This window comes from Halomonas alkalicola (assembly GCF_030704205.1).
Classification (GTDB): Bacteria; Pseudomonadota; Gammaproteobacteria; order Pseudomonadales; family Halomonadaceae; genus Halomonas; species Halomonas alkalicola.
The window spans coordinates 1,747,487-1,974,241 of the sequence record NZ_CP131913.1 but is presented as its reverse complement, the minus strand read 5'-3'; the positions used below and the strand labels follow the sequence as shown (position 1 = coordinate 1,974,241).

General features: G+C 64.4%; 199 protein-coding genes, 7 tRNA genes, 3 rRNA genes, 1 other RNA gene and 15 pseudogenes (2 of these 225 only partly in view). 152 read left to right on the top strand and 73 right to left on the bottom strand.

The features are described 5' to 3' along the window. The 4 genes and pseudogenes from B6N23_RS09420 to B6N23_RS09405 form a co-directional block, all read right to left on the bottom strand. A pseudogene (locus B6N23_RS09420) lies at positions 1–574 on the bottom strand (TRAP transporter large permease); it reaches 712 nt to the left of the window's first position. Between the two features lie 30 nt (positions 575–604). Next, positions 605–1,192: a TRAP transporter small permease gene (locus B6N23_RS09415; RefSeq protein WP_169955995.1), complete on the bottom strand. Its 588-nt coding sequence runs from the start codon at positions 1,190–1,192 to the stop codon at positions 605–607. A 199-nt stretch (positions 1,193–1,391) separates the two neighbouring features. After that, positions 1,392–2,411, bottom strand: a complete 1,020-nt coding sequence (locus B6N23_RS09410) for a TRAP transporter substrate-binding protein (RefSeq protein WP_305498138.1) — start codon at positions 2,409–2,411, stop codon at positions 1,392–1,394. A 91-nt stretch (positions 2,412–2,502) separates the two neighbouring features. Further along, on the bottom strand, positions 2,503–3,075 hold the full coding sequence (locus B6N23_RS09405) for a TIGR02444 family protein (protein ID WP_305498135.1): 573 nt from the start codon (positions 3,073–3,075) through the stop codon (positions 2,503–2,505). Positions 3,076–3,095: 20 nt separating this feature from the next. Between B6N23_RS09405 and abc-f the strand changes: the two genes are divergently transcribed. After that, on the top strand, positions 3,096–5,024 hold the full coding sequence (gene abc-f, locus B6N23_RS09400) for a ribosomal protection-like ABC-F family protein (RefSeq protein ID WP_305498130.1): 1,929 nt from the start codon (positions 3,096–3,098) through the stop codon (positions 5,022–5,024). Here abc-f and dtd read toward each other — a convergent pair. The 4 genes from dtd to thiD all read right to left on the bottom strand — a co-directional run bounded on the left by dtd (position 5,021) and on the right by thiD (position 7,965). Beyond that, positions 5,021–5,458 (bottom strand): D-aminoacyl-tRNA deacylase, encoded by a 438-nt coding sequence (dtd, locus tag B6N23_RS09395; RefSeq protein ID WP_305498126.1) that lies wholly within the window; start codon positions 5,456–5,458, stop codon positions 5,021–5,023. The genes abc-f and dtd overlap by 4 nt on opposite strands. A 66-nt stretch (positions 5,459–5,524) precedes the next feature. Then, the gene (locus B6N23_RS09390) at positions 5,525–6,130 is read right to left on the bottom strand and encodes a chalcone isomerase family protein (protein ID WP_305498124.1); all 606 of its coding nucleotides are present in this window, start codon (positions 6,128–6,130) and stop codon (positions 5,525–5,527) included. 75 nt (positions 6,131–6,205) lie between these two features. Beyond that, positions 6,206–7,051, bottom strand: coding sequence for a universal stress protein (locus tag B6N23_RS09385; RefSeq protein WP_119022669.1), 846 nt, complete (start codon positions 7,049–7,051; stop codon positions 6,206–6,208). 86 nt (positions 7,052–7,137) lie between these two features. Beyond that, positions 7,138–7,965 (bottom strand): bifunctional hydroxymethylpyrimidine kinase/phosphomethylpyrimidine kinase, encoded by an 828-nt coding sequence (gene thiD, locus B6N23_RS09380; protein WP_305498121.1) that lies wholly within the window; start codon positions 7,963–7,965, stop codon positions 7,138–7,140. Positions 7,966–7,989: 24 nt separating this feature from the next. Between thiD and B6N23_RS09375 the strand changes: the two genes are divergently transcribed. Then, entirely contained in the window at positions 7,990–8,421 is a 432-nt protein-coding gene (locus B6N23_RS09375) for a YqaA family protein (protein WP_110069027.1), read from the top strand. Between the two features lie 25 nt (positions 8,422–8,446). Here B6N23_RS09375 and B6N23_RS09370 read toward each other — a convergent pair whose 3' ends face one another. The 5 genes from B6N23_RS09370 to B6N23_RS09350 form a co-directional block, all read right to left on the bottom strand. Further along, positions 8,447–9,862 (bottom strand): TRAP transporter large permease, encoded by a 1,416-nt coding sequence (locus tag B6N23_RS09370; protein ID WP_305498115.1) that lies wholly within the window; start codon positions 9,860–9,862, stop codon positions 8,447–8,449. Beyond that, the gene (locus B6N23_RS09365) at positions 9,862–10,410 is read right to left on the bottom strand and encodes a TRAP transporter small permease subunit (RefSeq protein WP_305498112.1); all 549 of its coding nucleotides are present in this window, start codon (positions 10,408–10,410) and stop codon (positions 9,862–9,864) included. The genes B6N23_RS09370 and B6N23_RS09365 overlap by 1 nt, the downstream gene beginning before the upstream one ends. An 82-nt stretch (positions 10,411–10,492) precedes the next feature. After that, complete coding sequence (locus B6N23_RS09360; RefSeq protein ID WP_305503766.1) at positions 10,493–11,317, bottom strand: endonuclease/exonuclease/phosphatase family protein; 825 nt, start codon at positions 11,315–11,317, stop codon at positions 10,493–10,495. A 1-nt stretch (position 11,318) separates the two neighbouring features. Continuing rightward, on the bottom strand, positions 11,319–11,954 hold the full coding sequence (locus B6N23_RS09355) for a thiol:disulfide interchange protein DsbA/DsbL (protein WP_119022663.1): 636 nt from the start codon (positions 11,952–11,954) through the stop codon (positions 11,319–11,321). Positions 11,955–12,126: 172 nt separating this feature from the next. Continuing rightward, on the bottom strand, positions 12,127–12,750 hold the full coding sequence (locus tag B6N23_RS09350; protein ID WP_169955974.1) for a c-type cytochrome: 624 nt from the start codon (positions 12,748–12,750) through the stop codon (positions 12,127–12,129). A gap of 238 nt (positions 12,751–12,988) precedes the next feature. Here B6N23_RS09350 and yihA point away from each other — a divergent pair, with 238 nt between their 5' ends. Next, complete coding sequence (gene yihA / locus B6N23_RS09345) at positions 12,989–13,594, top strand: ribosome biogenesis GTP-binding protein YihA/YsxC (RefSeq protein ID WP_119022661.1); 606 nt, start codon at positions 12,989–12,991, stop codon at positions 13,592–13,594. Positions 13,595–13,649: 55 nt separating this feature from the next. On the opposite strand, the gene B6N23_RS09340 is transcribed toward yihA, so the two are convergent. Genes B6N23_RS09340 through argH form a run of 7 tightly spaced genes read right to left on the bottom strand, consistent with a single transcriptional unit; the run spans position 13,650 to position 19,820 of the window. Beyond that, the gene (locus tag B6N23_RS09340) at positions 13,650–14,435 is read right to left on the bottom strand and encodes an HAD family hydrolase (protein ID WP_369424480.1); all 786 of its coding nucleotides are present in this window, start codon (positions 14,433–14,435) and stop codon (positions 13,650–13,652) included. Continuing rightward, positions 14,432–15,367 (bottom strand): tyrosine recombinase XerC, encoded by a 936-nt coding sequence (locus tag B6N23_RS09335; RefSeq protein WP_305498106.1) that lies wholly within the window; start codon positions 15,365–15,367, stop codon positions 14,432–14,434. Before B6N23_RS09335 ends, B6N23_RS09340 begins: the two co-directional genes overlap by 4 nt. Continuing rightward, positions 15,360–16,076: a DUF484 family protein gene (locus tag B6N23_RS09330; RefSeq protein WP_305498103.1), complete on the bottom strand. Its 717-nt coding sequence runs from the start codon at positions 16,074–16,076 to the stop codon at positions 15,360–15,362. Before B6N23_RS09330 ends, B6N23_RS09335 begins: the two co-directional genes overlap by 8 nt. Positions 16,077–16,106: 30 nt before the next feature. Continuing rightward, on the bottom strand, positions 16,107–16,940 hold the full coding sequence (dapF, locus tag B6N23_RS09325; protein WP_305498101.1) for a diaminopimelate epimerase: 834 nt from the start codon (positions 16,938–16,940) through the stop codon (positions 16,107–16,109). Then, entirely contained in the window at positions 16,940–18,220 is a 1,281-nt protein-coding gene (lysA, locus tag B6N23_RS09320) for a diaminopimelate decarboxylase (protein WP_305498099.1), read from the bottom strand. The genes dapF and lysA overlap by 1 nt, the downstream gene beginning before the upstream one ends. Positions 18,221–18,222: 2 nt before the next feature. Then, complete coding sequence (lptM, locus tag B6N23_RS09315) at positions 18,223–18,387, bottom strand: LPS translocon maturation chaperone LptM (protein ID WP_119022655.1); 165 nt, start codon at positions 18,385–18,387, stop codon at positions 18,223–18,225. Next, complete coding sequence (gene argH / locus B6N23_RS09310; RefSeq protein ID WP_305498096.1) at positions 18,387–19,820, bottom strand: argininosuccinate lyase; 1,434 nt, start codon at positions 19,818–19,820, stop codon at positions 18,387–18,389. The genes lptM and argH overlap by 1 nt, the downstream gene beginning before the upstream one ends. A gap of 256 nt (positions 19,821–20,076) precedes the next feature. On the opposite strand from argH, the gene hemC reads away from it, so the two are divergent. From hemC to B6N23_RS09290, 4 genes are read left to right on the top strand one after another with little or no spacing between them, the layout of a single operon-like run. Next, complete coding sequence (gene hemC, locus B6N23_RS09305) at positions 20,077–21,018, top strand: hydroxymethylbilane synthase (protein ID WP_305498094.1); 942 nt, start codon at positions 20,077–20,079, stop codon at positions 21,016–21,018. Next, on the top strand, positions 21,018–21,818 hold the full coding sequence (locus B6N23_RS09300) for a uroporphyrinogen-III synthase (RefSeq protein WP_305498092.1): 801 nt from the start codon (positions 21,018–21,020) through the stop codon (positions 21,816–21,818). The genes hemC and B6N23_RS09300 overlap by 1 nt, the downstream gene beginning before the upstream one ends. Before the next feature lie 7 nt (positions 21,819–21,825). Continuing rightward, a complete protein-coding gene (locus tag B6N23_RS09295) occupies positions 21,826–23,295 on the top strand; it encodes a uroporphyrinogen-III C-methyltransferase (protein WP_305498089.1) in 1,470 nt (489 codons plus the stop codon). Continuing rightward, a complete protein-coding gene (locus B6N23_RS09290) occupies positions 23,292–24,605 on the top strand; it encodes a heme biosynthesis HemY N-terminal domain-containing protein (RefSeq protein WP_439649845.1) in 1,314 nt (437 codons plus the stop codon). The genes B6N23_RS09295 and B6N23_RS09290 overlap by 4 nt, the downstream gene beginning before the upstream one ends. A 238-nt stretch (positions 24,606–24,843) precedes the next feature. Here the strand turns inward: B6N23_RS09290 and ybiO are convergent, their stop codons facing one another. The 7 genes from ybiO to smpB all read right to left on the bottom strand — a co-directional run bounded on the left by ybiO (position 24,844) and on the right by smpB (position 34,098). Continuing rightward, a complete protein-coding gene (ybiO, locus tag B6N23_RS09285) occupies positions 24,844–27,144 on the bottom strand; it encodes a mechanosensitive channel protein (protein ID WP_439649815.1) in 2,301 nt (766 codons plus the stop codon). Positions 27,145–27,325: 181 nt separating this feature from the next. Next, positions 27,326–28,633 (bottom strand): aspartate kinase, encoded by a 1,308-nt coding sequence (locus B6N23_RS09280; RefSeq protein WP_305498078.1) that lies wholly within the window; start codon positions 28,631–28,633, stop codon positions 27,326–27,328. Between the two features lie 153 nt (positions 28,634–28,786). Beyond that, the gene (nspC, locus tag B6N23_RS09275; RefSeq protein WP_305498076.1) at positions 28,787–29,965 is read right to left on the bottom strand and encodes a carboxynorspermidine decarboxylase; all 1,179 of its coding nucleotides are present in this window, start codon (positions 29,963–29,965) and stop codon (positions 28,787–28,789) included. Between the two features lie 3 nt (positions 29,966–29,968). Further along, entirely contained in the window at positions 29,969–31,168 is a 1,200-nt protein-coding gene (locus B6N23_RS09270) for a saccharopine dehydrogenase family protein (RefSeq protein ID WP_305498074.1), read from the bottom strand. Between the two features lie 289 nt (positions 31,169–31,457). Continuing rightward, positions 31,458–32,774: an ATP-binding protein gene (locus B6N23_RS09265; protein ID WP_305498072.1), complete on the bottom strand. Its 1,317-nt coding sequence runs from the start codon at positions 32,772–32,774 to the stop codon at positions 31,458–31,460. A gap of 410 nt (positions 32,775–33,184) precedes the next feature. Further along, positions 33,185–33,565, bottom strand: a transfer-messenger RNA (tmRNA) gene (gene ssrA, locus B6N23_RS09260). A gap of 41 nt (positions 33,566–33,606) precedes the next feature. Beyond that, positions 33,607–34,098 carry an SsrA-binding protein SmpB gene (smpB, locus tag B6N23_RS09255; protein WP_305498069.1) on the bottom strand — a complete coding sequence of 164 codons (492 nt, stop codon included), beginning with the start codon at positions 34,096–34,098 and terminating at the stop codon, positions 33,607–33,609. 128 nt (positions 34,099–34,226) lie between these two features. On the opposite strand from smpB, the gene B6N23_RS09250 reads away from it, so the two are divergent. Then, positions 34,227–34,661 carry a type II toxin-antitoxin system RatA family toxin gene (locus B6N23_RS09250; protein ID WP_305498067.1) on the top strand — a complete coding sequence of 145 codons (435 nt, stop codon included), beginning with the start codon at positions 34,227–34,229 and terminating at the stop codon, positions 34,659–34,661. A gap of 3 nt (positions 34,662–34,664) precedes the next feature. After that, on the top strand, positions 34,665–34,961 hold the full coding sequence (locus B6N23_RS09245) for an RnfH family protein (RefSeq protein WP_305498065.1): 297 nt from the start codon (positions 34,665–34,667) through the stop codon (positions 34,959–34,961). 52 nt (positions 34,962–35,013) lie between these two features. Here B6N23_RS09245 and B6N23_RS09240 read toward each other — a convergent pair whose 3' ends face one another. Beyond that, positions 35,014–35,475 carry an outer membrane protein assembly factor BamE gene (locus B6N23_RS09240; RefSeq protein ID WP_305498063.1) on the bottom strand — a complete coding sequence of 154 codons (462 nt, stop codon included), beginning with the start codon at positions 35,473–35,475 and terminating at the stop codon, positions 35,014–35,016. 72 nt (positions 35,476–35,547) lie between these two features. Between B6N23_RS09240 and fur the strand changes: the two genes are divergently transcribed. Then, positions 35,548–35,994, top strand: a complete 447-nt coding sequence (gene fur / locus B6N23_RS09235) for a ferric iron uptake transcriptional regulator (protein ID WP_119022776.1) — start codon at positions 35,548–35,550, stop codon at positions 35,992–35,994. A gap of 103 nt (positions 35,995–36,097) precedes the next feature. On the opposite strand, the gene recN is transcribed toward fur, so the two are convergent. Then, positions 36,098–37,771, bottom strand: a complete 1,674-nt coding sequence (gene recN / locus B6N23_RS09230) for a DNA repair protein RecN (RefSeq protein ID WP_305498062.1) — start codon at positions 37,769–37,771, stop codon at positions 36,098–36,100. A 235-nt stretch (positions 37,772–38,006) separates the two neighbouring features. Between recN and grpE the strand changes: the two genes are divergently transcribed. The 3 genes and pseudogenes from grpE to dnaJ all read left to right on the top strand — a co-directional run bounded on the left by grpE (position 38,007) and on the right by dnaJ (position 41,930). Then, a complete protein-coding gene (grpE, locus tag B6N23_RS09225) occupies positions 38,007–38,624 on the top strand; it encodes a nucleotide exchange factor GrpE (RefSeq protein ID WP_119022774.1) in 618 nt (205 codons plus the stop codon). Between the two features lie 123 nt (positions 38,625–38,747). Continuing rightward, positions 38,748–40,684 (top strand): annotated as a pseudogene (gene dnaK, locus B6N23_RS09220) (molecular chaperone DnaK). Between the two features lie 91 nt (positions 40,685–40,775). Beyond that, positions 40,776–41,930, top strand: a complete 1,155-nt coding sequence (dnaJ, locus tag B6N23_RS09215; protein ID WP_305498058.1) for a molecular chaperone DnaJ — start codon at positions 40,776–40,778, stop codon at positions 41,928–41,930. A gap of 75 nt (positions 41,931–42,005) precedes the next feature. On the opposite strand, the gene B6N23_RS09210 is transcribed toward dnaJ, so the two are convergent. Then, positions 42,006–42,950 (bottom strand): HNH endonuclease, encoded by a 945-nt coding sequence (locus B6N23_RS09210; RefSeq protein WP_305498057.1) that lies wholly within the window; start codon positions 42,948–42,950, stop codon positions 42,006–42,008. Between the two features lie 153 nt (positions 42,951–43,103). Between B6N23_RS09210 and B6N23_RS09205 the strand changes: the two genes are divergently transcribed. From B6N23_RS09205 to greA, 6 genes are all read left to right on the top strand, one after another. Beyond that, a complete protein-coding gene (locus B6N23_RS09205; RefSeq protein WP_169955895.1) occupies positions 43,104–43,382 on the top strand; it encodes a DUF2218 domain-containing protein in 279 nt (92 codons plus the stop codon). Then, complete coding sequence (locus tag B6N23_RS09200) at positions 43,379–44,287, top strand: DMT family transporter (protein ID WP_305498055.1); 909 nt, start codon at positions 43,379–43,381, stop codon at positions 44,285–44,287. Before B6N23_RS09205 ends, B6N23_RS09200 begins: the two co-directional genes overlap by 4 nt. 65 nt (positions 44,288–44,352) lie before the next feature. Beyond that, the gene (dapB, locus tag B6N23_RS09195; protein ID WP_305498053.1) at positions 44,353–45,159 is read left to right on the top strand and encodes a 4-hydroxy-tetrahydrodipicolinate reductase; all 807 of its coding nucleotides are present in this window, start codon (positions 44,353–44,355) and stop codon (positions 45,157–45,159) included. A gap of 323 nt (positions 45,160–45,482) precedes the next feature. Then, a complete protein-coding gene (gene carA / locus B6N23_RS09190; protein WP_305498051.1) occupies positions 45,483–46,631 on the top strand; it encodes a glutamine-hydrolyzing carbamoyl-phosphate synthase small subunit in 1,149 nt (382 codons plus the stop codon). A 59-nt stretch (positions 46,632–46,690) separates the two neighbouring features. Beyond that, positions 46,691–49,921, top strand: coding sequence for a carbamoyl-phosphate synthase large subunit (gene carB, locus B6N23_RS09185; protein ID WP_305498048.1), 3,231 nt, complete (start codon positions 46,691–46,693; stop codon positions 49,919–49,921). Further along, positions 49,918–50,394 carry a transcription elongation factor GreA gene (greA, locus tag B6N23_RS09180; protein WP_302140298.1) on the top strand — a complete coding sequence of 159 codons (477 nt, stop codon included), beginning with the start codon at positions 49,918–49,920 and terminating at the stop codon, positions 50,392–50,394. The genes carB and greA overlap by 4 nt, the downstream gene beginning before the upstream one ends. Positions 50,395–50,516: 122 nt before the next feature. Here the strand turns inward: greA and yhbY are convergent, their stop codons facing one another. Then, a complete protein-coding gene (yhbY, locus tag B6N23_RS09175; RefSeq protein ID WP_110070018.1) occupies positions 50,517–50,843 on the bottom strand; it encodes a ribosome assembly RNA-binding protein YhbY in 327 nt (108 codons plus the stop codon). A gap of 205 nt (positions 50,844–51,048) precedes the next feature. Here yhbY and rlmE point away from each other — a divergent pair, with 205 nt between their 5' ends. The 15 genes and pseudogenes from rlmE (at position 51,049) to pnp (ending at position 66,827) form a co-directional block, all read left to right on the top strand. Next, positions 51,049–51,738, top strand: coding sequence for a 23S rRNA (uridine(2552)-2'-O)-methyltransferase RlmE (gene rlmE / locus B6N23_RS09170; RefSeq protein ID WP_379686303.1), 690 nt, complete (start codon positions 51,049–51,051; stop codon positions 51,736–51,738). Between the two features lie 197 nt (positions 51,739–51,935). Continuing rightward, entirely contained in the window at positions 51,936–53,927 is a 1,992-nt protein-coding gene (gene ftsH / locus B6N23_RS09165) for an ATP-dependent zinc metalloprotease FtsH (protein WP_305498026.1), read from the top strand. 87 nt (positions 53,928–54,014) lie between these two features. Continuing rightward, positions 54,015–54,866, top strand: a complete 852-nt coding sequence (gene folP, locus B6N23_RS09160) for a dihydropteroate synthase (RefSeq protein WP_439649814.1) — start codon at positions 54,015–54,017, stop codon at positions 54,864–54,866. Beyond that, the gene (gene glmM, locus B6N23_RS09155) at positions 54,866–56,221 is read left to right on the top strand and encodes a phosphoglucosamine mutase (protein ID WP_119022761.1); all 1,356 of its coding nucleotides are present in this window, start codon (positions 54,866–54,868) and stop codon (positions 56,219–56,221) included. The genes folP and glmM overlap by 1 nt, the downstream gene beginning before the upstream one ends. Positions 56,222–56,288: 67 nt before the next feature. Continuing rightward, entirely contained in the window at positions 56,289–57,038 is a 750-nt protein-coding gene (tpiA, locus tag B6N23_RS09150) for a triose-phosphate isomerase (protein ID WP_119022760.1), read from the top strand. Positions 57,039–57,042: 4 nt separating this feature from the next. Then, entirely contained in the window at positions 57,043–57,402 is a 360-nt protein-coding gene (gene secG / locus B6N23_RS09145; RefSeq protein WP_305498017.1) for a preprotein translocase subunit SecG, read from the top strand. Between the two features lie 30 nt (positions 57,403–57,432). Beyond that, positions 57,433–57,519 (top strand) — tRNA-Leu (locus B6N23_RS09140). Between the two features lie 119 nt (positions 57,520–57,638). Continuing rightward, positions 57,639–57,715: transfer RNA gene (locus B6N23_RS09135), tRNA-Met, on the top strand. Positions 57,716–57,961: 246 nt separating this feature from the next. After that, positions 57,962–58,441, top strand: coding sequence for a ribosome maturation factor RimP (gene rimP, locus B6N23_RS09130; RefSeq protein ID WP_305498014.1), 480 nt, complete (start codon positions 57,962–57,964; stop codon positions 58,439–58,441). 72 nt (positions 58,442–58,513) lie between these two features. Then, positions 58,514–60,004, top strand: a complete 1,491-nt coding sequence (gene nusA / locus B6N23_RS09125) for a transcription termination factor NusA (protein ID WP_305498012.1) — start codon at positions 58,514–58,516, stop codon at positions 60,002–60,004. A gap of 101 nt (positions 60,005–60,105) precedes the next feature. Then, a pseudogene (gene infB, locus B6N23_RS09120) lies at positions 60,106–62,617 on the top strand (translation initiation factor IF-2). An 18-nt stretch (positions 62,618–62,635) separates the two neighbouring features. Continuing rightward, positions 62,636–63,076, top strand: a complete 441-nt coding sequence (rbfA, locus tag B6N23_RS09115) for a 30S ribosome-binding factor RbfA (protein ID WP_305498010.1) — start codon at positions 62,636–62,638, stop codon at positions 63,074–63,076. Then, positions 63,076–63,993 (top strand): tRNA pseudouridine(55) synthase TruB, encoded by a 918-nt coding sequence (gene truB, locus B6N23_RS09110; RefSeq protein ID WP_305498008.1) that lies wholly within the window; start codon positions 63,076–63,078, stop codon positions 63,991–63,993. The genes rbfA and truB overlap by 1 nt, the downstream gene beginning before the upstream one ends. A gap of 79 nt (positions 63,994–64,072) precedes the next feature. Further along, positions 64,073–64,342, top strand: coding sequence for a 30S ribosomal protein S15 (rpsO, locus tag B6N23_RS09105; RefSeq protein ID WP_110070029.1), 270 nt, complete (start codon positions 64,073–64,075; stop codon positions 64,340–64,342). A gap of 349 nt (positions 64,343–64,691) precedes the next feature. Further along, the gene (gene pnp, locus B6N23_RS09100; RefSeq protein ID WP_305498004.1) at positions 64,692–66,827 is read left to right on the top strand and encodes a polyribonucleotide nucleotidyltransferase; all 2,136 of its coding nucleotides are present in this window, start codon (positions 64,692–64,694) and stop codon (positions 66,825–66,827) included. Positions 66,828–67,024: 197 nt separating this feature from the next. Here the strand turns inward: pnp and B6N23_RS09095 are convergent, their stop codons facing one another. The 11 genes from B6N23_RS09095 to dksA all read right to left on the bottom strand — a co-directional run bounded on the left by B6N23_RS09095 (position 67,025) and on the right by dksA (position 79,463). Beyond that, entirely contained in the window at positions 67,025–68,200 is a 1,176-nt protein-coding gene (locus B6N23_RS09095; protein WP_305498002.1) for an acetyl-CoA C-acetyltransferase, read from the bottom strand. Positions 68,201–68,426: 226 nt separating this feature from the next. Then, entirely contained in the window at positions 68,427–68,807 is a 381-nt protein-coding gene (gene panD / locus B6N23_RS09090; RefSeq protein ID WP_110070032.1) for an aspartate 1-decarboxylase, read from the bottom strand. Between the two features lie 28 nt (positions 68,808–68,835). Then, complete coding sequence (gene panC / locus B6N23_RS09085; protein ID WP_305497999.1) at positions 68,836–69,684, bottom strand: pantoate--beta-alanine ligase; 849 nt, start codon at positions 69,682–69,684, stop codon at positions 68,836–68,838. A 12-nt stretch (positions 69,685–69,696) separates the two neighbouring features. Continuing rightward, complete coding sequence (panB, locus tag B6N23_RS09080) at positions 69,697–70,488, bottom strand: 3-methyl-2-oxobutanoate hydroxymethyltransferase (protein ID WP_305497997.1); 792 nt, start codon at positions 70,486–70,488, stop codon at positions 69,697–69,699. Positions 70,489–70,622: 134 nt separating this feature from the next. After that, complete coding sequence (folK, locus tag B6N23_RS09075) at positions 70,623–71,117, bottom strand: 2-amino-4-hydroxy-6-hydroxymethyldihydropteridine diphosphokinase (protein ID WP_302140318.1); 495 nt, start codon at positions 71,115–71,117, stop codon at positions 70,623–70,625. Then, positions 71,114–72,520, bottom strand: a complete 1,407-nt coding sequence (gene pcnB / locus B6N23_RS09070; protein ID WP_305497995.1) for a polynucleotide adenylyltransferase PcnB — start codon at positions 72,518–72,520, stop codon at positions 71,114–71,116. Before pcnB ends, folK begins: the two co-directional genes overlap by 4 nt. A gap of 897 nt (positions 72,521–73,417) precedes the next feature. Beyond that, positions 73,418–74,824, bottom strand: a complete 1,407-nt coding sequence (locus B6N23_RS09065; protein ID WP_169955863.1) for a sigma-54-dependent transcriptional regulator — start codon at positions 74,822–74,824, stop codon at positions 73,418–73,420. Continuing rightward, on the bottom strand, positions 74,821–77,760 hold the full coding sequence (locus B6N23_RS09060; RefSeq protein ID WP_305497992.1) for an ATP-binding protein: 2,940 nt from the start codon (positions 77,758–77,760) through the stop codon (positions 74,821–74,823). Before B6N23_RS09060 ends, B6N23_RS09065 begins: the two co-directional genes overlap by 4 nt. 98 nt (positions 77,761–77,858) lie before the next feature. Further along, positions 77,859–78,035 carry a hypothetical protein gene (locus B6N23_RS09055; RefSeq protein WP_162899978.1) on the bottom strand — a complete coding sequence of 59 codons (177 nt, stop codon included), beginning with the start codon at positions 78,033–78,035 and terminating at the stop codon, positions 77,859–77,861. Between the two features lie 9 nt (positions 78,036–78,044). After that, entirely contained in the window at positions 78,045–78,941 is an 897-nt protein-coding gene (gluQRS, locus tag B6N23_RS09050; protein ID WP_305497987.1) for a tRNA glutamyl-Q(34) synthetase GluQRS, read from the bottom strand. Between the two features lie 84 nt (positions 78,942–79,025). Beyond that, entirely contained in the window at positions 79,026–79,463 is a 438-nt protein-coding gene (gene dksA, locus B6N23_RS09045) for an RNA polymerase-binding protein DksA (protein WP_119022744.1), read from the bottom strand. A gap of 236 nt (positions 79,464–79,699) precedes the next feature. Here dksA and B6N23_RS09040 point away from each other — a divergent pair. Then, positions 79,700–80,854: pseudogene (locus B6N23_RS09040) on the top strand (pyridoxal phosphate-dependent aminotransferase); the annotation flags it as partial. Between the two features lie 15 nt (positions 80,855–80,869). Then, entirely contained in the window at positions 80,870–81,631 is a 762-nt protein-coding gene (gene sfsA / locus B6N23_RS09035) for a DNA/RNA nuclease SfsA (protein WP_305503760.1), read from the top strand. A 37-nt stretch (positions 81,632–81,668) separates the two neighbouring features. On the opposite strand, the gene B6N23_RS09030 is transcribed toward sfsA, so the two are convergent. From B6N23_RS09030 to B6N23_RS09005, 6 genes and pseudogenes are all read right to left on the bottom strand, one after another. Further along, entirely contained in the window at positions 81,669–82,124 is a 456-nt protein-coding gene (locus tag B6N23_RS09030) for a DUF4426 domain-containing protein (RefSeq protein ID WP_169955855.1), read from the bottom strand. Between the two features lie 26 nt (positions 82,125–82,150). Beyond that, entirely contained in the window at positions 82,151–82,750 is a 600-nt protein-coding gene (gene metW / locus B6N23_RS09025; protein WP_110070055.1) for a methionine biosynthesis protein MetW, read from the bottom strand. Beyond that, entirely contained in the window at positions 82,750–83,907 is a 1,158-nt protein-coding gene (gene metX, locus B6N23_RS09020) for a homoserine O-succinyltransferase MetX (protein ID WP_110070044.1), read from the bottom strand. The genes metW and metX overlap by 1 nt, the downstream gene beginning before the upstream one ends. Positions 83,908–83,953: 46 nt before the next feature. Next, positions 83,954–84,535 carry a YggT family protein gene (locus tag B6N23_RS09015; RefSeq protein WP_169955853.1) on the bottom strand — a complete coding sequence of 194 codons (582 nt, stop codon included), beginning with the start codon at positions 84,533–84,535 and terminating at the stop codon, positions 83,954–83,956. Positions 84,536–84,597: 62 nt separating this feature from the next. Further along, complete coding sequence (gene proC, locus B6N23_RS09010; RefSeq protein ID WP_305497978.1) at positions 84,598–85,422, bottom strand: pyrroline-5-carboxylate reductase; 825 nt, start codon at positions 85,420–85,422, stop codon at positions 84,598–84,600. Positions 85,423–85,492: 70 nt separating this feature from the next. Then, positions 85,493–86,214 (bottom strand): annotated as a pseudogene (locus tag B6N23_RS09005) (YggS family pyridoxal phosphate-dependent enzyme). Positions 86,215–86,280: 66 nt separating this feature from the next. Between B6N23_RS09005 and B6N23_RS09000 the strand changes: the two are divergent. Further along, positions 86,281–87,315, top strand: a complete 1,035-nt coding sequence (locus B6N23_RS09000) for a type IV pilus twitching motility protein PilT (RefSeq protein WP_119022735.1) — start codon at positions 86,281–86,283, stop codon at positions 87,313–87,315. A gap of 49 nt (positions 87,316–87,364) precedes the next feature. Further along, positions 87,365–88,507 carry a PilT/PilU family type 4a pilus ATPase gene (locus B6N23_RS08995; protein ID WP_305497973.1) on the top strand — a complete coding sequence of 381 codons (1,143 nt, stop codon included), beginning with the start codon at positions 87,365–87,367 and terminating at the stop codon, positions 88,505–88,507. 40 nt (positions 88,508–88,547) lie between these two features. Here the strand turns inward: B6N23_RS08995 and B6N23_RS08990 are convergent, their stop codons facing one another. After that, positions 88,548–89,687 (bottom strand): anhydro-N-acetylmuramic acid kinase, encoded by a 1,140-nt coding sequence (locus B6N23_RS08990; protein ID WP_305497971.1) that lies wholly within the window; start codon positions 89,685–89,687, stop codon positions 88,548–88,550. A gap of 115 nt (positions 89,688–89,802) precedes the next feature. Between B6N23_RS08990 and tyrS the strand changes: the two are divergent. The 3 genes and pseudogenes from tyrS (at position 89,803) to B6N23_RS08975 (ending at position 93,563) form a co-directional block, all read left to right on the top strand. Continuing rightward, a pseudogene (gene tyrS, locus B6N23_RS08985) lies at positions 89,803–91,001 on the top strand (tyrosine--tRNA ligase). 752 nt (positions 91,002–91,753) lie between these two features. Then, positions 91,754–93,295 (top strand): 16S ribosomal RNA (locus tag B6N23_RS08980). A gap of 191 nt (positions 93,296–93,486) precedes the next feature. Then, a tRNA-Ile gene (locus tag B6N23_RS08975) sits at positions 93,487–93,563 on the top strand. Positions 93,564–93,808: 245 nt separating this feature from the next. Here the strand turns inward: B6N23_RS08975 and B6N23_RS08970 are convergent. Further along, complete coding sequence (locus B6N23_RS08970) at positions 93,809–95,227, bottom strand: IS1380 family transposase (protein ID WP_305497969.1); 1,419 nt, start codon at positions 95,225–95,227, stop codon at positions 93,809–93,811. A 144-nt stretch (positions 95,228–95,371) separates the two neighbouring features. Here B6N23_RS08970 and B6N23_RS08965 point away from each other — a divergent pair. From B6N23_RS08965 to rrf, 3 genes are all read left to right on the top strand, one after another. Then, positions 95,372–95,447: transfer RNA gene (locus tag B6N23_RS08965), tRNA-Ala, on the top strand. Between the two features lie 228 nt (positions 95,448–95,675). After that, a 23S ribosomal RNA gene (locus tag B6N23_RS08960) occupies positions 95,676–98,565 on the top strand. 87 nt (positions 98,566–98,652) lie between these two features. Further along, a 5S ribosomal RNA gene (gene rrf / locus B6N23_RS08955) occupies positions 98,653–98,766 on the top strand. A gap of 318 nt (positions 98,767–99,084) precedes the next feature. On the opposite strand, the gene hisC is transcribed toward rrf, so the two are convergent. Continuing rightward, positions 99,085–100,140, bottom strand: coding sequence for a histidinol-phosphate transaminase (gene hisC, locus B6N23_RS08950; RefSeq protein ID WP_305497968.1), 1,056 nt, complete (start codon positions 100,138–100,140; stop codon positions 99,085–99,087). Between the two features lie 124 nt (positions 100,141–100,264). Between hisC and B6N23_RS08945 the strand changes: the two genes are divergently transcribed. The 5 genes from B6N23_RS08945 to mnmH all read left to right on the top strand — a co-directional run bounded on the left by B6N23_RS08945 (position 100,265) and on the right by mnmH (position 105,430). Further along, positions 100,265–101,167, top strand: a complete 903-nt coding sequence (locus B6N23_RS08945) for an AEC family transporter (RefSeq protein WP_305497967.1) — start codon at positions 100,265–100,267, stop codon at positions 101,165–101,167. A 109-nt stretch (positions 101,168–101,276) separates the two neighbouring features. Then, positions 101,277–101,726 (top strand): copper resistance protein NlpE N-terminal domain-containing protein, encoded by a 450-nt coding sequence (locus tag B6N23_RS08940; RefSeq protein WP_305497959.1) that lies wholly within the window; start codon positions 101,277–101,279, stop codon positions 101,724–101,726. A gap of 104 nt (positions 101,727–101,830) precedes the next feature. Then, positions 101,831–103,210: a DNA repair protein RadA gene (gene radA / locus B6N23_RS08935; RefSeq protein WP_299315365.1), complete on the top strand. Its 1,380-nt coding sequence runs from the start codon at positions 101,831–101,833 to the stop codon at positions 103,208–103,210. Positions 103,211–103,295: 85 nt separating this feature from the next. Further along, a complete protein-coding gene (gene selD / locus B6N23_RS08930; protein WP_302140346.1) occupies positions 103,296–104,333 on the top strand; it encodes a selenide, water dikinase SelD in 1,038 nt (345 codons plus the stop codon). Next, complete coding sequence (mnmH, locus tag B6N23_RS08925; RefSeq protein WP_305497955.1) at positions 104,330–105,430, top strand: tRNA 2-selenouridine(34) synthase MnmH; 1,101 nt, start codon at positions 104,330–104,332, stop codon at positions 105,428–105,430. The genes selD and mnmH overlap by 4 nt, the downstream gene beginning before the upstream one ends. A gap of 15 nt (positions 105,431–105,445) precedes the next feature. Here mnmH and B6N23_RS08920 read toward each other — a convergent pair whose 3' ends face one another. Then, positions 105,446–106,141, bottom strand: a complete 696-nt coding sequence (locus B6N23_RS08920) for a type 1 glutamine amidotransferase (RefSeq protein ID WP_305497953.1) — start codon at positions 106,139–106,141, stop codon at positions 105,446–105,448. A gap of 50 nt (positions 106,142–106,191) precedes the next feature. Here B6N23_RS08920 and B6N23_RS08915 point away from each other — a divergent pair, with 50 nt between their 5' ends. Both B6N23_RS08915 and B6N23_RS08910 read left to right on the top strand, forming a co-directional pair. Beyond that, a complete protein-coding gene (locus tag B6N23_RS08915; RefSeq protein WP_305497951.1) occupies positions 106,192–106,485 on the top strand; it encodes an MGMT family protein in 294 nt (97 codons plus the stop codon). A 25-nt stretch (positions 106,486–106,510) separates the two neighbouring features. Next, positions 106,511–107,104 carry a YjaG family protein gene (locus B6N23_RS08910; RefSeq protein WP_119023298.1) on the top strand — a complete coding sequence of 198 codons (594 nt, stop codon included), beginning with the start codon at positions 106,511–106,513 and terminating at the stop codon, positions 107,102–107,104. 16 nt (positions 107,105–107,120) lie between these two features. Here B6N23_RS08910 and B6N23_RS08905 read toward each other — a convergent pair whose 3' ends face one another. The 5 genes from B6N23_RS08905 to hisB all read right to left on the bottom strand — a co-directional run bounded on the left by B6N23_RS08905 (position 107,121) and on the right by hisB (position 110,586). Continuing rightward, on the bottom strand, positions 107,121–107,648 hold the full coding sequence (locus B6N23_RS08905; protein ID WP_305497944.1) for a hypothetical protein: 528 nt from the start codon (positions 107,646–107,648) through the stop codon (positions 107,121–107,123). Positions 107,649–107,668: 20 nt separating this feature from the next. After that, positions 107,669–108,442 (bottom strand): imidazole glycerol phosphate synthase subunit HisF, encoded by a 774-nt coding sequence (gene hisF, locus B6N23_RS08900; protein WP_305497942.1) that lies wholly within the window; start codon positions 108,440–108,442, stop codon positions 107,669–107,671. A 2-nt stretch (positions 108,443–108,444) separates the two neighbouring features. Next, a complete protein-coding gene (gene hisA, locus B6N23_RS08895; RefSeq protein ID WP_302140357.1) occupies positions 108,445–109,194 on the bottom strand; it encodes a 1-(5-phosphoribosyl)-5-[(5-phosphoribosylamino)methylideneamino]imidazole-4-carboxamide isomerase in 750 nt (249 codons plus the stop codon). A gap of 125 nt (positions 109,195–109,319) precedes the next feature. Next, complete coding sequence (gene hisH / locus B6N23_RS08890) at positions 109,320–109,961, bottom strand: imidazole glycerol phosphate synthase subunit HisH (RefSeq protein WP_305497939.1); 642 nt, start codon at positions 109,959–109,961, stop codon at positions 109,320–109,322. 31 nt (positions 109,962–109,992) lie between these two features. Beyond that, the gene (hisB, locus tag B6N23_RS08885) at positions 109,993–110,586 is read right to left on the bottom strand and encodes an imidazoleglycerol-phosphate dehydratase HisB (RefSeq protein ID WP_110070163.1); all 594 of its coding nucleotides are present in this window, start codon (positions 110,584–110,586) and stop codon (positions 109,993–109,995) included. A 193-nt stretch (positions 110,587–110,779) separates the two neighbouring features. On the opposite strand from hisB, the gene B6N23_RS08880 reads away from it, so the two are divergent. The 15 genes from B6N23_RS08880 to B6N23_RS08810 all read left to right on the top strand — a co-directional run bounded on the left by B6N23_RS08880 (position 110,780) and on the right by B6N23_RS08810 (position 123,197). Continuing rightward, the gene (locus tag B6N23_RS08880) at positions 110,780–111,226 is read left to right on the top strand and encodes an acetyl-CoA sensor PanZ family protein (RefSeq protein ID WP_305497935.1); all 447 of its coding nucleotides are present in this window, start codon (positions 110,780–110,782) and stop codon (positions 111,224–111,226) included. After that, the gene (locus B6N23_RS08875) at positions 111,226–113,577 is read left to right on the top strand and encodes an AsmA family protein (protein ID WP_305497933.1); all 2,352 of its coding nucleotides are present in this window, start codon (positions 111,226–111,228) and stop codon (positions 113,575–113,577) included. Before B6N23_RS08880 ends, B6N23_RS08875 begins: the two co-directional genes overlap by 1 nt. A gap of 54 nt (positions 113,578–113,631) precedes the next feature. Next, positions 113,632–114,744, top strand: a complete 1,113-nt coding sequence (mutY, locus tag B6N23_RS08870; RefSeq protein ID WP_302140366.1) for an A/G-specific adenine glycosylase — start codon at positions 113,632–113,634, stop codon at positions 114,742–114,744. Then, positions 114,741–115,016, top strand: a complete 276-nt coding sequence (locus tag B6N23_RS08865) for an oxidative damage protection protein (RefSeq protein WP_305497931.1) — start codon at positions 114,741–114,743, stop codon at positions 115,014–115,016. Before mutY ends, B6N23_RS08865 begins: the two co-directional genes overlap by 4 nt. A gap of 87 nt (positions 115,017–115,103) precedes the next feature. Beyond that, positions 115,104–115,179: transfer RNA gene (locus B6N23_RS08860), tRNA-Phe, on the top strand. A 6-nt stretch (positions 115,180–115,185) separates the two neighbouring features. Then, positions 115,186–115,260: transfer RNA gene (locus B6N23_RS08855), tRNA-Gln, on the top strand. Positions 115,261–115,349: 89 nt separating this feature from the next. Further along, a tRNA-Thr gene (locus tag B6N23_RS08850) sits at positions 115,350–115,425 on the top strand. Positions 115,426–115,565: 140 nt separating this feature from the next. After that, complete coding sequence (locus B6N23_RS08845) at positions 115,566–116,432, top strand: ParA family protein (RefSeq protein ID WP_110070726.1); 867 nt, start codon at positions 115,566–115,568, stop codon at positions 116,430–116,432. Further along, the gene (dnaB, locus tag B6N23_RS08840) at positions 116,419–117,822 is read left to right on the top strand and encodes a replicative DNA helicase (RefSeq protein ID WP_305497927.1); all 1,404 of its coding nucleotides are present in this window, start codon (positions 116,419–116,421) and stop codon (positions 117,820–117,822) included. Before B6N23_RS08845 ends, dnaB begins: the two co-directional genes overlap by 14 nt. Beyond that, positions 117,819–118,199 carry a DUF7673 family protein gene (locus tag B6N23_RS08835; protein ID WP_096654976.1) on the top strand — a complete coding sequence of 127 codons (381 nt, stop codon included), beginning with the start codon at positions 117,819–117,821 and terminating at the stop codon, positions 118,197–118,199. The genes dnaB and B6N23_RS08835 overlap by 4 nt, the downstream gene beginning before the upstream one ends. Next, positions 118,192–118,428: a type II toxin-antitoxin system HicA family toxin gene (locus B6N23_RS08830; RefSeq protein ID WP_305497925.1), complete on the top strand. Its 237-nt coding sequence runs from the start codon at positions 118,192–118,194 to the stop codon at positions 118,426–118,428. The genes B6N23_RS08835 and B6N23_RS08830 overlap by 8 nt, the downstream gene beginning before the upstream one ends. Before the next feature lie 75 nt (positions 118,429–118,503). Beyond that, positions 118,504–120,408, top strand: coding sequence for a ParB family protein (locus tag B6N23_RS08825; RefSeq protein WP_305497923.1), 1,905 nt, complete (start codon positions 118,504–118,506; stop codon positions 120,406–120,408). Beyond that, positions 120,405–121,007 carry a DUF2857 domain-containing protein gene (locus B6N23_RS08820; RefSeq protein WP_096654982.1) on the top strand — a complete coding sequence of 201 codons (603 nt, stop codon included), beginning with the start codon at positions 120,405–120,407 and terminating at the stop codon, positions 121,005–121,007. The genes B6N23_RS08825 and B6N23_RS08820 overlap by 4 nt, the downstream gene beginning before the upstream one ends. Next, positions 121,007–122,365: an STY4528 family pathogenicity island replication protein gene (locus B6N23_RS08815; RefSeq protein WP_305497914.1), complete on the top strand. Its 1,359-nt coding sequence runs from the start codon at positions 121,007–121,009 to the stop codon at positions 122,363–122,365. The genes B6N23_RS08820 and B6N23_RS08815 overlap by 1 nt, the downstream gene beginning before the upstream one ends. Before the next feature lie 82 nt (positions 122,366–122,447). Beyond that, entirely contained in the window at positions 122,448–123,197 is a 750-nt protein-coding gene (locus B6N23_RS08810) for a PFL_4669 family integrating conjugative element protein (protein WP_023004985.1), read from the top strand. Between the two features lie 1,456 nt (positions 123,198–124,653). Here the strand turns inward: B6N23_RS08810 and B6N23_RS08805 are convergent. Further along, complete coding sequence (locus B6N23_RS08805; RefSeq protein ID WP_305497910.1) at positions 124,654–125,907, bottom strand: IS256 family transposase; 1,254 nt, start codon at positions 125,905–125,907, stop codon at positions 124,654–124,656. A gap of 120 nt (positions 125,908–126,027) precedes the next feature. Here B6N23_RS08805 and B6N23_RS08800 point away from each other — a divergent pair, with 120 nt between their 5' ends. The 39 genes and pseudogenes from B6N23_RS08800 to B6N23_RS08615 all read left to right on the top strand — a co-directional run bounded on the left by B6N23_RS08800 (position 126,028) and on the right by B6N23_RS08615 (position 157,763). Continuing rightward, positions 126,028–126,216, top strand: coding sequence for a hypothetical protein (locus B6N23_RS08800; RefSeq protein WP_023004932.1), 189 nt, complete (start codon positions 126,028–126,030; stop codon positions 126,214–126,216). A gap of 18 nt (positions 126,217–126,234) precedes the next feature. Continuing rightward, the gene (locus B6N23_RS08795; protein WP_305497908.1) at positions 126,235–126,669 is read left to right on the top strand and encodes a single-stranded DNA-binding protein; all 435 of its coding nucleotides are present in this window, start codon (positions 126,235–126,237) and stop codon (positions 126,667–126,669) included. Positions 126,670–126,703: 34 nt separating this feature from the next. After that, positions 126,704–127,294 carry a hypothetical protein gene (locus B6N23_RS08790; protein WP_305497905.1) on the top strand — a complete coding sequence of 197 codons (591 nt, stop codon included), beginning with the start codon at positions 126,704–126,706 and terminating at the stop codon, positions 127,292–127,294. Positions 127,295–127,314: 20 nt separating this feature from the next. Next, the gene (locus B6N23_RS08785; RefSeq protein WP_305497903.1) at positions 127,315–127,539 is read left to right on the top strand and encodes a hypothetical protein; all 225 of its coding nucleotides are present in this window, start codon (positions 127,315–127,317) and stop codon (positions 127,537–127,539) included. Positions 127,540–127,637: 98 nt separating this feature from the next. Then, a complete protein-coding gene (locus tag B6N23_RS08780; protein ID WP_305497901.1) occupies positions 127,638–127,841 on the top strand; it encodes a putative motility protein in 204 nt (67 codons plus the stop codon). 148 nt (positions 127,842–127,989) lie between these two features. Then, on the top strand, positions 127,990–129,882 hold the full coding sequence (locus tag B6N23_RS08775) for a DNA topoisomerase III (protein ID WP_305497899.1): 1,893 nt from the start codon (positions 127,990–127,992) through the stop codon (positions 129,880–129,882). An 816-nt stretch (positions 129,883–130,698) separates the two neighbouring features. Continuing rightward, entirely contained in the window at positions 130,699–130,974 is a 276-nt protein-coding gene (locus B6N23_RS08770) for a hypothetical protein (protein WP_305497897.1), read from the top strand. 105 nt (positions 130,975–131,079) lie between these two features. Beyond that, positions 131,080–131,613, top strand: a complete 534-nt coding sequence (locus B6N23_RS08765; protein WP_305497895.1) for an STY4534 family ICE replication protein — start codon at positions 131,080–131,082, stop codon at positions 131,611–131,613. Positions 131,614–131,704: 91 nt separating this feature from the next. Then, positions 131,705–132,241, top strand: a complete 537-nt coding sequence (locus B6N23_RS08760) for a hypothetical protein (protein WP_305497893.1) — start codon at positions 131,705–131,707, stop codon at positions 132,239–132,241. A 140-nt stretch (positions 132,242–132,381) separates the two neighbouring features. Beyond that, positions 132,382–133,026 (top strand): PFGI-1 class ICE element type IV pilus protein PilL2, encoded by a 645-nt coding sequence (gene pilL2, locus B6N23_RS08755; protein WP_305497891.1) that lies wholly within the window; start codon positions 132,382–132,384, stop codon positions 133,024–133,026. Beyond that, on the top strand, positions 133,019–133,780 hold the full coding sequence (locus B6N23_RS08750; RefSeq protein WP_305497889.1) for a hypothetical protein: 762 nt from the start codon (positions 133,019–133,021) through the stop codon (positions 133,778–133,780). The genes pilL2 and B6N23_RS08750 overlap by 8 nt, the downstream gene beginning before the upstream one ends. Before the next feature lie 19 nt (positions 133,781–133,799). Continuing rightward, on the top strand, positions 133,800–134,555 hold the full coding sequence (locus B6N23_RS08745; protein WP_305497887.1) for a TIGR03759 family integrating conjugative element protein: 756 nt from the start codon (positions 133,800–133,802) through the stop codon (positions 134,553–134,555). 9 nt (positions 134,556–134,564) lie between these two features. Beyond that, positions 134,565–135,149, top strand: coding sequence for a transglycosylase SLT domain-containing protein (locus B6N23_RS08740; RefSeq protein WP_305497885.1), 585 nt, complete (start codon positions 134,565–134,567; stop codon positions 135,147–135,149). Positions 135,150–135,292: 143 nt separating this feature from the next. Next, positions 135,293–135,739, top strand: a complete 447-nt coding sequence (locus tag B6N23_RS08735) for an integrating conjugative element protein (RefSeq protein WP_305503758.1) — start codon at positions 135,293–135,295, stop codon at positions 135,737–135,739. 9 nt (positions 135,740–135,748) lie between these two features. Next, entirely contained in the window at positions 135,749–138,043 is a 2,295-nt protein-coding gene (traD, locus tag B6N23_RS08730) for a type IV conjugative transfer system coupling protein TraD (RefSeq protein WP_305497883.1), read from the top strand. Further along, complete coding sequence (locus tag B6N23_RS08725) at positions 138,012–138,302, top strand: hypothetical protein (RefSeq protein WP_299310630.1); 291 nt, start codon at positions 138,012–138,014, stop codon at positions 138,300–138,302. Before traD ends, B6N23_RS08725 begins: the two co-directional genes overlap by 32 nt. Position 138,303: 1 nt before the next feature. Beyond that, positions 138,304–138,996 (top strand): TIGR03747 family integrating conjugative element membrane protein, encoded by a 693-nt coding sequence (locus tag B6N23_RS08720; RefSeq protein WP_305497878.1) that lies wholly within the window; start codon positions 138,304–138,306, stop codon positions 138,994–138,996. 194 nt (positions 138,997–139,190) lie between these two features. Further along, entirely contained in the window at positions 139,191–139,544 is a 354-nt protein-coding gene (locus B6N23_RS08715; protein WP_253447972.1) for an integrative conjugative element protein, RAQPRD family, read from the top strand. Continuing rightward, entirely contained in the window at positions 139,544–139,765 is a 222-nt protein-coding gene (locus B6N23_RS08710) for a TIGR03758 family integrating conjugative element protein (protein WP_305497875.1), read from the top strand. Before B6N23_RS08715 ends, B6N23_RS08710 begins: the two co-directional genes overlap by 1 nt. A 73-nt stretch (positions 139,766–139,838) precedes the next feature. Next, a complete protein-coding gene (locus B6N23_RS08705) occupies positions 139,839–140,213 on the top strand; it encodes a TIGR03745 family integrating conjugative element membrane protein (RefSeq protein WP_305497873.1) in 375 nt (124 codons plus the stop codon). Beyond that, positions 140,213–140,596 (top strand): TIGR03750 family conjugal transfer protein, encoded by a 384-nt coding sequence (locus B6N23_RS08700; protein WP_163559715.1) that lies wholly within the window; start codon positions 140,213–140,215, stop codon positions 140,594–140,596. Before B6N23_RS08705 ends, B6N23_RS08700 begins: the two co-directional genes overlap by 1 nt. Further along, the gene (locus B6N23_RS08695) at positions 140,593–141,240 is read left to right on the top strand and encodes a PFL_4703 family integrating conjugative element protein (RefSeq protein WP_305497868.1); all 648 of its coding nucleotides are present in this window, start codon (positions 140,593–140,595) and stop codon (positions 141,238–141,240) included. The genes B6N23_RS08700 and B6N23_RS08695 overlap by 4 nt, the downstream gene beginning before the upstream one ends. Beyond that, complete coding sequence (locus tag B6N23_RS08690; RefSeq protein WP_305497866.1) at positions 141,237–142,136, top strand: TIGR03749 family integrating conjugative element protein; 900 nt, start codon at positions 141,237–141,239, stop codon at positions 142,134–142,136. The genes B6N23_RS08695 and B6N23_RS08690 overlap by 4 nt, the downstream gene beginning before the upstream one ends. Next, complete coding sequence (locus B6N23_RS08685; RefSeq protein ID WP_305497864.1) at positions 142,133–143,584, top strand: TIGR03752 family integrating conjugative element protein; 1,452 nt, start codon at positions 142,133–142,135, stop codon at positions 143,582–143,584. The genes B6N23_RS08690 and B6N23_RS08685 overlap by 4 nt, the downstream gene beginning before the upstream one ends. Positions 143,585–143,633: 49 nt before the next feature. After that, positions 143,634–144,050: a TIGR03751 family conjugal transfer lipoprotein gene (locus tag B6N23_RS08680; RefSeq protein ID WP_305497858.1), complete on the top strand. Its 417-nt coding sequence runs from the start codon at positions 143,634–143,636 to the stop codon at positions 144,048–144,050. After that, positions 144,050–145,753 carry a conjugative transfer ATPase gene (locus B6N23_RS08675; RefSeq protein ID WP_305497849.1) on the top strand — a complete coding sequence of 568 codons (1,704 nt, stop codon included), beginning with the start codon at positions 144,050–144,052 and terminating at the stop codon, positions 145,751–145,753. Before B6N23_RS08680 ends, B6N23_RS08675 begins: the two co-directional genes overlap by 1 nt. A gap of 20 nt (positions 145,754–145,773) precedes the next feature. Further along, positions 145,774–146,982 (top strand): conjugative transfer ATPase, encoded by a 1,209-nt coding sequence (locus B6N23_RS08670; protein ID WP_305497847.1) that lies wholly within the window; start codon positions 145,774–145,776, stop codon positions 146,980–146,982. Between the two features lie 109 nt (positions 146,983–147,091). Further along, a complete protein-coding gene (locus B6N23_RS08665) occupies positions 147,092–147,877 on the top strand; it encodes a type IV toxin-antitoxin system AbiEi family antitoxin domain-containing protein (RefSeq protein ID WP_439649812.1) in 786 nt (261 codons plus the stop codon). Further along, the gene (locus B6N23_RS17135) at positions 147,867–148,202 is read left to right on the top strand and encodes a nucleotidyl transferase AbiEii/AbiGii toxin family protein (protein ID WP_379686408.1); all 336 of its coding nucleotides are present in this window, start codon (positions 147,867–147,869) and stop codon (positions 148,200–148,202) included. The genes B6N23_RS08665 and B6N23_RS17135 overlap by 11 nt, the downstream gene beginning before the upstream one ends. A 505-nt stretch (positions 148,203–148,707) precedes the next feature. After that, positions 148,708–149,961, top strand: a complete 1,254-nt coding sequence (locus tag B6N23_RS08650; RefSeq protein ID WP_305503756.1) for an IS256 family transposase — start codon at positions 148,708–148,710, stop codon at positions 149,959–149,961. Positions 149,962–150,040: 79 nt separating this feature from the next. Further along, positions 150,041–151,066 carry a 3-hydroxyisobutyrate dehydrogenase gene (gene mmsB / locus B6N23_RS08645; protein ID WP_305497843.1) on the top strand — a complete coding sequence of 342 codons (1,026 nt, stop codon included), beginning with the start codon at positions 150,041–150,043 and terminating at the stop codon, positions 151,064–151,066. Positions 151,067–151,078: 12 nt separating this feature from the next. Further along, positions 151,079–152,578 carry a CoA-acylating methylmalonate-semialdehyde dehydrogenase gene (locus B6N23_RS08640; RefSeq protein ID WP_305497841.1) on the top strand — a complete coding sequence of 500 codons (1,500 nt, stop codon included), beginning with the start codon at positions 151,079–151,081 and terminating at the stop codon, positions 152,576–152,578. Positions 152,579–152,601: 23 nt separating this feature from the next. Further along, positions 152,602–153,696, top strand: coding sequence for a TRAP transporter substrate-binding protein (locus tag B6N23_RS08635; protein ID WP_305497839.1), 1,095 nt, complete (start codon positions 152,602–152,604; stop codon positions 153,694–153,696). A gap of 71 nt (positions 153,697–153,767) precedes the next feature. Continuing rightward, positions 153,768–154,355 carry a TRAP transporter small permease subunit gene (locus B6N23_RS08630; protein WP_305497837.1) on the top strand — a complete coding sequence of 196 codons (588 nt, stop codon included), beginning with the start codon at positions 153,768–153,770 and terminating at the stop codon, positions 154,353–154,355. 46 nt (positions 154,356–154,401) lie between these two features. Further along, positions 154,402–155,769, top strand: a complete 1,368-nt coding sequence (locus B6N23_RS08625; RefSeq protein WP_305497836.1) for a TRAP transporter large permease — start codon at positions 154,402–154,404, stop codon at positions 155,767–155,769. 370 nt (positions 155,770–156,139) lie between these two features. After that, a complete protein-coding gene (locus B6N23_RS17130; RefSeq protein WP_439649811.1) occupies positions 156,140–156,499 on the top strand; it encodes an IS5 family transposase in 360 nt (119 codons plus the stop codon). After that, positions 156,475–156,660, top strand: a pseudogene (locus B6N23_RS17125) (transposase); the annotation flags it as partial. The gene B6N23_RS17130 and the pseudogene B6N23_RS17125, both read left to right, overlap by 25 nt. A 58-nt stretch (positions 156,661–156,718) precedes the next feature. Next, a complete protein-coding gene (locus B6N23_RS17120; RefSeq protein WP_439649810.1) occupies positions 156,719–156,886 on the top strand; it encodes a transposase in 168 nt (55 codons plus the stop codon). Between the two features lie 19 nt (positions 156,887–156,905). Beyond that, positions 156,906–157,763, top strand: coding sequence for a zinc-binding dehydrogenase (locus tag B6N23_RS08615; protein ID WP_305497834.1), 858 nt, complete (start codon positions 156,906–156,908; stop codon positions 157,761–157,763). 735 nt (positions 157,764–158,498) lie between these two features. On the opposite strand, the pseudogene B6N23_RS08610 reads toward B6N23_RS08615, so the two are convergent. After that, a pseudogene (locus B6N23_RS08610) lies at positions 158,499–159,885 on the bottom strand (IS1380 family transposase). Positions 159,886–160,219: 334 nt separating this feature from the next. Here B6N23_RS08610 and B6N23_RS08605 point away from each other — a divergent pair. Next, positions 160,220–161,119: a helix-turn-helix transcriptional regulator gene (locus B6N23_RS08605; RefSeq protein ID WP_305497832.1), complete on the top strand. Its 900-nt coding sequence runs from the start codon at positions 160,220–160,222 to the stop codon at positions 161,117–161,119. 385 nt (positions 161,120–161,504) lie between these two features. On the opposite strand, the gene B6N23_RS08600 is transcribed toward B6N23_RS08605, so the two are convergent. Continuing rightward, on the bottom strand, positions 161,505–161,876 hold the full coding sequence (locus tag B6N23_RS08600) for a histone-like nucleoid-structuring protein, MvaT/MvaU family (protein ID WP_305497830.1): 372 nt from the start codon (positions 161,874–161,876) through the stop codon (positions 161,505–161,507). A gap of 238 nt (positions 161,877–162,114) precedes the next feature. On the opposite strand from B6N23_RS08600, the gene B6N23_RS08595 reads away from it, so the two are divergent. From B6N23_RS08595 to B6N23_RS08575, 5 genes are read left to right on the top strand one after another with little or no spacing between them, the layout of a single operon-like run. Continuing rightward, positions 162,115–162,549, top strand: coding sequence for a TIGR03757 family integrating conjugative element protein (locus tag B6N23_RS08595; protein ID WP_379687677.1), 435 nt, complete (start codon positions 162,115–162,117; stop codon positions 162,547–162,549). Continuing rightward, positions 162,546–163,496 carry a TIGR03756 family integrating conjugative element protein gene (locus B6N23_RS08590; RefSeq protein ID WP_305497826.1) on the top strand — a complete coding sequence of 317 codons (951 nt, stop codon included), beginning with the start codon at positions 162,546–162,548 and terminating at the stop codon, positions 163,494–163,496. The genes B6N23_RS08595 and B6N23_RS08590 overlap by 4 nt, the downstream gene beginning before the upstream one ends. A gap of 28 nt (positions 163,497–163,524) precedes the next feature. Beyond that, positions 163,525–164,994: an integrating conjugative element protein gene (locus B6N23_RS08585; RefSeq protein WP_305497824.1), complete on the top strand. Its 1,470-nt coding sequence runs from the start codon at positions 163,525–163,527 to the stop codon at positions 164,992–164,994. Then, positions 164,994–165,374: a hypothetical protein gene (locus tag B6N23_RS08580; protein WP_305497822.1), complete on the top strand. Its 381-nt coding sequence runs from the start codon at positions 164,994–164,996 to the stop codon at positions 165,372–165,374. The genes B6N23_RS08585 and B6N23_RS08580 overlap by 1 nt, the downstream gene beginning before the upstream one ends. Next, on the top strand, positions 165,374–166,918 hold the full coding sequence (locus B6N23_RS08575) for a conjugal transfer protein TraG N-terminal domain-containing protein (protein ID WP_305497820.1): 1,545 nt from the start codon (positions 165,374–165,376) through the stop codon (positions 166,916–166,918). The genes B6N23_RS08580 and B6N23_RS08575 overlap by 1 nt, the downstream gene beginning before the upstream one ends. Positions 166,919–167,024: 106 nt before the next feature. On the opposite strand, the gene B6N23_RS08570 is transcribed toward B6N23_RS08575, so the two are convergent. After that, a complete protein-coding gene (locus B6N23_RS08570; RefSeq protein WP_305497818.1) occupies positions 167,025–167,633 on the bottom strand; it encodes a LysR substrate-binding domain-containing protein in 609 nt (202 codons plus the stop codon). Positions 167,634–167,647: 14 nt separating this feature from the next. Here B6N23_RS08570 and B6N23_RS08565 point away from each other — a divergent pair. Continuing rightward, positions 167,648–168,903 (top strand): annotated as a pseudogene (locus B6N23_RS08565) (IS256 family transposase). On the opposite strand, the gene B6N23_RS08560 reads toward B6N23_RS08565, so the two are convergent. Continuing rightward, the gene (locus B6N23_RS08560; protein WP_305503694.1) at positions 168,854–169,339 is read right to left on the bottom strand and encodes a LysR family transcriptional regulator; all 486 of its coding nucleotides are present in this window, start codon (positions 169,337–169,339) and stop codon (positions 168,854–168,856) included. The pseudogene B6N23_RS08565 and the gene B6N23_RS08560 sit on opposite strands and share 50 nt — an antisense overlap. A 114-nt stretch (positions 169,340–169,453) precedes the next feature. On the opposite strand from B6N23_RS08560, the gene B6N23_RS08555 reads away from it, so the two are divergent. The 4 genes and pseudogenes from B6N23_RS08555 (at position 169,454) to hutC (ending at position 174,677) form a co-directional block, all read left to right on the top strand. Beyond that, on the top strand, positions 169,454–170,689 hold the full coding sequence (locus B6N23_RS08555) for a M20 aminoacylase family protein (protein WP_305503754.1): 1,236 nt from the start codon (positions 169,454–169,456) through the stop codon (positions 170,687–170,689). A 53-nt stretch (positions 170,690–170,742) separates the two neighbouring features. After that, the gene (locus tag B6N23_RS08550) at positions 170,743–172,155 is read left to right on the top strand and encodes a YfcC family protein (RefSeq protein ID WP_305503692.1); all 1,413 of its coding nucleotides are present in this window, start codon (positions 170,743–170,745) and stop codon (positions 172,153–172,155) included. Between the two features lie 4 nt (positions 172,156–172,159). Beyond that, positions 172,160–173,098 carry a glutaminase gene (locus B6N23_RS08545; RefSeq protein ID WP_305503691.1) on the top strand — a complete coding sequence of 313 codons (939 nt, stop codon included), beginning with the start codon at positions 172,160–172,162 and terminating at the stop codon, positions 173,096–173,098. 855 nt (positions 173,099–173,953) lie between these two features. Further along, positions 173,954–174,677, top strand: a pseudogene (hutC, locus tag B6N23_RS08540) (histidine utilization transcriptional repressor HutC). A gap of 69 nt (positions 174,678–174,746) precedes the next feature. On the opposite strand, the gene B6N23_RS08535 reads toward hutC, so the two are convergent. Beyond that, entirely contained in the window at positions 174,747–176,069 is a 1,323-nt protein-coding gene (locus B6N23_RS08535) for a YjiH family protein (RefSeq protein WP_305503689.1), read from the bottom strand. A gap of 313 nt (positions 176,070–176,382) precedes the next feature. On the opposite strand from B6N23_RS08535, the gene hutI reads away from it, so the two are divergent. The 16 genes from hutI (at position 176,383) to B6N23_RS08455 (ending at position 197,012) form a co-directional block, all read left to right on the top strand. After that, entirely contained in the window at positions 176,383–177,597 is a 1,215-nt protein-coding gene (gene hutI / locus B6N23_RS08530; RefSeq protein ID WP_305503688.1) for an imidazolonepropionase, read from the top strand. Next, the gene (hutG, locus tag B6N23_RS08525; protein WP_305503686.1) at positions 177,587–178,549 is read left to right on the top strand and encodes a formimidoylglutamase; all 963 of its coding nucleotides are present in this window, start codon (positions 177,587–177,589) and stop codon (positions 178,547–178,549) included. The genes hutI and hutG overlap by 11 nt, the downstream gene beginning before the upstream one ends. Positions 178,550–178,603: 54 nt before the next feature. Further along, the gene (gene hutU, locus B6N23_RS08520; RefSeq protein WP_305503685.1) at positions 178,604–180,280 is read left to right on the top strand and encodes a urocanate hydratase; all 1,677 of its coding nucleotides are present in this window, start codon (positions 178,604–178,606) and stop codon (positions 180,278–180,280) included. A 34-nt stretch (positions 180,281–180,314) separates the two neighbouring features. After that, entirely contained in the window at positions 180,315–180,968 is a 654-nt protein-coding gene (locus B6N23_RS08515; RefSeq protein WP_305503684.1) for a flavin reductase family protein, read from the top strand. Between the two features lie 69 nt (positions 180,969–181,037). After that, complete coding sequence (locus tag B6N23_RS08510) at positions 181,038–182,363, top strand: YjiH family protein (protein WP_305503683.1); 1,326 nt, start codon at positions 181,038–181,040, stop codon at positions 182,361–182,363. Between the two features lie 464 nt (positions 182,364–182,827). Further along, positions 182,828–183,505 carry a restriction endonuclease subunit S domain-containing protein gene (locus B6N23_RS08505; RefSeq protein ID WP_305503681.1) on the top strand — a complete coding sequence of 226 codons (678 nt, stop codon included), beginning with the start codon at positions 182,828–182,830 and terminating at the stop codon, positions 183,503–183,505. Positions 183,506–183,520: 15 nt separating this feature from the next. Then, entirely contained in the window at positions 183,521–185,053 is a 1,533-nt protein-coding gene (locus B6N23_RS08500; RefSeq protein ID WP_305503679.1) for a type I restriction-modification system subunit M, read from the top strand. Further along, on the top strand, positions 185,043–186,131 hold the full coding sequence (locus B6N23_RS08495; protein WP_169956732.1) for a PDDEXK nuclease domain-containing protein: 1,089 nt from the start codon (positions 185,043–185,045) through the stop codon (positions 186,129–186,131). Before B6N23_RS08500 ends, B6N23_RS08495 begins: the two co-directional genes overlap by 11 nt. Then, positions 186,124–186,933: a Fic family protein gene (locus B6N23_RS08490; RefSeq protein WP_305503677.1), complete on the top strand. Its 810-nt coding sequence runs from the start codon at positions 186,124–186,126 to the stop codon at positions 186,931–186,933. The genes B6N23_RS08495 and B6N23_RS08490 overlap by 8 nt, the downstream gene beginning before the upstream one ends. Continuing rightward, on the top strand, positions 186,923–188,098 hold the full coding sequence (locus B6N23_RS08485; protein ID WP_305503675.1) for a restriction endonuclease subunit S: 1,176 nt from the start codon (positions 186,923–186,925) through the stop codon (positions 188,096–188,098). Before B6N23_RS08490 ends, B6N23_RS08485 begins: the two co-directional genes overlap by 11 nt. Continuing rightward, positions 188,092–189,387: an AAA family ATPase gene (locus B6N23_RS08480; RefSeq protein WP_305503673.1), complete on the top strand. Its 1,296-nt coding sequence runs from the start codon at positions 188,092–188,094 to the stop codon at positions 189,385–189,387. The genes B6N23_RS08485 and B6N23_RS08480 overlap by 7 nt, the downstream gene beginning before the upstream one ends. 26 nt (positions 189,388–189,413) lie before the next feature. Further along, on the top strand, positions 189,414–189,869 hold the full coding sequence (locus B6N23_RS08475; protein WP_305503671.1) for a hypothetical protein: 456 nt from the start codon (positions 189,414–189,416) through the stop codon (positions 189,867–189,869). A gap of 8 nt (positions 189,870–189,877) precedes the next feature. Then, complete coding sequence (locus B6N23_RS08470; protein WP_305503669.1) at positions 189,878–193,171, top strand: type I restriction endonuclease subunit R; 3,294 nt, start codon at positions 189,878–189,880, stop codon at positions 193,169–193,171. Continuing rightward, positions 193,168–193,938: a M48 family metallopeptidase gene (locus B6N23_RS08465; RefSeq protein ID WP_299311681.1), complete on the top strand. Its 771-nt coding sequence runs from the start codon at positions 193,168–193,170 to the stop codon at positions 193,936–193,938. The genes B6N23_RS08470 and B6N23_RS08465 overlap by 4 nt, the downstream gene beginning before the upstream one ends. A 557-nt stretch (positions 193,939–194,495) precedes the next feature. Then, on the top strand, positions 194,496–194,930 hold the full coding sequence (locus B6N23_RS08460; RefSeq protein ID WP_305503665.1) for a hypothetical protein: 435 nt from the start codon (positions 194,496–194,498) through the stop codon (positions 194,928–194,930). A gap of 933 nt (positions 194,931–195,863) precedes the next feature. Beyond that, positions 195,864–197,012, top strand: coding sequence for a hypothetical protein (locus tag B6N23_RS08455; protein ID WP_305503663.1), 1,149 nt, complete (start codon positions 195,864–195,866; stop codon positions 197,010–197,012). A gap of 160 nt (positions 197,013–197,172) precedes the next feature. Here B6N23_RS08455 and B6N23_RS08450 read toward each other — a convergent pair whose 3' ends face one another. The 4 genes from B6N23_RS08450 to B6N23_RS08435 all read right to left on the bottom strand — a co-directional run bounded on the left by B6N23_RS08450 (position 197,173) and on the right by B6N23_RS08435 (position 201,380). Then, entirely contained in the window at positions 197,173–198,447 is a 1,275-nt protein-coding gene (locus B6N23_RS08450) for a Y-family DNA polymerase (RefSeq protein ID WP_305503661.1), read from the bottom strand. Positions 198,448–198,461: 14 nt separating this feature from the next. After that, positions 198,462–198,902, bottom strand: coding sequence for a LexA family protein (locus B6N23_RS08445; protein WP_305503659.1), 441 nt, complete (start codon positions 198,900–198,902; stop codon positions 198,462–198,464). A gap of 540 nt (positions 198,903–199,442) precedes the next feature. Next, positions 199,443–200,192, bottom strand: a complete 750-nt coding sequence (locus tag B6N23_RS08440) for a transporter substrate-binding domain-containing protein (RefSeq protein ID WP_305503657.1) — start codon at positions 200,190–200,192, stop codon at positions 199,443–199,445. A gap of 66 nt (positions 200,193–200,258) precedes the next feature. Further along, positions 200,259–201,380 (bottom strand): NAD(P)/FAD-dependent oxidoreductase, encoded by a 1,122-nt coding sequence (locus B6N23_RS08435; protein ID WP_305503655.1) that lies wholly within the window; start codon positions 201,378–201,380, stop codon positions 200,259–200,261. Between the two features lie 95 nt (positions 201,381–201,475). Here B6N23_RS08435 and B6N23_RS08430 point away from each other — a divergent pair, with 95 nt between their 5' ends. The 3 genes and pseudogenes from B6N23_RS08430 (at position 201,476) to B6N23_RS08420 (ending at position 205,142) form a co-directional block, all read left to right on the top strand. Beyond that, the gene (locus B6N23_RS08430) at positions 201,476–201,760 is read left to right on the top strand and encodes a LysR family transcriptional regulator (protein WP_305503654.1); all 285 of its coding nucleotides are present in this window, start codon (positions 201,476–201,478) and stop codon (positions 201,758–201,760) included. 38 nt (positions 201,761–201,798) lie between these two features. Beyond that, positions 201,799–203,123, top strand: a pseudogene (locus tag B6N23_RS08425) (IS1380 family transposase). Between the two features lie 1,158 nt (positions 203,124–204,281). Then, on the top strand, positions 204,282–205,142 hold the full coding sequence (locus B6N23_RS08420) for an NAD(P)/FAD-dependent oxidoreductase (protein WP_305503653.1): 861 nt from the start codon (positions 204,282–204,284) through the stop codon (positions 205,140–205,142). Here B6N23_RS08420 and tnpC read toward each other — a convergent pair. Further along, a complete protein-coding gene (tnpC, locus tag B6N23_RS08415; RefSeq protein WP_305503651.1) occupies positions 205,121–206,569 on the bottom strand; it encodes an IS66 family transposase in 1,449 nt (482 codons plus the stop codon). The two genes, B6N23_RS08420 and tnpC, sit on opposite strands and share 22 nt — an antisense overlap. A gap of 94 nt (positions 206,570–206,663) precedes the next feature. Between tnpC and B6N23_RS17045 the strand changes: the two genes are divergently transcribed. The 6 genes from B6N23_RS17045 (at position 206,664) to B6N23_RS08390 (ending at position 210,190) form a co-directional block, all read left to right on the top strand. Further along, on the top strand, positions 206,664–206,954 hold the full coding sequence (locus B6N23_RS17045; RefSeq protein WP_369425086.1) for an NAD(P)/FAD-dependent oxidoreductase: 291 nt from the start codon (positions 206,664–206,666) through the stop codon (positions 206,952–206,954). Further along, a complete protein-coding gene (locus B6N23_RS08410; RefSeq protein WP_305503649.1) occupies positions 206,929–207,231 on the top strand; it encodes a (2Fe-2S)-binding protein in 303 nt (100 codons plus the stop codon). Before B6N23_RS17045 ends, B6N23_RS08410 begins: the two co-directional genes overlap by 26 nt. Further along, complete coding sequence (locus B6N23_RS08405) at positions 207,231–208,067, top strand: FAD-dependent oxidoreductase (RefSeq protein ID WP_305503647.1); 837 nt, start codon at positions 207,231–207,233, stop codon at positions 208,065–208,067. Before B6N23_RS08410 ends, B6N23_RS08405 begins: the two co-directional genes overlap by 1 nt. Before the next feature lie 343 nt (positions 208,068–208,410). Beyond that, complete coding sequence (locus B6N23_RS08400) at positions 208,411–208,632, top strand: hypothetical protein (protein ID WP_305503752.1); 222 nt, start codon at positions 208,411–208,413, stop codon at positions 208,630–208,632. After that, a complete protein-coding gene (locus B6N23_RS08395; RefSeq protein WP_305503646.1) occupies positions 208,629–209,750 on the top strand; it encodes an NAD(P)/FAD-dependent oxidoreductase in 1,122 nt (373 codons plus the stop codon). Before B6N23_RS08400 ends, B6N23_RS08395 begins: the two co-directional genes overlap by 4 nt. A gap of 95 nt (positions 209,751–209,845) precedes the next feature. Beyond that, positions 209,846–210,190: a RidA family protein gene (locus B6N23_RS08390; protein ID WP_081137670.1), complete on the top strand. Its 345-nt coding sequence runs from the start codon at positions 209,846–209,848 to the stop codon at positions 210,188–210,190. Positions 210,191–210,384: 194 nt separating this feature from the next. On the opposite strand, the gene B6N23_RS08385 is transcribed toward B6N23_RS08390, so the two are convergent. Further along, entirely contained in the window at positions 210,385–210,738 is a 354-nt protein-coding gene (locus tag B6N23_RS08385; RefSeq protein ID WP_305503643.1) for a histone-like nucleoid-structuring protein, MvaT/MvaU family, read from the bottom strand. Further along, on the bottom strand, positions 210,687–211,271 hold the full coding sequence (locus tag B6N23_RS08380) for a DUF8808 domain-containing protein (RefSeq protein WP_081137668.1): 585 nt from the start codon (positions 211,269–211,271) through the stop codon (positions 210,687–210,689). Before B6N23_RS08380 ends, B6N23_RS08385 begins: the two co-directional genes overlap by 52 nt. A 2-nt stretch (positions 211,272–211,273) precedes the next feature. Between B6N23_RS08380 and B6N23_RS08375 the strand changes: the two genes are divergently transcribed. Beyond that, positions 211,274–212,841 (top strand): IS3 family transposase gene (locus B6N23_RS08375; protein ID WP_305503641.1). Its coding sequence is split into 2 segments (ribosomal slippage): positions 211,274–211,739 and positions 211,739–212,841, totalling 1,569 coding nucleotides; the frame shifts between segments, so codons are not numbered across the junction. Between the two features lie 466 nt (positions 212,842–213,307). Then, complete coding sequence (locus tag B6N23_RS08370; protein ID WP_305503639.1) at positions 213,308–214,201, top strand: LysR substrate-binding domain-containing protein; 894 nt, start codon at positions 213,308–213,310, stop codon at positions 214,199–214,201. Positions 214,202–214,664: 463 nt separating this feature from the next. Here B6N23_RS08370 and B6N23_RS08365 read toward each other — a convergent pair. Continuing rightward, positions 214,665–215,498 (bottom strand): annotated as a pseudogene (locus B6N23_RS08365) (IS1380 family transposase); the annotation flags it as partial. Positions 215,499–215,558: 60 nt separating this feature from the next. Here B6N23_RS08365 and B6N23_RS08360 point away from each other — a divergent pair. After that, positions 215,559–216,703: pseudogene (locus tag B6N23_RS08360) on the top strand (IS3-like element ISPa133 family transposase). A gap of 10 nt (positions 216,704–216,713) precedes the next feature. Here B6N23_RS08360 and B6N23_RS08355 read toward each other — a convergent pair. Further along, positions 216,714–217,325, bottom strand: a pseudogene (locus B6N23_RS08355) (transposase); the annotation flags it as partial. A 197-nt stretch (positions 217,326–217,522) separates the two neighbouring features. After that, the gene (locus tag B6N23_RS08350; protein WP_103679974.1) at positions 217,523–218,779 is read right to left on the bottom strand and encodes an ISL3 family transposase; all 1,257 of its coding nucleotides are present in this window, start codon (positions 218,777–218,779) and stop codon (positions 217,523–217,525) included. Positions 218,780–219,005: 226 nt separating this feature from the next. On the opposite strand from B6N23_RS08350, the gene B6N23_RS08345 reads away from it, so the two are divergent. The 8 genes and pseudogenes from B6N23_RS08345 to B6N23_RS08305 all read left to right on the top strand — a co-directional run. After that, a complete protein-coding gene (locus B6N23_RS08345; protein WP_081711937.1) occupies positions 219,006–219,488 on the top strand; it encodes a TRAP transporter small permease in 483 nt (160 codons plus the stop codon). A gap of 200 nt (positions 219,489–219,688) precedes the next feature. Continuing rightward, positions 219,689–221,107 carry an IS1380 family transposase gene (locus tag B6N23_RS08340; RefSeq protein WP_305501048.1) on the top strand — a complete coding sequence of 473 codons (1,419 nt, stop codon included), beginning with the start codon at positions 219,689–219,691 and terminating at the stop codon, positions 221,105–221,107. Between the two features lie 304 nt (positions 221,108–221,411). Beyond that, positions 221,412–222,502: pseudogene (locus B6N23_RS08335) on the top strand (TRAP transporter large permease). Between the two features lie 48 nt (positions 222,503–222,550). After that, a complete protein-coding gene (gene dctP / locus B6N23_RS08325) occupies positions 222,551–223,555 on the top strand; it encodes a TRAP transporter substrate-binding protein DctP (RefSeq protein ID WP_081137644.1) in 1,005 nt (334 codons plus the stop codon). A gap of 74 nt (positions 223,556–223,629) precedes the next feature. After that, positions 223,630–224,871, top strand: a complete 1,242-nt coding sequence (locus tag B6N23_RS08320) for an NAD(P)/FAD-dependent oxidoreductase (protein ID WP_305503630.1) — start codon at positions 223,630–223,632, stop codon at positions 224,869–224,871. Between the two features lie 398 nt (positions 224,872–225,269). Beyond that, positions 225,270–225,635: a hypothetical protein gene (locus tag B6N23_RS08315; protein ID WP_081137640.1), complete on the top strand. Its 366-nt coding sequence runs from the start codon at positions 225,270–225,272 to the stop codon at positions 225,633–225,635. A gap of 77 nt (positions 225,636–225,712) precedes the next feature. Beyond that, positions 225,713–226,252: a RadC family protein gene (radC, locus tag B6N23_RS08310; RefSeq protein WP_305503626.1), complete on the top strand. Its 540-nt coding sequence runs from the start codon at positions 225,713–225,715 to the stop codon at positions 226,250–226,252. Between the two features lie 93 nt (positions 226,253–226,345). Next, positions 226,346–226,755, top strand: partial view of a DUF3275 family protein gene (locus B6N23_RS08305; protein WP_305503619.1) — the 5' portion only. The gene runs 214 nt beyond the window's last position; 410 of the gene's 624 nt are visible here — the first part of the coding sequence; its start codon is at positions 226,346–226,348; the stop codon falls past the right edge of the window.

Sequence of the window (226,755 nt, the reverse complement as noted above, 5' to 3'; positions counted from 1 at the left end):
ACGCAGTAGGCCGAGAACATGGCCAGGATCAGCAGGCCCGGGCCGATGCCGGCGATGAACAGCTCGCCGATGGAGGTGCCGGAGATGACCCCGTAGATGATCATGCCGATGCTCGGCGGGATCAGGAAGGCGATGTCGCTGGAGTTGATGATCAGCGCCAGGGTGAAGGAGTCCTTGTAGCCCGCCTTGAGCATCCGCGGGCGCAGCGGCGACCCCACCGCCACCACGGTGGCCTGGGTGGAGCCGGAGACGGCGCCGAACAGCGTGCAGGAGGTGGCGGTAGAGACCGCCAGGCCCCCCCCCTGATGTGCCCCACGAAGGCCATGACCATGTTGATCAGGCGGTTGGCGGACTGGCCGCGGGTCATGATGTCGGCGGCCAGGATAAACATCGGCACGGCGATCAGCGCGGTGGGGCGGATGCCGCCCATCATCTGCTGGATCAGGGTTTCCATCTGGCCGAGGCCGCCGAAGGTCATGTAGAACCCGACGAACGCCGCCGTCGCCAGGGGGGTCATCATCGGGAAGCCGAGCAGCAGCAGCACGATCATGATGGAGAGGATGATGGCTGTCATGGTGAGGTGTCCTCGCTAGCCCGATCGGGATCAGACTTCCGTTTCCGTGTCCTTGTAGCCGTCCACCACATGGGTCGAGAGGTAGACGTCGCGGGAGGTCAGGTTCTTGATGGCGGTGAGCAGGTACTGGATGCCGGTGATGGCGAAGCCGATCGGCACCCAGACGTACATCATCCACACCGGGATGCTCAGCGAGGGGAGCACGCGACCACGGCCGTAGAGGGTGGAGATGTAGCCGATCGAGTAGTAGCAGAGCACGAACATCACCAGGGCGGTGAACAGGCTGATGACGATCATCATCCAGCGTCGCCCGCCGGTGGGCACGGCGTCATAGATGGCCGACATGCGGATATGGCGCCCGTGGCGGGCCGCATAGCCGATGCCGGCGAAGGTGATCATCACGATCAGGATGCGATTGATCTCCTCGGAGAAGTGCAGGCTCTCGCCGAGGAGGAAGCGGCTCAGCACGTTGGCGATGGTGTTGATGGCCATGAGGATCACCCCCACGGCCAGGATCACCGCCTCGGTGCGGCTGATCCAGGTGTCGATGGCCCCCAGCGGGCCGGGCAGGGTCGAGCGGTAGTTCTTCTCGGCAATGTCGTCTTCGTTCATTTCCATGTCGGCGGGCTCCTGTCGTTCCCCGTGCGCCGTGGCATCGCGAGCGCCTGTCGGGCGCTTCTCACCCTGAGGTTACCGCCTCCCTGGAGGCGCTGCTTTGCCGGCTTCAACGCTGCATGGCCGGATGTTCGGGCCGAAGACAAGGGGGGCAGCCTTTCGGCCACCCCCCGTGTCGATATCGCAGGCGCTGTGGGCCGGCTCAGTCGTCGGCCGTCACCGCCTCCAGGTCGGCGTGGAACTGCTCCAGCAGCGCCTGGCCACGCTCACCGGTCATCTCGATGAAGCGCTCCTCGACGCGCGGGGCGCGGTCGCGGAAGGCCTGGATCTGCTCCTCGGTCAGACGGGTGACGGTGACCTCGTCGGAGGCCGCCTGGATCTTGGCCAGGGACTCGTCGGCCAGGCCCGAGATATGCTCGATGATGATCTCGTAGGCATGCTCGCTGGCATCACGCACCAGCTGTTGCTCCTCCTCGGAGAGGCCGTCGAAAAAGTCCTGGTTGGCCATCATGGCGGTGGTGAACCAGCCGTGGCCGGTGTAGACCAGGTTCGGGGAGACCTCGTAGAGGCCGCCGGACTCGATCCAGAAGATCGGGTTCTCTTGACCCTGCAGGATACCGGTCTGCAGGCCGCCGTAGACCTCGCCCCAGGGCAGCGGCGTCGGGCTGGCGCCGAAGGCACGGTAGGTCTCGGAGAGCAGCGGGTTGGTCATGGTGCGGATGTTCTTGCCGCGCAGCTCTTCCGGGGTGGTGAAGGGCTCGTCCAGGGTGACGACCATCTCGCCTTCCGGATACATCTTGAGCAGCTCCAGGCCCTGTTCGGCGTAGAGCTCCGGGAACATCTCGTTGATGGCCACGCTGGTGTTGAAGAACTCGATGACCTGCGCTTCATCGGTGGGCAGCAGGTAGGGCACGAAGAAGATCTGCGCCTCGGGGATCAGCGCGCCGGTGAAGCCGGGTGACTGGTTGACGAACTGCAGGATGCCCGCCTGGGTCTGCTCCATGATGTCGTCGGACTCGCCCAGCTCGCCGAAGCGATAGACCTGGACGGTATTGTCGGAGTTCTCCTCGATATATTCCTTGAACGCCATGGCGAAGACGTCCTGGACATCGCCTTCGAACTCCTCGTGGGCATAGCGCCAGTTGGCGGAATGGGCCGCCGCGGACATCCCGAAAAGCAGGGCGCCGACGGTGGCCGTGGTCAACAGCTTGGTTGCCTTCATTCTTGTAGTCCCTTTACGGTTTGGATGGTCACGTTCTTGCGAAAATGACAGGCACGACACGGGCCTTTCGCTCGCACATGTGTTTTTCAGGCTAGCGTGGGGCCGGGGGAGGGTCAAGCGAGGCAATCAGCGTCTGAAGCGTTGAAAGATGGGTTTTTTTCTGCAGGAGAAGGGTACTTTCCAGGACTTTTTCGGTACTTATGCCGGTGGTCGGAGACAGCCGCTTTTCACCCGCGAGGACCAGTCGCTCGAGTCGCGTCAGGGCCTCGCGCTCGGCCTCGAGCTCGGCGCGCTTGAGGGTCTCGCGCAGCGCGGCGACCCCGGCATCGCTGGCCGCTTCGGGCTTGAGCCGGCGGCGCACGGTTCGCAGCGGGGCGGTGACCTCGGCCTGCCAGCGGCGCACCTCGGCCACTCCCGCCTCGGCTGCCGGGCCGGGCCGGGCGCCATGTTGCAGCAGCCAGCAGCGCCACAGCAGCTCGCAGACGTCGACGCCGGCCTCGTCCTGCAGTGCCAGGCAGGCCGCCTCGACCCCGGGGCGGGCGTAGAGGGCCAGGGCGAACGCCCACAGGGAGTGTTCGCTCAGACGGCGCCGCAGGACGGCCGTCATTTCGGTAGAATCATCGTTCATTTCATCGGTCGTCGCCGACAGGGCGGCGACCCCCATGCACAGCCCGTGGAGCCCGCATGATCGCACTGCGCCAAGTTTCCCTGCAACGCGGCACCCAGGCCCTGCTGGAGGGGGCCGACCTGACCCTGCACGCCGGTCACAAGGCGGGGATCGTCGGCCCCAACGGCGCCGGCAAGTCGAGCCTCTTCAAGCTGCTGCTCGGCGAGCTGGCCCCGGACCGCGGCGAGGTCGAGATGAGCGGCGGCCAGCGCATCGCCCACATGGCCCAGGAGGTGGAGGCCCTCGATCGCCCCATCGTCGAGTACGTGCTGGACGGCGATCGCGAGCTGCGCGCCACCCAGGCGGCGCTCGAGGCGGCCCGGGAGGCCCACGATGCCCACCGCGAGGCGGAGCTGCACGGCGCCATCGAGGCGCTGGACGGCTACAGCGCGCCGTCTCGCGCGGCCCAGTTGCTGGTGGGGCTGGGCTTCGCCCAGGCGGACCTGGCGCGCCCGCTGTCGGACTTCTCCGGCGGCTGGCGGATGCGGGTCAACCTGGCCCGCACCCTCTTCATGCCCTCCGATCTGCTGCTGCTGGACGAACCCACCAACCACCTGGACCTGGACGCCCTGCTGTGGCTGGAGCAGTGGCTTGCGCGCTATCCCGGCACCCTGCTGCTGATCTCCCACGACCGCGACTTCCTCGACGCAGTGTGCGATCACATCGTGCACTTCGACCGCCAGAGCCTGGTGCTCTACCGCGGCAACTACTCCACCTTCGAGCGTACCCGGGCCGAGAAGCTGGCGCTGCAGCAGGCCGAGGCGGCCAAGCAGCAGGCGCGACGCGAGGAGATCGAGCGCTTCGTGGCGCGCTTCCGGGCCAAGGCCACGAAGGCGCGCCAGGCCCAGAGCCGCCTCAAGATGCTGGAGCGCATGGGCGATATCGCCATGGCCCACGCCGACTCCCCCTTCCACTTCACCATTCCCGCCTCCGACAGGACCTCCCACCCGCTGCTGGTGCTGGACGAGGCGCGGCTCGGCTATCGCGACGAGGCGGGGGAGGCGAAGGTCCAGCTCGACCAGGTCAGGCTGACCCTGCTGCCCGGCCAGCGCATCGGCCTGCTGGGGCCCAACGGGGCCGGCAAGTCGACCCTGATCAAGTCGCTGACCGGCGAGCTGGCGCTGCTGGCCGGCAAGCGGGTACCCGGCGAGCACCTGGCCATCGGCTACTTCGCCCAGCACCAGCTCGAGGGTCTGGACCTCGCCTCGACCCCCTTCATGCACGTGCAGCGGCTCTCACCGAAGGCCAGCGAGCAGGAGATCCGCAACTTCCTGGGCGGCTTCGGCTTCCAGGGCGATGACGCCTTCGGCGAGGTGGGGCGCTTCTCCGGCGGCGAGAAGGCGCGCCTGGCGCTCTCGCTGGTGGCCTGGGAGAAGCCCAACCTGCTGCTGCTGGACGAGCCCACCAACCACCTGGACCTGGAGATGCGCGAGGCGCTCACCGAGGCGCTGGCGGCCTTCGAGGGCACGGTGATCATCGTCTCCCACGACCGCCACCTGCTGCGTGCCACCGTGGACGAGTTCTGGCGGGTGGCCGACCACCGGGTCGAGCCCTTCGACGGCGACCTGGAGGACTACCGGGCCTGGCTCAAGGCGCGCCTCGAGGGCGAGCGCCGCGAGGCGCGTGCCGACAGGGGCGAGGAGGCGCCCAGGGATGATCGCAAGGCGGCAAGACGTGCCGCCGCCGAGCTGCGCGAGAAGCTGCGCCCGCTCAAGAAGCAGCGCGACCGCGCCGAGCAGGCCATGGAGAAGGTCCAGGCGGAACTGGCCGAGGTGGAAGGGCTGCTGGGCGACGCCGCGCTCTACACCGACGCCGCCCGCAAGGCGGAGCTTACCGCCACCCTGGCGCGCCAGGGCGAGCTCAAGTCGCGCCTGGATGACCTGGAGGCCGAGTGGCTCGCCGCCGAGGAGGCGCTGGAGGCCATGGAGGCCGAGCTCAGCGGCTAGCTCTCCAGCAGGAAGGTCACCGGCCCGTCGTTGACCAGCGAGACCTCCATGTTGGCGGCGAACTCGCCGCTCTCCACCCGGGGCCAGGCCGCCTCGGCGCGTGCCAGCAGGTAGTGGAACAGCCGGTGGCCCTCGTCGGGCGGGGCGGCGCTGGAGAAGCTGGGCCTGAGCCCCTTGCGGGTGTCGGCCGCCAGGGTGAACTGGGAGACCAGCAGCAGCCCGCCGTCGACCTGCTGCAGGTTGAGGTTCACCTTGTCGTCGGCGTCTCCGAACACCCGGTAGTGCAACAGCTTGTGCAGCAGCCGGTCGGCGGCGGCCTCCTCGTCGCCCTTCTCCACGCCCACCAGGGCCAGCAGGCCCTGCCCGATGGCGCCCACGGTGCGCCCCTCCACGGCCACGCTGGCCCGGGTGACCCGCTGGATCAGTGCCTTCATCTCTGCTCTCCCCGATGATTCATGACCGTTGCCTGACTGGAAGCAGCGAGCGTAGCACGCGCCTGCTCAGCGGCGCCCCAGCAGGGCGTCGCGGAAGTCGTCCCGCAGCGGCCGGTCACCCAGCCAGATGCCGAAGAGCGCGTTGGCCAGCGCCGGGTCGTCACTGGTATGGAGCGTCTCGCCATTGAGGGCCAGCCGCAGGGCCTCGCCGTCCCAGGTCAGGGCGTAGCGGTCGCCGGGCTCGACGCTGCGATAGGCTCGGTTGAAGGCATTCAGGGCGGGCAGCAGCTCACCGTAGGCGGCGTCGCCCAGGCGCTCGCGCACGCTGTCGCGGGTGGCGGCGGCGAAGTCATCGGCGGCGATGGCGTGGAAGTACTCGAGCTCCAGCCGCCGCGGTACGGCCGATAGCGGGGCCGGCTCGAGGGCCTCGGGGGCCTGGTAGTAGGCCCCGACATAGGCGGTCCAGATCATGTAGCGGAACAGGCCGTGGCCGATCAGGTGGTAGGCCTGGCCGGACTCCTCCAGCGCGGTGGCGAACTGCACGCCCCGCACCTCCACCGTCTGGGTGGCGTCGGCGCGCAGCGGCAGCCAGGTCAGCAGCAGGGCGAGCAGCAGGGCCGCCAGGGGGGCGGGGATGCCCCGAGCCAGGGCGGGATGGGCAGGACGATGCATGGGGAACCTCCGGCGATAGGTCTGCGGTCATGTACAGACTTTATCATCGCGTAGAGGTTCTGTATCGAATATTGCCTACCAGGCGCGGCAGAGCATGATGTCGCAATGGGGCTCGGCCAGCAGCTGCTCGGTGATATGGCTCTGTCGGCCCAGCTGGCCGCGGCTGCCCAGGGCCAGCAGGTCCGGGGGCTGGCGGCGCAGGCGGGTCATCAGCACCTCCAGGGGGTCGCCCTGCTCGAGCACCAGCTCCAGCTCCGGCACCCTGTCGAGCTCGGCCATCAGCTGTTCGGTCTCGCGCTCCAGCTGGGTGCGCAGCCGCGCCACCTCGCGGTCTCGCCAGCGGGCGTAGTCGCCGTCGGAGCCGAGCTCCCGCTCGCCGGGAATGTCCCAGGCGTGGAGCAGGGTGAGTCGTGCCTCGGGAAAGCGCTTGAGGGTCTCGCGCAGGGTATGGCGGGAGGTCAGCGAGAAGTCCACCGGCACCAGGATGTCGCGCCACTCCTGGCTGGCCAGGTGGCTCACCGTGAGCACCGGACAGGGGGCGCTGCGCAGCACCCGGGCCAGGGTGGTGCCGGCGACGAGGTCGGGCTGGCCGCGCTTGCGGTGGGCGCCGAGGACGATCATGTCCACCTCGCGCTCGTGGGCCTCGCGGATGATCTCGGCGTAGGGAGAGCCGGCCACCGTCTGCAGCAGCATCTGGGGCTCCGGGAGGGCATAGTCCTCGCGGATATCGGTCAGCATCGCCTGCATGTCGGCCACCACCGCCTCCTCCAGGTCATGCAGCACCCGCCGCGGCAGGTAGGGGTCGAGCACGTGGATCACGTCGAGGCGGGCGCCCTGTTCGCTAGCCAGGCGCAGGGCCCGGGCGAAGGCGGCGCGGTTCTCGGCCGAGAGGTCGCAGGCGAACAGCAGCGTCTGGGTCATGGTGGCGGTCTCCGCTTCCCGAGGGTGGGACCTTCAGGATGGGAGGCCGGCGCCGCCCCTGCAAGGAGCAAAACGCCGGATTCGCCCTACCACCAGGCGTGGAAGTGGTGCACCGGGCCGCGCCCTTGACCCACATCAAGGCGCCGGCTCGCGGCCAGGGCCGCGCCCAGCCACTGCTTGGCGCCCGCCACCGCGGCCGGCAGGGCCTCGCCCAGGGCCAGGCGGGCGGCGATGGCCGAGGAGAGGGTACAGCCGGTGCCGTGCAGGTTGGCGGTGTCGACCCGGGCGCCCTCGATCCAGTGGGTCGCCTCGTCGGTGATCAAGAGGTCGGGGCACTCCTCGCCGGCGAGGTGGCCGCCCTTGAGCAGGGTGGCACCGGCGCCCAGCGCCCGCAGCGCCGGCGCCAGGGCCAGCATGCCGTCGCGGTCGCCCGGCACCGGGGCGTCGAGCAGCACAGCGCCCTCCGGCAGGTTGGGGGTGACCAGGTCGGCCAGAGGCACCAGCACCTCGCGCACCGCGCGGATGCCGGCATCGTCCACCAGGATGTCGCCGCTCTTGGCCACCATCACCGGGTCGAGCACCACCCAGCGGGGACGGCGGCGGGTCAGCGCCGCGCGGATCACCTCGGCCACCGCGCGGCTCGCCACCATGCCGATCTTCACCGCGTCGATGCGCACGTCGTCGAGCAGGGTCTCGAGCTGGGCGGCGATGAACTCGGCGGGCACCGGGTGCACGCCGCTGACGCCTTGGGTGTTCTGGGCGGTCAGGGCGGTGATCACGCTGGTACCATAGGCGCCCAGCGCCGAGAAGGTCTTGAGATCGGCCTGGATGCCGGCGCCGCCGCTGGGGTCGGAGCCGGCGATGGTCAGCACATTGGGAATCACGCGCGTGGACGGGGCGGATGCGTCGGTCATGCGGTCACCTGAGAAGGGAAGAGAATGCTGAGTCTGTTCGTGGTGGCCCTGGTCAGCGCCACCCTGCTGCCGGGGGGCTCCGAGGTCTGGCTGGCGCGGCTCTGGTGCCTGGGCGAGCCGGCCCTGATGCTGTGGGCGGTGGCCACCGCCGGCAACACCCTGGGCAGCCTGATCAACGTCTGGATGGGGCGCTATGCGCGCCGCTTCCAGGACCGGCGCTGGTTTCCCGCCTCGCCGGCGGGGCTGGCCCGGGCCGAGCGCTGGTACTTCCGCTTCGGCGAGTGGAGCCTGCTCTTCTCCTGGGCCCCGGTGGTGGGCGACCCGCTCACCGTGCTGGCCGGCGTCTTCCGGCTGCCCTGGTGGCGGGCCATCCTGCTGATCACCGTGGCCAAGGGCGGGCGCTACGCGGTGGTGCTGCTGCTCGCCCACCAGTGGCTGGCGCCGCTTTGCCAGTAAGCCGGCAGGAGGCGCCAGTCCTTGGCTAGAGCACCGAGGGCAGCCAGGTGGCGAGCCCCGGCATCAGCGCCAGCGCGAGCAGCATGGCCAGGTGCATGGCGATGAAGGGCGTCACCCCCCGATAGATCGCCGAGGTGGGCACGGAGTCCGGCGTCACCCCGCGCAGATAGAAGAGCGCGAAGCCGAAGGGCGGCGTCAGGAAGGAGGTCTGCAGGTTCACCGCGATCATGATGCCGAGCCAGATCGGGTCGACCCCCATGGCCAGCAGCACCGGCCCGACGATGGGCACCACCACGAAGGTGATCTCGATAAAGTCGAGGATGAAGCCCAGCAGGAAGATCACCAGCATCACCACCAGGGTGGCGCCCACCACGCCGCCGGGCAGCGCCTCGAACAGCTCGGTGACCAGCTCCTCGCCGCCGAAGGCGCGGAACACCAGCGAGAAGAGCGCGGCGCCGATCAGGATCAGGAACACCATGCTGGTGACCTGGGCGGTGGACTGCACCACGTCGCGCAGCACCGGCACGCTCAGGCGACGGTTCACCAGCGCCAGCAGGAAGGCGCCGAAGGCACCCACCGCCGAGGCCTCGGTGGGGGTGGCGAAGCCGCCCAGGATCGAGCCCAGCACCGCCACGATCAGCAGCACCGGCGGCACCAGCCCCTTGAGCAGCAGCGGCCAGAGGCTGCCGGTGTGGCCCAGCTCCTTCATCAGGGAGTCACGGTCGGCGGGTGGGGCGGCATCGGGCTTCACCCAGGCGGTGATCACCAGGTAGACGATATAGGCCACCACCAGCAGCAGGCCCGGCACCAGGGCGCCGATGAAGAGATCGCCCACCGAGAGGGTGCGAGGGCTCCACACCCCCATGGAGAGCTGGGCCTGCTGGTAGGCGTTGTTGAGCACGTCGCCCAGCAGCACCAGGGCGATGGAGGGCGGGATGATCTGCCCCAGGGTGCCGGTGGCGCAGATGCTGCCGGTGGCAAGCTGAGGCGAGTAGCCGCGCTTGAGCATGGTGGGCAGCGAGAGCAGCCCCATGGTCACCACGGTGGCGCCGACGATGCCGGTGGAGGCCGCCAGCAGCATGCCCACCAGCACCACGGCGATGCCCAGCCCACCGCGCAGGGCGCCGAAGGCTAGCGACATGGCGTCGAGCAGGGTCTCGGCGATGCGCGACTTCTCCAGCAGCACCCCCATCAGCACGAAGAGCGGCACCGCCAGCAGCGTCTGGTTGGTCATGATGCCGTAGAGGCGGTTGGGCATGGCGCCCAGGTAGCGGGTCTCGAAGGGCACCGGCACGCCCATCTGGATCAGCGCATAGCCGATGCCGGCGAAGATCAGGGCGGTGCCGGCCAGCGACAGCGCCACCGGGTAGCCCAGCATCAGCACGCCGCAGACCGCGGCGAACATGATCAGCGGCATGAACTCGAGGAGGGTGGCCAGCATCACAGGAGCTCCTCGTGCTGCGGGGTGTCGTTGGGCAGGCGGTGGCGGATGATCAGCACCTGGCGGATCAGCTGGGCGATGCCCTGGATCAGCAGCAGCGCCATCATCACGAGTATCAGGGTCTTGAGCAGGTAGACGCCGGGAATGCCGCCGTCCGGCGAGCGCTCCATGATCGCCCAGCTGCTGCGCACATAGGCGAAGCTGCCGATGGCGATGAAGAGCACCACCGGGATCAGCAGGAAGAGGGTGCCGCAGAGGTCGACCCAGGCGCGGCCCCGGGCGGAGAGTCGCCGATAGAAGATATCCACACGCACATGGCCGTCGCGGTGCAGGGTCCAGGCGGCCCCCAGCATGAAGACCGCGGCATGCATGTACATCACCGATTCCTGCATCACGGTACTGTGGATGCTGAAGGCGTAGCGCATCACCACGATGGCGAACTGCACCAGCATCATGATGATCACCAGCCAGGCAATGCTGGTGCCGATGCGGTCGGTAAAGGCGTCCAGGCCTCGAAGCAGGGCCGGTTCGCGGGTGGGGGAGGTCATGAGAACTCTCGTGCGAAGGCGGAAACGAGGGGCATCATCGCCGATTAGACGATGATCGTCATCCCCGTGGCCTCAACGGCGCCTAGGTGTTGTCATTTCTCAGCCTGGCGGTAATGACCTGCAGGCAGGCGGGGGGCAGGTTCAGCTCCACGGCGATCGGCAGGTGGTCCGAGAAGAGGTGGTCCAGCACCCGGACCTCGGCGGCCTCCAGGGAGTTGGAGAGCAGGATATGGTCCAGCGCTCGCCGCGGCTGCCAGGAGGGGTAGCTGAGCAGCGGGCGCACCGGATGCAGCGGCAGCGAGGCGCAGAAGCGCTGGTGGCCGTGGAGCTGCTCGGGGGTGCAGTTGAGGTCGCCCATCACCACCACGTGGCGCAGCGGCTGGATGATCTCGGAGAGATAGTCGAGCTGGCGCACTCGGGTGCGATGACCCAGCGCCAGATGGGCCACGAAGAGGTGCAGAGCGTTGGGGCCCTCGCCGAAGCGGGCGTGGATGGCACCCCGTCCCGGCAGGGTGCCGGGCAGGCGGTGCTCCTCGATCCGGCTGGGCGCCAGCCGCGACAGCAGCCCGTTGCTGTGCTGCGCGATGCGGCCCAGGTTGCGGTTGAGCTGCTTGAAATGGTGCGGGAAGCCCCCGCGGCCGGCGAGATACTCCACCTGGTTGACGTTGCTGGAGCGGAAGCTGCCGCCGTCGACCTCCTGGAGGCCGACGATATCGAAGCGCCCCAGCACCTCGCTGACCATGTCCAGCCGGCGCAGGCGCTTGGGGTGGGGCAGCAGGTGCTGCCAGCTGCGGGTCAGGTAGTGGTGATAGGCCGAGGTCTGAATGCCCACCTGCATGTTGAAGGTGAGCAGCTTCAGGTGGCTGCCCTCGAGGGGCGGCGTCCTTGCCTCGGCCAGATGCGACATCTCAGCTGTCACCACGCTCCTCGCGGACCTTCTCGATCAGCGCGTCGGCGATCTGGGGCATGTTGGAGAGGCTGCCGGCGCTGCTGGGTGTGACCAGGTAGCGGCCGTCGATCACCAGGGCGGGCACCCCCATCAGGCGCATGGCGCGCAGCCGCGAGTGGGCCTGGTTGACCTTGCTCTTCACCGCGAAGGAGCCGAGTGCCTGGCGAGCCTCCTCCTCGCTGACGCCATAGCCGCTGAAGAAGTCGGCCAGGTCATCGGTCTCGGTGAGGCGACGGTTCTGCTGGTGGATGGCGTCGAAGAAGTCGGCGTGGACCGCCTCGACGATGCCGAGCTCCTCGGCGGCGTAGAAGGCCGCGGCGTGCTTGTTCCAGTCGCCGCCCATGGTGCCGGGCAGGTGCACCACGCTGACGTCCTCATCGAGGGTCTCGTACCAGGCGGTGACGTGCTGCTGCAGGTTGTAGCAGTGCGGGCAGCCGTACCAGAACGCCTCGGTGACCTCGATCTGGCCCTCGGCGACACGGGTCTCGACGGGCTGGGGCAGCACCTCGTAGTGCTGGCCCTCGACCAGCGGGGAGGCGGTGGCCAGGCTCGACAGGCCGAGGCCGGCAAGGGCGAACATCAGGGGCTTGAACATCACGTACTCTCTCCTTGGATGATCCGGCGAGGCCGGGCGTCGCTGCTTTTGAGCGCGTTCGCCACCGAGGGTTCCCCGGTGGCGGCCGGGCCTTCGATGATACGACAAGGGCGGCCCGAGGGCCGCCCTGGCGAGAACTGAGCGTGGCGTCGCTGCCTGCGACGGGCCGGACTCAGTGCAGGCCGTACATGTAGTTGGCCACGGCTTCCATGTCGTCATCGCTCATCTTGGCGGCGATGTCGCGCATGATGTTGGCCGGGTCGTTGGCCCGCTCGCCGGAGGCGAAGGCCTGCAGGGTGGCGACGGTGTACTCGACGAACTGTCCGGAGAGCGCCGGGTAGACGGCGCTGCCGATGCCTTCCCCGGTGGGGGTGTGGCAGGCGGCGCAGGCCGGGATGCCCCTGGAGAGGTCGCCGGCACGGTAAAGCTCCTCGCCGCGAGCCAGCTGCTCGGTGTTGTCGGGATCGACCTGGCCCAGGTTCGCATCCTGCTCGGCGAAGTACTTGGCGACATCCCAGGCGTCCTGGTCCGAGAAGTCGTCCACCTGGCCCGCCATCTGGGGCACCGGGCGGTGGCCGTCGCGGATGTCCATGATCTGCTTGGCGGTGTAGGACATCTGCTGGCCGGCGAGATGCGGGAAGGCCGAGGAGGGGCTGATGCCGGACGGGCCGTGGCAGGCGGCGCAGCTCTGCGCCTTCTCGCGGCCTGCCGCCGCATCGGCGTCGGCCTCCAGGTCGGCGTGGGCGGCGCCGACGGCGCCCATGGTAAATGCCAGGCTTGCCAGTAACTTTCTCATCGCTAATCCACTTTGCCGTTACATTGTTGACCGGTACGTACCCTGGGAGCCGCCCGGATCGCGAGCCTGCCCGGGGCCTTGCGCAGGCGCCGGCGGTTCGCGGACGTCGAGGGCGCGGTGGTACACTAGCGTGCCCCGGGTCGCAGACAAAAGACACTGCATTATACCGAATCACCCCGGCGGCGGGAATGCAAGCCGCGCCCCGTCTCCCTTCGACCATCGTCAGGATGTCATCGCCATGGCGCGACTAAACTATCAGACCGCCCGTTTCCTCACCAGCGCCCCGACCCTGGCCCAGTGCCCGCCCGACAGCGGTGCCGAGGTGGCCTTCGCCGGACGCTCCAATGCCGGCAAGTCCAGCGCCATCAATACCCTGACCCGCCAGAAGGCCCTGGCGCGCACCTCCAAGACCCCGGGCCGGACCCAGCTGATCAACTTCTTCACCCTGGGCGAGGATGCCGACCGGCGCCTGGTGGACCTGCCCGGCTACGGCTTCGCCAAGGTGCCCGAGCAGGTCAAGCTGGAGTGGCAGCGCCACCTCTCGGACTACCTGCAGCGGCGCGCCTCGCTGCGCGGCCTGGTGCTGGTGATGGACGTGCGCCACCCGCTCTCGGAGTTCGACCAGACCCTGCTGGGCTGGGCGGATGACAAGGCGATGCCGGTGCATATCCTGCTCACCAAGGCCGACAAGCTGAAGCGCGGCGCGGCGGCCAGCGCCCTGCAGCAGGTGCGCTCGCGCCTGCGCGAGTGGGAGGACCTGGTCAGCATCCAGCTCTTCTCGTCGCTCAAGGGCCAGGGCGTCGAGGAGGCGCATGCGCGCCTGGACGCCTGGCTGCTGGACTAGTTCCCAGCGCTATCGCAGACGTATACATCGCTCAAAGATTTACCGGCGCCTTTCGCTATCGCTGCCTTTCCAGCCAGCGGATCAGCGTCGGCAGCTCGCGCACATGGTCCAGGCGGTGGATGCCGGCGGGCAGGTCGCGGTCGTCCGGGCCGATCCAGACCGCCTGCATGCCCAGGCGTCGCGCCGGCAGGGCATCCTCGGCCCAGGAGTCTCCCACGTGCAGCGCCCGTGATGGCGGGGTGCCGAGCCGGGCCAGGGCGGCCAGGAAGGGGCGCGGGTCGGGCTTGGGGGCGAGCAGCTCCCCGGCGGCGATGGCCACCGGGAAGTGGCGCCCCAGCGCCAGGCGGGCGATCTCCACGTTGCCGTTGGTAATGCTGGCCAGCCGGTAGCGCCTGCCCAGCTCGTCCAGCAGCTCGTCCACCTCCTCATGGGGCGTGACCTCGTGCCTCAGCACCATGAAGCGCTCCATGGCGCGGCTGGCCCAGTGGTCGGCGTGCTCCGCGGCCAGGCCATACTCGTTAAGCAGTTCGGTCAGCGCACGGTGGCGCAGCCAGGTGAAGTCGCCGCGGCGCAGCGGGTGGGCGCCGGCTAGGCGAAGGCGGCGCTCGATGAAGGCCGCCAGGGGGAAGCGTTCGGCGAAGCGGCCGCGGGCGCCTGACGGCTCTGCCCCGTCGGCGTGGCCGCCGAGGCGCTCTTCCAGCCGATCTTGCCTCCGCCCTTCCAGCCATGCGTGCAGCGCCGCGTCCAGCCAGGCGTAGTGGCCCTCCTCGGTGCGTCGCATCACCCCGCCGTTGTCCCACAGGGTGTCGTCCAGGTCGAAGGTGATCGCCTCGAGTCTCACGATGGTTCCTCGTCGGGTGCCGCGGCGGGCCGGCGCCGCGCCCGCGGGTGGGCAGCGTCGTAGCTGCCCGCCAGGTGCTGCCAGTCGAGGCGGGTATAGACCTGGGTGGTGGCCAGGTTGGCGTGGCCCAGCAGCTCCTGGACGGCGCGCAGGTCCTGGCTCGACTCCAGCAGATGGCTGGCGAAGGAGTGGCGCAGGCGGTGGGGGTGCAGGTGCTCGTCGAGGCCGCGGCGGCGAGCGATCAGCGCCAGGCGCTGCTGGATGGCGCGGTGGCCGAGGCGGGTGCCGCGCTTGCCCACGAAGAGCGCCGTCTCGCCGGGCGCCGCCAGGGTCTCGCGCAGGGCGAGCCAGGTGTCCAGCGCGCGGCGCGCATGGCGGCCCACCGGCACCTGGCGGGGCTTGCCGCCCTTGCCCAGCACCCGCACCCGCTCGGGCTGCAGGTCGGTCAGGTCGAGGCCCGCCAGCTCGGCCAGGCGCAGGCCGCTGGAGTAGAAGAGCTCCAGCATCGCCTGGTCGCGCACCGCCAGGGGCGAGCCGTCGTGAGGGGTCTCCAGGAAGCCCTTCAGGCGGTCGACGTCCACCGGCCGCGGCAGGTGGCGCGGCTGGCGCGGCGCCCGGGTCAGGGCCACCGGATTGTGGGTCAGCCGACCGGCGGCCACCAGGTGGTCGGCCAGCCGCGAGATCGCCGAGCGCCGCCGGGCCAGGCTGCGCGGGGCCAGGCCGCGGGCGCGTTCGCCGCCGAGGAAACGGCGCAGCAGGGCGGCGTCGAACCCGTTCCAGTCGTCGATGTCGCGCTCGGCGAGGAAGGCCAGCAGGGCGGCGAGGTCGCGGCGGTAGGCGTCCAGGGTGGCCGGGCTCGCGGTGCGGGCGAGCCCGGCCAGGAAGGCCTCGACCTCGCGGGCCAGGGGCGTGGCAGGGGGGCGCTCAGTCATGGCGCCCGGCGTGGCGCACCAGCAGCCGGGCCACCACGTCGCCCACGTATTCGGTGAACAGGGTATCCATGCTGGCGCGGAAGTGATCGGCGTCGGGGCTGGCCAGCACCAGGTAGCCCAGCGGCTCGCCCAGGGTCAGCCGGGTGATGGCACAGGAGCCGGAGCGCCGTGGCGCCGTGGTATGGGGCAGCAGCCGCTTCCAGTCGGTGGGGGTGAGCCGGGTGCAGCGGCTGGTGCGGCCGTCGAGCAGGGCCGCCAGGCGTGAGCCGGCGTGCTCGTCGAGCACTTGGCGTGGCGCCTGAGGCGGCTGGGGCTCGGCGTCGGTGAGGCTGGCCGGGCACCACAGCGCCACCGCCGGGGTGGAGAAACGCTCGCAGAACTGGGTGGCCAGGGCCTGGCCCAGGGCATCGCTGTCCTCGGCCTCCAGCAGGGCCAGTACCAGTTCCCGGGTGCGTCGGTACTGGGCCTCGTTGTGGCGGGCCGATTCCAGCAACTGCTCGAGGCGCCACTCGGCCTGTTCGGCACGGGTGCGCAGGTCGTGGACCAGCCGTTCCAGCAGGGAGGTGGCCCCGCGGGCCTCCGGGTGCGGCACGCGCAGCTGCTGCAGCAACCCCTCGCGGCCGACGAAGAAGTCCGGGTGGGTGGCCAGCCATTCGGCGACCCGGTCCGGGTCGAGGGTCTTGCGCGGTTCGGGGGCGGCTCGTGACATGCGGATTCCTCGGCGGTCGGCCCGGTGGGCTCAGTTCAGGATGATGCGGCCGTCATAGACGCGTTCGGCGGGGCCGCTCATGGCCAGGGAGGTGCCGGGGCCTCCCCATTCGATGCTCAGGTCGCCCCCGGGGAGGTGCACGGTGACCGGGCTTTCGAGCAGCCCCTGGCGGATGCCGCTGGCCACCGCGGCGCAGGCGCCGGTGCCGCAGGCCAGGGTCTCGCCGCTGCCCCGTTCAAAGACCCTCAGGCGGATCTCATGGGGGGAAACGACCTGCATGAAGCCCGCGTTGACCCGCTTCGGAAAGCGCGGGTGGGACTCGATGGCCGGGCCCAGGCGCGCCACCGGGGCGCGGTCGACGTCCTCGACCCGCAGCACCGCGTGGGGGTTGCCCATGGAGACGACGCCGATCTCGACGCGCTCGCCGTCCACCGCCAGGAGGTGCAGCGGGCGATCCTCGGCGGCGTCGAAGGGCAGGGCCTCGGGGGCGAAGCGCGGCTCGCCCATGTCGACCCGCACCCGGCCGTCGTCCTCCACCAGCAGCACCAGCGGGCCCCCGGCGGTCTCCACGTGGATCTCGTGCTTGTGGGTCAGGCGCTGGTCGCGCACGAAGCGCGCGAAGCAGCGCGCCCCGTTGCCGCAGTTCTCCACCTCGCTGCCGTCGGCGTTGAAGATCCGGTAGCGGAAGTCCATGTCCGGGTCCCGGGGCGGCTCGACGATCAGCAGCTGGTCGAAGCCGACGCCGAAACGGCGGTCGGCCAGGCGGCGGATCTGGTCGTCCTGCAGGCGCGCCCGCTGCGTGACCAGGTCGAGCACCATGAAGTCGTTGCCCAGCCCGTGCATCTTGGTGAAGTGCAGCAGCATCAGCGCGCGCCCTCCTCGTCGTCGGGCAGCAGCGCCTCGCCGGCCCACAGCTCCTCGAGGCGCTCGCGGCGGCGCACCAGGTGGGCGGACTCGCCGTCCACCATCACCTCGGCGGGGCGCGGGCGGCTGTTGTAGTTGGAGGCCATCACGAAGCCGTAGGCGCCGGCGGAGCGCACCGCCAGCAGGTCGCCCGGGGCGATGGCAAGCTCCCGCTCCTTGCCCAGGAAGTCGCCGGTCTCGCACACCGGGCCCACCACGTCGTAGGTGGCGCTCTCCCGGGCGCGGCGGGTATCCACCGGCAGGATCGCCTGCCAGGCCTGATAGAGGGCGGGGCGGATCAGGTCGTTCATGCCGGCATCGACGATGGCGAAGTTCCGGGTCTCGCCGGGCTTGAGGAACTCCACCCGGGTCAGCAGCACGCCGGCGTTGGCGGCGATCGAGCGGCCCGGCTCGAAGAGCAGGGTCAATCGCTCGCTGCCCGCCCAGCGGGAGAGGCGCTCCAGCAGGGCCGAGGCGTAGTCGAAGGGCGCCGGCGGGTGCTCGTCGCGATAGGGCACGCCGAGGCCGCCGCCGAGATCCAGGTGCTCCACCTCGATGCCCCGCTCGCGCAGGCGCTCGAGCAGCACCAGCAGGCGGTCCAGGGCGTCCAGGAAGGGCGCGAGCTCGGTGAGCTGGGAGCCGATATGGCAGTCCAGGCCGATCACCTTCACATGGGGCAGGCTCGCGGCCAGCTCGTAGACCGCCAGCGCCTCGTCCACCGGGATGCCGAACTTGTTGTCCTTGAGCCCGGTGGAGATGTAGGGGTGGGTGCCGGCATCCACGTCCGGGTTGACCCGCAGCGACACCGGGGCCACCTTGCCGAGCCGGCCGGCCACCTCATTGAGGCGCTCGAGTTCGGGGCGCGACTCCACGTTGAAGCACTTGATGCCCACCTCCAGCGCCCGGGCCATCTCGGCCTCCTGCTTGGCGACACCGGAGAAGACCACCTTGGCGGGGTCGCCGCCGGCGGCCAGTACCCGTTCCAGTTCGCCTACGGAGACGATGTCGAAGCCGGCGCCCAGGCGGGCCAGCAGGCCCAGCACGGCGAGGTTGGAGTTGGCCTTCACCGCATAGCAGATCAGGTGGGGATGGCCGCCCAGCGCCTCGGTATAGGCGCGGAAGTGCCGGGCCAGGGTGGCCTTGGAGTAGACGTAGCAGGGCGTGCCGAACTGCTCGGCGATGCGGGTCAGGGGGACCTCCTCGCCGTAGAGCACGCCGTCGCGGTACTCGAAATGATCCATGCCTAGGTCTCGCTGTCGTCGGGGGCGGTGGCGGCGTCGCGGGGGCCGTACTGCTCGGCCGCCTGCTCGTCATCGGGCAGGTAGAGGGGGCCCTTCTGGCCGCAGCCGGCCAGGCCCAGCGCCATGACCAGCGCCAGGGGCAGGGCGGCGAGTGCCAGGCGGCGCATCAGGCGCCGGCCTCCGGGGCGCTCTCCATCGCGGCCAGGGCGTCGCGGGCGCGCTGGGCGGCGGCGCGCACCTGATCCGGGGCGGTGCCGCCGATATGGTTGCGGGCGGCCACCGAGCCCTCCAGGGTCAGCACCTCGAAGACGTCGCCTTCGATGACGTCGGAGAACTGCTGGAGCTCCTCGAGGCTCATCTCGGAGAGATCCTTGCTCTCGCGGATGCCATAGGCCACCGAGAGGCCGACGATCTCGTGGGCGTCACGGAAGGCCACGCCACGGCGCACCAGATAGTCGGCCAGGTCGGTGGCGGTGGAGAAGCCGCGGCGGGCCGCCTCGGCCATCTGCGGTTTCTTCGGCTCGATGGCCGGCACCATGTCGGCGAACGCCTTTAGGCAGTCCTTGACGGTGTCCACGGCGTCGAACAGCGGCTCCTTGTCCTCCTGGTTGTCCTTGTTGTAGGCCAGCGGCTGGGACTTCATCAGGGTCAGCAGGCCCATCAGGTGGCCGTAGACTCGGCCGGTCTTGCCGCGCACCAGCTCCGGCACGTCGGGGTTCTTCTTCTGCGGCATGATCGAGGAGCCGGTGCAGAAGCGGTCGGGGAGGTCGATGAAGTCGAACTGGGCGCTGGTCCACAGCACCAGCTCCTCGCTCATCCGCGACAGGTGCATCAGCAGCAGGCTGGCGAAGGCGGTGAACTCGATGGCGAAGTCGCGATCGCTCACCGCGTCCAGGCTGTTCTCGGCGGGGCGCGCGAAGCCCAGCAGCTCGGCGGTGACGTGGCGGTCGATGGGGTAGGTGGTGCCGGCCAGGGCGGCGGCGCCCAGCGGCATCACGTTGAGCCGGCGGCGGCAGTCGAGCAGCCGCTCGTGGTCGCGGGCCAGCATCTCGTGCCAGGCCAGCAGGTGGTGGCCGAAGGTGACCGGCTGGGCCGTCTGCAGGTGGGTGAAGCCGGGCATGATGGTGTCGGCCTCGCGGTCGGCCAGCTCGATCAGGCCGCGGCGCAGGCGGGCGAGCTCGGCGGCCACCCGGTCGATCTCGTCGCGCAGGAAGAGGCGGATGTCGGTGGCCACCTGGTCGTTGCGGGAGCGGCGGTATGCATGCAGTTTCTTGCCGGTGATGCCGATCTTGTCGGTGAGGCGCGCCTCGATGTTCATGTGCACGTCTTCCAGCGCCACCGACCACTGGAACTCGCCGCGCTCGATCTCGCCGGCGATCTCGGTCAAGCCCTGAACGATGGCGTCGCGCTCGGCCTCGCTGAGCACCCCGACCCGTGCCAGCATGGTGGCATGGGCGATGGAGCCCTGGATGTCGTGGAAGGCCAGGCGCTGGTCGAAGTCGACCGAGGCGGTGAAGCGGGCCACGAAGGCGTCGGTGGGCTCGTTGAAGCGGCCGCCCCCGGACTGGTTGGTGCCGGCGGTGGTGGAATCTGCGCTCATCGGACTGGGCATCCTGCGTAACGGGTTGCGGTGAAGCGGGGCCACAGGGCCCCGGCGCCGCCGCGGCGGCGCTGGCTGGACATGCCGGGCAGTGTACCAGAGTCCGTCGGCGTGGCGAGGGGGCGCCCGGGGCGTCGATTTCTCCTGCCCTGCCGGGTGCTTTATGATGACAGCCGATATGCTCTAGAGAATGCCAATACCACCGGGCGCCGGCGACGCTGGACGCCGGCAGGGGAACCGGTACAGGGAGAACTTCGTGCAAGCCATCACCAAGCTGCGTATTGCCACCCGCAAGAGTCAACTGGCCCTGTGGCAGGCCGAACATGTCCGCGACCGCCTCATGGAGCTCCACCCTGGCCTCGAGGTGGAGCTGGTGGCCATGTCCACCCGCGGCGACAAGATCCTCGATACGCCGCTGGCCAAGGTGGGGGGCAAGGGGCTGTTCGTGAAGGAGCTGGAGGAGGCGATGCTCGACGGCCGCGCCGACATCGCCGTGCACTCCATGAAGGACGTGCCGATGCACTTCCCCGAGGGGCTCGGCCTCTCGGTGATCTTCGCCGGCGCCGAGGCCACCGACGCCTTCGTCTCCAACCACTACCGGAGCCTCGACGAGCTGCCCGAAGGGGCGCGCATCGGCACCTCCAGCCTGCGCCGCGGCCTGCAGATGCAGGAGGCGCGCCCGGACTTCGAGATCCTCTCCCTGCGCGGCAACGTCCAGACCCGCCTGGCCAAGCTCGACGCCGGCGAGTTCGACGCCATCATCCTGGCCACCTCCGGGCTGCGTCGCCTGGGCCTCGACGACCGCATCGCCATGGAGCTGCCCCCCGAGGTGTGCCTGCCGGCCTGCGGCCAGGGGGCGCTGGGCATCGAGTGCCGCCTCCACGACCCCGAGCTGATCGGTCTGCTGGCGCCTCTGGACGACCCCGACACCGCCACCCGGGTGCGCGCCGAGCGCGCCATGAACACCCGGCTGGAGGGCGGCTGCCAGGTCCCCATCGGCGGCCATGCGGTGTTCGAGAATGACGGCCAGACCCTGTGGCTGCGCGCCCTGGTGGGCACCCCGGACGGCAGCCGGGTGCTGCTCGCCGAGGGGCGTGGCTCCATCCACGAGCCGGAGGCGCTGGGCATCCGCGTCGCCGAGGAGCTGCTCGAGATGGGCGCCGGCGAGATCCTCGCCGAGGTCTACGGCGCCGGCTGATGGGGGCCCAGCCGGTCGTGATCACACGCCCCGGCGAGCGGGGCGACGTGCTGGCCGCGGCCATCGAGGCCCGCGGCCTGCCGGTGGCCCGCCTCGAAGCGCTGCGCTTGGAGGCGCTGCCCGAGACGCCGGAGCAGCGCGCCGCCTGGCTCGACTTCGACCAGTTCCGGCGGGTGGTGGTGGTGAGCCCCTTCGCCGCCGAGTGTCTGGCCGAGGCGCTGGACCGCTACTGGCCGCAGCTGCCCGTGGGCATCGACTACTACGCCGTGGGGGCGGCCACCGCCGCCGCCCTGCACCAGACGCTCGGCGTGCGGGTGCATGTGCCGCCTGCCGCGGCCGGCGAGGACACCAGCGAGGCGCTGCTGCAGCTGGGCTCCCTGCAGCGCCTCGACGGCGAGAAGATCCTGCTGGTGGCCGGCGAGGGCGGGCGCACCCTGCTGGCCGAGGCCGAGACCCTCGCCGCGCGCGGCGCCCGCCTGACCCGCCTGGCGGTCTATCGCCGCACCCCACTCTCCCCCTCTCCCGACATGCAGCGCCGCCTGGCCCGGGGCGACTTTCGCGCCCTGGTGGTCAGCAGCGGAGAAATCCTCGAACATCTGGCAAGATGGTGCACAGGTGCCGCCTTGAACCAACCGCTAATCGTTTCCAGCGCCCGGTTGGCTACACTGGCCGGCAAGCTGGGGTTTCGTGCCCCTGTCGTGGCGTCCGGCGCCACGCCGACCGCGCTGACGACGGCCTTGGCCGCCGCCTGTCACTCGCAGGAAGCCGATGTCGATCAAGACGATCTCGAAAAGGGCTAGCGACAAGATGAGCAAGCAACCACACGAGCAGGACGAACAGAAGGCGTCTGACGGCGCGCAATCGGCGACCTCGGGCGGCGACGCCGGGAAGGGCAATCACCAGAACCGGCGACGTTCGCGGCGCTACGACAAGGCCAGCCAGAGCGCGGCCTCCCAGGATTCGGCTCAGCCGGCTCCGGCGGAGAGCCCCGAGCCGAAGCCGGCGGCGGGCAACGCCGCCGGCAAGGGCGACACGCCGGCCCAGGCCTCAGGCAAGTCGGACGCCACGGCGGCCGGCAGCACGCCCCCGCCGGCCAAGCCGGCCGCCTCCCAGGCCGCCAGCGGCGAGAAGGCCGCCGGCGCTGCCGACAAGGGCAAGCCCGCCGAGCCCCGGCCGGTGTCTGGCGGCAGCGGTGCGGGTGCCGCGGCTCGCCCGGCTGGCGGCGGTGACGGCAAGGGCGGCAAGGCGGGCCTCGCCGCCATCGTGCTGGTGATCCTGCTGGCTATCGCCGTGGTGCTGTTCGGCTGGCAGGCGTGGCAGAAGCTCGAGGCCCAGCAGGCGCGCATCGCCGAGCTGGAGTCCGCCTCCGGTCAGTTCGCCAGCGCCGCCGACCTGGCGGGCCTGGAGAGCCGCCTGGACGAGGGCGAGCGCGAGCGCGACGCCGCCCTGGACGCCGCCATCGCCAGCCTGCAGGGCGAGTTCGCCGACTATCGCGGCGAGGTCAACCAGACCCTAGACCGGGTGCTCGACGAGCTCTCCAGCGAGCAGGAGGCCGACGAGCGCGACTGGCTGCACGCCGAGGCCGCCTACCTGCTGCGCCTGGCCAACCAGCGCCTGCAGCTCGAGCGCGACGTCGAGGGCTCAGCCGCCCTGCTGCGCACCGCCGACCAGCGCCTGCGCGAGGCGGATAACCCCGCCCTGGTGCCGGTACGCCGCGAGATCGCCAGCGAGCTGGCCGCCCTGGAGGCCGTGCCGCGGGTCGACCGCACCGGCCTGTGGCTGGCTCTCAACGCTCAGCAGCAGCAGATCGCCCGCCAGCCGCTCTCCCAGGAGATCGAGGAGGTCACCGTGCGCTCCGGCATCACGGAGGCGCCCAGCGGTACCTGGCAGCAGCAGCTCTCGCGCTTCGGCCAGGAGCTCAAGGAGCTGGTCACCATCCGCCACCATGACGCCGACCTGGAGGCGCTGATCACCCCCGAGCAGGAATCCTACCTGCGCCAGAGCGTGCGCCTGGTGATCGAGCAGTCCCAGCTGGCGCTGCTCAAGGAGGAGCAGGAGCTCTTCGAGGCGAGCCTCGACAAGGCCCTGACTCTGATCGAGGGCTACTACGACACCTCCGCCTCCGGCGTGCAGTCGGTCGTCGAGCGCCTGGGGGAGCTCAAGGCTGCTGCGATTCGCCCGGAGCTGCCGGACATCAGCGGCTCCCAGCAGGCCCTGGCCACCTTCATCGAGCGCCGCTTCGAGTCGCGCCGGGGAGATGACGCAGGAGAAAGCTGATCCTACTTGTCGTTCTGGGCCTGGCGCTCGGCGCGCTCTTCGGCCAGCTGATGATGGCGGTGCCCGGCTACTGGCTGGTGCGGGTCGGCGACACCTCCTTCCAGACCTCCTTCTGGTTCGGCCTGGTCATCCTGCTGGCCGGTTTCCTGGTGCTGCACTTCGTCCTGCGCCTGCTGGGGCATCTGCTCCATCCGGTCTCCAACTTCAAGACGTGGAACGGCCGCGCCCGCAACCGCAACGCCATGAAGCGTACCGTGCGCGGCCTGGTGGCCCTGGCCGAGGGGCGCTGGAAGAAAGCGGAGAAGTCGCTGGTCAAGGCGGCGGACGACTCCAGCACCCCGCTGGTCAACTACCTCTCCGCGGCGCTGGCGGCCCACTATCAGGGCCGCTTCGACCAGGCCGACACCCTGCTCAAGCGGGCGCACCTGAGCACCGAGGGGGCCGATACCGCGGTGGGCATGATGCAGGCCCAGCTGATGCTGGACCGCCAGCAGTACGAGGAGGCCCTGGCGATCCTCACCCGCCTGGACCGCCAGCTGCCCAACCATCCCCAGGTGCTCAAGCAGCTCAAGCAGGCCTACCTCAGCGTCAGCGACTGGGACGGCCTGCGCCGCCTGATGCCGCGCCTCGGCGCCCAGCAGTTGATCTCGAAGGAGGAGCGCGACCAGCTCGAGCAGCGCGCCTACCGTGAGCTGATCGTGCGCGAGGCCCGCGAGGGTAGCGATATCGAGAAGGTGCGCGGCCTGTGGGCCGACATGCCCGACCACCTGCGCGGCAACATCGACCTGATCGTGCTCTACGCCGAGGCGCTGGTGCGCGGTCGTCAGGAGCCCATCGCCGAGCGCCTGCTGCGCCACTCCCTCAAGGAGCACTGGGACAGCCGCCTGGTGCTGCGCTACGGCCTGCTCGACGTGGATGCCGCGCGCCAGCTGGTGACCGCCGAGAAGTGGCTGCAGGAGCGGCCCAACGACCCGGACCTGCTGCTGACGCTGGGTCGCCTGGCGCTGCGCAACGCTTACTGGGGCAAGGCCCAGGAGTACTTCGAGGCGAGCCAGCGCCAGCGCCCCAGCGGCGTGGTGTGTGCCGAGCTGGCGCGGCTCTACGCCAACCTGGGCGAGCACAACAAGAGCCAGCTCTACTATCGCCAGAGCGTGGAGCTGCTCGACAAGTCGCTGCCCTCGCTGCCCCAGCCCCGAGAGGACAAGGACGTGCTGGCCGAAAAGACGCCCTCGAAAGCCAAGCCCGAGGACGCCGCGGGCAAGGGCGGCAAGCCTGCGGGAGAGAAGGCCGACGAGAAGAAGCCGGCCTGAGGCCGGGCGGCCCCGGCCGCCCTGCCACCACCCGAGAAGGGGGCGCCATCCGGCGCCCCCTTCCTGCTTTCGGCTTCCTGTTTCTTCCTTGCTTCTGCTTCCTGCTTCTTCGTTGTTGCCGGCATGCGCCCGCGGGACACGGCCGCGGCGAGGCCCGGGGCGACGCCGTGCAGCAGAACAAAGGCGGGGCTGCCGATGGCAGCCCCGCCTTGCCTTGTGAGGGTGCTGAGCCGTCGGCTCAGTCCTCGTCGAAGTCCCCCTTGAACTCGGGGTTGGGCTTCGAGCGCGGGTCCTCCTCGCCCGCGCGGCTGCTCTCGCCGGAGCGGGGCTGGCCGCCGGGGCGCCCGTCGATGTCGTAGTTCTGCTGCATGATGCGCAGGTTGGCGGGAGGCGCCTCGCCCTCCTTGCCCACGCCGAAGTAGAGGGTGGTGTGGGGGAAGGGGGTCTCGATGCCCTTGCCGTCGAAGTGCAGCTTGACCAGGCGGTTGTAGGCGCGCCCCACGGCCCACTGGTTGCCCGGGGTGGTCTTGATGCGCACGCGGATGTTCACCGAGCTGTCCGCCAGGGCGGTGACGCCGGCCACCTCCAGCGGGGCGAGGATGTTCATCTTGTGGTCGTCGCCGGCCGCCAGCTCGTCGAAGGCCTCGCGCAGCGCCACGATGGCGTCGTCGATGCTCTCGCGGTAGGCGATGCCGTACTCGCCCACGTGGTAGCCGAACTCGCGCATGTAGTTGGAGACGGTGTCCACGCTGGAGAAGGGCACGATGTGGTAGGTGCCGTTGACGTCGCGGATGCCCACCGAGCGGATGCTCAGGCGCTCGGCGGTGCCGGTGATGCCGCCCACGGTCACCACGTCACCGGTGTTCATGGCGTTCTCCACCTGGATGAAGATGCCGGTGATGATGTCCTGGACCAGCTTCTGGGCGCCGAAGCCGATGGCCAGGCCCAGCACACCGGCACCGGCGATCAGCGGACCGATATTGATGCCGATCTCGGCCAGCACGATCATCGCCGTCATGGTGATCAGGGCGATGGCCAGGGCGTTGCGGAACAGTGTCAGCAGGGTCTTGGCGCGGGCATCGGGCTCGCCGGTGCCGGTCTCGGGGTTGAGCTTGTGCTCGATCAGGCTGGCCAGGCCAAGCCAGGCGCCAATGGCGATCACCAGGATCATCGCCACGCTGACCAGCTTGCCGACCAGGCCGCTGCCCGCCTCGGAGGCGTACCAGGCGGCCAGGTCGAAGGCGCCCCAGGCGTCCAGCACCAGCATGATCACCAGCACCACGATGACGGTGCGGATCAGCCGCAGGGCGTTGGGCACATAGCTGTTGAGGCGCGGCTCCAGCAGCGGCAGCTTGAGACGCAGGTCATCGGAGAGCCGGATGCGCCGGCCGATGGTCTGGGTCAGGAAGCTGGAGACCAGCAGGCCCACCACCACGGCGGCGATGGTCTTCAGGGTGGCGAAGAGCACGAAGGGCAGGGCGTCCACCGGGCGCGTCAGGGTCACCGTCAGCACCATGACGAAGTAGGCCAGGGCGAAGAGGTGCCAGGTGCGCGCAAAGAGCTGCAGCGAGATGCGGCTGGCGGTCATGGTGGTCTGCGCCGCCTTGGCGTTGATGGCATCGCGCAGGCGCCGGCGGTTCTTGAGCACCACGATCACCGCGTAGAGGAAGGCCCCCACCATGATCAGGGTGCCCAGGCCCTGGCCCACGGCCGGCGAGACATAGGCGTTGACCAGGGGCACCACCACCATCAGGCCGTAGCCCACCAGGCCGATCAGGCGGGCGATCCAGCGGTTCCAGTAGGAGGCCTCTTCCGCGGAGATCGGCAGCAGGCGAAGCCCCTCGTAGCGAGAGGCGAACAGCATGCGCACCGCCGCCTTGAGCAGTTCGATCACCAGGAAGGCGTTGAGGAAGAGCGAGGCGCGGGTGGAGAGCTCGCCGGTCTCGCCGATGGCGAAGGTGGCGATCAGGTTGCCGCCCAGGTAGGCGAAGGCGACGATCAGCACATCGACCACCGCGGCCAGCGCCACGCAGATCACCAGGCGTAGCACCGGCGTCAGCCCCTCGCCGCTCTGTGACCACTGGCTGACGCCGGTGAACAGGGGCCGGGCCAGGCGGCGGAAGGCCATGAACAGCACGAAGGTGGCAAGAATCACCAGGCCCAGGTTGATGGCGGCGCTGGTGAAGGCCTCCACGTCGAAGGTGCTCTCCAGGTCGCTGTCGAACATGCCGCCGATGGCACCGACGATGGCCGTGAACTGGCTGCCGATATCGCTGGCCACGTGGCTGGTGATCTCGGCCAGCTGGCGGGGGAGGGATAGCTGGGCCTGCTCCGGCGGCGGCTCGACGGCCGCGGCATCGGCGGCGCCGCGCAGCTGGTCGATCAGCTGCTGGCGGCTCTGCTCGTTCTCGAGCAGGTCGGCCAGGGCGGCATTGGCCGAGGGTTGGCCGTCCGGTGCGGCGGGCTGGGCCTGCGCCGGCCCGGCGAGCGCCAGCAGGGCGATCAGCAGCCAGCCGAGCATCAGGGGTAGGGCTCGCATGGGATTCACGCTGTGACCTCCGTCTCTTGCGTGTTGGCAGTGTGTCGTGTGGGGTGGATCCACGGGTATCGCTAGAAAGGCATGATACGGGCTTTGGGGCGAGACCTCGACCCGGCTTGTCCTGAGCGGGTGTCACTGTACAGGGCGTGTAGATCGCGTAAGGGTGCCTCGGCCTTCGCGCTCAGTCGGGAATCCGCCAGGTGGCGGGACACTCGGCGGCGGGGTAGAGCCGCTGGGCGGTGGTGGCGTTGCAGCGTATGACGAGCCGGCTCCTATGGGCGTCGAGGGCGGCCATCAGCGCCTCATCGGGGTGGCGCACCGTGAGCAGCACCAGGCCATCGTGGCGGGTCAGCGCGAAGCGTTCCGCCAGCGTATTCCCTAGGGGGTCGAGCCTTTCGGGCCGGTGGTCGACCACCAGGCGCAGGCGCAGCGCCTCGATGTCGAGCAGGTTGGCGTGCAGGTCGGCCTCGGCGAGCCGGGCCAGCACCTCGGCCACCAGCGCCTCGTCGAGGAAGCCGCCGTCCCGGGGGGCGATATCGAGCAGCACCTGGTCGTCGCGCAGCATGAAGGCGGGCTGGCGGTCGCCTTCGCCCGCCTCGGGGCCGATGGTGCTGGGCGGGGCCTCGGGGTCCAGGAAGGAGCGCACCGTCAGCGGGATGCCGGCCCGCTGCAGCGGGGCCAGGGTGCGCGGGTGGATCACCGTGGCGCCGTGCCAGGTCTGCTCCAGGGCCTCCGCGTAGCTCAGGCTGAGAATCTGGCGCGCATTGGCGAAGCGCCGCGGGTCGGCGTTGAAGAGCCCCGGCACGTCCTTCCAGATGGTCAGCTCGTCGGCACCCAGGGCCTCAGCGAGGATCGCCGCGCTGAAGTCGGAGCCCTCGCGGCCCAGGGTAGTCATGACGCCCCTGGCGGTGGCGCCGATGAAGCCCTGGGTCAGCAGCACCTCGTCGCACTCGGCGGCAAGCGAGGCGATGCGCTCTCGGGTGGTCGCCCAGTCGATCTCGGCCGCCTGATGATGCTCGTCGGTGACGATCAGCGCCCGGGCGTCGCACCAGCGGGTCGCCACGCCGACCGCGTTGAGCCAGGCGGCCACCAGGGTGGTGGAGAGCAGCTCGCCCATGCCCACGGTCTGGTCGTAGTGGAAGGGGTAGGGCGCCTCGCGGTGGGCGGCGTGGGCGGTGTCCAGTTCGGCCAGCCGCTGTTCCAGCGCGTCGGCCACGCTCGAGCCCGGGCCGAACAGCGCCTCGGCCACGCCGAGGTGGTCCTCGCAGATCGCCGTGAGCCGATGGCGATACCCCGCCTCGTCCTGCTCGCGGGCCGCCCGCAGCAGCGCCTCCAGGGCGTTGGTGGTCTTGCCCATGGCCGAGACCACCATGGCGCGGGGCCGCGGCGCCTTCTCGGCCAGCAGGCTGCCCAGCCGGCGAATGGCGTCGGCGTCCCGGATCGAGGCGCCGCCGAACTTGTAGACCCTGCACCTTGCGGCCTGCGTCATCACGAACTCCCTGTGGCAGTGGCTTTGCTCCACCATAGAGGCCCGGGAGGCGGGGGTGAAGCCCCGGGGGGCAGGAGTGCAAGTGCGCGGGGCAGAAATGAAAGAAGCCCCGCGAGGGGGCTTCTGGGTGGTGCGGGTCGAGCGGCAGGCGGCTCAGCTGAGCCGCTGCATGTAGTCCACGTAGCCGAAGGTGCGGACCGTGCTCACCTCGCGGCTCGCCTCGTCGATGCGGCAGATCGACGGCAGGCGGATGCCATTGAAGGTGGTGGTCTTGACCATGGTGTAGTGGGCCATGTCGGTGAACACCAGGCGGTCGCCGATCTCAAGCGGCGCATCGAACGAGTAGTCGCCGATCACGTCGCCGGCGAGGCAGGTCATGCCCCCCAGGCGGTAGGTGTGGGCCTTCTCGTTCGGCTCACCGCCGCCGATGATGTGCGGGCGGTAGGGCATCTCCAGCACGTCGGGCATGTGCGCCGTGGCGGAGGTGTCGAGGATGGCGATGGGGCCGTCATTCTCGACGATATCCAGCACCGAGCAGACCAGGTAGCCGGTGTTCAGCGCGATCGCCTCGCCCGGCTCCAGGTAGACCGTCAGGTGCGGATGCCGCTCCCGGAAGCCACAGATCACCCGCACCAGCCGCTCGACGTCGTAGTCGGCGCGGGTGATGTGGTGGCCGCCGCCGAAGTTGACCCACTTCAGGCCGGCGAGGTAGTGGCCGAAGCGCTCCTCGAAGGCCGCCAGGGTCGACTCCAGATCGTCGCTGTTCTGCTCGCACAGGGTGTGGAAGTGCAGCCCCTCGAGCCCCTCCACCACCTCGGGGGTGAGGTCGGCCGCCCGGGTGCCGAGCCGCGAACCCGGCGCGCAGGGGTCGTAGAGCGGCACCGCCCCGGTGGAGTGCTCGGGGTTGACCCGCATGCCACAGGAGACCCGGCGCGGCGCCGCCGCGATGGTCTCGCGGAAGCGCCGCCACTGGCCCGGGGAGTTGAAGCTCAGGTGGTCGGCGTAGCGCAGCACCACCGCCATCTCCTCCTCGGTGAAGGCCGGCGAGTAGCAGTGCACCTCGCCGCCGAAGGTCTCCGCCCCCAGGCGCGCCTCGTCCTGCCCGCTGGCCGTGGTGCCCACCAGATACTGGCGCACCAGCGGGAAGGTGTTCCACATGGCGAAGCCCTTCAGGGCCAGCAGGATGCGCGCACCGCTGCGCGCCTGGACCTGCCCGAGCAGCTCCAGGTTGCGGCGCAGGAGGGCGTCGTCCACCACATAGGCCGGTGAGGGGCAGGCCATAACGTCGAAATTGAGATCGAAGTCCAGGCCCTGCTCGCGTGCATTCGCCATGGCTCAGGCCAGGGGGTCGTGGTCGGGGTCGAGCTCGACCACCTGCCAGGGCAGCCCCATCTCGCCGATGCGCGCCATGAAGGGGTCGGGGTCGAGCTGCTCGACGTTGAACACGCCCGCGCCCTTCCAGATCCCTTCCAGCATCAGCATGGCGCCGGTCACTGCCGGCACGCCGGTGGTGTAGGAGATCGCCTGGGACTTGACCTCCTCGTAGCACTTCTCGTGGTCGCAGATGTTGTAGATGTGCACCTTGCGACGCTTACCGTCCTTGATGCCGTCGGCGATGATGCCGATGTTGGTCTTGCCCTTGGTGCGCGGGCCCAGCGAGGCCGGGTCGGGCAGCACCGCCTTGAGAAACTCCAGCGGGGCGATCTTGGCGCCACCTACCTCGATCGGCTCGATGCTGGTCATGCCGACGTTCTCGAGCACCTTGAGGTGGGTGATGTACTTCTCGGAGAAGGTCATCCAGAAGCGGATGCGCTCCAGGCCCTTGATGTTCTGGCACAGGGACTCGAGCTCCTCGTGGTAGAGGAGGTAGATGTCCTTCTCGCCGATGCCGTCGAAGTCGAAGGTGCGCTTCACCGCCAGCGGGTCGGTCTCCTTCCACTCGCCCTTCTCCCAGTAGCGACCCTTCGCGGTGATCTCGCGAATGTTGATCTCGGGGTTGAAGTTGGTGGCGAAGGGGTAGCCGTGGTCACCGCCGTTGGCGTCCAGGATGTCGATGCGGTGGATCTCGTCGAACAGGTTCTTCTGCGCGTAGGCGCAGTAGATGTTGGTCATGCCCGGGTCGAAGCCGCAGCCCAGGGTGGCCATGTTGCCGGCCTCCTTGTAGCGCTCCTGGAAGGCCCACTGCTCCTTGTACTCGAACTTCGCCTCGTCGGGATGCTCGTAGTTGGCGGTGTCGAGGTAGGGCACGCCGGTCTTCAGGCAGGCCTCCATGATGGTCAGGTCCTGATAGGGCAGGGCCACGTGGATCAGCACGTCGGGCTTGAACGACTCGATCAGCTTGACCAGGTCATCGACGCTGTCGGCGTCCACCTGGGCGGTCTGGATCGGGCGATCCAGCTGGGCGGCGATCGCCTGGCACTTCGCTTCGTTGCGGCTGGCCAGCATGATCTCGCTGAAGACCTCGGGGTGCTGGGCGCACTTGTGGGTCACCACGCCGCCGACGCCGCCGGCGCCAATAATCAGGACTTTGCTCATGGGGTTTCGAATCCAGATCGGGAAATGTCAACAGTGGTAGGGTCTTATCGGTAGTGAAGCGCCTCAGCGCCCCCGACCCGATGCCACCCCGGTCTTGGCCTCGCCCGGCTCCCCGCAGGGGGGGATGACGAGTGGGCGCAGATAATGGCTCCCCCTGAGGCTGGTATCAAGTGGTTTTCGAGTCAAGTCTGCGACCAAAGTCGCAGGCCTGGGCGCCCAGGGGAGGGCAGGTCATTCTGCCGCGCGCATCATGACGGGCCGATGGCGTCGTAGACGACTACGAAGCGTCTCAGTACCCCATATCTAGGTCTTGCCCCTGATCGGCCAAGGCTTGTAACGCTTCCTCGCTGGAGATGGTCTTCCCGGGCTCCTCGCCCCACAGCATGCCGATGGGAACGGCGAAGCATCCCGGCACCTGCAGCTTGAGGCAGTGGCGGCCGGTGTAGAGCAGCATGCCCCCGCGGAATCCCTTGCCGGCCTGGTCGGCAAGCCTGGCGAGCCCGGCGGCGTCCTTGGCTTGGACGCTGGCGGCGCGCTTGACTTCAACCCCCCAGAGCTCCTGACCCCGCTCGATAACAAGATCAACCTCTACCTGATCCTTGTCCCGGTAGTGTGAAAAGCGCAGCTCCTGATCGACCCAGGAGGCCTGGGCGATCAACTGCTCGACCACATGGCTTTCCAGCAGGGAACCGAAGCGCTCTGCCTCGGTGAGCCACTGCTCCGGACCCAGGCGCCCCAGTGCCGCGGCAAGGCCGGTATCGACCAGGTGCAGCTTGGGGCTCTTGATCAGTCGTTTGGCGTGATTGCGATGCCAGGCAGGTAGCTGCTGGATCAGGAAGAGGCGCTCCAGGATGCCAAGGTACTTGGCGACGGTGGCGCGCTCCATTCCCAGTTCCTTGCTCAGATTGCTGACGTTGAGCAGGCAGGCAGTGCGGTAGGCCAACAGCTCCATCAGCCGCAGCATCCCGTCTTCGTCCTGAATGGCGGCGATATCCCGCACGTCGCGCTGCACGATGGCTTGGAGATACTGGCGATACCACTGGCGTGCCCGATGGGGCGCCCGGCGGTTGGGTTCAGGGTAGCCGCCTTGGCAGAGCACCTCTGCCGTGGGGGCGAGGGGGGTGGTGTCTGCCACCATCCTGGGCGTTAACTGACCCTCCAGCAGCGCGCCGAGCAGGGTCGAAGCACTCACGCGCTTCTCCTGTTCGGTCAGCGGATGCAAGTAGATGACCTCCATGCGACCCGCCAGGGAATCCTGTGCCTTGGGAAGCAACAGCAGGTTGGCTGAGCCTGTCAGCAGGAACCGGCCTGGCTGGCGATCCCGATCCACCATCGACTTGATGGCCAGCAGCAGCTCAGGGGCGCGCTGCACCTCGTCCAGAGTGACGCGTTCAGGCAACCCCTCGACGAAGCCGAGCGGATCCTGCCGAGCCGCTTCCAGCAGCGTCGCATCATCCAGGTTCAGATAGGTGCGTTCGGGGTCGATGCGCTGGGCGAGCGTTGTCTTGCCCACCTGCCGTGGCCCCAACAGGCAGACCACCGGCGTATCGGCGAGAGACTCGAGCACTCGATCGCGAATCAGTCGTGGAAGATAGGGTGGTGTCATGTCGCGCCTCTGCTAGCGTCCAGTTGCTGGAAAGACTAGCGTCCAATTGATGGATAGTCCATCGTCCGATTGGTGCTTTATTTTTCGGCCAGTTGATTTCTTTCTTATCGTCCAACTGCGCTGCCCACCCAATAGGTCATCGGTCAAGCCCAGAAGATTTCTCTCCTGACGCTGGTTTCGCTACCGTCAAAGGCGCTCATCGCACCTTGGAGCTAAGGCATGGCAGACGGTCGTCATGGAGCCCCTGCTGCGCGAGCGGCTGCGCCGGATCAACCTGCGCAACGGCGAGCCCTGGCTCGCTCGGCACGGGGTCGAGATGGAGGGGGTGTGAAAGCGCCCTGGCCTGGATGGGGCTGTGGAGGGCTAGAAACGAAAAAAGCACCCGTAGGTGCTTGATTCGTCGACTTGTTTGGTGGAGGCGGCGGGAATTGAACCCGCGTCCGCCAGCACTCGCCCATTGGCTCTACATGCTTAGATTCCGTTATTTGATTTAACGCCTCTGGCTCCAACGGTCAGGATCCAGCGACGCGATTCCTCGTAGATTTAGCAACCGGCATGAGGACGCTACCGATCACGATCCCATCAGTCTTGGCTCATATCCCCTCCGTGATGAATGGGCACATCACTTCGGGGCCGGACTAGAAGCTAACAGCGTTTAAGCTGCCAGCGCGCCCTGAGCGTAGTTGTCGTCGTTTGCGACTATTTAGTCGTGATGTTGGATTTACGAGATACATCACGCTCTCGGCATGCACCGCAGGGGTTGTCACCGGCGTCGAAACCATGTCGCCCCCTTGATCGTGCATCCTATCAGGATGCGCGTCACTGTGACAGCCTACGCCTTGTTTTGTTCCCGCATGATGCGGCCCCTCTGGCGCTGCCAGTCGCGGTCCTTCTCGGTGGCCCGCTTGTCGTGGAGCTTCTTGCCCGTCACCAGCGCCAGCTCGCACTTCACCCGGTTGCCTTTCCAGTAGAGCTTGAGCGGCACGCAGGTGTGCCCCTTGTCCTGGGTCCGCGAGAAGATCCTGGCGATCTCCTTCCGGTGTAGCAGCAGCTTGCGGGTGCGGACGGGGTCGGCGATCTCGTGGGTGCTGGCGGTGTTGAGCGGCATGATATGGCTGCCCAGCAGCCAGGCCTCGCCGTTCTTGACCAGGATGTAGGTGTCGGTGAGCTGCGCCTTGCCGGCGCGCAGGCTCTTCACCTCCCAGCCGGCCAGTACCAGGCCCGCCTCGAAGACCTCGTCGATGTGGTACTCGAAGCGCGCCTTCTTGTTCTGGGCGATGACGTTGCTGGTGGGCCCATTGCCCTTGCCTTTCTTGTTGGCCATGAAACCTCGTGTCTGTCCGTGCCCTTGGCGGCCGCCCCTTCGATATGGGGGGAAGCGTGATACCATTCAAGGCCTGAAATAACGGCTCATGATACGCCCTGGGCACTGTGAAGTCAGCGGAGAGCTCAATGCCAACGGTCAACCGAACCGCCATGGTGCGACATACCCCCCAGCAGATGTTCGACCTGGTCAACGATTTCGAGCGCTATCCGGAGTTCCTGCCCGGCTGTCGTCGCGCCCGCCTGCTCGAGCGGGATGACTCCCACCTGATCGGCGAGATGACCCTGGGGCGCGCGGGCATCGAGCAGAGCATCGCCACGCGCAACGACCTGATCGAACCGGAGCGCATCGAGATGTCGCTGGTCAGCGGCCCCTTCAAGCGCCTGCGCGGGCGCTGGATGTTCATCCCCATGGGCGAGAACGCCTGTAAGGTGTGCCTGGAGATGGAGTTCGAGTTCGCCAACCGCCTGCTGGGCATGGCCTTCGGCAAGCTCTTCCAGCAGGTGGCGGGGCAGCTGGTGGAGGCCTTCACCCGCCGCGCCGATCAGCTCTACGGGCGCTGAGCCATGGCCGAGATCGCGGTGGAGGTGGCCTTCGCCCTGCCCGGGCATCAGGCCGTGGTGGCGCTGAGCGTGCCCCTGGGCACCACCGCCAGCGAGGCGGTGGTGCTGGCCGACCTGCCCGGGCGCTTCCCCGAGCTGCCCGCGGAGGCCTTCGAGCAGCCAGACCTCGGCATCTTCGGCAGGCGGCTGCGCGAGCCGGCGACCCATCGCCTGCGGGCCGGCGATCGCGTGGAGCTCTACCGCCCGCTGACCATCGATCCCAAGCAGGCCCGGCTGGCCCGGGCCGCCGAAAAACGCTGACGCCCCGCCGGGCAGGGCCACGGCGGGGCGTCCAGGGGCGTCGCCTGCGGGGTCAGAAGTCTCTGGCCGGCTCGCCGCCCATGGGCACGGTCGCGCCGCCTTCTGGCTGCAGCTCAGGGGTGGTCTCCAGCGGCTCGGCGCCTTCTACCTGGGGGCCGGCGCCCTCGCTGGCGCGCAGGTCGATGTCGCGCTCCAGGTTGCCCTCGCGCTGGATATCCACCAGGCGGTTGCCGTCGAAGGTCAGGGTCACGCGGCGCCGTTCCACACCGCCGTAGGCCTCGTCGAGACGGAACACATAGTCCCACTGGTTGGCGTCGAAGGGCGCCTCCAGCAGCGGGCGGCCCATGACGTAGACCACGTCGTCGCGGGTCATGCCGGGACGCAGCTGTTCCACCATGTCGGCGGTGACCAGGTTGCCCTGAGGGATGTCCCGCTTGTAGACCCCGAAGTAGCTGCAACCGCTGGCCAGCAGCAGCGCGGCAGAAAGGGTGACGATTCTTGTCAACTTTTGCATTTGCGCCTGTTCTTCACTATCGTGGTTTCGGTCGATCATACCCGACCCTACCCGATACTGCGAAGAGCAACCATGGCCGACCAGAACCATGAACTGCGCAAGGCCGGTCTGAAGGTGACCCTGCCCCGCGTCAAGATCCTGCAGATCCTCGAGAACGCCCAGGGCGAGCACCACATGAGCGCCGAGGACGTCTACAAGACCCTGCTGGAAGCCGGCGAGGACGTCGGCCTGGCCACCGTCTACCGCGTGCTGACCCAGTTCGAGTCCGCGGGCCTCGTGGTGCGCCACAACTTCGATGGCGGCCACGCCGTCTTCGAGATCTCCCAGGACGAGCACCATGATCACATGGTCTGCCTGGAGAGCGGCGAGATCATCGAGTTCTTCGACGAGACCATCGAGCGGCGCCAGCAGGAGATCGCCGAGGAGCATGGCTTCGACCTCGTCGACCACGCCCTGGTGCTCTATGTGCGCCCCAAGGGCTCGAGCGTGACCCGCCAGGACGCCACCCAGAAGAAGTAGCGGCCCGGCAGCCGGTCCCACGACCGGCGCCCACGGCTCAGCGCGGCCCCGATTCTCGATCGGGGCCGCGCGCGTTCGGGGGTCCGCCGCCGGGGGGTGGGGCTCAGTGGTGGGGGCGCTGGCTGGCGTCGAGCATCTCGCGGGCGTGGGCCAGGGTGCGTTCGGAGAGGTTGACCCCGCCCAGCATGCGCGCCAGCTCGCCCACCCGGCCGGCCTCGTCGAGCAGCGCCATGCGGGTGAGGGTGGTCTCCTGCTCCGCGCGCTTCTCGATGTGCAGGTGCCGGTGGGCCTGGGCCGCCACCTGGGGCAGGTGGGTCACGGTCATCACCTGGCCCTGCTCGCCCAGGCGGCGCAGCAGCTGGCCGACGATCTCGGCGGTGGCGCCGGAGACGCCCACGTCCACCTCGTCGAACACCAGGCTGGGAATGGTGGAGTGGCGGGCGGCGACCACCTGGATCGCCAGGCTGATGCGCGACAGCTCCCCCCCGGAGGCCACCTTGGCCAGCGGCCGGGCCGGCTGGCCGGGGTTGGCGCTGATCAGGAAGCGTACGCCCTCCAGGCCCTCGGCGGCGGGGGTGTCACGCTCCAGCACTTCGACTTCGAAGCGCGCCTTGCCCATGGCCAGGAAGGCGAGCTGCTCCTGGACCGCCTTGCCGAAGCGGGTGGCGGCCTGGCGGCGCGCGTCGCCCACCTGGCGGGCCTGCCCCCGCCACCGCTCGCGCAGGGCGTCCACCTCGGCCTCCAGGGTCTCGAGATCTTCCTCGCCGCCTTCCAGGCGAGCCAGCTCCTCCTGCAGCTGCTGGTGCAGCGCGGTGAGCTCCTCGGGCATCACATGATGCTTGCGGGCCAGGCGGTGCACCTCGCCGAGGCGCTGCTCGACCCAGGCCAGCCGCTCCGGGTCGAGCTCGGTGCCCTCGGCGAAGTGGTGGAGCTCCCGGGCGGCCTCCTCGACCTGGATGCGGGCATCGCCCAGCATGGCGAGCGCCTCGGCCAGGCGGCCGCGGTCGCTGCCCGGCAGCGCCGAGAGGTGGTTGATCGCCTGAGTCAGCAGGCTCATGGCGCCGCCTTCGTCGTTGTCGCAGCACTCGGCGGCGAACTGCGCCTCGCGCAGGCGCTCCTCGGCGTGGGCCAGCTCCTCCTGCTCCTCCTCCAGCGCCTTGAGCTCGCCCTCGGCCAGCGCCAGCTGGTCGAGCTCCTCCACCTGATAGCGCACCAGCTGGCGGCGGGCGGCCAGCTCGTCGCCGTCCTCGGCCAGCCGCCGCAGCCGGCGCCTGGCGGCCTGCCAGGTGCGGAAGGTCTCGGCCATCTCGCCCACCGCCTCGCGGTGGCCGGCGAAGTCGTCGAGCAGGCGCAGGTGGGTCTCCTCGTGCAGCAGCGCCTGGTGGGCGTGCTGGCCGTGGATCTCGATCAGCCGCTCGCCCAGCGCCTTGAGATCGGCCACGGTGGCCGGCTGGCCGTTGATCCACGCCTTGGAGCGGCCATTGGCGCTCACCACGCGCCGCAGCAGGCAATCATCCTCGGGCAGCTCCCGGGCCGCGAGCCAGGCGCGGGCCTCAGGCAGCGCGGCGATATCGAAGCGCGCGCTGAGGTCGGCGCGCTCGGCGCCGTGGCGCACGCTGCCGGCATCGGCGCGCTCGCCCAGGCAGAGCCCCAGGGCGCCGAGCAGGATCGACTTGCCGGCGCCGGTCTCGCCGGTGATGGCGGTCATGCCGCCGGCGAGCTCCAGCTCCAGGTGGTCGACGATGGCGAAGTCGCGAATGGCAAGCTCTGTCAGCATGAGGCCTCCCGGGAAGTCTGCGCGCCCTGATCTCAGGACTACTGGTCATACATCCAATATGTGTGCGTTTATACAGTAGTCCACGATGCCCCACAATGCACGGATCGGCCTCTCCCGGCTGTCTCGCCTTGAGATCCGCTCTGGCGTCCCCATATAGCTCGCAGAACCGTTCAACCCCCCTCATTCATGTTTCATCGGCGGCTAGACGCCGCCGCATCCCTGTCAGGAGAGACCCATGGCCAGAGATCCCCAGACCCCGCTGGACGAGGAACTTGCCCGTCGTGAGCAGGAGGCCGAGCCCCAGCCCATCGAAGGCGAGCTGGAGGAGGCCATCGAGGCGGCCGAGGAGACCGAGGCCGCCGCCGAGGCGAGCGACAACCCCGAGGCCGAGCTGCTGGCCGCCCGCGTCGAGGAGCTGGAGCAGAGCGTCGCCGAGGCCAAGGACCAGGCGCTGCGTGCCGCCGCCGAGGCCCAGAACGTGCGCCGCCGGGCCGAGCAGGAGGCCGAGAAGGCCCGCAAGTTCGCCCTGGAGAAGTTCGTCAAGGAGCTGCTGCCGGTAGTGGACAGCCTGGAGAAGGCCCTCGAGGCCATGGCGGACGAGGCCACCGAGGCCCATCGCGAGGGCGTCGCCATGACGCTGAAGATGCAGCGCGACGTGCTGGCCAAGTTCGGGGTGGAGATCCTGGAGCCGGCGGGCGAGCCCTTCGACCCGCAGTTCCACGAGGCCATGGCCATGGTGCCCAACCCCGAGCTCGACCCCAACACCGTCATGGACGTGTTTCAGAAGGGCTATCTGCTCAACGGCCGCCTGGTGCGGCCGGCCATGGTGGTGGTCAGCCAGGCCGCCGGCTGAGCAACAAATCCTGGCCGCGGGACTTGAAATGAGGCCTGCGGCCCCCAGATAGACGTCAACTCCGCGGCGCAGGCCGCAGAACACGACTCCGGATACACAGCAACGACTTTTCGAGGATTTCCTATGGGACGCATCATCGGTATTGACCTGGGGACCACCAACTCCTGCGTGGCCGTGCTCGACGGCGACAGTGCCAAGGTGATCGAGAACGCCGAAGGCGCACGCACCACGCCCTCCATCATCGCCTACACCGACGATGGCGAGACGCTGGTGGGCCAGTCGGCCAAGCGCCAGGCGCCAGGGTCACCAACCCGACCAACACCCTCTACGCCATCAAGCGCCTGATCGGCCGTCGCTTCAAGGACGACGTCGTCCAGAAGGACATCAAGATGGTGCCCTACACCATCACCGAGGCCGACAACGGCGACGCCTGGGTCGAGGTGAAGGGCAAGAAGCTGGCCCCGCCCCAGATCAGCGCCGAAGTGCTGAAGAAGATGAAGAAGACCGCCGAGGACTACCTGGGCGAGCCGGTCACCGAGGCGGTGATCACCGTGCCGGCCTACTTCAACGACAGCCAGCGTCAGGCCACCAAGGATGCCGGCCGCATCGCCGGCCTCGAGGTCAAGCGCATCATCAACGAGCCCACTGCGGCGGCGCTGGCCTACGGCATGGACAAGTCCCGCGGCGACAAGACCATCGCGGTCTATGACCTGGGCGGCGGCACCTTCGACATCTCCATCATCGAGGTGGCGGACGTCGACGGCGAGACCCAGTTCGAGGTGCTGGCCACCAACGGCGACACCTTCCTGGGTGGCGAAGACTTCGACATGCACCTGATCAACTACCTGGTCGATCAGTTCAAGGCCGACAGCGGCATCGATCTCTCCGGCGACAACCTGGCCATGCAGCGCCTCAAGGAAGCCGCCGAGAAGGCCAAGATCGAGCTCTCCAGCGCCCAGCAGACCGACGTCAACCTGCCCTACATCACCGCCGACCAGACCGGTCCCAAGCACCTCAACGTCAAGGTGACCCGGGCCAAGCTGGAGTCGCTGGTGGAGGACCTGGTGCAGCGCTCCCTGGCGCCCTGCAAGATCGCCCTGAAGGATGCCGGCCTCTCCGCCTCCGAGATCGACGACGTCATCCTGGTCGGCGGCCAGACCCGCATGCCCATGGTGCAGCAGAAGGTCGCCGAGTTCTTCGGCAAGGAAGCGCGCAAGGACGTCAACCCGGACGAGGCGGTGGCCGTGGGTGCTGCCATCCAGGGCGGCGTGCTGGGCGGCGACGTCAAGGACGTGCTGCTGCTGGACGTCACCCCGCTGACGCTCGGCATCGAGACCCTGGGCGGCGTGATGACTCCGCTGATCGAGAAGAACACCACCATCCCGACCAAGAAGACCCAGACCTTCTCGACCGCGGATGACAACCAGACCGCCGTGACCATCCACGTGCTGCAGGGCGAGCGCAAGCAGGCGGGCGGCAACAAGTCGCTGGGCCGCTTCGACCTGGCCGACATCCCGCCGGCGCCGCGCGGCGTGCCGCAGATCGAGGTTGCCTTCGACCTGGACGCCAACGGCATCCTGAACGTCTCCGCCAAGGACAAGGCCACCGGCAAGGAGCAGTCCATCGTCATCAAGGCCTCCAGCGGCCTCTCCGACGACGAGATCGAGCAGATGGTCCGCGACGCCGAGGCCCACGCCGACGAGGACAAGAAGTTCGAGGAGCTGGTGCAGCTGCGCAACCAGGCCGACGGCATGGTCCACGCCGCGCGCAAGACCGTGCAGGAAGCCGGCGAGCACGCCAGCGAGGACGAGAAGCAGGCCATCGAGAGCGCCGCCAAGGAGCTCGAGGAGGCGATCAAGGGTGACGACAAGGACGACATCCAGGCCAAGCTCGACAAGCTGACCGAGGTTTCCGGCAACCTGGCCCAGAAGATGTATGCCGCCCAGGCCGAAGCGGCCCAGCAGGGCGGTGGCGAAGGCCAGGAGGCCGGCGCCAAGCAGGAAGATGACGTGGTCGACGCCGAGTACGAAGAAGTCAACGACGACCAGAAGAAGCAGTAAACCACGCATCTGAACCACGGATGATGCCAGCGCGGGGGCCTGACTCCCGCGTTGGTGTTTCCGCGGTACCCCGACGGAGGCGGACCGATCCATGTCCAAACGTGACTATTACGAGGTGCTGGGCGTAGAGCGCGGTGCCGACCAGAAAGAGATCAAGAAGGCCTACCGACGACTGGCCCAGAAGCTGCACCCCGACCGCAACCCGGACGACGAGGCCTCGGCGGAGAAGTTCCGCGAGGTCTCCGAGGCCTACGAGGTGCTCTCCGACAGCGAGAAGCGCGCGGCCTACGACCAGTTCGGCCATGCCGGCGTGGACGGCCAGGCGGGCGGCTTCGGCGGTGGTGGCTTCGGCGGCGCGGGCGCCGGGGGCTTCAGCGATATCTTCGGGGATGTCTTCGGCGACATCTTCGGCGGCGGTGGCGGCGGGCGTCGTCACCCCAACGCCCGGGCCCGCGGAAGCGACCTGCGCTACAACCTCGAGCTCGACCTCGAGAGTGCGGTGGCCGGCACCAGCGTCGACATCCGCGTGCCGCGCCACGTGGAGTGCGAGCGCTGCGACGGTTCAGGCGCCGAGCCCGGCTCCAGCAAGGAGACCTGCCCGACCTGTGCCGGCCACGGCCAGGTGCGCATGCAGCAGGGCTTCTTCGCCGTGCAGCAGACCTGCCCGACCTGCCACGGCTCCGGCCAGCACATCAAGGTGCCCTGCCACAAGTGCAACGGCGAGGGCCGCGTGCGCGAGACCCGTACCCTGTCGGTGAAGATTCCTGCGGGGGTCGACACCGGCGACCGTATTCGCCTGAACGGCGAGGGCGAGGCCGGCATGAATGGCGGCCCGCCCGGGGATCTCTACGTTCAGGTGCACATCAAGCCGCACCATATCTTCCAGCGTGACGGCAAGCACCTGCACTGCGAGGTGCCGATCAACTTCGTCGACGCCGCGCTGGGTGGCGAGCTGGAGGTGCCGACCCTGGACGGCCGGGTGAAGCTTAAGATCCCGGCGGAGACCCAGACCGGCAAGCTGTTCCGCCTGCGCGGCAAGGGCGTCAAGCCGGTGCGCGGCGGCGCCCCGGGCGACCTGCTCTGCAAGGTGGTGATCGAGACCCCGGTGAAGCTCAACGAGGAGCAGAAGGAGCTGCTGCGCCAGTTCCAGGAGAGCCTCGGCGGCACCAACAGCGCCCACCACTCGCCCAAGAAGAGCGGCTTCTTCGACGGCGTGAAGAAGTTCTTCGAGGACATGAAGCCCTAGGCGGCATCACCCCTCGCAGCGACAGACGGGCCCCGGCATCGCCAGATGCCGGGGCCCATCGCGTTCATGGCTGCCTCAGCGCTGCAGGTGGTCCAGGCGCCAGGCCAGGGCGTCGCGATCCGGCTGCCTGCGCGGGTCACGTGGCAGCACCAGCGGCTTGCCATCTAGTTCGCAGAGCCAGCGGTTGTCGGGTACCAGGGCGTCCCCCCCTGGGCTCAGGTGCCAGCGGTGGTCGGGCCCCGGGGCGATCAGGTGGCTGTCCATGGCCCAGTGCAGATTGGGCGTCAGCGCCAGGCCGTTGGTGGGGCGATCGTCCTGGCTCTCGGCGAAGGGCACCAGATGAGCCGCCTCCACCAGATAGCGATAGTCCGGGGTGATATAGCGCAGCCGGCTGGCCGCGCAGCGGTAGTCGTAGGCTTCCAGCACCAGGGCGCGAAAGGCGGCGGAGCGGGCATATTTCTGGCTCTCCTCCTTCACGTTGCCCGTCAGGCGCTCTGGATGTCGCTCATAGTGGCCGCTTTCAAGCGCTGTGGTCAGGTAGGCATGCAGGCAGTCATGGGCCCGCGAATCGGCGGAGAAGTAGCGAGTCACCAGGAGCGCACAGGCCTCACGCGAGGTCTTCTCGTCCTGCAGCACCTGGAAGAGTGTTTCGTCCAGCCGAGCCGTGCTGAAGCGCTCCCGTAGCTGGCCGATGGACTTGGGCTGGCCAAGCTGCGCCTCCAGAGCGCCCAGCTCGGCGGTGAACTCTGGTGACCAGAGAGGCCCCGTTGGGCCCTGGTCATTTCTCAGGTGCCAGAGGGGGAGCTGTGGGTTGGCGGACTGTCGGGTTGCTGTGGCGGCCTCGTAAAGGTCGTGATAGCGGGCGATCAGGCGATCGTCGATGGCGATCCGGGGCGAGATGATATGCCCCGCCTGGATCTCGCAGATGATGGCCAGCAGCAGGCACGGCTTGTTGGGGGCCGGCCTCCCCCTGCTGTGTCCGTCCCTGAGTCGTGTCAGGCAGCCAAGCGCCTCGTCCATGTCATCTCTCTCGTCCTGTTGTCTTCCCGCTACCGTATCACGTCGCCATGGGCGCCTGCCGTGGCGGCATCCTCGGTTGAAAATGGCCGCTTGGCGCCGGCGGTGCGGGCGGCATAGTCTGGTAGCCCGACATTCCTTCAGGAGGTGGCCGCCATGCCGATTTCACGTGCCGAGATTCCCGCCGATGACGCCGAAGCCCTGATCGACCAGCTCTGCCAGCGCTGGTCCGGGGAGCACGCGGTGGCCAAGCGCGATGCGGGGGTCGAGGTGACCTTTGCTACCGGCAGCTGCTACCTGGTGGCGGAGCCGGACAAGCTGGTGGTGGTCGTGGAGGCCGTCGAGGACGAGGCCCACGACCAGCTGGAGGGAGAGGTGGACAACACCCTGGACGCCCTCCGGGGCGTCGAGCTCGATATCGTCTGGGAAGCGTGAGCCCGGCGGCATCCACCCGCGGCGCCCACCTCGGCATGCTGCTCTGGGCGGCGCTGGTGGGTTTCTCCTTTCCCGCCGTAGGGTTGATGAGTGAACTGCCGCCGCTCTCGCTCACCGCACTGCGCTTTGCCATCGCCTGTGCCGGGCTCTGGTGGCTGGCCAGGCGTGCGCAGGACTTTATGCCGGCGCCGAGGCTGCTGCCGCTCTATGCGCTAATGGGCCTCTGTCTGGCCGGCTTCTTCGGCGCCATGTTCTGGGCCGCCCACCGCGCCACGGCGCTCTCCATGGCCACGCTGTATGTCACGGTGCCGCTGCTGGCCTTTCTGATGGGGCGGGGGGTGGGGGTTGAGCGCCCCGGCTGGCGGCTGCCGGGGATCCTGGCGCTGGGCGCCCTGGGTGCGCTCGGCTTGGCGCTGGCAGAGGCCTGGCACCAGGGTGGTCGGCTGCGTTTCGGCATCGGCGAGGCGGTGTTCTTTCTGGGCTGCTGCTCCACCGCGCTCTATCCAGTACTCAGCAAGTGGGGCCTGGCGCGGGGGTGGCTGCCGGGGACGGCATCGGTGCGCACCTTCTGGAGCCTGGGGGCCGGCGGTGTGCTGATCGGCCTGGTGGGCCTCGCCGTGGAGCCGGTGGGGACGCTGCTGGACATGACCGTCCTCGACCTCGCCCTGCTGATCTATCTGGGGCTCTGCTCCAGCGCGCTCACTTTCTGGCTGATGCAGCGGGCCACCTCGTCCCTGACGCCCGGGGCGGTCACCGCCTATGGCTATCTGGTGCCCTTCGTCTCCATGCTTCTGCTCTTTGCCAGCGCGCCGAGCCAGGTCGGTTGGGTCTGGCTGCCGGGCAGCCTGGCAGTGCTCCTGGCCATGGGGCTCTTGATGCGCGACAGCGGCAGGGCGGGCGGCTGACGGCGCCTCGCCTCTGATATACTGCCGCCCATTCCCGAACCGCTACCGCTTTCACAGGAGTCCATATGACCCGTATCGCCATCGTCGGTGTCGCCGGCCGCATGGGCCGCACCCTGGTCAACGCCGTTCTGCAGGCTGACGGCGCCACCCTGGCCGGCGGCATCGTCGAGCCGGGCAGCACGCTTGCCGGTGCCGACATCGGCGAGCTGGCAGGCCTAGGTAAGCTCGGTGTGGCGGCAGTGGACTCCCTGTCAGCCATCGTCGACGACTTCGACGTGCTGATCGACTTCACCGCGCCCCGGGTGACGCTTTCCAACCTGGCCTTCTGCGCGGCGCACGGCAAGCGCATGGTGATCGGCACCACCGGCCTCTCCGACCAGGAGCTGGACGAGCTCGACGCCTACCGCGAGCGGCTGCCCTTCGTCTTCGCCCCCAACATGAGCGTCGGGGTGAACCTCACGCTGAAGCTGCTCGAGACGGCGGCGAAGGCGCTGGGCGACGAGGGCTACGACATCGAGGTGATCGAGGCCCACCACCGCCACAAGGTCGATGCCCCCTCCGGCACCGCGCTGAAGATGGGCGAGGTGGTGGCCGAGAGCCTGGGCCGCACCCTCAAGGAGCACGGCGTCTTCGAGCGGGTGGGGCAGTGCGGGCCGCGCACCGACAAGGAGATCGGCTTCGCCACGGTGCGCGCCGGCGACATCGTCGGCGAGCACACCGTGATGTTCGCCACCGAGGGCGAGCGCATCGAGATCACCCACAAGGCCTCGAGCCGCATGACCTTCGCCAAGGGGGCGGTGCGTGCCGCGCGCTGGGTGGCCGGCCAGGGCAACGGCCGCTACGCTATGCAGGACGTGCTCGGCCTCGACTGAGGAGGAGTTCGACCAAAGGGGTGGCCGGGGAGCGGTCGATCCTGTAAAATCCCGAAAATTTTGGCCGGGCGCCCGGGCGAGAGCCCCTGAACCAGCGCTTGTTGCTTCGGCCCCTAGTTCTGAGCGAATCAGTTCCGAGCGAATGACAACAAGCGGGATGAAACCGGTATCTATCGGGTTTCGTCCCGCTTTTTTGCGGAGTGGCCGCCCATCTTGCGGGGCGGCCATTCATGGGCAGGCCACCGGTAACCCGCATTTCTGGACGAGTTGTCTCTATATAGCTGTCTGTAAAGCTATTCGTATAAGCATGGGAGGACGTTGCATTGAACAGACCCGCGATACTGGCCCTGGAAGACGGCAGTGTGTTTCATGGCACGGCCATTGGTGCCGATGGACAGACCAGCGGTGAGGTGGTGTTCAATACGGCGATGACCGGCTACCAGGAGATCCTGACCGACCCCTCCTATACCCGTCAGATCGTCACCCTGACCTACCCCCATATCGGCAACACCGGCGTCAACGCCGAGGACGTCGAGTCCGGCGGCATCGCCGCGGCGGGCCTGGTGATCCGCGACCTGCCGCTGCTGGCCAGCAACTTCCGCTGCGAGCAGACCCTCTCCGACTACCTCAAGAGCCAGAACGTGCTGGGCATCGCCGACATCGATACCCGCCGGCTGACCCGCATCCTGCGCGACAAGGGCTCCCAGAACGGCGCCATCCTGGCCGGCGCCGAGGCCGAGGGGGATGACGCCGTCGAGAGCGCCCTGGCCGCCGCCCGCGCCTTCCCGGGCCTCAAGGGCATGGACCTGGCCAAGGTGGTCTCCTGCCAGGCCCCCTACGAGTGGAGCGAAGGCGAGTGGGCCCTCGGCGAGGGCTATGCCGATACGACCCAGGCCGAGCGCCCCTTCCACGTGGTGGCCTACGACTTCGGCGTCAAGCGCAACATCCTGCGCATGCTCGCCTCCCGCGGCTGCCGCCTCACCGTGGTGCCGGCCCAGACTCCGGCCGCCGAGGTGCTGGCGATGAATCCGGACGGCGTCTTCCTGGCCAACGGCCCCGGTGACCCCGCGCCCTGCGACTACGCCATCACGGCGATCCGCGAGATCCTCGAGACCGAGCTCCCGGTGTTCGGCATCTGCCTGGGCCACCAGCTGCTGGCGCTGGCCAGCGGGGCGACGACCGTGAAGATGGGCCATGGCCACCACGGCGCCAACCACCCGGTGCAGGACCTCGACACCGGCCACGTGATGATCACCAGCCAGAACCACGGCTTCGCCGTCGACGAGGCGAGCCTGCCGGCCAACGTGCGGGCCATCCACCGCTCGTTGTTCGATGGCACCCTGCAGGGGATCGAGCGTACCGACCGCCCGGCCTTCAGCTTCCAGGGCCACCCGGAAGCGAGCCCCGGCCCCCAGGACGTCGCGCCGCTGTTCGACCGTTTCGTCGAGATGATGAAGGCCCGCCAGGCCTGAGCCCTGGGACACAGCCCGAGACACGTCGCCCCTCGTCACCTTTTTCTGCGGGAAGCACCATGCCCAAGCGTACCGACATCCAGAGCATCCTGATCATTGGCGCCGGCCCCATCGTCATCGGCCAGGCGTGCGAATTCGACTACTCCGGCGCCCAGGCCTGCAAGGCGCTGCGCGAGGAGGGTTACCGGGTCATCCTGGTGAACTCCAACCCGGCCACCATCATGACCGACCCGGCCATGGCCGATGCCACCTACATCGAGCCGATCACCTGGCAGGCGGTGGAGAGGATCATCGAGGCCGAGCGCCCCGACGCCATCCTGCCCACCATGGGTGGCCAGACCGCGCTCAACTGCGCCCTCGACCTGGACAAGCACGGCGTGCTGGCCAAGTACGGTGTGGAGATGATCGGTGCCAATGCTGAGGCCATCAACAAGGCCGAGGACCGTGACCTCTTCGACCAGGCGATGAAGAACATCGGCCTGGAGTGCCCCCGTGCCAAGGTGGCCCACTCCATGGCAGAGGCCTGGGAGATCCAGGCGGAGCTCGGCTTCCCGGTGATCATCCGCCCCTCCTTCACCATGGGCGGCTCCGGCGGCGGCGTGGCCTACAACAAGGAGGAGTTCGAGGAGATCTGCGGTCGCGGCTTCGACCTCTCGCCCACCAAGGAGCTGCTCATCGACGAGTCGCTGCTGGGCTGGAAGGAATACGAGATGGAGGTCGTTCGCGATCGCAACGACAACTGCATCATCGTCTGCGCCATCGAGAACTTCGACCCCATGGGCGTGCACACCGGTGACTCCATCACCGTGGCGCCGGCCCAGACGCTGACCGACAAGGAATACCAGATCATGCGCGACGCATCGCTTGCGGTGCTGCGCGAGATCGGCGTCGAGACCGGCGGCTCCAACGTCCAGTTCGGCGTGGACCCGGACACCGGGCGCATGGTGGTGATCGAGATGAACCCGCGGGTGTCGCGTTCGTCTGCGCTGGCCTCCAAGGCCACCGGTTTCCCGATCGCCAAGATCGCCGCCAAGCTGGCGGTGGGCTACACCCTGGACGAGCTTTCGAACGACATCACCGGCGGGCGCACCCCGGCCTCCTTCGAGCCGGCCATCGACTACGTGGTCACCAAGATCCCGCGCTTCACCTTCGAGAAGTTCCCCCAGGCCAACGACCGCCTGACCACCCAGATGAAGTCGGTGGGCGAGGTGATGGCCATCGGGCGGACCTTCCAGGAGTCGCTGCAGAAGGCGCTGCGCGGCCTGGAGACCGGCAACGACGGCCTCGACCCCATCGTCACTGACTTCACCGAGGATGCCCTGGCGCACATCAAGGGCGAGCTGCAGGCCGCCGGCGCCGAGCGCATCTTCTACGTGGCCGACGCCATGCGCGCCGGCATGAGCCGCGACGAGATCTTCGCGCTGACCAAGATCGACCCCTGGTTCCTGGTCCAGCTCGAGGACCTGGTGACCACCGAGGCCGAGGTGGCCAGGCGCTCGCTCTCCGAACTCGACGCCCGGGAGCTCTTCCGCCTCAAGCGCAAGGGCTTCAGTGACGCCCGCCTGGCGAGCCTGCTCGGGGTCTCCGAGAAGGAGTTCCGCCGCACCCGCCAGAAGGCCGGCATCCGCCCGGTCTACAAGCGTGTCGACACCTGCGCCGCCGAGTTCGCCTCCGACACCGCCTACATGTACTCCACCTACGAGGAGGAGTGCGAGGCGGAGGTCTCCGATCGCCAGAAGATCATGGTGCTGGGCGGTGGTCCGAACCGTATCGGCCAGGGCATCGAGTTCGACTACTGCTGCGTCCACGCCGCCTTCGCCATGCGCGACGACGGTTACGAGACCATCATGGTCAACTGCAACCCCGAGACCGTCTCCACCGACTACGACACCTCCGACCGCCTCTACTTCGAGCCGGTGACCCTGGAGGACGTGCTGGAGATCGCCGACAAGGAGCAGCCGGTCGGCGTGATCGTGCAGTTCGGCGGCCAGACCCCGCTGAAGCTGGCCCGCGAGCTCGAGGCCGCCGGCGTGCCGATCATCGGCACCACCCCGGACGCCATCGACCGCGCCGAGGACCGCGAGCGCTTCCAGCAGATGATCGACAAGCTGGGCCTCAAGCAGCCGCCCAACGCCACCGCGCGCAGCTTCGAGGAGGCCTTCGCCAAGGCCGAGACCATCGGCTACCCGCTGGTGGTGCGCCCCAGCTACGTGCTGGGCGGCCGCGCCATGGAGATCGTCTACGACGCCTCCGAGCTTGAGAACTACATGACCCACGCGGTCAAGGTCTCCAACGACTCCCCGGTGCTGCTCGACCACTTCCTGAACGCCGCCATCGAGATCGACATCGATGCGGTCAGCGACGGCAAGCAGGTGGTGATCGGCGGCATCATGCAGCACATCGAGCAGGCCGGCGTGCACTCCGGCGACTCCGCCTGTTCGCTGCCGCCCTACTCGCTGCCGGCGGACGTCCAGGACGCCATGCGCGACCAGGTCAAGCAGATGGCCGTGGAGCTGGGCGTCAATGGCCTGATGAACGTGCAGTTGGCCTGGCAGGACGGCGAGATCTACGTCATCGAGGTCAACCCGCGCGCCTCGCGCACCGTGCCCTTCGTCTCCAAGTGCATCGGCACCTCCCTGGCCCAGATCGCCGCGCGTTGCATGGCCGGCAAGACCCTCGAGGAGCAGGGCTTCACCCGCGAGATCGTGCCGCACTTCTTCAGCGTCAAGGAGGCGGTCTTCCCGTTCAACAAGTTCCCGGGCGTCGACCCGATCCTGTCGCCGGAGATGAAGTCCACCGGCGAGGTGATGGGCTCCGGTGACACCTTCGCCGAGGCCTTCTACAAGGCCCAGCTGGGCGCCGGCGAGGCGATTCCGCCCGTCGATGGTGACCGCAAGGCATTCCTCTCGGTGCGCGAGCCTGACAAGGCGGGCGTTATCGAGGTGGCCCGTTCTCTGGTAACATTGGGCTTCACGCTGTGCGCGACCCGCGGTACCGCCGCTGCCCTGGAGGCCGCCGGTATCGAGGTGGAGGTCGTGAACAAGGTCTTCGAAGGCCGTCCGCATATCGTCGATCTGCTCAAGAACGACGACATCGCCTATATCGTCAATACCACCGAGGGTCGCCAGGCGATCCAGGACTCCTCGGTGATACGTCGCACCGCGCTTGCCCGCAAGGTTCCCTACGCCACGACGCTGGCGGGGGCCAGTGCCGTTTGCATGGCGCTGGAGTACGGCAACGAGATCACGGTGCGGCGGCTTCAGGAACTGCATGCAGGAGCTGCACAATGAACAAGGTCCCGATGACCGTTGCCGGAGAGGCACGTCTGCGCAAGGAGCTCGAGCAGCTCAAGGGCGAGGCGCGTCCGAGGGTGATCGCCGCCATCGCCGAGGCCCGTGAGCACGGCGATCTCAAGGAGAACGCCGAGTACCATGCCGCTCGCGAGCAGCAGGGCTTCATCGAGGGGCGCATCCAGGAGATCGAGGGCAAGCTCGGCAGCGCCCAGGTGATCGACGTCACCAAGCTGCCCCAGACCGGCAAGGTGATCTTTGGCGTCACCGTGGGGCTGGTCAACCTCGATACCGACGAGGAGGTCACCTACCGCATCGTTGGCGAGGACGAGGCCGACATCAAGCAGGGGCTGATCTCGGTCACCTCGCCCATCGCCCGCGCCCTGATCGGCAAGGAGGAGGGCGACGTGGTGGTGGTCAAGACCCCCGGCGGCACCGTCGAGTACGAGATCGGCAGCGTCGAGCACCTGTAAGCGCCAGGCCTTGAGCGCCAACCAAGCCGCTCGGTGACGGGCGGCGGGTACGCCAGGCAAGAAGAAGCCCCGCAGACTCGCGTCTGCGGGGCTTCTTTGCTGGGTCGCTTGGCGCTTGGGGGTCAGTGCCGCCCGTGGTGCCCCTCGAAGCGCTGGACGTTGGAGAGCTTCGGGTTGACCCGGGGGTTCTTGCGATAGAGCAGCGCCATCTTGCCGATCTTCTGCACCAGCTCGGCGCCGCTCGCGGCGACCAGCTCCTCGAGAATGATGCCGCGGTCGTCGCGCTCCGGCAGGGCCAGCTTCACCTTGATCAGCTCATGGTCGGAGAGCGCCCGGTCGAGCTCCGCCAGCACTCCTTCGGAAATGCCGTTCTCGGAGACCGTCACCACCGGGTTCAGGTGGTGGCCGATGCTGCGAAATGCTTTCTTTTGTGCCTGTGACAAGCTCATGGTATCTTGCATCTTCTTGGTTGCGCGCAGCCCCCCATAGTACGCGTAAAACGTGGCGCCGAAAATGGCTACGGCGAAATGCCGCGCCGTGCGCGCCCTGAGCCTGGTCCTCTCCGAAGGATCGGCCGGCGTCAGGCCTCCTGGCATGCCGCCTTCTGCATTTCGCTCCTGCGCCTGTCCGTTACCCTCCACTCCTGGTGATGCCGTGGCTCGTTCTCGCACAACATCTCCCGCCTCCGGCCCTGCGCCGGCCGGCAAGAGCGCCGCGAACAAGGGCTCTGCCAGCAAGACCAGCAAGGGCTGGCTGAAGGAGCACTTCGACGACCAGTACGTGCAGCGTTCCTGGCAGGATGGCTATCGCTCCCGGGCCAGCTACAAGCTGCTGGAGCTGGACGACAAGGATCGCCTCTTCAAGCCCGGCATGACGGTGATCGATCTCGGTGCGGCCCCCGGCGGCTGGAGCCAGGTGGCGGCCGAGAAGGTCGGCACCGAGGGGGTGGTGATCGCTTCCGACATCCTCGAGATGGACGCCCTGGCCGGCGTCGACTTCATCCAGGGCGACTTCACCGAGGAGGCGGTGCTCGAGGCGATCCTCGGGGTGCTGGGCGACCGGCCGGTGGACCTGGTGATGTCTGACATGGCCCCCAACATGAGCGGCATGGCCGCCATCGACCAGCCCCAGGCGATGTACCTGGTGGAGCTGGCGCTGGACCTGGCCGGCCAGACCCTGCGCCCCGGCGGCACCTTACTGGCCAAGGTGTTCCAGGGCGAGGGCTTCGACGAATACCTGAAGACCCTGCGTGAGCGCTTCACGCGGGTGGTGACCCGCAAGCCGGATGCCTCCCGGGCGCGCTCCCGCGAGGTCTACCTGCTGGCGCAGGGCTTCCGCGGCTGATGGCGGCCGATCGCCTCGATAGGCCTGGCCTACCGGGACGATTGCCGGACAGCGGCGCGCAACTGTGTCAGAGTGGCGCCTGAGGTGGACCGTCTGCGCCAGCGCGCCGGCGGTGGCCGAACGCAGCTGGCTCCTGTAGTGTCCAATGTGCCAGGCGCATATATGGCCGAAAGATTACTGATATTGAGGGTAGTCCCTTGAACGACATGGCGAAGAACCTGATTCTGTGGTTGGTCATCGCGGCGGTGCTGCTGACGGTGTTCAACAACTTCAGCGTCGACAGCTCACCCCAGTCGATGAACTACTCGCAGTTCGTCCAGCAGGTGCAGAACCAGCAGGTGCGCAGCGTGACCATCGATGGCTACCGGATCACCGGCGAGCGCACCGACGGCTCCTCGTTCCAGACCATCCGCCCCGCGGCGGAGGATCCCAAGCTGATCGACGACCTGCTCTCCAACAGCGTCACCGTGATCGGCAAGGAGCCCGAGCAGCAGAGCCTGTGGACCCGGCTGCTGATCGCCAGCTTCCCGATCCTGCTGATCCTGGCGATCTTCATGTTCTTCATGCGCCAGATGCAGGGGGGCGGGGCCGGCAAGGGCGGGCCGATGAGCTTCGGCAAGTCCAAGGCCAAGCTGCTCTCCCAGGACCAGATCAAGACCACCTTCGCCGACGTGGCCGGCTGTGACGAGGCCAAGGAGGAGGTCGAGGAGCTCGTCGACTTCCTGCGCGACCCCACCAAGTTCCAGCGCCTGGGCGGCAGCATTCCCCGCGGCGTGCTGATGGTGGGCCCGCCCGGCACCGGCAAGACGCTGCTCGCCAAGTCCATCGCAGGCGAGGCCAAGGTGCCCTTCTTCTCGATCTCTGGCTCCGACTTCGTCGAGATGTTCGTCGGCGTGGGTGCCTCCCGCGTGCGCGACATGTTCGAACAGGCCAAGAAGCAGGCCCCCTGCATCATCTTCATCGACGAGATCGACGCCGTGGGCCGCTCCCGCGGGGTCGGCATGGGCGGCGGCAACGACGAGCGCGAGCAGACCCTCAACCAGCTGCTGGTGGAGATGGACGGCTTCGAGGCCAACGAGGGCATCATCGTCATCGCCGCCACCAACCGCCCCGACGTGCTCGACCCGGCGCTGCTGCGTCCGGGCCGCTTCGACCGCCCGGTGGTGGTGGGCCTGCCCGACATCCGCGGCCGCGAGCACATCCTCAACGTGCACCTGCGCAAGGTGCCGCTGGCCGACGACGTCAAGCCGTCGCTGATCGCCCGCGGTACCCCGGGCTTCTCGGGCGCCGACCTGGCCAACCTGGTCAACGAGGCGGCGCTGTTCGCCGCGCGCCGCAACAAGCGCCTGGTGGGCATGGAGGAGCTGGAGCTGGCCAAGGACAAGATCATGATGGGCGCCGAGCGCCGCTCCATGGTCATGACCGAGAAGGAGAAGCTCAACACCGCCTACCACGAGTCGGGCCACGCCATCATCGGCCTGGTGGTACCAGAGCACGACCCGGTCTACAAGGTAACCATCATTCCCCGCGGCCGCGCCCTGGGCGTGACCATGTTCCTGCCCGAGCAGGATCGCTACAGCCTGTCGCGCCAGCAGATCCTCAGCCAGATCTGCTCGCTGTTCGGCGGCCGCATCGCCGAGGAGATGACTCTGGGCCCGAAAGGGGTCACCACCGGGGCCTCCAACGACATCAAGCGCGCCACCGAGCTGGCCCACAACATGGTCGCCAAGTGGGGCCTCTCCGACGAGATGGGCCCGATCATGTACGACGAGGACGAGTCCCACCAGTTCCTCGGCGGCCCGGGCCAGGGCGGCGGCAAGCTGAAGTCCGGCGAGACCATCTCGCGCCTCGACAAGGAGGTGCGCAAGGTGATCGACGAGTGCTACGAGCAGGCGCGCACCATCCTCGAGGAGAACCGCGACAAGCTCGACGCCATGGCCGAGGCGCTGATGAAGTACGAGACCATCGATGCCGACCAGCTCAAGGACATCATGGAGGGGCGCGATCCGCGTCCGCCCAAGGACTGGGAGGATGGCGACTCCTCCGGTCCCGGGGCACCGGTGACCGACGAGCCTGCCGCCGAGGCGACCCCCGAGGCCACCCCCGAGGATGAGACCGGCGGCGACGAGGAGGACGACGAGCCCCGCCGCCGTCCCTCCGACCCGCTGGGCGGCCCGGCCGGCTCCTGAAGCCGCAGCGTCCACCCCCTGACAGGCGCCCCCATCGTGGGGCGCCTGTGCGATTATGAGCCCTGATTCCCGCCACCACGAGCCATGATGACTTCGACCCTTGCCTCCCTCGCCTGCGGCCGCCACCGGCTGGACCTCAGCTTTCCCCGCGTGATGGGGATCCTCAACGTCACCCCCGACTCCTTCTCCGACGGCGGCCGCCATGTGGCCCTGGATGACGCCCTGCGCCACGCCGAGCGCATGCTGGCCGAGGGGGCGGCGATCATCGACGTGGGCGGCGAGTCCACCCGCCCCGGCGCCGATGAGGTCTCGTCCCAGCAGGAGCTCGACCGGGTCGCGCCGGTGGTGGAGGCCCTGGTGCGCGAGCTGGACGCCCTGGTCTCGGTGGATACCAGCTGCCCCGAGGTGATGCGCGAGAGCGCGGCCCTGGGGGCCGGCATGATCAACGACGTGCGCGCCCTGGAGCGCGAGGGCGCCCTGGCCGCGGCAATCGGCACGGGCCTGCCGGTTTGCCTGATGCATCGCCAGGGCGAGCCCCGCGACATGCAGCAGGCGCCCCGCTATGATGTGCCCATCGAGGAAGCGGTGGTCGACTACCTCGCCGAGCGGGTCGCCACCTGCGAGGCGGCCGGCCTGCGCCGCGAGCGCCTGCTGGTCGACTCCGGGTTCGGCTTCGGCAAGACCGTGGAGCACAACCTGCGCCTGCTAAATCGCCTGGAGCGCCTGGCGGTGCTCGAGCTGCCGCTGCTGGTGGGCATGTCCCGCAAGAGCATGATCGGCAAGGTGCTGGAGCGTCCGGTGGAGGAGCGCCTGCCCGGGGGGCTGGCGCTGACGGCCCTGGCGGTGGAGCGTGGCGCCCGCATCCTGCGTGTCCACGACGTGGCCCCCAGCGTGGATGCGGTGAACATGACCTGGGCCGTACTCAAGGAAGGATGCTGATGACACGACGCTATTTCGGCACCGACGGAATCCGCGGAACCGTCGGTGAGCCCCCCATCACGGCGGATTTCATGCTCAAGCTGGGCTGGGCCACCGGCCGCGTGCTGGCCGCGCGCGGCGGCAAGCGCCGCCCGCGGGTGCTGATCGGCAAGGACACCCGGATCTCCGGCTACATGTTCGAGTCGGCGCTGGAGGCGGGGCTCTCCGCCGCCGGCGTCGACGTGGCCCTGCTCGGCCCCATGCCGACGCCCGGCATCGCCTACCTGACCCGCACCTTCCGTGCCGATGCCGGGATCGTCATCTCGGCCTCCCACAACCCCTTCGCCGACAACGGCATCAAGTTTTTCTCCACCGCCGGGACCAAGCTGGACGATGCCCTCGAGGGGGAGATCGAGGCGATGCTCGACGAGCCGCTGACGACGGTGGCGGCCGACCAGCTGGGCAAGGTGGCTCGCATCGACGATGCCGCCGGCCGCTATATCGAGTTCTGCAAGTCCACGGTGCCGGATCGGGTGAGCCTGACGGGCCTGAAGGTGGTGCTGGACTGCGCCCACGGTGCGACCTACCACATCGCCCCCAGCGTGTTCCGCGAGCTGGGCGCTGAGGTGAGCCTGATCGGTGCAAGCCCTGATGGCCTCAATATCAACAAGGCGGTCGGCTCCACCCACCCGGCGGCACTGCGCGCGGCGGTGATCCAGCAGGGCGCCGACCTCGGCGTGGCCTTCGACGGCGACGGCGACCGCGTGCTGCTGGTGGATGCCGACGGTCGCGAGATCGACGGCGACGACATCCTCTACCTGATCGCCCGTGACCGCCACGCCCGCGGCGAGCTGGGCGGGGGCGTGGTGGGCACCCTGATGTCCAACTTCGGCCTGGCGGCGGCCTTCGAGGAGATGGGCGTGCCCTTCGAGCGCGCCAAGGTGGGCGACCGCTACGTGATGGAGCGGCTGGCCGCCAAGGGCTGGCAACTGGGCGGCGAATCCTCGGGCCATATCGTCTGTGGCCACGTGCAGACCACCGGCGACGGCATCGTCTCGGCGCTGCAGGTGCTGGCGATCATGGTGCGCGAGGAGAAGCCGCTGCAGCGCCTGCTGGCCGGCCTGGAGAAGGCGCCCCAGGCGCTGGTGAACGTGCGGCTCACGCCGGGCAGCAAGGCGGCGCTGCTCATGGAGCGGCCGGAACTCCAGGCGGTGGTGGCCGAGGTGGAGGCCGAGCTGGGCGACGAGGGGCGCGTGCTGCTGCGCCCCTCCGGCACCGAGCCGCTGATTCGCGTGATGGTGGAGGGGCGTCCCCATCTGGATGTGGACGGCCTGGCGCGACGCATCGCCGCCGAGGTCGAGTCGCTGCTGGGCTGAGCGGGGCCGGTTGTCTTGACAGGGCCGCTCCTATACCATTTCGCTCCACCTTGAAAGAGGACAGTCGATGCGTACCCCGCTGCTTGCCGGCAACTGGAAGATGAATGGCTCGGCCGATCTGGTCGAGGCGTTCGGTCGTGCCTTTGCCGAGGCCGAGCTGCCGGAGGGGATCGAGGTCGTGATCTTTCCTCCGTTCCCCTACCTGGATGCGGCGCGGCGCGCCTTCGCCGACACCCCGCTGCGGCTTGGCGCCCAGTCGCTCAATCCGCTGCATTCCGGGGCGCATACCGGCGAGGTCAGCGGACGCATGCTGTGCGAGTTCGGCGTGCGCTATGCCCTGGTCGGGCATTCGGAGCGCCGCCAGCTCTATCGCGAGGGCGATGCGCAGGTCTTCGATCGCCTGCTGGCCGCACTCAGCGTCGGCCTGACGCCGGTGCTCTGCGTGGGCGAGACCCTCGAGGAGCGCGATGCCGGCCGCACCATGGAGGTGGTGCTGCGCCAGGTGGGGTTCGTGATGTCGCGCCTGGAGCCGGAGCAGCGCCCGCGCGTGGTCATCGCCTACGAACCGGTGTGGGCCATCGGCACCGGTCGCACCGCCACGCCGGAGCAGGCCCAGGAGGTCATGGCCGGTATTCGCGACTACCAGGCCAGCTACGACCGGGAGCTGGCCGATGGACTGCGGTTGCTCTACGGGGGGAGCATGAATGCCGGCAACGCCGCCGAGCTGCTCGCCCAACCCGATATCGACGGCGGCCTGGTGGGCGGTGCCTCGCTCAAGGTCGACGATTTTCTAGCCATCTGTCAGTCAGCAGGTTGATTCCATGCAAGTTGCCATTCTCATGATCCATGTGGCGATCGCCATCGCCCTGGTCGTCCTTATCCTGCTGCAGCAGGGCAAGGGCGCCGAAGCCGGTGCCGCCTTCGGTGGCGGTGCCTCCCAGACCGTATTCGGCTCCCGCGGCAGCGGCGGTTTTCTCTCCAAGAGCACCGCGGTACTGGCGGCGGCATTCTTCGCCACCTCCCTGACCCTGGCCTGGTATGCCACCCAGGCGAGCCAGGCGCCGGAGGCCGGAATTCCCGACGCCCGTCTGATCGAGCAGCAGCGCGGCATTCCGACCCTTGACGACAGTGCCCAAGGTATGGATAATGCAGCGCCAGTGCTGGAGGGAAGCGACGGCTAGATCGCTTCGCAGTTTCCAGCCTCCCCTGATGCCGAAGTGGTGGAATTGGTAGACACGCTATCTTGAGGGGGTAGTGACCTTACGGTCGTGCGGGTTCAAGTCCCGCCTTCGGCACCATCTGATTCACCGCAGCGCCCTGGGCGCACAGGCGGTCCTTCAGACAGCAGGATTGGCATAGCGGTGAGCATCCCTTGACGTAAGTCGCGGTGATGCGTAGAATCACCGACCTAGATTGATGCGGGGTGGAGCAGTCTGGTAGCTCGTCGGGCTCATAACCCGAAGGTCGTCGGTTCAAATCCGGCCCCCGCTACCATCTTCCGGTTGACGCCTTTCGAATTGCGGTCCATGCGCTAAAGTTCGAAGAGAAGGGGCGGTCAGATTGCCGGAGTGGTATACAGGTTTCTTCTGAAAGCCCCTTCCTGTGAAGGGGCTTTTTGTTAGCAGCATGCAGGGCGTTGCGCGCCCGGCGGCTGTTCCGGGCAACGCCAATCAGCCACCTGACTTTCCTGATGACTCCCGGCCAGGTGCCTGATGCAACGGCTGTAGGAGCGATATTTTCGTGGCAATCAAGGATGCAGCCCTGCACGCAATGATCGAACCCGTGGTCACTGCCATGGGTTTCGAGCTGTGGGGCATCGACTTTCAATCCCAGGGCAGGCACTCCCGTCTGGTGATCTACATCGATCACGAGAATGGCGTCAGTGTGGACGACTGCGCCGACATCAGTCGCCAGGTAAGTGCGGTGTTCGACGTCGAGGACCCGATCCGCGGCGAGTATCGCCTCGAGGTCTCCTCCCCGGGCATGGACCGTCCGCTCTACACCCTCGATCAGTTCACCCCCTATCGCGGCCACGATGTGGCGCTGAAGCTGCGTGTGCCCTTCGAGGGACGACGCAAGTTCCAGGGCCTGCTGGCCGGTGTCGAGGGGGATGAGGTGCTGCTCCAGATGGACGGCGAGGAGTACTGCTTTCCGATCGAGAGCATCGACCAGGCGCACGTGGTGCCAAGGTTCGAGGACCCGGTCGATGGTCAGCCGTGACCATCAGGCTGCCGGTCGGCACGGGGCAATGAGCATGATGCTCGAGGACAGGTTTTCTGGCGAGGCAATGGCATGAGCAAAGAGATTCTGGCGGTCGTTGACGCGATCTCCAACGAGAAGGGAGTTCCCCGCGAGGTGATCTTCGAGGCCGTCGAGGCGGCCCTGGCCAGCGCATCCCGCAAGCGCTTCGAGGATGAAGAGGCCAGCGTGCGGGTGCATATCAATCGTCGTACCGGTGAGTACGAGACCTTCCGCCGCTGGACGGTGGTGGAAGACGACGACTTCGATGGCCCCGACCACGAGATCAAGCTCTCCTTCGCCGAGCGTCGCGACCCGCCCCTGGCGCTGGGCGATGTGGTCGAGGAGAAGATCGAGAACGCCGACTTCGGCCGCATCGCCGCCCAGACCGCCAAGCAGGTGATCGTGCAGAAGGTGCGCGAGGCCGAGCGGGCCGAAGTGGTGCGCCTCTACGCCGAGCGCGAGGGCGAGCTGGTCTCCGGCATCGTCAAGAAGACCACCCGCGACGGCCTGATCATCGACCTGGGCGAGAACGCCGAGGCGTTCCTGCCGCGCAGCGAGATGATCCCCGGCGAGCGCTATCGCATGAACGAGCGAGTGCGCGCCCTGCTGGTCAAGGTGGATCCCGAGGCGCGCGGCGCCCAGTTGATCCTGTCGCGCACCTGCCCGGAGCTGATCATCGAGCTGTTCAGCATCGAGGTGCCGGAGATCGCCGAGCAGCTCATCGAGATCAAGGGCGCCGCCCGTGATCCGGGCTCCCGGGCCAAGATCGCCGTGAAGACCAACGACCGGCGCATCGATCCGGTCGGCGCCTGCGTGGGCATGCGCGGCTCCCGCGTCCAGGCGGTCTCCTCGGAGCTGCAGAACGAGCGCGTCGACATCGTGCTGTGGGACGACAACCCCGCCCAGCTGGTGATCAACGCCATGGCGCCGGCGGACGTCGCCTCCATCCTGGTGGACGAGGATGCCCACGCCATGGACGTGGCGGTGGCCGAGGACAACCTGGCCCAGGCCATCGGCCGCAGCGGCCAGAACGTGCGCCTGGCCTCCGAGCTGACCGGCTGGCGGATCAACGTCATGACCGAGGCGGATGCCGAGGCCAAGCGCGACCAGGAGATCGACAGCCTGGTCGAGCACTTCATCCAGCACCTGGACATCGACGATGACGTCGCGCGCCTGCTGGTGGAGGAGGGCTTCACCTCCCTGGAGGAGATCGCCTACGTACCGGTCGAGGAGATGCTCGAGATCGAGGAATTCGACGAGGAGATCGTCGAGGAGCTGCGCGCCCGCGCCAAGGACGAGCTGCTCAACCTGGCCATCGCCTCCGAGGAGGAGCTCGACGGCGCACAGCCGGCCGAGGACCTGCTGGAGATGGACGGCATGGAGCGCCACCTGGCCTTCATCCTGGCCAGCCGCGGGATCGCCACCATGGGGGATCTTGCCGAGCAGTCCGTCGATGACCTGCTGGACATCGAGGGGATGGACGAGGAGCGCGCCGCGGCATTGATCATGACTGCCCGTGCGCCCTGGTTTGAAAACGAATAGCTCGAAGGCGATTGGCGTGACAGGCGCCATGCCCGGTAACCAGAGACCGGGCGAGAGGATTCGAAGCGAAGAATTGGGGTCACGGGCTCAGGAGGGTCGTAATGTCAGAGATGACCGTTAAGGATTTTGCAGCGAAGGTGGGGCGCGACGTGCCTCGTCTGCTGGAACAGATGAAAGAGGCCGGTCTCGGCCACAAGACCGAAGGCGATGCGGTGTCCGAAGAGGACAAGCGCCAGCTGCTGGACTACCTCACCAAGAGTCACGGTGGGGGCACCAGCGCCGCGGCGCCGAAGAACCGCATCACCCCGACGCGCAAGACGCGTACGCGCATCAACACCGGCGAGCGCGGCAAGACCATCGAGGTGCAGGTGCGCAAGAAGCGTACCTACGTCAAGCGGGCCGATGAAGAGGTCGCGCCGGAGCCGGTCGAGGAGACCGGGCCGCGCCAGCTGGTCGGTGACATGGCCGACTCCCAGCAGGCCCAGGCCGAGCAGGAGGCCCGCGAGGCCGAAGCCGCCAAGACCCGCGCCGCCGATGAGGCCGCCCGCGAGGCCGCGGCCAAGCTCGAGGCCGAGAAGGCCGAGGCCGAGCCGCAGATCCCGGTGCCCGAGCTGGTGGAGCAGCCGGCCGGCGACGAGCCGCCCGCGCCGCCCAAGGAAGGCCGTACCGACCGCCGCACCGCGCCGCCCAAGAAGGCCGCCGCCAAGAAGGGGCGCCATGAGCGCGACGACGATGATCGCGACGAGCGTCGGCGTGGCGGTGCCAAGAAGGCCAAGCGCGCCGAGCGCCGCGGCGGCCGTCGTGGTGGCACTCAGGGGGGCGGCAAGCACGGTTTCCAGAAGCCGACCCAGCCGATCGTCCGCGAGGTCTCCATCCCCGAGTCGATCAGCGTCGCCGACCTGGCCGACAAGATGTCGATCAAGGCGAACGAGGTCATCAAGGCCATGTTCACCATGGGCGCGGCGGTGACCATCAACCAGACCATCGATCAGGACACCGCGGCCATCGTGGTCGAGGAGATGGGCCACAAGCCCAAGCTGATCAAGGACGACGCCCTCGAGACCGAAATGCTCGAAGGCATCTCCTACGAGGGCGAGGAGATCACCCGCTCGCCGGTGGTCACCGTGATGGGCCACGTCGACCACGGCAAGACCTCGCTGCTCGACTATATCCGCAAGGCCAAGGTGGCCACCGGTGAAGCCGGCGGTATCACCCAGCACATCGGCGCCTACCACGTCGAGGACGAGCACGGTGGCGTGACCTTCCTGGATACCCCCGGCCACGCGGCGTTCACCGCCATGCGTGCCCGTGGCGCCAAGGCCACCGACGTGGTCATCCTGGTGGTGGCCGCCGACGACGGCGTGATGCCCCAGACCATCGAGGCGATCGAGCACTCCAAGGCGGCCGATGTGCCCATGGTGGTGGCGGTCAACAAGATCGACAAGCCGGCGGCCGATCCGGATCGGGTCAAGAACGAGCTTTCACAGCACGGCGTGATCTCCGAGGAGTGGGGCGGCGACACCCAGTTCGTCCACGTCTCGGCCAAGAGCGGTGAAGGCATCGAGGACCTGCTGGAGGCGATCCAGCTGGTCTCCGAGGTGCTCGAGCTCAAGGCCGTGCCGGCAGCGCCCGGCAAGGGCGTGGTGGTCGAGTCCCGCCTGGACAAGGGCCGCGGCCCGGTGGCTACCGTGCTGGTCCAGAACGGTACCCTGAAGAAGGGCGACATCGTGCTGGCCGGCCTGCACTATGGCCGCGTACGCGCGCTGACCAACGAGCTGGGCCAGCAGGTCGACACGGCCGGTCCCTCGATGCCCGTGGAGATCCAGGGCCTCGACGGCACCCCGGACGCCGGTGACGACTTCATGGTGGTGGCCGACGAGAAGAAGGCCCGCGAGGTCGCCAACTTCCGTCAGGGCAAGTACCGCGAGGTGCGCCTGGCTCGCCAGCAGAAGGCCAAGCTGGAGAATATGTTCAGCCAGATGGGCCAGGACGAAGTCGCCAAGGTCAATATCGTGCTCAAGGCCGACGTCCAGGGCTCCCTGGAAGCGATCAAGGGCGCGCTGGAAGAGCTCTCCACCGACGAGGTGCAGGTGGCCGTGGTCTCCTCCGGGGTGGGCGGCATCACCGGCACCGACGCCAACCTGGCGCTGGCCTCCGAGGCCATCGTGGTCGGCTTCAACGTGCGTGCCGACGCCGCAGCCCGCGAGATCATCGAGCGTGAAGGCCTGGATCTGCGCTACTACAGCGTCATCTACCAGCTGATCGACGAGGTCAAGCAGGCGATGAGCGGCATGCTGGCGCCGGAGTGGAAGGAAGAGATCGTCGGCGTGGCCGAGGTCCGTGACGTCTTCCGCGCGCCCAAGATCGGCGCCGTGGCCGGCCGGCTGCATGGTGGTCGAGGGCAGCGTCTTCCGTAACAAGAAGATCCGCGTGCTGCGCGACAACGTGGTGATCTACGAGGGCGAGCTCGAGTCGCTGCGCCGCTTCAAGGACGACGTCCAGGAAGTGCGCAACGGCATGGAGTGCGGCATCGGCGTGAAGAACTACAACGATGTCCAGGTCGGCGACAAGATCGAGGTCTTCGATCAGGTCAAGGTCGAGCGGACCCTCTAAGGGCTCGAGGAGTCGTTCATGCGCGAGTTCAAGCGAACCGACCGGGTGGCCGACCAGCTCCAGAAGGAGCTGGCGGTACTCATCCAGCGCGAGGTCAAGGACCCGCGCCTGGGCATGGTGACGGTCAGCGGCGTCGAGGTCAGCCGTGACCTCGGCTACGCCGACGTCCACGTGACCCTGCTGGGCGAGGACACCCCGGAGCGGATCAAGGAGAACCTCAAGGTTCTCAAGCAGGCCGCGGGTTTCCTGCGTGGCCAGGTCGCGCGGCGCATCAAGCTGCGCCACGTGCCGGAGCTGCGCTTCCACTACGACGAGAGCGTGGTGCGGGGCCAGCGGCTCTCCTCGCTGATCCAGGAGGCGGTCGCCAGCGACCGCTCCCGCAGCGGTGACGAGAGCGGTGACGAGGGCGCCGAGCCGCGCGGCGATGGTGAATCCGGCAGCGACAGCGGGCGCGACTGATGGCGCGTCGGCGTCGCGGCCTGCCGGTCAACGGGGTGCTGCTGCTGGACAAGCCCAAGGGCCTCTCCAGCAACCACGCCCTGCAGCGTGCCCGGCGGCTGTTCCAGGCCCAGAAGGCCGGTCATACCGGCACCCTGGACCCCATGGCCACCGGGCTGCTGCCGGTCTGCTTCGGTGAGGCGACCAAGTTTTCCGCCCACCTGCTGGCCGCCGACAAGGTCTACCGCACCCGGGTCGAACTGGGCGCGGTGACCGACACCGGCGACGCCGAGGGCGAGGTGGTCGAACGCTGTGCGGTGCCGCCGCTCACCGCGGCCGACGTGGAGGGCGTGCTCGAGCGCTTCCACGGCGAGATCGAGCAGGTGCCGCCGATGTACTCGGCGCTCAAGCATCAGGGGCGCAAGCTCTATGAGCTGGCCCGCGAGGGCAAGACGATCGAGCGTGCAGCGCGGCGCGTGGCGGTGTATGATGCCCGGCTTCTCGCCTTCGAGGGCGAGGCCTTCGAGCTCGAGGTGAAGGTCAGCAAGGGCACCTATGTGCGCACCCTGGCCGAGGACATCGGTCGGGCCCTGGGCACCGGCGCGCATATCAGCGCGCTGCGGCGCCTGGCGACCGGCCCCTTCACCGCGCAGGGCATGCTGACCCTCGAGGCCCTGGAGGCGCTGCCCGATCAGGCTGCCCGCGAGGCGACGCTGCTGCCCGTCGACGTGCTGGTCGCGCACCTGCCGCGACTCGAGCTGGACGCCTCGGCGGCCGCTCGCCTGACCCTGGGTCAGGCGGCTCGTGTCGATGCCTCGGGCATCGCCACCGGCGAGACGGCAAGACTCTACTGCGACGGGGCCTTCCTGGGCCTCGGCGCGGTAACGGCGCCACAGGAGGTGGCGCCGAAACGGCTGCTGAGCACTGCGGCCGATTGAAGGGAGAAACGCCCGAGACTGCAAATATGCGTGGTCTCACACACTCATCATTCAGGCATATTGCTTACTGGAGAGACAGATGGCACTGACAGCCGAGCAGAAGTCCGCAATCGTCAGCGAATTTGGTCGCGGCGAGAACGACACCGGTTCCCCCGAAGTGCAGGTAGCCCTGCTGAGCGCCAACATCGATGGCCTGCAGGACCACTTCAAGACCAACAAGCAGGATCACCACTCCCGTCGTGGCCTGATCCGCATGGTCAACCAGCGCCGCAAGCTGCTTGACTACCTGAAGCGCAAGGACTTCGAGCGCTATCAGGCACTGATCCAGCGTCTCGGCCTGCGCCGCTAAGAAAAGGGTATTTCGCTGCTGCGCTCGATATCCTGGCTGCCGGCGGTGCCGGTGCGCCGGCCCGATCGCCCTCCTCATGTAGCGAGCTACACTCCGGTTCCTGCGCTCCGGCGGCAACCAGCCTCTCATCGCTCGCAACGCGAAATCCTCCTTTTCTTCAAACGGGTAGCTTCCTTCGGGGGCTACCCGTTTTGTTTCTTTAGCGTTTGAGCAGGGGCGCCAGGGGTGGGTAGTTGGGAGGGGCCGAGGAAATGTCGCCATCCGGTGGCCGCGGGGCGCGTCAACCCCTAAAATGGTCGCCGAGTCAAAACGACCCCAACACAGAAAAGTAGATAGGAAGGAAGTCGCCGTGAATCCGGTCAAGAAGACATTTCAGTACGGTCGCAGCGCCGTCACCCTGGAAACCGGGCGCATCGCCCGCCAGGCCTCCGGTGCCGTCATGGTCACCATGGACGACACCGTGGTGCTCTGCACCGTGGTGGCCCGCAAGGAAGCCAACCCCAACCAGCCGTTCTTCCCGCTCTCCGTGCACTACCAGGAGAAGACCTATGCGGTCGGCAAGATTCCCGGCGGCTTCTTCAAGCGCGAGGGGCGTCCCACCGAGAAGGAGACCCTCACCTCGCGGCTGATCGATCGCCCGATCCGCCCGCTCTTCCCCAAGGGCTTCATGAACGAGGTGCAGGTAGTCTGCTCGGTGCTCTCCACCGACCGCAACCATGACCCGGACATCGCTGCCATGCTCGGCACCTCCGCGGCCCTGGCCATCTCCGGGGTGCCCTTCAACGGCCCCATCGCCGCGGCCCGCGTCGGCTTCGACGAGGAGAAGGGCTACTTCCTCAACCCCACCGTCGAGGAGCTCGCCGGCTCCGAGCTCAACATGGTGGTGGCCGGCACCGAGAAAGCGGTGCTGATGGTGGAGTCCGAGGCCGACGAGCTGCTCGAGGACGAGATGCTGGGCGCCGTGCTCTACGGTCACCAGGAGATGCAGGTGGCCATCCAGGCCATCAACGAGCTGACCGCCGAGGCGGGCAAGCCCAAGTGGGAGTGGCAGGCCCCGGCGGAGAACACCGAGCTCAAGGCCGCCGTGGCCGGCGCCTTCGAGGCCAGGGTGGGTGAGGCCTACCGCATCACCGACAAGATGGCCCGCCAGGATGCGCTCTCCGCCCTCAAGGCCGAGGCCGTCGAGCAGCTGGCCGGTGAGGAAGAGGGCAAATTCGACGCCGAGGAGGTCAAGGGCGCTTTTGCCGGCCTCGAGAAGCGCGTGGTGCGCTCCCGGGTGGTCAAGGGCGAGCCGCGCATCGACGGCCGCGACCACAAGACGGTGCGTCCCTTGGCCATCGAGGTGGGCAGCCTGCCCAAGACCCACGGTTCGGCGATCTTCACCCGGGGCGAGACCCAGGCCATCGTGGTGGCGACCCTCGGCACCCTGCGCGACTCCCAGCTGATCGAGTCTCTGGAAGGGGAGCGCAAGGACCGCTTCATGCTCCACTACAACTTCCCCCCCTACAGCGTGGGCGAGGCGGGCTTCATGGGCGGCCCCAAGCGTCGCGAGATCGGCCACGGCCGCCTGGCGCGCCGGGGCGTGCAGGCCATGCTGCCCGACGATGCCGAGTTCCCCTACACCATCCGCGTGGTCTCCGAGATCACCGAGTCCAACGGCTCCAGCTCCATGGCGTCCGTGTGCGGCGCCTCCCTGGCGCTGATGGACGCCGGCGTGCCGATGAAGGCGCCGGTGGCGGGCATCGCCATGGGCCTGGTGAAGGATGACGACGGCTTTGCCGTGCTCACCGACATCCTGGGCGACGAGGACCACCTCGGCGACATGGACTTCAAGGTGGCCGGCACCAGCGAGGGCGTCACCGCCCTGCAGATGGACATCAAGATCGAGGGCATCAACGAGGAGATCATGGAGCAGGCGCTCCAGCAGGCCCTGGAGGCCCGCCTGAGCATCCTCGAGCAGATGAACGCCGTGATCGGCCAGAGCCGCGCCGAGGTCTCCGAGAATGCGCCCTCCATGGCCACCATCAAGATCGACCCGGAGAAGATCCGCGACGTCATCGGCAAGGGCGGCTCCACCATCCGCAAGATCTGCGAGGATACCGGCGCCTCCATTGATCTGGACGACGACGGCACCGTGCGCATCTACGCCGAGGACAAGAAGGCGGCCAAGGCGGCCATCGACACCGTCCTGGCGATCACCGCCGAGGCGGAGATCGGCAAGCTCTACCGCGGCAAGGTGGTACGCATCGCCGACTTCGGCGCCTTCGTCAACATCATGCCGGGCACCGACGGCCTGGTGCACATCTCCCAGATCGTGCCGGAGCGGGTCAACGACGTGCGTGACTTCCTCAACGAGGGTGACGAGGTGGTGGTCAAGGTGCTCGACATCGACAACCGCAACCGGGTGAAGCTCACCATCAAGGAGATCACCCCGGAAGAGAAGGCGGCCTTCGAGGCCGAGGCAGCCGCCGAGCCCGTGCTCTAAGCGCCAAGCGCCCAGCCGCAACGAAAACCGCCCCCGCAGCCATGCTGCGGGGGCGGTTTCTTTTTGGTCCGCGGCTTGTCCGGCGACAGGTCTCGAGGGGGCGCTGTGAACCCGTCCTTGGGCGCTACCGACGCCATCCCTGGCGTAGGACCCCCTCTGCGACCTGCCTCCGGCGCCGCTCGTGCCGCAGTGTGCGCTTAGCGCTCGATGGCGAGCGCCACGCCTTGCCCACCGCCGATGCAGAGGGTGGCGAGGCCCTTCTTGGCGTCCCGAGCGATCATCTCGTGCAGCAGGGTGACCAGGATGCGGCAGCCGGAGGCACCGATGGGGTGGCCGATGGCGATGGCGCCGCCGTTGACGTTGACCTTGCTGACATCCCAGCCGAGCTCCTTGTTGACGGAGAGGGCCTGGGCGGCGAAGGCCTCGTTGGCCTCGACCAGGTCGAGGTCGTCCAGGCTCCAGCCGGCCTTCTCCAGGCAGCGACGGGTGGCCGGGGCCGGGCCGATGCCCATGATGGCCGGGTCGACGCCGGCGTTGGAGTAGGCGGCGATGCGCGCCAGGGGCGTAAGGCCCAGCGCCTTGGCCTTCTCGGCGGAGCAGAGCATCACCGCGGCGGCGCCGTCGTTGAGGGAGGAGGCGTTGCCGGCGGTGATGGTGCCGTCCTTCTTGAAGGCGGGACGCATGCCGCCGAGCTTCTCGGCGCTCACCTCGCGGGGGTTCTCGTCGGTGTCGAACACCACCGGGTCGCCCTTGCGCTGGGGGATCTCCACCGGGACGATCTGGCCCTTGAACTTGCCGTCGCGGATGGCCGCAGAGGCCTTCTGCTGGGAGGCGGCGGCGAACTCGTCCATCGCCTCGCGGGTGATGGCGTACTTCTCGGCCAGGTTCTCGGCGGTGATGCCCATGTGGTAGTTGTTGAAGGCGTCCCACAGGCCGTCATGGACCATGGTGTCCACGGCCTTCCAGTCACCCATGCGCTGGCCGTTGCGCGAGTTGGGCAGCACGTGGGGCGAGGCGGACATGTTCTCCTGGCCGCCGGCGATGATCAGCTCGGCGTCGCCGCAGCGGATCGCCTGGGCGGCGAGGTGCAGCGCCTTGAGGCCGGAGCCGCACACCTTGTTGATGGTCATGGCGGGGACGGCATCGGGCAGGCCGGCCTTGATGGCGGCCTGGCGGGCGGGGTTCTGGCCGACGCCTGCGGTGAGCACCTGGCCCATCAGCACCTCGTCCACCTGGTCGCCGGACACGCCGGTGGTGGCGAGCAGGTCCTTGATCACCAGGGCGCCCAGGTCGCTGGCGGGAATGCCGGCCAGGGAGCCGCCAAAGGCGCCGATGGCGGTACGACGTGCGGCAACGATCACCACTTCTTGCATGGGAGAGTTCTCCTGAATGGTAGACGACGGGCTTGCGGCCGTGCCGCTCAGCAACGGGGCAGGGCCGGGTCAGTCCAGCATAGGTGACTCTTGTGCGCCGCGGCAATGCTTCCATGGGCGCAGGGGGAGAAAGCGCGGAGCGAGGAGGGGGGGGGACGCCGGTGAATGGCGTCCGGGGACGGGCGGGGCGGCCGGCGTGGTTGCCGGCCGCGGCCCTGGGGCATGATCAGGCCATCTGTACCGGGATGGCGTGGCTGGTATGGCTGACCGTGTTGCCTTCCTGCAGGTAGACCAGCGCCGGCTGGTGGTTCTCGAGCTCCGCTTCGCTGTAGTGGGCGTAGCTGCAGATGATCACGCGATCACCGGGGCCGGCCAGGTGGGCGGCGGCGCCGTTGATGGAGATCACCCGGGAGCCCTCCTCGGCGCGAATGGCGTAAGTGGTGAAGCGCTGCCCGTTCTCGACGTTGTAGATCTGGATCTGCTCATTCTCGCGGATGCCGGACATGTCGAGGAGCTCGCCGTCGATGGCGCAGGAGCCCTCGTAGTTGAGCACGGCGTGGGTAACGCGGGCCATGTGCAGCTTGGCCTTGAGCATGATGGTGAACATGGACGTGGGGTCCTCCGGGTAGGCTGCCTCAGCGCGGCAGGGTCAGGGTCAGGTTGTCGATCAGGCGCGTGGCGCCAAGCCGGGCGGCCGCCAGCAGCACGGCCTCGCGGGTGGTGGGCGTGACGGGGCCCAGGTCGGCGGCGCGCAGCTCGAGATAGTCCGGCGCGAAGCCGGCCTGCTGCAGGCGGGCATACCCACGCGCCAGGGTCGGCCCGGTCGCCTCGCCGGCCTCCAGGGCCTCGCGCAGCTCGCCCAGGGTCTGATAGAGCCGTGGGGCCACCGCGCGCTGCTCGGCGCTCAGGTAGCCGTTGCGCGAAGAGAGCGCGAGGCCGTCCTCGGCGCGCACGATGGGCACGCCGACGATCTCGATGGGGAAGTGCAGGTCGGCCACCATGCGGCGGATCACCGCCAGCTGCTGGTAGTCCTTCTCGCCGAAGCAGGCGAAGTCGGGCTGCACCAGGTTGAAGAGCATGCCGACGATGGTGGTGACGCCGTCGAAATGGCCGGGGCGCGAGCCACCGCACAGCCCCTCGGTGACCTCGGGGACCGCGATGCGGGTCTGCGCCTCCAGGGGGCGCGGGTAGACCGTGCTCACCTCCGGGGCAAACAGCAGATCGCAGCCGGCCGCCTCGAGCCCCGCCTGATCCGCCTCGAGGGTGCGCGGGTAGGCGTCGAGGTCCTCGTTCGGGCCGAACTGCATGGGGTTGACGAAGATCGTGGCGATCACCACGTCGGCACGCTCGCGGGCTGCGGCGACCAGCGCCAGGTGGCCGTCGTGCAGATTGCCCATGGTGGGCACCAGGGCGATGCGCTCGCCGCGACGGCGAACGTCCGCCAGCGCCTCGCGCAGGGCGGGGATCTCTCTGAGGGTGCGCATTGCGGGCTCCAGCTAGAAGCAGTGTTCCTCGGCGGGGAAGCGCCGGGCCTTGACGTCCTCGTGGTAGCGCCGGAAGGCGCCCTGGACGTTGTCGGCCTCGGCCATGAAGTTCTTGACGAAGCGCGGCTTGCGGCCGGCGGTGACGTCGTGCATGTCGTGCATCACCAGTATCTGGCCGTCGGTGTCGGGGCCGGCACCGATGCCGATCACCGGAACGTCGAGTGCCTCGGTGATGGCGCGACCGAGGCTCGCCGGCACGCACTCCAGCAGGATGACCGAGGCGCCGGCCTCGACCAGGGTGCGGGCGTCCTCGAGGATCTGGGTGGCGCGCTCGGCCTCGCGGCCCTGCACCTTGTAGCCGCCCAGCTGGTAGACCGTCTGCGGGGTGAGGCCCAGGTGGGCGCACACCGGCACGCCGCGGCGGGTCAGCTCGCGGATGCCCTCGGCCATCCACGCCTCACCCTCGACCTTGACCAGCTCGGCGCCGGCGCGCATCAGCTCGCCGGCATTCTCCAGCAGGCGCTCGGTGCTGGCATTGCCCATGAAGGGCAGGTCGACCATCAGCAGGCTCGCGCCCTTGCCGCGGGCCACGCAGCGGGTGTGGTAGCAGATCTCCTCGAGCGTCACCGGCAGGGTGCTGGCGTGCCCCTGCAGGACCATCCCTAAGGAGTCGCCGACCAGCAGCACCTCGATGCCGGCGTCGCTGGCGGCCCGGGCAAAGGAGGCGTCATAGGCGGTCAGGCAGCTGAATGACTCACCGGCGCGCTTGAAGGCCTGCAGCGTGCTGAGGGTGACGGTTTTCATGGCGTGCTCTCATCGTTGTGGCAGCAGGGGGCGCAAGGTGAGGGCGTCTCCTGCCGGTAACTGTGCTGAAAGTAACCTGCGATTGTTACCCGAACCGCCAGGGCGTGTCGATAGGTAACACTTCCCCGGCGAGATCAGGTCGGCGGTAACAGCGGTGTCAGGCCTTCGGCCGTCAGGGCGTCGGCCGCTGCCGCCAGGCGCTCGCCATTCGGCAGCACGAGCTGAGGCGCGAGTTCCAGCAGCGGCATCACCACGAAGGCGCGCTGCCTCAGTTCGGGATGGGGCACGACGAGACGTGGCAGGGCCAGCATGCTGTCATCGAACAGTAGCAGATCCAGGTCCAGGGTGCGGGGGCCCCAGCGGCGCGCACGGACCCGGCGGTGGCGCTGCTCAAGCGCCTGCAGCTGGTCGAGCAGCGCCAGCGGCGAGAGATGGGTCTCCAGCAGTGCCACGGCGTTGATGAAGTCGGGCTGATCCTGGGGGCCGAGCGGCCGGCTGGCATAGAGGCGGGAGGCGGCCAGGCGGCGGGTCAGCGGCAGGCGGTCGAGCTCCACGAGGGCCTGCTCGACGTGCCGGCGCGGATCGTCCAGGTTGCTGCCCAGGCCGATCCAGGCGCGGTGTGGGTTCATGCGTTGCCGCTGTCGCCGCCGTTTCCGCCGCGCGGGCCGCGACGGCGACGCTTGCGCTTGCGCGGGGCGCCGCTGCCGGCGGGGTTGGCGCCCACCTTGTCGAGCAGGCGGCGCTGCTCATGCTCGTCGGCCTGCTGGAAGGCGGTCCACCAGTCGCCGAGGCCGGGCTCGAGCTCTCCGGCGGCCTCGCGCAGCAGCAGCAGGTCGTAGGCGGCTCGGAAGCGGGGGTGCTCACGGGTCTGGTAGACGCGACGTCCGCGACGCAGCGGCAGGCGCTGCTGCAGGTCCCAGATGTCACGCATCGGCAGGCTGAAGCGCTTGGGGATCGAGATGTGCTGCAACTGGTGGGAGACCACCTGCTGGGAGGCTGCCTGCAGCGCCGGGATGGGGGGCAGCCCATTGGCCTCCTGCTCGGCCTGGCGCAGCACCACCGGACCCCAGAGCAGCGCGGCGAACAGGAACGCCGGGGTGACCGGGCGCTCCTCGGCGATGCGCCGGTCGGTGCTGGCCAGGGCGGCCTCCACCAGGGGCTCGGCCCAGGGCAGGGCGTCCATGGCCTCGGCGGCCGCCGGGAAGAGCATCTCGAACAGGCCATAGTCGCGCAGCAGCCGGAAGGTCTCCACGCCATGCCCGGACATGAACAGCTTGAGGATCTCGTCGAACAGCCGGGCCGGCGGAATCTGCAGCAGCAGCGGGGCGAGCTCGCGGATCGGTGCCTCGGTGGCGGCATCCAGGTGGAAGTCGAGCTTGGCGGCGAAGCGCACCGCCCGCAGCATGCGTACGGGATCCTCGCGGTAGCGCGTGGCCGGGTCGCCGATCAGGCGCAGGGTGCGCGCCTCGATGTCACGCACGCCATTGGCGAAATCGTGGATCGAGAAGTCGGCGATGCTGTAGTAGAGCGCATTGATGGTGAAGTCGCGGCGCAGGGCATCTTCCTGGATATTGCCCCAGACGTTGTCGCGCAGCAGCAACCCCTCGTCGGACTGCTGGGCGATATGGTCGCCATGGTCATCGCCGGGCTTGCCGCGGAAGGTGGTCACCTCGATCACTTCGCGGCCGAAGCGCACGTGCACGATGCGGAAGCGCCGCCCGATGATACGCGAGTTGCGAAACAGCTCCTTGACCTCTTCCGGCGTGGCGTCGGTGGCCACGTCGAAGTCCTTGGGCATGCGCCCAAGCAGCGAGTCGCGAATGCAGCCGCCCACCAGGTAGGCCTGGTAGCCGGCGTTGTGCAGTCGGTAGAGCAGTTTTAGGGCGGCATCGCTGAAGTGCTGGCGCGACACCGGGTGCTCCTGGCGGGGAATGACGCGCGGCTCGGGTGGGCCGGCGCTGCTGTCGGGGCCGAAGAGGGACTTCAGGCGTTCGCCCGGGCTCTGCAGGAAGCGGGTAAATCCTTTGAACATGCGTCGATATCGACTCGCAGTGCGAAAAAAAGGGTGCTAAAGCGTCCGAGTGTAGCCGACCCCCGGGACCTTGCATAGCATGGTGGCGGTGTGGCCCGGTGCCTGGCGCCCCACCGCGTCCGGCCAAATAGAAGGGGGAGGCCGGCTGGCCTCCCCCTCAAGTGGTCTTGCAGCGTCCTGCTGCTGGTTCTTCTTCGTGATGGCACATCGCCTTGAATACGCACCGCAGTCACCAAGGAGAAGAACAGGCTAGCTGTGTTGTTGTCCTTGTTGGCGCTCCTGGTGGTAACCGCCTCGTATTCAAAACAATAATCCAACCACGACGGCAGCTGATCTGCCTCCCCCCGCCTTGTTGGTGTTGTTGCCGGGGGTGCATCTTCGACGGCGATTGTTCTTGTTGTTGGCCGTACTGATGCGTCGCGTCCTGAGCTTCCGGTGCCTCGCGGGGCTTGTTGTTGTTGGCAAGCGAGGGGCCGGGCACGTTACCTGTTGTTCTTGTTGGCTAATCGTGCCTTGCAGCACTGGCCCGCGAACATTGTTGTTGTTGGCGGTGCGGGCCTCGTCACCCTGGGCTGCAGCGTTGTTCTTGTTGGGGCAGCCGGTGACTCCGGAACTTGTTTTTCTTGCCAAGGTATATAGCAGGCCGCGTGCCACCTGAATTTTATGCCATATCTATCAGTGGCCTAGGAGATTGCGCCTGTTGGCCTCTGCGGCCGGGGCGGGAAAGTGTTACCCCTTGGGCCCCATCGTGGGGCATCGGCTGTGTGGGACGGTAACAAATGGCGCAGGATGGGGTGTCAGGCCCCCTGCGACAGCGCCCGCGGCCTTGGCCGCGGGCGCTGTGTCGTTGGTCGCATAGACGATGGTCGCAGGGTGGCGCCTAGGGTGCCCGGGCGCTCAGTCGGTCTTGCGTCGCGGGCTCTTCTTGCGCGGGATGCCCAGGCGCTGGCGCCGCTCCCACAGGGATTTGCGGCTGATGCCGAGCTTCTGGGCCAGCTCCGTCTCGCTCATCTGGTCCTGGTGCTCCAGCACGAAGTGCTGGAAGTAGTCCTCGAGGGAGAGGTCGTCCTCGCCGCTGCCCTCGTCGTCGAGGCCGGCGGAGGCCTTGGCGGGCTCGGGCTCGGGAGCCGGGGGCTTGCGCGGTGCGGGGGACGCGGCGCTGGGCGGGGAGAGCCCCAGATCGTCCGGGTGGATCAGGTGGCCCTCGGCGAGGATCACCCCGCGCTCCAGGGCGTTCTCCAGCTCGCGGACGTTGCCGGGCCAGGGGTAGTCGTGGATCTCGCGGCGTGCGGCGCGGGAGAGGCGCAGCCCCTCGCGATCATGGCGGCGACACGCCTTCTCCAGCAGGGCATCGGCGATCAGCAGCACATCCTCCTCGCGGTCGCGCAGCGGCGGCAGGTCGATCTGCATCACGTTGAGGCGGTAGTAGAGGTCGAGTCGGAACTCGCCGGTCTTCGACAGGGCGCGCAGGTCGCGGTGGGTGGCGGCGATCAGGCGCACATCCACGTGGCGGGTCTCCACCGAGCCGATCTTGCGGATCTCGCCCTCCTGCAGCACCCGCAGCAGCCGGGCCTGGGCGTCCAGCGGCAGCTCGCCGATCTCGTCGAGGAAGAGGGTGCCGCCATCGGCGGCCTCGACCAGGCCGGTGCGCGAGGCGCTGGCGCCGGTGAAGGCGCCCTTCTCGTGGCCGAACAGCTCCGACTCGATCAGCGTCTCGGGGATCGCGGCGCAGTTCACGCAGATCAGGGCGGCATGGGCGCGCTTGCTCTGCTGATGCAGGGCGCGGGCCACCAGCTCCTTGCCGGTGCCGGACTCGCCCTGGATCAGCACGGTGACGTCGGCGGGTGCGGTCTTGCGGATGCGCGAGTAGACCAGCTGCATGGCGGGGCAGTTGCCGATCATCGGCTGGGCCTGGCCGCTGGGCTCGGTGATGTCCGGCGGCTCGGCGCGCCGCGAGGCCTGCAGGTGCAGCACCCGGGCCACGGTCTCGAGCAGCTCGTCGTGGTCGAAGGGCTTGGCCACGTAGTCCACCGCCCCCTGCTTCAGGGCATCCACCGCCGAGCGCATGCTGGCGTAGCTGGTCATGATCAGCACCGGCACCGGGGCGGCGCGATGGATCAGCTCGGTGCCCGGCTCGCCGGGCAGGCGCAGGTCGCTGATCACCAGGTCGAAGCGCTGCGGGTCCAGGGCCGTGGCCTCGTCCACCGAGCCGGCCTCCTCGACCCGGTAGTCGTGGCGCTCCAGCAGGCGGCGCAGGGCGCTGCGGATGATGGCTTCGTCTTCTACGATCAGGATCCGGCTCATCGCGGTGTCTCACCCTCCTGTGGGTTCAGCGGCAGCCAGAGGCTGATGCGGGTGCCGCGCTCGCCCCCCGGCGGCGGGGACTCGATCTCGATCTGGCCGTGATGCTCGGCGACGATGCTGTAGACCAGCGGCAGGCCCAGCCCCGTGCCCTGGCCGGGCGGCTTGGTGGTGGTGAAGGGCTCGAAGAGGTGGTCGCGCATCCGTTCGTCGATGCCGTGGCCCTCGTCGGTCACGGTCACCCTCAGCCCGGCCCCCTCGGGGGCCGCCTCGATGACGACCCGGTCGCCGGGGCCGCTGGCATCGCGGGCGTTGCCGAGCAGGTTGACCATCACCTGCAGCAGCCGCTGGGCGTCGCCCTGAACGTGGGGCTCGGCGGGGCAGTGGTTCTCGAAGCGGACATCGTCGCCCGAGCGGGCGAGGTGGATCAAGTGGATGGCCTCGTCGACGACCTCGGCCAGGGAGACCGGGGCAAAGGTCTGTCCGCCCAGGTGGCGCCCCCCGTGGGCGAAGCCCACCAGCGAGGAGACGATCCGCGAGACGCGGTCGGTGAGCTGCTGGATCTGCCCGGCGGTCTCGAGGACCTCGGGGTCCTCGGTGTCGTAGCGCAGGTTCTGGGCCAGCGAGGAGATGCCGGTGATGGGGTTGCCGATCTCGTGGGCCACCCCGGCGGCCAGCTGCCCGATGGAGGCGAGGCGAGCGGCGTGGACCAGTTCGTCCTCCAGCCACTTCATCTCGCTGTGGTCCTCCACCAGCACCACCATGCCGCCGGGCTCGCTGTCGTCGCCGGCGAGCTCGGCCTTGTGCAGGCTGAGGTAGCGGACGCCGCCCTCGAGGGTGACCGGCTGCTTGTAGAGGTGGCTGTGCGACTCGGCCAGGATGCGGCCGAGCAGCTCGCCCCAGGGCGCCGGCAGGCTGTCGCGGCGGGCGCCGATCACGCTGGCGCCGTCGATGCCGCTGAGGGTGGCCAGGGCGTCGTTCCACATCAGCAGCTCGCCGTCCTCGCCGAAGGCGCAGAGCCCCACCGGCAGGCGGGTCAGGGTGCGGCGGTGGTAGCGGCGCAGGCCGTCGAGCTCCCTGGCAAGGCCGGTGAGTCGCGAGCGGTAGGCCTCCAGGCGGCTCTCCACATAGTGGATGTCCTCGGTGGCGCCGGTGCTGCCCTGGCGATAGGGCAGGTAGCGGTCGACGATGTCCTGGGCCACCGAGGGGCCCATCAGGCCGGATAGGTTGGCCTGCAGGCGGTCGCGCAGCCGGCGCAGGGCGTAGGGGCGGCCGTCCAGGGGGGAGAGCCCCAGGTCGTCGAGTGCTCGGTCGACCTCGCGGCGAGCGACCTCGTCGCCCAGGGCGCGGGCCAGGCAGGCCTTGAACTCCTCGCCGTTGGCGGCGTCCAGCGGCAGGCGCTTGGGGCGGATCACCGCGTCCACCGAGCAGGCCTCGGCCGCCGCCCGCTCACCCTCGGAGGTGGGGGTGGGCAGGGAGACGAGGATGAAGACCAGGGCGTTGCTGGCCAGGGAGACCAGGGTGATCACGTACCACTCCGGCTCTCCGGCCAGGGCCTCGAGGCCGGGAGGAATGACCACCAGCGCGGGCAGGCCGGTGAGCAGCGGCCCCCACAGGCCGAGCAGCCATACCAGCAGGCCCACCACCAGCCCCGAGACCATGCCCTTGCGGTTGGCGCCGGGCCAGTAGAGCAGGGCCAGCAGCCCAGGCAGGCACTGGGCCATGCCGACGAAGGCGGCCAGCGCCAGGGTGGTGAGGTCGTGATGCACGCCCACGGTGCGATAGAAGAGCCAGCCGCCCAGCACCACGGCGCCCACCAGGGCGCGGCGCAGCCACAGCAGCCAGCGGTAGAGGTTCAGCTGGGCCTCGGGGGGGTGGGCCACCAGCAGCACGTGGTTGAGGATCATGCCGGCCAGGGCCAGGGCGATCAGCACCATGGTGGCGCTGGTGGCGGCAAGCCCCGCGATGAAGGCCAGCGACTGTATCCACAGCGACTCCGACAGCCCGAAGGCCAGATAGGCGGAGGGCAGGAGATCGCCGGCGCCGAGGCGCTGGCCCGCCCACAGTATCAGCGGCACCGGCAGCGCCATCAGCAGCAGGAAGAGCGGCAGCGCCCAGCTGGCCTGAAGCAGGGTGTGGCGGGAGTGGGTCTCGGTGAAGGTGATGTGGAAGATGTGCGGCATCAGCAGGGCCGCGGCGAAGAAGAGCAGCAGCAGGGTGCGCCAGTGGGCGGGGTCGGGCTGTATCACGTCGGCCTGGAAGGCCTGGCCGGGGCCGTCGAGCCAGGTCTGCAGGTCGGCGGGGCCGTCGAAGACCACGAACAGCGAGAAGGCGCCGAGGCCCAGCATGGCGACCACCTTGACCAGCGAGGAGAGGGCGATCACCGCCAGCAGGCTGTCATGGTGGCCATCCACGCGGCCCTGGCGGGCGCCGAACAGCATGGCGAACAGGGCGATCATGGCGCAGAAGGCCAGCGCCAGCAGCGACGGCGAGGCGGCGCCGGTCATCAGGAAGATGGCATCGCCCATGGTCTGCACCTGCAGGGCCAGCAGCGGCAGCACCGCCAGCAGGCTGATCAGGGTGATCAGGGTGCCCACCCAGCGCGAGCGAAAGCGGAAGGCGAACAGGTCGGAGAGCGAGGCGAGCTGGTAGGTGCGGGTCATGCGCTGGATCGGCACCAGCAGCACCGGAGCGAGCAGGAAGGCCCCGGCCACCCCCAGGTAGTAGGCCAGGTAGCCGTAGCCGGAGGTGGAGGCGAGCTCCAGGCTGCCGTAGATGGCCCAGGCGCTGGCGTAGACCCCGAGTGCCAGGGTGTAGACCAGCGGGTGGCGGGTGATCCGCGTGCCGATCAGCCCGCGCTCCACCGCCAGGGCGCAGAGGAAGAGCACCAGCAGGAAGCCGGTGCCCAGGGCGAACATCCCGGCCAGGCTAGCGTTCATCGAGCTTCCTCTTCTGCTCCAGCCACAGGGTCAGCGCGATCAGCCCCCCCCAGATGATGCTCGGGGAGCCGGTACCAGGCGAGCAACGCCGCGTCAGGCTAGCGTTCATCGAGCTTCCTCTTCTGCTCCAGCCACAGGGTCAGCGCGATCAGCACCCCCCAAATAATAAAGGGGCGATACCAGGCCACGCCGGGGCTGGCCCAGCCGCTCATCATCAGCGGCGAGAGCAGGTAGCCACCGAGCACCAGGAACAGCAGGATGCGATAGACGTACATGGGCGCCTCTCAGTCGGACCGGAGCGCATCGCGCGTTCGGTGTGGCTCGGGGCGGATGCGGGAGACCTCCCAGTGGGCGATGGCCCAGGCGAGCTGCTCCGCCACTGGCGCCCCGCGGAGCCCGGCGGGCGGGGCCTGGTCCAGGGCCACGAGGGCGGCATGCAGCAGGGGGCGCACCGCGCCGTCATCGGTGGGCAGGGCCGGGGCCAGGTTCTGCTTGGAGAGCTTCTGGCCCCCTTCGCCGATGATCAGCGGCAGGTGCAGGTAGCGCGGCGCGGGGTAGCCCAGGGCGTGCTGCAGCTGGCGCTGCCAGGGAGTGTTGTCGAGCAGGTCGAAGCCACGCACGACGTCGCTGATCCCCTGCCCGGCGTCGTCCACCACCACGGCGAGCTGGTAGGCCCAGAGGCCATCCTTGCGCTTGAGCACCACGTCGCCGAGCTCGGCCGGATCGAAGCGCTGCTCGCCGAAGAGGCGGTCCTGCCAGACCACCGGGCGCAGGCCCAGGTCGCTGCGCAGCCGCCAGGCCACTGGCCTGCCGGGCTCGCGCACGCCCTCGCGGCACCAGCCGGGGTAGACCGCATGCTCGCGCCACTGCTTGCGCGAGCAGCTGCAGGGGTAGGCCAGGCCGAGTGCGACCAGGCGGTCGAGGGCCGCCTGGTAGGCGTCGTCGCGGTCGTGCTGCCAGAGCACCGGGCCGTCCCAGTGCAGGCCGAAGGCCGTGAGCTGGCGCTGGATCTCGTCGGCGGCACCCGGCGGGCAGCGCGGCGGGTCGATGTCCTCGATGCGCAGCCACCACTCGCCGCCGGCGCGGCGGGCGTCCAGGAAGCTGGCCAGGGCGGCCACCAGCGAACCGAAGTGCAGCGGGCCCGACGGGGTCGGGGCGAAGCGGCCGCGGTAGTGGCTCATGGGCGGCTCCCGCCATCAGACGCGCGAACGGGCACCCAGGGGTGCCCGTTGCGAGGGTTCATGCAGGCCATCGGCATGCCTGGATCAGCCGCCCAGCTGCTTTTCCTTGAGCTCGGCCAGCGTCTTGCAGTCGACGCACAGGGTGGCCGTGGGGCGCGCCTCGAGGCGGCGGATGCCTATCTCGACGCCGCAGGCCTCGCAGAAGCCGTAGTCATCCTCGTCGATCTTGTCGAGGGTCTCGTTGATCTTCTTGAGCAGCTTGCGCTCGCGATCCCGGGTGCGCAGCTCCAGGCTGAAGCCCTCCTCCTGGGTAGCGCGGTCGGCCGGGTCGGCGTAGTTGTTCGCCTCTTCCTGCAGGTGACGCACGGTGCGGTCCACCTCTTCCATGAGCTCCTGCTTCCAGCCCAGCAGGATCTGGCGGAAGTGCTCCAGCTGCTGCTCGTTCATGTACTCTTCACCCGCCGCCGGCTCGTAGGGGGTGAACTTCTTGGGAGCTTCCGCTTTCTTGTCGGCTACTGGCATGGGACTGCCTCGTTACTTGAGTGACTGCTGATCAATACCTGCCTGGGTGCAAGGTATCTCACGCCAAAGGGATGCTTGTTTAGCGGAAAAACCGGGGGTTTGCAACCTCGCCCTCCCCACCGGCTGCGGCCTTGCCACCAAAGTCGCTACACTATGGGCCCTCGATCATATGACACTGTGACCACGCCGCGGGAGCAAGGCTCCCTGGCGTCGGTCGTCGGCCACAGGAGCCCGCCATGGCGTGGAATGCACGCATCGATAAGGTTGCCCCCTTCCGGGTGATGAGCCTGCTGGAAACCGCCCAGGCCCGTGAGGCGGCCGGCCACGACGTCATCCACCTGGAGGTGGGCGAGCCCGACTTTCCTACCCCGGCCCCGGTAGTGGCCGCTGGCCAGGCGGCCCTGGCCGCGGGCCATACCCGCTATACGCCGGCGGCGGGACTGCCGGCGCTGCGCGAGGCGATCGCCGGCCACTATGCCGAGCACTTCGGCGCCGAGGTCGACCCCCAGCGCATCCTGGTGACCCCCGGCGCCTCCGGGGCGCTGCTGCTGGCCAGCCAGCTGCTCGCTGGCCCCGGCGACCGCGTGCTGATGGCCGATCCGAACTACCCCTGCAACCGCCACTTCATGGCCCTGGCCGGCGCCGAGGTGGACGCCGTGCCGGTGGGGCCGGCCAGCGGTTGGCAGCTGGATGCCGGCCTGGTCGAGGCCCACTGGCGCGACACCACCCGGCTGGCGATGCTGGCCACCCCCTCGAACCCCACCGGCCATATGCTCGACGAGGCGCAGCTGGCGGCCGTGGCCGCGACGGTGGCGGCCAGGGGCGGCCACCTGCTGGTGGACGAGATCTACCAGGGGCTCTGCTATGACCTCGAGCCACTCTCGGTGGCCGCGATCACCCCGGACGCCTTCGTGGTCAACAGCTTCTCCAAGTACTTCGGCATGACAGGTTGGCGCCTGGGCTGGCTGCTGGCGCCCGAGGCTGCGGTGGAGCCGCTCACCCGGCTGGCCCAGAACGTCTTCCTGGCCGCCCCCACCCCGGCCCAGCACGCCGCCCTGGCGGCCTTCACGCCCGAGTGCCGGGAGATTCTGGAGGCCCGTCGCCATGAGCTTTCGCGTCGCCGCGACGCCCTGCTGGCGGCCCTGGCACCCCTGGGGCTTGCGCCTTCGCTGCCGCCCCAGGGGGCCTTTTACCTGTGGCTCGATATCTCCCGCTACAGCAACGACAGCCAGGCCTTCTGCCGGCGCCTGCTGGAGGAGGAAAACGTGGCGATCACGCCGGGAATCGACTTCGCCCTCGCGGGCGGCGAGCATCACGTGCGCATCGCCTTCACCACCGGCATCGCGCGGCTGGAGGAGGCAGTGGCGCGTCTCGCACGCTTCCTGGCCCGGCAGCAGGGGGCGCGCATGGACTACCCCGAGCTGGTGCCGGGCACGCTGCTGCGGCGCTACAAGCGCTTCCTCGCCGACGTGCGCCTCGACGACGGCCGCGAGGTCACCGCCCACTGCCCCAATACCGGCTCCATGCGGGCCGTAAATGTGCCGGGCTGCCGGGTGTGGCTCTCGCCCAGCGACAATCCGGCGCGCAAGCTGGCCTGGACCTGGGAGCTGATCGAGCTGCCCCAGCCCGATGACACTCTGGCCGCCGCCTCGGTGCAGACCGGGCGGGCCAACCGCATCGTCGAGGAGGCCCTGCGCGAGGGCCGGGTGCCCGGGCTCGCCGGCTACGCCGACCTGAAGCGCGAGGCGAAGGTGGTACTGGAGGAGGAGGGGCTCTCGGCGCGGCTCGACTTCCGCCTGGACGACCCCGCGCGCGGCGGCGCCTTCGTGGAGGTCAAGCAGGTCACCCTGAAGGAGGCCGACGGCCACGGCTACTTCCCCGACGCGGTGAGCGAGCGGGGCCGCCGGCATCTGGAGGTGCTGGCGGCGCTGGCCGAGCGCGGCCAGCGCGCGGTGCTGCTGTTCTGCGTGGCCCACGAGGGCATCGAGGACGTGGCGCCGGCGGCCCACCTGGATCCCGCCTATGCGGCGACCCTGCGTGCGGTGGCGGTGCGCGGCGTGGAGGTGCTGGCGCAGCGCTGCGAGGTGGTGCGGCTAGGTGATTCGCCGGTGGCGATTCGCCTCGGGGCGCCGCTGCCGGTGGCTCTCGAGCGACGCTTCACCGGTTGAGCGCCGGCCGGGCAGGCCTTGCCCGGCCGGTGGGGGTTCAGCGGTCGATGTAGAAGCGCTGGATGAAGCTGACCCGGGCCGGCTCCGCATTGCGGTCGTGGAGGACCTCCAGGTCGAAGCGCATCGCCTCGTCGTCGTGGATGCGGAATACCGCTATCTGGGAGGGGGCGTCGCCGCTGCGCAGGGTGCGAAAGCTCAGCGGGGTGCGGGCGTCGCCGCTGGCGAGTCCCCCGACCGTCCCGTTCACCGAGACCGGCAGGGCGCGGGTGGTGCCGTCCTCGCGCTCCTCGAGCACGCTGACGTTGAGCAGCGCCATCACCTGGCTGCGCTGGATATTGTGCTCGCGGGCGACTTCCTCGGGCAGGAAGCTGGTGTTCACCGCGCTGTAGTGGACCTGATAATTGCCGACCTGCTCGTACTGCTGGGCGGCGGCGGTGCCGGCCAGCAGCATCAGGCCGGCGGCGAGCAGGCCCTTCAGGACGCCTTGCCTCATCGTGAACCCTCTTTGCCGTTGCCGGGTCAGGCGCGTCGGGTGACCCGGAAGATCGCGATTTCGCCGAACAGGTTGGGCCACAGCCGCGAGGTCCAGTGTCCCTCGTGGTCGCCGATGCCCACCGCCCGGTCGACGATGATCAGACCCTTGTCGCGGCAAAGTTGTTCAAAGTCGTTGAAGGTCGAGAGGTGGATGTTGGGGGTGTCGTACCAGGCGTGGGGCAGCGACTTGGAGACCGGCATGTAGCCGCGGATCCCCAGGTGCACGCGATGGCGCCAGTAGGCGAAGTTGGGGAAGGTGATGATCGCCTCGCTGGCCACCCGCAGCATCTCGTCGAGCATGCGGTCGGGGCGGCGCAGCGCCTGCAGGGCCTGGGTCATGATCACCAGGTCGCAGGCGTCGTCATCGAAGTTGGCGAGCCCCTCGTCGAGGTTCTGCTCGATGACGTTGACGCCGCGGGCGATGCAGGCGGTGATGCCGTCCGGGTCGATCTCCAGGCCGTAGCCGGTGACGTTCTTGTCGCGCGCCAGGGCCGCCAGCAGGCTGCCATCGCCGCAGGCCAGGTCGAGGATGCGGGCGTTCGGGGGCACCCAGTCGTGGATCAGCTTGAAGTCGGGGCGGTTCATCATGCGCGCGTCTCCAGGCCGAGGTCGCCGGCCACGCGGTCCATGAAGGCGGCGAACACCGCCTGATAGCGGGGTTCCGGCATCAGGAAGGCGTCGTGGCCGTGGGTCGAGTCGATGTTGGCGTAGCTGACCGGCTTGCCGGCGCGTACCAGGGCGTTGACCAGCTCCCTGGAGCGCGAGGGCGGGAAGCGCCAGTCGGTGGTGAAGCTGACCACCAGGAAGGGGCAGGTGGCGGGGGCCAGCGCCCGCGCCAGGTCGCCGCCGTGGGCCGCGGCCGGGTCGAAGTAGTCCAGCGCCTTGGTCATCAGCAGGTAGGTGTTGGCATCGAAGGAGGTGGAGAAGGTGTCGCCCTGGTAGCGCAGGTAGGACTCCACCTGGAACTCCACGTCGAAGCCGAAGTTGAGGTCGTCGGTGCGCAGGTCGCGCCCGAACTTGCTGCCCATGGCGTCCTCGGAGAGGTAGGTGATGTGCCCCACCATGCGGGCCAGCTTGAGGCCGCGGCGCGGCACGGTGCCGTGCTCGGTGTACCAGCCGTCGTGGAAGTCCGGATCCGAGCGGATCGCCTGGCGGGCGACCTCATTGAAGGCGATGTTCTGCGCCGATAGCTTGGGGGTGGCGGCGATCACTGCGGCACTGGCGACCCGCTCCGGGTAGGCCAGCGTCCACTGCAGCGCCTGCATGCCGCCCAGGCTGCCGCCGATCACCGCGGCGAAGCGCTCTATCTCCAGGCGATCGGCCAGCCGCGCCTGGCTGTTCACCCAGTCGCCCACCGTCATCATGGGAAACTCCGGCCCCCACAGCCGGCCGCTCTCGGGGTTCTCGCAGCTGGGGCCGGTGCTGCCGTGGCAGCCCCCCAGGTTGTTGAGCGAGACCACGAAGAAGCGGTTGGTGTCGATGGACTTGCCGGGGCCGATATGGGCGTCCCACCAGCCCGGCTTGCGTTCGTCGTCGCGGTGGTAGCCGGCCGCATGGTGGTGGCCGGAGAGCGCGTGGCAGATCAGCACCGCGTTGGAGCGTTCGGCGTTGAGGGTGCCATAGGTCTCGTAGACGAGGTCATAGGCCGGCAGCGTCCTGCCGCAGGCCAGGGCCAGGGGGTCGTCGAAGTGCGCCGTCTGGGGCGTCACCAGGCCGACCGAGTCACCAGGAAACTCGGGCATCAGTCGTTCCGTGTCCAGTCGTTGCGGTGGGCGCTGAGGGCGGGCCTCAGAGCCCGACCAGGGCGCCGGCCACGCCGGCAGCGCGGGTCAGTGAACCCACCACGATACCATCGATCAGGCTGATGGCGATGAACGCCACGATGGGCGACAGATCGATCATCCCGAGCGGCGGGATCACCTTGCGCAGCGGCGCCATGATCGGCTCCACCAGCTGCATCACCAGCAGCGCCCCCGGATGGCTGGCGTTGGGGGCGACCCAGCTGAGGATGATCATGGCGATCAGCGCGAAGAAGTAGATCTTCAGGATGGCGTTGGCCAACGCCGCCACCGCGCCGATGGCCACGGCGGCGACCGGCGCCATGCCGAAGCCGGCCATCTGCAGGATGACGATAATGCTCACCGCCTTGATCACGAAGCCGGCCGCCAGGGTGGCCATGTCGAAGCGACCCAGCACCGGGCCCAGGAAGCCCTGAAAGGGGCGCACCGCCGGCTGGGTGATCTTGACCACCGTCTGGCTGATGGGGTTGTAGTAATCGGCCTGAGACGCCTGCAGCAGGAAGCGCAGCATCAGCAGGAAGATGTACAGGTTGACCAGCGTGTTGATCAGCAGCAGGCCGGCATTTCCCATGAGGGTTCCTCCATGTCGTGGGCAGGCCGCCGCCCGGCGGCCCCGTGTAACTGATCCTGGAACTAGCGGCCGCCGCGCTCGGCGGCCATCTCACGGGCGCGTGCGGCGCAGGCGTCCATGGCCTCGGCGAGGATGCGGCGCAGCTCGGCCGCCTCGAGGTGCTCGATCGCGCGTTCGGTGGTGCCGCCCGGCGACATCACGTTGCGCTTGAGCTCCGCGGGGGACTTGTCGCTGGCCATGGCCATCTTCGCGGCGCCCAGCGCGGTCTGCATGGCCAGGCGGCGGGCCGTGTCGGCAGGCAGGCCCAGCTTGACGCCGGCCTCTTCCATGGCCTCGAACATCAGGAAGAAGTAGGCCGGTCCGCTGCCGGAGACGGCGGTGACGGCGTCGAGCAGGTGCTCCTCCTCGACCCACTCCACCAGGCCCACGGCCTCCATCAGTTCGGTGGCCAGGGCCCGCTGCTCGTCGCTGACGCGGGCGTTGGCACAGAGGCCGGAAGCGCCGGTGCCCACCAGGGCCGGGGTGTTGGGCATGCAGCGGACCAGCGGCAGGTCGCCGCCCAGCCAGGCCTCCAGGGTGGCGGCATCGAGGCCGGCGGCCACCGAGATGATCAGCGGGCGCTGGCGCTGCACCACGCCGGCCAGCCCCTCGCAGACCTCCTTCATGATCTGCGGCTTCACCGCCAGCACGACCACATCGGCCTGGGCGACCGCGGCAACGTTGTCGGTGTTGGTGTGAATGCCGTAGCGCTCGTGCACCGGGGCCAGGAAGGCGTCGCTCGGGGAGGTGGCGGTGATCGCGGAGGGCGAGAAGCCGCTGTCGATCATGCCGCCGATGATGGCGCTGGCCATGTTGCCGGCGCCGATGAAGGTGACTCTGGTGGCCATGGGGGTGTCCTGTATCGCTCGTCGAATGGAGCCGGTGGAGCATCCGGCGGCTACGTTGTTCGGTCGGTGCTCAGCGGGGTGGTTCGCGCTCCCCGAAGATGGCGGTGCCCACCCGCACCAGGGTGGCGCCCTCCCGCACGGCGGCCTCCAGGTCGCTGGTCATGCCCATGGAGAGGGTGTCCAGCGGCGCCCCGGGGAAGCGGCGGCGCAGCGCCTCCAGGGCCTCGCGCAGGTGGGGGAAGGGCTCTCGCTGGGCCTCGGGGGTCTCGGCCGGGGCCGGGATCGCCATCAGGCCGCGCAGGCGCAGGCGCGGCATCGCCAGCACGGCCTCGGCCAGCGCCGGCAGCTCGGCGAGGCTCACACCGGACTTGGTGGCCTCGTCGCTGATATTGACCTGCAGGCAGACCTCGAGCGGCGGCATTGCCTCCGGGCGTTGATCGTTCAGACGCCGGGCGATCTTCTCACGGTCTACGCTGTGTACCCAGGTGAAGTGTTCGGCCACCTCGCGGGTCTTGTTCGACTGCAGCGGGCCGATGAAATGCCAGACGATGCCGTCGAGGTCGGCCAGCTCGGCCTGCTTGGCCAGCGCCTCCTGGACATAGTTCTCGCCGAACTCGCGCTGGCCGAGATGCCAGGCCTCGCGGATCAGCGCCGCCGGCTTGGTCTTGCTGACCGCCAGCAGCTGCGCGCCCTCGGCCGGCCGCCGGCGGCATCCGCCAGGGCCGCGGATAGGCGCCGGCGCACCGCGGCCAGCGATTCGGCGAGGGGGGTGGAGGCAGAAGGGGCCGTCATGTGGCAAGCTCTGTCATACTGAACATTACAAGATGTCACCAGGGCTTCGGGAGCAAGGGAAAACGCATGGATATTACCGAACTGCTGGCGTTCTCGGCAAAACAGAAGGCCTCCGACCTGCATCTTTCGGCGGGCCTGCCGCCGATGATCCGGGTCGATGGCGACATTCGCCGCCTGAACGTGCCAGCCATGGAGGACCGCGAGGTCCGCAAGCTGATCTACGACATCATGGCCGACCGCCAGCGCCGTGACTACGAGGAGTTCTTCGAGACCGACTTCTCCTTCGAGGTGCCCGGCGTGTCGCGCTTCCGTGTCAACGTCTTCAACCAGGCGCGTGGCGCGGGCGCGGTGTTCCGTACCATTCCCTCCGAGGTGCTGACCCTGGAGGACCTCGGCCTCGGCACCGTCTTCCGTCAGCTCTCCATGCTGCCCCGCGGCCTGGTGCTGGTGACCGGCCCCACCGGCTCGGGCAAGAGCACCACGCTTGCGGCGATGATCGACTACATCAACGATAACCGCTACGAGCACATCCTCACCATCGAGGACCCGGTGGAATTCGTTCACCGCAGCAAGCGCTGCCTGATCAACCAGCGCGAGGTGCACCGCGACACCCACGGCTTCGCCCCGGCGCTGCGCAGCGCCCTGCGCGAGGACCCCGACGTGATCCTGGTGGGCGAGCTGCGCGACCTGGAGACCATCCGCCTGGCGCTGACCGCGGCGGAGACCGGCCACCTGGTGTTCGGCACCCTGCACACCACCTCGGCGGCCAAGACCATCGACCGGATCATCGACGTCTTCCCCGGTGATGAGAAATCCATGGTGCGCTCGATGCTCTCGGAGTCGCTGCAGGCGGTGGTCTCCCAGACCCTGCTCAAGCGCATGGGCGGCGGGCGCGTCGCGGCCCACGAGATCCTGATCGCCACCGCGGCGGTGCGCAACCTGATCCGCGAGGACAAGGTGGCGCAGATCTACTCGGCCATCCAGACCGGCGGCAACCTGGGCATGCAGACCCTCGATGCCTCGCTGGCCAAGCTGGTGGCGGACAACGTGGTGGCGCGCGACGAGGCGCAGGCCAAGGCCAAGGGCGTGCTGGCCAACTGACCGGGGGTCGGCCGCGCGGCAGGGAACAACGGGGAAGAGGAGCAGGGACATGACGGCGAAAGAGTGGCTCTACCAGCTGCTGGATATCATGGTGCAGAAGGAGGCGTCGGATCTGCTGATCTCGGTGAATGCACCGCCGACCCTCAAGATGGCCGGCAAGCTGACTCCCCTGGGCGACCAGGGGCTCTCCGTGGCCCAGGTCGACGAGCTGGTCAGCGCGTCGATCCCGGAGGCGGTGATGGCGCGCTTCCAGGTCGAGCGCGAGGCCAACTTCGCGCTCAGCCTCAGGGACAAGGGGCGCTTTCGCGTCAGCGCCTTCCAGCAGCGCAACCAGAAGGCGATGGTGATCCGGCGCATCGCCTTCGAGATCCCCCACCTGGAGGAGCTGTCGCTGCCGCCGGTGCTGGGCGAGCTGGCCAACAACAAGCGTGGCCTGGTGTTCGTGGTGGGCGGCACCGGTACCGGCAAGTCGACCACCCTGGCCTCGATGATCCAGCAGCGCAACGAGACCCTGGGGGGCCATATCATCAGCGTCGAGGATCCCATCGAGTACGTGCATCCGCACAAGAAGGTGATCATCAACCAGCGCGAGGTGGGCATCGACACCGACTCCTTCGAGGTCGCGCTGAAGAACACCCTGCGCCAGGCGCCCGACGTGATCCTGATCGGCGAGATCCGCACCCGGGAGACCATGGAGCATGCGCTGACCTTCGCCGAGACCGGCCACCTCTGCCTGGCGACCCTGCACGCCAACAACGCCAACCAGGCGCTGGATCGCATCATCCACTTCTTCCCCCACGAGCGGCACGAGCAGATCTGGCTCGACCTCTCGCTCAACCTGCGCGCCATCGTGGCCCAGCAGCTGCTGCCCACGGTGGATGGTGGCCGCTGCCCGGCCATCGAGATCATGCTCAAGTCACCGCTGATCGGCGATCTGGTACGCAAGGGCGAGGTCAACGAGATCAAGAACGTGATGTCGCGCTCCCGAGACCTGGGGATGCAGACCTTCGACCAGGCGCTCTACGACCTCTTCCGGGCGGGCAAGATCACCGAGGAGGTGGCGCTGGTGCACGCCGACTCGGCCAACGACCTGCGCATGATGATCAAGTACGGTGACGCCGGAAGCGAAGGGCTGGCCCAGGCACGCGAGGCGGCAAGCCAGCTCTCGCTCAAGCGCGACGAGGACTTCTGACCCGGCAGGGCGGCGGCCGGCCCGCCCCTGGCGCCGTGGCTCAGGGGGCGTAGACCCCGCCCAGCACCCGGGGGCCGGCGGCGCCGGTGACCGAGGGCAGGTTGCCGGGCATGCCGTGCAGCCTTCGCCAGGTCAGCCAGGCGAAGGCGCCGGCCTCCAGCCAGTCGACCGGCCAGCCCCACGCCTCGCTATCGGCAAGGCGCGAATCGGGCAGGTGCCGGTCGAGCCTGGCCAGCAGGTCGCGGTTGTGGGCGCCGCCGCCGCAGGGAATCAGCCGCGCAGCGGTGGGAGCCTCGAGTCGCTCGCGCGCCATGGCCACCGCCAGCGCCACGCTCTGTGCCGTCAGCTCCGCCAGGGTGGCCTGCACGTCCTCTGTGCGTTCCTTCCCCGTCAGGTGCCCCTCCAGCCAGTCGAGATGAAACAGCTCGCGCCCGGTGCTGCGGGGCGGCGGCAGGTGGAAGAAGGGCTCCGCCAGCAGCCGACCCAGGAGTGCCTCGTCTACCCGCCCCGAGGCCGCCCAGGCGCCGTCGGCATCGAAATCGCCGCCGCGATGGCGGGCGTGCCAGGCGTCGAGCAGGGCGTTGGCCGGCCCCGAGTCGAAGCCGAGCGGGGCCCTCGGGTCCTCGGCGGGTGGCAGCAGGGTCAGGTTGGCGAAGCCGCCGAGGTTGAGCACCAGCCGCCACTCGCCGGGGGCACGAAAAAGCGCCTCGTGGAAGGCGGGCGCCAGGGGAGCCGCCTGGCCGCCGGCCGCCAGGTCGCGGCGCCGGAAGTCGGCCACCACGCAGCGCCCGGTCAGCTCGGCCAGCAGGCTGGGGTTGTCGAGCTGCAGGGTATAGGCGGGCCCGCCGGCGTGCCCCTGTGGGGCGTGCTCGATGGTCTGGCCGTGGCTGCCGATGGCCTCCACCGCCTCGCGGGGCGTGCCGCTCGCCGCCAGCAGCGTGGCCACGGCCTGGGCCTGGAGCCGGCAGAAGGCGTCCTCCGCCGCCGCCAGCTCGGCAAAGCCTGCCCCCGCGGCGTGGCACAGCGCCCACAAAGATTCGCGCAGCGCCGCGGGCATCGGCTCGGCGTGGGAGGCCAGCAGGCGGGGGCAGCCGCTGGCTGAGGTGTCGTCTATCTCCACCAGGGCGGCGTCGATGCCGTCCAGGCTGGTGCCGGACATCAGGCCTATATAGAGGGACATGGCACTCTCTCGGGTCGTTGGGGCGTCACCGCAAGGCGTCGACTCATGCTACCATCCTGGCCCAATCGATGGCCCCCGCCGGGGCCCGGCAACCGTACACGTGGAGTAGGAGACAATGACCGACGTGGCTAGCGCACTGGCGCTGCTGAGCGAGGCACCCAGGAGATCCTGCTGGAAGAGGAGCTGATCAAGAAGCTGGAGTCCGGGCGCAAGCTGCGGATCAAGGCGGGCTTCGATCCCACCGCCCCCGATCTGCACCTGGGGCACAGCGTGCTGCTGACCAAGATGCGTCAGTTCCAGGATCTCGGCCACCAGATCATCTTCCTGATCGGCGACTTCACCGGTCGTATCGGCGACCCCACCGGCAAGAACGTCACCCGCAAGCCGCTCACCGAGGAGGAGGTCCGCGCCAACGCCCAGACCTACAAGGAGCAGGTGTTCAAGATCCTCGACCCGGAAAAGACCGAGGTGCGCTTCAACTCCGAGTGGTTCGGCGAGCTCACCGCCGCCAAGATGATCGAGCTGGCGGCCCAGAGCACTGTGGCACGCATGCTCGAGCGCGACGACTTCGATAAGCGCTACAAGGCGGGGCAGCCGATCTCCATCCACGAGTTCCTCTATCCGCTGGTGCAGGGCTACGACTCCGTGGCGCTGGAGGCCGACATCGAGATGGGCGGCACCGACCAGAAGTTCAACCTGCTGATGGGGCGCGAGGTGCAGAAGCACTTCGGCATGACGCCCCAGGTGGTGATCACCATGCCGCTGCTGGAAGGGCTGGACGGCGTGCAGAAGATGTCCAAGTCGCTGGGGAACTACGTCGGCGTGGACGAGGCGCCGGGCGCCATGTTCAACAAGCTGGTCTCCATGCCGGACAGCCTGATCTGGCGCTACTTCGAGCTGCTCTCGCTCAAGTCCAACGAGGAGATCGAGTCGCTCAAGCGTGACGTCGAGGGCGGTGCCAATCCCCGGGACATCAAGATGATCCTGGCCCGCGAGCTGATCGCGCGTTACCACGGCGAGGAGGCGGCGGCCAATGCGCACCGCTCCGCGGGTAACCAGCTGGCCGAGGGCGAGCTGCCGGAGGATCTGCCCGAGGTGGAGGTGGGCTTCGAGGGCAGCGAGCAGGCGCCCATCGCGGCGGTGCTCAACCGCTCCGGCCTGGCCAACAACAGCGCCCAGGCCAAGGACATGCTCGGCAACGGCCGGGTCAAGGTGGATGGCGAGGTGGTCGAGCGAGATCATATGTTGGCGACCGGCCAGAGCTATGTGATCCAGGCGGGCAAGAAGCGCTACGCCCGGGTGACGCTCAAGTAGTCGGACATGATCCGACTGGCCCAGGCCAGTGGACGCTGCGCCCGCCCAAGTGCGGGCGCTGTCGTCTCGGCGCCGCGGTTTGTCCACAGCCCCTTCCGCCGCGGCGCTGTGGATAGTTCGGGGCGATGTACTGACTCCCCGGATTCGCCGCTCTGCCATCATCCTGAAACTTTTTTACACAGAGGGCTTGCCCCGGGCCGGGGGAAGCCGTAAAGTACGCATCCGCTGCCGGTGACCAGCAAGGTTGCAGGCGGTGAAAGGTGGTAGAAGTGGTTGTTCTGCTTGAGGTTTTTGAAAGTTTCGAAAATCTTCTCGCTTGACACTCGCCGCGGATTCCGCTAGAATGCGCACCACTTGTTCTGCAGGGCTCGCTGAGGGCTCTATTCGCAGCGCCTCGGCAAGATGAGGCGGGCAGTCAGCGGAAATCGGACGGGGTGCCACGCACCGCCAACCGCCGCTTGACACGCTGAAGCGAATCGGTAGAATACGCCTTCCTCGCAGGGCGCTGGTGACAGAGAGTTCACTCTCACCGACAGCAAGCGAGATGCTCCACTCGGATGCCGAGACGGGAGCCGCTCTTTAACAATCGATCAGGTAATTCATGTGGGCGCTTGTCGATGTGTCGGTGACCAGTCACTGAAACATCAAGGCAAGCGACTCGTCAAAGATCTTCGGATCTTTTTGAGAACGTTTGAACCTTGAGCCAAGTTTGGTCCGCTTCCTTCTTCGAAGGGTAAGGACTATATGATCTTAAACTGAAGAGTTTGATCATGGCTCAGATTGAACGCTGGCGGCAGGCCTAACACATGCAAGTCGAGCGGCAGCACGGGAAGCTTGCTTCCTGGTGGCGAGCGGCGGACGGGTGAGTAATGCATAGAAATCTGCCCGGTAGTGGGGGATAACCTGGGGAAACCCAGGCTAATACCGCATACGTCCTACGGGAGAAAGCAGGGGGATCTTCGGACCTTGCGCTATCGGATGAGTCTATGTCGGATTAGCTTGTTGGTGAGGTAATGGCTCACCAAGGCGACGATCCGTAGCTGGTCTGAGAGGATGATCAGCCACATCGGGACTGAGACACGGCCCGAACTCCTACGGGAGGCAGCAGTGGGGAATATTGGACAATGGGCGAAAGCCTGATCCAGCCATGCCGCGTGTGTGAAGAAGGCCTTCGGGTTGTAAAGCACTTTCAGTGGGGAAGAAAGCCTTGGGGCTAATACCCTCGAGGAAGGACATCACCCACAGAAGAAGCACCGGCTAACTCCGTGCCAGCAGCCGCGGTAATACGGAGGGTGCGAGCGTTAATCGGAATTACTGGGCGTAAAGCGCGCGCGTAGGCGGTCTGATAAGCCGGTTGTGAAAGCCCCGGGCTCAACCTGGGAACGGCATCCGGAACTGTCAGGCTAGAGTGCAGGAGAGGAAGGTAGAATTCCCGGTGTAGCGGTGAAATGCGTAGAGATCGGGAGGAATACCAGTGGCGAAGGCGGCCTTCTGGACTGACACTGACGCTGAGGTGCGAAAGCGTGGGTAGCAAACAGGATTAGATACCCTGGTAGTCCACGCCGTAAACGATGTCGACTAGCCGTTGGGCTCCTTGAGAGCTTTGTGGCGCAGTTAACGCGATAAGTCGACCGCCTGGGGAGTACGGCCGCAAGGTTAAAACTCAAATGAATTGACGGGGGCCCGCACAAGCGGTGGAGCATGTGGTTTAATTCGATGCAACGCGAAGAACCTTACCTACCCTTGACATCGTGCGAACTTGGTAGAGATGCCTTGGTGCCTTCGGGAACGCACAGACAGGTGCTGCATGGCTGTCGTCAGCTCGTGTTGTGAAATGTTGGGTTAAGTCCCGTAACGAGCGCAACCCTTGTCCTTATTTGCCAGCGAGTCATGTCGGGAACTCTAAGGAGACTGCCGGTGACAAACCGGAGGAAGGTGGGGACGACGTCAAGTCATCATGGCCCTTACGGGTAGGGCTACACACGTGCTACAATGGCCGGTACAAAGGGTTGCGAAGCCGCGAGGTGGAGCTAATCCCGAAAAGCTGGTCTCAGTCCGGATCGGAGTCTGCAACTCGACTCCGTGAAGTCGGAATCGCTAGTAATCGTGAATCAGAATGTCACGGTGAATACGTTCCCGGGCCTTGTACACACCGCCCGTCACACCATGGGAGTGGACTGCACCAGAAGTGGTTAGCCTAACTTCGGAGGGCGATCACCACGGTGTGGTTCATGACTGGGGTGAAGTCGTAACAAGGTAGCCGTAGGGGAACCTGCGGCTGGATCACCTCCTTATCGACGACGTCCCGACACGCGGCAAGTGCTCACAATGAATTACCTGATCGACCAGAGCAAAAGACTGTTTGGGTCGATGGCCCAAAGGTTGGAGGATGTAGCTCAGTTGGTTAGAGCGCACCCCCTGACCTTAAATGGAAAGCAGGGTGAGGTCGGCACGCCGACTCGCTATCTGTGACCAGCACAGTGCCGGGTCTGTAGCTCAGTTGGTTAGAGCGCACCCCTGATAAGGGTGAGGTCGGCAGTTCAAATCTGCCCAGACCCACCAAATTTGCGTGATCCCGCCTTATTCACGAGGGCGCTGATTGAGCGGTCTGAAGGTACTGGCTGTTGGCATTGCTTATCAGGATTCGCCTCTTCAGCGCGAGTGGCTGTTGAGTAATGCCAGAACGCAGCCCTTTTCCTACTTACTTATAGCTCTTTGGAATCAATGGCGGCCGTCCAAGCAGCCGTGATCGCCGACCGCCGCTCCGGTCGCTCGCTTTCTGATGCTGTGGTGGTCTCGCAGGAGCGTCAGCTCAGTGCGGTCAGCTTCGGTAGCCCCTTCAGCAGCGTCGGCCACCACTTGTCGGCGGCGGCACCCAGATGAACGGTGATTCGCCGAGCGTGCAGCCTCAGCGTGGCGGCGACCTTGAGCACCTGCTCGCGCATCCGGCTCAGGCTCCAGCCTTGTCGGGTTTGCCGCTCCAGGAGGCAGCGCAGGCCATGCAGGACCTGGTAGGCGTAGAGACTGAGCAGCAAGCTCACCTCGTTGCGCGCCATCACGTCCTGAACGGTGGAGGCGCCGCGATCGGTCGACGAGAGGTGCACGTCGAGCGCCGACTTCACTTCGCCCATGTGCGCCTCGGCGCTGCCGCGCTTGCGATAGAGTGCTAGGACCTTCTCTGGCGGCCAGTCGAACTTGCTGAGGTTGGTGACCAGGAAGAAGGCATGCAGCAGCAGGTCATCGGGGCGCTCCTGCACGACCAGCACGACGCGCCGTGGTGCCGGCCAGGAACCGGCTTGGTACTCAAGGTCATGGCACCATTCTCGAGGCTGTTCAGGCGGTCGGCCGCGGGGCCGCTTCAGGTAGGGCGCCGCCAATTTTTGCAGGCCCTTGTGGCTGCGTAACCGGCCCAGATACTCGATGTCGCGCTCTTCCAGCGCCTCCAGCGTGTCGTTGTCGGTGAATCCGGCATCGATGCGCACCCGAACCTGGGCGCCAGTGCTCTCGTTGAGCCGCGTCACCAGATGGGGGATCCATGTATCGGCATTCTCAGCCGGGCCGGCGTTGCCCTCGCGTAGCAGGCCACCGACCATGTCGCCTGTTTCGGCCAGCGAGGCGACCAGCGGCGAGTAGATGCGGGTACCGTAAAGGCCATGGTAGGCCGAGCCACCTTGGTGACCGTGGACCTCGATCGGCAGGCCGTCGATGTCCAGCGTCAGCTGCTTGGGGCGCTCGCCGTTCTTCAGCGAGGTCAGGCGCCAGAGCACCAGCCGCAGCAGGCCTTCGTGCACGGCATCGATGTTGTCGTTGCGGCCGAGGCAGGTCAGCAGCCGCGACAGCGTGGCTTGAGACGGCCGGTCCTGCGCCAATGGCGTCGTCCCGCGCGCGTCGCTACAGGCCAACTGCCAGAGCGGGTCACGGCGCAGCGTGTCGGTATCGCTGAGATCGATCCAGCCCATCGCGCGCTGCAGCACCAGGGTGCGTAGCTGACTGGCCAGGGAGTGGCGGATACGCAGCGGGTGACGCGGATCGACCAGGTTGTCTTCGAGCGCCTCAATCACGCCGCTGTTGTCGAGGGCTTCACGCAGCAACAAAGCGCCGCTGTCGCTGGTGGTGCGGTGGCCGCTCAGCTCGACACGGACAGAGCCGTTGCACGAGGGCGTCCAGGTGGATAGGCTTTCACCCATAGCGGATGGCTCCCTTGGATCAGGTTCTTGGGGGAACACACTGAATTTTCAAGAGGATACCATCCGCTATCTTCGTTTTCAGGCCGGTCTCATGAATAAGGCGGGGTGATACCGCGTTGCTCCGATACTCGCATAGCAGGCTATGCGTCGCATCGAAGCGCCTTGTCTCACACAAATTGCCTCGGGGCCATAGCTCAGCTGGGAGAGCGCCTGCCTTGCACGCAGGAGGTCAGCGGTTCGATCCCGCTTGGCTCCACCATCCTCCCCCACAACAGTCATTACCTGATCGGATCCGCAGTCATAAGCCAACCTTGCACTTTGCAATGACCGGTTTATGACTGTCGATTGACAGTCTGCTCTTTAACAATGTGAATCATGCTGACAAACGTTCCTTCCTGGAGAGATTCAGGAAGAACATGAGATACGTCTCAAGCGTATCCGGCAATTGTCAAACTGTCATCGCAGATCAGACCCCTTGGGGTTATATGGTCAAGCGATGAAGCGCACACGGTGGATGCCTAGGCAGCCAGAGGCGATGAAAGACGTGGTAGCCTGCGATAAGGCTCGGCGAGGTGGCAAACGACCTGTGACCCGGGCATTTCTGAATGGGGAAACCCACCCTGCATAAGCAGGGGTATTCCACACTGAATCCATAGGTGTTGGGAGGCGAACCGGGGGAACTGAAACATCTAAGTACCCCGAGGAAAAGAAATCAACCGAGATTCCCCCAGTAGCGGCGAGCGAACGGGGACCAGCCCTTAAGCATGTGACTGATTAGACGAACGCGCTGGGAAGCGCGGCCATAGTGGGTGATAGCCCCGTAGTCGAAAATCTGATCATGTGAAATCGAGTAGGTCGGGGCACGTGAAACCTTGACTGAATATGGGGGACCATCCTCCAAGGCTAAATACTCCTGGCTGACCGATAGTGAACCAGTACCGTGAGGGAAAGGCGAAAAGAACCCCGGAGAGGGGAGTGAAATAGATCCTGAAACCGTGTGCGTACAAGCAGTGGGAGCAGACTTGTTCTGTGACCGCGTACCTTTTGTATAATGGGTCAGCGACTTATTTTCAGTGGCGAGCTTAACCGTATAGGGGAGGCGTAGGGAAACCGAGTCTTAACTGGGCGACCAGTCGCTGGGAATAGACCCGAAACCGGGCGATCTATCCATGAGCAGGTTGAAGGTTGAGTAACATCAACTGGAGGACCGAACCAGGATCTGTTGAAAAAGATTTGGATGACTTGTGGATCGGAGTGAAAGGCTAATCAAGCCCGGAGATAGCTGGTTCTCCTCGAAAGCTATTTAGGTAGCGCCTCACGTATCACCGCCGGGGGTAGAGCACTGTTTCGGCTAGGGGGTCATCCCGACTTACCAACCCGAGGCAAACTCCGAATACCGGTGAGTGCAGCGTGGGAGACACACAGCGGGTGCTAACGTCCGTTGTGAAAAGGGAAACAACCCAGACCGTCAGCTAAGGCCCCGAAATCCTGGTTAAGTGGGAAACGAGGTGGGAAGGCTCAGACAGCTAGGAGGTTGGCTTAGAAGCAGCCATCCTTTAAAGAAAGCGTAATAGCTCACTAGTCGAGTCGGCCTGCGCGGAAGATGTAACGGGGCTCAAACCAGGTGCCGAAGCTACGGGTTCATCCTCTGGATGAGCGGTAGAGGAGCGTCGTGTAAGCCGATGAAGGTGGATTGAGAAGTCTGCTGGAGGTATCACGAGTGCGAATGCTGACATGAGTAACGACAAGGGGAGTGAAAAACTCCCCCGCCGGAAGACCAAGGGTTTCTGTTCGACGCTAATCGGAGCAGAGTGAGTCGGCCCCTAAGGCGAGGCCGAAAGGCGTAGTCGATGGGAAACGGGTCAATATTCCCGTACCTCACTGTATTGCGATGGGGGGACGAAGAAGGCTAGGTGAGCCAGGCGTTGGTTGTCCTGGTGAAAGCCAGTAGGCTGGGATCTCAGGCAAATCCGGGATCCTAAGGCCGAGAGGCGAGACGAACTGACTACGGTCAGGAAGTCATCGATGCCACGCTTCCAGGAAAAGCCTCTAAGCTTCAGATACAGTGGGACCGTACCCCAAACCGACACAGGTGGTCAGGTAGAGAATACCAAGGCGCTTGAGAGAACTCGGGTGAAGGAACTAGGCAAAATGGTGCCGTAACTTCGGGAGAAGGCACGCCGCGTTAGTGTGAAGGGACTTGCTCCCGGAGCACGAGGCGGTCGAAGATACCAGGTGGCTGCAACTGTTTATTAAAAACACAGCACTCTGCAAACGCGCAAGCGGACGTATAGGGTGTGACGCCTGCCCGGTGCCGGAAGGTTAATTGATGGTGTTAGCGCAAGCGAAGCTCCTGATCGAAGCCCCGGTAAACGGCGGCCGTAACTATAACGGTCCTAAGGTAGCGAAATTCCTTGTCGGGTAAGTTCCGACCTGCACGAATGGCGTAATGATGGCCACGCTGTCTCCACCCGAGACTCAGTGAAATTGAAATCGCAGTGAAGATGCTGTGTACCCGCGGCTAGACGGAAAGACCCCGTGAACCTTTACTATAGCTTCACACTGGACGCTGATGTTGCTTGTGTAGGATAGCTGGGAGGCTTTGAAACCCGGACGCCAGTTCGGGTGGAGCCAACCTTGAAATACCAGCCTGGCATCATTGGCGTTCTAACTCAGGTCCGTTATCCGGATCGAGGACCGTGTGTGGTGGGTAGTTTGACTGGGGCGGTCTCCTCCCAAAGCGTAACGGAGGAGCACGAAGGTACCCTCAGCACGGTTGGAAATCGTGCATTGAGTGCAAGAGCATAAGGGTGCTTGACTGCGAGACAGACACGTCGAGCAGGTACGAAAGTAGGTTCTAGTGATCCGGTGGTTCTGTATGGAAGGGCCATCGCTCAACGGATAAAAGGTACTCCGGGGATAACAGGCTGATACCGCCCAAGAGTTCACATCGACGGCGGTGTTTGGCACCTCGATGTCGGCTCATCACATCCTGGGGCTGAAGTCGGTCCCAAGGGTATGGCTGTTCGCCATTTAAAGTGGTACGCGAGCTGGGTTTAGAACGTCGTGAGACAGTTCGGTCCCTATCTGCCGTGGGCGTTGGAAGTTTGAGAAGAGCTGCTCCTAGTACGAGAGAGACCGGAGTGGACGCACCTCTGGTGTTCCGGTTGTCACGCCAGTGGCATTGCCGGGTAGCTATGTGCGGACAGGATAACCGCTGAAAGCATCTAAGCGGGAAGCCCCCTTCAAGATGAGACTTCCCTGAGGCCTTGAGCCTCCTGAAGGGCCCAGCGAGACCAGCTGGTTGATAGGTCGGGTGTGGAAGCGCTGCAAGGCGTTGAGCTAACCGATACTAATTGCCCGTGAGGCTTGACCATATAACACCCAAGTGGTCTGTCGATGACAGATGACAGCGGATACGCACGAGACGTCTCGACGTCAGCATGATTCACCCCCCCTTTTCGCCTGACGACCATAGCGTGCGTGAACCACCTGATCCCATGCCGAACTCAGCAGTGAAACCGCTCAGCGCCGATGGTAGTGTGGGGTCTCCCCATGAGAGTAGGTCATCGTCAGGCACTTATAGAGAAAAGCCCCGATCATCGCGAGATGGTCGGGGGGTTTTTTCGCATGGCGGCGCAGCGTGGCGAGCCAGGGGTCTCCCCATGGAGAGTATCGGGACGCCGACCGGGTACATCGTCAGGCACCTTTTCAGAAACCCCAGCCCGATGGCTGGGGTTTCGTCGTTCTGGGGGTCTCCCCATGGAGAGTCCCGGCGCGCCGGCCCCCGGAGCCCGGCCCCCGGAGCGCCGGCCGGATCATCGTCAGGCACTTATAGAGAAAAGCCCCGATCATCGCGAGATGGTCGGGGCTTTTCGCTGCGTGGGCAGAGGCGTTTAACCGCAGAGGGTCTCGAGGGTCTCCACCAGGCTCTCCATCTCATCCTCGGTGCCGATGGTGATGCGCAGGTAGTCGCGCAGCGCCTCGGTGTTGAAGTGGCGTACCAGGATGCCGCGTTCGCGCAGGCCGGCGAACAGCTGGGCGGCGTCATGCGCCGGATGGGTCACCAGCACGAAGTTGGCCTGGGAGGGCAAGACCGTGAAGCCGAGCCTCTCCATGCGGGTCCGGGTGCGCTCCCGGGTAGTGATGACCTTCTCTCGGCACGCCTCGAAGTGCTCGTGGTCCTCCAGGGCGGCGATGGCCACGGCGCTGGCCAGGCTGTCGATGGGGTAGGAGTTGAAGGAGTCCTTGACCCGGGTGAGTCCCTCGATCAGCTCCCGGGAGCCCACCGCATAGCCCAGGCGCAGGCCCGCCAGGCTGCGCGACTTGGAGAAGGTGCCGGTGACCAGCAGATTCGAATGCCCTGCCACCAGGGGGATGGCGCTCTCGCCCCCGAAATCCACGTAGGCCTCGTCCACCAGCACCACGCTGTCGGTGACTCGCCCGAGCAGCTCGGCGATCGCTTCACGGCTGTGGCCATGGCCGGTGGGGGCGTTGGGGTTGGCGAAGATGGCCCCGCCGCTGTCGCTGGAGAAGGCGGCGAGGTCCACCTCGTGGTCGGCGGTCAGCGGCAGGGGGCGTCGCTCCACGCCATACAGCCGGCAGTAGACCGGATAGAAGCTGTAGGTGGTCTCTGGCATCTCCAGCGGCTGCGGCTGGCAGAAGAAGGCCTGGAAGGCCAGCGCCAGCACCTCGTCGGAGCCGTTGCCCACGAAGACCTGATCGACCTCGACGCCGAACTCCCGGGCCAACGCCTCGCGCAGGGCGCGGGACTCAGGGTCCGGATAGAGCCTCAGGTGATCGGTGGGGAAGTCGCGAAGCACGGCGCCCACGCCCGGGGCCGGCGGATAGGGATTCTCGTTGGTATTCAGCTTGATCAGGCGCTCGCGTGGCTGCTCGCCGGGAATGTAGGGCGTCAGCTCGCGTACCCTGGGACTCCAGAACTTGCTCATGGTCACTCGCTTGTTGGCAAGAGTAGGGGACTCGGCTCATGGTGACCTGCCCGGGGCAGCCGCGCAAGCGGCCGCCGTGCTAGTCTGGGGGCACTTCTGCAGATTCGAATTCAATGGGGCCCCCATGACCGCCCAGATCCTCGCCACCCTGCTGCCGGTGTTCCTGATCGCCGGCTGCGGCTGCGGGACCCTCTATGGTCGCTTTCGCACGCCGGATATCCGCAGCATCAACACCCTCAACATGGAGCTGTTCGTGCCCATGCTGGTGTTTGCGGTACTGGCCGATGGCCAGGCACCGCTGGAGGAGTATGTCGGGCTGGCGATCGGAGGGGCGGTGATCGTCGTAGGCTCCGGGGTGCTGCTCTGGCCGCTGGTGAAGTGGCTGAAGCTGAACCCGAAGACCTTCCTGCCGCCGATGATGTTCAACAACTCCGGCAATATGGGAATTCCGCTGCTGCTGCTGGCCTTCGGTGAGGCGGCGCTCCCGGCGGCCATCGTACTGTTCATCGTGGAGATGCTGCTGCACTTCTCGCTGGGGCTCTGGATGCTCAGTCCCGCCACGCCGCTGTGGCGGATCCTGCGCATGCCCATCGTGCTGGCCAGCATCGCCGGCCTGGCGGTCAACCTGGCCGGGGTCGGGCTCCCCGGCTGGCTGCTCGAGGCGCTGCACATGCTCGGCGGCGTCTGCATTCCCCTGCTGCTCTTCGCACTGGGCGTACGGATGCTCGACATCGACTTCGGCGACTGGAAGACCGGCATGCTCGGGGCGCTGCTCTGCCCGCTGTCCGGCCTGGTGCTGGCCGTCCCGCTGATCTGGCTGCTGGGGCTCTCCGGTATCCAGGCGGCGGCGCTATGGGTGTTCGCCGCCTTGCCGCCGGCGGTACTCAACTACCTGGTGGCCGAGCAGTACCGCCAGGAACCCCACAAGGTGGCCTCGCTGGTGCTGATCGGCAACCTGGGGGCGCTGGTGGTGATGCCGGTGGTGCTGGCCCTGGTCTTCGGGTACGTCTACCCCGGCGCGGGCTGAGGATGATGGCGCGATATGGCAGACTGTCCGCCAGTAGCCTGAGAGGTTATGCTGTCAAACAGGCCGCCGTGAATGACGGTGTCATTGCCCACTGTTCAGGAGGACACACATGCAAATCAGGACCTTGCTTGCGGGATCGGCCATGCTCGCACTGCTGGCCGGGTGTGCCGCTGGCCCGGCTCCGGGGCCCGAGGCGCCCGGCGTCGAGGTCGGGGAGGAGCGCTATCAGGGCACCCTGCCATGCCGCAACTGTGACGGTATCGACCTGGATGTGGTCATGCAGGGTAGCGAGCAGAGCCAGCCGGAGGAGCGGACCTTTACCCTTCAGGCCTCCTATCGTGCCCATCCCCAGAACCCGCCCGATGAGAATTACGCCGGCAACTGGGAGGTGCTCAGCGGCACCGCGACCGACCCGGATGCCACCGTCTACGAACTGACGCCGGACGGCGAGGGGCAGATCTACTACTTCCTGCGCTTGGACGAGCAGACCCTGGAGCTGATCGACCCCCAGCGTCGCCGCTTCCAGAACAGCGAGATGCTGCAGCTGCAGCGCCGCTGATCCACTGCGGTCAGGGACGAACCCCGGGGCGGCCATGGTGCCGCCCCGGGCGTTTGCGGGCTGCTAGAATGCCCCTCCAGCCAGGATCCGGGAGTCGAAACACCATGGCCAAGGCAAAGAGCGCCTTCGTCTGCACCGAGTGCGGTGCCGAGTACCGCAAGTGGCAGGGACAGTGCACCAGCTGCCAGGAGTGGAACACCCTGAGCGAGGTTCGCCTGGCCGCCGCCCGTCCCGGTGCCGGGAGCGCAGGCGCCGGCGGTGGGCGCAGCGGCTATGCCGGGGCCCTGACGCGGGAGGTGGTGGACCTCGCCAATGTGGATCTCACCGAGGTGCCGAGGCTCTCCTCCACCTTCGGCGAGTTTGACCGGGTGCTGGGGGGCGGGCTGGTGCCGGGGTCGGCGGTGCTGCTGGGCGGCCATCCGGGGGCCGGCAAGTCGACCCTGCTGCTGCAGACCGCCTGCAAGCTGGCCCAGTCCCGCCGGGTGCTCTATGTCACCGGTGAGGAGTCGCTCTCCCAGGTGGCGATGCGCGCCCACCGCCTCCAGCTGCCGGTCCAGGGGCTCAAGATGCTGGCCGAGACCAGCGTCGAGACCGTGCTCGCCGTGGCCGAGCGGGAGCGCCCCGAGATACTGGTGATCGACTCCATCCAGACCATGCACCTGGAGGACATCGCCTCGGCGCCGGGGGGGGTGGCTCAGGTGCGCGAGTCCGCCGCGGCCCTGACCCGCTTCGCCAAGCAGAGCAACACCGTGCTGCTGCTGGTGGGCCATGTGACCAAGGATGGCACCCTGGCCGGCCCCAAGGTGCTCGAGCATATGATCGATGCCTCCCTGCTGCTGGAGGGAGGGGCCGACTCGCGCTTTCGCACCCTGCGTGGGCAGAAGAACCGCTTCGGCGCGGTCAATGAGCTGGGGGTCTTCGCCATGCTCGAGCACGGTCTCAAGGAGGTGAAGAACCCCAGCGCCATCTTCCTCTCCCGGGCCGAGGAGCAGTCGCCGGGCAGCCTGGTGATGGTGGTCTGGGAGGGCACACGGCCGATTCTCGTCGAGGTGCAGGCGCTGCTCGACGACTCGGCGCTGGGCAACCCCCGGCGGGTCGCCGTGGGTCTCGATCCCAATCGCCTGGCCATGCTGCTGGCGGTGCTGCACCGCCACGGTGGGCTCTTCACCGGCGACCAGGATGTCTTCCTAAACGTGGTGGGCGGGGTCAAGGTGCTGGAGACCAGTGCCGACCTGGCCGTGCTGCTGGCGGTGGTCTCCAGCCTGCAGAGCCGGCCGCTGCCCCGGGAGCTGGTGGTGTTCGGCGAGGTGGGGCTCTCCGGCGAGATCCGCCCGGTGCCCAGCGGCCAGGAGCGCATCGTCGAGGCGGCCAAGCACGGCTTTACCCGCGCCATCGTGCCTCGCGGAAATGCGCCCAAGTCATCGCCTCCCGGCATGGAGGTGGTCGCCGTGGACAAGCTCGCCGATGCGCTGGAGGCACTCTAGCTGCCGGGCCGAGCCCTGAACCAGCGGTCGTGTCCTGGCCGATGTGCAGAGTAGAATAGTCCCACCGTTTGCCAAGGAGATCCCGATGAGTGCCATTCGCCTGACCCAGTACAGCCACGGCGCCGGCTGTGGCTGCAAGATCGCCCCCGACGTGCTCGACGGCATCCTGGCCAAGGCCGGTCCGGGCGCCACCCATTCGCAGCTGATCGTCGGCAACCAGGGGCGCGAGGATGCCGCCGTCTACGACCTGGGCGATGGCCGCGGCATGATCGCCACCACCGATTTCTTCATGCCCATCGTCGACGACCCCTTCGACTTCGGCCGCATCGCCGCCACCAACGCCATCAGCGACGTCTTCGCCATGGGGGGCACCCCGGTGCTGGCCCTGGGCATCCTCGGCTGGCCGCTGGACAAGCTGCCCGCCGAGGTGGCCGGCGACGTGCTCGCCGGCGCCCAGGCCGTATGCCGGGAGCTGGGTCTGGCCCTGGCCGGCGGCCACTCCATCGATGCCCCGGAGCCGATCTTCGGCCTGGCGGTCAACGGCCTGGTGGAGCTCGAGCATCTCAAGCTCAACAAGGGGGCGAAGCCCGGCGACCTGCTGTTCCTGACCAAGCCGCTGGGGGTGGGCATGCTCACCACCGCCGAGAAGAAGGCGCTGCTGGAGCCCGGCCACCAGGGGCTGGCCCGGGAGACCATGCTCAGGTCCAACCGCATCGGCGTGGCCCTGGCGAAGGTGAAGGGGGTCAACGCCATGACCGACGTCACCGGCTTCGGCCTGGCCGGCCACCTGGCCGAGGTGTGCGCGGCCAGCGGCGTGGCGGCGCGGGTCGACTTCCGCCGCCTGCCGCGACTCGCCGAGGCGGAGGCCTACCGCCGCCAGGGCGCGGTGCCCGGCGGCACCCTGCGCAATCGCCAGGCCCTGGGCGAGAGCCTGCCGGAGATGGACGAGGCGCACTGGCAGTGGCTGTGCGACCCCCAGACCTCCGGCGGCCTGCTGCTCTCGGTGGACCCGGCCTGGGAGGACGATGTGGAGCGCATCGGCCGCGAGCACGGCATCGTGCTCACCCCCTTCGGCGAGGTGGTCAGGGCCGAAGGCCCCGCGCTGATCGAGGTGAAGGGGTGAGTGAACTGCCGCTGGTCGAACCGGATCTCGCCCTGCTGAGCGAGGGGCTTGTGCTGATCGACGTGCGCGCCCCGGTAGAGTTTGCCCAGGGCGCGCTGCCCGGGGCCGTGAACCTCCCGCTGATGGACGACGAGGAGCGCCGCCTGGTCGGCATCGAGTACAAGCAGCGTGGCCAGCAGGCGGCCATCGAGCTCGGCCAGCGGCTGGTCAGCGGCGGCATCAAGGCGGCCCGCGTCAGGGCCTGGATGCAGGCCCTGGAGGCTCACCCCGACGCCATCGTCTACTGCTTCCGCGGTGGGCTTCGCTCGCAGATCGCCCAGCAGTGGATCAGCGAGGCGGGCGTCACCCGCCCGCGCATCCGCGGCGGCTGGAAGGCGATGCGCCAGGCGCTCTGTGCGCGCATCGATGCCGCCGCCGAGCGGCCGCTGCTGGTGGTGGGGGGGCTGACCGGCTGTGCCAAGACCGCGCTGATCCAGGCCCTCGACAACGGCCTGGATCTGGAGGGCTGCGCCCGTCACAAGGGCTCGGCCTTCGGGCGCCACCCGCTGCCGGCCCCCAGCCAGATCGACTTCGAGCACGCCATGGGCCGACGCCTGCTGGCCCTGCCTGGGCCTGTCGTGGTGGAGGACGAGTCGCGTCATATCGGCACCGCCAACCTGCCGCTCACCTTCTGGCGGGCCATGGTGCAGGCGCCACGCCTGCGGGTGGAGATGCCGCTGGACTGGCGCCTGGCGCAGATCCACAAGGACTACATCGACGACCTCTGGGAGGTCTACCGGCAGCAGTGCGGCGAGTGGCTGGGCTGGGCGCTGATGCGCAAGCAGCTGTCGGGTTCGCTGGCCAGGCTGCGCAAGCGGCTGGGGCGCGCCCGGCTCGATCGGCTGCAGCGGCTCCAGCAGCTGGCCTTCCGCGAGCACGCGCGGGGTAATCGCCAGGCCCACGAGGCCTGGCTGGCCCCGCTGCTCACCGAGTACTACGACCCCATGTACCGCTACCAGCTGGAGAAGCACCCCGAGCAGCGCTTCCTCCACGTGGGTGACTGGGAGAGCTGCCTGGCCGCGGCCCGGGAGTGGAGCGCCGCCCAGGCCGTTTCCTAGGCGATTCGCAGGTGCTCAGGCCGCCTGCGGGCGCAGCCACTGGCTGAGCAGGCGGTCGAGCAGCGGCGCCAGCCGCACGAAGCGCTGGGGGTCGGCGAGCATCGCCTCCGCGGGCTGGGCGTGGGGGCTCCGGGCACTGCCGTCGGGGAGCGGGCTCCGTTCGAGCAGCGCTGCCACGCTCTCCGGCGTCGCCTCCAGGTGGCAGAGCAGGCCCACCACCCTGCCGGCGTCCCAGCTGAAGCCCTGCAGCGGGCTCGCCTCGCTGCCGCCCAGCGCCACGCCGTCCTCGGGCAGCGCGAACACCTCGCGGTGCCACATGAAGGCGTCGAACTGCTCGGGCAGGTCCAGCGGGCTTTCCGGCGCCAGGGTGACCCGGTGCCAGCCGGTCTCTGCAAAGGTGCCGCGGGCCGCCACGGCGCCCAGCGCCTCGGCGATCAGGCGCGCGCCGTAGCCGATGCCGAGCAGCGGCTTGTGGCTGTCCAGGGCGCGTTCGATCAGTCGTCGCTCGCCCTTGAGCCAGGGCTGGCTGCCCTCGTCCAGCGGGCCGACGGGGCCGTCGAGCACCACCAGGGCATCGCAGTCGGCGAGGCGGGGCGGCGTCTCGCCGGCGTCCAGATGGAACACCGTATGGCTGTGGCCCATGCTGGAGAGCCAGTCGGCCAGGCGCGCCGGCCCCTGGTGGGGGCTGTGCTGGAGCAGGTGAAGGTGCATGGGAACCTCGCCATCGATGGGTAACGACCTGACAGGGGGCGCAAGGGTACATGAAGCCGGCGCTGCGTGAACAGATACTGACGGTGCTGGCGGCCATCCCGGCCGGGCGGGTGACCACCTACGGGCGCATCGCCGCCATGACCGAGGGGGCGACGCCCCGGCTGGTGGCCCGCGCCCTGCGCGAGCTGCCCGAGGATCACGGCCTGCCCTGGTACCGGGTGATCACCGCCTCGCGCAAGCTGGCCGACCATCCCGGTGCGGCGGAGCAGCGCGAGCGGCTCGCCGCGGAGGGCGTGGTGCTGGACGCCCGGGGCCGGGCCCCGGCCGAGCGCCTCTGGCCATGAGACATTGAGATGTCAAGGAGAGTCCATGAGCGGTTTCTTTCAGCGCCTGCAGGAGCTCGAGCCGCGCTCCCAGCAGGCCTTCATGGCGGCGCTGTGCGAGCGCCTGCTGCCCAACTATGGCTTCTACTGCCAGGCGCTCGACGCCCAGGGCGCCGGTCACGGCAACCCCCAGGCGCTGCGGGCCATCCTCGACCTGGTGTGGGAGCGGCTCTCGGTGAAGGGCGCGAAGATCGATTTCGCCCTGCAGGCGGAGAAGCTGGCCGAGCAGGCGCCCCCGCCGGACGACGACAGCTTCGGCGCGCGCCGCGCCTCCGAGGCGGTCGCAGCCCTCTCGGCGCTGCTGGATACCCTGCAGGGTGAGGCCCCCGAGGCGGTGCTGGAGGTGAGCCGCGCATCTCGCGGAGGTGTCAGGGCCTTTATCGAGCTGACCGAGGGCGAGGAGGACGGCGAGCGGCTGGCCGCCTTGGTGCGCGACCACCCGCTGATGGCCGACGAGAACGACTTCCAGGACGCGGTGCTCGAGGCCGTCGAGGGGCCGCTGGGCCGCGACGAGCTCAAGGCGCTGCGTCGCCTCGGGCGCAACGACGGCGTCAGCAACCTCGGCCTTTCCCTCGACTAGCCCTGCGGGCGCCGGGCTAGAAACGCACCCCGGCGCTCACCATCAGGCCGGCGGCACCGAACACGATCAGGTCGGCCTCGAGGCGCTTCCAGCTGACGCCCAGGCTGGGCAGGATGGCCGGGGCGATCTCGTAGCGGTTGAAGGGGATCTTGTCGCGATACTCGCCGCGGTAGCCGTGCAGGGCCCCGGCGGAGAGCTTGGCGCGGATGCGGGTATCGCCGGACTCCCACATTGGCAGCTCGCGGCCCACGTAGAGGTAGATGGAATCCTGGTTGAAGGAGTTCTTGAAGCGCGCCGCGCCAGTGAACCAGAGATCGGGGTTGTGCAGCTCCACCCCGATCAGCCGCTGGTTGTTGGTGTGCTCCGGGTCCGGACTGAAGTGGTCGGTATAGAGGCTGGTCTGCACCAGCACATGGCTGAGCTCCAGGGCCGGCGGCCAGTCGAGCCGCTCCCGCCAGCCGCCGGCCTCCTCCGCCAGGGCGGCGGAGGGGGCCAGCAGCGGCGTGAGCAGCAGGGCCGTGGCGAGTCGTGTGCGAAGCGACATCCGGTCGTCTCCCTCGGCGCTCAGAGGCGCATCTCGATGCCATGCTCGGCCATGTAGCGCTTGGCCTCGGGGATGGTGTACTCGCCGAAGTGGAAGATGCTGGCGGCCAGCACCGCATCGGCACCGCCTTCCAGCACGCCCTCCACCAGGTGGTCGAGGTTGCCGACCCCGCCGGAGGCGATCACCGGCACGCTCACTGCGTCGGCGATGGCGCGGGTCACCCCCAGGTCGAAGCCGACCTTGGTGCCGTCGCGATCCATGCTGGTGAGCAGCAGTTCGCCGGCACCGTGCTCCACCATCTTCTTCGCCCACTCCACGGCGTCAAGCCCGGTGGGGCGGCGTCCGCCGTGGGTGAAGATCTCCCAGCGCGGCGTTTCGCCCTCGGCGGAGACCCGCTTGGCGTCGATGGCCACCACGATGCATTGGCTGCCGAAGCGCTCGGCGGCCTCGCGCACGAACTCGGGGTTGGTCACCGCAGCGGTGTTGATGGAGACCTTGTCGGCGCCGGCGTTGAGCATGGTGCGGATGTCATCGCAGGTGCGGATGCCGCCGCCCACGGTGAGGGGGATGAACACCTCGCCGGCGATGCGCTCGACCATCTCCACCGTGGTGCCGCGATCCTCGTGGCTCGCCGTGATGTCGAGGAAGGTGATCTCGTCGGGGCCCTGCTGGTTGTAGCGCTGGGCGATCTCCACCGGGTCGCCGGCGTCGCGGATGCCGATGAAGTTGACGCCCTTGACCACGCGACCGGCATCGACGTCGAGGCAGGGGATGATGCGCTTGGCGAGTCCCATGGTCAGCTCCCCCCCTGGCCGGTGAGCTGGTCGCACAGCCGCTGCCCTTCGGCGACATCCAGGCTGCCTTCGTAGATGGCGCGACCGGTAATGGCGCCGAGGATGCCCGGCTCGCCGGCGGCCACCAGGGCGCGCAGGTCGTCGAGGTTGGTCACCCCGCCGGAGGCGATCACCGGCAGGCCGCCGTCCCGGGCAAGCGCCGCGGTAGCCTCCACGTTGACGCCGTTCATCATGCCGTCCCGGGCGATATCGGTGTAGACGATGCTGGAGACGCCGTCGTCGGCGAAGCGCTTGGCGAGATCCACCGCCTTCACCTGGGAGACCTCGGCCCAGCCGTCAGTGGCCACGAAGCCGTCGCGGGCGTCCAGGCCGACGATCACGTGGCCCGGGAAGGCGCGGCACATCTCGCCGACGAAGTCCGGCTCCTTGACCGCCTTGGTGCCGATGATCACGTAGCTGACGCCGGCGGCCAGGTAGTGCTCGATGGTCTCGGCGGAGCGGATGCCGCCACCGATCTGGATCGGAAGCTCGGGCCAGCGCCGGGCGATGGCGGTCACGGCGTCACCGTTGACCGGCTTGCCCTCGAAGGCGCCGTTGAGGTCCACCAGGTGGAGACGGCGGGCGCCGGCCTTCACCCAGCGCTCGGCCATGGCCACCGGGTCGTCGCCGTAGGTGGTGGCGTCGTCCATGCGGCCCTGCTTCAGGCGCACGCACTGGCCGTCCTTGAGATCGATGGCGGGAATCACCAGCATGTCCAGCTCCTCTTGGGTGCCTCAGCGGGCCCCGGTTGAAAGTCGTGGGGCGGCGCGGCCGCCCGGTGCGGCGCCAGCGCCTGGGTCTGTGCGAACCTCAGGGGCCCGGGCGACCCGGGCGCGGCTCAGGGCGCCCAGGTGACAAAGTTCTCGAGCAGCTTGAGGCCGGCCCGGGAGCTCTTCTCCGGGTGGAACTGCACGGCGAAGGTAGCGTCGCGGCCGATGGCCACGTGGGCTTGGATGCGGCCGTAGTCGGTGGTGCCGAAGACCGTGGCCTCGTCGGCGGCTTCCACGTAGTAGCTGTGCACGAAGTAGAAGTGCTCGTCCTGATCGATGCCGGCCCACAGCGGGTGTTCGCGCTGCTGGTGCACCAGGTTCCAGCCCATGTGGGGGACCTTGAGGCGCTGGCCGCGGTCGTCGTGCATGTCGCCGGGGAAGCGCCTCACCTCGCCGCCGAGAAAGCCCAGGCAGCCAATGCCGCCGTTCTCCTCGCTGTGGTCCAGCAGCATCTGCTGGCCCACGCAGATGCCCAGCAGAGGCTTCTCCTGGCTGGCCAGCAGCTCTTCCACCAGGCCGCGCAGCTCGGTCTTCTCCAGCTCGCCCATGCAGTCGCGGATGGCACCCTGGCCGGGCAGCACCAGGCGGGTGGCGCCCAGGATGCGGCGGGGGTCGCGGGTGACCACCACGTTCTCGTGGGTGACGTGCTCCAGTGCCTTGGCGACGGAATGCAGGTTGCCCATTCCGTAGTCGATGACGGCAATGGTCATGGGGCGCTCCTCGTGTGGTCGTGCGGCGGCCTCACAGGCAGCCCTTGGTAGATGGCATCTGGCCGGCCATGCGCTCGTCGGGCTCCAGCGCCATGCGCAGCGCGCGGCCGAAGGCCTTGAAGATGGTCTCTGCCTGATGGTGGGCATTGAAGCCCTTCAGGTTGTCGATGTGCAGGGTCACCATGCCGTGGTTGACGAAGCCCTGGAAGAATTCCCAGAAGAGCTGGGTGTCCAGGCGGCCGATGGTGGCACGGGTGAACTCCACGTCCATGAAGAGCCCGGGGCGGCCGGAGAAGTCCACCACCACCCGCGAGAGCGCCTCGTCCAGCGGCACGTAGGCGTGGCCGTAGCGGCGGATGCCGCGCTTGTCGCCCACGGCCTTGGCGAAGGCCTGGCCCAGGGTGATGCCGAGGTCCTCGACGGTGTGGTGGTCGTCGATGTGGAGATCGCCTTCGGCCTTGATCTCGAGATCGATCTGGCCGTGGCGTGCCACCTGGTCGAGCATGTGGTCGAGGAAGGGCACGCCGGTCTCGCAGGCCAGCTTGCCGGTGCCGTCCAGGTTGACGGTCACGGTGATCCGGGTTTCCTGGGTGTCACGGCTGACCGTGGCGATACGCTCGGACATCGAAGCCTCTCCAGCGCCTGGGCGCATGTCGAATGGGGCCACCGGCGTGCAGTGACCCGAAAGAACGAGTGGACGGCGGGTCTCGCCCGCGGCCGGAAAGCTGCCATTATAGAGAATCGGCGACCCCATCCGCTACAATGCACCCCACTGCGCGGCGGCGACCCTCGCCGCCCCGGCCCAGGGAGACCCATCAATGCCGGTGACACTCCATCCCGTCGACCGCGCCGCCTGGGAAGCGGATGCCCAGGCGCAGCTCGACCTCGCCCGTATCTATGCCGATGCGCCCTCCGAGCGGCTGCCCGCGCCGGTGGACGCCTTCATCCATGGTCATCTGGCCGATGGCCATCGCTTCCTATGCGCCCGCTTCAACGATCGCCTGATCGGTGCGGTGGCCCAGCGCGACGACGGCGAGGCCTGGTGGCTGTCGCACTTCTGCATCCGCAAGCCGACCCGCCGACGCGGCGTCGGCACCCGGCTGCTGACCCTGGTGGGCCAGGCGGCCCAGGCCGAGGAGAGGGCCCTGCGCGCCGAGCTGGGGCAGCTTCGGCTGGCCGATCAGGTGCTGCTGGTGCGGCTGGGCTTCCGGCTCGAACAGCACGAGAGCTTCCATGAGCTGCTGATGCCCGAGAGGAGCCAGTGATGCGTCGCCTTCTGAGTACCCTGCTGGCCGCGATCGGGATTCTCGCCGTTCTGGCCGTGGCCGCGGTGGTCTATGTGACCACCTTCTTCGACCCCGAGGACCTCAAGCCGCGGCTGATCGAGGTGGTGCGCGAGCAGAGCGGCCTGGAGCTGGCCCTGGAGGGCCCCCTGACCTGGTCCTTCTATCCGCGACTCGGCGTCGGCGTCGAGAAGGCCGAGGCCTGGCTGCCCGAACAGACGGTGAGCGAGGAGACCTCCTTCGTGGCCTTCCGGCGGGCCGAGGTGAGCCTGGCCTTCACCCCCCTGCTGCGCGGCGAGATCGCCATCGACGGCATGACCCTGGATGGCATGCGCCTCAACCTCGAGCGGGACGAGGCGGGGCGCGGCAACTGGGAGGCGCTGATGGAGCGCCTCGCCGAGCGCAGCGAGGCCGCCGAAGAGGTGCTGGCGCCGGCAGGCGCCTCCGCCGGCCCGGTGCCGGATGGTCAGGGCGGCCTGGCCGTGGCGCTCAACATCGCCAACGTGCAGGTGCGTGACGGCGAGGTGAGCTATCGCGACCTGGGCGCCGGGCATGAGCTGCGCCTGGAATCGCTCGGCATCACCGGCAGCAACGTCAACCCGCGCAGCGCCTTCCCGATCCGCACCAGTTTCCGCCTGGTCGGCCACGACGACCTGGACCCGGAGGCCCAGGAGAACACTCCCAGGCTGACCAGCGACGTCTCTCTCGAGGGTCGCGTGACCCTGGGGCTGGCGGAGCGACGCTACCGGTTGGAGAACCTCGCGCTGACGACCACCAGCCGCCTGGCCGCGGTGGAGGGCGAGCAGAAGCTGGTCCTGAAAGGCAGCGAGCTGCACCTTGACGCCATCGAGCGCCGCCTGCACCTGGCGGAGGGCAGCCTGGACGCCACGCTCAACCACCCTGCGCTTGGCGATTCGCCGCTGCCGCTCTCCCTGGCCTTCGCGCTGGAGGCGGATCTCCTCGAGGAGACCGCCCACCTGCGCGACCTGGTGCTGAGCGGCGAGCACGGCCTCAGCCTGAACGGCAACCTCAATGTCGACCACCTGCTGGAGGCGCCGCCCCACGAGGGCCAGCTGCGCCTCGCCGCGTTCTCCCTGCGCCCCTGGCTCGAGCGCTTCGACAGCCTGCCTGCCATGGCCGATGACGAGGCCCTCACCGAGGTGGTGCTGACCACCCCCGTGCGGGGCGACATGTCGCGCCTGGAGCTCGCCGGGCTGACCCTGACGCTGGACGGCAGCACCTTCACCGGGCAGCTGTCGGCGGGCCTGGACGGCCGTGCCCTCGACTTCGACCTGCAGGGGGATCGCCTCGACCTGGATGCCTACCTGCCGCCGGCGGAGCCTGCCGGCGAGCGTGCGGCCGCTGGCCTGCCCGGGATCACCAGGGCCCATGCCGAGGCGCCGGGCGCCCTGGTGCCGGCCGAGTGGCTCGCCGAGCTGGCCCTGGCGGGCGAGCTGCGCCTGGGCGGGCTGGGGCTCGCCGGACTCGAGTTCCGCGACGTCGGCCTGACGCTGGAGGGCGCCGACGGCCGCCAGCGCCTCAGCCGCTTCGAGGCCGGCTTCTACGAGGGGAGCCTGGCCGCCAGCGGGGAGCTGGACCTGACCCGCGACCCCATCCACTGGCGGCTGGCGCCTCGCATCGAGCGGGTGCGCGCCGACGAGCTGCTGAAGGCGCTGGGCGACGAGGAGGCCGCGCTGCGCGGACGCTTCTCCGCCGACGGCGAGCTCACCTCCCGCGGCAACAGCTGGCCGGACCTGAGGCGCCACCTCGATGGCCGCGTCGAGGCGCGCATCGATGACGGGGCCATTCTGGACGTCAACGTCTCCCGGGAGCTGTGCACCGCGGTGGCGGCCCTGGAGGGACGCGAGACCAGCCGCGACTGGCACCCGGATACCCGCTTCGAGGAGGCCGGCGCCACCTTTGTCATCCGCGACGGTACCCTCAACAGCGAGGACCTGCTGGTGGTCATCCCGGGCATCGAGCTGGGCGGCGAGGGCTGGCTCGACCTCATCAGCGAGCGCTTCGAACTGCGCGCCGCGGCGCGGGTGGTGGACACCGCCGATGCCGCCTGCCGGGTCAATCCCCGTCTCGAGCGGCTGCCCTTCCCGGTGCGCTGCGAGGGCAGCCTCTCGGGAGATAGCGCCGAATGGTGCCGCTTCGACCGCGAGGCCTTCCAGTCCGCTATCGGCGAGGCGCTGCGCGACGAACTGGGTCGCCGGGTCGGCGAGGAAGCGGAGCGCCGCCTGGAGGGCACCCTGGAGCGTCTCGACGAGCGGCTCGGGGAGGGCAGCGGCCGGGAACTTCGCGATGCCCTGCGCGGTCTGTTGAATTGAGCAACGTCAGTCCCTGCGCCGGCATCCGTGTCGGCGCTTTTTTGTGGAGTCGCGATGAGTGAGATGCCCTCACCCGTCCTGTCCGCCGCAGAGTTCCAGCGGCGACTGCTGGCCTGGTTCGATGTCCATGGCCGCCACGACCTGCCCTGGCAGCAGGAGCGCACGCCTTACCGGGTATGGGTCTCCGAGATCATGCTGCAGCAGACCCAGGTGGCCACGGTCATTCCCTACTTCGAGCGCTTTATGGCGCGCTTTCCGACGGTGCGCGAGCTGGCGGTCGCGCATCAGGACGAGGTGCTGCATCTGTGGACGGGGCTTGGCTACTATGCGCGGGGGCGCAACCTGCACAAGGCCGCAGGCGTGCTCCTCGACGAGCATGGCGGTGACTTCCCCATGGACGCCGAGGCGCTGGCGGCGCTGCCCGGCATCGGGCGCTCCACCGCGGGGGCGATCATCGCCCAGAGCAGCGGGGAGCGCGCGGTGATCCTCGACGGCAACGTCAAGCGCAGCCTGGCGCGCCTGCATGCCGTTGAGGGATGGCCGGGGCGTCCCGCGGTGGAGCGCCGGCTGTGGGCCCTGGCCGAGCACTACACGCCCCACGAGCGCCTGGTCGATTACACCCAGGCGGTGATGGATCTGGGGGCGACCCTGTGCCGGCGCGGCACGCCCGAGTGCGGACGCTGCCCCTTCGCCGATGTCTGCCTGGCCCATGCCCGGGGCGCGGAGCGCCGCTTCCCGGAGTCGAAGCCGAAGAAGTCGCTGCCCACCCGCACCACCCGCATGCTGCTGCTGCGCGATGCGCGCGGCCGCGTGCTGCTCGAGCAGCGGCCTGCCAGCGGCCTGTGGGGGGGGCTGTGGAGCCTGCCGCAGTTCGATGACGAGGCGGCGCTCACGGCCTGGCTCGACAGCCATGCGCCGGGCAGCGCGATCGAGTCGGCCGGAGCGCCCTTCCTGCATGTGTTCAGCCACTTCCGGCTGGAGATCACGCCCCAGCCGGCCCGCGTCGAGCGCCTCGATGCGGTGGGCGAGACCCGCCGCTGGTACGATCCCGAGAACCCCGATGCCGTGGGCCTGGCGGCACCGGTCAAGTCGCTGCTGACCAGCCTGGCGCCCTTAGCCCTGGATGCCCCGCCGGGACCCTACACCCACGAGGAGATCGACCCATGAGTCAGACCGTCTTCTGTCGTAAGTATCAGCGCGAGCTCGAGGCGCTGCCGTTTCCCCCCCTGCCCGGCAAGAAGGGCCAGGAGATCCAGGCCAGCGTGTCGAAGCAGGCCTGGGAGGAGTGGCAGGCCCTGCAGACCCGCCTGATCAACGAGAAGCACCTCAACATGCTCGACCCCGCCTCCCGGGAGTATCTGATGGACCAGATGGAGCGCTTCCTCGACAACCGCGAGACCGACCAGGCCGAAGGCTATGTGCCTCGGGAGGAGGGCTGAATCACCGCCGTTGGCCCGGCCATCTTTTTGAAAGCCAAGGGGTTGACGCGGAACGCCAGCTGAGGTTTAATACGCACCGTTGGCAGCGGCCAGATAGCTCAGTTGGTAGAGCAGGGGATTGAAAATCCCCGTGTCGGGGGTTCGATTCCCTCTCTGGCCACCACACTGCTGGGGTATCGCCAAGTGGTAAGGCACCGGTTTTTGGTATCGGCATTCCCAGGTTCGAATCCTGGTACCCCAGCCATCGCCAACCTTAATTCTGAAAGGCCGTGGACTCGAGTTCCCGGTCTTTCTCGCTGAAGAAGATTGTACTGTGTTGCAGGTCGTGCCTTTGCCGGCATAGCTCAGTTGGTAGAGCAACTGACTTGTAATCAGTAGGTCCCGGGGTCGACTCCTGGTGCCGGCACCATTGCAAACAGTACGCGAAATCAGCAGCTTACGAGCAAGAGTGGAACCCCCGCCTGGCGTGTCAGTAGACCTGACAGCTTCGTGAAATAGAGACAGATCATCAGCCTCACACTTGTTTCCATCTGGAACCGAGGTGAGGTTATGCGCGTTGTATCCGTTATTTCGACCAAGGGCGGGGTCGGCAAGACCACCGTCACTGCCAATCTGGGCGGCCTCCTGGCCGATGCGGGCCTCAGGGTCCTGTTCATCGACCTGGACAGTCAGCCGACGCTCTCCAGTTACTACCCCCTCCGCACCGAAGCCCCCGGCGGCACCTATGAGCTGATCGCGCTTAGCGACACGGCTCCCGACCGCGTCATATCGCAGACGGCCCATCCCAATCTGGATGTAGTGATCTCCAACGATCATGCCGGCCAGCTTCCTCAGCTGCTGCTCAACGCCCCGGACGGCCGTTTCCGGCTTGCCCAGCTGCTCTCCAATCTGTCGGGCTATGACCTCATCCTGATCGACACCCAGGGGGCGCGCTCCATCACGCTGGAGATGGCGGTCCTGGCTTCCGATCACGCTCTCTCTCCCATCACTCCCGAGCTGCTCTCTGCCCGTGAGTTCGTGCGTGGCACCGTTGGCCTGCTGCGCGATCTCGAGGCGCTCAGCCAGTTCACCCACCTCTCCGTTCCCCCCGTTTCCGTACTCGTGAATCGCCTGGATGAAACCGCCGATGCGCGGGGCATCCACCAGACGCTGGCAGAGATGTTCGCCGCCGGCGAGCAGGGCGTCACCGTCATGCAGAGCACCATCCGCGCCGGTGTCGCCTTCCGACAGGCGGCCAGCGCGGGGTTGCCGGCTCACCAGTTCGAGCCGCGCAAGCCCGCCGGCCGCAAGTCGCCCGCCGCTGCCGACCAGGTCAAGACGATGGCCTGTGAGCTCAACCCCGACTGGCAGCCGCTGATCGACGCCATGGTCAGCACCACCGCCATGCAGGGAGGCTGCCACGATGAGTGCCATTGAGAACCTGGTCGAGCTTCGGGTGGCCGAGGAGCGCCCGGAAGCCGGTTATCTGCCACCCCACAGCCTGGAGGCAGAGCAGTCGGTGCTGGGTGGGCTGCTGCTGGATAACGCCATGTGGGACGAGGTCGCCGACCGCCTGGCCCCTGCCATGTTCTATCAGCAGGCCCACCGCCTGGTGTTTCAGGCGATCCGGGAGCTGGCAGATCGCGACCAGCCGATGGATGTGGTGACCGTCTCCGAAGCGCTGGAGGAAGCCCACCAGCTGGAGCAGGTGGGAGGGCTCGCGTTTCTGGCTGAGCTGGCCCGCAATACGCCCAGCGCGGCCAATGTGGCGGCCTATGCCGAGATCGTGAAGGACCGCCATGCGCTGCGGCAGCTGATCCACACCTGCTTCACGCTGAACCAGCAGGCCCTGAACGCTCAGGGCCGCACGGCCGCCGAGCTGATCGAGGAGGCCGAGCAGAAGCTCTTCGCCCTGACGGAGGAGCGCCATGACCGGCTGAGCTCCATGAAGGAGATGCTGGGGGAGGCCATCAACGTCATCGATCAGGCCTTCAATGCGCAGGGTGGGGTGACGGGGATCCCGAGCGGCCTGAGCGAGCTGGACGCCATGACCGCGGGCTGGCAGCCGGGGGATCTCATCATCCTGGCCGGCCGCCCCTCCATGGGCAAGACCGCCATGGGGCTCGGCTTTGCGGAGCATGCCCTGATGGCAGAGGAGGCTGCCGGTCCGGTCTTTATCTTCTCCCTGGAGATGCCCGAGTCGCAGCTGATGCTGCGGCTGATCGCCAGCCTGGGCAATGTCTCCCTGCAGAAGCTGCGCACCGGAAAGATGGAAGACGGGGATTGGCCCAAGGTAACCCCCGCGGTCAGTCGGCTCACCCAGCTGGACGGGAAGCTCTTGATCGATGATGCCTCGGGAATCACCGCTTCCAGCCTGAAGGCCCGCGCTCGCCGCATGACCCGCCGCTTCGGCCGCCCCTCAATGATCCTGGTGGACTACCTGCAGCTGCTTCAGGAGCCGGGCAGCGAAAACCGCACCCTCGAGGTGGGCAAGGTCAGCCGCATCCTCAAGGAAACCGCCAAGGAGCTGCGCACCCCGGTGATTGCCCTGTCGCAGCTCAACCGCTCCTTGGAGACCCGCCCCAACAAGCGCCCCTGCATGGCCGACCTACGTGACAGTGGCGCGCTGGAGCAGGATGCCGACGTCATCGCCTTCATCTACCGCGACGAGGTCTACCACCCCGACAACGAAGACAGCCACGGCCTGGCCGAGTTGATCCTGGGCAAGCAGCGCAATGGGCCCACCGGCACCGTGCACCTGGCGTTCCAGGGGGAGTCGGCGCGCTTCAAGCCGTTGGCCTGGCAGCATCAGGAGGTGACCCCATGAGCCAGTATCGCGTGCGCACACCCGAACCCCGTTCCCGGCTTTCTCAGGCGTTGGCTCAGGTCATGAACGAGACTCGCCAGCGTCAGCTTGAGGCTGAGCAGCAGGGGCTCTCATCTCTCGAGCATCTGATCTGCGTGGCTCAGGGACACAGCGGCCAGTCCCATCACCTGCGCCGCCTACTCCTCGCGCTCTACAACGGCGACAGCTGGCCTTTCGAGATGCAGCGGCTGCGCGGGCTCGACCCTGCCCTGCAGGCAGATGCCCTCGCGGTGATCCAGATGGCCACCTACAGCGGCCACGAGATCCACACCTTCATCGAGGGTGGTGATGCCTTGCTGAAACGCTTCTGGGAGATCGAGGAGGCCAAGGATGAGTAAGTCGCTGTCGGCAGCACGAGGGTGCAAGGGGATGCAGCGTCTGGTGCGCTATGCCGCCACCCGGGGGTGGGAGGTGCAGCGTACCAGCGGTGGGCACATGCGGTTCAGCAAGCCGGGTTGTGCGCCGGTCTTCACCTCCTTTACCACCAAGGACCGCCGCGCCGAGCTCAATGCACGCTCCCAGCTGCGCCGCGCGGAGGGGCAGCAGAGGGGCCGCCATGAAGAGTGATTCCACTGTCATCAGCACCCAGGCGCCGCATGGCGGTGCCGCCTCCGTCCGCTTCGTCACCGAGGAATACCGCCGATGAAACGCCCGAGCGACCAGCAGCTTCGTGAGCGCCTGATGCAGCCCAGCCCCAAGCGTCAGGGGCAGCCCGTGGATGCCATGACACCGCCCGACCAGGAGATGGCCGTCTGGGTCACCCTGGACATGCTCAAGCCCTACGAGCACAACCCCCGGCAGGTCCAGAACCCCAAGTACGAGGAGATCAAGGCGTCGATCCGTGCAGCGGGCCTCAAGCACAAGCCCCCGGTCACCCAGCGGCCGGGCGAGAAGCACTACACCATCTGCGACGGTGGCAATACCCGCCTGCAGATCCTGCGCGAGCTCTATGAAGAGACCGGTGAGTCGCGCTTCCACGCCTTCTATGCCCTGTACCGACCCTGGCAGTCGGAAGTGAAGATGCTGACGGGGCACCTCAGCGAGAACGACAACCGTGGCCAGCTGCTTTGGATCGAGCGAGCCAAGGGCGTGATGGACGCCAAGGCGATGTACGAGGAGGAGAGCGGCGACACGCTCTCGCAGCGTGAGCTGGTCAAGCGCCTTGCGGAGGACGGCTACCAGGTGGCCCAGAGCCATATCAGCAAGATGCTCTATACCGTCGAGCATCTGCTGCCCACGCTGCCCAATACCCTCTACAGCGGCCTGGGGCGGCCGCAGGTCGAGAAGCTGATCAGCTACCGGGAAGCCTGCCGGCTGATCTGGGAGCGCTGCACCCAGGAGGTCGAGCCCCAGGGCTTTGCCGATACCTGGCACCAGACCATGGCCTGGTTCGATGACGAGGGCCAGACCGAGATGAACTGGGGCATCGTGGTGGATCGGCTTTGCGGCATGCTGGCCGACTACACGGGCGTGCACTTCAACGTCTGCGAGCTGACCCTCGACAATATCGTCACCTATCGCAAGCGGCGCTGGGACCTGGAAGAGCATCAGGCCTTCGAGGCCCTGGACGTTGAGTTGCAGCAGATGCGTGACCCCGACGCCCAGCCGCCCTCTCTCTATCCACCGCTGCCCGAGCCCGCCACGGGCGGTGCGCCGGTGGTGAAGGTGCCCGCTTCAGATCCTGGCCGTGAACCTCAATCTCAGCCGCAGACCGACCCTCAGGCCGAGCAGCTGCCGTCGCCTCGGACCCTCAGCCGAGACGCGCCTACCGACGATGAGAGAGCAGAGAGCGCCGAGCTGCTTCGGCTGCGTGAGCAGGTTGCCGCTCTGGAGCGCGAAAAACAGCAGCTGAGCGAGTCACCGTCTCCCTCGGTGTCGGTATTCAGCGAGCCGGCATCGGAGGCTGACCCAGTGCCCATGGCGGCACCCGCAGAGGAGGCGGGTGACTGGCCAGAGGGTGCTGCGCGGACGGAGGCCGAGCGGGCTGCCCGCCTTGAAGGGCTGACTCAGTCCCGCTGGGAAGAGACTCCAGGGAAGCGCGGCTACCGTCACCACCTGGCCAGCGAGCTCGGCGTGCCCAGCTTCGACTTCGAGCAGCTGGCTCCCCTGGCGGCACCGGTGCTCTCCGGTGAGACCACCCCGCCCATTGCCGACGTCTGGTTTATCGAAGGCGTCGAGGATGAGCCTCGCTCACTGCGTATTCGTATCCGTGAACTGGTGCAGGTCATCGCCCGCTGGGGCGGCTTCGGCGGCAGCGACGTGGTGATCGCCGATGACGACGGCATCGGCTTCGACCTCAACCCACTGCCCGAGGCGGCCGACCGCCGTGCCCGCTTCGCCTGGCAGGCGCTGGCCAGCCTGCGCGGCGAGCTCAATCCCGAGTACCCCGCCGATGCCACCCTGTGGGGAGCGCTGCTGGGCACCCATCGGGAAGAGGGCGCTGAGAGCGCCTGGGACGATGCGGTACTGCTTCGTTTCTTCCGTCTGGTGCGGCTGATTCGCCGCCTTCGTGAACACCTGCAGGGACAACAGGAGGCCCAGTCATGAGCTCTTCATCCGCCAACCTGAATCAGGCGCTGCTCAGCCAGGTCATGGGGTTTCTTCGTGAGGGCAACATGCGCCGTGCGCTGGCCCTCGGCTTCAGTGAGGATGAGCTGCGCACCCTGCGGCGACTGAGAGCGAGCGATATCGACTCGCTGGCCTGCGCAGGACCAGTGGTAGCGCGCTTCTCGGTGGATCACGCCGCACTGCGCGGCGTCCTGGCGCGCATCGATCGTGATCAGGACCGTGAGACCCTGATTGACCGCTGCCTGAGGCTGGGGGCCAGCGTCAGCATGATGGGCGCCTTCTTCGGGCTGACCGGCAACGACTGCTCGACGCGCCGTCAGCTATTGGGCATCGCACCTCGCCAGGGGCGGCTGGCGATGCCGCCGGAGCAGGCTGAGCACGATGCCTGGGAGCGCTGGCAGCATATCGCCCTGGACCCCAAGGCGACCGATGACCTGCAGGGTATGGTGACCCTCGCCGAGGAGACCGATATCCCGCTGGCGGTGGTGTGGCACCTGGTCAAGCAGTGGGTCGACCCCGGCCAGCCGCGCACGGCGCCGCCGGCCGAAGAGTGGGCGTCACCTGAAGGAGAGCGGTGATGGTGCAGCTTCGTGATGCCACTCGGAAGGGGCTGGATCGCCTGATTGGCCAGGCGGCTTCCGAGCTGACCCAGCGCCGGGGCGAGTCCCCGGCGTCCTCCGTTGTGAACGGTGAGGTTGGGCAGTCTGGAGAAGCCGCATCCTCGGGCCTCGATGGCCTGCTGTTCTTCGGGAACCCCCATGAGACCGTGCCGCGGTCGTTGCTGCTGGATCCGCGCCTCGGGCACGTTGACAAGCTTGGCTGGCAGATGATGCGCATGCTGGTCAATCCGGACCGAACCACCGCGGTGCCGACCTACGACGAACTGCAGCCCTTGCTGCGGGGGGCGCCGGGCCAGAAGGCGTCGCGGGCCACGGTCGCCCGGGTTATCGCTGTGCTTCGCCTGACCCGCTGGGTCAGCCTCGGGCACCGGGCGCGCAACGCGCAGAACGGCCGCATTATCGGCAACGTCTATATCCTGCACGACGAGCCGCTTTCGCCCGCTGAAGCTTCGGTGCTGGATGCCGACTACGTTGAGTATGTGTGTCGCTGCCTTGATCACCAGAACAAGGTGGTCAAGGCCGTCGCTGCCATGGTGCTCGAGGAGCTCCAGGAAGCCGGTGCCCTGCATGAGCTGCCGACGCGTCTCGATACCATGGCCTCTCGCTCCCGGCAGGCCCGGAGCCGGTCGCCTGTCAGGCATGACGCTGCCCAGTTCTCTACCGTGACTGACCAGAAGAACCAGGGCAGGCAGCCGAGTTCTCATCGAGAACCCGGCCGAGTGCATCGAGAGAACTCCCCTGGTTTTCAGAGAGAACCAAGCCTGAAATCAAAGGCTTATCGGGCTGTCGAGGCAGTTCTCGATGAAAACTCGGGCAGTTCTTCCCGTACAGTACGTACTTCACACTGTGTAAAACCTACAGGTACCTCAGCCGTGAACCTGCACTGGCCGGCATGTCTCTCGATGGATGAGAGCGAACGCCAGGCGACTCAGCTGCTGATGGCGGAGCTGGCCGGCGACACCCAGCAGGCGATTCTCGACGAGGCGGCAGGGCGCGTGAGCGGTGGCTCGGTGCGAAACCCCAAGGGCTTCCTGCGAGGGCTGATCAAGCGAGCCATCGGTGGCGAGTTCGTGGCAACCGGCTACGCCCAGGCTCAGGCGGAGCGCCGGGCGGGGAGGGCGCCCCAGGGGGCTTCCGCCGCCGCCGAGCGGCCGGCAGCTCGAAGCGTACCGCCGTCCTCCCCCCGGACAGCGGAGCCGTCGATTGCCGAGCCGAGCACCACCTCGCCCGAGGAAGACCAAGCCGCCCGAGAGCAGTGTCTGCGCTCGCTGGGGTTGTGGCCATCGGCCGGGAAAAACCCACTCAGCGGCCATTAACGATTCCCCTGTCTTCCCCGCATCAACTGATTGACAGTGCCTGCCGTACCGCGGACACACATCAGCATGAGGGCAACGCGACATGGCCGTTGATCGCCTGGGAGCACTGCGCAGCAAGATCGAGCTGACGCTACACACCCATCACGCAGCACGGATCTGGAAGGGGCGAGGCGTCGAGACAGGGCGTCCGCAGATTATCGGCATGCGGCAGTTTCTGCTGATCTGCGGTGCGATCAAGCAGAACGCCGCCAAGGATGACCCCTATGCGGATCACTGGCTGCTGCAGCTGGATGCCAAGCTCGCCGAGACGCGAGCTCAGCTGGACCAGCGCCTTCAGGAGCTGGATAACCTGCTGGCTCAGCTGCCGCCAGAGCTGGACGTGGAAGAGAATCTCAACCAGCAGCCCCTCAAGATTCCCGTCTATACGGGCGGCCAACACGGCTGGCTCGCTCTGCGCCTGCTGATCGATTTCGACCGCTTCGTCAGGCGCGTCATGCTTGCTCACCATATCGCCCTGATTGGCCGGCGACAGATGGAGGAGTACGTCCGGGTGGGGGGTCACCTCCTGCGCAGCCTGTGCGCGAGCACCCAGAAGTACCCCGGCTTCAGCGGTGCCACCCGGGATGACTTTGCCGCCAACAATGCCAAGGCTCGAGACGCCATCGAGAAGTTCGGCGCACTCCCTGACGATGTGCTCTCCGGCAAGCGGCGCAGCGAGTTTGCACCGCCGATTGCCAAGCCAGCTGAGGCCGCGAGGGCCGGCAGCGACGGCGAGTCGAAAGGAGACTCACCGCCTTCCGCTGGGGAGCCAGGAGACGCTCCCTCGACGTGATTCCACTGGAATCACCTGGGCGGCGGTGCCGAGGAGGGCCCCGGGGTGATTCCACTGGAATCACCTGGGCGGCGGTGCCGAGGAGGCCTCCAGGGTGATGCCAGTGGCATCACTTGGTCGGTGGTGCCGGGGAGGGCTCCAGGGTGATGCCAGTGGCATCACTTGATCGGTGGTGCCGAGGAGGCCTCCAGGGTGATGCCAGTGGCATCACTTGGGCGGCGGTGCCGAGGAGGCCTCCAGGGTGATGCCAGTGGCATCACTTGGGCGGTGGTGCCGAGGAGGTCTCTGGGGTGATGCCAGTGGCATCACTTGGTCGGTGGTGCCGGGGAGGGCTCCAGGGTGATGCCAGTGGCATCACTTGGGCGGTGGTGCCGAGGAGGTCTCTGGGGTGATGCCAGTGGCATCACTTGGTCGGTGGTGCCGGGGAGGGCTCCAGGGTGATGCCAGTGGCATCACTTGGGCGGTGGTGCCGAGGAGGCCTCCAGGGTGATGCCAGTGGCATCACTTGGGCGGTGGTGCCGAGGAGGTCTCTGGGGTGATGCCAGTGGCATCACTTGGTCGGTGGTGCCGGGGAGGCCTCCAGGGGTATGCCAGTGGCATCACTTGGTCGGTGGTGCCGGGGAGGGCCCCGGGGGTGATTCCACTGGAATCACCTGGGCGGCGGTGCCGAGGAGGCCTCCAGGGTGATGCCAGTGGCATCACTTGGGCGGTGGTGCCGAGGAGGGCCCCGGGGGTGATTCCACTGGAATCACCTGGGCGGCGGTGCCGGAGGGAGGTCTCCGGGGTGATTCCACTGGAATCACTTGATCGGCGGTGCCGAGGAGGCCTCCAGGGTGATGCCAGTGGCATCACTTGGGCGATGGTGCCGAGGAGGCCTCCAGGGTGATGCCAGTGGCATCACTTGGTCGGTGGTGCCGGGGAGGGCCCCGGGGGTGATTCCACTGGAATCATCTGGGCGGTGGTGCCGAGGAGGCCTCCAGGGTGATGCCAGTGGCATCACTTGGGCGGTGGTGCCGAAGAGGCCTCCGGGGTGATGCCAGTGGCATCACTTGGGCGGTGGTGCCGGAGGAGGCCTTGGGGTGATTCCAGTGTAATCACCTGGGCGGTGGTGCCGGAGGGAGGTCTTCGGGGTGATGCCAGTGGCATCACGGCAAGTGCATGAGGGGGCAGCTTGGATACCGCATCGAACAGCTATGGCAATGATGCATTCAACAGGTACGCAAAGGGTTTTTTAAAACCCTTTAAGGGTAAGGGGGAGCTGATTCGGCTCCGTGATGAGTTGGAGGAGTCGGCAAGAGCGGCGCGGCAAGAGGCGATCGATATAGCCTCGCAGGCGAATGGGGGGTTGCTGAAGTCGACCGACCTCTGGCTGACCCCATGGGGTAAATCAGGCGTTCCTGCCAGAACGCTGCAGTGGCGCGATAACGAGTTATTGTCAAATCCTGTGTATAGCCGGTCAGGCGGCAGACCTGTCTGACTGATCGGTCAAGGGCTCGCCATCCTGGAACTGGACGTTGTTCACGACCAGCTCCAGCTTGTTGAACCCCTTGATCCGCTTCCAGCGCTTCTGGGCGCTCTGAAGCAGCTTGAAGACCATCGCCAGGGTCGTCGCTCTGGAGCCGCAATTCCGGCTCCGCTTGCTCCGCAGGCGGACCGTGGCGAAGGTCGATTCGATCGGGTTGGTGGTGCGGATATGCACCCAGTGCTCTGCCGGGTAGTCATAGAACGCCAGCAACTCCTCCCGATCCTTGGCCAGGCACTCCATGGCTCTGGGGTACTTGGCCTCGAAGCGTTTCACGGTGCGATCGAAGGCCTTGTGTGCCTCATCGCGGGTCTCGGCCATCCAGATCTCGTGAAGGTCGGCCTTGACCTTGGGCTGCACGGATTTCGGCAGCTTATTCAGTATGTTGGCGGTCTTGTGGACCCAGCAACGCTGGTGATCGGTCTCCGGATAGACCTTGCTCAGTGCAGCCCAGAAGCCCATGGCGCCGTCGCCGACCGCCAGCTTGGGGGCAGTGGTCAGTCCGCGCTCGCGTAGACCCGTGAGCAGCTCTTTCCAGCTGGCCTCCGACTCGCGTTGCCCATCCTCGACAGCCACCAGCTCCTTGCGACCCTGCTCGGTGACGCCGATGATCACCAACAGGCACAGGCGGTCATCCATGCGCACGTTGCTGTACACGCCGTCCGCCCACCAGTAGACATAGCGCTGCTCTGCCAGGTCACGCTTTTGCCAGTCGGCATGCTCGTCCTCCCACTGCTTCTTGAGCCGCGACACGGTGTTGGCCGAGAGACCCTTGGCCTGGTCACCCAGCAGGGCCGACAGGGCCTCCTGGTAATCGCCGGTGGAGACTCCCTTCAGGTAGAGCCAGGGGATCAGCTCATCGATACTGCGGGCCCGCTTCAGGTAGGGCGGCAGCAGCACGCTGCTGAAGGTCACCCCGTCGCCACTGCGGTCACGGACCCGGGGCACCTTGATCTCGACATCGCCGATACCGGTCTGCACGGTGCGCTCCGGCAGGTAGCCGTTGCGGACGACGGCTCGACGGCCGTCTTCCAGCGTCTTGTCGGCATATAGCTCCAGAAACGTGCTCAACTCCGCCTCCACGGCCTTGGCGATCAGGTCTCGGGCTCCCTTACGCAGCAGTTCATGCAGCGGATCGGTGGCACCTGCGTCTGGCTGCGTCACGGCTTGGAGAGTAGAATCGGTCATGGCGTATCCGTCCTATGTTGGTTGTGATCTAGCGAGATCAATCAACAGGATACGCCACCCTCTCTACTGCCCTCCATACACAAGAACTGAGCTTAACTCCGCGATAACAGGCAGAGGAGCATGGGGCTTTGGCTGCTGGAAACGTTCCTGTCTCGCGACGACATATCCGAGGCGATGCGGCAGTCCGTCATCGATCTCGAGGTGCAGCGCTGCGTGTTCAATGCCAAGGCGGCCACGATCAACTGGTCGATCAAGCGAATCGGCAAGGCGCTGGCCGATATCGAGCATGCCGTCTCATTTCAGCGATAACGACCAAGGAGGATACCCATGGGCACCCGCTTTTACGGTGAGGGAAATATCGGCAGCGATCCGGAGGTTCGGACATTCCCCGTGCGTGAGAACCAGCCGCCCCGCACGCTGCTCAGGCTAAACGTGCGATTCGATAACCTGGTCCCCAAGGATGGAGAGATCGTGGATCGTGGTGGCTTCTGGGCCGATGTGGAGTGGTGGCACCGTGATGCCGAGCGCTGGTCCCGACTGTACCAGCGGGGCATGCGGATTGTGGTAGTGGGCAAGATGGTTCAGGACAGCTGGGAGCAGAGCGGCGAGACGCGAACGGCGTTCAAGGTGCAGGCAGACCGGGTCGCTATCTTGCCTCACCGGGTGGCTCAGGTAATCATGGATGCCCCCCATAGCCATCAACAGCCGGCTGAGCAGTATGCCAGCGGCCCGGGAGCCAGCCAGGAAGGCTACGGGGGCTAGCCGCTGAAAGATCATGGATGAATCAAGGAGAAGAATGATGAAGGGAGCCAAGAGGGTGCTGTGCTGGATGGGCCTGGGCGTTGCTGTGACGCTGGTAGTGGGCTGTGCCACACAGGACCATCTCTACTCTCAAGGGCGCTGCCTGACCTGTATCAACAATCCGGTGACCGGGGAACCAGTCAATTACGACCCCGGGCAGCAGCCTGCTATCGAAAAGGATGCTGAGGCAGCCAGCAGCGGCCAGGAAGTATCGGCAAGTAGCCGGCATGGGCGCTTCAGCATGGCATCGCCGCTTGATGTGGATACGGCCTATGCTCGGGTGCGTTCCGAGTTCGGATTCCGCTCCGATGCGGACTTCAACCCGAACAGCAACTCTGACCAGTGGGCGATGATGGACAATGCCTGGCACTTCGATGCCACGCCCGGCGCTTTCTACCAGATGAGTGACTATGCCAGGCAGGCCGTTAACGGGGCCGAGCACTCCCTGGTGCTGAAAGCTCAAATACAGCGCGACGGCAGTGGCTCTCGTATCAACGTAGAGTACCTGCCAACGACCAGTGCCGGGTACGATGGGGATGCCATGGGTGAGGCGCTTGAGGAGCGTTTCCCTATGGCGCTCCGTTAGCGCAGACAGGAGGGCATTCGGTGACATCGCCAGCACTGAGAAAAGAGCGGATCGGCATCACTCATGCAGCGCAGCTGCTGGGTGTTCGTGTCACCGAGTTCAAGGATGCCCTTCAGCATGGCCGCGACCTTCGCGGCCATGCGCCGCCCCAGCCCATTGTCAGAGGTGCCGGCTCTAACGGCACCCAGATGCTGTTCCTCCTGGGCGACGTGATGGACGTCGCCGAGCTGATGGCTAACTCTTGAAGACGGCATAATAAAGGATCAGTCGCAGACGCCCGCTTTGCCCCTCCCATGACTCGCCTGGTAGGCTTGGGCTCTATTCACAAGGAGGGAGGCGTGACATGGATTCCGCCGTCAACAGCGCAGTGAGTCAGGCCCTGGTACTGCAGCAAGCGCAGGCTGCCCAGCAGGTCCAGATGCAGGTGTTCAAGGAAGCCCTCGATATTCAGAAAGATCAGGTCGCTGCTCTGATGGAGTCGGCCGCCGCAGACCCGCAGCTGGCCAGTAGCGGCAACCTGGGTACCCTGATCAATACTTACGCCTAGTCCATCCTGGCCCGACCTCGTATCGGGCCTTTGCCCTCGCCTCTCCCCCGGGTGTAACAAAGCCAATTCGCGCTCGTTCCCTTTCTTGCTTCGCTCCCTTCCACTGCCTTGCCATGCTGCCCTCCACGCTTATGTGGGAGGTGTGCCAATGCGTCTATTCCTGTGCGAGAAGCCTTCGCAGGCCCGAGATATTGCCCGCGTGATTGGTGCCGGCCAGCGCAGCGAGGGCTTCTTGAAGGGCGAGGGGTGTGTCGTGACCTGGGGGTTCGGGCACCTGCTCGAGCAGGCTCCGCCGGAGCAGTACGATCCAGCGCTCAAGCGCTGGTCGCTGGAAGCGCTGCCGATTCTGCCTTCTACCTGGAAGATGGAAATCAAGAAGAGCGGCCGCAAGCAGTTCGGTGTCGTGAAGAAGCTGCTGGGCCAGGCGACCGAGGTGGTAGTGGCCACCGATGCCGACCGGGAAGGGGAAACCATCGCCCGCGAAATCTTGGATCACTGCGGCTATCGGGGGAAGGTCACCCGCTTGTGGCTCTCGGCCCTGGATGATGCCTCGATCCGCAAGGCCCTGGCCGGCATCAGGCCCGGCGAGGCGACCTACCCGCTATATCTGGCTGGCCTTGGGCGTAGCCGGGCCGATTGGCTGGTCGGGATGAATCTGACCCGGGCCTATACGGTGCTGGCTCAGCGACAGGGCCATCAGGGAGTGCTCTCGGTGGGACGTGTACAGACGCCTGCACTGCGGCTGGTCGTGGATCGCGACCGGGAGATTGCCAACTTCGTTCCCCAGCCCTTCTGGGAAGTCGTGGCGCATCTGCAGGCGTCGGGCGGGACCTTTCAGGCGAAGTGGCAACCGAGTGATGCCTCGATCCAGGATGCCGCGGGGCGCTGCGTCAGCGAGGAAGCCGCCCGGTCATTGGCTCAGCGAGTCACCGGGCAGCAGGGGGGTGTCAGCCACCTCGAGACGAGCCGCAAGAAGGAGGCGGCGCCACTGGTGATGGATCTCTCATCGCTGCAGCAGGAGGCGTCGCGCCGCTTTGGTTACGGTGCCCAGCAGGTATTGGATATCGCCCAGGCGCTCTACGAAGTCCACAAGGCGACCAGCTACCCGCGAACCGACTGTCGGTATCTGCCGGAGTCGCAGCGCGATGATGCCGAGCGCATCGTGACGATGCTGCTGCATTCGGATGAGGTGCTGTCACCGCTTCGCCAGCGGCTGGACACGAGCCGCAAGAGCCGTGTCTGGAACGACAGCAAGATTACCGCCCACCACGGCATCATCCCGACCGCGGCCTGCGACCTGGCCAAGTTGAGCGATGACGAGCGCAACGTCTACGACCTGATTCGTCGCCACTACCTGGCCCAGTTTCTGCCGGCTCACGAGTACGATCGGACCGAGGTGCGGGTAGACCTGGAGGGCGAAGCGTTTGTGGCCTCAGGGCGGCAGGTGCGTGTGGAAGGGTGGCGCGAACTCTTTCCCCGGGCGGCGGTTGGAGATGGCGGCGACGAGGAACGGGAAGCGCCCCCGCTGCCGTCGCTGAGCGAGGGGGAGTGCTGCCAGGCCCGTCAGCTTGAGGTGCTGGCCAAACAAACGACACCGCCCAAGCCCTTCACCGAGGGCACCCTGGTCGCCGCCATGAAGCATGCCGCTCGGTTCGTGACAGACGAGCGACTGAAGGCGCGTCTCAAGGAGACGGCAGGGATCGGCACCGAGGCAACGCGAGCCGGCATCATCGAGACCCTGCTGAAGCGGGGCTTCATCAAGCGGCAGAAGCGGGCCCTGGTTTCGACGCCGACCGGCCAGAAGCTGATCGATGCGCTGCCTACCGTCATCACCAATCCCGGCATGACGGCGCTCTGGGAACAGGCGTTGGATGACGTCGCGGCAGGGCGCCTGGCGCTGCAGGAGTTCATGGGCCGTCAGGCCGGGATGGTAGAGAAGCTGGTGCAGCATGCGCGAGAGTCCACGGTGACGATGCCTCAGTCGAAGAGCAAGACGCCAGGAAAAGGCGCCGGCAGCCGGCGCAAGGCGTCATCATCTTGACCCTAAGAGGGGTAGGCTCAATAATGAGAGCCGTACCCCGTTGGTTGCTGACGGTCATCACGCAACGCCCTTTGAGCGCCAACGCTCAATCCCCCAAAGTATTCGCACCTCGCGAGACGAATACGCCCCATCCCGCCTATACGGCTCACACTGCATCATCAACAGTCGGGGTTCGAGGTTCATTAGTCCCAGGCCAACTTGGTTGGTTGGCCACCTATCTCATACGACGACCGGCCTGCCGGCTACCTTGAGCCAGGGTAGCAGCCAGGCCGGTTGACGTTTCCACGCTGGAAACGCCTGCCCTTCTGCGGAGCCCGCCGCATCACCAACGGGAGCCCTTTGTGCAGGGATCTGTGCTTGATCGACCGAATGCGTCCGCGAAGAGATTCGGGTGCCACCGTGAGCGAAGCAAGACAACGAGGGACATGCCTTGGCTCCAGTTGCATGGCGGACATCCTGGTACTTGTCGATACGGCGACGACCCTGTTGATGCCCTCTATGGTCTTCAATCCCAAGACGTGGCGTGCCGCGTCTTGCGAGTGGGGATATCGAGGAGACGCTGCCCAAGCAATGAGCAGCCTTCCAGTGGGCAAGTGCCGCCGCTGGCGGCCCGGTGGTCTCGACCGGTTCCAACCGAGACACCCCAGGCACCCAGGCGTTTCAAGGGTGCGCCGCTTGGCGGTACGCCGTCACCCAAGGCCTCGCGCATCCCGAGACGAGGCCGCCCATTCGGGCTGGATGCCACTGCGATTACAACCCATTCGGGGAGATGCCTCCCCAGGGGGGCGGACCCCCTGGAACCTGGAGGAAGACCCCATGGCCACGATTGTCGACGACCATGTCATGGTCTGTGACGACTGCCTGATGATCATCGCCAATGACGATGCCACCGGGCTGCATCACTTCCTGGATGAGGAGAGCGCTGCCGCCCGAGAAAGGGAGGTGCGTGATTCCATCTACGCAGCGCAGCGCGACGGGAACACCCTCGTCGTCGGCGATAGCGAGTACGACGAAGCGTTCTCGACCTCATCCTGCGACTGCTGCCACACCCACCTGGCAGGCGCTCGGCACCACTGCGTGCTGATGGGCTGAACCAGCGTCTGAATCCACCCCTTGCCCACCCGGGAAGCCACTCGACTTCCCGCAGGGGGCGAGTGTCTCCCGGGTGCACACCGCAACCCACCGAGGAGACACTCCATGACGAACTCCACTCACCAGAGTGCCACCACTGGCTTCTTCGATCTGCATATCACCGGCCTTGGCTATCTCAACCGCATCCGAGAGGTCAGGCCGAAGCGTGGAGACGCGTTCTGGGCATGCGATATCGCCGCCCTGAACGGCCCCGCGGACGATGTGGGCTATACCCGCTTCGACTGCCGGATCAGCGGCCGTGAGGCCGAAGCGCTCGTCAAACGCTGCCGTCAGGCGGTGTATCAAGGTCGCAAGGTGCTGGTGGGCTTCAAGCTGGGCGACCTCTGGACGGACACCTTCGTCTACTCCAGAGGCGACAAGGCGGGCCAGACCGGCGTCAGTCTCAAGGCGCGCCTGCTGTTCATCAGCTGGATAAAGGTGAACGGCGAGATGGTTTACCAGGCACCCCGCCGCGACGAGCAGACTGCCGGCAACGACAGATCCGCTGCCTCAGTGGAGCCGTCTGAAGCCGGCAATGGCTACGCCGCTGCCCACGCGGGAGAAGCGGCCGGCTCCTTCGATTCGCCGGCCATGCACTGATCCATAGCGTTTCCATTCAACCACCCAGCCGGGGAAATGCCTCCCCGCTGGGAAGGTTCTCCCCGGCGTTGTCATGAACGGGAGAACCACGATGGAACACTTTGTCCCCAACCCCTATGCGGTCGAAGGTGCGCTGATTCGGGAGACGGTGCTGCTCGCGCAGTTTCGTCTCACGGTGCATGGCACGCGCTGGGAGTATGACGACACCGCTCCCTCGGACCCCTGGTTCGAGGAGACAACGGTCATCGACGCTGGCAGCTTTGCGACGGTCACCGAGATCGTCCATGCAGAGCCCGACTTTCTGGCGCATATCGGCCCGGAGGTCATGCTGTCTCACGCCGAGGTGCGAGACCGGTACGGGCGCCTTGTGGCAGCAGCGCGCTTTACGATGGGTGCCTTCGAGTGGCTCATGCCGCCCACCGTTCAGGAAGCGTCTGCGCTACGCGAGCGCGAGCAGGCACTGGAGCAGCGGGCCAGGGAGGAGATTGCCCTGGCAGACAACGTCAGCGCAGCGCGCTGGCTTCGCGAGCAGGCGGCAGGCCTGCGGCTGCAGCTGGCTCTGGACCACTACTATCGACCCTATGTGCGCCGTGAGCTCGAGGCGCTCAGCGTCATGCCAAGACACTGACGATTCCCAACCCTGAAAAACGCCCCACCCCGGGGCGTTTTTCCTTTCCCCGCCAGATTACGCTTTCCAATCGACCCGCCCCCGCAAACCCGAGAACCTCCTGCCTCAACGCCATTGAATGGACTCCCTTGAGGCAACGCATGCTCAACCTTCCCACCCTCTCGACCGCTGCGCTGATCGCCACCACGCTGTTGGCGGGCTGTGCCCATCAGCCGCCACAGACTCACGAGCCCTCGAATGCCGACCCTCTTGTGCTCTCGCTGCCGTACTTTGACGTAGACGGCGAGCGGCATCGGGCCGTGGTCACCGGCCCCAACCCGCCGACAACTGAGGCCGTGACCCCGGACATCTACAGCGACGAGCTGCCCTCCGTCGAGGTCATTCGCACCGGGCGCTATCAGCTGGTAGCCACTCAGGCCTCGCTGGGTCAGCGCTACCTCCTGGAGCAGACCATCGACGTGCGCATTCCGGCATCCATGACCACCACCGTGGAGGAGGCGCTGCATCACACCCTGCGCCATACCGGCTATTCGCTCTGCCCCGCGCCCGGCCCCGCCCAGCGCACCCTCTACCGCAAGCCGCTGCCGGCGGCCCACTACCGGCTGGGCCCCATGCCGCTGCGCGAAGCCCTTCAGGTACTGGGCGGCGACGCCTGGGAGCTGGAGGTCGACCCTGTCGCCAGAGAGGTCTGCTACCAGGTGCGGGATATCCGCTATGCGCCGGGGCACGGCGACGATAGCCGTGAGGAGCGCAACGAAGCGGTGGCGGAGGTGAGCGATGAGTGAGACCACCGAGCTGTCGCCCGACCACAAGCCGACGGAGCCGCAGCATCGCCGCAAGCGCGGGGCAGGGAAGGGCGGCAGGAAGACCCTCTACGGTCTGCTGGCGGTCAGCCTGGCCGGTGCCGTGGTGTCAGGAGCGCTGCTGTTGAGGCCGGCGCCTGAAGAGGTGCCGATGGAATCCCTGGTGCAGTCCCAGGTGCAGCAGGCGTTGGTACCGCTGGAGGAGACGCTCGCCCGAGTGGCGTCGCAGCAGGCGGCGCTGGAGCAGCGCCTGGCGGAGCTGGATCAGCGTCTCGAACGGGCCGAGCAGCGAGGGCAGGAGAATGCCGCCGGCATCACCGCCGCACAGGCTCAGCTGGAGCAGCGGGATCCGCTCGAGCCCCGCCTGTCTGAGCTGGCCGAGGACCTGAGTCGCCTGGATAGCGAGCTCAACCTGCGCGTTACCGCCCAGAACGAGCAGATCCAGACGCTGGAGGAGCGACTCGAGCAGAGCCGGCAGGCGGCGCCACGCCCGGCACCTGCCCGCCAGGCGCCGCGGCCAGTGGCCCCGCCGTCGCCCCCGTTCCAGGTCACCGGCGTCGAGTCCCGGGGCGGGCGCCCCTACGTCGGTGTTTCGCCCAACGGCCTGTCGAGCCTGCGGGATATCCGGCTGCTGGGCGTCGGGGATCGCCAGGATGGCTGGGAGCTGACCAGTATCCGCGGCACCCGCGCCGTCTTCAGCCGCAACGGCCGCGCCGTCGACGACCAGATTCCCTGAGCCCACCGGAGATCCTGCGATGACAAACCCGAAACCTGCTGTGCTTTCCGCGATGACCGTTGCCGTGGCGCTGCTGGCCAGCCAGGCCGCTGCCCAGTCCACTGCCCAGTCCACCCCGGAGCATCGCCCCTATGCCTCCGCTGTGATTCAGGAGGCCCAGCGGCTGCTCGAGAGCGAGCGCACTACCACGCGCACGCAGCGGGCCGAGGCCTGGAAGCTGACCGAGCGCGACTGGGAGCGCTACGAGACCCTGATGGAGGGTCCGCGAGGGATCTGGTCGCCCAACCTCGACCCCATCACTGCCCTGGGCGTGGAGGCGCGCAGCGCCGAGGAGCGCCGCCGCTATGCGGAGCTGCTGGTGGCCGTGGAGCGCGAACGCACCGAGCGGGAGCTGGCGTTCCAGCGGGCCTATGACGAGGCCTGGCAGCGCCTCTATCCCGACGAGATGCCGGTGGACGAGTTCACCCTGCGGCCGCGCAATGCCTTTTACTTCACCGACGAGGGCGCGCTGCAGGCGCGGCTGACGGTGTATGTGGCGGTCGAGGCGTGCGAGCGCTGCGACAGCACCGTCAGCGAGCTGATGGCCCAGGGCGCCCAGATGGACATCTTCGTGCTCGACAGCGACGGCGACGACGCCGTGATACGCGACTGGGCCAGCCGCGTGGGCGTGCCGGCGGACCGCGTGCGGGCGCGGGACATCACCCTCAACCACGGCCAGCCGGACCCCGAGCACGGCATCACCATGGGGTCGCTGCCCCAGGTCTACCCGAGGTGAGGAGGGGGCATGAGGCCGACAGCATGCCGGCGCTGGGCAATGAGCTGCGCGCTTGCCTGTGGCCTGGCATGGGTGTCGTCGGTGGCCAAGGCGAGCGCGGTGCCGCCGGCCTATTTCGATGCGGCAAGCCTGCACCAGGTCCCGCCCGAGGTGCTCTACGCGGTGGCCATGGCGGAATCTGTGGTCAGCCTGAAGGCGGGTCGCCGCCCCTGGCCCTGGACCCTGAACGTGGCGGGGGAAGGCTTCCACTTCGCGACGCGCCAGGCGGCCTGCGATGCCCTGGTGCTGGCCCTTCAGGAAACCCGCGTCGTGGACGTGGGCATCGCCCAGCTCAACGTTCGCTGGCAGCCGCAGCTGTTCGGCGCCGGCAAGCGCTTTCCCCATCCCTGCGATGCCCTGGATCCCTACGCCAACCTGGAGGAAGCGGCCCGCCTGCTGCGCGGCCACTTCGAGGCCACCGGCGACTGGGTGCAGGCGGCCGGGCGCTACCACCGTCCCGCTGGTGGAGAGCCTGCGGCCCGCTATCGCCGTATCGTCGCCGCCGAGCTCGAGCGGCTGCGAACGTCTCGCCAGCGGCAGCTGGCAGCCAACTAAGGGAGAGTCGACCGATGGTGAAATGTAATCGCTGCCGCTGGGCGTTAGCCGCTCTGATGGGTGGGCTCCTTGGGCTGCTTGCCGCTAGTGCCCAGGCGGAGACCATGCCGCGTATGTCCCCTGCAGAGCGGCCTGTCTTGGAGGTGCTTGCCGATCATGGCGGCGAACCGGCCCGCCCCTACTTCGTCGCCATCGGCATGGCCGATGTGCCGGAGGAGGAGGGCTATGCCCCGGATCCGCGTGCGCTGGTGCCGTTCAGCGAGGCGGATATGCTGCCGGTGACCAGTGAGCGGCTATCGCCCGGCGAGGTGCGCTTTCGACCGCTGGAGCTGCCGAGCCGCATGACGCCCTTCTTCCTGGTTGGTGACGATGCGTTGTCGCTGCGCTGGCTGGAGGCCCGCGGGGAGACCCTGCGCGAGTTCAACGCGGTGGGGCTGATCGTCGAGGTGGCCACGCCCGAGGGGCTTGAGCGCCTGCGCGAGGCGGCGCCGGGGCTCGAGCTGCGCCCCACGCCGGGGGACGACCTGGCCGGCCGGCTGGGCCTGGCCCACTACCCGGTGCTGGTGACGGCTCAGGGGCTGGAGCAGTAGGAGCGCACGATGAACCAGACACACCCTCTGGAGGCGCTGCTGCGCCCGGCGGTAGAGCTCAACACCGCCCTGGTCTGCCTGGCCTGTGCGGTGCTCTGCATCATGGCGCCCTGGTCCCTGGCTCTATCGCCCAGCGTGGGCTACGGCATGGCGGCGGGTTTCGCCGCTTTCGGGCTGTGGCGTGCCCGGCAGGCCTGGGTGGTGCTGCGGTACCGCCGCAACATGAAGCGTCTGCCGCGCTTCGCGCTGCGCAGCCGGCAGATCCCGGTCAGCCAGCGGCTGCTGTGGATGGGCAAGGGCTTCAAGTGGGAGGCGCGCCACACCCAGCGGCTGCATGAGAGCCAGCAGCCTCACGTGCAGCGCTATCTGCGCCCGGGGCCCGCCTACCGCGTCGCCCGGGAGCTGGAGAACCGGCTGGAGCGCTATAGGGCCGGTTGGCCGTTGGTGAAGCTGCTCGCCGCGGACGTGCCCTGGAATCCGGTGCGCCCGCTGCCGCCGGTGGGCGGCATGGCGGCACTCCACGCCGTGGAGTGGAAAGAACGCGACGTCTACCTGCCCCTGGGGGAGCGGGTCGGTCACACCCTGGTGGAGGGTACCACCCGGGTCGGCAAGACCCGGCTCGCCGAGATCCTGATCACTCAGGACATCCATCGCGGCGACGTGGTCATCGCCTTCGATCCCAAGGGCGACGCCGACCTGATGATCCGCATGTATGCCGAGGCGCAGCGGGCGGGCCGTGGCGATTCATTCTACGTCTTCCACCTGGGCTGGCCGGATATCTCGGCGCGCTATAACGCCGTGGGCCGTTTCGGGCGCATCTCCGAGGTGGCCACCCGGCTCGCCGGCCAGCTCTCAGGGGAGGGCAACAGCGCCGCCTTCCGTGAGTTCGCCTGGCGCTTCGTCAACATCGTGGCCCGGGCCCGTCATGCCCTGGGGCAGCGCCCCACCTACGAGCAGATCCTCTCGGACGTGGTGAACATCGACGGCCTGATGATCGAGTACGCCCAGCAGACCCTGACCCGCCACGACCAGCACGCCTGGGAGCGCATCACCACCATCGAGGGCAAGCTCAACGACAAGAACATCCCCCGCCAGTTTCAGGGCCGCGACAAGCGGGTCGTGGCCATCGAGCAGTACCTGCAGCAGGTCAAGGTGGTGGACGCGGTGCTCGAGGGACTGCGCAGCGCCGTGCGCTACGACAAGACCTACTTCGACAAGATCGTGGCGAGCCTGCTGCCGCTGCTGGAGAAGCTGACCACCGGGCGCATCGCCGAGCTGCTTTCGCCGGACTATGACGACATCGAAGACCCTCGGCCAATCATCGACTGGCAGCAGATCATCCGTAAGCGCGGCATCGTCTACGTGGGCCTGGATGCCATGTCTGATTTCGAGGTGGCCCAGGCGGTGGGCAACTCCATGTTCGCCGACCTGGTCTCGGTGGCCGGCCATATCTACAAGCACGGCATCGATGACGGCCTGCCGGCGGTGAACGGCAAGCGCATGGGCAAGGTGCCGATCAACCTGCACTGCGACGAGTTCAACGAGCTGATGGGCGACGAGTTCATCCCGCTCATCAACAAGGGGGGCGGCGCCGGCATCCAGGTCACCGCCTACACCCAGACCCTCTCCGACATCGAGGCGCGCATCGGCAACGCCGCCAAGGCCGGCCAGGTGGTCGGCAACTTCAACAACCTGGTGATGCTGCGGGTGCGCGAGGAGAAGACCGCCGAGCTGCTGACCCGGCAGCTGCGCCAGGTCAACGTGGCCACCCGCATGCTGGTCAGCATGGCCTCGGATTCCAGCGACATCGCCAACGATATCGACTTCACCAGCTCCGGCGGCGACCGCATCAGCACCGTGCAGGTGCCGATGATCGAGCCGGCGGACGTGGTCTCGCTGCCCAAGGGGCAGGCCTTCGCCCTGCTCGAGGGCGGCCAGCTCTGGAAGGTGCGCATGCCCTTGCCGCTGCCCGACAGGCACGAGGATATTCCCGGCAGTATCGCCGAGCTCGCCGAGCGCATGAAGCGCGACTACACCACCGGCGAGCAGTGGTGGACCGCGGTGATGCCACCGCCGGTGAACCTGGAGCTGGGCGAGTTAGGGGCTGAACTCCCGATGCGGGCCCGCGATGCCCAGGAGCCGCCGCCTGCGCAGGCAGAAGCCCGAAGGGAGGAGCATGGCAAGGGCGAGGCCAAAACGCGCCGGCAGGGCGAGGAGGCCGAGTATCAGCTGCTCGACGAGTGGCCGCTGGCCCAAGAGATGGAGAACCGTGATGAACATCGAGACAACGCCCATGACGCCTGATACCGCGGCAACCGCCATCGTCTCCAGCGTCGCCCTGGAGAGCGGCTCTTTGAGTGAGCTGCCGCCGGCCCTGTTCGGGCTGCTCGACTACGTGGTCATCGGTATCGATCGCGTCGAGCTGACCCAGCGCGCCTACCGCAAGGGGCTCTCGCCGGTGTGGGAGCAGGGCGAGCACCCCCATGAGGGGCGGCTGATCCTGCACTACCACGACCGCCGCTGGTCGCTGCTCTGCTCGCTGACGCCGGTGAGGGTGCACTGAGATGGCCACGGCAGAGCGCGCCCAGGAAACCCGACGCGGCTGGCTCTCCACGCTGTTCGGCCTGCCGTTTCAGATCATGGCGGTGCTGGTGGTCTCGCTGCTGATGTCGGTGCTGATCGAGTGGGCAGGGATCCACTGGCAGTGGTGGAACCAGCCTGGAGCCCAGCACGCCCTAGAGACCCTGGAAGCGGAGGTGGCCCGGCTGGATACCACCTTCACCCGTTCGCTGCTGGTCTCGGACCCGGTCGCCCTGGCGACGGGGGCGGTCAGCAGCGCCTACGACTGGCTGTTCGTGAAAAGCGGGATCTCGGCCTGGCTCGAGACCAGCGCCCATCACGGCGGCTGGCTCGGCACCCTGCACGTCTATGTGCAGGCGGCGCTCTACGTCACGCTGATGACCCTGACCCGGGTGGTCATCCTGCTGCTGACCTCGCCGCTCTTCGCCCTGGCGGCCCTGGTCGGTTTCGTCGACGGCCTGGTGCGTCGTGACCTGCGCCGCTTCGGTGCGGGGCGCGAGTCCGCCTTCATCTACCACCATGCCAAGCGGGCCATCACGCCGGTCTTCGTGGTGGGCTGGCTGCTCTACCTGAGCGTGCCCTTCGCCATTCACCCCAACGCCTTCCTGCTGCCCTGCGCGGCGCTCTTCGGCCTGCTGGTCAGCATCGCCACGGGGAGCTTCAAGAAGTACCTCTGAGGCCCCAGGTCGCGGGCCTTCCGTGGCTTCGTCGCTATCGTCCGGAGCCTGTGCGGGCTCCGGTGCTTACGTGCCCAGGGTATTGAGCGGGCACAGATAAACGTCGTGTGCGGCGCTTATGGTTTCCTGCTGCGACACACCCCGGCGGGCGACAGGATGACGGCAATGCCAGCCAACGGATGGACTGTCTTGCCATGACGCTTCGCCGCCTGCCACGGGCCCTGACGCCCCTGCTCCTGACGCTGCTGACCGCCCATTTCGGTATTGCACATGCCGCCGAGCGCGACGGCCTGCGCGATGAGATCGCCCGCCAGGATCTGGCCCTGATCCAGGACCAGCTGGCCCAGATCCAGCGCATCGTGGACCGGCTCGAGGGCCGCGTCGGGGAGTTCGACCCCCACACCACCCGCGTCTTTCTGGACGTGCCGCGCCTGCGCCGTGACCTCGAGGCGGTGGCCGAGGGCATTGATGACGTGCTCGAGCCGCCTCGCTTGCCGCCTCGGCAGCCTGCGCCGCTCGCCGGCGACTACCTGCGGGAGCGGTACTGATGGATGCCTTCGCCGCCGGTGCCGGCTTCGAGGCGCCACCCCTGGGCGTCCTGATTGCCGGGGTGGGCTGCACCGTGGTGCTGCTCTGGGCGTGTTGGAGCGCCATCTCCTCCTACCGAGGCTACGCCAAGGGACGCGTCAGCGGCGACGACTTCGGCTTCGCCGCCCTGCGCGCCGTCTTTCTGGTCGTGGTCGTGGTGATGTTCTGGATTTTCCTCTGAGGCCGCAGGCCTCGCCTTTTCGTCATTCAGCAATTCGACGTTCAGTAATTCGTCATTCAACAAGGAGCTCGTTATGACTGTCGTGCGTTCACTCTTTTCTCGTGCCCGTGCTCATGCCCAACCCTGGGGCTTTGCCGCCCTGGCCGCGGCGGGGCTCTTGCCGGCCCAGGCCATGGCGCAGGGGCTGCCCTCCATGGAGGCGCCGTCGCGAGGGGAGGGGGGTGGCCTGCTCACCACCCTGCAGAACTACCTGTTCGACTTCGGCGCCTTGGGCGGCCTGATCCTGGCCACGGTGGCCTTCCTGATCGTGGCCATCGCTGCCATCGCCACCTTCAACGAGGCCCGGGTGCGCGGCGAATGGTCGAAGTTCGGCGTGGTGGTTGTGGTGGGGGTGGTGCTGATCATCGCCATCATCTGGCTGGCCACCAAGGCGTCGGAGATCCTCTGATGGCCAACCGTCTCGACTTTCTGCCGACCCGCCTCAACGCCGCGCCGGTGGTGTTCCGGGGCATGACTGGGCATGAGGTTGGGATGATGGCCCTGGGCGGCCTGGCCGCGGGCCTGCTGCCGGGCGCGATCGGCGCCTGGCTGCTGGGGGCCATCGCCATGGTGCCCACTGTGGCCTTCGCCTGTGCCGGCATGGCGCTCTACTTCGGTGGCGCCGTCATGCGGCGGCTGCGTCGCGGCCGTCCCGCCTCCTGGCTCTATCGCAGCCTTCAGTTCCGCCTGGCCCGGCAAGGCATCCGGCTGTGGGGCGGCGAGACCCTGATCACCCGCTCCGGCCCCTACTCGCGGCGGCGGATGCGCTACCAGCCGGGAGGACGGCCATGAGTCGCTTTCGTCACGCCCTGAGCGCCCGGGATGCCCATATCACCACCCTGCGCCTGGTCATCGCGGTGCTGGCCCTGCTGAGCGCCGGCCTGTGGTGGGGCTGGAAGTCGGCCCCGGAGAACCTGACCATCCACAATCCGCCCGACCTGCGCTCCGGCAGCACCCGCGCCTGGTGGGAGGTCGACCCCTCGAGCGTCTACGCCTTCGGGTTCTACGTCTGGCAGCAGATCAACCGCTGGCCCTCCGACGGCCAGAGCGACTATCAACGCAACCTGCAGGCCTACTCGCCCTTTCTCACCCCCTCCTGCCAGCGCTACCTGGACAACGACTACGAGACCCGCAACCGCCGTCAAGAGCTCTCCGGGCGGGTGCGCGGCATCTATGAGATCCCCGGGCGCGGCTATCGCGCCAGTGCCGTCGAGGTGCTGAGCCGAGATGCCTGGGTGGTGACCCTGGATATGGCCATCGACGAGCAGTACGCCGGCACGCCGGTGCGCGATCTGTTCATTCGCTATCCGCTGCGCATCGTGCGCGCCGACGTGGATCCTCAGCGCAACCCCTGGGGCCTGCAGGTGGACTGCTTCGAGGGCACCCCGCAGCGCCTGGCGGTGCCCGGCCGTGAGGAGGAAGGAGAGCTGCTATGAAGCGCCTGATACTGGCCTGCCTGGCGAGCGCGGTGCTGGCCGGCGACGCCCTGGCGGTGGAGATCATGCACTGGGAGCGCCGCCCCCTGGCGATCCCGCTGCCGGTGGATGAGGAGCGCATTGTCACCCTGGACCGCAACGTGCGGGTGGGGCTGCCGCCGGCCCTAGCCAACCCCGAGGTGCTGCGCGTCCAGAGCGCCGGGGGCGTGCTCTACCTCAAGGCCTTTGAGGCCTTCGAGACCCAGCGCGTGCGGGTGCAGGACGTGGAGAGCGGGGATGTGCTGCTGCTGGACCTCTCGGCCCGGGAGGGAGCCAGCAGCGAGGAGATCCTGGTGGTGGACAGCCGCGAGGCGTCACCGGCCAGGGCAAGCGCTTCGCGCGCCTCGACGGGCGCGTCCTCGGGTAGCCGCGGAGAACAGGCGTCAGAGGCGTCCCGGCCGGCGGCTCAGGCGTCAGGCGGTGAGGCTCAGCAGGCCACCGCCACGCCGGTGCCCGTGCGGCTGACCCGGCATGCCGCCCAGTCGCTCTATGCGCCCCAGCGGACCATCGAGCCCCTGCGCGGCGTCTCTCGCGTGCCCATGCGGCTGCCCGAGTCGCTGAGCACCTTACTGCCGTCGCTGCCGGTGACCGCCACACCCCCGGGCGCCTGGCGGCTCGACGGCTGGACGGTCACCGCGGTGAAGCTGGAGAACAACGACCGGCGACGCGCCTTCGAGCTCGACCCGCGCTGGCTGCAGGGGGAGTTCTACTCCGCGACCTTCATGCACCCCTACCTGGCCCCGCGGGGCTCCGTGGAGGACACTACCACGGTCTTTCTGGTCACCCGGCGCGGCGGCCTGGACAGGGCGCTGATCCCGCTGGAGGAGACGGATAAGGCCGAGGAGGGCACCTCATGACCCTGCGCAGCAACACCCTGCTGAAGGTGCTGGTTCCGGCGCTGCTGGTGATCGTGCTGCTGATCGTGGTGCGCGGCCTGAGTAGCGGCGGCGATCCCAGCACGGACGACGAGACCGGGGAGGCAGACCCGACGCTGACCCTGAGCGACGACGAGCTGCAGGCGCTCGGCATCGAAGGAGACACCCCGCGGGATACCGTGGCCACATTGGTCGGCCATGTGCAGGCCATGCGCAGCGACTTGGAGCAGGCCCAGGCGGAAACCCAGGCGCTGCGCGACCAGAACGAGCGGCTGATGACCCGCAACCAGGACGTGGACGGCGCCATCGACGAGGCGCTGCGCCGTGAGCGCGAACGGCTGCGTCAGGAGATCGGCCAGTCCCAGCCGGACAGCTCCATGCTGGGCACCCTGCAGCGTCAGCTGGACCAGCTGCGCCGCCAGGTGGACGGGCAGCGCGACGATGACGATGACCTGCCCATCGGCCTGGGCCTGGAGGGCGGCGGCGGCCCCAGCGGAACGGCCTACTCGGGCCCCGGCTCGGCGCAGGCGCTGACCTGGGTCGAGCCCCTGGACGCCCAGGAGGACGAGCGTGGGCGCGGCGAGACCACCTTCCCGACCCGCTTCGGTGAAGCCGCCGGTGAGCTGGGCGAGGCGGCCCAGCGCGGCTCCAGTGCGGTGGAGAGCCGGGTGACCGGCCGCCACGATGAAGCCAGCGTAGAGCCCGTCTATACGCTGCCGGAGAACTCCACCCTGATGGGCTCGGTGGCCATGACGGCGCTGCTGGGCCGGGTGCCCATCGATGGCACCGTCAACGACCCCTATCCGTTCAAGGTGGTGATCGGCCGCGAGAACCTCACCGCCAACGGCGTCACCCTGCCCGAGGTGGAGAGCGCCATCGTCAGCGGCACCGCCACCGGCGACTGGACGCTCTCCTGCGTGCGCGGCCAGGTCAACTCGATGACCTTCGTCTTCGAGGACGGCACCGTGCGCACCCTGCCGGCCCCGGAGGACGTCAATTCCGGCGACGCCTCCGGACGCACCACCATCGGTTGGCTGTCCGACCCGCGGGGCCTGCCCTGCATCCCCGGGGATCGCAAGACCAATGCCCAGCAGTTCCTGTTGACCAGCTTCATCCTCGGCGCCGCCGAGCAGAGCGCCAATGCCGTCGCCATGGGCGAGGTCACCACCAGCGTGGACAGCGGCGGCGTGGTCAGCGGCCTCACCGGCAGCTCCGGCCGCTATGCGGCCAGCCAGGCCCTGGCCGGCGGCGTCTCCGACGTGCGCCAGTGGGTGCAGGAGCGCTTCGGCCAGACCTTCGATGCCGTGTATGTGCCGCCCGGCCAGCCGGTGGCCATCCATATCGAGCGGGAGCTGCCCATCGACTACGAGACACAAGGAAGGAGGGTGCGATATGACCGCACGGGCGCGGATGTCCTCGATCTGCCGTAGTTCTACAAATCATGCCGCCAGAAGCGCCGTCAGGCCGTTGGCGGCTCTGATGGCCACCCTGCTGGTGGCGGGCTGCGCCACCTCCCAGGAAGAGCTGATGCCGGTGGGCGATACCACCATGATGGAGATCTGGCAGAACCAGGCCGGCCACAGCACCGGCGAACGCCGCCTGCTGGACGTGCGCAGCGAGCTGCGCCGGCCCCTGGAGAGCCCGGAGCTGGTCAGCGAGCAGCTGCGCTACAGCCGCGACGCCAGCAACGAGATCTACAGCCAGTTTCGCCGCCTGCCCAACCCAGATCTGGTGATGTACGTCTTCCCCCATCTGGCAGGGTCCGAGCAGGTGCCGGTACCTGGCTACTCCACGGTGTTTCCCCTCTACCAGCGCACCCAGTACGCCATGCCCGGCGAGAGCGCTCGCCCGACCGCAACGCTGGAGAGCCGGGTTAACGAGGGGAGGGCGCGCTGATGTCCAAGTTCAACGACCTGATGAACCGGCTGTTTGGCAGCGCCCGGGCCAACAACAGCGATCCGGTCCAGACGCAGGAAGCCACGCTCTCAGACCGGGATGATGCCGTGCAGGACGAGACGCAGGCGACCGAGACGCAGGCGCTGGCCGCGCTCAACAGCGACGTTAACGGCCGGCCGCTGGCCCTGCCCCGCGGCAAGGCTCCCTCCGTGGCCGAGCTGCGCTCGCACTTCCGCCGGGCGCCCTCGTTCAGCAACTACCTGCCCTGGGTGGAGTACCTGCCCGAGTCGGGCTGCTTTCTGCTGGAAGACGGGGTCTCAGTGGGGGTGGTGGCCGAGGTCTTCCCCATCGCCACCGAGGGCCGCGCCCCGGAGTCCCTGGAGGCAATTCGCGACCAGATCGAGGCCGCCTTTCAGGACAGCCTGCCGGAGTATGAGCAGCACCCCTGGGTGGTGCAGCTCTTCGTCAAGGATGAGGTCGACGCCCGCCCCGACCTGGAGCGCATGCGCGACTATGTGCGACCGCGAGCCCGGGAGACCGAGTTCACCCAGGACTGGCTGGCGAGCATGGGCGCCCACCTCAAGGCGATCTCCAAGCCGGGCGGGCTGTTCCAGGATGACGGGGTGACCCAGACCCGCTGGCGGGGCCAGACCCGCCGCACGCGCCTGGTGCTCTACCGCTGGCTCGGCAAGAAGCGCCAGGCAGGAGAGCGTCAGCGGGGGCTCTCCCCCGAGCAGGCCGCCAATCAGGTCTACGACCGGCTGGCCGCCGCGCTGCACGGCGCGGGCCTGCGCCTGAAGCGCTATGACGGGCGCGCCTTTCACCGCTGGTTGCTGCCGCGCTTCAATCCGCGACCGCGGCTGGCCCCCGACGATCCGGCGCGCTTCTACGCCCTTTGCGATTATCCAGAAGATGCCAATGAGGTGGCCTGGAACTACGACCTGGCCGAGGGAATGCTCTTCAACTCGCCCCAGGGCGATGTAGAGACCGGGCTCTGGTGGTTCGATGGGCTGCCCCAGTGCTGCGTGGTGGTGGAGGAGATGCGCCGGGCGCCGGTGGTGGGCCACCTCACCGGCGAGGTGCGCCGCTCCGACGGCCAGGCCAGCAACGCCCTGATGGACAAGCTGCCCGAGGGCACCGAGGCGGTGCTGACCATCGTGGCGACGCCCCAGGAGCCCCTGGAGGACCATATCAATCGCCTGCACAGCAAGGCGGTGGGCGACAGCGTGCTGGCCCGCCAGGTGCGCGAGGACTGCGACACCGCCCGCCGCTACCTGGGACAGAACCACAAGCTCTATCAGAGCACCCTGGCTTTCTTCCTGATGGGTGAGAACGAGCAGGACCTCCAGCAGCGCAGCATGGCGCTGGCCACTCAGCTGCTGCAGGTGAACCTCTCGCCGGTGGACCCGGAGGACGAGGTCGCCGGCCTGAACACCTACCTGCGCTGGCTGCCGATGAACTTCGACCCGGAGCAAGATCGCAAGAATCGCTGGTACACCCAGTTCAATTACGCCCACCACCTGGCCAACCTGGCGCCGGTGTTCGGGCGCGGCCGCGGCACCGGCCACCCCGGCATGACATTCTTCAATCGCGGCGGCGAGACCTTCAGCTTCGACCCACTGAATCTCGAGGACCGCTCGGCCAACGCCCATATGCTGGTGTTCGGCCCCACCGGCGGCGCGCGGCAAAGTCGGCCACCCTGAACGGCGTGCTGAGTCAGGTCATGGCCATGCACCGCCCGCGGCTCTTTATCATCGAGGTAGGCAACAGCTTCGGCTTGCTGGGCCAGTATTTCGAGCGTAAGGGCATGAGCGTCAACCAGGTCAAGCTATCGCCGGGCTGCGGGGCCCGACTGCCGCCGTTCGCGGCGGCCACGCGGCTGCTGGAAAACGAGGTGGAGGAGCGGCGCCTCGCTCGAGACGCCGAGGACGCCAATCCCTTTGAGGAGGCGCCCCTGGAGGAGGAAGAGGAGCAGCCCGATGAGGAGCGCGACCTGCTGGGCGAGATGGAGATCACCGCCCGGCTGATGATCACCGGCGGGGATCCCAAGGAGGAGCGGGAGTTTCGCCGCGCCGATCGGCGCATGGTGCGCGACGCCATCTACCGGGCGGCGGAGCGCTGCCGGGAAGAGGGCCGCGACTGCATGACCCAGGACGTGCGCGAGGCGCTCTATGCGATCTCCCGCGACACGGAGATCCCCGAGGAGCGGCAGCGTCGCGCCTATGACATGGGCGAGGCCATGGGGCTGTTCTGCGACGGCTTCGACGGCGAGGTGTTCAACCGCCCCGGCACCGCCTGGCCCGAGTGCGACGTGACCATCATCGACCTGGCCCACTTCGCCCGGGAGGGCTACGAGGCCCAGCTCGCCCTGGCAGTGATCAGCGTGACCAATATGATCACCAACCTGGCCGAGCGCGACCAGTACAGCGGGCGGCCCATCGTCCAGGTCATCGACGAGTGCCACCTGCTCACCGTTAACCCGCTGCTCAGCCCCTACCTGGTCAAGGTGGGCAAGATGGGCCGCAAGCTCTCCCACTGGATCTGGATGGCTACCCAGAACCTCGAGGACTTTCCGGACGCAGCCCGCAAGCTACTCAACATGATCGAGTTCTGGCTGTGCCTCTACATGCCGCCTGACGAGATCGATCAGGTCAGCCGCTTCAAGGAACTCACCGCCACCCAGCGCAAGCTGATGGCCTCCGCCACCAAGGTCTCGAAGAAGTACACGGAGGGGGTAGTGCTCTCAGGGCGCCTGGAGGCGCTGTTCCGGGTGGTGCCCCCCAGCCTCTACCTGGCCCTAGCCGGCACCGAGGGCGAGGAGAAGGCCGAGCGCATGCGCGTGATGCGCGAGCAGGGCTGCTCGGAGCTCGAGGCGGTGCTGCATATCACCCAACGGCTGGACGAGGCCCGGGGTATCGGACCCACGACGTAGACATGGGTTTAGAAAAGTCGATGAAGTTGGCCTAATCTTCAATTTCAGACGCTAAAGTTAAACCACTATGGTTTAAGATGATCACCATAGTTGGCTGATTAGGCAATCTATGGCGATGAAAATAAACCAGCTGTGGCAGAAGATCCCTCATGGCGCGGTGGTGACCACTGCGTGGCTGGAAGACCACGGCATCAGCGCCAACCATGCCGCCAAGCTTACTGAGGCCGGCTGGTTGAAGCGCCTTGGGCGAGGCGCCTACTGCCGGGCAGGCGACCCGCTGACATGGGAGAGCGGGGTCTTTGCGCTGCAGGCGCTGAGCGACCCCGCAACACCCCCGTTCTGGCCGGGCGGCCAGACCGCCCTGGCGCTCCAGGGCTTTGCCCACTACCTGCCCATGGGGCATGACACCACTCACCTGTACGCTGCGGAGCGCCGCTCACAGCTGCCGCTGTGGCTGGAGCAAGCCGACTGGGCCGGGGCTATCGACCTGCACCGGGACAAGGGGCTGCCGGGAGATCTCCCCGGCAGCTTCACGGACTACAACCCGTCTGGGGTGGGGTTTTCCCTTCGGGTCTCGACGCCGGAGCGCGCTATCCTCGAGTGGATCGCCATCACGCCAAACGAGCTGCTGTTCAGCAGCGAGCTGGTGGATACCTTCACTGGGCTCAATACGCTGCGCCCGCGCCGGCTACAGGCGCTGCTGGCAGGGTGCCGCTCAGTGAAGACCAAGCGTGCTTTTCTGGTACTAGCTCGCCATGCCGGCCACGCCTGGTACCATCGACTTGAAACCCACAGCCTCGACCTGGGGAAGGGCAAGCGGCAGCTCTGCAAGGGAGGGCGGTTGGACAAGGAATATCAGGTCACGGTCCCGGAGGCGTTCACGGATGAGCATTGAGGCCCGCTATCACGAACAGGTGCGCCTGCTGGTCGCGCTGTTGCCTTTTCTGAACGACGAGCCCTGCTTTGCCCTCAAGGGTGGCACGGCCATCAACCTCTTCGTCCAGCCCTTCCCGCGGCTGTCCGTCGATATCGACCTCGCTATTGCCACGGCGATTCTGGATCGGCTGCTGTATCACTCTCACTCGACCACGCTGAACATCAAAGGCGTGAGCTACCGGATGAAGGACAAGCGTCGAGCCGGATTGGTGACCACACCGATGACAAAGGAGGACGAGACCTCATACGCCCTTGACTCTGTTCCGATGAGTGCAGGCTTATGATCGGGGGGGGGGGCGGACAACATTCGCTGACGTTGACATCGTCAGCGATACACTTGATGCCCCAACCACAGGACTTCAAGCGGAGCATGGCCGCGACATCGTTTGGGCTCTGCATCGGCTCCCCTCGTACCTGAGTATGGGGAACGTTATATCTGGGATGCTGCGTGGATGGACCCTCCTGGTGAGATCTCGGAGGGGCAATTTCCCGTGTCTCCTGGGAGGCAGTTTTCTATGGCTCCTGACAGCGTTTGCAGTAAGGGCCTCCAATTCTCTCAACCTGCGCCCTCATGAATAAGCCGGATTGACGCTGTCGGGTTATGAACCTGTGGTGTTCGGAGGATGCTTACCTCCCCCCCCCCCTCATAGCTTCAATATTGGCTATGCAACGATGTAGCAGGCGCTTGAGAGCTATGGTGATTTCTGGTGTACGGGAGGCGGTAGGATGGGTGGCGTATCCTGTTGATTGATCACGACCAAGATCTCAATCAACACGAGTGGATACGCCATGACCGATTCTACCCTCCCGGCTCTTTCACAACCAGAACCCCAGGTCGCTGACCCGCTGCACGAGCTGCTGCGCCAAGGCGCCCGTGACCTGATCGCCAAGGCCGTCGAGGCTGAGTTGGCCACCTTCCTGTCACAGTATGCTGATCAGCGGCTCGACGATGGCCGCCAGGCCGTGGTCCGCAACGGTTACCTGCCTGAGCGCACGGTCCAGACCGGGATCGGAGATGTCAGCGTGCAGGTGCCCAAGGTGCGTGACCGCAGCGGCGGTGGCGCCCGCTTCAACAGCAGCCTGCTGCCGCCCTACCTGAAGCGGGCCCGCAGCATCGAGGAGCTGATCCCCTGGCTCTACCTGAAGGGGATCTCCACCGGCGACTATCAGGAGGCCCTGGCGGCGCTGCTGGGCGACCAGGCCAAGGGGTTGTCAGCCAACACGGTGTCACGGCTCAAGAAGCAGTGGGAAGACGAGCATGCCGAGTGGCAGAAGCGGGACCTTGCCGACAAACGCTACGTCTGCTGGTGGGCCGACGGCGTGTACAGCCACATCCGCATGGGCGACCGCCTGTGCCTGCTGGTGATCATCGGCGTCACCGAGCAGGGCCGCAAGGAGCTGGTGGCTATCGAGGACGGCTTCCGCGAGTCGGCAGCCAGCTGGGAGACCCTGCTGACAGGTCTGCGAGAGCGTGGCTTGACTCAGGCTCCCAAGCTGGCAGTAGGCGACGGTGCCATGGGGTTCTGGGCGGCGCTGAGCAAGATTTACCCGGCAACCGAGCATCAGCGCTGCTGGGTCCACAAGACGGCTAACGTGCTGAACAAGCTGCCGAAATCTGTTCAGCCGAAGGTCAAGGCTGACCTCCATGACATCTGGATGGCCGAGACCCGCGACGGGGCGCACAAGGCTTTTGATCGCACGGTGAAACGTTTCGAGGCCAAGTACCCCAAGGCGATGGCGTGCCTGGCCAAGGATCGGGACGAGCTGCTGGCGTTTTACGACTACCCGGCAGAGCACTGGGTGCATATACGCACCACCAACCCGATCGAGTCGACCTTCGCCACGGTCCGGCTGAGGACCAAGCGGAGCCGGAACTGCGGCTCCCGAGCGACGACCCTGGCGATGGTCTTCAAGCTGCTCCAGAGCGCCCAAAAGCGATGGAGGAGGATCAAGCACTTCCAGAAGCTGGAATTGGTCGTTAGCAACGTCAAGTTCCAGGATGGAGAGCAGGTAACCGATCAATCAGACAGGAATGCGGCCTGATCGCCATCCACCAGATTTGACGATAACTCGCGCTTGAGACGCTCAGAGTGCTACCAAAGTACAAGATCTAACCCTGGCCATGGCAAGAAAATACCAAGAAAAAGCAATTTTTTGTCTGTGGTGCAGGCCATGGATATGGCTGAATGCTTGTGTGAGTTGTTTGACTTCAACTTGTTTGGCATCCAAAAAAAATAGTGCCGAGGTAGAAATGGAAAAAATCGCATTCATAGGCCTTGGTAACATGGGAGGGCCCATGTCACTTTGCCTTGTAAAAGCCGGTTACTCTGTCCGAGCTTTTGACATGAATCCGGAAGCGCTAGCCCGTTGTGAAGAAGGTGGGGTTAAGCCCGCAAAAAGTGCGGCCGATGCTCTGCTTGAAGCAGATGTTGTAATTACAATGTTGCCCGAGGATCGGCATGTAGAGGATTTGTATTTGGGGCAGGGTGCCTTAATAGATTGTGCTACTCCTGGTACTATATTAATCGATTGCTCCACCATTTCCCCTCACACAGCTCGGCGAGTTGCTGAGCGTGCGAAAGATAAAGGGTTAAAAATGCTTGATGCTCCTGTGTCAGGTGGGACAGCAGGAGCTGAAAAGGGGATGCTTTCATTCATGGTGGGTGGCGATTTAAAAACTTTCATGAACTGTAAGCCAATTCTTAATGCTATGGGTAAGTCACTGTTTCACGTTGGTGGAAATGGTGCGGGGCAGTCAGTAAAGATATGCAATAATATGCTGGCTGCTTCTCTAATGGTGGCTACCGCTGAGACTCTAGCATTCGGTGTAAAAAGCGGAATAGATCCTTCCGTCCTCTCCAGTGTTATCAATCAGAGCTCAGGGCAAAACTTCATGATTGAAAATTGGAATCCGTGGCCTGGGGTGGATAAAAATACACCTGCTAGTAAAGACTTCGATGGTGGGTTCCAGCTGCGATTAATGCTAAAAGATTTAAATCTAGCAACTTCTAGTGCTGCAGAGAATCAAGCCGCTGTTCCCATGGCATCAATTGCTAAAAGTCTTCTTTCTCTTCATATGCAGCAATCTCCTGAGTATGCAGGAAAGGACTTTTCTTCCGTTGTGAATCTATATAATTCTGAAATTTAAGAGGGCTGTAAAATGAAAAAAGTACTTCACTATATTAATGGAAAGTCTGATCCCGGGCATGGTGAGCGAGAGGGTTTTGTTTTTAACCCATCTACTGGTGAGAAACTCTATCCATGTGCTTATGCAGATAGTGCAACGGTTGATGCTGCAGTGTCCGTGGCTGCAGAAGCGGGAAAAGCATGGAAGTCAATGTCACACGCGAGACGGATTGAGGTGATATACAAGTTCAGGCAAATTGTTCTTGAAAATACACATGAGCTCGCCGTGTTGATTGGTGTAGAGCACGGAAAGACTATTGATGATGCAAAGGGTGAAATAGCCCGCGCTGTTGAGTCAATCGAGTTTGCCACAAACGAACCACACCTTTCAAAAGGGGAGTATTCACGAAATGTCGGTGGTGGGATTGATGTTTTCTCAACTCGAGAGGCTTTGGGTGTAGTAGGTTGTATTGCCCCATTTAACTTCCCGGTTATGGTTCCATTGATGATGGCTACAATGGCCATTGCTTGTGGGAACTCCGTGGTGCTTAAACCGTCTGAAAAAGTGCCTTCTAGCGCCATTAAACTTGGGGAGTTGCTAAAAGATGCTGGGCTACCTGATGGGGTTTGGAATGTGGTCAATGGTGACAGAGAAGCAGTAGATGCAATGCTTGAACACCCCGGTATCGCAGCTGTCAGCTTTGTCGGTTCCACTCCTATTGGCGAGTACATCTACCAAAAAGGCAGTCAATACAATAAGCGAGTGATGTCATTCACTGGCGGTAAAAACCATATGATTGTCATGCCTGATGCAGACCTTGAAGCTGCTGCTAACGCATTTGTAAGCGCTGGATATGGGTCTGCTAGTCAAAGGTGTATGGCAATATCTCTACTCATTCCTGTTGGTGAAGAAACAGCAAGTAAGCTTATTGAACTAATTGTGCCAAAAATAAAAGAATTAAAGGTCGGCAGCTACGATACGCCTCATGCCGATTTTGGGGCTGTGATTAGTCAGCAATCTAAAGATATGGCGGAAAAGGCTCTTGAGGATGCGATTGCAGCAGGCGCAAAAATCCTAGTAGATGGGCGGGGGGTTGAAGTTAAGGGTAAGAAGGGAGGCTTTTATATCGGCCCAAGCCTACTCGATGGTATCACAACCGACATGGATTTCTATAAGAAGGAGGTTTTTGCCCCAGTGCGAGGAGTGTTGCGCGCATCCAGCTTAGATCATGCCATTGAAATCACTAACACCCATGAATATGGGAATGGAGCTGTAATCTATACGCGAGACGGCTATTCTGCTAGCAAGTTTGGTGAGCTTGTGGAGGCAGGCATGATAGGGATTAATGTACCCGTCCCGGTTCCGGCTGGTTACCATAATTTTGGAGGTCTTCGGCGTTCAAAGTTCGGGGATGGGCACTTGTTTGGGCCAGATGCCGTAAGATTCTATACAAAAATTAAGACTTTTTCGCAGCGCTGGCCAGGGAGTGCGGAGTCAAGCATCTATTCCATTAACTTCCCAAGTAACAAATAAAATAAAGAAAAAGGAGCACGACAATGAAAAACAAGAAATGTTTCAACAATGACAGCCTAAAAAGATCTGTTAAAATAGCTTCTGTCGCTGGTTGCCTAGTTTTAACGACAGTGGCCAGCGCCCAAGATCGAGTTCGTTGGCAGCTCCCGATTGCTTTTCCATCTAATCTTCCGGCAATTGGTACGCCAGTTAAGAAAATGGTGCAAACGGTTGGTGAAATTTCAGGGGATAGTGTGCAGCTAAGAATATACGAGCCGGGAGAATTAATCCCCCCGTTCGAAATTCTTGATTCAGTGTCGCAAGGCAGATATATGGCCGGTTACACATGGGTTGGTTATGACGCAGGTTCTATGCCAGTACTAAACTTGTTTGGTGGTGGCGTCCCTTTTGGACTTGAACCACCTGGGTATCTTGCATGGCATTATTTTGATGAAGGAAAGGATCTTTTAGAGAAGGCCTATGAGCCTTACGATGTCCACCCGATCCTTTGTGGTATCGTAGGCCCCGAAGGTGCTGGCTGGTATAACAAGCCAATTGAGTCCGTAGAAGACTTTAAAGGGTTGCGAATGAGGTTTGCAGGGATTGGCGGCCAGGTCATGGAGAGGCTGGGAGTGTCCGTCAACCTTATTCCAGCAGGCGATTTTTATCAAACGATGGAGCGTGGAACAATAGACGCTACTGAATTCTCTTCTCCGGCGGCAGATCCTGTTCTAGGTATGCATGAGATTGTCAGTCACTACTATATGCCGGGATGGCACCAAAGTGCGACCACACTTCACCTCCTAGTCAACGGGGAGGCATGGCGAAATTTGTCTGATCAAACTCGCAGCCAAATTGATGTGGCTTGTAGATCAACAGTGCTTGACGCTTACGCAGAGAGTGAGTTTTCCAACTCACACGCCCTTCAATATTTCGAAGAAAAAGGGGTTAAAGTGGGGCGCTTCTCAGACGAAATTCTCCAGTCACTGAAAGAAGTGAGTGAGGAAGTTGTCGCTGAGGTTGCCGAGCGCGATGATATGTTTAGGACTGTTATGGAAAGTCAGCAAAAGTGGATGGAGCTTTTTGGAGAGTGGCATTACAAGGGCTACCTCCCAAGGGAAAGCTTCCTCGCAGAATAAAATAAACAGGGTAAAGGAGGGGCGTGAGATTCGCCCCTCAAACCAGTAAAATTTATCTTGGGGATTAGCGAATGCCACATAACCCTGGTCCAGGTTCCACTAGGCTACCGGATATCCTGCCCCCTGAGCCAAGCTCTAATTTACCGGAGAATTATTTCTCGCGCCTAACAGACGGGGCTGTTGTTAGTATAAGCCGAGTTTTCTCCTGGCTTTGGGTGGGAACCCTGTTAGTTGTACTCAGTAACGTGGTGGGCCGGTTTTTTCTTAATTCTGGCTCTATTGCCATTGAGGAGTTGGCCTGGCATTTTTTTGGGGCTGGAATGATGCTGACCATGGCCTATAGCGTTGTAACCAACGAGCATGTTCGCGTTGATGTGTTTTTTGAAAAAATGTCGTTGAAAGCACAATGCTGGATTGAGCTATTGTTACTTGTTTTTCTCGTGTTTCCAATTCTTTTGATAATTACAGTTGACTTGTTCGAATATGCCTATCGATCTTGGGCTCAAGGAGAAAGGTCCGTTGCTGCGAGCGGGCTGCCTTACCGATTTATCATAAAAACAATATTTCCAGCCGGATTGGTGTTGTTAACAATAGCACTTCTCTCGAGAGCATCTCGACTTTTTACTCTAGTCGTTGGGTTCCCAAAAAGGCTGCTGTGAGAATATTAGTGTACAGGCCGTCCAAAAAATAAAATCATGTAAAGGTGTGTCTATGGAACAGTTGCTTGTATTTTTGATGTTTTTTTGTTTCATGGTTTTATTGCTGGTGGGACTTCCTGTGGCTTGGGCGCTGGCAGCTTCGGGGTTTTTGTTTGCCGTTATTGGTCATGTTTTAGTTGAGTATTTTAGTGCGGATTTGTGGTTCACCTGGGCCGGGACAATTGGCGTTATGCCAGGAAGAATATATTCGGTGGTAGCCAATGAGCTAATGGTTGCCTTGCCTTTGTTTATACTAATGGGGATTGTTCTCGATTGCTCTGGGGTTGCTCAAAGAACTATGTCTTCAATAGTAAGGGTTATGAACGGGATGAGGGGGAGTTACGCGATTACTGTAGTAATTGTTGGTATTCTTTTGGCAGCGTCAACAGGGATTGTGGGCGCCTCGGTGGCAATGCTGGGATTGTTATCTTTGCAGCCCATGCTCGATGCAAAATACAATAAATCACTTGCTGTTGGAACCGCTTGTTCAGTTGGAACCCTAGGGATATTAATTCCTCCAAGCATCATGTTGGTCATCATGGCTGATAGGCTAGGAACGCCGGATGCTTCAGTTGGAAAATTGTTTATGGGCGCTTTAATTCCAGGGTTAATGCTTGGTGCAATGTACATAATCTATATTTTAATCGCCTCGTTTTTGGATGAAGACTTGGCTCCTGCGATTTCCCAAAAAGAGGGTTTTAGCCCTAAAATATTACTGGACGTATTTATTGCAGTCATACCGCCGCTAGCCTTAATATTTGCCGTATTGGGGTCGATATTCACCGGGTTTGCTACTACAACAGAGGCATCTGCTGTTGGTGTGCTCGGAGCAGTTTTGCTAGCGATGGTTTTTGGTAAATTCAGCGTGGGAATGTTCCGGAAAGCGCTGTATCAAACGAGTCGGACAACAGCATTCATTTTTGCAATATTCATAGGGGCAACCATTTTTGCTTCAGTTCTTCGAGGGTTGGGCGGAGATGATGTGATTCGCGACCTAATAGTGGGTTTGCCGTTCGGTGAAACTGGTGTAGTTCTTTCAATACTATTTCTTGTATTCCTTTTGGGGTTCTTTCTTGATTGGGTGGAAATAACGCTAATAATCCTTCCCCTTGTTGCACCAGTCGTGTTTTTACTTGGCGTGGACCCTGTGTGGTTTGCTGTTCTATTTGCTATTTGCTTACAGACTTCATTTCTTACTCCTCCTGTGGGATTTGCTCTTTTCTACATTAAAGGGGTTGCTCCGCCCCAGATTTCAACCTTGGATGTTTACAAAGGTATTGTTCCGTTTCTTGTTCTGCAAGTTGCAGCGTTGCTAATGGTTCTGTTTTTTAAGCCGCTTGCAACATGGTTGCCGCAACATGTTTATGGCGGATAATTATGGGTGTCTGAGCAGGTGCTGTTTTAAAAAATTTATTACATATATGTTAAGGGGTGGGGTAAGTATTGAAGCGTATCATGCAAATTGGATTAATAATGCTAGAAGGGTAAAAAATGACTTCAGTAATGATTGTTGGACATGGTGGAAACGAAGTTGTCGAGGTCCGTCATAGAGAGCGGCCTCGGCGACAGCCGGGCGAGGCGCTGGTGCGCCTGGAAGCGGGTACCCTCAATCAGGTTGATCTCTACATGCGCAACAGTGGCGCCGGCATCACTCACGAGCTGCCGCTAGGGTGCGTTAACAATTGCCGATGGAGATCGGGCTGATTTAGAATATCAGCATTTTTCGGTGATCTATGCCTCGGCTAATGCTACGTGATGACCAATGGGAGCGCATCGAGCACATGCTCCCCGGCAAAGCTTCAGATCGCGGGGTGACGGCCAAGGACAATCGCTTGTTCGTGGAAGCCGTCCTGTGGATCGCCCGGACAGGCGCTCCCTGGCGTGATCTGCCCGACGCCTTCGGTCGCTGGCACACTGTCTACATGCGCTATAACCGGTGGTCTAAGAAGGGGGTCTGGCAGCAGGTTATCGACACATTAGCCGATGATCCCGACATGGAGCAGCTGATGATAGATGGCAGTATCGTCAAAGTTCATCAGCATGGGGCGGCAAAAAAAAAACGGCTCAGAGCACCGAAGCCATGGGGAAATCGCGTGGGGGATTGAGCACCAAGATCCACGCGGCGGTCGATGCCCTCGGCAACCCGGTACGGCTAATCCTCACACCGGGCCAAGCGTCTGAGTACGGAGCCGCCCCAGCGTTACTGGCGGGCTTTTCTCCAGCGGCGGTGCTTGGCGACAAGGGGTATGATTCCACCGCTTTGAGGGACATCATTCGAGCGGTGGGCGCCGAGCCGGTGATTCCGCCGAGAAAGAAAGAATCGCTTGGAATGCCCCGAGATAGATTGGCACTGTTACAAGGATCGCAACCTGGTAGAAAGGTTCTTCCAGAAAATCAAGCAGTTCAGGCGGCTGGCAACACGCTATGAGCGACTGGCGAGAAACTACCAGTCGCTACTCAACCTTGTATCCGCCGTCATATGGCTGGCCTAATTGTTAACGCTCCCTAGTGATGGGGCTGGACGGCGCCGGTGTGGTGGAGGCCATCGAGAAGGACGAGACGCGCCTGACGGTGGGCCAGCGGGTGGTGGTCTTTCCCAACCTGACCTGCGGGCGGTGCGAGTTCTGCCAGCGGGGCGACGACGTGCTTTGCACCCGCATGAAGCTGATGGGCGAGCATGTGGACGGCACATTCGCCCCGTGGCTCAGCGTGCCGGCAGAGAACCTCTTCCCCATGCCCGCGCACTTGGACTTCGTACAGGCCGCGGCCCTTGGGGTCAACTACCTCACCGCCTGGCGGATGCTCTTCAGCCGCGCACAGCTTAAGCCTTGGGAGACCGTGCTGGTGTTCGGCGTCGGCGGCGGGGTGTCGCTCGCCGCCATGCAGCTGGCCGCCAGCATCGGCGCCCGGGTGATCGTCACTTCCCGGGAGGATGACAAGCTCCAACGGGCCCTGGCGCTGGGCGCCCATGAGGCGATCAACGGCAGGACCGAGGAGGTGGCCCGGCGCGTAATGGCACTGACCGATGGCCGCGGCGTGGATGTGGTTGTCGAGAACGTCGGCGAAGCCGTCTGGGCCTCGGCCATGAAGTCGCTGGTGCGCGGTGGGCGCCTGGTGACCTGCGGAGCAACTTCGGGGGACCAGCCCCCGGCCGATATCAGGCGCCTCTTCATCCGTCAGTTGCAGATCATTGGGTCTACCACCGGCAACGCTTTGGAGTTTAAGGAAATGCTCTCCTATATCCAAAGACGTCAGATTTTCCCTGTAATAGACAGTTGCTATCCGGTGGAAAATATTCACGATGCATTGGACCGCCTTGAGTGTCGGGGACGAATGGGAAAAGTTGCGGTGACATTCCATGGGGGGTGATGCGGGGATGCGCGAAGTTTCTTGGCGTTATTGAGCCTGAATATTGAGCAAGTTAAACTGCACAGTCACATCCCATTTGATTTTAAATATTTTCAACAATTCAGGCAGTGTGGGTGAAATGCAGCATCATTTATTAATCACGCTTGATGTGATTTGCTTGCAGCTTCTTCTCTGGCGTTACAAATGTGCTCATTGAGGTTTGGCAGAAGAGTGCCATTGATGTAAGGTTTAAAATAGGGCGTAAGGGGAGGGGTGTTTTGTTATTTTAAATATTCCCATGATATAATGAGTCAAATTCCCTGCATATTTTGCGGAGGTCGTTTTCCATTGTGTTCTCTCTCCAGATGCAGGGGGTGTTACATGCTGGCTTCGTTTTTTTACGCTTGGGAAAAATGCCATTGACAAGTGAAGTCTTTCGGGGGAAGCTGAGTGTTGTAAAGGGCACATTCTCTTGATGCTAGGCAGGTTGGATAGCTTCTAAATTTACTGGCATCGCTGTGAACCCGCCTCATTCACGAGGGTGCTGATTGAGCGGTCTGAAGGTGCTGGCTGGTGGCATCGCTTATCAGGATCGGCCTCTTCAGCGCGAGTGGCCGTTTAGTAATGCCAGAACGCGGCTCTTTTCCCGCTTTCTTATAGCTCTTTGGAATCAATTGCGGCCGTCCAAGCAGCCGTGATCGCCGACCGCCGCTCCAGTCGCTTGCTTTCTGATGCTGTGGTGGTCTCGCAGGAGCGTCAGCTCAGTGCGGTCAGCTTCGGTAGCCCCTTCAGCAGCGTCGGCCACCACTTGTCGGCGGTGGCCCCCAGATGAACGGTGATTCGCCGAGCGTTCAGCCTCAGCGTGGCGGCGACCTTCAGCACCTGCTCGCGCATCCGGCTGAGGCTCCAGCCTTGCCGGGTCTGCCACTCCAGCAGGCAGCGCAGGGCATGCAGGACCTGGTAGGCGTAGAGACTGAGCAGCAGGCTCACCTCGTTGCGCGCCATCACGTCCTGAACTGTAGAGGCGCCGCGATCGGTCGACGAGAGATGCACGTCGAGCGCCGACTTCACCTCGCCCATGTGCGCTTCGGCGCTGCCGCGCTTGCGGTACAGCGCCAGGACCTTCTCCGGCGGCCAGTCGAACTTGCTGAGGTTGGTGACCAGGAAGAAGGCATGCAACAGCAGATCATCGGTACGTTCCTGTACTACCAACACCACGCGCCGTGGCGCCGGCCAGGAACCGGCTTGGTACTCCAGATCGTGGCACCATTCCCGAGGTTGCTCCGGTGGCCGGCCTCGTGGCCGCTTCAGGTGCGGCGCCGCCAGCTTCTGCAGGCCGGTGTGACTGCGCAGCCGGCCCAGGTACTCGATGCCGCGATCTTCCAGGGCCTCCAGCGTCGCGTTGCCGGTGAACCCAGCATCGATGCGCACCCGAACCTGGGCGCCGGTGCTCTCGTTGAGTCGTTGAGCGCCGCACTAGATGCGGGATCCAAGTATCGGCGTTCTCAGCCGGGCCAGCATTGCCCTCGCGCAGCAGGCCGCCGACCATGTCGCCGGTTTCGGCCAGCGAGGCGACCAGCGGCGAGTAGATGCGGGCACCGTAAAGTCCGTGAAATGCGGACCCGCCCTGGTGGCCATGGACCTCGATCGGCAGGCCGTCGATGTCCAGCGTCAGCTGCTTGGGCCGTTCACCGTTCTGCAGCGAAGTCAGGCGCCAGACCACCAGCCGCAGCAGGCCTTCGTGCACGGCATCGATGTTGTCGTTGCGCCCAAGACAGGTCAGCAGCCGCGACAGCGTGGCTTGAGACGGCCGGTCCTGGGCCAGGGGCGTCATCCCGCGTGCATCGCTGCAGGCCAGCTGCCAGAGCGGGTCGCGGCGCAGCGTGTGGGTATCGCTGAGATCGATCCAGCCCATCGCCCGTTGCAGCACCAGGGTGCGCAGCTGGCTGGCCAGCGAGTGGCGGATGCGTAGCGGGTTGCGGAGGTCGACCAGATTGTCTTCCAGCGCCTCGGTCACGCCGCTGTTGTCGAGGGCTTCACGCAGCAGCAGCGCGCCGCTGTCGCTAGTAGTGCGCTGGCCGCTCAGCTCAACACGGACAGCGCCGTTGCATGAGGGCTTCCAGGTGGATAGGCTTTCACCCATAGCGGATGGCTCTCTTGGTTCAGGTTCTTGGCGGAACACACTGAATTTTCAAGAGAATACCATCCGCTATCTTCGTTTTCAGACCGATCTCATGAATAAGCCGGGGTGAAGCTTGACAGTGTAGTGTTTTCACTGCTGTTTTGGTTATATTCGTAGGTTTGAGAGTTTGCCCGGAGGCGATGTTGTGATTTCACCAAAAGACCCCATGCTGGAGAATGGTTTGCTTTTTTAATTTTTCTCTTAGGCAGGCGGTGCTTCTATTTCGAAGGATTCTTTGTTATTTTGATAATTCCTGTGATCATAAATAGCATTTTTATTATAAAAAGGGTCTGTCATGTCAGCATTTTCAAACTGGCCGCTTTCAAGCGGAAGTGCTCGGATTGATCTTCATGACTTGTGTATTAGAGATGCATGCAATCATCCTTTAGTCAATAATTTTATGGTGACTGCTGCAGGGTATTATCACCGTGCGGCTGGGCACTTTATGCGCCGCACAGAGCATGATGAACACTTGATTGCCTATGTTACTTCCGGTCACGGCTACCTTCAAATTGGTGGAAGTGTCAGTCAAATTTATGAGGTTGGTCCCGGAAGTTTATGGTGGATACCTCCAAATGTTCCTCATTATTACTATGCTTCTCCAAATGAGCCGTGGAGTGTCTACTGGGCGCATGCCCAAAAATCTGAAGCACTCGATATTTATAATTTTATAGGGCTGGCGAGAAATCCTGTTGTAACTATTGGTGTGGCCTCTGGCTTAGCTTTGGGGTTCGAAAAAATAATTAACAGATTGGGCGGTAATGAGATAAATGTTTTGGCGTTAACATCTGCCTCTGCAAGCTTGAAAGCTTGGCTTTTTGATGCCGCTATCATGTTGAATGAGGAGAAATGCTACCATAAATTTTTTCACGAAAAAGTTGAAAAATATTTCTTGGAAAGAGTTGGTGATCCAATGAACTTGGACGAAATTGCCAGTGAGTTCAATATTTCAAAATATCATTTTGCCAGGAAGTTTAAGAAAATAACTGGAAAAACTCCCGCGAGAGCTTTTATGGAGCAAAAAATTAACCATGCTTGTGACTTGTTGTCCAATGATGGTGTAAGCATAGGTCAAATAAGTTATAGGCTAGGATTTAGTGATGAGTCATATTTCACAAAGGTTTTTACAAGATACATAGGGCTAACGCCTTCAAAATACCGGTCTTCATTAATAAAGGCAAAGGGTGTTATATGATAAGATATTTTGATTTAAATCTTTGATGCCGGCATCGACATGCTGTAACAGGCCATTGTGGCATGTGTTCCTACCCGCCAGGCAAGGGGGTACTTGTTGCCCGTGATCGTTAGTGCTCTGCGGGGGAGTCCTTTCCCTATAGGTGATTTAATCATCCAGTACCCAACATGTAGCGCCTGTTGTGCTCTCCAGGAATGGTTTCCCGATTTTAATAACCTCATGTAAAGCGATGGCGGCAGCGGGGCTTTGAGATCTCTCGTTGGCCGCTGAACAGCGTGACCAGACAGCCGGGTATGGGAACATCTAACGAATTTTCTGGTTTTTACACAGCCACGACCGAAAGCTACCCTGCCTGCCACGTTTCCGGCAGGCAGGGTAGCAAAACTTAGTCCTCCGTCCTCACCAACCAACCCTCCACGGCCTCGGCACCGTACTCGTCCTTCCACGCCTTCAGCGTCTTCTGGTTGCCGCCGCGGGTCTCGACGACTTCGCCGGTGTTGGGGTTTTTGTAGATCTTCAGCTTGCGCTTGGCGCGGCTGGTGCTCGTGGTGCTGGCGGCCTTAGCAGTGGCCGGCTTCGGGTCCAGCAGCTTGATGACGTCGGCGGCCGACTTATCAAACTCACGCATCAGGGCCTCGAGCTTGTCCTTAAACTCCAGCTCGGCCTTGAGGCGGTCGTCGTTCTTCAGCTTGTCGAGCTCTTCCTGGAGCTGCTTGAGCTGCTGTTCCTTCTGCATGTAGGTGTTGAGAATGGACATGCGTCTCCTCGCATTGGGTGAGTGTTGGAGGCAAGTATGGTGGCTGCTGTTATTTGAATCAATGCCTCTCTTCAATTAACCGGGGCTGTGGCAGTTGCCAGCAGGATGATGGGTGCGCTGGGATATTGATGGCTGCTGATCCAGAAAACACCCTGCGGCCGAGTTAACATTTTCTGATGCAGCTCAAAGTTGACTCCGCAATGCTGTGCCAGATCCTTGTTCTACTGGAGTGGCAAGCATGGAGAGACACCACCCGCGCCGTTGGCTGGCCGCTTTCGTGCTATTCCCTTGCCTCGCAGGCACTGCACTCGCTGGGCCAGCTATCGAGGTCTTTACCACTGCCGGGGAGCCGGCCGTCAATGTGCCCTCGGGCGTGGCGGTGATCGAACTCGATGCGCCCGGCCGCCTGGATGCCGAGCTGTCGCAAGACCTTCCTGCTGATCCCGAAGTCGCGGAGTCCTTGATGCGCGAGCGCATGGCGACGCCTGAATGGCAGGAGACCGCCAACCGCTATGCCGATAGCTATCTCGGGCTGGCCAGGGCCTGGCAGCTGGGTATCGAGAAAGTCCCCGCCGTGGTGATCGATGGCCGCCATGTGATCTACGGCCAGCCGGATGTGGCCGAGGCGCTGAACGAAGCCGAGCGGTTAATGGGGCAGGAGGGCCGCCGATGAGGCCCTTCAAGACGGCGGGGATTGTACTGGGCGGTGCGCTGCTGAGTCTGGGCGTAGTGGAGCGGCCTGCCCAGGCGCTGACGACGCCACAGATTGTCGCCTCGTCGCTCTCCACCCAGTGCCTGGACTACCAAGTCATCGGTATCTGTGTCTGGCTCAACTGCTCCTGGTCGGGCTGCTCGATCCGTACTTCGGTGCAGGTGCGCCACTACGTCCCTGAGCTGGTGGTCTCCAGCTACGAGAACACCGGCGACAATCCCTGGTGGGAGGTAGCGTCGCTGTCGCCGCCGCTGGGCGAGGCGCTGGCCGGTGGGCAGAGCACCTCCGATGTCAGCCGGGCTCAGCATGAGCACCTGCGCTTCAAGAACGTGGATGCCATCGGCCACCCGGCCGGTGAGGCCTTCAGCAGCTTCGCCAGCGCCTTCGGCATGACCTGCGCTGGGGCAGCGACGCCTTTTCAGCCCTACCACCTCTCGACCCTGGACGCTCTGGCGTGGCGCAGCGGCATTCCCGAGTCGCTCTACCCCGAGGCGCTCACGCCCGGCATGCGTGAGCTGGGCCAGCCCGGCGACCTGTGGGGCAATATCTACCCGCGCAGCGGCTTCCTGACCCAGGTGCACGACTACAAGACCGCGGCGACCACCGCCCAGCGCTCTGCCGATGTCGTCACCCGCACCGGGCAGCCCCACGTCTACACGCGGCTGGTGGCCGCCAGCCGCGACGGCTACTGGCCCCCCGGGCCGGTCAAGGAGGGCGATGCCTCGACCCACCGCTGGCAGCGTCTGACCCCCAATATGAGCAACGCCTGCCGAGTGTGGCCGGACCGCGGCGTCACCGACACCTACGCAGACCGCCTGGACGCGGGCGGTGACTACGCCTGGTCGCTGTGGCGCCCCTATCGCTGCTGCCAGCGCCGCGGCCAGACCCTGCTCTACGCCGTCCCCTGAAGGAGAGAAGTCGATGAAAGGATCTCGCATGCGACGCTTCGCCCTCACGCCGCTGGCCGGCGTCCTAGTGGTGGGGCTGCTGTCTACCCATGCTGCCAAGGCTCAGGCGCAATCCGCCGATGCCCTTTACTACCAGATCGGCGGCGCCTCGCCTTTCAGCGTCTCCGCGGGGCGGGGCTATAACCCCAACGTGCGCGGTATTGGCATCAGTTGGAACATGAATGCCACCTGCGGCAACTTCGATATTGGCGCCACGGTCTCCAACCAGCTCAACGGCGTCACCGACGGCTTCCAGAACCTGATGGGGACGGTGGTTCAGAACGCTCAGGGTGCCGTAGCCTCGCTGCCCGCCATGGTCATCCAGCGGGCCAACCCGGGGCTCTATGACCTGCTGAGCAACGGCGTGCTGCAGGGGCGGGTCGACTTCGACCGCGCCTCCATGTCCTGCCGCCAGATGTCCGAGCGCATGGCCGACATGGTCACCGGGCAGGGGTGGCAGCAGATGGCCGCGGCCGAGAGCTGGCAGAGTGCGGCCCAGTCCAACGCCGACGTCGTCGCGGCGCAGGAGCAGGTCGACCAGTCGGGCGGTAACCAGGGCGTGACCTGGGTGGGAGGCCAGCGCCGCGGCGGCCAGGATCAGGCGCCGATTCGCGTGGTGCAGGACACCGCCCGTGCCGGCTACAACCTGCTGCACGGTCGTGACGACACAACCAGCACGGCTCCCATTGCCGGGGGCGGTGGCGGCTGGGGATCGGTGGCCACCAACGAGGGCAACTGGATCGGCGGCGGCGGGCTGGCAGGCGCTTCCGGTGGGAGCGGTGGCGGCCCAGGATCAGGCAGCGGGGCAGGAAGCTGCCTGGGCGGCATGTGCACGGTCTGGCAGAGCCCCGAGGAGGCCGCCGAGTGGACTCAGACGGTGATCGGCGAGCAGTCGATTCGCACCTGCGACGGCTGCGAGCGCAGCGAGACCCAGGCCGGCAGTGGCCTGGTCCGCGAGCTGGAGCGTGAACAGCAGGAGGTCTACGGGCTGCTGCAGGGGCTGGTCGACGGCAGCGAGCCGCTGACCCCGGAGAACCTGCGCCAGGTTTCCGCCGGCGACGGCCTGACCGTCTCCCGAGGGGTGATCGAGTCGCTGCGCAGCGACCCCGAGGCCTCGCTGCTGATCCATCGCCTGAGTGGCGAGATGGCCCTGGCCAGAACCCTGACCAAGGCGCTGTGGGCGCGCCGGCTGCTGCTGGCCGGGAGCAGTGACCCGGGCATCGCCGACAACGAGCAGGGCATGTCGGCGCTGGATCGCAAGCTGGTGGCCCTGGATCGGGATATCGAGTCGCTGCGCTCCGAGATGGAGATCCGCCAGGCGCTGGGCAACAGTGCTGCCGGCATCACCCTGGAGCGGGCCGCCCGGCGCAGCCAGGGAGCCTCGCAGGGCGAGACCTTCCGTCCGGATGCGGCCCTGGACGGTCGCGGCCGCCCAGCCGGCGAGGAGGGCGGTGACTGATGACGCGACGCGCTTTCACCTGGCTGAATCCGGCCCGCTGGCCGTCGCTGCTGCTCGCCATGGCGGTGCTGGTCGTCATGTTCCTGCTGAGCGGCGCCATTCTCGCCGTCAGCGTGCGGCTGCTGGGTGGGCTCGAGGCCCACCATAGCGCCTGGCAGGCCGCCTGGCCGTGGCTGCTGGCCTGGCGGCTAAGCCTCTACGCCGCGCTGGCCCTGGTCTGGTGGCGCAAGGTGCGCCCCCGGGCGGTGGCGCGCCTGCGCCGGGACCGCGACGATGGGCAGCAGGCGCTTGCCAAGCTCCGCCGGCTCGAGCTGATGGCCCTGGGCATCCTGGTCCTGCTGGAAGTCACCAACCTGATCAACCAGCTGGGAGGTGCCTGATGGGAGGCCTGCTGACCGCGCCACTGGTGGTGTTCGACTACTTCGCCAACGCCATGACGCTGCTGGGTTGGATCATCAACAACGCCATCTGGAACGTCATGGTCGGTACCGGCATCGCCGCGGTGCCGTTCATTACCCTGGTGCTCTCAGAGTGGTTCAAGGCCCGGCAGGAGGGCGACGAGGCGGGGACCAAGGGCATCCTCACGGTCAACCGCATCGAGACCCGGCTCTACGCCATGATCCTGGCCTACGCCTTCACCTGCCTGCCGCTGCTGCAGGTCCAGCTGGCCACCGCCGATATCGACGAGAGCCGCTCGCTGGAGTGTGGCACCCGCCAGTTCGCCTCGGGCGGCTGGTCCGAGGGGGCATTCGGCGCGACCGAGAGCTCAATCGGTGGCCAGCAGGCGAGGATTCCGCTGTGGTGGGCGGGGGTGCATGCGGTGTCCCACGGGCTCACCGCCGCAGCGATCCACGCCATTCCCTGCTCGACGGACTTCGAGTCCATCCGCATGGAGCTGGACCTGCACAGCGTCGAAGATCCGGGGCTGCAACAGGAGGTCGGCGAGTTTCAGCGTCAGTGCTTTGGCCCGGCGCGCAACCGGCTGCTGCAGGAGGGCGGCACCATCGAGGCGACCCGCGCCATGGACGTGGACTGGATCGGCTCGAACTACTTCCAGGCCATGCCTGGCTACTACGATAGCTTCTACGCCGGGCGGCCCATCGCCGGCTTCCCCTACGATGCCGACCGGGACGTCTCCCGGCCCAACACCGGCCCGGGGATGCCGGGCTACCCCTCCTGCCAGGAGTGGTGGTCAGCGGAGAGTGTTGGCCTGAGGGCCCGGCTGCATGAAGAGGTCAGCCCCGGGTTCTGGGACGACTTCCGCAGTGTCTTCACCAGCAGCGAGGCCGAGGACTACGTGATCCGGCGCCTGGTCAGCCCCCGTTCGGGTGCGGCCAGCGGCAACCTGGATCAGGCGGTGGTGGGCTTTCGTGGGCTGGACGGCGGCGGCTTCTGGGATGCCACCGTGACCGCCGGCGCCATGGTGGGCGGCACCCTGTCGATCCTGCCCTTCCAGGCCGGCATGGACATGCTCAAGCAGGCACTGCCCATGGTGCAGGGCATCCTGGTGATGGCCATCATCATCTGCCTGCCCTTCGTGATGGTCATCTCCAGCTACAGCTTCAAGGTCGCCGGCATGGCCACCTTCGGGCTCTTCGCCATGTGGTTCCTGACCTTCTGGTGGGAGCTCGCCCGCTGGATCAACGCCAATCTGGTGGATCTGCTCTACCGCAGCGACGCCGCCAAGCTGAGCTGGCTCTCCGCCGCCAACAACCTCTACGACCGCCTGGTGCTGCAGTTCGTGGAGGGAATGATGTTTCTGGTGCTGCCGACGATCTGGGTGGCGGTGCTGGGATGGGCGGGGATGAGGGTGGGTGACTCCTTGGGGCGTAGCGTTACTCAATCCACAGCACCCTCTCAAAGTGCCGGGCAGAAGGGGGGGAGCCAAACCCAATCGAGCGGCTCTGGTGGAAAACTGAGGTAGGAATAGTTGAGGGGGGACTACGGCTTTGGCAGCTTGCGGTCACTGAGTTTGTCGGATACGCCTCAAGAGGGTTCATAGAACATGGAGAGTCCGGTACTGAACTCGCTCATTGACTCGATGGCCGGCGCGATAGATTCAGCGCGGATATATGACGCCTGAACAGGATCGCGAGCCGCTCGGCACCGGGGTGGAGGGGCACGCCCCGCAGCTTGAGCAGGCCGATGGTATAAGCTGGGAAGGTGGCCAAGGTGCCGAAGCAGGCCAGCCCGTGGCCGGAAAGCGGGTCGTCGACAAAGAACCGCGGGCCAAAGCCGATGAGGTCTGTGCGACGCATCAGCTCGACCATAAGCGTTGGAGAATCGCACTTCACTACCCGTTGTGAAATCGAAACGCCTTGAGCCTCGAGCCAGTCGATCAACTGTTGTGCCGAGCTGCCGGCCGCCAGGTTCAGCACCCAGCGAGCCTCAGCCATCTGAGACCAGTCTGTGGCACCCAGCAATGGGTGACCCTCACGCGCCATGGGTTCCGAAAGCAGCTCGGTCAGCGGTTCGAAGGCGATCTCGTTAGGTAGCTGATCCGCCTTGGCTACGGCGATGGCAAAGTCGATGCGCCCCTCCATTAGACCAGGTAGAGTTAAGCTCAAGTCTTGTGTATGGAGGGAAGTAGAGAGGGTGGCGTATCCTGCTGATTGATCACGCCAGATCACAACCAGCATAGGATGGATACGCCATGAGCAATTCTACTCTCCAAGCCGTGACGCAGCCAGACGCCGGCGCTACTGATCCGTTGCATGAGTTGCTGCGCAAAGGGGCCCGAGACCTGATCGCCAAGGCCGTGGAGGCGGAGTTGAGTACGTTCTTGGAGCTATATGCCGACAAGACGCTGGAAGACGGCCGTCGAGCCGTGGTGCGCAACGGCTATCTTCCCGAACGAACGGTACAGACTGGCATCGGCGACGTTGCGGTCAAGGTCCCCCGGGTCCGTGACCGCAGCGGTGACGGGATCACCTTCAGCAGCGCGCTGCTGCCGCCCTATCTGAAGCGGGCCCGCAGCATTGAGGAGCTGATCCCCTGGCTCTACCTGAAGGGGGTCTCCACCGGCGACTATCAGGAGGCGCTGGCGGCGTTGCTGGGCGACCAGGCCAAGGGACTGTCGGCCAACACCGTGTCTCGCCTCAAGAAGCAGTGGGAGGACGAGCATGCCGACTGGCAAAAGCGTGACCTGGCAGACCAGCGTTACGTCTACTGGTGGGCAGACGGCGTGTACAGCAACGTGCGCTTTGGATGACCGTCTGTGTCTGCTGGTGATCATCGGCGTCACCGAGCAGGGCCGCAAGGAGTTGGTCGTCGTCGAGGATGGGCAGCGTGAGTCAGAGGCCAGCTGGAAAGAGCTGCTCACGGGGCTACGCGAGCGCGGGCTGACGACGGCCCCCCCAGCTAGCGGTTGGCGACGGCGCCATGGGCTTCTGGGCGGCGTTGAGCAAGGTCTATCCAGAGACCGAGCACCAGCGCTGCTGGGTCCACAAGACTGCCAACGTATTGAATAAACTGCCTAAATCCGTGCAGCCCAAGGTCAAGGCCGACCTCCATGAGATCTGGATGGCCGAGACCCGCGATGAGGCGCACAAGGCTTTCGATCGCACGGTGAAACGCTTCGAGGCCAAGTACCCCAGAGCCATGGAGTGCCTGGCCAAGGATCGGGAGGAGCTGCTGGCGTTCTATGACTACCCGGCAGAACACTGGGTGCATATCCGCACCACCAACCCGATCGAATCGACCTTCGCCACGGTCCGCCTGCGGAGCAAGCGCAGCCGGAACTGCGGCTCCAGAGCGACGACCCTGGCGATGGTCTTCAAGCTGCTTCAGAGCGCCCAGAAGCGCTGGAAGCGGATCAAGGGGTTCAACAAGCTGGAGCTGGTCGTGAACAACGTCCAGTTCAAGGACGGCGAACCCTTGACCGATCAGTCAGACAGGACTGCCGCCTGACCTGCCGTACACAGGATTTGACAATAACTCGACCAGGTAGCACAGTGCTCATCATGCCTTCCACCAGACTTAGGCTGGCATCAGGCTGCTCGCGCTCGAACTCCCGAAGTACGGTGGGCAGAGACGTGGTGGCGATCGCGGTGGTCACCGCTACCGTGACCTGCATGCCCGCGCCGCCGCGCAGCCAACGTATTTCATCCCTGGCCTTGTCCAGAGTGGAGACTGCTAGGCGCGCCCGTTTCAGCAGCACCTTGCCGGACGGTGTGAACTCGACGCCGCGGTAGCTGCGGATCAGCAGCTCCGTTCCAAGGTCGGCCTCCAGTTCGCGCAGCGCTCGGGTTAGGGCGCTCTGGCTAAGGTGCAGCGCCCTAGCGGCACCACGAATCGACCCTTCTTCGGCCACCTTCAGCAGGGCCCTCAAATGGTGATCTTTCATCTCAGGTGAACACTTATGCGTGTCATCGAGTAGATTTTATCGTCTTTTCGACATCAGTTGCCACTGACAACATCGATTCCCTTGACGCAAATCCAATGCCAAGAGGTGAAGCTGATGACGGTTCATTCGACGATTACGCCTGATATTGACCAGATGCAGGCCTGCCGCCGCCATATCCATCAGCATCCTGAACTCGGTTTCGAGGAGTTTGCTACCAGCCGACTGGTGGCGGAGCGGCTGGAAGAGTGGGGCTATGAGGTTCACACCGGCATCGCCGCCACCGGTGTGGTCGGTGTGCTTCGCTGGGGGGACAGCTCGGGTCCACGACTCGGCCTGCGCGCAGATATGGATGCTGCTCTACCCATCATCCAGGAAGAGACCGGCCTGCCCTGGGCCAGCCAGGTACCCGGTAAGATGCACGCCTGCGGCCATGACGGGCACACCGCCATCCTGTTGGGGGCTGCCGAGGCCCTGGCGCGCCAACATCGCGAGCAGAGGTTACCCGGCAGCGGCACCCTGAATCTGATCTTCCAGCCCGCTGAGGAGCTGGGTGGTGGCGGCGGCGCCCAGCGTATGATCGAGGATGGCCTCTTCGAACGCTTCCCTTGCGACGCCCTCTATGCGCTTCACAACTTCCCAGGTAAACCGGTGGGTCAGCTGTGTTTCCGGGAGGGCGCTTTCATGGCTTCCTCGGATACGGTCACGCTGACCTTCATTGGCAAGGGCGGCCACGGGGCCCTGCCGCAGCTGGCCGCCGACCCCACTCTGCCAGCGGCTGCGACCGTGCTGGCACTGCAGAGCATCGTCGGGCGCAACGTTGATCCTAACCTCGTCTCGGTGATCAGCGTGGGCCGGATGCAGGCCGGCACCACCGCAAATGTCATTCCCAACAGCGCTGAACTCGAGCTCAGCGTGCGTACCCTGGACCCCGAGGTGCGCGATACCCTGGAGCGCCGCATTCGCACCCTGGCTGAGTCCCAGGCAGAGTCCTTCGACTGCCGCTGCGAGATCAACTATCTGCGCGGCTATCCGGTGCTAATTAACACCCCGGCCGAGACCCAGCTGGCCATCGACACTGCCCGAGAGATGTTCGGCAATGAGCTAGTTGAAGCCCCCACCGCGCCCCTCACCGGCAGTGAGGACTGCGCCTACTTCCTAGAGCAGGTTCCTGGCTGCTACTTCATCGTCGGCAACGGCGATAACGGACACAGCGAAGGGCTGCCCCTGGGGCCGTGTAGCGTGCACAACCCGCACTACGACTTCAACGATGACTGCATGGGGCCCGCCGCCACCTTCCTGATGGGCCTGGTGTCCCGCTACTTCTCGCAGGGGCCCTCTCGCTCCGAGTGATCCACAACCCACGACAACTCCAACGAGATCGTAAAGCGATCCAGAGGTTGACCATGAGCCAAAAACAGTTCTATTCCCGCAAGCTTGCCGCTTCCCGGAAACGCCAGTGGTTCCGGGAGTTTCCGGACCCCATGGTCTTGATCTTCATGGTGCTGATTGTCGTCTATGCGATGACCTTCTTCGTGCCCGCCGGCGAATTCGCACGGGAAGTGGTGGATGGCCGGAGCCGGGTAATTCCGGGCTCATTCGAGTACCTGTCCGATATTGCCAATGTGCACTTTTTTCGTGTCTTCGTGGCCATTCCCGAGGGCATGATCAACGCTGCCCAGTTCCTGTTCATCGTTTTCATCGCCGGCGGGCTCTTCCACATCCTCAAGGGTACCGGGGCGCTGGAAAACGCCATTGGCATTGCCGCCTACACGATGGGCGCCGGCAACAGCATCAGAAGCCGCAACCTGATTATTACCGTTGGCACTTTTATCTATGGCTTCTTCGGGATGGCCGTGGGCGCTGAGAACAACATTGCCTTGGTGCCAGTAGGTGTGCTTATCGCAGCGGCCATCGGCTGCTCGCGTCTGGTGGGTGTGACCATGGCTGTGGGCGGTATCGCCATCGGTTTTGCGCTCTCGCCCATCAACCCCTATACCGTGGGGGTAGCACAGAGCATTGGCGAACTGCCGCTGTTTTCCGGCTGGTGGCTGCGTACTCTGATGCTGCTGATCTGCCTGGCGACGCTTGCCGCCTATATCTGCGTGCGTGTGGTCAACATTGAGTTCAATGACGAACAGCCGGTGGAGATGAGCCGGAAGCTCCAGGACTACACCCTCTCGCGCAACAACCTTGTCGTCCTCGGAATCTTCCTGGCCGGCCTGGTGGTTATGCTTGTCGGTGTCTTCACTCGCGGCTGGTACATTAAAGAGATCGCCGGCAACTTCCTACTCATGGCCATTCTGATCGGGTTGGCCAGCGGTCTCAGCGCCAATCAACTGGTCAAGCAGATGATGGAAGGCGCCTCCTCGGTGACCGCCGGCGCGCTGGTGATCGGTCTCGCCGCTTCGATCCAGGTCATTCTCAGCGATGCTCGCATCATCGACACTATTGTGCACTCGCTGAGCGCCATCGTGGGCGACATGCCGGTGGCCCTGGCCGCGGTGGTAACCAGTGTCATCCAGGGAGTGATCAACCTGTTTATCCCCAGCGGCTCGGCCCAGGCGCTGGTGACTATGCCGATCCTGATCCCGCTGGCCGACCTCGTCGGCATGAGCCGGCAGCTGATGATTACTGCATTCCAGGTGGGCGACGGGCTGACCAACTTGTTCACTCCTACCAATGGCGGCATCCTGGCCATGCTGGCCCTGGGCCGTGTTTCCTATGCCCAGTGGCTGCCCGTGATCCTGCCGATTGTGGTGCCACTCTACATCATGTGCTGGATCGCACTGGTAGTTGCCAACTACGTCGGATACTGAGGCCATGCCGTTTCTCGCCGACGCCGACCTCTCGCTTCCCCTCGCCCTCCGGGATATTCATCGGCGGGCGGTGGAGCAGCCCATCGAGGGCCGGGTAGCCGACTACATCCCGGCCCTGGCCACGGTTGACGCTACTCGTTGCGGAATCGCCTTCGCCACCCTGGATGGGGAGGTCCATGCCGCCGGCGATGCCGACCTTCCCTTCTCGATCCAGAGCATCTCCAAGGTGTTCGGATTGGTGTTGGCGATGCAGCGGATGGGCGACGGTCTGTGGTGTCGGGTCGGCATGGAGCCTTCTGGACAGCCGTTCAACTCCATTGTCCAACTGGAGTGGGAGCACGGCATCCCCCGCAATCCCTTCATCAATGCCGGCGCTATCCTAGTGGCTGATACATTGGTCTCGCACTTTTCTTCCTCTCGCCAGGCTTTTCTCAGCTTTGTGAGACGCCTAGCCGGCAGCGAGTTCTGCGATGTAAATGACGAGGTGCTGGCCTCGGAAACCCGCCACGGCAGCCGCAACGCCGCTCTGGCCTACCTGATGAAGAGCTTCGGTAACCTCGAGGCCGAGGTAGACGAGGTACTGGCCCACTACTTCTTCCAGTGCTCGGTGGAGATGAGCTGCAAGGAGCTGGCTACCAGCCTACTGTTCCTCGCCAACCGCGGCCTGCACCCGATCACCGGCGAAAAGGTAACCTCGCCGCGTGACACTCATCGCGTTAATGCCATCCTTTCCACGAGCGGTATGTACGACCAGTCCGGCCAGTTCGCCTTTTCTGTGGGCCTGCCTGCCAAGAGCGGCGTCGGCGGCGGCATCGTGGCAATTGTGCCAGGCCACGGCGTTATCACCGCCTGGAGCCCGCCCCTCAACAGTCATGGCAACTCCACCCGAGGGCTCTCGATGATCACCGAGCTGGCGGGCCGCATGGGGCTGTCTATCTTCTAATCATACAACTAGGGCAGATGTAGGGTTCCGAATGGACAACCTACCGAGAGATCACAGCTAGCTGTGTGGCTGGGTCCGTTATACCAGGGCGAGTACCCGCAAGGCGAGAATAGATGGCTACCCTTCTTGCAGAGGGTTGCCGAGACTATCGATTGGGGCCCCAGTATGGTCGAAGTAGACCCCTACACTGCGGTTAGTGCGGGGATCGCTAATATCTGCATTCCATGGATCGTTTATATTGGAGCCCTCTGCCTCTGAAGCAGAGCTCACGATGCCCTGAGCCACACCACCAGCCACTACAGCCGCTCCCCCGGCTACCTTGCCGGCTCCCCGGGCGATGCGCCGCCACCCCTCCTGGGTAGTGGCCGTTTGGGCGGTGGACTTGGCCGCGCCCGCGGCAGAGTCGCGCAGCACGCGCAGCGACTCTGCCGTGCTCGCCTGGGTGTGCCAGCCGTCAGACCAGCCTTCCTGCTGTCCACCGTCGAGAGCCTTCCGAGCTGCCTGGCGGCCAGCGCTGGCAGTTCGGGTCAGAAGTGATTTCAGCGCCATGGGCGTCCCTCCCTGGGTACATCAGCCTTCTAGCATAGACGCTGGAAGGGCGAGCCTCCACCGGGTGGAGCCCACAAAGGGGCGAGGACAAAGGTTGAAAAGCCCAAAGGCCGGAAGGGAAGGGGGCTCAAGGGGAAGGGGCTTGCCCTGAAAGGCTGAGTAGAGCGAGTACAGCAAAGGGAAAGGGCAAAGGGTTGCTGGAGAGCTTGTAGCTGTTGCCACATCTGTGAAACTGGAGATGAACGGACGACCCGCTCAGGGTACACTATAATTGTATATACATAGACCTCGCCCGAAGGATGCTCCATGGCCAGCACCCCGCCCCTCTATCAGCAGATCCAACAGCACCTGCTGGACAAGATCCACAGCGGCGAATGGCAATCGAACCATCAGATCCCCCCGGAAGAGCAGCTGGCTCGTGATTTCAGGGTCAGTCGCATGACCGCCAACAAGGCGATCCGTGACTTGGTGCAGAAGGGGTACCTGACGCGCCAGCCCGGCCTGGGCACCTTCGTGACCGACCGCAAGGCCGAGTCGTCACTCGTCACTGGTCGAGGTCTACAACATCGCCGAGGAGGTGCGCTCACGTGGCCATCGCCACAGCAGTGAGGTGTTGATTCGTGAGGCGATCGAGGCGGATGACGAGGTGGCGCTGCGCCTTGGCGTCAGGCTCGGCAGCCGGGTCTTCCATACCCTGATCATTCACCTCGAGAACGAGGTGCCGATCCAGCTCGAGAGCCGGTTCGTCAACCCGCGCTGGGTGCCGGACTATCTCGAGACCGACTTCACGCGCCACACGCCCAACGAGGTGTTGGTGGCCGCCTGCCCCATCACCGATGTGGAGCACATCGTGGAAGCGGTTCTGCCGGATGCCCAGGCGGCGGAGTGGTTGGCCATCGATACGCAAAGCCCCTGCCTGAGCATGATCCGGCGGACCTGGTCCGGTGAGCAGCTGATCAGCTACGCGCGCCTTCTCCATCCAGGGAGCCGTTACAAGCTGCGCTCATCGATGCATCGACAGGTCTCATGACACGCGTTGCAGAACACGAAGACGAGGCCGGGAACGCCTGATCTCGCCTTCGTCGTGCATGGCGCGGATTCAGTTGATGATGGCCTGGACCAGGTAGCCGGTGGGTACCGCCAGCAAGAGGCTCAGCGCGACACGGATGAACCACACTGCCAGCATGCGACCGACCGTCAGCGGAATGCTGGTGGAGAGGATGCAGGGAATGGACGCTGAGAAGAACAGCACCGCCGATACCGATACCACGCCGGCGGCAAACCGTGCGACGAACTCGGCCTCGGCCATCAGCAGGGCTGGCAGGAACATTTCGGCAAGGCCTGCCGCAGAAGCCTGGGCCAGGGCCGCTGCGTCGGGCAGGCCCCAGATGGCCACGAAGGGGTAGAAAAGCCAGCCCAGCCATTCGAACAGCGGCGTGTACTTGGCCGCCAGCAGCCCCAGCAGGCCCACCGACATGATCGAGGGCAGGATGCTGATCGCCATCACCAGGCCTTCCTTGAAGTTGAGCGCGACGCTGCGATGCAGGCCCGGTGCCTTGGCAGCAACCTCCAGGCCGGTATGCCAGGCGGTCGCAAGCCGCTTGCCAGGCACGGCCTCCGGCTCCCCGTCGGCAGCACCGTCATCCATGCGGGAGAGGGGCGGGAGGCGCACTGTAATGGCGGTGACGATGAAGGTGATCAGCAGCGTCAGCCAGAAGTAGAGGTTCCAGAGGCTCATCAGGTCCAGGGTGCGCGCCACGATGATCATGAAGGTGGCCGACACCGTGGAGAAGCCGGTGGCGATGATGGCCGCCTCCCGAGCCGAGTATTGCCCCGCCTGATAGACCCGGTTGGTGATCAGCAGGCCGATGGAATAGCTGCCCACGAAGGAGGCCACGGCATCGATGGCGCTGCGTCCCGGCGTCCGCCAGATGGGGCGCATCACCGGCTGCACCAGTACACCGATCAGCTCCAGTAAGCCATAGCTGATCAGCAGGGCCAGGAAGATGGCGCCGATGGGCACCAAGAGCCCGACCGGGATAACCAGCCTCTCGAACAGGAACGGCAGCATGTCCGGCTCGTGCAGGAAGGCCGGCCCCCAGCCTGTCAACGCCATGAGCGCCGCGACAACCCCGAGAACCTTGAGCGCAGTGAAGATGCGCTCGGTCAGATTGCGCCGCCAGTAGCCCTTGATCAGGGGATAGGCCGTGCCTGCCATGATCATCGCCAGCGCATAGACGCCGCTGTAATCACCCAGCAGGCCCCGTGCCCCGGTCACCATGTGATCGAGGAGGATGGTGCTCCTGCCAGCGATCTCGACGGGAACGAAGAAGATCACGATGCCCAAGGCGCTGGGCAGAAACAGCTTGAGGATGGTGGTCATGCTGGCTCGCTGTCGCGAGCGCTCGTGCGGGGTCTCCATGGCAGGCCTCGAGATTGTGGTGAATGGTGAGTATAGGCATCCTGCCTTCATGTATATACATAAGGTAAGCGAGCACCCCCTCCCCGACTAGCCCACCCCACTAGACATTAGTCTAAAGAATATCCATTTCTAGCCCTGCCTGGAATCAATTTAAATAATTTAAATATATGATTTTAAATAGTTATTAATCATAATATGTCCGTTGAAAGTCTTTCCGTCACGACCTGTGAGAGAGGCCTGAGGGGGTGACGTGAGCCCTTTTCGACGCTAGCCTATCTGTATATACATTAGGTGCCGAGCTCGAGGAGGGGTCATGTCAAACGCGCAAACGCGACGCCTGTGGCGCGATATCTGTGTCTTCGATGGCCTGTGCACCCTGCCGGAGCCCATGGCCGTCATCACGGAGGGAGACCGCGTGGCCTCCCTGGTGGCGATGCGTGACTTCGATGAGGCCAGCGCCCAGGGCTGCCAGGAGATGGGCCGAGGTGGCGTGATGACGCCCGGGCTGGTGGATTGCCACACCCATCTGGTGTTCGGCGGCTCACGTGCCGATGAGTTCGAGGCGCGCCTGGAGGGCGTCAGCTACGAGGAGATCGCCCGCCGCGGCGGCGGCATCCTCAGCACCGTGACCGCCACCCGTGAGGCCAGCGAGGAGGCGCTTTTCGCCGCCGCCCGGCCGCGCCTCGAGGCGCTGATCGCCGACGGCGTCACCACCGTCGAGATCAAGTCCGGCTACGGCCTGACGGTCGAGGACGAGCTGAAGATGCTGCGGGTGGCGCGCCGCCTCGGCGAGGTGTTGCCGGTGCGCGTCGTCACCACCCTGCTGGGTGCCCATGCGCTACCGCCGGAGTTCAAGGATGACAGCGACGGCTATATCGACCTGGTGTGCCAGGAGATGATCCCGGCGGCCGCCGCCGAGGGGCTGGCCGATGCGGTGGACGTCTTCTGCGAGACCATCGCCTTCTCGGTAGCGCAGTGCGAGCGGGTCTTCGAGGCCGCCGAAGCGCATGGCCTGCCGATCAAGGCCCACGCCGAACAGCTCTCCAACCTGGGCGGTACCGCCGTGGCAGCTCGCCACGGGGCGCTCTCCGCCGATCATATCGAGTACCTCGATGAGGCCGGCATCGCCGCCATGCGTGAGGCTGGCAGCGTCGCCGTGATCCTGCCGGGGGCCTTCCACACCCTGCGCGAGACGCAGCAACCGCCCATCGCGGCACTCCGCGAGGCCGGCGTGCCCATGGCCGTGGCCACCGACGCCAACCCGGGCAGCTCGCCGCTGTTCATGCCCACCCTGATGCTCAACCTGGCCTGCACCCTGTTCCGCCTGACGCCCCAGGAAGCATTGGCCGGTATGACGGCTCACGGTGCAGCTGCGCTCGGGTTCAAGGGGGAGGGGCGCGTCCAGGAAGGCGCGACCACCGATCTGTGCGTCTGGGATGTCGATACGCCGGCCGCACTGGCCTATGCCGTCCAGCCCGGGCGGCTGCGTCAGCGCCTGTTCCAGGGGGAACTGACCCATGTCGTCTGATCGCTCACGTCATCAGGATTTCGACATCACCCTGTGGCAGGGACGCACCGATCCCGAGCCCGACAGCGAGCGCTGGCACCAGAAGATCCAGCCGCTGACCGAAAACGCCTCTCCTGGCTGTGCGCTCATCGGCTTTGCCTGCGATGCCGGTGTGGCGCGTAACCAGGGGCGTGTGGGCGCTGCCGAAGGACCTGCTGCGCTGCGCCGTGCCCTGGCACCGCTGGCCTGGCACCGCCAGGCGCCCGCCTATGACGCCGGCGACGTGTGCTGTGAAGGCGACGCCATGGAAGAGGCCCAGCAGGCCCTGGCCGACCGCCTTGCCTCGCTGCTGGCTGCCAGGCACTTCCCCGTCGTGCTGGGAGGGGGCCACGAAGTGGCCTACGCCAGCTGGTCGGGGCTTGCCCGGCACCTGGTGGCCCGCGGGGAGTCAGCACCGCGAATCGGCATCATCAACCTGGATGCCCATTTCGATCTGCGCAATCCCAGCCATGTGCGCTCCTCGGGCACACCCTTTGCCCAGATCGCCAATGACTGCGCGCAGCGTGACTGGCCATTCCGGTATGCCTGCCTCGGTGTAAGCCGGGCCGCCAATACGCGAGCGCTGTTCCACCGCGCCAACGAGCTTGGGGTGATGGTGCGCGAGGATCGAGAGATCACCGTCCAGCGCTTGGCCGACATCGAGCAGGATCTGGCGGACTTCATCCGCGACTGCGACCACCTCTACCTGACTATCGATCTGGATGTGCTGCCTGCCGCTGAGGCTCCCGGGGTGAGTGCCCCTGCTGCCCGCGGCGTATCGCTCGCCCTGATCGAGCCGCTGATCGAGGGCATTCGAGACAGCGGCAAGCTGCGCCTGGCCGACCTGGCGGAGCTCAACCCCGGCCGCGATATCGACGGTCGCACCGCCAGGGCGGCAGCTCGCCTGGTGCACCTGCTGACCCTGAATGACTGAGAGCCGACGGCTCCTGACCACGACAATCCACCGAGACTCCAGAGGCATTTCGACATGACCCAGCGCGACCCCCGCCACGATCCCTCCCGCCAGATCGCCGCCCCCACCGGACCCGAGCGCAGCTGCAAGAGCTGGCTCACCGAGGCGCCGCTGCGCATGCTGATGAACAATCTGCACCCCGACGTGGCCGAGCGCCCCGAAGACCTGGTGGTGTATGGCGGCATCGGCCGCGCCGCTCGCGACTGGGAGTGCTTTGATGCGATCGTCGAGACCCTGCAGCGCCTGGAGGACACCCAGACCCTGCTGGTGCAGTCCGGCAAGCCGGTGGGCGTCTTCGAGACCCACAAGGACGCGCCGCGCGTGCTGATCGCCAACTCCAACCTGGTGCCGGCCTGGGCCAACTGGGAGCACTTCAACGAGCTCGATCGCAAGGGCCTGATGATGTACGGCCAGATGACCGCGGGCTCGTGGATCTATATCGGCTCCCAAGGCATCGTCCAGGGCACCTACGAGACCTTCGTGGAGGCCGGGCGCCAGCACTACGGCGGTGAGCTCTCCGGCCGCTGGATCCTGACCGCCGGCCTCGGTGGTATGGGCGGCGCCCAGCCGCTGGCCGCTACCCTGGCCGGTGCCTGTTCGCTCAACATCGAGTGCCAGCAGACCAGCATCGATTTCCGTCTGCGCACTCGCTACCTGGACGAGCAGGCCACGGATCTCGACGATGCACTCGAGCGTATCGAGCGCTACACCGCCGAAGGCAAGGCGATCTCCATCGGCCTGTGCGCCAATGCTGCCGACATCCTGCCCGAACTGGTCAAGCGCGGGGTGCGCCCCGACATGGTCACCGACCAGACCAGCGCCCACGACCCCCTGCACGGCTACCTGCCCCAGGGCTGGACATGGGAGGAGTATGTGACGCGCGGCAAGGCCGAGCCCGAGGCCACCGTCAAGGCCGCCAAGCAGTCGATGGCGGTGCATGTCCGGGCGATGCTCGACTTCCAGAAGATGGGCGTGCCGACCTTCGACTACGGCAACAACATCCGCCAGATGGCGATGGAAGAGGGTGTCGAAAATGCCTTCGACTTCCCGGGCTTCGTGCCGGCCTATATCCGTCCGCTGTTCTGCCAGGGCATCGGCCCGTTCCGCTGGGCGGCGCTCTCTGGTGATCCGGAGGACATCTACAAGACCGACCAGAAGGTCAAGGAACTGATCCCGGACGATCCACACCTGCACAACTGGCTCGATATGGCCCGCGAGCGCATCAGCTTCCAGGGCCTCCCTGCACGCATCTGCTGGGTTGGCCTCAAGGATCGCGCCCGCCTGGGCCAGGCCTTCAACGAGATGGTCAAGAACGGTGAGCTCAAGGCGCCTGTGGTCATCGGCCGTGATCACCTGGACTCCGGCTCGGTGGCCAGCCCCAACCGCGAGACCGAGTCGATGATGGACGGCTCCGACGCCGTGTCCGACTGGCCGCTGCTCAACGCCCTGCTCAACACCGCCGGCGGCGCCACCTGGGTGTCGCTGCATCATGGCGGCGGTGTGGGCATGGGCTACTCCCAGCACTCCGGCGTGGTGATCGTCTGCGACGGCACCGATGATGCTCACACCCGCGTGGGCCGGGTGCTGCGCAACGACCCGGGCACCGGGGTGATGCGCCACGCCGATGCCGGCTACGAGATCGCCAAGGAGTGCGCCCGTGAAAACGGACTCGACCTGCCGATGATCAAGTGAACGATCTGACACCAACAAACAAAGAGGACATGAAATGAAATATATGCCGAACAGTGAGAAGTGCCCGCTGCCGTACTCACCCTTCAAGAGTTGTACGGTTCCGCGCCCGATCGGCTGGCTCTCTTCCATCAGCCCGGATGGGGTCGAGAACCTGGCACCTTACAGTCAATGGCAGAACCTGACGTTTGACCCGCCAATGGTGATGTTTGCTGCCAACCAGTATCCGGATGGCAGGCGGAAAGATACGGTCATCAACGCCGAGAAGACCGGCTGGTTCGTCTGGAATATGGTGACCTGGGATCTCAAGGACGCCATGAACACGTCCGCCATGGCCGTACCGTATGGTGAAAGTGAAATCAGTCTTGCCGGCCTTAAGACGGTCAAGGCAGACCTTTCCGATGTGCCGATGGTGGCGGATAGCCCCTGTCACTTCGAGTGCAAGTACATCTCGACGCACCGCCTCAAGGGAAACTCGAATGTGGGTACCATCGATATTGTCTTTGCAGAAGTGGTGAAGATTCACGTCAAGGATGAATTTATCACCGAAGAAGGCAAGATCGACATCATGAAAGCGCGCCCCATCGCGCGCATGGGTTATCACGATTACACCGTTGTAGATAATATGTTTGAAATGAAGATCCCTAAAGCATCGCCTGATGAGGCAGATGGACTTGAGGGGCGTCCTTAAAGCATATGTAACGCGAAGCAGGAGGAGCCTTCCTCCTGCAGTTTCATTATTCATGATGAGGCTATAATAATGAAGATCGATGCGGCTCAGGGTGAAACAAGATCAAGATACTCCATTTCGGAGATCGCTAGGGTTGCCATTCCTAGTGTGCTGGGCATAATGGTGTTCTTTGTGCCAATCACGATTGCTGGGAATAACACGATCCTCTTGGATCATCTGGTGACGAGGTTTGAAGCGGCGTTAGGAGCTAATAGCCAGTGGTACGCATTGGCTCTTATTTTTGGCGGAACGGTTCATTCGATAATGACCAGGTTCTGGACTAAAGGTTTTGGTAGCATAGTTTTTGCCATCTTCAAGATTCTCGGGCTTGTGCTGGCGGTCATGGTGATTTTGGGAGCTGGTCCAGCTGTGCTTTACGAGCCGTTTATGCTGGAGTTCTTGTGGAAGGCCTTGGTCATTCCCGTGGCAATTCTGGTTCCCGTAGGTGCTATATTCATGCCTCTTCTGGTGAGCTATGGCCTCGTAGAGCTTGTGGGTACCCTGACCCAGCCATTTATGAGAAAAGCATTTCACGTGCCTGGGCGGTCTGCCATTGATGCTGTTGCCTCATTCATTACGAGCTTTGCTGTTGGCCTTCTGATCACCAACAAAGCTTATTTGAATGGTGAGTACTCTGCAAAAGAAGCTGCCATCATCGCCACTGGCTTCTCAACGGTCTCGGTTGCTTTTATGGTGATCGTGGCGCGCACTCTTGGGTTGATGGATATCTGGGTAATTTTCTTTATGGCAACTCTTTTTACTACAGTTGTAGTGACTGCCGCTAGCGCCAGGATTCCGCCGATTTCACGCATGAGTGACCACGCTGAAAATGCAGAGCGGGAGCCAGAGAAAGGTCGGAGAATTACTACTGCATTATCTGAGTCAGTCAAGGCTGCTAATTCGCCAAAGAACTTCTTTGTTCTTGTCAAGGAGAACCTGAAGGATGGCTTTGTCATGACGATGACAATCCTTCCCACTATTCTCTCTATTGGCACTATTAGTCTTCTGATCGAGAAGTACACGCCTGCATTCGACTATATTGGATATGCATTTTATCCAATCACTATGCTGTTTGGGCTTGAGAACGGGCTAGAGCTTTCGTCTGCCGTATCAACAAGCTACTCGGAAATGTTTCTTCCGGCTTTGATCATGGCTGAGGCCGACATGGTGTCGAAGTTGGTGGCCGGCATTACCGCCATTGCATCGATTCTGTTTGTCGCAGCCTCCATTCCCTGCATCATGGCAACCAGCATCCCAATTTCCTTCTATGGCCTGACGTTTATCTGGTTCGTCAGAACGGCGTTGACGATGTTCGTCTCAATTCCGCTCTCAATGCTGATAGTGTTTTTTATGTGATCGACCACTGGGAAGCCTTACATCCAAAGCTAGCCGCTACCATACCCGGGGTGAAGATCCACCCCGGGTATCAATTCAATCACACTGTGCCCGGAAGATAGAAGTAAAAGGAGGGGTTTTTATACCTTCATCGGTGCTGGCGGCGCTTGCTTCGTATGCTCGTGAAACACGTCGGCAGTTCTGCTTGACGGACTTCTGAGTTACATCAAGGACATGCTGGAAATTTAGAAGGCATCCAACCCCGGCGTTTTCCTCACCAGCTAAAGGTCAGTCGACAGCGCCGCTCAAAATCGACCCAGTCATGGCGTCTTCACACGTATACGTGCCATGGCCGGGCTGCCTTCATGGGTCTGCCATTCTTATTTTTGCGTCTTTATCAATGATGCAATAGCCTCTTGACCCATGCGCGTTGGCCGCCTACGCTTTGTTGCATCATAAAGAATGACGCAACAAGGCGGAGCGCGATGACGACCGCAACACCCCATGAGGTGCCCCTGGAGGCCCTCGCCGAGATCAAGCCAGGCTACCCCTTTCGTGGGGCGCTCAAGCACGACCCCAAGGGGAGTGCGCGGGTGGTGCAGGTGCGCCATCTGGACCCGGAGCACGGCTTTGGGTCCAGCTGCCGGGAGGATGCGTTTGACCGGGTCACCCTGGAGGGCAAGCGCAAGCCGGACTACCTGCAGCCCGGCGACCTGCTGTTTATCTCTCGCGGCTCACGCTTCTTCGCGGCGGTGGTGCCCGACGAGATTCCCGCCGAGACGGTCTGCACGCCACACTTCTTCCTGATTCGCCTGACAGGGGCGGCCCAGGGCAAGCTCTCGCCCGAATTTCTGGCGTGGCAGATCAACCATCACGATGCTCAGGCTTACCTCACCCGCTGGGGCCAGGGCTCGGCCCAGCACAGCGTTACCAAACAGCAGCTCAAGGCACTGCCCGTGACACTTCCCGATCTCGCACGGCAGGCGCTGGTGGTGGCCTATCACCGCGCCGCTCGGGAAGAGGTGACGCAGCTGCAGGCGCTGATCGATAACCGGGCTCAACAGATGCAGGCCCTGGGCAGCGCTGTCCTCGCTCAGGCGCGGGCGCCGCAGTCCGCTTCAAACACCATACCGCATGCTTTGGTCGCCGCCGGCCACCACTGATCAGGGAGGATAACCATGAGCACTGAACTCAACAGCACTGACGCCATCAAGCAGGACCGTATCAACAAGGCGGTCTGGAACGCCTGCGATACCTTCCGTGGCACCGTCGACCCAAGCATCTACAAGGACTACGTCCTGACCATGCTGTTCGTGAAGTACCTGTCGGACGTCTGGCAGGATCACTACGACCAGTACAAGGCCGAGCACGGTGACTTCCCGGCGCTGATCCAAGAACTGATGCAGAACGAGCGTTTCGTGCTGCCATCGGACGCCAACTTCTACGCCCTGCACGAGGCGCGCCATGAGCCCGGCAACGGCGAGCGCATCGACAAGGCCCTGCATGCCATCGAAGAAGCCAATACCGGCAAGCTGGCCGACGTGTTCCAGGACATCAGCTTCAACTCCACCAAGCTGGGTGACGAGAAGCAGAAGAACGAGATTCTGAAGTCGCTGCTGGAGGACTTCGCCAAGGATGATCTCAACCTGCGCCCGAGCCGGGTGGGCAAGCTCGACATCATCGGCAACGCCTACGAGTTCCTGATCAAGCAGTTTGCCGCTTCGTCCGGCAAGAAGGCCGGCGAGTTCTACACCCCGCCGGAGGTCTCCGAGCTGATCGCCGAGCTGGTAGCGCCAAGGGAGAACGACGAGATCTGCGACCCGGCCTGCGGCTCCGCCTCGCTGCTGCTGAAGTGTGCCAACCAGATCCGCAGCGCCTATGACGGCTCCAAGCGCTTCGCGCTGTATGGCCAGGAGGCCATCGGCAGCACCTGGGCGCTGGCCAAGATGAACATGTTTCTGCACGGCATCGACAACCACAAGATCGAATGGGGCGATACCCTGCGCAACCCTAAGCTGCTGGACGGCGAGGGCAAGCTGAAGCACTTCGACGTGGTGGTGGCCAATCCGCCGTTCTCGCTGGAGAAGTGGGGCCACGAGGGTGCCGGCAGCGACCCCTATGGGCGTTTCCGCCGTGGCGTGCCGCCCAAGACCAAGGGCGACTACGCCTTCATCCTGCACATGATCGAGACACTCAAGCCACGCACCGGACGCATGGGCGTGGTGGTCCCCCACGGCGTGCTGTTTCGTGGCTCCAGCGAAGGCAAGATCCGCAAGCAGCTGATCGATGAGGGCATGCTCGATGCGGTGATCGGCCTGCCGGAGAAGCTCTTCTACGGCACCGGCATCCCGGCGGCCATCATGGTGTTCCGCAAGGATAGGACCGACGACAAGGTGCTGTTTATCGACGCCAGCCGCGAGTTCGTTGCCGGCAAGAACCAGAACCAGCTCAGCGACGAGAATGTCGCTAAGGTCGTGCGTACCTATCAGCAGCGCGAAGAGGTCGACAAGTACAGCCACCTGGCCACGCTGGAGGAGATCCAGGAGAACGACTACAACCTCAACATTCCCCGCTACGTCGACACCTTCGAGGAAGAGGAGGAGATCGACCTGATGGCAGTGCGCGCCGAGCGCCACAAGCTGCAGCAGCGGCTCGAGGAGCTGGACCGCGAGATGGAGGGGTATCTCAAGGAGCTGGGCTATGTCTCGTGAGCCCGAGCGGCGGCCTAAGCAAGGATCTCAGCGTTCAGATCTAAGCCCCCAGCTGGTGGAAGAGATCCGCCAGCTGGTTGGCGCCGCCCGGCGTGAGGTGGTGCAGGCCGTCAACAGCACCATGGTACAGACGTATTGGCACATCGGGCGCCTCATCGTTGAAGACGAGCAGCAGGGCGAGGTGCGGGCCGTCTACGGTAAGCAGCAGCTGCAGCGGCTCTCCGAGGAGCTGACACAGGAGTTTGGCAGGGGCTTTGATATCACCAACCTGCGTACCATGAGGCGCTTCTATCAGGCTTTTCCAATTCGAGACGCAGTGCGTCTCGAATTGAGCTGGACGCACTACCGCGTCCTGCTGCGGGTCGAAAGTGAGGCGGCCCGGCGGTGGTATCAGCAAGAGGCCATCGAGCAGGGATGGAGCGCGCGGGCGCTGGAGCGGCAAATCGGCAAGCTCTATTACGAGCGGTTGCTGAGCAGCCGTGACCGAGCCGCGGTGCAGGAAGAGGCGCAGGCGCTCACGCAACCGCTGGCGGAGCAGGATACTCGGCACTACCTGCGCGACCCTTATGTGCTCGACTTCCTGGACCTGCCCAGCGAGCGCTACCTGGAAGCCGACCTGGAGCGGGGGCTGATCGACAACCTCCAGGCGTTCCTTTTGGAACTGGGCAAGGGCTTTGCCTTCGTCGCCCGTCAGCAGCGCATCAGTACCGAGGATCAGGACTTCTATATCGACCTCGTCTTCTACAACTTCAAGCTCAAGTGCTTCCTGCTGGTCGACCTCAAGCTGGGCAAGCTCACCCACCAGGACGTGGGCCAGATGGACAGCTATATCCGCATCTATGACCAGCACCGTAAAGGCAATGACGATAACCCCACGATTGGGCTGATCCTGTGTAGCCAGAAAAGCGAGGCGGTGGTGAAGTACTCGGTGCTCACCGACAGCGAGCAGATGTTCGCGGCCAAGTATTTGCCCTATCTGCCCTCTGAAGAGGAGCTACGGCGTGAACTGGAGCGTGAGCGGGTGCTGGTGCAGCAGCAGATAGCGGCAGCTAGCCCCGGGGAAGGTGACCATGAGTAAACGTTTCGCCCATCTGGACTGGCTGAAGGCGCAGCTGGACCGGCACCGGCCGCTACCGCGCCAGGTGGTGGAGAATCTCCACGACTCCCTGGTGCTGCAGTGGACCTATCACAGCAACGCCATCGAGGGAAACACGCTGACCCTCAAGGAGACCAAGGTCGCCCTGGAAGGCATCACCGTGGGCGGCAAGACCCTGCGCGAGCACTTCGAGGCGATCAACCACCGGGAAGCGATCCTGATGGTGGAGGATCTGGTCAGTCAGAACGAGCCGCTTTCAGAATGGCTGATCAAGTCGCTGCACCAGCTGGTGTTGAAGAACATCGACGACGAGCATGCCGGGGTCTACCGCCAGGTCAACGTGATGATCTCGGGGGCCGACCATCGGCCGCCGGAAGCACATATCGTGCCCCAGGCCATGAGCGATTTTGTTGCCTGGTACCGTGATGAAGCCAACCAGCTGCACCCGGTCGAGCGCGCCGCCCGCGTGCACGGCGAGTTCGTGAAGATCCCCCCCTTTGTGGACGGCAACGGTCGCACCTCGCGGCTGCTGATGAACCTGGAGCTGATGAAGGCCGGCTTCCCGGCGGCATTGATCCAGGTCGAGCAGCGCCTGGCCTACTACGAAGCCCTGGATACCGCCCACTGCAGCGGCGACTACGGGCCCTTTATCGAGCTGCTAAGCGATAGCGTGGAGCGCAGCTTCCAGCCCTATTGGTGGGCGTTAGGAATCGAGAAAGAAATGGAGCAGCCGCTGCAGCAGTCCCAGCAGGCACAGAACAAGGAGGTGGAGGATGATTCCTGAGGGGTGGAAATTAACCAAGCTGGCTGAGGGCATTGAGCTGGTTTCAGGTCAGCACGTTGAGGCTCAGTATGTGAATGAGGAAGGAGCGGGGGAGCCTTATCTTACTGGGCCAGCAGATTTTGATGGAGGCAAGATTATTTCATCAAAGTTCACGGATTTTGCTAATAAATTCTGTGAAGAGGGCGATGTTCTTGTAACGGTTAAAGGGTCTGGGACTGGAAGAATTGTTAGGGCCGACAGGCGGTATGCCATTAGCCGGCAGTTGATGTCTATAAAGGCAAGAGGTTTTGATAGTAACTATTTATATTTTTTGGTTTCCTCTAAGGTGGGCTCTTATGAGGGTGCAGCCGCGGGTCTAATACCAGGAATATCAAGAGTTGACATACTCAATGCTGATGTTCTTGCGCCACCTGTCAGCGAGCAAATAAGAATTGCAAAAATCATATCATCTTGGGATGAAGTTATTGGTGTTTCTGAGCGCATGCTCGAATCCAGTAGAAAGCAAAAACGCGCCCTGATGCAGCATCTGCTTACTGGTAAGCGTCGGCTTCCTGGGGCTGAAGGACGTTGGCGAGAAGAAAGATTGGGGGATCTGTTTAGCGAGAGAAACGAAACCGGTCGGGATGAGCTACCCTTGCTTGCCATCACTGGAGGCTCTGGTGTCATTGATCGCGGCGAACTTGCTAGACGAGATACGTCCAGTGAAGACAAGGGGAAATATAAGCGGCTTTGTATAGGTGATATTGGATATAACACAATGCGGATGTGGCAAGGGGTGTCTGGCCTGTCAGATAAAGAGGGGCTTGTTAGTCCAGCCTATACGGTAGTAACCCCAGGTCACGAAGCTGATGGCTTGTTTTTTTCTTATCTTTTCAAGTTCCCTCGGGTGATTCATGAGTTCTATCGCCACTCTCAAGGCCTTGTTTCAGATACATGGAACTTGAAGTATAGGCATTTCTCAGAAATTAAGGTGGCGGTTCCAGAGGTCGATGAGCAAAAGGCCATCGCCAAAGTGCTCTCCCAAGCAGATGCGGAAATCGAAGCCCAGCAGCGCCGCCTCGACTGCCTGCGCCAGGAGAAAAGGGCCCTGATGCAGCAGTTGCTCACCGGCAAGCGGCGGGTCAAGGTGGAGGCGACCGTTCCCACCGAGGAGGCCGCATGCTGACGCGCATCCTGATCGACCACTTCAAGAGCTACCGGCGGCAGTCGCTGCCGCTGGCACCCCTTACGCTGCTGATCGGGGCCAATGCCTCGGGCAAGAGCAACGCCATCGAAGCGTTCCGATTCCTCTGCTGGCTGGGGCAGGGGCAGAAGCTTTCGGTGCTCAAGCATCGGGTGGACGACTCCGAGGAGATCCTGCGCGGCCAGGTGCGCGACCTGGGCTATCTCGGTGCCGATACCTTTGGGCTAGGCTGTCGTCGGGACGATAGCGACTGGCACCAGTTCGACATCGCGATCGCTCGGCGCGACGGCGAGCTGCATATCACCCAGGAAAGCATCAGCTCGCCCAGCGAGGCTTTTCCTCTCTACCAGGTGGAGCAGGTATCCCAGGGGCTCAGTGCCGATATTCGCGTGGCCTACAACAACTTCGCACGCGGCGGGCGCAAGCCACAGGTGACCTGCACCGACCAGATCGCCGTGATGTGCCAGCTCGCCAGCTCGGCGATGTTTCAGGAGGGGCATGACAAGGCGCGCCATGTGATCCCGGCCACTACCCAGGCGTTTCAGGACCAGCTGGTGGCCACGCTGTTTCTCGACCCGGTGCCCGCGCTGATGCGTGACGACAGCCACCCGGATCGCACGTTGCGCGGTGACGGTGCCAATCTCTCGGGGGTTCTCTATCAGCTCTGGCAGACCGAGGAGAACCGGCCGCGGATTCTCGATTTCATCAAGAGTCTGCCCGAGCAGAACGTGACCGATGTGCGCTTTTTCGAAGACCGCAAGGGGCGCGTGGCGCTCTCCCTCGTCGAGAGCTTCGGCCATCAGGAGCGGGAGTGGTCGGTGGAGCTGCTCTCCGATGGCACCCTGCGGGTGCTGGCCATCGCCGCCGCGATGCTCTCCGCCCCGGAGGGGGCCGCCGTGGTCATCGAGGAGGTCGATAACGGCATCCACCCCTCGCGGGCCTTTCAGCTGATGGAGACCATGCGGCGGCTGGCGGAGCAGCGCCACCTGCGCCTGCTGCTCTCCACCCACAACCCGGCGCTGATGGATGCACTGCCTGACGCCTCGTTGGGCGACGTGGTGTTCTGCTACCGCGACCCGGAAGAGGGCGACAGCCGCCTGGTGCGGCTGGCCGATCTGGACGACTACCCCGGCCTGGTGGCCCAGGGGCCGCTGGGCGAGCTCGTGACCCGCGGCGTGGTCGATCGCTTCGTGAAATCTCCGGTATCGCCCGAACAGAAGAAGGCCAAGGCGCTGGATTGGCTGGCCAGGATGCAGGGAGGCGAGTCGTGAGCTGCGTCTGCCTGATCGATACCTGCGTGCTACTCAACCTGCTCAATGTGCCTGGCCGCAATCAACAGATGGCGGAAGTGACGGCGGACTACCTCCAGTATGTCGACTTGGGGGCGACCCTCATTATGCCCATGGCGACCATGATGGAGACGGGCAACCATATCGCCCAGAACGGTAACGGCACCAAGCGCCGGGAGACCGCCGCGCGTTTCTGCGACATGGTCCGCGCCTCCTTCACCGAGGACAACCCGCCCTGGCAGCCGAGTGAGTTCCCCAGCATCCAGGAGGTGACGACCTGGCTGGACCGTTTCCCCGACCTGGCCGGTCAGAACAAGTCGCCAACCCGTACCGGCGAGGGCACCAGTTTCGGTGACCTGAGCATCATTGCCGAGTATGAAAAATGCTGCCGGCGCTTTGCCATGTCGGAAGTCTTCATCTGGTCGCTGGATAGCGACCTTGCCTGCTACCACCATCGGCCATAAGGGATGCCATGACCGCTCGCCTCACCCCCAACACCACCGAGCTCTACGCCTCGCATATTCCCGCGCTGGCCACGCTGATCAATGCCGGCTGGAGCTACCTGCCGCCCGCCCAGGTTGGCGAGCTCCGGCGCTCCAACCGAGAGGTGGTGCTCAAGCCGCTGCTGGAGGCGTACCTTCGGCAACACCGCTTCGAGTACCGCGGCGAGTGCTACCCGCTCTCCGCGGATGGCGTGCAGCAGGTGGTCAACGGGGTGCTGTCGCTGGGTCTGGGCGAGGGTCTGATGGTGGCCAACCAGCGCCTGCACGAGCGCCTGACCCTGGGCGTGACCATCACCGAGTTCATGCCCAACGGCCAGAAACATGCGGTCACGGTGCCGCTGGTGAACTGGCAAGACGTCGAGGTCAACGACTTCCAGATCACCGAGGAATTCGAGGTGTTGTCGGTCCACGGCACCCATACGCGGCGCCCCGACCTGGTGGGCTTTCTCAACGGTATTCCGGTGGTGGTGATCGAGGCCAAGCAGGCGGCCTCCGGCAACCCCAACAAGTCGATGATCGACGAGGGGGTCAGCCAGACCCTTCGTAACCAGAAGGTCGACGAGATTCCCCTGCTGTTCGCCTACAGCCAACTGGTGATGGCAATCAGCCTGACCGACGGACGCTACGCCACCACTGGCACCCCGGCCAAGTTCTGGATGCGCTGGGTAGAGGAGCAGATCCCGGAGGTGACGTTCGAACGCCTCAAGAATCAGCCGCTACCGGAAACCACTCGGCAGGCGCTGTTCGACGACAAGCCCCCCAGCGTGCGCGCGCACTTCGAGGCGCTATGGAGCAAGCCAGTGCTCCCCACCGAGCAGGACCGCATGCTGATCAGCCTGCTGCGCCCCGACAGGCTGCTGAAGGTCATTCGCTTCTACCTGCTGTTCAGCAAGGGCAAGAAGATCGTCGCTCGTTATCCGCAGTTCTTCGCCATCGAGGCGCTGATCGAGCAGATCACCCAGTTCTCGCCGGACGGCAGCCGCCAGGGCGGGGTAGTGTGGCATACCACCGGCTCGGGGAAGTCGTTCACCATGGTGTTCCTCAGCCAGGCGCTGATTCTGCATCAGGCGCTCAAGGCGTGCCGAGTGCTGGTGGTCACCGACCGGGTCGACCTGGAGAAGCAGCTCTCCAATACCTTCGCCGAGGGCGGCGCTCTGGGCCTGCAGAGCGTAGGGGGCGGGCAGATCGCCAACCGGGCGCGGGCCAGCAGCGGGCGCGAGCTGGCCCGGGAGATCGGCCAGGGCAACCAGCGCGTGCTGTTTACCCTGATCGACAAGTTCCGCTCGGCGGTGAAGCACCCGGAGTGCTACAACCCCAGCGAGAATTTCCTGGTGCTGGTGGATGAAGGGCACCGCAGCCACGGCGGCGAGAACCATGTGCGCATGCGCAACGCCCTGCCGGGGGCCTCGTTCATCGCCTTCACCGGCACGCCGCTGATCAAGCGCGACAAGACCACCACGGCGGAGCGCTTCGGCCCCATCGTGCACGCCTACACCATGCGCAAGGCGGTGGATGACGGCACCGTCACGCCGCTGCTCTACGAGGAGCGCCGCCCCGAGCTGGATATCAACGAGGCTTCCATCGATGCCTGGTTTGACAAGATCACCCTGGGGCTCTCCGACGAGCAGAAGGCGGACCTCAAGAAAAAGTACGCCAAGCGGGGTGCCATCTACGGCGCGAAGCGACGTATCCAGCTGATTGCCTGGGACATCTCGCTGCATTTCGAGCGGCATATCAAGCAGTACCGAAACGGCCTCAAGGCCCAGCTGGCCTGCGACAGCAAGCTCTCGGCGATTCGCTACAAGCAGGAGCTGGATGAGATCGGCAAGGTGACCTCCCGGGTCGTGATCTCCTCGCCGGATACCCGTGAGGGGCACGAGAGTATCGATGAGGCCACGCTGCCCGAGGTGCAGCAGTGGTGGAAGGCTAACGTCCCCGGTGATGCCGAGGCCTATGAGCGCAAGGCCATCGAGGAGTTCGGCGCCGATGGCGAGCCCGACCTGCTGATCGTGGTCGACAAGCTGCTGACCGGCTTCGACGAGCCCCGCAACGGGGTGCTCTACATTGACAAGCCGCTCAAGGGGCACAACCTGATCCAGGCCATTGCCCGGGTGAACCGGCTGCACGAGGAGAAGCCCTTCGGGCTGCTGGTCGACTACCGTGGCATCCTCAAGGAGCTGGATACCGCCATTCAGGACTACCAGGACCTGGAAGAGCAGACCCAGGGCGGCTACGACATCGAGGATATCGAGGGCCTCTACCATAACGTCGACACCGAATATAAGCGCCTGCCCGGTCTGCACGAGCGGCTGTGGCGCTTTTTCGCCGAGGTCGAGAACACCGCCGATCAGGAGGCGTTCCGGCGCGTGCTGATGCCCCACTACGAGCAGGACGAGGACGGGCATGACGTCGACGTGCGCCAGGCGCTACGCGAGGACTTCTACGCGGCGCTGACCGAGTTCGGCATGTGCCTGAAGCTCGCCCTGTCGTCGCAGAGCTTCTTCCAGGACAAGTCGTTTTCCGAGGCCACCGTCAGCGCCTACAAGCGCGACCTGCGCTGGTTCGTCAAGCTGCGCCAGATCGCTCGCCAGGACGCCCAGGAGACGGTCGACTACTCCACCTACGAGAAGCAGATCCGCAAGCTGGTGGACAGCGACGTGACCGGCCTTGAAGTGCGCAGCGGTCCCGGCCTCTATGCCGTCGAGCAGCTGGGCCAGCAGCCGGAAGAGGAGTGGAGCGACGAGAAGGCCCGCAACGAGGCCGACCGCATCCGCACCCGCACCAAGAAGACCATCGAGCAGGAGCTGGGGGATGACCCCTACGCCCAGAAGGTATTCTCCGAGCTGCTGCGCCAGGCGATCCAGGAGGCCGATGCGCTCTTCGATTTCCCGGGCAAGCAGTATGCCCTGCTCAAGGAGGTCGAGGAGCAGGTGCGCGAGCGCAACCTGCCAAGCATTCCCGCCGCTCTCAAGGACAACGCCCATGCTCGGGCCTACTACGGCGTGTTCCGACTGCAGCTGGGCGAAATCGCGTTCGAGACCATGCCGGAGGAGGAGCATCAGGCGCTGGTAGATGAAGCGCTGGCCATCGATGCCCTGGTCGACCAGCAGGTGGCCATGAACACTCTCAACCCCCAGGACATCGAGGCAGGGATCAGAAGGGAGCTGCTTCCTTCGCTGTTCAAGCGCTTCGGCCTGGAGCAGGCCAAGGCAATCATCGATGACGTGATCCAAATCGTGCGGGTAGGGCGGCAGCGCGGATGAGCGAGATCCACCATGCAAACGGCCATGAGCAGGCGCAGCACGCCGTGCGCTATGGAGCGCGGTCGCTACCTTTTTACTGGACCCAGCTGGATACCGCGGCAACGCCTAGGCCCCGCAAGGCGGTGATTCACGTGCACCCCAACGGCGAGGTCGAGGTGCAGACGCCCAGCGGTACCTCGCTTGCCGAGGCCAAGAGAGCCCTGCTCAAGCGTGCCCGCTGGGTGGTAGAGCACCTGGATGCCATTCATGAGCGTCAGCGTCACGTGCTGCCGCGCGACTATGTCAGCGGCGAGACACTCTTCTACCTGGGCCGTCACTATGTGCTCAAGTGCGTGCCCAGCGAGGAAGAGCGCCACGTTAAGCTGCTGCGCGGGCAGATCCGCGTGACGGGCGCTGACCTGGCCCGGGAGAGGGTCAGGAGTGAACTGCGTGCCTGGTACCGGCAGCGTGCCAATGACGTCTTCCAGCGGCGCCTGAATCACGTCGCAGAGCGGCTACGCTGGCTGCAGGAGCGACCCGAGTGGCGGCTGCTGGAGATGAAGACCCAGTGGGGCAGCTGCTCCCCCGGGGGCAGCATCTTGCTCAATCCGCACCTGGTGAAGGCACCCACCGAGTGCATCGACTACGTCATCCTCCATGAGCTCTGTCACCTGGAAGAGCACAACCACAGCCAGCGCTTCTACGACCTGCTCGGCTACGCCATGCCGCGCTGGGAGGCCGTGAAGCACCGGCTGGATGGGATGTCGGAGCTGCTGTTGAATGAGTGAGGGGCAAGGACCGCCCCTTGCCGGCTCTCTAACCCGGAAACGAGGCCTTGCCATGAAGCAGCCATCACCAGATACCCAGGAAATGCTGGAAAGCCTTCGAGAGTGCGTTTCTCGAGAGCTTGAACGCAAGCGGCGCCTTGGCCATTACGCCGTGATCTGGCAAGACGGCCAGCCCGTGCTGATGGGTGAGGATGCTCCGGCTCGGCAGCTCGCCGATACAACGTCCCAGGACATAAGTCGGCGGTAGCGTGGCCCATTGGTAGGTGCGCTCCAGAAGGGCTGAGAAGAAAAATTAGACCTATCCTGACCCGGTTCGCCAAGAGCCCATGGGGCCGGCCGCCCCGTTGGCCACCTGGTTTACAAAGCGGTGGGGTGAGACAACCCAGCTAGCGACCGACTAGGAGATGAGCTTGAGGAGATATGGCGTAGCGGGGTAGCAGCGGAAGCTCGCCATCTCACGAAGGTTATGGCCTTATCTTTTAGTGCTATGCGGAGCATTGCGACGGCTAGTGAGGCAGACTTGAGTATTTCGGCACTGAATGGGGGAGGTCAGAGCCATGACCCGACAGGTTTCAGACGAGCTTATCTGGAAGGGGGCGCGCTACTATCTGGAAGACCCGCCAGGGCTGCCAAAGCGTCACGATGGGCTTGTGGAGCAAGACCCTGATCAATTCTCATCGAATGACTTCGACTTGTTACTGACTCGGACCACCGCCTGTCGGCGTGGATATGTTGTGACCTGGGTGGTGGCAGATGATCGACTTTACCTTGACGCGATTATAGGCTCTCGCTCGCTCGTTGCAGGCCCATTGTTGGCCGATTGGGTATCGGGAAAGCTGTTGGCGCCTACCAAGCCGTTAGGCCTTCACATCAACATCAGTTTTACCCCTCAAAATATTGAGTATCTGCGAATAACGGTGGAAAAGGGCGTTGTGGTTCACTGCTCGGTGGGGAAAGGTGTGGGAGATCCGTATCATGCCCCAGCGGGTTAAAAGAACCAGCTCGGAGAAACCTAGGGCTCGCCGCAGTGAACTCGTTTCAGGGCGTACCAAGTGGTCGATGATATTAGATTCGGTTGCTGCTCTGTCTAAGAGAAAGGGAACAGTGGTGTGGGCGGCATTGCTGCTGGTGTTGCTCGCCTGGTGGCGGCTGCCAAGCTCCATCGCCGGTATGCTGTTCCCCATCGTCTGGATGGTGGCTGTGCAACTCGTCTTTGCCGGCGCCTTCGAGGCCGCACGCCTACGACGGCGCGCCTGGCTCGGACAGTATCTCCAGAAAACCTCGCCTTGGAGCCGTTGGCTCCGTGGTGGTGTAGTGATGGTAAGGTGGCATCAGCTGGCCAGCGCCATTCTAGCGGCTGTGCTATTGGTTTCTCTTCGCCTGGCTGGTTCGCTCGATATGATCCTGCTAGTAGTGGGCGCTGTTGCGTGCTGGCAGTGTGGCCGATGGGCGAGATCGCGCCTGGCCAGGCACGTAATTCCTGAGTACCTATCCGCTGTGACTCGACGGCTTCTGGTAGCTCCCGTCTCCGCACTGCTAGCTCTCGCGTTGATAGTGGCATCGTTGGTACGGCCGCAGCCCTATCTCGTGGGTATGGAGCTAGGGCGCGCTGTGCAGGAGCATGTCGCGCCTAGCGGTCAGTCACTACTGGCCATACTCGAGCGTAGTGCCAGCGCATTGGAGCTCGCTTCGTTCTGGACTGTTCAGAACGCGCTCAATGACCTTGGTGTGTTTGGATGGGCCGCAGTGTTGGGGTGGGTTGGCGTGTTTGCGATACAAGGCGTGATGGCGTTGGCATTTGTCCGCTTGCTTGTGGGCGCCGCAGCTGCGCATGATGCATTAAAACGGTTGGGAGATCATTCTTCCACTGTTAGCGCATCATGTGCGGAAGACACGGGCAAGGGGGGGAGGAAGTGAAGGGATTTTTGTCGAGCGACGCCAGCAATGGAGCGCGGCTGGAGTTTTGGAAGCGCTTCTGCGCCGGTATCTCGCCTGTAAGCCTGTTGATTTCCATCACAGTCATGCTGTTTGTTCTCTTTCTGGCCGGCATGAGCCATCGTTGGCTGGCGGCAAGTGACTCTCCCCTCGTACAGTTCATCATCAATGGTGAGAGCCTGGTGCTGAATGCTGAAGATGGCGAAGCCCTGAGCCGAGATTTCGATGGTCGCCTGGAAGGACTGGAACGCGATGCAGAGCAGCAACTCGAATCTTGGATGGAAACAGCCCTTGCAGAGGCGGGAGAGCAGTACCAAGCAGCGGGAGAGCACTACTTGGATTGGTACTTCTCTGCCACAGGGAGCTATGCCCGCCTCGGCGCCAGCCTGGCGGGAAACTTGGACCCCTGGATAGCGGATCAGATTGAGGGCCGCCTTGTGGGTCCCAGCGGGGTCGAGCAGGCCCTGTCGAGCCTGCATGCCGAGTATCGTGAGCGCCTCCTGGAGGGACAGCAAGGGCTGCTCGCGGAAGCGTTAGGCGATGTCTATCTCCACTACTCAGGGGTTGCCATTCCTGCCGCCGAGATTGGGAGCCGTTCAATGGTCACCCTGAACCTGGACCGCGTCGTGGCCGCTGCGGATCACCTCAAGGACAGCGAGACGCTGCTCTGGACAACTCCGCCGCCTGGTATCGGACTTCTGGGAGGGGCTGGAGTCACTGCTGTTCTGATGGCGCGGCCGGCCATGGCCCGAGCAAGCGGCATCGTGAAGCGCTTTGTGGCGCGTCTTGGCCTGGCCGCGACGCGCTCCTTGACCGCCGGCGGTGCGGCCGCAGCGGGTACGGCGGCAACTGGCCCCGGCGCTGTGGTGGCTGGCACCGTTACGGCGGGTACGGTTATTGCCATGACCGCTGGCACTGAGTACATCGCGCTGGTCAGGCAGGAAGAAGAGCATCGGCCTGCAATGGAGGGGGCGCTAGTGGAGGCCTGGGAAGATCTTGAAGCTGAGCTTCGCATGGCTGTGAGCGCTGATCGCCAGGCGTGGACTACGGCGGTGATGGAGCAGCTGCAGCGCTCTGCTGGACATGAAGCTGATGAGGCTGGACTGCCGGACGCGTATCGGATTCTCCAGCACTTATAAACGCTGTCTAAATTTTGTACCTGGGTAGGGGCTCTCATGCCCTATAGCATCGTAAGCACCCGTTCGATGCTGAGTGGGAGCGCGCGATGAATACACGGCTCTTCATCGAGGCACTGGTGCGCTCAATAACCGTCGCCTACCGTGTGCTGCGCGCAATTTGTCAGCCCAGCCGCGGCAGTTCGTTCCAGCGCGTGGTCCAGCGCGGCGTGCGGTTGGCGCAGCGCAGCTGCCAAGCAGCCTTGGGCGAGGCGCGCCCGAAGGTCACGGTGCCGCGCCCCATCTTGTGGTTGAGCGCATCCAACGTCGCCATCAGGCGGTCGCTACAATCGCGCTGAGCCTTGCTGTCAGGAGTGTCCAGCAGCGACAGCTGAGCCCGGTTGGCATCCACCAGATCAACCAACATCACGCCGGCCTTCACGAAGCGGTAGCGGGGCCGGTAGATGGCCGCGAACGCCTGGCTAGCCGCCTGCAGGACGTCGCGGCTGTCGTCGGTGGGGCAGGGCAGCTCCACCATGACGCTGGGCGAGTACTGTGGCAGGTCAGGGCGGTGGCGATTGGTCTTCAGGAAGACGTAGACGGCACGGGCCAGGCTCTCCTGCCCGCGCAGCTTCTCGGCGCTGCGCTGGGCAAACTGCCGGATGGCCTGATGAACCTCCTCTCGGTTGTCGGTCATCCTCCCGAAGGAGCGTGACGTCATGATGCGCTGACGGGCTTCACCAGGATCATTCATCTCGATGCAGGGAATGCCCTTCAGCTCCAGGCAGGTGCGCTCCAGGGTGACCGAGAAGCGCAGGCGAATCTGCTTGGGGTCGGCCTGGGCGAGATCCCAGGCGCTTTGTACGCCCATCAGCGCCAGGCGCTCCACCAGTCGGCGGCCGGCGCCCCACACATCTCCCAGCTCCACCTGACGCAGCAGCGGCTCGTATGTCTCGCTGCCGGTTCTCAACACGCAGACGCCGCCGTAGCCCGGCAGTTTCTTGGCCGCTCGGTTGGCCAGCTTGGCCAGGGTGCGCGTCGGGGCAACCCCCACGCTGACCGGGATATGCGTGAAGCGCCGTACTTTGGTGAACAGCTCCTGGGCGTGACGGTGCATCTGCTCAGGAGCAAAGCCGTCGAAGCGCACGAACATCTCGTCGATGGAGTAGGGCTCCACGCCGGCAGAGAACTCCTCTAGCACCTGCTGCACCCGGGAGGACATATCCCCATAGAGCTCATAGTTCGAAGACAGCAGCACGATGCGCCGCTGGCGGAGCAGTGGCTGCAGCTCGAAGGCAGGTGTGCCCATGGCCACATCCAACGCTTTGAGCTCGTTGGAGCGGGCGATCACGCAGCCATCGTTGTTGGAGAGCACGCCCACGGGCACGCCCTCCAGCCGCGGCTGGAAGGCCCGCTCGCAGCTGACGTAGAAGTTGTTGCAGTCGATCAATCCGATCATGGGCCCAGCCCCGGCTAGACGGTGTACTCGTGAACCACCGCGCGCACCACGCCCCAGGCCTGGCACTCCAGGTCCGCAGCGGGGATGGGGCGGTAGGCGGGGTTCGCCGAGGTGAAGTAGGGGCGGTTGCCGATCAGCTCGTAGCGTTTCACCACCAGCTCCCCTTCCACCGTGGCGACCAGAATGTGCCCGGGGCGCGGCTCGATGGCGCTATCGACCCCCAGCAGGTCGCCCTCTGTGATGCCCAGCGCCTCCATGCTGTCGCCGGTGACTGTCATGAAGAATGTCGACGCCGGCCGCTTCACCAGCCGCTCGTTGAGGTCCAACGTGCGCCCTTCATAGTCCTGGGCAGGGCTCGGAAAGCCCGACAGCCCGGCCCGCGTGAGGGGCAGAGGGAAGGGCAGCGGCTGTGCCGGCGGCGCCGGATCCGCGGGGATGAGCTTGGCGTGTGTCATGGAGGCCTCCTCTCGATACATGATATTTATACAGTATCAAGCAGACGACCCGGTCTGCCAAGCCCATGCACCACGAAGGTCGGGAGCAAGCGCAGCATGATGTTGCTAATGTGACTGAGGATTCGGCATAGCAAGGGAGTGCGAAATGGCAGCTCATACTCGTCAATGTGGGTCTCTCTACTGGCTCCGGTGGTATGTCGGCTCACGACCCAAAGTGGCTATGCCGAAATAGGGTTGCTTTTAGCCAAGAGAGGGCTTTTTCATGGATGAATCAAGGAAGGGCGATAAAGTGGTTTGGTAAACTCTTTGCTGGGAGAACCTAAAATGCCGGAGGGCTATGCCCCCCGGCCACCGGCTAAAGAAAAGCTAAGGAACTGCTTTTATGTGTCGCGAGCGAAGAGAGGTTGGTCGTCGCCGGAGCGCAGAGGCCGGGGTCTATGCGCTACTAGGTGAGGATTTCGACCGGGCTGGCGTACCTTCTCCGCCGGCGACCAAGATATCAAGTGAAGTAATAGATCAGTGTTTCTATAAATATGTCATTTAGTTTTCGAAGTAGCTTTCAAAAATCACATCAAAGGAGCCATCCTTCTTTAATTCGTGCATAGATTCATTGAATGCTTCTGCCAATGCTTCGTCACGCTGCCGGAAGGCGGCGCCTATTCCCGGTCCGTAGATTGATTCAGGGCCGGTCACCAGTTCGCCTTGTCGTGTAAAACGGTCATCGTTGAACATGGTTCTCTGGGCCAGGGGGAACGCAGTGAACACCAGGTCGAGTCGTCCAGCGTGCATGTCGGCAACCACCGAACCAGAATCAGCGTAGCGCCGGATCTCTGCATCAGGGTAGAACTGAGTTACGTACTCGTCCTGGATGGTCGCTTGCTGGACGCCTATCGTCGTGTCCTCAAGCGGACCATCCAGATCGTGCTCGGCGCCAGCCTTGCCGACCCAGACAGAAGGCACCTGATAATACGGATCCGAGAACAGAACCTGGTTAGAGCGCTCCTCGGTAATGTTCATCGCCGACGCAATGAGGTCGAACTTTCGCGCTTGAAGCGCCGGAATGATACCATCCCAGGCCTGCTCGACCCATACGCATTCGCGCTGCATCCGCTCGCAGGCAGCATTGACGAGTTCTACCTCGAAACCAGTAATAGTGCCGTCCGGCAGCTTGTACTGATAGGGCTCATAGGGTACATCGACACCGATGCGCAGCGGCTTATCTTCTGCATTGGCTACTCCTCCGAGCAGGGCAGCTGCCAACAGCAGATTGGTGAGGGTATGAATTCGCATTTTGTATCCTCGCAGTTTGTTTTGTCGTATGTGCGTGGGTGATTCCGGGCCGATCTTGTTATGCCACTATGGGTTGAGGGCGGAGCGAGAGAACCTCGCGCCGGAGAACTTTGCGTATTCGTGATTTAGGCTGTCTTGCAGGATGGATTCGGCCAGACGGCCGGCATGGAAGGCTGCCAGGCTGATACCGCTGTGGCTGCTTAGGCCATAGGCCCCGGGGTATTGCCGTGAAGCTTCATAGAGAGGGTGGCCATCCGGTGTCATAACGCGCAGCGCTCCCCACGAGCGCACCAGTCGCGCATGGGCGAGAAACGGAAAGATTCGCACCGCGCGATCGGCCAATTGCTGCATTATCGGCAGGGTCACCCCCCTGTCGAAACCGACCTCTTCCTGAATGTCCCCGATCAAGTACGCGCCACTAGCCGTCTGTCGAATCTGTGGGGTCGGCAGTTGGGCAATTTTTTGCAGGCGTTCAGTCACCAAGACCTGGCCGCGCACGGGACGCACCGCCCCACTGAGCCCCAGCATCGGCGCCAATGCTGCGCTGCCCAGACCAGCAGCAAGGATAAGGCGCTCAGCTTCGTAGGTGCCGTGCGTGGTTGCCGCTCGAAAGCCATTCATGAGGGGAGTGAGCAAGTGCACCTCGCAGCCAGGACGATAATCGAGCCCGAGCCCGAGATTGGCTGAAAACAGCGCGCGCAGTAGATACAGGGGATTGCAATGGCCGTCATGGGGCGACCAGGTACCACCGTGCACGCCTTCGCCGAGCCCCGGGAGGTAAGAGGCAAGCGACGTACGGTCGAGATATTGCCAACGGAATTGTCGCGCCAGGTAGGGGGATGTCGACTGGATCGCCGAGTACTCGCGCTGACGTGCCTCTGCTTCCTCCTGATTGAAGCAGAGATCGACTCCACCCCTGTGTTCGTATTCGAGGTCTAACCCGGTGCGCTCCTCGAGTTCAGCGGCAAAATCAGGCCAGGCCAGGCTCGCTTCGAAACTGAGTTCGGCATAGGCTGGCATGCCTGCGCCCTTGCCCTGCACCCAGGTGAGACCGGCGTTCCCTCGTGAGGCGCGCAGTGAGTCGTCGCTTCCATCGAGCACCGTAACGCGACAGCCCGCACGCAGCAGACCATAGGCCACTGCCATGCCGACCACACCACCACCAATGATTAGGAAATCCTGCTGCATGCCATCCGCTTCTTGTAAGTGGTATGCATCGACGATAGCGAGGCGAACGGTATACGATCCAATACCAATAATTGCCATGACGATACACAAATATTATGAAGCTTCCCCATCTTCGCGATAAGCAGGTGCTTGCTTTCAAGCTGGTCATGGAATGCGGCACGGTTTCCGGTGCGGCAAGGCGTATGCTTATCGCCCAGCCAGGGGTCACCCGCTTGCTCAAGCAGCTTGAGCATGATCTGGGGTTTCACCTGTTTGAGCGAGTACGTGGGCGCTTGATACCGACACCTGAAGCGCGCCTCTTCCATCGCGAAGTACAGCGCGTATGGCCTAGCCCGAATATTGCACCAGGCATGAAAAAAGCGGCTGAAAATCGGTTATAATTCAAGAGCCTAACCAAGAATCAGCCGACACAGCCGCCATGACAAAATGTACCACGCCCACCGCCACCTTTCCACGCTGCAAAGGCCGTCAGATCACCGCCAGCTTCGATGGCGGCGAGGTCACCTCTGACGGTGGCATCCTGCTGCTGCGGCAGCTCGACCGCGAGATGGGCCTGACCCGCGCTATCGCTCGCCGGCTGAGTGATGACCGCGATCCTCAACGCTGCCTGCATCGCACCGAAACCCTGGTTCGGCAGCGCGTGTTTGGCCTGGCGCTGGGCTACGAGGATCTCAACGACCACCAGGCGCTGCGTCACGACATCGCCCTGCAGACCGCCGTCGATACCGACGGCGTGCTGGCCAGCCAGTCCACGCTGTGTCGCTTCGAGCAGCAGCAGCCCCGATCGGGACTGGGCGGTCACCATCCACGAGGAAATGATCGAGCAGTTCATCCGCTCGTTCCGGCGGCCACCCAAGAAGCCGCTCTACCTCGACTTCGATGCCACCGACGACCGGGTGCACGGCCAGCAGCTCGGGCGGCACTTCAACGGCTACTACAACCACTACATCTTTCTGCCGCTGTTCGTGTTCTGTGGCGATCAGCTGCTGGTCAGCTACCTTCGCCCGGCCTACCGAGATGCCGCCCACCACGCCGGCGCCATTCTTGCCCTGCTGGTTCGGCGGCTGCGCCAGGCGTGGCCTGAGGTAAAGGTCGTATTCCGCGGCGACAGCGGCTTCTGCCGCCCGCTGATCCTCAGTTGGTGCGAGCGCCACGGTGTCGACTACATCGTCGGCCTCGCCGGCAACCCGCGGCTGGCCAAGCTAGCCCTGGATATCGACTACGAGTCAGCTATCCGCTTCGAGAAGACCCGTGAGAAGCAGCGAGTCTTCGGCTTCATCGAGTACGCCGCCAAGAGCTGGAAGAAGCGCCGACGAAAGGTGGTCGTCAAATCCGAGACCAGTTGGCGTGGCTTCAACACCCGCTACGTGGTGACCAACCTGCGCGGCTGCAGCGCAGAGTGGCTCTACGACCACCGCTACTGCGCCCGAGGCGAGATGGAGAACCGCATCAAGGAGCAGCAGCTCCTGTTCTCAGACCGCACCAGCTGCCACCATATGGTGGCCCAATCAGTACCGACTGCTGCTCTCGGGGCTGGCCTACCTGCTCCTGGAGCGGCTGCGTCGGATTTACCTTAAGCGCACCGCCTTCGCCCAAGCCCAGGTCAATACCATCCGCCTGAAGCTGCTGAAGATCGGCGCCGTCATCACTCGCAACACACGGACCATTCGGCTGATGTTGAACAGCCAGTATCCGGAGCAGGACCTCTTCCTGATGTTGGCCAGCAAGCTGGTGCCGGGATAGCGTCGCGGCGTGCTGCCCCCGGCACAGAAAAGACATGGGGGTGGGGGGAGGTGCGCCCTGAGCACAGGAACTTGATCAAAAAACAGCCAAACTCCACCCCAGATCCCTTTTATCCCCACCGAGCCTGGCATCTGAGGACTTCTGACTGACCCGGTGCAACATCCGGGTTAGCATGAGCATCATGCCTCTGGCTCAGAAAGTCCTGAAACATCATGCGCTTTTCAAGCAGCTTCGCCAGTGCCATGCTCTTGGCAGCCATCGTGGGGTTCCTTCGGTGGGAGTGTTTGGCAACTTGCAACTTTAGCGAAGGCCCACGGTGGCCTAACTTATCAGATCTAACCACACTTCTTGCTGGCACGTTATCAAGTCTAACTTCAGAATTTGATTGATGCGTAAAGCGATGGATTCGATAACATATACGCATAGGGTTGGTAAAAAATGGTATTAGTGTGCATGGCATTTAGGTGCTAGTTTTTAAGCCATAGCGTAAACACTGCATTGGAAAAAATTATAGTAATTTGAGTTATTTTCAATATCTTATTGGTTTAATAATAAAAAATGAGGATGTGAATTATGGGTGGTCGCGTACTTCGAATAGCATTTATAGCTGGCGTAATTGATTTTTCAGTAGCTTTAGCCCCATGATTTTTCCTGCCGATCCTTTTGTTGATTTAATTCTTCTTGTTCCGTATGAAACTCTCGGTTTATTTCCCCCCGGGTTGTTTTTGCGTACAAGTGTATATAGCAGGTTTAATGCATTGGTGTCGGCTTATGTGATCACCATTCCGCATAATAATCGCTTATTTAAAGTATCAGTATTTGGTATGGGGGAACAGGAAGTAAATTCCGTAATGTCATTGAGGGCCAATCAGTGGTCTATTTTTAGTCGTGTCGTATTTCCGGTGACCTTGTCGAGCGTGGCTGGCGGTTGGTTTCTCGCGTTAACCGCAGTTACTTTGAAATTTCGATGGCGTTTTTTGCGTCGCCCAGCCCGACAGCGCTGTTCGTAAAATGTATAAGGGTATTGTTTACACCATCGGCCCGATGATTGCTTTTATATCGACCGTGCTGATCTTTCTAACGGCTTTCTTGGTTCTGATGCTGGATCATGTCTCTGGGTTAGACAAATTACTGATCGGCAATGGGTGAATCGATCAAATGAATACTTATGATTTTGCTATCGTTGGTGGTGGGCTAGTAGGCAGTGCTATTGCTTATGGCCTGGCTAAGGCCAGCTACCGTGTCGCTGTGCTCGATGAGGGCGATGTTGCCTATCGAGCATCTCGAGGCAATTTCGGACTGGTCTGGGTTCAGGGTAAAGGGCTCGAAATCCCGAGCTACTCACAGTGGAGCATGAGTTCTGCATCCTTGTGGCCCAGCCTATCGGAAGAACTCTGGGAGCTCACTGGGGTAGCAACACAACACCAAGCGCCGGGAGGTTTGCATCTCTGCTACAGCCACAAGGAAATAGAGCTGAGGCAGGCTGAACTTACCACGTTGTCCAAGGCAACTGGCGGGCAGTTTGATTTCGCAATGCTCGATCATGAACAGCTACGCGAAATGATTCCGGAAATAGGGGAGAGTGTCACGGGAGCCTCATGGTCACGCTGGGATGGACATGCCAATCCTCTTTATTTGCTACGTGGATTGCATGCCGGTTTTCTTCGCTTTGGCGGTACTTTCCTTCCTGGCAGCAAGGTTCACCGAGTACAACAGCGAGGGGATAGCTTTGTAATCGAGCGTGAAGGTGAGCGAGTCCATGCGGAGCGCGTGGTGCTCGCCGCCGGTCTCGGTAACCGCCTTCTAGCTCCTCAGGTTGGTCTGCAAGCACCACTGGTGCCTAACCGAGGCGAGATCCTGGTTACTGAGCGCATGAGCCCACTTCTGAATCTTCCGACCACGTACCTTCGCCAGACAGGGGAAGGCTCAATTTTGCTAGGTGATTCACATGAAGATGTCGGTTTTGACGAGGGCACAGAAACTCCTGTGCTATGTAACTATTCAGCACCGGTTGGCTGAGTCGGGGCTTCTTGCTGCTTGAAGGCTGGCACCTCCCCCGCAAACAGTTGCTCCAGTGCGGTATGCGCCGCTACCCCTTGCTTGACGGCGGTCGAGAGAAAGCTACGCATGCGGCAGAAGATCTCAGCACCCTCCCAGGAGCGGAAACAGCCCGAGATTTTCTGCTGGACCTTGGTCATTCGCAGATCGCGCTCCCCCTGGTTGTTGGTGAAGGGAGCGGCAGGGTCGTCGAGGAAGCGCAACACGTCGTCCTCGTACGCCTGGAGGCGTTCCAGGAGGTTGCGCGACTTGGTGCGCTTGGCCCGGCCTCGCGTTCCAGGTGGCGGTTTCACCGGCGGGGGGCACTCGGCGTCCCCTTTCGCCAGGCAATCTCGATAGCGCTGCCGCCAGGCTCGGGTCTCATCGGCCGAGAGGCAGCCGTCGGCCACCTCCACGGCGCGATGCATCTCCAACAACAGGTCATGCAAGGCCTTGGCCCATGCCTGGCCATCGTTCTCCCAGGCCGCTGTCAGCTCCCGAAGGTGGTGCGCATTACAGAGCGCGTGCCGGCAATCCGGATAGCGGTAGTAGGGCTTCCAGTGATCATGCACCAGCACGCCACGCACGAAGGGCAATACGCCGATGGCGTCCATCGCTTCCTGGCCGCGCTTGGGGTGCGGGGCCAACCAGGTCAGGGCCTCGTTGGAGGCGCTGTGTAGCCAGTAGCGTTTGCCACCGACCTGCATTCCGGTTTCATCGGCATGGACGGTGGCTGCTTCACGTAGCGCCGGGATCACCCACTCGGCGAACGCCTCGGCCCGCTGGTAGGCCTCCTGGTTGAAGGCGAACAGGGTGCCGGTGCTCAGCGACAGGCCGCACTGCGAGGTGAGCAACTCGCGGATACGCGCATAGGGCAACAGCTGATACTGGGAGAGATAGACGACATGCGCCTTGAGGCGAGGGCCATACTGGATGGGGCGAGTCACGCCCTCGGGGAATGGCGCCACGTAGCGTTGCCCCTGATCATCTTCGAGGACCTCAGCCTGATATTCGGTGACCACGGCCTGGATTACGATGTCCTGCACTTGGCGCGTTTCGACGCCGACCGGGCGGTAAGAACGCCCCTTGGGGAGTTGCCGACGATCGACACGGAGCTTGACCACCTCGTCGGGGTCCGTCACCGGCGCCAACGTCTTACCCTCATGCCCTGGCTGTCCGCCGGGGCGCCGCTCGCCTTTGGCGCGCGAGCGGCGCTGGCGATTGGGATCCTGGGACGGTGGCTTGCTGCTGTTGCGGCTACTGGTGGCCAGGCGATCGGCCATGAGCTTGACCAGCAGCATCAGCACATCGATGGCGGCACGCAGCGACGGCGAGACCGTCTGGTCTTCCTTGAGCTGCTGCCGGACCCGCTCCAGGGCCTCGTCGACGTTGATATCGCTGATGGTCATATCACCGCATAGGTGTGCCGAATGATGCTGTGCACTATGCCAGAAAAATCAGCTGGTTGGCGATACCCCATCCGCAGCCACCTGAATAGTTACTGTGCTATCGCATATCGCCCAACGGGCTGTGCGTGCCCTGCCGGCGCTAGCCAAGACGCGCATAGTACGTACTTGGGGTGCGCTGCGAGTGATGACACCTGATGGCTATCCGCTCTATCAAGCTTCGCTCTCTCATCCGGGCGCATTCGTGGCCTGCTGCCATAGCGGTGTGACCTTGGCTGCAGCCCATGCCAAACGCCTTGCCCCCTGGATCGCTGGTGATTCCTCACCTAGCGAAATAGTTCCTTTCACCGCGGAGAGATTCGATGTTCAAACGGCTAACCCCGCCTGATGCGCCTATGCAGAAAACAGTGATCGTTTACTTCAACGGCCGGCAGGTTACTGCCCAGGATGGCGATACCATTGCAGCGGCGCTGCTCGCGGCCGGCGTCGAAGCATGTCGTCCCACGCCGGTGAGCGGATCCCAGAGAGGCCCCTACTGTATGATGGGGGTCTGTTTTGAGTGTCTGGTCGAGGTGGACGACGTCCCTAATGTCCAGGGTTGCCAGGTCCATGTGAAGGACGGCATGCAGATTCGCTCTCAACACGGCGCAAGGAGGCTCGGCTGATGACGACTCATGACTTGGTGATACTTGGAAGTGGGCCTGCCGGTATGGCCGCTGCCGCCGCTGCCGTGGCCCATGGCATCACCGCGGTGGTGGTAGATGAACAGCCGGCGCCTGGTGGACAGATTTATCGTTCAATTGAGACTACGCCGATCAAGGAGCGGCGAATTCTTGGTAATGACTACTGGTGTGGTGAGGAGCTGGTAGATGGGCTTGATGATCCACGCATTGATTATCGGCCTGGGACTACCCTTTGGCAGCTCACCAGGCAGCTTGAGGTCGGGCTCCTCCAAGGTGACCAAGCGTCGATGGTTCGAGCCCGACATGTCATTCTCGCTCATGGTGCCATGGAGCGTCCTTTTCCGGTTCCGGGCTGGACCCTGCCCGGAGTCATGACTGCCGGAAGCGGGCAGATTATGCTTAAGAGTTGTGGTTTGGTGCCCTCGGCACCGGTTGTTCTCGCTGGCTGTGGGCCACTTCTTTTACTGCTGGCCGTGCAATATTTGCGCGCTGGGGTTCCCATTGCTGCCTTGCTTGATACCTCGTCGCCAGGCCAATACCGGGATGCACTCCCGCTAATGCCAGGTGCGCTACGAAATATTCGAACTCTACTCAAGGGCGTGGGGCTATTGGCCGAACTGCGACGTGCAGGAGTTAGGCATGTTCGGCATGTAACGGCTCTGGAGGCCGAAGGCGAGAACCGACTAGAGCGTGTCCGCTGGCGATGTGGCAATGATCCTGAGTGGCACTCCTTGACAACACCGCTGCTGCTACTGCATCAGGGTGTAGTACCAAACACAAAGTACACAGGTTACTCGGGCGCTCGACTGCACACATGATTGGGACGAGCGGCAACTGTCTTGGCGTCCGCGAACGGACACTTGGTTGGCAACAGATGTCGAGGGGGTCTCGGTCGCTGGAGATGCTGGTGGCATCGTAGGAGCCAAAGCTTCTGCTTTTCAGGGGCGGCTAGCAGGCCTGGGTGCCGCCATCGCTCTAGGTCGTGTTAATGAAGATCAAATCCGAGCGGAAGTGAAGCGGCTACGGCGTGAATTAAAGCGAGAAACGGCTATTCGTCCTTTCCTCGATACCCTCTACCAACCGGCCGCACAATGGCGCCTTCCGGAGGACAATACAGTTGTCTGTCGGTGTGAGGAAGTTACTGCAGGTGAAGTGCGGAACATGGCAAATCAGGGGTGTCGTGGACCTAACCAGACCAAATCATTTACTCGATGCGGAATGGGACCCTGTCAAGGACGTATGTGTGGCCTGACGGTTAGCGAACTGTTGGCCGATGCCAACGGCCAGAGCGTTAGCGAGACTGGTTACTATCGGCTTCGCCCTCCCTTTAAACCCATTACTTTGGGGCAGCTGGCTACAGCCGCTGAGGATATTTCGAGATGAGTGCGCGGATTGTGATTGTCGGGGGAGGTCTCCATGGCTGTAGTGCCGCTGTCCATCTCAGCGCCCAGGGCCATCGGGTCACTGTGATCGACAAGGACTATGCCGGCCGTCATGCCTCAGGTGTTAACGCTGGTGGTGTGCGGCGATTAGGCAGGCATCCTGCGGAGATCCCATTGGCCATGGCGGCCTGGGAGCGTTGGCAACGCATGGCCGAGGTAGTAGGGGACGACTGTGGTTTTCGCCCGGTCGGGCAGATCATGGTCGCCGAGAATAGTGCAGACTTGGAGACGCTGGCTGAGCGTGAGCGACAGGTCCGTTCTCTGGGATTCAACCACGAGTACCTCATTACTCGCGACGAGCTCCGTAAGCGTGTACCTGCTCTGTCTCCCCATAGCCCTGGCGGGCTTGCCTGCGACGGAGATGGTTATGCCAACCCCTATCGTACGGTTACAGCCTGGAGGCGCTTGGCTCAACGGCAGGGCGCAAGTTTCTTCGAAGGTGTGACTGTCACTGACCTGGAGGCCTGTGGCAGCGGCTGGAAGGTTCAGGCTGGCACCCACCGGTTTACTGCTGACATCCTCATCAATTGTGCTGGTGCTTGGGCGGGAACTTTTTGTCAATGGCTGGGTGAGCCAGTGCCTCTCGCAGCGGAGGCGCCGATGTTGATGATTACTGAGCGAATGAAACCATTTCTCGGTCCGGTTATTGGGGCTACCTCCAGGTTACTTTCCTTTAAACAGTTTGAGAATGGTACCGTGATGATCGGCGGAGGAATTCGTGGGGAAGTCGATTCACACCGTCAGGTTGCCGAGACCAGCCTTGGTGGCTTGGCAGAAAATGCAGACACTGTGTTGAGCCTGTTCCCCTTTATGAATGAGGCGCGCATTGTCCGTACCTGGGCAGGGATGGAAGCCGTTATGCCAGACCAAATCCCAGTGTTGGGCTCGAGCAGTACATCCGAGAACGTTATTCATGCCTTCGGCTTCTCGGCCCATGGTTTTCAGCTGAGTCCCATTACTGGGGAAATCGTGGCTGACCTAGCTATGGGGCGCGAGCCGTCCTACCCGATTGAGCCATTTTCGATTACACGTTTCAATGGTAATCACTCCTCAATCTGATCTACTGCTATTCCGCATTATACATCTTGCTCATTTTTCGGCATGCCGAAAAGAGTGACACCACGCCTGAAGTCAGGCAATCAAAGGAGTTAGTCATGATCAAGCGCAGTATCCCTACCCCAATTATGCATCGTGCAGTTGAAGCCAATGGTTTTGTGTTCTTTGGTGGCATCATCGCAGATGATCTCAGCTTGGATATGGCAGGGCAGACTCAGCAGGTATTGGACAAGCTGGAAAATTATCTTGCTGAATCCGGAACTAAAAAGGAGTGTATTGTCTCGGCTACTGCTTATGTTTCTGACTTGTCGCTAAAGAAAGGGATGAACGACGTCTGGGTCCAGTGGTTTGGTCCCGAAAACCTGCCTGCCAGAGCGACTTTAGGGGTGGCAGACCTTGGAGAAGACGTGTTGCTAGAATTGGTAGTTACAGCGGCTAATTAATTGTAGCCACATAAACAAAGCGTATTGTTTTCAGCCCATTGCTCCACTAGATAATTTTTAGATGGAGTAATGGGCTTTGAAGCTTTCTTGTATGTTTGTTCTAAGGAGAAATGATATTGGCTTCTAGGCTTGTTTTATAAAAGATGTCTTGTTTAATTGTTTCCATCTAGAAATTCTACTCGTGTTCTCAGTCGTCAGTTCTCCGTCCTCACCAGCCACCCTCCCACGGTCTCGGCACCGTACTCCTCCTTCCACGCCTTCAGCGTCTTCTGGTTGCCGCCGCGGGTCTCGACGACTTCGCCAGTGTTCGGGTTCTTGTAGATCTTCAGCTTGCGCTTGGCGCGGCCGGTGCTCTTGGCGCTGCTGGAGCTCTTGTCAGCGGTATGCGTTGGATCCAGAAGCTTGATGACGTCAGCGGCTGACTTGTCGAACTCGCGCATCAGGTCTTCGAGGTGATTCTTGAAATCTAGCTCGGTCTTTAGGCAGTCGTCGTACTTCAGCTTGTCGAGCTCGTCCTGCAGCTGCTTGAGCTGCTGTTCCTTCTGCATGTAGGTGTTGAGACCGCCGGTTCTGCGTCCAGGATCTCCCACCAGGCCAGGATGTCCTGCCTGGCATGCTCCATTAGTGCAGCAGCGGGCAGGCGGTCGGACTTAGCGGCGTTGGCTCGCTCGGTGGTTGGGAGCAGATTCCAGAGATCGTTGTTCTGCCAGCGAGACCACGGAAAGCAGTGGTCCACCGCGTAATGGTGGCGGTGCAGATCCTGGTGGGACCACACGCAGTGCAGCGGTGCCGGCCGGATCAGGTGCCTGGCGATCAGTCGGCGAACCTTGTGCGTTTCACGCCGGCTCTCCGGCCAGGTTAGCGCCCGGTGTAGCAGACCTACATCGGCCTGCGGGTTGTAGTCCTGCATAAGCTGCACCCACCCATGCGTGATCGCGGGCTCCAGCCAGCAGGCATAGCGGCTCATGCAGTCCCACAGCGCAGTGGGCACCCGGTACTCGCCGACCCCCAGTGTCAGGATGAGTGTCGTGCCCTCTGATACCCTGTTCTTATAAACCGACCAGGGGGCGAAAGGAGACACTCATGCCTCGTTACTCCGAGGAGCGCCGGCAAGCCGTAGTGACTAAGCTGCTGCCTCCCCACAACCTCTCCCCGCAGGTGATCGCGGAGCAGGAGGGGATCTCGCTGGGCACCGTCTACAAGTGGCGCAAGGAAGCCCGCGCCGAGGGGCGTTGCCTGCCGGATACTCTGGGCAAGGGCGCCGATGGCTGGTCGTCCAAGGAGAAGTTCAGCGCCGTGATCGAGACCGCCTCGATGAACGCCCAGGAAACTGCGGAATACTGCCGCCGCCGAGGGATTTATCCCGAGCAGCTGGAGCGTTGGCGTCACGACTGCGAGCAGGCCGCCAGCCTCTCCCACTCGGAACGCCAACGTGAGGCCGACGAGGCCAGGCAGCAGCGTAAAAGCATCAAATTCCTGGAGAAGGAGCTCGCCCGCAAGAACGAGGCCCTGGCAGAAACCGCAGCGTTACTGGCCCTCAGAAAAAAGGCGAGGGCGATCTGGGGGGACGAGGACGCATGATCAGCACCCCAGATCGCCAACGCGCCATCGCGCTGATCGAAGAAGCCCGGTCCCAAGGGGCCCGCCTGGAGGCCGCCTGCCGCGAGCTGGGCATCACCGCCAGGACGTACCAGCGCTGGACGCGCGGCGGGGAGCTGCACGAGGACCGGCGCCCTTTGGTCGACCGGCCGGTGCCGGCTAACGCGCTGACACCGGCCGAAGAGCAGGAGATTCTCGACGTGTGCCACCGCCCCGAGTACGCCAGCCTGCCGCCAGAGCAGATCGTGGTGCGCTTGTTCGATGAGGAGCAGCGCTACCTGGCGTCACCCTCGTTGTTCTACCGGGTGATGCGCAAGCACCGTGAAGTAGTGCACCGGGGCCGTGCCAAGCCACCTCAACGCCGCGCCAGGCCGACGACCTACCAGGCCACTGCGCCGAATCAGGTGTGGTCGTGGGATTGCACGTGGCTGGGCGGTCCGATCAAGGGGCAGTACTACTACCTGGTGATGATGATCGACTTCTTCAGCCGCAAGATCACCGGCTGGGAGGTATTCCTGGCCGAGTCGGCCCACAACTCCTGCACCGTGCTGGAACGGGCGGTGCTGGCCGAGCAGATCATTGACAAGCCGCTGGTACTGCACGCGGACAATGGTAGCCCCTTCAAGGGCGCCACGTTGCTGGAGAAGCTGCATGAGCTCGGCATCACGCCATCGTTCAGCCGGCCGCGGGTCAGCAACGACAACCCCTACTCGGAGGCACTGTTCCGGACCTGCAAGTACCGGCCTTGCTACCCCGTCGACGGGTTTGCCACGCTCGACGATGCCCGCGAGTGGGTGGCTGGCTTCGTGCAATGGTACAACCACGAGCATCGCCACAGCGGGATCCGCCTGGTGACACCGGCACAACGACATGCTGGGGAGGATACCGAGGTGCTGGCCAAGCGCCATGCCATCAATCAGGCGGCCCGGGAGGCCAACCCCGCCCGTTGGAGCGGTAAGACGCGCAACTGGACGCCCATCGCTACCGTATCGCTCAACCCCGAGCGGGAGCTTCAGGTCACCGTTGTCGAACCGGAAAAACAGGTAGCCTAAATGACCTCAGAGGCGACATATTCCTTGACAACTACCGCCGAACGCGGCCAGCATTTGGGTATCCAGCCGGACGGGCCGGCCGCTGATCCTGATTCCCCGGCGCTGACCGGCAGAGATCAGGCCTACACTTCTTGGCCAGATAGTATATTATTTGGTTTTGGGCGCACCCAATGAATTGGGATACATCAAAAATCTTTAAAAAATATTGAGGTGTATTGGACTCAAAAAATTTGTGTTGTAAGGTGCGATATAAATAAACTATTCCATAAAGGTGTGGCCCCTATTGATTTTTCAGTTTTTTATGGACTGGTTTCTGTCTGACTGCAGCGGATATTGCAAGGCGATAATGAATTAATCGGAAGAGGGCGTTATTCTTTTGGCAAAGGATGTTCAATAAAGCAGTTTAATGAACATGGTGTGCGGTTTTTTTGCATGGAAAGTATTTTTTTGTATTAAGGTGTGATAAATGTTGAATTTGCGGCAAATCGAAGCTTTTCGTGCACTAATGATATATCGGACCGTTACTCAAGCAGCCAAAGCAATGCATATTTCGCAGCCTGCCGCAAGCAGGCTTATATCAGATTTAGAATATAATGTTGGTTTTTCTTTATTCCATAGAGATAAAGGCAGGCTGCTTCCAACTCCAGAAGCAATGGCCTTTTTTGATGATGTGGAAAAAGTTTTTACTGGTCTTGATAAAATTGCCGAATCAGCAAAGGAGATTAAGGATTTTAGAACTGGGAGATTGTTTGTTGTTGGGATGCCTGCAATAGCCCATTGTTTGCTCCCCGAAGCGGTGAACAAGTTTTCAGTAAAAAAAGAGGGCATTACAATAACACTCCAGTCTCACAGCTCTCAGAAAGTTTTAGACTGGATGGCAACACAGCAATGTGATATTGGTTTTATAGGCCTTAAGATTGAAGACCCATCAGTAAAAGTTATACATTTAAAGTCTAGTCCTATGAAAGTTGTCATGCCAAAGAATCATTGGATGGCAATGAAAGATACTGTAAGCATAGATGATTTTGAAGGAGAGAATTATATTTCTTTTTGCCAGAATCAAGACTCTCGCCCATTTGTTGACAAGATTTTTTTAGATAACAAAGTGCAGCGTAAAATAAGGCTGGACACACAACTTTCTAGTGTCGCGTGCGAGATGGTGTTGAACGGTGGTGGGGTTTCTATAGTGGACCCTTTGACAGCCAATTTATATGGTGAAAGAGGGTTGGTGGCAAAACCATTAAGTGAAGTAATCGAATTTCACTATAGTGCAGTGTTGCCGGGTTATAGGCCTCCGTCAATGCTAGCTACTAGCTTTCTCGACCTTGTGACAGCGATGTTAAATGAAGAGCTGGATTAATGCATTCGGATTTTCGGATGTTATCGTGAAATAGGCAGGCCGGGATATTTATGAGGCAGACCTGGAATGGAGGTGGCGAATAGTTTTATCGTGGAATCAAGAGGTTGTAAGGACTTGGTTCAAGAGGACTGATCGCCATTGTTGAGTCCCTAACGACATGGTCGCCCTCGTGCAGCGGCTCTGGGTGTGTCCACCGGAACGGTCAGTGTACGACCAGCGACAGTGGTGCCTTGCTGCTGCGTGAACCTGGCTTATTCATGAGGATGCCCAAAAGTACGCCATGGCCCCATGGCTTGTCGACTGAGTCGGGATCAGTGTGTTACCTGAGGAGCCCCCTTCTTATGCCTGTTTAAAAGGCTTTGCTGTCACATCTATAAGCTGAATGCATATGCAGTGGCCATTAGGCCAGCCGTGTTCGCCAGCCATCAGCATGGCCGCCTTAATCTCTAACATTCGTCACCGCTCAGCGCAACGCAGTCAATTTCGGTAGTCCCTTCAACAGCGTCGGCCACCATTTGTCGGCCGCATCGCCGAGCTGCACCGTGATACGCCGAGCGTGTAGCGATAAGGTTGCAGCCACCTTGAGCACCTGCTCGCGCATACGGCTCAGGCTCCAGCCCTGTCGGGTTTGCCGCTCCAGGAGGCAGCGTAGACCATGCAGCACTTGATACGCGTAGAGGCTCAACAGCAGGCTCACCTCATTGCGAGCCATCACATCCTGAACGGTGGAGGCACCGCGATCGGTCGATGAGAGGTGGACATCAAGCGCTGACTTCACCTCGCCCATATGCGCTTCGGCGCTGCCGCGCTTGCGGTAGAGCGCCAAGACCTTCTCCGGCGGCCAGTCGAAATTGCCGAGGTTGGTGACCAAGAAGAAGGCATGGAGCAGCAGGTCATCGGGACGTTCCTGCACCACCAGCACTACGCGCCGAGGTGTCGGCCAGGAACCGGCTTGGTACTCAAGGTCGTGACACCATTCGCGTGGCGCCTCGGGTGGGCGGCCTCGCGGGCGCCGTAGATAAGGCTCGGCCAACGCCTGAAGCCCCGTGTGACTGCGTAGCCGGCCCAGGTACTCAATATGGCGATCCTCCAGGGCCTCCAGCGTGTCGTTGTCGGTGAAACCGGCATCGATACGCACCCGAATCTGGGCCCCGGTACTCTCGTTGAGTCGCTGCACCAGGTGGGGAATCCAGGTATCGGCATTCTCAGCCGGGCCGGCGTTGCCCTCGCGCAGCAGCCCGCCGACCATATCGCCGGTTTCGGCCAGCGAGGCGACCAGCGGAGAGTAGATGCGTGAACTGGTCTAATTGGAGCGGACACCCCGGTAAGCCTCATACTGGAGGCATTGGTGGTGTTCATGACCAAGAAGACGCGACGTCGGTACTCCGACGAATTCAAGGCTGAGGCGGTCAACATGGTTCGAGGAGAGGGTTATGCCATCTCCGAGGCTGCCAGGCGGCTGGATATCGATCGCAGCCTGCTGGATCGCTGGTGTCGCCAGCAACGTGACCGGGAGGATGGTGTGACTGACGACCAGGCAGATGAGCGGGATGCCGAGATCAAGAAGCTTCGCGAAGAAGTTCGTAAGTTGCGGATTGAAAAGGAGGTTTTAAAAAAGACCACGGCCTTCTTCGCGAGAGAGTCGAGCTGAGATACCAGTTCATCGAGTCGGAGAAGGCCTCCTTCCCAGTGGCGGTGCTGTGCCGTGTCATGGACGTCAGCCGCAGTGGCTTCTATGCCTGGCGTCAGCGTGAACCCGATGAGCAGCGCCAGTGCCTGCACCGGGAGGTCAAGGACATCCACGATCAGAAACGTGGTAGCTATGGGAGCCGGCGAATGGCTAAGGAACTCCGTCGCAGAGGTCATACGGTCGGTCGTTATCAGGCGCGTAGCCTGATGCAGGAAGCGGGTGTCGCCTGCCGACAGCGTCGCCGCTACCGGCATACGACGGACAGCGACCACGGGCTGCCAGTGGCTCCCAACCTGCTCAAGCGGCAGTTCACGGTGCCTGAGCCCAATCAGGCGTGGGTGGCCGACATCACTGCCATTTGGACCTTGGAAGGCTGGTTGTACCTGGCGGCCGTGCTGGACCTCTACGACCGACAGGTCATCGGCTGGGCCATGGCCGACCATATGAAGACGTCACTCACCCTGGACGCCCTGGAGATGGCAATTGGCCGCCGACAGCCTCCCCGAGGCGTGCTTCACCACTCGGATCGCGGCAGCCAGTACGCCTCCCGTGCGTATCGCGAACGACTGGCAAAGCACGGGTTCCAGGCCTCCATGAGCCGCAAGGGGAACTGTTGGGACAATGCGGTCATGGAGCGCTTCTTCGGCTCTCTGAAGAGCGAATGGCTGGAGGGACAGCGGTATTGGACCCGCCAGTCAGCGAGGCGCGACGTCGTGACCTATATCGAGATGGAGTACAACAGCTGCCGGCTCCACTCGACCCTTGGCTACCACACGCCGAGGGAGATCGAGAAAATCGCGGAAGCAGCTTAATAAAAGTGTCCGCTACGACTTGACCAGAACAGCGTGCGCCGTAAAGACCATGAAACGCCGAGCCGCCCTGGTGACCGTGGACCTCGATCGGCAGGCCGTCGATGTCCACGGTCAGCTGCTTGGGGCGCTCGCCATGCTTCAGCGAGGCCAGGCGCCAGACCACCAGTCGCAACAGGCCTTCGTGCACGGTATCGATGTTGTCGTCGCGGCCAAGGCACGTTAGCAGTCGTGACAGCGTGGCTTGAGATGGTCGATCTTGGTCCAGGGGCGTCATCCCGCGGGCATCGCTGCAGGCCAGCTGCCAGAGCGGGTCACGCCGCAGCATGTCGGTATCGCTGAGATCGATCCAACCCATCGCCCGCTGCAGCACCAAGGTGCGCAGCTGACTGGCCAGCGAATGACGGACGCGCAGCGGGTGGCGTCGATCAATTAGGTTATCTTCGAGCGCGTCGATCACGCCGCTGTTATCGAGGGCTTCACGCAGCAGCAGGGCGCCGCTGTCGCTGGTGGTGCGTTGGCCGCTGAGCTCGACACGGACAGAACCGTTGCACGAGGGCGTCCAGGCGGATAGTCTTTCACCCATGGCGAGTGGTCCTCTTGAGTCGTGTTCTGCCAGGAACAGTTTGATTCTACAAGAGAAAACCACTCGCCATCTTGATTTTTTGTGCTGCCCCATGAATAAGGCGGGATAAAAATATTTAGGTTTTCTTATTCTTTTTTCATATTTGGTTGTTAGTTATTATATTTAATATTCCAGTTAAGCAAGTAGAAAAGAGGTGGGTGATTCGTAGAAGAGGTATAATGTGGTTCTTCGTCGTTTCACGTGGATTTGGCCTGGTCGAGCAGGCGTCCCACCGGGCTGCCAATCAGGTAGATCATGGCGATGAAATTGACCTCGTTCCGGTAGCCGCGTGCGCGTGACCGAGCCGCCTGGAACAGACCGTTCATGCCCTCCAGTCGTGCGTTCGTCAGTCCCGAGATCCAGCGCCTGACCACCGCGTCGGCGTGGCGCTCCAGCGTCGCCAGGGCCTTCCCCATCGGCTTCAGCAGTGGCTTCTCGGAGACCGCCGCCTTCATGACCTTAAGGTAGTTCGTGATGCGCCACCGAGCCGCTCGCGGCGTCGGGGCCTTCTGGATCCAGCGCAGCTTTTCCTTGATCACCCAGGCATCGGACGTGGCGCTCTGATCGGCCACCAGCTCCTGGAGCGATGCCAGCTGCTTGGGTGTCAGGTTCTCGTTGTCCAGGCTCTTCAGCAGGGCCCAGCGCAGCGACTTGGGGTGTCCCTGCTCCCGGCGCTCCTTCTTGCGCACCTCGTCCAGCCGCTTGGTGAAGGTCTGCACGATATGAAACCAGTCGACCGTGACCTCGGCCTTGGGAAGATGCTCGGCCACGCCGCTGAGGAAGGCGTTTGACATGTCGCACACGACCTCGACCACGTTGTCCGGGTCGCCGCCATGCGCCGCCAGGAAGGCGCTGAAGGCCTCGATGGCTTCCTTGCCGTGGCCTGGGACGGCAAAGATCACCGGCTCCCGCTTGCGCTGCATGTCGAGAAACACCGTCACGTAGCGCTGGCCGCGCCGGGACGCGGTTTCGTCGACGCCGACGGTGGCTACGTTGCTCAAATCCAGCTCCCCGAGCATGCGGCCAACGTAGTGGTGGACGATGCGCCACAGTCGCTTGTCAGAGATCTCCAGCTGCCGGGAGACGGCCAGCACCGGCATCTCCTTGACCAGCGACATGGCGGCCTGCTCGAACAGCAGGGTGAAGTCGCTGCCCGGCCGCGCCCAGGGCACCTCGATGCGCTTGACGCCATGCTCAGGGCACTTGGTGCGAGGCACGCGGGCGTGCAGGTAGCAGTGATGCTGGAAGAAATTCAGGTGCCGCCAGGTCTTGTCGGCGAAATCGTGAGCCGGACAGGCCTGGCCGCACTCAGGGCAGGGGTAGAGGCTGCCTCGCTCGGCCTCGACGTAGAGATCCAGCCGATGGGGCGATACGGAAGTATCCAGGTGCTGATCCTTGAGGATCCAGGGCGCTTGCAGGCCCAAGCCGAGGGTCAGAATCTGGGTGCCGTCCATGCCATACCTCCTGTCGTCGTGGAGGCCATATCCTGGCCCAGCTCAGGGGGCGAATTCCACACCCAACGACGAAGAGCCTATAATGTTGGCGCATAGGCTCCGCATCAAACCGTATTGGACCAATGTGGCGTAGCAATGCTAGCTTTAATTTTGATAATAATAAATTTAGGAAAAATGTGATGTATAAATTGAAACTAAAAAAAGTCCATAACTTCACGAGGCTCTGATGAATACCGCAGCAAAGATAATATTGACTTCACTGTTAGTAGCTGTTGCTGGGCTGCAGTTTTCTCAAGTAATCACCAGGTATGTCTTAGGAATATCATTCATGGGGATGCAGGATATGTTGATGTATCCTGTTTTATGGCTATATATATTGGGCAGTGTAAATGCATCTCGAGAAGACCAACAAATAAGAGCGAACGTTTTGGAGATATTTCTCAAAAGCGATTGGGCAAAAAAGGTCCAGCTAATTGTATCTGATGTGGTCAGTTTGTCAATAGCTTCATGGCTTACTTTTTGGGCTTGGGATTTCTTTATGTACTCTCTAAAAACGGAGAAGATGACCCCCGTTCTGTATTGGCCAACAATTTACTCAGATGCGGCACTGTTCTTAGGGCTTCTTGCAATGAGCTTGTTTACAGCGATTAATATAGTGACTCGCTTTGTTAGCTTGAATGATAAGAAAGGGGCGCTTAACAATGCTTGAGTCAGCAGCAGTTGCACTTGGTGTGCTTGTATTCCTGTTAACTATTGGGGTGCCTCTACCCTATTGCTTTGCTGGCGGTATGCTGGCCATGGTGCTGATGGGCGATGCTGTGATGAACGGCGTTATGCTTTGGCCCGCCTTATTCATGAGACCGGCCCTGAAAACGAAGATAGCGGATGGTATCCTCTTGAAAATTCAGTGTGTTCCGCCAAGAACCTGATCCAAGGGAGCCATCCGCTATGGGTGAAAGCCTATCCACCTGGACGCCCTCGTGCAACGGCTCTGTCCGTGTCGAGCTGAGCGGCCACCGCACCACCAGCGACAGCGGCGCTTTGTTGCTGCGTGAAGCCCTCGACAACAGCGGCGTGATTGAGGCGCTCGAAGACAACCTGGTCGATCCGCGTCACCCGCTGCGTATCCGCCACTCCCTGGCCAGTCAGCTACGCACCCTGGTGCTGCAGCGCGCGATGGGCTGGATCGATCTCAGCGATACCGACACGCTGCGCCGTGACCCGCTCTGGCAGTTGGCCTGTAGCGACGCGCGCGGGACGACGCCATTGGCGCAGGACCGGCCGTCTCAAGCCACGCTGTCGCGGCTGCTGACCTGCCTCGGCCGCAACGACAACATCGATGCCGTGCACGAAGGCCTGCTGCGGCTGGTGCTCTGGCGCCTGACCTCGCTGAAGAACGGCGAGCGCCCCAAGCAGCTGACGCTGGACATCGACGGCCTGCCGATCGAGGTCCACGGTCACCAAGGTGGCTCGGCCTACCATGGCCTTTACGGTACCCGCATCTACTCGCCGCTGGTCGCCTCGCTGGCCGAAACAGGCGACATGGTCGGTGGCCTGCTACGCGAGGGCAACGCCGGCCCGGCTGAGAATGCCGATACATGGATCCCCCATCTGGTGACGCGGCTCAACGAGAGCACTGGCGCCCAGGTTCGGGTGCGCATCGATGCCGGATTCACCGACAACGACACGCTGGAGGCGCTGGAAGAGCGCGACATCGAGTATCTGGGCCGGTTACGCAGCCACAAGGGCCTGCAAAAATTGGCGGCGCCCTACCTGAAGCGGCCCCGCGGCCGACCGCCTGAACAGCCTCGAGAATGGTGCCATGACCTTGAGTACCAAGCCGGTTCCTGGCCGGCACCACGGCGCGTCGTGCTGGTCGTGCAGGAGCGCCCCGATGACCTGCTGCTGCATGCCTTCTTCCTGGTCACCAACCTCAGCAAGTTCGACTGGCCGCCAGAGAAGGTCCTAGCACTCTATCGCAAGCGCGGCAGCGCCGAGGCGCACATGGGCGAAGTGAAGTCGGCGCTCGACGTGCACCTCTCGTCGACCGATCGCGGCGCCTCCACCGTTCAGGACGTGATGGCGCGCAACGAGGTGAGCTTGCTGCTCAGTCTCTACGCCTACCAGGTCCTGCATGGCCTGCGCTGCCTCCTGGAGCGGCAAACCCGACAAGGCTGGAGCCTGAGCCGGATGCGCGAGCAGGTGCTCAAGGTCGCCGCCACGCTGAGGCTGCACGCTCGGCGAATCACCGTTCATCTGGGTGCCGCCGCCGACAAGTGGTGGCCGACGCTGCTGAAGGGGCTACCGAAGCTGACCGCACTGAGCTGACGCTCCTGCGAGACCACCACAGCATCAGAAAGCGAGCGACCGGAGCGGCGGTCGGCGATCACGGCTGCTTGGACGGCCGCCATTGATTCCAAAGAGCTATAAGTAAGTAGGAAAAGGGCTGCGTTCTGGCATTACTCAACAGCCACTCGCGCTGAAGAGGCGAATCCTGATAAGCAATGCCAACAGCCAGTACCTTCAGACCGCTCAATCAGCGCCCTCGTGAATAAGGCGGGTTTGGGGCTATGCACAGATTTCTTCACCTGTTTTGCTTGCAATACCTCTGTTTGTTTTTGCCGGCACCATAATGAGTGTGAGTGGAATTGCTGAAGCCCTGCTAAAATTAGTTAACGAATTTGTTGGAAGAATTAAAGGTGGTTTGGGTGTTGTTGCCACAGTCAGCTGTGGCATTATTGGCGCAATTTCTGGGAGTGGTTTGACTGGAGTAGCTGCTGTCGGCCCTGTGCTTATTCCAGAAATGGAAAAGCGAGGTTACCCCAGGTCTTTTGCTGCGGCTCTCATAGCTAATTCATCCGTTCTAGGGCTTTTGATCCCCCCGAGTGTTACCATGATAATATTCGGCTGGGTGACAGAGACATCTATACTTGCAGCCTTCTTGGCAACATTAGGCCCTGGTCTGTTGGTCGCCTTTCTTTTATCTGTTGTTAATATTATTATGTCGCGTAAGTTTGATCTTATTCTTGATGATCCGTTGCCACTTAAGGAAAAGGTTAGTTCTGTAGCTAAGAGAAGTTTTTCAGCTACGCCTGCTCTTTTAATGCCGGTGATTATACTGGGTGGGATTTATGGCGGAATAATGACTCCTACAGAGGCTGCTGCTGTTGCAGTGATATATGCCATACCGGTTGGCTGGCTCATTTATAAAGGATTAAGCTTCAAAAGCTTGCTTTCGGCAGGGAAAGAGGCAGGTACATCTGTTGGCGCCATACTTATCATGATTTTCTTTAGCTTGATTCTTAGTCAGATGTTTGTCATGAATGGTGTGCCGCAGGAATTAGTAGATGCTGTTTTTCAATATCCGAAAACAAGTATATCTTGTTGCTGTTAATTTGTTTGATGTTGTTCGCGCTGGGCATGGTTGTTAACGATATTACTGCAATTATCCTCGTCGCTCCGCTGCTTATGCCATTAATGCAAGCTATGGAAGTGAGTCCTATTCAGTTTGCGGCGATAATTGGTGTTAGCACAGCAATGGGCGGTGTTACGCCTCCATATGCAAGCATTCTTTACTTGGCTGCCAGGGTTGGTAATACTAAGTTTTCTGAAATTATCAGGCCTGCAATGATTATGCTGTTTTTTGCCTACATGCCGGTAGCGCTTCTAACAGCATATTGGCCCGGTTTGTCAATGGCCATTCCGGGCCTATTCGGCTACTGAGTAGTAGCTAAATTCCGGTGTTGAATAATTAAAAACCAGGAGTAACTCATGAAACTTAAAACAGCTTCCGCAATTTTTTTGGGTGCTATTGTTTCTCTCGACGTAACTAGTGCTATGGCTAGCACGCTAAAAATAGCTCACATTAGACCGCAAGGTACTGAGCATGATCAGAATGTGAAAGCTTTAGCGGAGTCTGTTACATCTAAAACCGATGATGTGGACTTTAGGGTTTTTGCTGCAAGCTCTTTGGGTGATTACACCACAGTTCAGGAGAGGGTGTCTGTAGGTGCCGTGGAAATGGCACTTCAACCAATTTCCAGCAGTGCTGATAAAAAGCTACAAATTGGGCTTCTACCCTATCTCGCATCTGATTGGGATCAAGCAAAGGAAATATTTGGGCCAGGTTCCCCTATCCGCGAGGCAGTTGCTGAGCGTTATGATGAACAAAATATAAAAGTATTGGCAGGCTATCCTGTCTATTTTGGTGGGATCTCTTTGAATAGGGAGCCTGTCGAAGTGGAAAGTGTTAGTGACAAAGGTGGGGTGAAACTCAGGGTACCTCCATTTAAAACATTCTCCCTTCTAGGTGAGGCATTGGGTTATATTAGTTCTCCGCTCCCATTCTCTGAGGCATTTACTTCTATTCAAACTGGTGTTGTTGATGGAGCTATAGGTGCTGGTGCCGAGGGGTATTATAACTCATTGAGGGATGTTACTCAGTATTACATTCCTCAGAATACTCATTTCGAGTTCTGGTACTTGTTGGTCAATAAAGACACATTTGACAACCTTAGTAGCGAGGCTCAGTCTGCTCTTCTGAGTGCTGCGGAAAATTTTGAGTCACAACGTTGGGAGCAGGCCGAGTCTTCACAAGAGTTTAATGAAAAGCGCCTGGCTGAGTCCGGGACAGAGATTGTTGAAGTTTCTAACGAATTGCTTGAAAAAAGTGCAGAGGTAGCAAGAAGTCAGGTATGGCCTGAGATAATTTCTGATATGGGAGAAGACTGGGCTACACCAATTTTGGAAGAAGCTGTAGGGTACTCTGCTAAGTAATTTTCGAATCACCCTGGGGCGTTATTTCTTTAACGCCCCAGGCTTTTCAGTATTTCCATATTGATAACTCTATTATGAAAAAAAAGAACGTCGTAGTAATTGGTGCTGGGATAGTCGGTAGCTGTTGTGCACTGCGGATGGCCTGTGAAGGTTACTCTGTTACCTTGTTGGATAACCTTAAGCCAGGCAATGGTTGTTCATTTGGTAATGCGGGTGGTATTAGCTCTGCTTCCATAATCCCAATGGCCATACCGGGTATTTGGAAAAAAGTTCCTGCTTGGTTGTTTGATAGTGATGGTCCACTATCTGTTCGCTGGAGGCACTTGCTTAAAGTTTCTCCGTGGCTGTTAAGGTGGATAATGGAGTCAGGTGAAGACCGCTCTACATATTCATCTAAAGCGCTTAAAGATTTAAATCACGATGTTTTAAACCAGTATAAAAAAATGCTGGGAACAGTAAATTTTAACAATCTTATTAGGACTACTGGGCATCTTCATGTTTTCAAACAAAAGCCCAGTTCTAAAGGGGATTTTTTTGTTAAACGAATTCGTGAGGAGGCAGGGATTTGTTTTGAGGAGTTTTTTGATAGAGATGTTAATGTTGTCGAGCCATCTCTTTCTAAAGAAGTAAAATATGCGATTTTGATAAATGATGCTAGCTACACTGTGAGTCCTCATCGCCTTGTCAATACCTTGGTTGAGGCTTTTGAAGAGATGGGTGGCAACTTTGTTCAGGATCATGCTAAAGAAGTAGTCGCTTCAGAGTATGGAGTTAAAGTAATTACAAGGTTGAGCGCTTTAGAAGCTGACTACGTGGTAATTTGTGCGGGAGCTTTGTCTAAAGAGTTAATGAAAAAAGACCTGAGCAAGGTTAAGCTTGAAAATGAAAGAGGCTACCATGTTAATTTGGTGTCGCCAAACTTTATGCCTAATTTTCCTATAGTCTCAGGGGATTATAAGTTTTTTTCTACCCCTATGGAAGATGGCCTTAGGCTAGCAGGGACAGTGGAAATTTCTGGGCTTAGAGCTCTCCCTGACTGGTCAAGGGCAGATATATTGTTGAGGAATGCTAAGCGAATTTTTCCTGATCTTTCTGCATCTGGATCTGAAGTTTGGTTTGGCGATAGGCCTTCTTTTCCTAGCAGTATTCCGTTAATTGACGTATCTCCTGTTCATGAAAATATCTTTTATGCATTCGGTCATGGACATTATGGGATGTCAGGTGCTCCAGGTACTGCTGAAATAATTGCCAACATGATTAAGGGGAAGCCGCAAAAAGTTGATATTTCACCATTCTCTTACTCTAAGCATATCTAACCCCTGAACCATTGAAATCGGCCCCTCAAATGCTTCTAACTGTAGGGTCCTACTGGTTGTTCCGAGTAGTGAGTAATCTGCGCTTTGCTGTGCGAGGTGATGAGCTCGCTTGACTCTCCATGCTCGTGTCGTAAGCTCACTCATGCAAGTGCCGCCTACGGCGGCCCGGTGGTCTCGACCGGCACCAACCGAGGCACCCCAGCACCCAGGCGTTTCGAGGGTGCGCCGCTTGGCGGTACGCCACCTCCCAAGGCCTCGCGCATCCCGAGACGAGGCTGCCCATCCGGGTTGGATGCCGCATCTCTTCTTCGGCACTTATGTGCCATCACCCACCAGGGGATTCACATCCCCGGTGGGGAAGGTGTGTCCCCTGTGTGCACTACCGCAGGAGATCCACCATGAAATCCTACGATATGTCGTTTCTGGCTCGTGACCACGGCTTTGCGGGCAAGGTCCGCATCAGCGAGCGGGTCATGGACGACTGCATGTACGTCGCAGAGCACGTGGTCTCGGAGCATGGGGTCACTCCCATCGAACGCTTCCAGCTGCTGCTGCAGAACGTGGCAAGCCAGCTGTCCGGGTACCCGGCAGGGACCCAGGCGGTGCGGCTGGCTCACCATCGCATCCCGCCCAGCGGGAATCCCCACCAGCCTCTGGCTCTCGAGCTCGAGGCGTTGGTCGTGCAAGGCGACCGCCAGCACGGTGACTACCTGCTGGTGGCACGCCACGACGAGCTGATCCACACGCAGCTTTTCGCCGCGTAACCCTTCCTCACTACCCACCCCGACCGGGACATCGCTCCCGGAGGGGGCGGTCTCGGTCATGTCCGGAGGTTCTGGTCATGACACACACTTCAGCAGCTGCCCTCCCGGCAGAGTCTCGCTACTCCCCATCCAATGCGCCTCAGCTGTTCGTGCGCGACAGCGACGGCAACTACCTGGCGGCCCCCGATGACCATGTCATCGATGCGGCGCGGCAGCTGGTGGAGCGTTCCGTCTCCAAAGGCATGAAGCTCAACACGCCCAATCGGGTACGTGAGTTCCTGTGGCTCAAGCTGGCCGGCTACGACCATGAGGTGTTCGGTGCCATCTTCCTGGACACCCAGCACCGCGTGATCGAGTTCAGCGAGCTGTTCCACGGCACCCTCGACTCCGCCTCGGTCTATCCGCGGGAGGTGGTGAAGGCGGCGCTGCACCACAACGCCGGTGCGGTGATCTTCACCCACAACCACCCGAGCGGAGAGCCCGACCCGAGCGATGCGGACCGACGCATCACCCAGCGCCTTCAGGAGGCGCTGGGTCTGATCGAGGTACGCGTGCTCGACCACATCGTGGTGGGCGGTTCGGACTCGGTCTCCTTCGCGGAGCGGGGTTATCTCTGACACCTCGGGCGCTTGCCCGTGACTTCTTGGACGGGTGCCGGCGCTGCCGGCCCCGTCCGCTCTTTTTGCATCCTGTCGAACAGGAGTCTGGTGATGATCAAGATCCCCGGACGGCTAACCGTCCGCACCATTCATGGGCGCAACGGCCCCTTCAACGTGGGCCGGCTGGCGGCCTCGATCGGCGAGTTCGTCATCAAGGATCCTCAGCTGGACCAGTTCAGCGAAGGGGTGTTTGAGGGCGAGTTTCTGCTGCTCGAGATCCGCCCGGCGAGCTACTTCGCCGGTGGCCGGCTGGTGGTGGAGGTCCGCGCCAAGGTCGGCGAGATGCTGCTGACCGAGGACGGCATGCTGGTGACCCAGCATGGGCCTCGCTTCGACTCCGCGGAGATGGATCCGCTGGAGGAGGAGGCCGCTCCAGCGCCACTCGTGCCGCCAGACCCTCCTGCGCCTGGGTCGGGGGAGCCGATGGCACCGTCTGCGCCGCCGCCTCAGGTTGATGCTGG

Bases quoted from the DNA above. Each gene is read 5' to 3' on its own strand.
- B6N23_RS09415 (WP_169955995.1), bottom strand. From the start codon at position 1,192: ATGGAAATGAACGAAGACGACATTGCCGAGAAGAACTACCGCTCGACC.
- B6N23_RS09410 (WP_305498138.1), bottom strand. From the start codon at position 2,411: ATGAAGGCAACCAAGCTGTTGACCACGGCCACCGTCGGCGCCCTGCTT.
- B6N23_RS09405 (WP_305498135.1), bottom strand. From the start codon at position 3,075: ATGGGGGTCGCCGCCCTGTCGGCGACGACCGATGAAATGAACGATGAT.
- abc-f (WP_305498130.1), top strand. From the start codon at position 3,096: ATGATCGCACTGCGCCAAGTTTCCCTGCAACGCGGCACCCAGGCCCTG.
- dtd (WP_305498126.1), bottom strand. From the start codon at position 5,458: ATGAAGGCACTGATCCAGCGGGTCACCCGGGCCAGCGTGGCCGTGGAG.
- B6N23_RS09390 (WP_305498124.1), bottom strand. From the start codon at position 6,130: ATGCATCGTCCTGCCCATCCCGCCCTGGCTCGGGGCATCCCCGCCCCC.
- B6N23_RS09385 (WP_119022669.1), bottom strand. From the start codon at position 7,051: ATGACCCAGACGCTGCTGTTCGCCTGCGACCTCTCGGCCGAGAACCGC.
- thiD (WP_305498121.1), bottom strand. From the start codon at position 7,965: ATGACCGACGCATCCGCCCCGTCCACGCGCGTGATTCCCAATGTGCTG.
- B6N23_RS09375 (WP_110069027.1), top strand. From the start codon at position 7,990: ATGCTGAGTCTGTTCGTGGTGGCCCTGGTCAGCGCCACCCTGCTGCCG.
- B6N23_RS09370 (WP_305498115.1), bottom strand. From the start codon at position 9,862: ATGCTGGCCACCCTCCTCGAGTTCATGCCGCTGATCATGTTCGCCGCG.
- B6N23_RS09365 (WP_305498112.1), bottom strand. From the start codon at position 10,410: ATGACCTCCCCCACCCGCGAACCGGCCCTGCTTCGAGGCCTGGACGCC.
- B6N23_RS09360 (WP_305503766.1), bottom strand. From the start codon at position 11,317: ATGTCGCATCTGGCCGAGGCAAGGACGCCGCCCCTCGAGGGCAGCCAC.
- B6N23_RS09355 (WP_119022663.1), bottom strand. From the start codon at position 11,954: ATGTTCAAGCCCCTGATGTTCGCCCTTGCCGGCCTCGGCCTGTCGAGC.
- B6N23_RS09350 (WP_169955974.1), bottom strand. From the start codon at position 12,750: ATGAGAAAGTTACTGGCAAGCCTGGCATTTACCATGGGCGCCGTCGGC.
- yihA (WP_119022661.1), top strand. From the start codon at position 12,989: ATGGCGCGACTAAACTATCAGACCGCCCGTTTCCTCACCAGCGCCCCG.
- B6N23_RS09335 (WP_305498106.1), bottom strand. From the start codon at position 15,367: ATGACTGAGCGCCCCCCTGCCACGCCCCTGGCCCGCGAGGTCGAGGCC.
- B6N23_RS09330 (WP_305498103.1), bottom strand. From the start codon at position 16,076: ATGTCACGAGCCGCCCCCGAACCGCGCAAGACCCTCGACCCGGACCGG.
- dapF (WP_305498101.1), bottom strand. From the start codon at position 16,940: ATGCTGCTGCACTTCACCAAGATGCACGGGCTGGGCAACGACTTCATG.
- lysA (WP_305498099.1), bottom strand. From the start codon at position 18,220: ATGGATCATTTCGAGTACCGCGACGGCGTGCTCTACGGCGAGGAGGTC.
- lptM (WP_119022655.1), bottom strand. From the start codon at position 18,387: ATGCGCCGCCTGGCACTCGCCGCCCTGCCCCTGGCGCTGGTCATGGCG.
- argH (WP_305498096.1), bottom strand. From the start codon at position 19,820: ATGAGCGCAGATTCCACCACCGCCGGCACCAACCAGTCCGGGGGCGGC.
- B6N23_RS09300 (WP_305498092.1), top strand. From the start codon at position 21,018: ATGGGGGCCCAGCCGGTCGTGATCACACGCCCCGGCGAGCGGGGCGAC.
- B6N23_RS09295 (WP_305498089.1), top strand. From the start codon at position 21,826: ATGAGCAAGCAACCACACGAGCAGGACGAACAGAAGGCGTCTGACGGC.
- ybiO (WP_439649815.1), bottom strand. From the start codon at position 27,144: ATGCGAGCCCTACCCCTGATGCTCGGCTGGCTGCTGATCGCCCTGCTG.
- B6N23_RS09280 (WP_305498078.1), bottom strand. From the start codon at position 28,633: ATGACGCAGGCCGCAAGGTGCAGGGTCTACAAGTTCGGCGGCGCCTCG.
- nspC (WP_305498076.1), bottom strand. From the start codon at position 29,965: ATGGCGAATGCACGCGAGCAGGGCCTGGACTTCGATCTCAATTTCGAC.
- B6N23_RS09270 (WP_305498074.1), bottom strand. From the start codon at position 31,168: ATGAGCAAAGTCCTGATTATTGGCGCCGGCGGCGTCGGCGGCGTGGTG.
- B6N23_RS09265 (WP_305498072.1), bottom strand. From the start codon at position 32,774: ATGACACCACCCTATCTTCCACGACTGATTCGCGATCGAGTGCTCGAG.
- smpB (WP_305498069.1), bottom strand. From the start codon at position 34,098: ATGGCCAACAAGAAAGGCAAGGGCAATGGGCCCACCAGCAACGTCATC.
- B6N23_RS09250 (WP_305498067.1), top strand. From the start codon at position 34,227: ATGCCAACGGTCAACCGAACCGCCATGGTGCGACATACCCCCCAGCAG.
- B6N23_RS09245 (WP_305498065.1), top strand. From the start codon at position 34,665: ATGGCCGAGATCGCGGTGGAGGTGGCCTTCGCCCTGCCCGGGCATCAG.
- B6N23_RS09240 (WP_305498063.1), bottom strand. From the start codon at position 35,475: ATGCAAAAGTTGACAAGAATCGTCACCCTTTCTGCCGCGCTGCTGCTG.
- fur (WP_119022776.1), top strand. From the start codon at position 35,548: ATGGCCGACCAGAACCATGAACTGCGCAAGGCCGGTCTGAAGGTGACC.
- recN (WP_305498062.1), bottom strand. From the start codon at position 37,771: ATGCTGACAGAGCTTGCCATTCGCGACTTCGCCATCGTCGACCACCTG.
- grpE (WP_119022774.1), top strand. From the start codon at position 38,007: ATGGCCAGAGATCCCCAGACCCCGCTGGACGAGGAACTTGCCCGTCGT.
- dnaJ (WP_305498058.1), top strand. From the start codon at position 40,776: ATGTCCAAACGTGACTATTACGAGGTGCTGGGCGTAGAGCGCGGTGCC.
- B6N23_RS09210 (WP_305498057.1), bottom strand. From the start codon at position 42,950: ATGGACGAGGCGCTTGGCTGCCTGACACGACTCAGGGACGGACACAGC.
- B6N23_RS09205 (WP_169955895.1), top strand. From the start codon at position 43,104: ATGCCGATTTCACGTGCCGAGATTCCCGCCGATGACGCCGAAGCCCTG.
- dapB (WP_305498053.1), top strand. From the start codon at position 44,353: ATGACCCGTATCGCCATCGTCGGTGTCGCCGGCCGCATGGGCCGCACC.
- carB (WP_305498048.1), top strand. From the start codon at position 46,691: ATGCCCAAGCGTACCGACATCCAGAGCATCCTGATCATTGGCGCCGGC.
- greA (WP_302140298.1), top strand. From the start codon at position 49,918: ATGAACAAGGTCCCGATGACCGTTGCCGGAGAGGCACGTCTGCGCAAG.
- yhbY (WP_110070018.1), bottom strand. From the start codon at position 50,843: ATGAGCTTGTCACAGGCACAAAAGAAAGCATTTCGCAGCATCGGCCAC.
- folP (WP_439649814.1), top strand. From the start codon at position 54,015: ATGACTTCGACCCTTGCCTCCCTCGCCTGCGGCCGCCACCGGCTGGAC.
- glmM (WP_119022761.1), top strand. From the start codon at position 54,866: ATGACACGACGCTATTTCGGCACCGACGGAATCCGCGGAACCGTCGGT.
- tpiA (WP_119022760.1), top strand. From the start codon at position 56,289: ATGCGTACCCCGCTGCTTGCCGGCAACTGGAAGATGAATGGCTCGGCC.
- secG (WP_305498017.1), top strand. From the start codon at position 57,043: ATGCAAGTTGCCATTCTCATGATCCATGTGGCGATCGCCATCGCCCTG.
- nusA (WP_305498012.1), top strand. From the start codon at position 58,514: ATGAGCAAAGAGATTCTGGCGGTCGTTGACGCGATCTCCAACGAGAAG.
- rbfA (WP_305498010.1), top strand. From the start codon at position 62,636: ATGCGCGAGTTCAAGCGAACCGACCGGGTGGCCGACCAGCTCCAGAAG.
- truB (WP_305498008.1), top strand. From the start codon at position 63,076: ATGGCGCGTCGGCGTCGCGGCCTGCCGGTCAACGGGGTGCTGCTGCTG.
- rpsO (WP_110070029.1), top strand. From the start codon at position 64,073: ATGGCACTGACAGCCGAGCAGAAGTCCGCAATCGTCAGCGAATTTGGT.
- B6N23_RS09095 (WP_305498002.1), bottom strand. From the start codon at position 68,200: ATGCAAGAAGTGGTGATCGTTGCCGCACGTCGTACCGCCATCGGCGCC.
- panD (WP_110070032.1), bottom strand. From the start codon at position 68,807: ATGTTCACCATCATGCTCAAGGCCAAGCTGCACATGGCCCGCGTTACC.
- panC (WP_305497999.1), bottom strand. From the start codon at position 69,684: ATGCGCACCCTCAGAGAGATCCCCGCCCTGCGCGAGGCGCTGGCGGAC.
- panB (WP_305497997.1), bottom strand. From the start codon at position 70,488: ATGAAAACCGTCACCCTCAGCACGCTGCAGGCCTTCAAGCGCGCCGGT.
- folK (WP_302140318.1), bottom strand. From the start codon at position 71,117: ATGAACCCACACCGCGCCTGGATCGGCCTGGGCAGCAACCTGGACGAT.
- pcnB (WP_305497995.1), bottom strand. From the start codon at position 72,520: ATGTTCAAAGGATTTACCCGCTTCCTGCAGAGCCCGGGCGAACGCCTG.
- B6N23_RS09065 (WP_169955863.1), bottom strand. From the start codon at position 74,824: ATGAGCCGGATCCTGATCGTAGAAGACGAAGCCATCATCCGCAGCGCC.
- B6N23_RS09060 (WP_305497992.1), bottom strand. From the start codon at position 77,760: ATGAACGCTAGCCTGGCCGGGATGTTCGCCCTGGGCACCGGCTTCCTG.
- B6N23_RS09055 (WP_162899978.1), bottom strand. From the start codon at position 78,035: ATGTACGTCTATCGCATCCTGCTGTTCCTGGTGCTCGGTGGCTACCTG.
- gluQRS (WP_305497987.1), bottom strand. From the start codon at position 78,941: ATGAGCCACTACCGCGGCCGCTTCGCCCCGACCCCGTCGGGCCCGCTG.
- dksA (WP_119022744.1), bottom strand. From the start codon at position 79,463: ATGCCAGTAGCCGACAAGAAAGCGGAAGCTCCCAAGAAGTTCACCCCC.
- sfsA (WP_305503760.1), top strand. From the start codon at position 80,870: ATGGACTACCCCGAGCTGGTGCCGGGCACGCTGCTGCGGCGCTACAAG.
- B6N23_RS09030 (WP_169955855.1), bottom strand. From the start codon at position 82,124: ATGAGGCAAGGCGTCCTGAAGGGCCTGCTCGCCGCCGGCCTGATGCTG.
- metW (WP_110070055.1), bottom strand. From the start codon at position 82,750: ATGAACCGCCCCGACTTCAAGCTGATCCACGACTGGGTGCCCCCGAAC.
- metX (WP_110070044.1), bottom strand. From the start codon at position 83,907: ATGCCCGAGTTTCCTGGTGACTCGGTCGGCCTGGTGACGCCCCAGACG.
- B6N23_RS09015 (WP_169955853.1), bottom strand. From the start codon at position 84,535: ATGGGAAATGCCGGCCTGCTGCTGATCAACACGCTGGTCAACCTGTAC.
- proC (WP_305497978.1), bottom strand. From the start codon at position 85,422: ATGGCCACCAGAGTCACCTTCATCGGCGCCGGCAACATGGCCAGCGCC.
- B6N23_RS09000 (WP_119022735.1), top strand. From the start codon at position 86,281: ATGGATATTACCGAACTGCTGGCGTTCTCGGCAAAACAGAAGGCCTCC.
- B6N23_RS08995 (WP_305497973.1), top strand. From the start codon at position 87,365: ATGACGGCGAAAGAGTGGCTCTACCAGCTGCTGGATATCATGGTGCAG.
- B6N23_RS08990 (WP_305497971.1), bottom strand. From the start codon at position 89,687: ATGTCCCTCTATATAGGCCTGATGTCCGGCACCAGCCTGGACGGCATC.
- hisC (WP_305497968.1), bottom strand. From the start codon at position 100,140: ATGAGCAAGTTCTGGAGTCCCAGGGTACGCGAGCTGACGCCCTACATT.
- B6N23_RS08945 (WP_305497967.1), top strand. From the start codon at position 100,265: ATGACCGCCCAGATCCTCGCCACCCTGCTGCCGGTGTTCCTGATCGCC.
- B6N23_RS08940 (WP_305497959.1), top strand. From the start codon at position 101,277: ATGCAAATCAGGACCTTGCTTGCGGGATCGGCCATGCTCGCACTGCTG.
- radA (WP_299315365.1), top strand. From the start codon at position 101,831: ATGGCCAAGGCAAAGAGCGCCTTCGTCTGCACCGAGTGCGGTGCCGAG.
- selD (WP_302140346.1), top strand. From the start codon at position 103,296: ATGAGTGCCATTCGCCTGACCCAGTACAGCCACGGCGCCGGCTGTGGC.
- B6N23_RS08920 (WP_305497953.1), bottom strand. From the start codon at position 106,141: ATGCACCTTCACCTGCTCCAGCACAGCCCCCACCAGGGGCCGGCGCGC.
- B6N23_RS08915 (WP_305497951.1), top strand. From the start codon at position 106,192: ATGAAGCCGGCGCTGCGTGAACAGATACTGACGGTGCTGGCGGCCATC.
- B6N23_RS08910 (WP_119023298.1), top strand. From the start codon at position 106,511: ATGAGCGGTTTCTTTCAGCGCCTGCAGGAGCTCGAGCCGCGCTCCCAG.
- B6N23_RS08905 (WP_305497944.1), bottom strand. From the start codon at position 107,648: ATGTCGCTTCGCACACGACTCGCCACGGCCCTGCTGCTCACGCCGCTG.
- hisF (WP_305497942.1), bottom strand. From the start codon at position 108,442: ATGGGACTCGCCAAGCGCATCATCCCCTGCCTCGACGTCGATGCCGGT.
- hisA (WP_302140357.1), bottom strand. From the start codon at position 109,194: ATGCTGGTGATTCCCGCCATCGATCTCAAGGACGGCCAGTGCGTGCGC.
- hisH (WP_305497939.1), bottom strand. From the start codon at position 109,961: ATGACCATTGCCGTCATCGACTACGGAATGGGCAACCTGCATTCCGTC.
- hisB (WP_110070163.1), bottom strand. From the start codon at position 110,586: ATGTCCGAGCGTATCGCCACGGTCAGCCGTGACACCCAGGAAACCCGG.
- B6N23_RS08880 (WP_305497935.1), top strand. From the start codon at position 110,780: ATGCCGGTGACACTCCATCCCGTCGACCGCGCCGCCTGGGAAGCGGAT.
- B6N23_RS08875 (WP_305497933.1), top strand. From the start codon at position 111,226: ATGCGTCGCCTTCTGAGTACCCTGCTGGCCGCGATCGGGATTCTCGCC.
- mutY (WP_302140366.1), top strand. From the start codon at position 113,632: ATGAGTGAGATGCCCTCACCCGTCCTGTCCGCCGCAGAGTTCCAGCGG.
- B6N23_RS08865 (WP_305497931.1), top strand. From the start codon at position 114,741: ATGAGTCAGACCGTCTTCTGTCGTAAGTATCAGCGCGAGCTCGAGGCG.
- B6N23_RS08845 (WP_110070726.1), top strand. From the start codon at position 115,566: ATGCGCGTTGTATCCGTTATTTCGACCAAGGGCGGGGTCGGCAAGACC.
- dnaB (WP_305497927.1), top strand. From the start codon at position 116,419: ATGAGTGCCATTGAGAACCTGGTCGAGCTTCGGGTGGCCGAGGAGCGC.
- B6N23_RS08835 (WP_096654976.1), top strand. From the start codon at position 117,819: ATGAGCCAGTATCGCGTGCGCACACCCGAACCCCGTTCCCGGCTTTCT.
- B6N23_RS08830 (WP_305497925.1), top strand. From the start codon at position 118,192: ATGAGTAAGTCGCTGTCGGCAGCACGAGGGTGCAAGGGGATGCAGCGT.
- B6N23_RS08825 (WP_305497923.1), top strand. From the start codon at position 118,504: ATGAAACGCCCGAGCGACCAGCAGCTTCGTGAGCGCCTGATGCAGCCC.
- B6N23_RS08820 (WP_096654982.1), top strand. From the start codon at position 120,405: ATGAGCTCTTCATCCGCCAACCTGAATCAGGCGCTGCTCAGCCAGGTC.
- B6N23_RS08815 (WP_305497914.1), top strand. From the start codon at position 121,007: ATGGTGCAGCTTCGTGATGCCACTCGGAAGGGGCTGGATCGCCTGATT.
- B6N23_RS08810 (WP_023004985.1), top strand. From the start codon at position 122,448: ATGGCCGTTGATCGCCTGGGAGCACTGCGCAGCAAGATCGAGCTGACG.
- B6N23_RS08805 (WP_305497910.1), bottom strand. From the start codon at position 125,907: ATGACCGATTCTACTCTCCAAGCCGTGACGCAGCCAGACGCAGGTGCC.
- B6N23_RS08800 (WP_023004932.1), top strand. From the start codon at position 126,028: ATGGGGCTTTGGCTGCTGGAAACGTTCCTGTCTCGCGACGACATATCC.
- B6N23_RS08795 (WP_305497908.1), top strand. From the start codon at position 126,235: ATGGGCACCCGCTTTTACGGTGAGGGAAATATCGGCAGCGATCCGGAG.
- B6N23_RS08790 (WP_305497905.1), top strand. From the start codon at position 126,704: ATGATGAAGGGAGCCAAGAGGGTGCTGTGCTGGATGGGCCTGGGCGTT.
- B6N23_RS08780 (WP_305497901.1), top strand. From the start codon at position 127,638: ATGGATTCCGCCGTCAACAGCGCAGTGAGTCAGGCCCTGGTACTGCAG.
- B6N23_RS08775 (WP_305497899.1), top strand. From the start codon at position 127,990: ATGCGTCTATTCCTGTGCGAGAAGCCTTCGCAGGCCCGAGATATTGCC.
- B6N23_RS08770 (WP_305497897.1), top strand. From the start codon at position 130,699: ATGGCCACGATTGTCGACGACCATGTCATGGTCTGTGACGACTGCCTG.
- B6N23_RS08765 (WP_305497895.1), top strand. From the start codon at position 131,080: ATGACGAACTCCACTCACCAGAGTGCCACCACTGGCTTCTTCGATCTG.
- B6N23_RS08760 (WP_305497893.1), top strand. From the start codon at position 131,705: ATGGAACACTTTGTCCCCAACCCCTATGCGGTCGAAGGTGCGCTGATT.
- pilL2 (WP_305497891.1), top strand. From the start codon at position 132,382: ATGCTCAACCTTCCCACCCTCTCGACCGCTGCGCTGATCGCCACCACG.
- B6N23_RS08750 (WP_305497889.1), top strand. From the start codon at position 133,019: ATGAGTGAGACCACCGAGCTGTCGCCCGACCACAAGCCGACGGAGCCG.
- B6N23_RS08745 (WP_305497887.1), top strand. From the start codon at position 133,800: ATGACAAACCCGAAACCTGCTGTGCTTTCCGCGATGACCGTTGCCGTG.
- B6N23_RS08740 (WP_305497885.1), top strand. From the start codon at position 134,565: ATGAGGCCGACAGCATGCCGGCGCTGGGCAATGAGCTGCGCGCTTGCC.
- traD (WP_305497883.1), top strand. From the start codon at position 135,749: ATGAACCAGACACACCCTCTGGAGGCGCTGCTGCGCCCGGCGGTAGAG.
- B6N23_RS08725 (WP_299310630.1), top strand. From the start codon at position 138,012: ATGAACATCGAGACAACGCCCATGACGCCTGATACCGCGGCAACCGCC.
- B6N23_RS08720 (WP_305497878.1), top strand. From the start codon at position 138,304: ATGGCCACGGCAGAGCGCGCCCAGGAAACCCGACGCGGCTGGCTCTCC.
- B6N23_RS08715 (WP_253447972.1), top strand. From the start codon at position 139,191: ATGACGCTTCGCCGCCTGCCACGGGCCCTGACGCCCCTGCTCCTGACG.
- B6N23_RS08710 (WP_305497875.1), top strand. From the start codon at position 139,544: ATGGATGCCTTCGCCGCCGGTGCCGGCTTCGAGGCGCCACCCCTGGGC.
- B6N23_RS08705 (WP_305497873.1), top strand. From the start codon at position 139,839: ATGACTGTCGTGCGTTCACTCTTTTCTCGTGCCCGTGCTCATGCCCAA.
- B6N23_RS08700 (WP_163559715.1), top strand. From the start codon at position 140,213: ATGGCCAACCGTCTCGACTTTCTGCCGACCCGCCTCAACGCCGCGCCG.
- B6N23_RS08695 (WP_305497868.1), top strand. From the start codon at position 140,593: ATGAGTCGCTTTCGTCACGCCCTGAGCGCCCGGGATGCCCATATCACC.
- B6N23_RS08690 (WP_305497866.1), top strand. From the start codon at position 141,237: ATGAAGCGCCTGATACTGGCCTGCCTGGCGAGCGCGGTGCTGGCCGGC.
- B6N23_RS08685 (WP_305497864.1), top strand. From the start codon at position 142,133: ATGACCCTGCGCAGCAACACCCTGCTGAAGGTGCTGGTTCCGGCGCTG.
- B6N23_RS08680 (WP_305497858.1), top strand. From the start codon at position 143,634: ATGGCCACCCTGCTGGTGGCGGGCTGCGCCACCTCCCAGGAAGAGCTG.
- B6N23_RS08675 (WP_305497849.1), top strand. From the start codon at position 144,050: ATGTCCAAGTTCAACGACCTGATGAACCGGCTGTTTGGCAGCGCCCGG.
- B6N23_RS08670 (WP_305497847.1), top strand. From the start codon at position 145,774: ATGGCCATGCACCGCCCGCGGCTCTTTATCATCGAGGTAGGCAACAGC.
- B6N23_RS08665 (WP_439649812.1), top strand. From the start codon at position 147,092: ATGGCGATGAAAATAAACCAGCTGTGGCAGAAGATCCCTCATGGCGCG.
- B6N23_RS17135 (WP_379686408.1), top strand. From the start codon at position 147,867: ATGAGCATTGAGGCCCGCTATCACGAACAGGTGCGCCTGCTGGTCGCG.
- B6N23_RS08650 (WP_305503756.1), top strand. From the start codon at position 148,708: ATGACCGATTCTACCCTCCCGGCTCTTTCACAACCAGAACCCCAGGTC.
- mmsB (WP_305497843.1), top strand. From the start codon at position 150,041: ATGGCAAGAAAATACCAAGAAAAAGCAATTTTTTGTCTGTGGTGCAGG.
- B6N23_RS08640 (WP_305497841.1), top strand. From the start codon at position 151,079: ATGAAAAAAGTACTTCACTATATTAATGGAAAGTCTGATCCCGGGCAT.
- B6N23_RS08635 (WP_305497839.1), top strand. From the start codon at position 152,602: ATGAAAAACAAGAAATGTTTCAACAATGACAGCCTAAAAAGATCTGTT.
- B6N23_RS08630 (WP_305497837.1), top strand. From the start codon at position 153,768: ATGCCACATAACCCTGGTCCAGGTTCCACTAGGCTACCGGATATCCTG.
- B6N23_RS17130 (WP_439649811.1), top strand. From the start codon at position 156,140: ATGCTACGTGATGACCAATGGGAGCGCATCGAGCACATGCTCCCCGGC.
- B6N23_RS08615 (WP_305497834.1), top strand. From the start codon at position 156,906: ATGGGGCTGGACGGCGCCGGTGTGGTGGAGGCCATCGAGAAGGACGAG.
- B6N23_RS08605 (WP_305497832.1), top strand. From the start codon at position 160,220: ATGTCAGCATTTTCAAACTGGCCGCTTTCAAGCGGAAGTGCTCGGATT.
- B6N23_RS08600 (WP_305497830.1), bottom strand. From the start codon at position 161,876: ATGTCCATTCTCAACACCTACATGCAGAAGGAACAGCAGCTCAAGCAG.
- B6N23_RS08595 (WP_379687677.1), top strand. From the start codon at position 162,115: ATGGAGAGACACCACCCGCGCCGTTGGCTGGCCGCTTTCGTGCTATTC.
- B6N23_RS08590 (WP_305497826.1), top strand. From the start codon at position 162,546: ATGAGGCCCTTCAAGACGGCGGGGATTGTACTGGGCGGTGCGCTGCTG.
- B6N23_RS08585 (WP_305497824.1), top strand. From the start codon at position 163,525: ATGCGACGCTTCGCCCTCACGCCGCTGGCCGGCGTCCTAGTGGTGGGG.
- B6N23_RS08580 (WP_305497822.1), top strand. From the start codon at position 164,994: ATGACGCGACGCGCTTTCACCTGGCTGAATCCGGCCCGCTGGCCGTCG.
- B6N23_RS08575 (WP_305497820.1), top strand. From the start codon at position 165,374: ATGGGAGGCCTGCTGACCGCGCCACTGGTGGTGTTCGACTACTTCGCC.
- B6N23_RS08570 (WP_305497818.1), bottom strand. From the start codon at position 167,633: ATGCTGGTTGTGATCTGGCGTGATCAATCAGCAGGATACGCCACCCTC.
- B6N23_RS08560 (WP_305503694.1), bottom strand. From the start codon at position 169,339: ATGAAAGATCACCATTTGAGGGCCCTGCTGAAGGTGGCCGAAGAAGGG.
- B6N23_RS08555 (WP_305503754.1), top strand. From the start codon at position 169,454: ATGACGGTTCATTCGACGATTACGCCTGATATTGACCAGATGCAGGCC.
- B6N23_RS08550 (WP_305503692.1), top strand. From the start codon at position 170,743: ATGAGCCAAAAACAGTTCTATTCCCGCAAGCTTGCCGCTTCCCGGAAA.
- B6N23_RS08545 (WP_305503691.1), top strand. From the start codon at position 172,160: ATGCCGTTTCTCGCCGACGCCGACCTCTCGCTTCCCCTCGCCCTCCGG.
- B6N23_RS08535 (WP_305503689.1), bottom strand. From the start codon at position 176,069: ATGGAGACCCCGCACGAGCGCTCGCGACAGCGAGCCAGCATGACCACC.
- hutI (WP_305503688.1), top strand. From the start codon at position 176,383: ATGTCAAACGCGCAAACGCGACGCCTGTGGCGCGATATCTGTGTCTTC.
- hutG (WP_305503686.1), top strand. From the start codon at position 177,587: ATGTCGTCTGATCGCTCACGTCATCAGGATTTCGACATCACCCTGTGG.
- hutU (WP_305503685.1), top strand. From the start codon at position 178,604: ATGACCCAGCGCGACCCCCGCCACGATCCCTCCCGCCAGATCGCCGCC.
- B6N23_RS08515 (WP_305503684.1), top strand. From the start codon at position 180,315: ATGAAATATATGCCGAACAGTGAGAAGTGCCCGCTGCCGTACTCACCC.
- B6N23_RS08510 (WP_305503683.1), top strand. From the start codon at position 181,038: ATGAAGATCGATGCGGCTCAGGGTGAAACAAGATCAAGATACTCCATT.
- B6N23_RS08505 (WP_305503681.1), top strand. From the start codon at position 182,828: ATGACGACCGCAACACCCCATGAGGTGCCCCTGGAGGCCCTCGCCGAG.
- B6N23_RS08500 (WP_305503679.1), top strand. From the start codon at position 183,521: ATGAGCACTGAACTCAACAGCACTGACGCCATCAAGCAGGACCGTATC.
- B6N23_RS08495 (WP_169956732.1), top strand. From the start codon at position 185,043: ATGTCTCGTGAGCCCGAGCGGCGGCCTAAGCAAGGATCTCAGCGTTCA.
- B6N23_RS08490 (WP_305503677.1), top strand. From the start codon at position 186,124: ATGAGTAAACGTTTCGCCCATCTGGACTGGCTGAAGGCGCAGCTGGAC.
- B6N23_RS08485 (WP_305503675.1), top strand. From the start codon at position 186,923: ATGATTCCTGAGGGGTGGAAATTAACCAAGCTGGCTGAGGGCATTGAG.
- B6N23_RS08480 (WP_305503673.1), top strand. From the start codon at position 188,092: ATGCTGACGCGCATCCTGATCGACCACTTCAAGAGCTACCGGCGGCAG.
- B6N23_RS08470 (WP_305503669.1), top strand. From the start codon at position 189,878: ATGACCGCTCGCCTCACCCCCAACACCACCGAGCTCTACGCCTCGCAT.
- B6N23_RS08465 (WP_299311681.1), top strand. From the start codon at position 193,168: ATGAGCGAGATCCACCATGCAAACGGCCATGAGCAGGCGCAGCACGCC.
- B6N23_RS08460 (WP_305503665.1), top strand. From the start codon at position 194,496: ATGACCCGACAGGTTTCAGACGAGCTTATCTGGAAGGGGGCGCGCTAC.
- B6N23_RS08450 (WP_305503661.1), bottom strand. From the start codon at position 198,447: ATGATCGGATTGATCGACTGCAACAACTTCTACGTCAGCTGCGAGCGG.
- B6N23_RS08445 (WP_305503659.1), bottom strand. From the start codon at position 198,902: ATGACACACGCCAAGCTCATCCCCGCGGATCCGGCGCCGCCGGCACAG.
- B6N23_RS08440 (WP_305503657.1), bottom strand. From the start codon at position 200,192: ATGCGAATTCATACCCTCACCAATCTGCTGTTGGCAGCTGCCCTGCTC.
- B6N23_RS08435 (WP_305503655.1), bottom strand. From the start codon at position 201,380: ATGCAGCAGGATTTCCTAATCATTGGTGGTGGTGTGGTCGGCATGGCA.
- B6N23_RS08430 (WP_305503654.1), top strand. From the start codon at position 201,476: ATGAAGCTTCCCCATCTTCGCGATAAGCAGGTGCTTGCTTTCAAGCTG.
- B6N23_RS08420 (WP_305503653.1), top strand. From the start codon at position 204,282: ATGAATACTTATGATTTTGCTATCGTTGGTGGTGGGCTAGTAGGCAGT.
- tnpC (WP_305503651.1), bottom strand. From the start codon at position 206,569: ATGACCATCAGCGATATCAACGTCGACGAGGCCCTGGAGCGGGTCCGG.
- B6N23_RS08410 (WP_305503649.1), top strand. From the start codon at position 206,929: ATGTTCAAACGGCTAACCCCGCCTGATGCGCCTATGCAGAAAACAGTG.
- B6N23_RS08405 (WP_305503647.1), top strand. From the start codon at position 207,231: ATGACGACTCATGACTTGGTGATACTTGGAAGTGGGCCTGCCGGTATG.
- B6N23_RS08400 (WP_305503752.1), top strand. From the start codon at position 208,411: ATGGCAAATCAGGGGTGTCGTGGACCTAACCAGACCAAATCATTTACT.
- B6N23_RS08395 (WP_305503646.1), top strand. From the start codon at position 208,629: ATGAGTGCGCGGATTGTGATTGTCGGGGGAGGTCTCCATGGCTGTAGT.
- B6N23_RS08390 (WP_081137670.1), top strand. From the start codon at position 209,846: ATGATCAAGCGCAGTATCCCTACCCCAATTATGCATCGTGCAGTTGAA.
- B6N23_RS08385 (WP_305503643.1), bottom strand. From the start codon at position 210,738: ATGCAGAAGGAACAGCAGCTCAAGCAGCTGCAGGACGAGCTCGACAAG.
- B6N23_RS08370 (WP_305503639.1), top strand. From the start codon at position 213,308: ATGTTGAATTTGCGGCAAATCGAAGCTTTTCGTGCACTAATGATATAT.
- B6N23_RS08350 (WP_103679974.1), bottom strand. From the start codon at position 218,779: ATGGACGGCACCCAGATTCTGACCCTCGGCTTGGGCCTGCAAGCGCCC.
- B6N23_RS08345 (WP_081711937.1), top strand. From the start codon at position 219,006: ATGAATACCGCAGCAAAGATAATATTGACTTCACTGTTAGTAGCTGTT.
- dctP (WP_081137644.1), top strand. From the start codon at position 222,551: ATGAAACTTAAAACAGCTTCCGCAATTTTTTTGGGTGCTATTGTTTCT.
- B6N23_RS08320 (WP_305503630.1), top strand. From the start codon at position 223,630: ATGAAAAAAAAGAACGTCGTAGTAATTGGTGCTGGGATAGTCGGTAGC.
- B6N23_RS08315 (WP_081137640.1), top strand. From the start codon at position 225,270: ATGAAATCCTACGATATGTCGTTTCTGGCTCGTGACCACGGCTTTGCG.
- radC (WP_305503626.1), top strand. From the start codon at position 225,713: ATGACACACACTTCAGCAGCTGCCCTCCCGGCAGAGTCTCGCTACTCC.